The following is a 172,964-nucleotide window of genomic DNA, read 5'->3' as shown; positions in this document are numbered from 1 at the left end:
GGCAGGACAGAGGGGGGCGCGAAGGAATGAGGCGTCCGGAAAACCTGCCTCGTGCCGCCGCGCCGTTCCTCGGCTTCGCCCGCTTGCTGCGCCATCACGCCTTCGCCATCGGGTCCGAACAGGTGACCAGCTTCATGCAGGCCGTGACCCTGCTCGGCCCGCGCTCGATGGACGACATCCGCGAAGCAGCGCTCGCGACGCTCGCGCCCTCGCCCGATCGCCGCGGCGAATTCGAGACGCATTTCCGTGCCTATTTCTACGGCGATGCCAAGCCTCCGATCGAAGGCGAAGAGGAGGAAGAAACCCGCGTCAAGGACGATCGCGGCACGCGCGAGGAAGAAAAACAGACCATCCGCCAGGAGAGAGGCGGTGAGCTGCCCTCGGCGCTCGAGCAGCTGAGCAGCCGCGATTTCCAGCGCGATCCCGATGGTCTCGGCCAGTTCCGGCAGCGACTGGCGTCCGCCCTGCCCGCGCGCCGTTCTTTCCGCACCGCGCGCATGCGTTCGCGCGGCGCGCTCGACCTCCGCCGTTCGCTCCGCGAAATCGTCAGCGCCGACGGCGACATCCCCTCGCCGCTGCTGCGCCGCCGGCAGGCCGTATCGCGAAAACTGCTTCTGCTCATCGATGTCTCCGGCTCGATGAAGCTGCACACCGCCGATTATCTCAAGCTGGCGCACGCGGCCGTGCAAGGCGCGGGCCGCGCCGAAGTCTTCACCTTCGGCACCCGCCTTACCCGCGTCACGTCCGCGCTGCGCGTCCGCGACCGCGAGCAGGCGCTTGGCCGCGCCGCGGCGCTCGTCGAGGATTGGGACGGCGGCACCCGCATGGGCCCGACCTTGCTCGCCTTCCTGTCGGTACCGCGCTTTTCCGCCTTCGCACGCGGCGCCTGCGTCGTCATCCTGTCCGATGGCCTGGAACGCGGCAGCCATGCCGAACTGGAGATCGCGATGCGGCGGTTCAGCGCCCGCGCCTTCCGGCTGTCGCTGGCGAGCCCGCTTGCCGGCGATCCGCGCTTTCGGCCCGCAACCTCAGCGCTTAGCGCCATCCTGCCGGTGCTCGACGATCTGGTCGACGGCTCGTCGCTGAGAAGCCTGACCGGTTTCATCCTGTCGCTCGCCCGCCCGGCCCCAGCGGCCGAGATCATCTGGAAAAGGGTACCTTGATGCAGAAAGCCATCGACGCGCATTTTCACATCTGGCGCCAGGAGGACCAGCCCTGGCTGGTAGGACCGATGGTGCCACGCATCTTCGGCCCCTACGAGCCGATCCGCCGCGACTATCCGATCACGGAATTCCTCGAAGACCAGAAAGGCTCGGGCATCGAGAAGGCCGTCTATGTCCAGACCAACTGGGCCAAAGAGGATTTCGAAAAAGAGGTCGGTTTCCTGCAGAAGACCGCGGATGAAACCGGCTGGCCGCATGCCATCGTCGGCTATGCCGACATGACGGTCGACGATGTCCGGCCGCAGATCGACCGGCTGATGAAATACAAACTGCTGCGCGGCGTGCGCATGCAGCTTCACTGGCACGAAACGCCGGCCTTCCGCTTCGCCGCTTCAGCCGACCAGGTGATCGATCCCAAGGTGCGAAAGAACGTCGCGCGGCTGAAGGATTACGGCCTCTCCTTCGACCTGCAGCTTTTCCCGGCGCAGATGAAGGACGGGCTGACGCTGGTCGGCGAGAATCCGGAGACAAATTTCATCCTCACCCATGCCGGCATGCTGACCGGCATGGAGCCGGAAACCACCGAAGCGTGGAAGGCGGGTCTGCGCACGCTTTCGGCAGCGCCCAATGTCTACGCCAAGCTCTCGGGACTCGGCACTTTCGTCCACCGCAACGATCCGGGCCTAATCGCCTACATAGTCGACAACGCGGTCGAGATCCTCGGCAGCGACCGCCTGATGTTCGGCTCGAATTTCCCGATCGAGAAGCTCTGGACCAGCCATGCCGAACTGATCCAGGCGCACCGCGCCGCGGTTGCGAAGCATGGCACCAAGGCCAAGGCGGATATCTTCTGGAACACGGCGGAGAAGGTTTACCGGCCGGTGTAGAGGCCTTCCCTTCTCCCCTTGTGGGGTGAGAAGCGGTCCGCGTGAGCGGACGAAAAGCCAATTGCTTGGCTTTTCGAGCTTCGAACGCCCTGAGCCTGCGAAGGGCCGGGCGGTGGCCGCGAAGCGCCGAGACGGATGAGGGGTGCTCCAGCGGAGTGAGACGTTGGCGTTCCCTGGAACACCCCTCATCCGTCCGAGCTTCGCTCGGCCACCTTCTCCCACAGGGGGAGAAGGAGAGGCCTGCGCTTCACTTCACCTCGAACTGTGGATCGACGGGGATTTGCATCGCGGTGACCAAGTGGTTCGTCTGTCCCGTGAGCCCGATGATCGACACAAGCTCGCCATGCTATGCGTCGGTCATGCCCTTGGCCCGCGCCGCGGCTGTGTGCGAGTGGACGCAATAGGAGCAGCCACGGCAGCGGCGGCGAACAACAGGATGGCGATGGCAAAGACGATGCCTTCCCGATTAAGGTGCCTCCAGTTCGGCCAGCCGATTGCATTCATCGCTTATGTCTTTCGCCCCGAGGCAAGGCCTTGCCGGCCCTCACCCCGCACGAAAGCTAATCGGCTCAACAGCGGCTCGTCAAATGAATCCGAGTTCAAGAACCGCGCCTCTCCGACTATTTTCCAAGTGGACGCATCGATTGCTGCAACTGGCGCAATAGCCGGAAACTCTTGGGCTTTTGGCGGTTCGTTGCCGCGATCGCGCGGTGGGCAGAAGAACACGTTCGGGACGTCGCGGAACGTCGCAATTTGAGTCCGCAAAATGCGCCCGGCGCGACGTCAATTGTTCGCTGAATGGCCTGAAACCTCTGCGCCTGCATTGGACGGCAGGAGCATGCACCCATCGCCGTGACGCCCGGCCCAGTCCAGAGCTTATCCAACAAAACTTCCGTGTCGCCGTCTCGCCTGTTATGGATGAGCCCGGGGGTGGCCGAGGAAAACGCATGAAGCCGATTTATATCGACTATCTCAATGCTCTCGACATCGAAGCGCTTGCCATGACCGACGCCGAGATCATCGGCGCCGTCGAAGCCGGGCTGGTCGCGCAGGGGAACGGCCAGACTGTTATCGAGCCGCGCGTCCATCTCGAGCCGGATCCCTCCTTCCACGGCCACTTCAACGTGCTGCGCGGCTATGTGGCGCCGCTCGACGCCGCCGGCGTGAAGATCGTGGGCGACTATGTCGACAACTACAGGCATGGCCTGCCGTCGGAATTCGGCATCCTCAACCTCTTCGATCCGCGCACCGGCACGCCGCGCGCCATCCTCGACGCTACCGTCATCACCGACATGCGCACCGGCGCGGTCACCGCCATCGGCGCCAAGCATTTGGCGAAGAGGTCGTCCAAGGTGCTCGGCCATATCGGCGCGCGCGGCACCGCCTATTGGAACGTGCGCCTGCTCGACCATCTCTTCGACTTCGACGAGATCCGCGTCCACTCGCGCCGCCCCGAAAGCCGCGATAGCTTTGTCGCGAGGCTGGCGGCCGACCTCGGCAAGCCGGTCATGGCCGTGGCTGACTGGAAAAGCTGCGTCGAAGGCGCCGACATCGTCGTCGAGGCCTCGCGGCTGCCGGAACCGCAGCCGCTGCTCAAGACCGAATGGATCAAGCGCGGCGCGCTGGTGGTGCCCTATGGCACGATGAGCGCGGTCGAGCTGTCATTGACCGACATCATGCAGAAAATCGTCGTCGACGACTGGGGCCAGTGCAAGGGCGGCAAGTTCGGCTCCCTGCGCGCCCATGTCGAGACGGGACGGCTGAGCGAGGCGACGCTGCACGCCGAGCTCGGCCAGATCGCCGCCGGCCTTAAACCCGGCCGGCAAAGCGATGGCGAGACGATCCTGTTCTGGCATCGCGGCCTCTCGCTCTCCGACATCGCGCTCGGCAAGGCCATGCTCGCCAAGGCCGGCGAAAACGGCATCGGCCAGAGGCTGCGCTTCGCATGAGCCCGCTCGTTCTCACCGGCGCCGGCGTCAGCATCGAGGATGTGGTTGCCGCCGCGCGCAACGCCTGCAAGGTCGAGGTCACACCGGCCGTCCTCGAAAAGCTCGACAAGGCTCGCCAGGTACTCGATGCCGCCGCGGCCGCGGGCCAGCAGATATACGGGCTGAACAGAGGCCTCGGCGCCAATCTCGTCACCGCGGTCGAAGGTGACGCCAGTGCCTTCCAGCGCCAGCTGATCGAAGGCCGCAGCGCCGCCGTCGGCGAGGCCCTGCCCGTGTCGGCGGTGCGGGCGGCGATGTTCGCCCGCCTTGCGATGCTCGCCGCCGGCGGCTCGGGCCTGTCGCCGCGCGTGTTCACCGCGCTGGTCGAGGCGCTCAATGCCGGCGTGCATCCGGTGATGCCGTCGCTGGGTTCGATCGGCGCCGGCGATCTTCTGCTGATGACGGCGGTCGCCCGCGTGCTGATCGGCGAAGGCGAAGCCGAATATCAGGGTCGCCGCATGCCTGCCGCCAAGGCGCTGATGATGGCGCGGCTGGCGCCCGTCACCCTCTCGCCGAAGGACGGGCTCTCCCTGATCAACGCTTCGGCGGTTTCCACCGGGACCGCGGCGCTGGTGCTGACCGATGCGCTGTCGGCGCTCGAACAGCAGCAGCAGGCCGGCGCGCTGACGATGGAAGGCATTGGCGCCAACCGCACCATCCTCGATCCGCGCCAGCATCAGGCGCGTCCGGGCGCCTGCCAGCAGCTTGCGGCAAAGGCGCTGCGCGACCTGTTGGCGCGCGATGAGACGCCGGCGCCGACCACCATCCAGGATCCGCTGTCGATCCGCTGCATGCCCTCGATCCACGGCGCGCTGATCCAGGCGATCGACCATGCCAGGCTGGCCGTCGAGATCGAGCTCAACGCCGCCGCCGACAATCCGCTGGTGCTTGCCGAGGATGAGCTGGTCATGTCGACCGGCAACTTCCACACCGCTTCGCTGGCGCTCGCCTTCGAGACGCTCAGCCTTGCGATCGCGCAATGCGCGGCGGCGTCCGCCGCCCGCTTCGTCCAGCTCACCGGCTCGACCCGCCACGGCCTGCCGAAATATTTGTCGCCAGTCGGCGGCGCCTCTGCCGGCTTCGTGCCGTTGCAGAAGACGGTGACGGCGATCCTGGCCGCGATCCGCCACAAGGCCAATCCGGTGATGCTCGATTTCCTGCCCGTGTCCGAGGGCGTCGAGGATCACGCCACGCAGACGCCGCTCGCCATCGCCAAATGCGCTGAGATGATCGTGCTGTGGCGGCGGCTGATCGCCTTCGAGCTGATGGCGGCGGCGCAGGCTGTCGATTTGCGCGAGGGCATAGCGCTCGCGCCGGCCACCGGCGCAATCCACGCGGCCGTGCGTTCGCATGTGGCGACGCTCAAGGAAGACAGGCCGCTCGGCATCGACACCGAAGCGCTTTACGCCGCTCTCGCCAGCGGGATCTGGCAAGGTCCCCCGGCAACGGGCTGAAGCTTTTCGACTCTTGGTTCAGAGCTTTGCGTCGACCTTCTTCATGAAAAGGGTGAGCTCGTCCGGATCCATACGCACGACATGCCTGTCTTCCGGATAGGCGCCGCTGTTGACGTCGGCCACATATTCCGAGAAGGCCGCGATGCGCTCTTGTTGCAGCCGGTCATATTCGGCGGCGAAATTGCGATAGACTTTCGAGTGGCGCGGCATGTGACCGCGATTGGTGCCGAGGATATCGTCGGCGAACAGATATTGCGCGTCGCAGCCGGTACCCGCGCCCATCGACAACATGATCAGCGAAGTACGCTCCGAGATCGCCTTCGCCACTTCCACCGGCACCACCTCGATCTCGGCGCCGATGGCGCCGGCGGCCTCGAGTTGCTTGACCGCCTCGAACACCTGCATGGCGGTATCGGCGGTCTTGCCGACCGCCTTGAAGCCGCCCGTCCAGGTCGCGCGGGAAGGAATGAGGCCCACATGGCCGATCACCGGAATGGCATCGTCGGCCATGCGCTTGATCGTGGCATAGCCGGCGCTGCAATAGACCGCGTCGGCGCCGGCTTTGTAGAGCCGGAACGACCAGCGCACGAAATCGTCGGCCGTGCCGATCTCGAAGAAATTGTCGCCCGGCATGGTGAAGAGGCTGGGCGCGGCGTCGCGATATTGCGGGTTGAGAACCAGTTCCGGCGGCACCGAGACGATGTCGACCCCTGCCCGCTCGGCAGCCTCGGCCTCGTCCAGCGTCAGCACGCGCAGCATAGTGAGCTGCCGCTTGCCCTTCATGGCGCGCAGGTCGGCAACGGTCGGTCTCTTTCGGCTCATCGGTACATCCTGTTTTGTCTGACGGCTTTCAGCCGATATCGATCATCACCTTACCGGCCTCGACCTTGACCGGATAGGTCTTGAGGTTGACGCAGACCGGCGCGCCTTTGGCCTGGCCGGTCTTGTAGTTGAAGCGGCCATTGTGCTTGGGGCATTCGATGATGTCGTCAATCACCAGCCCCTCGGCGAGATGGGCCTTTTCATGCGTGCAGAAACCGTCGGTGGCGAAGAACGCGTCCTCCGGCGAGCGGTAGATCGCGAAGGTGCGACCGCCATGGTCGAAGCGGATCACATCTTCCTCGTCCACGTCGTCCACCGAGCATGCTTCAACCCACTCCGCCATCGTCTGTCTCCAGCTTGCCCGCGCCATGCCTATTCGGCGGCCGCGGCCGTTATGTCGAGATCATGGAATTCGCCGCGATAGGGCTTCGCTGTCGGCGGCAATTCGCGTTTGAGATAATAGTCCTCGTATTTCAGCTGCCTGAGCAGCACCGGCCAGACCTCGCGATAGGCATGCCACATCGACGGGTTCGCCACCGGCAGATCATGCCTGATCAGCTCATGCAGCTTCGGCAGCGCGTGGTACGGAACCATCGGGAACATGTGGTGCTCCACATGGTAGTTCATGTTCCAGTAGATGAACCGGCTGACCGGGTTCATGTAGACGGTGCGCGTGTTCAGCCGGTGATCGGTGACATTGTCGGCGAGCCCGATATGCTGCAGCAGCCCGGTCAGCACCATGTGCCAGGTGCCGTAGAGGCGCGGCAGGCCGATCAGCACCAGCGGGATCCATGACCCAAGCGCGATCGCGACAGCGATCGTCGCGGCATACACGACCATGTGCCAGCGCGCCGCGGTCACCGCCTTGTGCAGCTCCATCTCCGGGATGTAGCTCTTCTCGTCGTCCGACAATGTGCCGAAGGCCTGGCGCACCAGCGTCGGCAGCGAATAGCGGAAATCGAGGATGCCGGTGAAGGCCAAAGCTGCCTTGATGAGGTCGGGCGGCCGCATCACCGCGATCTCGGCGTCGCGGCCGACGATGATGGTGTCGGTGTGATGGCGCGCATGGCTCCAGCGCCACTGCACCGGATTGCGCATCAGCATGAAGGAGGCGATGTGGTAGACGATGTCGTTCATCCAGCGCGTGCGGAAGGCGGTGCCGTGGCCACATTCGTGCCAGCGCGAATCGCTCGACGAGCCGTAGAGCACGCCATAGACGAACAGGAACGGCACGATCCACCATGTGCACCAGAACCAGACGATGCCGGCCGCCGAGCCCAGGATCGCGACGATCCAGATGATGGTGTCGCGGATCGCCGGCCCGTCGGAGCGCTGCATCAATTCCTTCATGGTCTTGCGCGGCACGTCGGTATGGTACCACTCGGCCGAGGCGAGCCCGGTCTCGATCGCAAGCCGAGTGCTTTCGCCGACAAGGCTGTAGTCGCGCTTCTTTGCCATCGTCACATCGGCCTCCAATCTTCACTGAGCGCTGGCAATCCGGTCCGCCGGCCGGAGGGCTTGCTATGGATAAATGTCGCGCTCATCCCCTGCCCGCCAGTCTTGGGAAATTGCCGGAAGGCCGAGGATAATCCTGCTCGGGCTGACGGGCGATGGCCGCGATCCTTCGTTCCGCATCGGCAATCGCATCCTTGCCATCGAGGACGCGGAACACCGCGTCATAGGCGCGGGTCTCGGCATGCTCCAGCCAGATCATTTCGCCGCGCTCGCGCGCGGCAAGATTGCCGAGCACATGGTGCGTCGACGGCTCGATGCCAAGCGCATACTGCCCGGCCTGGAAATTCTGCCACTCATAGCAACAAGGCAGCTGGTCCTTGCGGGTGACGACCTCGAAGCCGAGGCCAAGCCGGTCGTTGACAACGGCGACCGGCACCTCGCCGCTGGTGTCGGCGCCAAGCTCATGCTGCCAGACCTGCTCGCTGAAGCCGTGCTGTGGCCCAGAAACCGAGCGGTAGCCGACCTTCTGCGCTTCGTAGCGCTCGCCTTCATGCGCGGCCCAGACCACGTCGCGGATCGGCGCCACGTAGCGCGAGCCTTCGTCGAGCAGCGGATGCCCGACATTGATGTGGTAGAAATACATATGCGGCGTGCGGTGGAAGCCGTGGTTGACGACGCGGTCCGAGAGCCGGATCTCGCTGCCGCCGACATCGGCCTCGATCCGGCGGATGAGATGCAGATCCTCGCCGAACACGCTGGCCTGCTGGACGATGCCTTCAGCCCACAAAATGCAGCGGTCGCCATCCCAGCTTTCGCCATAGCCGGTGAGCCTCGCCGGAATGGTGCCGACGCGGCCATGCAGCGAATGCGTCACGGTTTTGCGTCCAGGATAATTATAGTTTTCGGCCGGCACCTCGTTGCGGCCGAGAATGTGGTCGAGGCCGCAGGTCACCAGCAGGCCTGAAAAGGACCGGCCCCAGGCAAAGCCGTCCTCGCCTTCACAATCATGTAGGCCCGGGTTGCGAAAACCGCTCGGCGAGTGCCAGCCGATCGCCTGACCCTTGTACTCGCAATCCGCAATGTCGAGCGCGCGGTCGACCAGCGCGGTGAAGAGCAGGCCCGAGCCGGTGCGGAATTCGAGCATGCGGATGCCGCGCTCGACGCCGTCGCCGAGCGTCATCAGCCGCACGCCGGCGAATTGCGACAGCATGCCGGAGCGTTCGGCGACCTGCCGGCGCGAAAGCGTCTGGCCGTAGAGCTTCACCATGCCGTCACTACGCCCTTTTCATCAGGGCCGACAGGTCGGCGCCGGTTATCAGGCTTTCCACGGTCAGGAGATCGGTGTCAGCGACCGTCTGCTCGGCGACGATCTCGCCGCGGCGCATGATGATGATGCGGTCGGCGACCTCGAACACGTGGTGGATGTTGTGGGTGATCAAGAGCACCGAATGCCCGGCCGCGCGCATCTCCTTGACGAAGCGCAGCACGCCATGCGTCTCCTCGACGCCGAGATTGTTGGTCGGCTCGTCAAGGATGATCACCTTGGCGGCGAACTGCATGGCGCGCGAGATCGCGATCGACTGCCGCTCGCCGCCGGAAAGCGTCGAGACCAGCGCATTGGCGTCGAGCTTCTTGGAGATGCCGACGCGCTTGAGAAGCGCAGAAGCCGCATCGCGCAATTTGGCGAGGTCGAGCGGCGCGAAGACGCCCAGCCATTTGAGATTGACCGGCTCGCGGCCGAGGAACAGGTTGCGCGCGATGCTGAGGTCGGGCGCAAGCGAGGTGTCCTGGTGGATGGTCTCGATGCCAAGGTCCATTGCCTCGCGCGTCGAGCGGATCGAGACCTTCTTGCCGCGCACATAGATATCGCCGCGATCGATCGGAAAGACGCCGGAGATCGCCTTGATCAGCGTCGATTTGCCGGCGCCGTTGTCGCCGAGCAGTGCCACCACCTCGCCTTCCTTGAGCGTCAGCGAGGCATTCTTCAGCGCGCGCACGCTGCCGAAGGATTTTTGTAAGTTTTCCAGCCGGAGCACTTCCTGCATCATTCTCAGCTCCTTGCGGCGTTTTTCTGCAGCAGCGCGTGCAGGATGAGCATGGCGAGGATGATGACGCCGACGAAGATGTTGTAGGCCAGCCCCGGCACGCCGACGAGCACAATGCCGTTGCGGATCGCCCGCAGCATCAGCGCGCCAACGATGGTGCCGAGGATGGTGCCACGCCCGCCCGTCAGCGCCGTGCCGCCGACCACCACCATGGCGATCACCTCCAGCTCGTAGCCCGTGCCCGCGACCGGCGAAGCCGCAGAGATGCGGAAAGCGCTGATCATGCCGGCGAGCCCGGCGAGCACCGAGGTCAGGACGAACAGCCAGATCTTGACCGCGTCGGCCGGCACGCCGCGCGCCACCGCTGCGTTGCGGTTGGAGCCGATGGCGCTGATCCAGTTGCCGAGCTTGGCGTAGTGCAACACATAGACCGCAAGCAGCGACAGGCCGATGAACCACCAGAGCGAGGTGTAGAAGCGGAACGCGCCGATGTTGAAGCTGCCGGCGAGCAGTGTGACGAAAAAACCCGGCTGGTCCCACGACTTCAGCGGAAAGCCCTGCGTGATGTAGAGCGCCGCACCCCGCACGATAAGCAGCATCGACAGCGTCACCAGGAAGGACGAGATACCGATCTTGGTGACGATCACGCCGTTGATCGCGCCGATCGCGATGCACAGCAGAAGTCCGGCGAACAGCGCGACGCCGATATCGATCCCGGCATTCTGCACCAGCAGCATCACCACGACCGGGGCGAGCGCGAACACCGCGCCGACCGACAGGTCGAATTCGCCGGCGGTCAGAAGCAGCGTCATGCCGAGCGCGATGATGCCGAGCTCCGGCAGGAACGCCATCATGTTGGAGATGTTGAGCGGCGACAGGAAATTGCCGTCGGCGACCGCGAACACCACCAGGAGCACAATGAGGATGACGAAGGAGGAGAATTGCGGCGAGCGCATCAGGCTCGACCTGCCTTTCGCGCGCCCCGCGCCGTCTTCCGAGATGACTGCTCCGACTTGCTGAACCATGACTTGCTGAACCATGCTTTCTGCCTTGCGCCCGCCGCGCGCGCGGCGGGCGCAAATTCTCTCACTTCTTGTCGTAGAGCTTCAGGATCGGCTCGACGCTGGAGGCGTCGTAGAGGCCGAAGGTATGGATGTCGTAGCCGATCGGCTCGCCCGAAGCCGCTAGACCGAGCAGCGCGACCGGCATGAAGCCCTGAGCCGACGGATACTGCCAGGCGGCGGCGTTGACGAAGCCGTCCTTGACCGCCTGGGCCGTCTCCTTGGAATTGCCCCAGCCGACGACCGGGATCTTGCCGGCCGGAATGCCGGCGCCGTCGAACACCCGCTTGACGCTGGCCGCCACGGAATCGCCGAGCGCGATGATCGCCGGCGGATTGTTGGCGACCATGTAGTCGGTCATCTTGGCGATGATGCCGGCCGGATCGGTGCCGCAATCGACCACGTCATATTTGATGCCGAGCGGATCGAAGACGCCGGCGATGCCTTCCGTCTCGAGTTGCTGGTAGCTGGCGCCGGGAACCTCGACCGGCAGAAACACCTTGCCGCCCTGCTTCACCATCTTGTGGTCGACGAGATACTTCGCCCAGATGGCGCCGGCTTCCTTGAGGTCCGCGCCGACATAGGCCTGGCGGCCGGTGGCCGGGTCGTCGGTGTTGAAGAACACGATCGGAATGCCGGCCGCCTTCGCCGCCTTCACTTCCTCCGTCCACAGCCCGGGCTGCGCCGAGGTGGTGGCGATGCCGTCGGGCTTGGCGGCGAGCGCCGAGTTGAAGGCCTCCTTCTGCGCCGCCATGTCGCCGCCGCTGAAGGAAATCTTGCAGGTCACCTTGAGCTGATCGCAGGCCTTGGTCGCGCCGGCATTCCAGTCGATCCAGAACGCATCCGACGGGCCGCCATGCGACAACAGATAGAACGTCTTCTGGTCGTCTGCCGCCTGCGCGGCCGAGCCGAAGGCGATGCCGGCAAGCACGGTCGCCGCGGCCGCCAGCTTCAATCCAAACTTCAACATCTCGCTTCCTCCACCTTGTGTTCGTGCAAGCCGCGGGCGCCGTCCGCGCGACGGCGCCCGCGCGACCCTTAGAGGCCGTTGGCGCGCAGCTTCCCGTCGAGGAACTTCTTGGCGCGCGGCACGTCGTCTTCCGACAGATGCTCGATGATCATCGGGATGTTCGGATGCTTCTCGGCGAGACGCCTGAGATAGAGGTCATAGTTCAGCGAGCCTAGGCCCGGCGCCGGCAGCTCGATCTCGCCGACGCCGCGGAAGGTGTGGCTTTCCATCGCATCCGCATCGCCGATATCGGCATGCTTCTCGGACTTATCGTCGCCCGAGCGTTTCACATCCTTGGCATGCGCGATTTTGATCTTGTCGGTCAGCGTGTCGAAGACCTGGTTCAGGATCTGGTCCATCCGGTCGATGTTGTGGGTCTCGAAATAGTTGGTCGGATCCATCAGCAGGCCAAGACCGGGATGATCGACCTGCGCGAACATCTTCACCGTCTCCTCGACCGAGCCGACGACGTTGTTGACATAGGTCTCGAGCAGGAAGACCGCGCCATGGTCGTAAGCCGTCTGGGCAAGGTCGGCGATCACCTTGCGGCACTCCTCGAAGCCTTCCTCGGTCTTGTTCTTCGGGTGATGCACCCAGTCGGACTCGGTGTTGTGGGTGCCGGTTTCCGAGATCACGTAAGGCGAGCCGAAATGGCGCGCATTGCGGATGATTTCCTTGAGATAGCCGACGCGCTTCTCGCGCTCCGCCTTGTCCGGATGGATGATGTTGGTGTAGCCCGACACGCAGCAGATCGGCAGGTTATGGTCGCGGAAGGTGTCGCGCACCTTCTTGGCCTTGTCCGTGGTGATCTGGCCGGCCGAGAGGTCGATGTCCTTGAAGTGCAGGTCGAGCTGCACCGTGTTGAAACCGAGACCGCGGATCTTCTTCGCCGTTTCCTCGAGGCCGTACGGGAAATAGCCCGTGAAAATACCTGCCTGCATCATGATCTTGAATTCCTCCCTGTAAGCGATTCAGTTGTCAGTGATTTCAGTTGATCGGGTTGATCGGGATTTCGGAGAGCTTGACCGTCCGGCCCGAGGCAATGGAGCGGTAGCCCGCCTCGACCAGCGCCATGGTTTTGACGTTGTCGGCGACGGAGAGCGCCGGCGGCGTGCCGGTCTTCACGGCGTGCTGCAGTTGTTCCATCACGCCGATGAAGGCATGCGGGAACCACATCGTTTCCCAGCGCGGGCTCACCCATTCGCCACCGGTCGTCTCGGCCGAAGCGTAGGTCAGCGTCGAGGCCGCACCGGTCGGCCAGCCGATCGTGCCTTTGGCGACGCCTTTGGTGCCGTCGACGCGCCAGTTGATGTGCTGGTCGTCCTTGTAACCCTCCTGGCGCGGGCCGGACCAGACGTCCTCCAGCGAGACGGCAAGCACGCCCGACGGAAAGCGCAGCGTCGACACGGTGATGCCGTCGGAATGATCGAACTGGGTGCGCGGGTCCTTGCGCGTCAGCGTGGTGATCTCGTCCGGATCGCCGAACAGGAAGCGCAGCACGTCGAGGTGATGCACGCTCATATTGGCGAGCGTCAGCCGGTCGTAGCCTTGAAGGAACGTCTGCCAGTGCGGGATCGCGTGCATGTCGATCTGCGCGAAGACGATGTCGCCGAGCGCGCCGCTGTCGATGATCTGCTTCAACACGCGCATCGACTGGTCGTAGCGCATGTTCTGGTTGACCGAGAGGATCTTGCCTGCCTTCGCCGCCTCGTCGCGTAGCTTAACGGCTTCCTCGACCGACAGCGCCAGGGGCTTCTGCGCCAGGATCGCCTTGATGTGCTTCTGCTTCAGCGCATGGCGGATCAGCGCCGGCTGCTGGTCCGGCGGAAAGGCCAGATCGATGATGTCGACGTTGGTATCCTCGATCAGCTGTTCCGGCGTGTCGTGGACGGTCGGAATGCCCCAGCGGGTGGCGACCTTCTGAGCATTCGCCTTGGTGCGCGAGGCGATCGCCACCACCGGAAAGCCCGCTTCCTTGTAGGCCGCCAGATGGCACTCGGCCATGATCATGCCGGCGCCGACGCAGCCGATCTTGTAGTCCCTGGTGCGAACCTTGACATCCGGCTCGAAGCCATTTTCTGCCATCTCTTCCTCCCGAAATTCTCTCGTTGCGGCCGTCACAGCGCGCCTCCGTCCTGGCCGAAATAATGCACGCGGCCCGGCTCGCAGGATATGGCCACCATCGCATCCGGCCTGATGTCGGGCTGCCCGCGCAGCAATGCTCTCAGCCGCGCCTGCCCGGCCGCTAAAGTCACTACGGTGTAGCCGCCGAGCGGCTCGACCTCGAACACCTGCGCCGGGCGGCCTTCCGCCGTCCCTTTGCCCGTCCATGGCCGCACCTTGATGTCTTCGGGCCTCAGCCCGATCTCGATCGCCTCGGCGGGCGCTCTGGCATCGGCAATGCGGATTGTCCCTTCGGCCGCCTCGATCCCGCTTGCGCCGTGCACTGACGGCAGGATGTTCATCATCGGCGATCCCAGCATGCGCGCTACATAGGCGCTGGCTGGCCGGTCGTAGATTTCCGCCGGCGCGCCGATCTGCCGGATGCGGCCGTGCTCCAGGATCGCCATGCGGTCGGCGACCGACATCGCCTCCTCCTGGTCATGCGTGACATAGATCAGCGTCTTGCCGAGCTCGCGCTGGATGCGCTTCAGCTCGACGCGCGTCTCCTCGCGCAGCCTGGCATCGAGCGCCGAGATCGGATCGTCCATCAGATAGGCCGCCGGATCGCGCACCAAGGCGCGCGCGATCGCCACGCGCTGCCGCTCGCCGCCCGAAAGCTGCGCCGGCGGCTTGTGCAGGATATGGCCGATATGGAGCTTTGCCGCGACATCGGCGAGGCGCTTCTCGATCTCGGGCTCCGCGACTTTCCGCTCGACCAGCGGGAAGCGCATATTGTCGCGCGCGCTCATATGCGGGAACAGCGCCAGGTTCTGAAACACCATGGCGACGTTGCGCTCGGCCGGCGACACGCTGTTGACCGGCTTGCCGCCGATCAGGATCTCGCCTTGATCCGGCTGCTCTAATCCAAGCACAAGGCGCAAGATCGTCGACTTGCCCGACAGCGGCGGCCCGAAGAAGCAGAAGAACTCGTTGTCGTTGACGGTGAAGGAAGCGTCGTCGACTGCAAGGGTGTTGCCGTAACGCTTGGTGACATTGCGGAAAACGATATCGGACATGCTCAGCCAGCCCTCACTGCAAAGCCGGTCGCGGCGTCGAAGACGCGCACCGACGAGGCCGGCGGCGCGACCACCGCAGTCTGTCCGACCGACAGCCCGACATCGTTCTCGAACACCGCCTTCACCGCGCTCTCGCCTTCGCCGAGATGGACGATGGTGCGCGCGCCGATCCGCTCAACGAAGCTCACCGGCATCGACAGCCCGCGTTCGGCAAGCGTCACCTGCTCGGGCCGGAAACCGTAAAGCACGTCGCCGCGCACTGCGCGCAGCGCGGTTGCCAGTTCGTCCGGCAAAGGTGGGGTGACGCCGAGCGGTCCGAGATCGATCACCAGCCCGCGATCGCTCTCCGCGGGCCTGCCCTTGAGCAGGTTCATGCCCGGGGCGCCGATGAAGCGCGCAACGAAGACATTGGCCGGATTGTTATAGACTTCGAGCGGCGTGCCGACCTGCTGCAGCACGCCGTGATCCATCACGGCGATGCGGTCGGCCATGGTCATCGCTTCCAGTTGATCATGCGTGACATAGACCATCGTCTGTTTGAACTGGCGCTGCAGTTGCTTGAGCTCGGTGCGCATCACCGCCCGAAAGGCCGCGTCGACATTGGAGAGCGGCTCGTCGAGCAGGAAGATCGCCGGCTCCATGATCGCCGAGCGGCCGATCGCCACGCGCTGCAGGATGTTTACCGAAAGCCGGTCCGCCTTGCGGTCGAGCAGTGGCGAAAGCTGCAGCATCTCGGCGATGGCGCCGACGCGGCGATCGATCTCGGCCCTGGCGGCGCCGCGCATCCTCGGCCCGTAGGCAAGGTTCTGCCGCACCGTCATATGAGTGAAGATGGCGTAGTTCTGGAACACGAAGCCGACGCCGCGCCGCCCCATCGGCACGCCCGCCATGTCTCGTTCGCCGAACAGGATCTTGCCGCTGGTCGGCTCCTCCATGCCGGCGATCATGTTCATCGTCGTCGACTTGCCGCAGCCGGACGGCCCGAGCAGCGCCATGAACTCGCCATCGGCGATTTCGAGGTCCATCGTCTTCAGCGCGGTGAAGTCGCCGAATTTCTTGACCAGGTTCTGAAGATGGATGGCGCTCATGCCGGCACCTCCCGCGCCTTGGCCATGTGTTTCATGGCGTAGACCGCGACGACCGAGAGCACGATCAGGATGGCTAAAGCGATGGCCGCCACATAGCCCCAGATCAGGTCCTGCGTGGTGACCTTGTAGATGTAGACGGAGATCGTCTCGGTGGCGACGCCGGGGCCGCCGCCGGTCATGATGTAGAGCGTGTCGAAGATCTTGAAGTTCTCGATCACCCGGATCGCCAGTGCGATGATGATGATCGTCTTCATCTTCGGCAGCACGATGGTGACGAAGCGCTGCCAGGCATTGGCGCCGAGTAGCGTCGCCGCCTTCATCTGGTCTTCCGGCACGCCGACCAGGCCGGCGAGCAGGATGAGGAACATCAGCGGCGTCCACTGCCAGATGTCGGCGACCATGACCGCGATCAGCGACAGGTTCGGATCCGACAGCCAGGCGATGGTGATAGGCGTGCCGACGATCCGCGACAGGATGTCGTTCACCGGACCGCCCGACTGGAACAGCATGAAGAACATGTAGCCGGCGACCGCCGGCACGACCATCATCGGCATCAGGAGGATCGAATAGAAGATCCGCTTGCCGGGAAAGTCGTCGGCAAACAGCGTCGCCAGCGCGAGACCCAGCAGGAACTCGGCCGGCACACAGACGAGCATGACGATCGCCGTGCGCTGCAGCGCGCTCCAGAAGCGCGTGTCAGCCGCAAGGTCGGTGTAGTTGGCGAAACTGTTCCACATCTCCCAGGCGTTCCACCAGCCGACGCCCGAAAGCGGCGACCAGTCGGTGACGCTGATGTAAAGCTGCATCAAGAGCGGAAAGGCCGAGATGAACAGCACCAGGATCTGCGCCGGCAAGGTCAGGCGGAAACCCAGCCGCGCGCCCTCGTCAGGCGCGGCGGGCTTCGTCCGCGCGCCCATCTTGTCCTCCGAAACCGTCGCCGTCACCGCGCTCATTGCTTGAGCGCTCCGAAGGTCAGCCCGCGTACCAGATGGCGCTGGATGGCGATGCCCATGATCACCGGCGGCACCGCCGCGATCAGGCCGAGCGCGGCCTTGGCGCCGTAGAGTTGTCCGGTCATCGAGGACGACAGCGACGCCATGTAGACAGGGATCGTCACCCATTCGCGCGTGGTGAGCAGCAGCGCGATGAGATAATCCGACCAGTTGAGGATGAAGACGAAGAGCGCGGCACTCGCCAGCGGCGCGCGCATCATCGGCAGCGTGATGCGGGTGAAAACGCGCAGCCGCGAGCAGCCCTCGACGAGTGCCGCCTCCTCGATCTCGCGCGGCATGTCGTCGAAGAAGGTCTTCATCAGCCAGAAGGCGAAGGGCAGCGTGACGATGCCGTAGATCAGCGCCAGCCCCCACCACGTGTCGTTGAGGTTGAGGAACGCCCACATGATCATGACCGGGATCATCACCGCCATCGGCGGAAACAGCCTGAGCTGGATCAGCGCCAACGGCAGATTCTGGCCCGAGCCGAAACGCGAAAGGCCGTAGGCGGCGGCGGTGCCCGCCGACATGGCGATCACGGTCCCGAACACGGCCGAGAGCAGCGACGACAGGATCGGCTTCACCGCCGTGTGGTCGAGCGCGACGATCAGCTCATTGGTGGAGTGGCCGAACACGAACTGGAAATTGCTGAGCGTCGGCTGCTTCGGCCACCAGGTCAGGTCGGCGCCGGTCGCCGACCATTCGCCGATCGGCTTGAAAGCCATCGACACCATCCACAGGATCGGCACCAGCGTCACCGCCATCGCCGCGAGGATCGCGGCATAGCGGAATATCTCGAAGGGAACGGAACGCTTCATGTGGCTGCTTTGCTGGTGGCGTTAAGGAAGGAGGGGAAGAGCTGACGCCCCTCCCCTCCGGCTCTGATCCAGGGAGGCGGATCAGCTGATCGGATCGAGAACCGTGGGCCAGGCCTCCTTGTTGGTCTTGATGGCTTCGAGGAGCTTGTCCTCGCCGATGCGGCGCGCGATCTTCTTCCACTCGCGTTCGGTGTCGGCCATCGCCTGCTCCGGCGTCTTGGCCTTGGTCAGCGAGGCCACGAGGTTCTCGTCGAGCGCGTTATGGAAGGCGGTGGCGCCCGGATAGTTGATGGTCGGCACCGTGCGCGCCACCGTCTCGCGCACCACGTCCATGTGGTAGGCGTGATAGGTCTGGCGGACCAGCGGATCGGAGAAGTCCGAGAGCCGGAACGGATCGAGATAACCGCCGGGATTGGCGCTCATCCACGCATAGATCCGGGCAGAACCCAGCCACTGCAGCAGAAGGTAGGCGGCCTCCGGATTCTTCGACTGCGACGACACCATGCCGGTCAGCGAGAACCACAGCACCGAGCGGCTGATCAGCTTGCCGTCGATCTCGCGTCCCGGCGGCAGCATGGAGCCGATCTTGCCAGTGACGGCGGAATCCTTGTTGCCGGCATTGTCGAGGAATTTCGGCAGGTTGGAGAACGCGCAGGTCATCGCCGCGCCGCCCTTGGCGAAGTTGCCATACTGCTCCGGCCAGCCCCACGAGATCGCATCCGGCGAATGATGCGCCAGCGACTCCACATATTCCTTGGTGGCGGCGATGCCTTGCTCGGAATTGATCAGCGGCTTGCCGTCGTCGCCGAACAGGAACTGGTTGGGCGAGGCCATCGAGACATAGCGCTGGTACCAGTTGGTGTAGCCCCAGCCCTGGTTGCGCAGGTCGGTGGAGCCGAACAGGCCTTTGTCCGGCCGCTGGAAGAAGGCCGCGACGTCGCTGTGCTGCTTCCAGGTCTTCGGCGGAGCGAGGTCGTAGCCGTATTTGTCCTTGAAGGCCTTCTGCTCGGCGGCGTCGCCAAACAGATCCGTGCGATAGACCCAGGTCTGGAAGTCGCCGTCCAGCGACACGCCATAGGTCGAGCCGCGATACTGGTTGAGCAGCGACACGCCCTTGGCGCCGTTGACGTAGCCCTGCTTCGGATCATCCCATTCCGGCTTGTGCTTGGCGACGAAGTCGTCGAGCTTGGCGATGCCGCCGGTTTCGGCGAGATCGCCAAGGCGGTTCCACTCGGTCGAATAGATGTCGTAGGCCCCACCCTTGGTGGAGATGTCCTGCATCGTTTTGGTGAATTCCTGGCCGTTCGGCAGGCCGACGATCTCGATCGCGATTCCGGTTTCCTTTTCCCACAGATCCTTGATTGACGGCGCGCCGGCCGGGAAAGGCTTGGTCAACTGGCCGATCGAGCCGTCCGACAGACCAAGCACGATTTTCGCCGGCGCCTTGCCGGCCGCCTTCAGTGCCTTGGCCGCCTCGATGGCGCGGCCTTCCGGCGTGTCGGGACCGTATTGGTAGCGCTCGGCGCCGTCGAAGCCGGTCGGCCCGCCGATCATGCCGGGCGCCAGCGCGTCCGCCGCGAAGGCGCGGCCGGGACGAATGAACTGCGGTGCAATACCGGTCGCGGCGACGAACATCGCCGCCTTTCCCCCGGACGCCAACAAGCGGCGCCGCGACATGCGGATCAATTGAGACATCGAATTCCTCCCTCGGGGCCTGTTCCTCCATGGCCCGCGTGAGGGATATTGACGGCAGTGCATGAAGCCTGTCAACATCATAAATACTCAAAATACGTCATAAGATTGCAAATGAGGGAAAGAATGCCATCCGTCGAACCCATCACGTCGCACCCATTGCTTGGATTTGAGGGGCTTTCGCCTCGATCCGACCGGATTGGCCGGGCCTTCGCCGCCTTATGTACCGCGCCGGCTTGCGCGCAAGCCAAGGGCGGTTACATCATTTCACATCAGAATCGCGGTCGCTGCTGAGGCGTTTTCCGGAACTGAGTGGAAGCTGTGTGATTTTGATGCTTGCGATGAGGTGCTCGACGTGCGGTCAACCCTGACAGACATAGCCCGGGAAGCCGGTGTTTCTCCGGCCACGGTCGACCGCGTGCTCAACAACCGGCCGGGCGTGCGGGCGCGTACGCGCGAGATCGTCATCGAGATGGCGCAGCGCCTGGGCTACATCGCCGAAACGCCGAACGGCGCGCCGCAGCGAGCCGTGCCGGGGCAGACGATAAGGCTCGACTTCGCACTGCCGGCCGGCACCAACTCCTTCATCAAACTGCTGCACCGGCACATCGAGGCGCAGGCATTGGCGCGGCCCGATCTCGACGTCCGCGTGACGACCATCGAAGGCTTCAACCCCGACCGGCTCGCCCGCCTGCTGCAGGACCTGCACGGCCAGACGCAAGGCGTCGGCGTCATCGCGCTCGACCATCCGACGGTGCGCGAGGCGATCCGCTCGCTGTCGGCGAGCGACATCAAGGTCGTCACCATCGCTTCCGACATCCTGCACGTGCCGAGGGTTGCCTATATCGGCATCGACAACCGCGCCGCCGGCCGGTTGGCCGGCTATCTGCTCAACCGCTTCATGGGCGCCGGCCGCCCGGGCAAGGTCGCGCTGTTCGCAGGCTCGCTCGCCTATCGCGGCCATGAGGAACGCGAGATGGGTTTCCGCCACATCCTCGCCGAGGAATCGCCCAACCTCGAAATCGTCGAGATGCGTGAAATGCTCGACGACCGCGAAAAGGCCTATTCGGAGGCCTCCGCTTTGCTGGAGCGCCACCCCGACCTCGCCGCGATCTACAATGTCGGCGCCGGCAACACCGGCATCGCCCGCGCGCTGAAGGAGCGCGGACGCGCGAAGGAGATCATCTTCCTCGGCCATGAGGTGACCGACGGCACGAAGGAGCTCTTGCTCGACGGCACGCTCGACGCGGTCATCGACCAGAACCCCCGGGTCGAGGCCAGGGAGGCGCTCAACATCCTGTCGCACTCCGTCAGAGGATTGCCCTACGAGCTCCACCAGCCGCGGCTGCAGGTGATTTTCCGCGAGAGCATCCCGGAGATTTGACCGCGGGGCTCGCCAATCTCAGGCCGCGATCAGCACCGTGCTGTCCGGCGACCAGCTGAGCACGACGGGCTGGCCTTCGGCCAGGCGCTCGGCGCCGGTGTTCTGGACGATCACCTTCAGCGTCTGGCCGTCGCGGTCGACGAAATAGGTGCTGTTGTTGCCGGCGAAGATGCGTTTCGAGACCTGCCCCGTGAGCGTGTTGGCATTGGCTGGATCGGGCTTTGCCGCGCCGGGCGAAATCCGGATACGCTCGGGCCGAACCGCGCAGCTCGCCTTGGCGCCGGCCGGCACCGCTGCGCCTGTCGAAGCCGCGATCGTGGTGCCGTCGGGCAGCTTGATCCCTGAGCCGGTCGCATCGCCGCGAAAGATATTGGCGTCGCCGAGGAAGGTCGCGGCGAATTCGCTTTGCGGCCTGTCGTAGATCTCCTCCGGCGGCCCTTCCTGCACCAGCCTGCCGTCGCGCAATATGCCGATGCGGTCGCTCATCGTCAGCGCCTCTTCCTGGTCGTGCGTGACGAAGATGGTGGTGATGCCGATCTCGCGCTGGATGCGCTTCAGCTCGATCTGCATGTCGACGCGCAACGCCTTGTCCAGCGCGCCGAGCGGCTCGTCGAGCAAGAGCACGCGCGGCTTGGTGACGATGGCCCGCGCCAGCGCGACGCGCTGGCGCTGGCCGCCGGAGAGCTGATGCGGCTTGCGCCCGCCGAGCTTGCCGAGCTGCACGAGATCGAGCGCACGCTGCACTTCCGCGGCGATCGTCACCTTCGGTTCGCCGCGCACCGAAAGGCCGAAGGCAACATTGTCGGCGACGCTCATATTGGGAAACAGCGCATAATTCTGGAACACCATGCCGATGCGGCGCTTTTCGACGGGCACGCGCTCGACGCTCTCGCCGCCTATGGCGATGCGGCCGGCGTCGGGAAAGTCGAAGCCGGCGATCTGGCGGAGCAGCGTGGTCTTGCCGCTGCCGGACGGTCCGAGCAGCGCATAGAAGCCGCCGTCGGCGAAATCGATCGAGACATTGTCCAGCGCCTTGTGCGCGCCGAAGCTGCGCGAGACGTTCGCGACCTGGACGCCTGCCATTATTTCTCTCCGCCAAATTTGAAGAAGCGCGCCGTGAGCAGCATCAGCGCCATCGACACGACAATGATGATCGTCGAGACCGCGTTGATCTCGGGCGTAAAACCCTTGCGGATCGCGGCATAGATTTCGACCGGCAATGTCGTCTGTCCCGGCGTCGACAGGAAATACGAGACCACGAACTGGTCGAACGAGACGGCGAAGGCGAACAGCCCGCCGGCGATCACCCCGGGTGTGATCCAGGGCAATGTCACCCGCATGGTCACCTGCCACTGGTTGGCGCCGAGCGAGCGCGCCGCCTCCTCCAGCTCTGGCGCGAAGGTCTGCAGCCGGGCCGAGACGACGACGATCACATAAGGCAGCGCCAGCGCGACATGGCCGAGCAGGATAGCAATGAGCCCGCGGCCGATGCCGACGCCGAAGAAGAAGATCAGCATTGCCGTGCCGGTGATCAGCCACGGAATGGCGATCGGCGGGAAGAGCAGCGCCTGCAGGACTTTCTTGCCGCGGAAGTCGTAACGGTAGAGCGCCAGCGAGGCCATCGAGCCCAGCACCGTCGAGATCAAAGTGGTGATGATTGCGATCTCGATGCTGTTCCAGGTCGCGGCTATCAGCTGGTCGTTCTGCGAGAGCGAGGCGTACCAGTCTGTCGTCCACTCGAACGGCAATTGGTAGAAGGGCGAAGCGTTGAAGGACATCGCCGCCATGATGATGATCGGCAGATAGAGGAAGCCGAGCAAAAGCACGATGTAGAAGCGCCCGAGCCATTCGAGGATGCGCGTCGTCGCCATCACGCAGCCCTCCGCAGGACAGGCGCCGCCAGTGCCAGGATGATCAGCACGACGGCGAGCAGGATAAAGGAGAGTGCCGCGCCCAGCGGCCAGTTGAAGACGGAGACGAACTGGTCCTCGATGACGGTACCGTAGAAAGTGCCGGTTCGCCCGCCGAGGATGCGCGGCTCCATGAAGGAGCCGACCACCGGCACGAAGATCAGCGCGGCACCCGCGATCAGTCCCGGCATCGACAGCGGGATGATCACCCGCCACAGCACCTGCCGCCGCGATGCGCCAAGCGAGCGGCCGGCCTCGATCAGCGAGTCGTCGATGGCCTGCAGCGTGAGGTAACAGGTCAGCACCATATAGGGCACATAGGAGTGCACCAGGCCGATGATGACGGCAGGGTAGGAATACATGAGATCAATGTTGATCTTGAACGGCAGCACGGCGTTGAGCGCCGTATCGAGGATGCCGCCTTCGCGCAGCACCATCGCCCAGGAAAAGATGCGCACCAGCCCGTTCGACCAGAAGGGCAGGATGACGAGCAGGAAGATCGCCTCGCGGCTGCGCCCTTTCAGCACCTTGGCCAGCACATAGGCCGCCGGGTAGCCGATGACGACGCACCACAGCGTCACTTCGAGCCCGAGCCGCAGCGATGAAAGCAACAGCGTCGAATAGAGGCTCTGCGAGAAGAAGGCGGCGTAATTGCCGAGCGTGAACGACCATTCCTTTCCGGCCACCGGCAGGTCGGTCATCAAGGAGAAGAACACCATGGCCGACAGCGGCAGGAAGATGGCCACCGTCAGCCATAGATAGGCGGGAAGGAGAAGCGGCAGGGCCGGCTTGAGCCCGCGGCGCGAACCAATCGCAAGCTGGTCAGCCATCTTTGCCTCTCCTCCCCGAAAGACGTGATTATTTCACGTTGACCTTCAGCTCCTGCCACAGCGCCAGGTATTTCTCGCGCTGCGCGTCGGTGATCGGCGCCTGGAACTGGATGCGCTTGGCGACATCCGGGCTGCCCATGACCTTGCGGTTGAAGGCGTCCTCGGGCAGCGCGTCGACCGCCTTGGTGTTGGCCGAAACCGGCGCGCCGACCTTTGTGACCCATTCGACGTAGAATTTCGGGTCGATCATATAGTTGATGAAGGCTTCCGCACCGGCGACGTTCTTCGAACCGACCGGGATCGAGAAGGCGTCGAGCCAGGCGACGGCACCCTCCTGCGGGATGACCAGCGAGACCGGCAGCTTGAAATGCGTCTTGGCGCGGTCGGCCGAGCCGCTCCAATAGGTGCCGATGTCGATCTGGTTGGAGGCGACCATCTGGTTCCAGTCGTTCTCCGAACCCCAGAAGGTCTTGATCTGCGGCATCAACGAGGTGAGCTTCGCCTTGACCGCGTCCATATCCTTGATGTCGTTGATGTCCTGCCCCGACGCGATCGCGCCGAACTGCACCGCCTCGACGGCGTCGTCGCGGATGATGACGCGGCCCTTATGCGCCGGGTTCCACATCTCGGCGATGCTCGTCGGCGGCTTGTCGAAGGATTTGTCGTTGATCGCCAGAGCCGTCAGGCCCCACACCCACGGCACGCCATAGACCTTGCCGTCATGATTGAGCATCGGCGAGTTGGCCTTGTCCTTGGCGATGTCGGCATAGTTGGAAAGCTTCGAGACATCGATCGGCTGGATCAGCTTGCCGGCCATCGCCTGGTCGTTGAAGGCGGCGTTGATCATGACGACGTCGTAGAGGCCGGGATTGGTGCGGATCTTGGTCAGCATCTCCTGTTCGGAGTTGAAGAAGTCGTTGACCACCTTGAAGCCGGTCGCCTTCTCGAAATTGGCGACCGCCCAGGGCTCGTCGGCGCCATAGCCCTTCCAGTTGAGCACATGCACTTCCTCGGCGGCCTGTGCTCCAAGCGTAAATGCTGAGACCAAGACGGCGGTCGCCGTCAGGAAAGCTGTCAGTCTGGGCATGCGCATGTTCTTTTCCTCTCATTGTTTGCCCGGTTGACGGGCTTGTTAAGTTGCAGTCGCTTCCGCCCGGCCGAGCGCGGTCGTCGCTTCGCCGCGCTCAGTCAGGAACTCCTGGATTTCCATGTCGGTCGGTGCCGAAGACCCGCCATGGCGGGTGACCGAAAGTGCGGCGGCCGCATTGGCATAGCGTGCCGCCTCGCAAGCGCCCATGCCGCGCGAAAGGCCACTGACGAATGCGCCGATATGCGTGTCGCCGGCCCCATTGGTATCGACGGCTACCACGTCGAAACCCGGCACCGCGCGGGTGCCGCCATCGGCCATGCGCACGAGACAGCCATGCGCGCCGGCGCGGATGACGACGCCTTCGGCCCTGGGGCAATGTTCGGCGAGCAATCGGATCGCGACGGTCTGGGCATCGCCGGCGCCGGCAATCTCGGCGGCCTCATTGGTGTTGCAGCTCAGCCAGGTCGTACGCGCCAGAACCCTGTCCAGGATCGGCCGTGGAATGTCGGCGATCACCGGTGTCGGATCGAAGACGAAAGGAATGTCAGCCGGCAGCGCTTCGATCCAATCGGCAAGCGCGTCGCGACTGCCAGCATAGCTCAGCGTGTAGCCGGAGGTGAAAACCCAATCACCCGGAATGACTTGGACCAGTTTCATCATGTCCGGTGTGAGCCGGCTCTCGGCGCCCGGCCAGGAGACGAAGGTGCGTTCGGCGTCGCCGCTGATCATGGCGACGCAATTGCCGCTGTCCATCGAAGGCGATGGCGGCGTCAGCGTCTCGATGCCTTCGGCCGCGAAGGCTTTGCGCAGGAAGTCTCCGTCCGGCCCGGTGCCGAGCTGGCCGCCGAACACCACCTTCATGCCGGTGCGGCTTGCCGCCACCATCATGTTGAAGCCGCCGCCGGCGACCCGCGCGTAAGCCGACGCGGTCTTTTCCGTGCCGGCCGCCGGCAAGGCATCGATGCGGTAGACATAGTCGACCACGGCGCTGCCGACATGGACGAGCCGCCCGCTCATCAGGCAACCTCCTTGCCTGCGCCGGTCTTGGAGCCGCGTGCGGCGACCAGGTCGCCAGCCAGCCCGCGAACCTGCGCGATGTCGATGCCATGCAGTTGGGCGATGCGATCCTGCGGCAGCTTCGACAGGCCGGCGCAGGCACCGGCCATGCCGGCGGCAATCGCACCGATCGTGTCGGTGTCGCCACCGAGATTGGCGCCGATGACGGCTGCCCGCCACGCATCGCCTTGCGCGACCTCCAGCACGGCGAAGGCCGCCGGCACCGATTCCTGGCTGGCGACGCCGGTGCCGACCAGATCGACGATCAGCTTGATGGCTTCCTTCTCCGCCTTGCCGCGGACAAGCTCCTGCGCCCAGACGATGCGCGCGGCGATGTCGCCGCCGGTAACCCAATGGCCGAGCGCAGCACCTAGCCTTGCGGCGGCGACCGCATGGTCGGAAGCGCCACGCCAGTCGCCGCCCGAGACGCCGAGGCTGACCGCGGCGGCGACAGCGGCAGCCGATGCAATGGCGATCGAGGTGTTGTGCGTGGCCCGGCAGGTTTCCGCCACCTTGGAAACCAGAGCGTCGAGCGGCTCCGGCGGCATCATGATGCCGACCGGCGCGATGCGCATCGCAGCGCCATTGGTGTCGCCGCCGCGGCCGGCCTCCTCCGCGGGCACGCCGCCGTTGATGGCATCGATAGCGCGCTTGGTCGATGGTCCAAGCAGGTCGTAGCTGCCGCGCGCCTTGACCTCGCGCTCCCAGTCGAGCAGCGCGTTGACCCAGCGCGCATGATCGAAACGCTCGCCGGATTCGACGAGGATGCGGCCAAGCAGGAGCGCCTGTTCGGTATCGTCGGTGATCGCGCCGGCGGGCAGCCCTTTCGACACCGGGTGATCGGCGGCAGGCGCGACGAACTCCTCGACATGGCCGTAGAATTCGGCGATGCGGGCCGGCGACAGAAGCTGCGTCGGCATGCCCAGCGCATCGCCCAGCGCCCCGCCGATCAGCGCGCCCATAGCCCGGTCCATCGGGTCGGCCGCCATGCTCAGAACTCCAGGTGCAGCGCGAAATGCGCCGGGTTGAGCAGGCTCGTGACGAATTCGATGGCGCGTCCGTCGGCGGCGCGCGTCAGGCGGCGTGTGCGCAGGAACGGCGTGCCGGGCGCGCAGGCGAGGATCGCCGCGTCGGCGGCGCTCAGCATCTCGATATCGACCCATTCCTCGCCGTGATCGGGAACGAGCCCTGCCCCGCGCAGCGTCTGGTGCAGCGAACCTTCGCGCAGGCCGCGCAGCGGTATGTCTTCCAACTCCGGCGACAGCGGCAGCCGGCTGCGCTCGATCGAGATGGCATGGCCATCGTCGGCATTGGTGCGGGCCCGATCGACGGCGATGAACGACGGGCTCTCGACGCCGAGCCTGGCCGCCAGTTCGGCGTCCTCGATGATCTCAAGCCGCAATGTGCGGGTCTCGGCATTGGCGCCCGCATTGGCAAGCGCGCGCGACCAGCCGATCGCGTCGTCGACCGGCATGCCGTCGAAGGTGACGAATGAGCCGATGCCGACCTTGGTCGTGATCAGCCCGCGGCTCGACAGTTCCTCGAGCCCCTTGCGGACCGTATTGCGGCTGACGGAGAAGCGCTGGACGAGCTCGTTTTCGCTCTGCAGGCGGTCGCCGAAGCCGAGCAGGCCGGAGCGTATCTCATGCTCCAGAACCGTCGCGATCTGCTCGGGCTTGCCCGTGCCGGGAGTGATCTGCGTCGCGCGACGAGCCATATCGATACCTGTTCAATGAACCTGTATAATCCTGTTCAATATCGGATTGGAATTCCCCCGTCAACGAAGCTTCATCACGATTCAAGAATGGAGGGTTGGGGCGGAATGAACCTGCCTGCATCAACCGGCTGGATCGGAGCCGCGCCGTTCAGACGAAGAAGAACTCCTCGATGCGCTGCTTGGCCTGCCGCAGCGCCGGCAGGATGTCGCGCTGCATCGCCTTGACCGAGAAACGCGCCGACTGCGTCGAGACGTTGATGGCGGCGACGGTGCGGCCGGCGCGGTCGACGATCGGCACCGCGATGGAGCGCAGGCCGAGCTCCAGTTCCTCGTCGACGATGGCGAAGCCCTCGGCCCTTGCCTTGTCAATGGCCTTCCCGAGCGCGGCGCGGCCGGTGATCGTCTTCGGCGTGCGCCGCTCGAGGGTCGCTTGCGTCAGGAAGGCCTGCAACTCGTCCGCCGACAGCCCCGAAAGCAGCACCCGCCCCATCGAGGTGCAGTAGGCCGGCAGTCTCGTGCCGACATCGAGCGCCACGCTCAAGATCCGCCGCCCGGGAATGCGCGCGACATAGACGACGTCCTCACCCGATAGCACCGCCGCGTTGCAGGCCTCGTCGAATTTGCCAGCCACCTCGCGCATGATCGGCGCTGCGAATGTCCAGAGCGATACGCCGCCGAGCCAGGTCCGCGCGACCGTCAAAAGACGCGGCGACAGCGAAAACAGCCGGCCGGACTGCGTCGCATAGCCCGTGGCGACCAATGTCAGCAGAAAGCGGCGGGCGCCCGCGCGGGTGAGATCCGCCTCCTCGGCCATCTCGGTCAGCGTCATGCCGGCCGGATGGCGTGCGAGGATTTCCATCACCGCCAGGCCGCGTTCCAACGAGCCGACATGGTCGCGGGAAATGGCTTCCTCTTCCACTCACTTCTCCAGGCTGGCGTTGACACTACGCAAAGGTTGGAGCTAGAAATATCTCATATAAAACATATGTTCGCAACGCGAACTTTTCGTGAGGCCTGGAGATGGTCAAGTTCCTGCCGCTGAAAGAGGCGGTGACGGAAAACCTGCATGACGGCGATACGGTCGTCTTCGAGGGCTTCACCCATCTGATCCCCACTGCCGCCGCGCATGAGGCGATCCGCCAGGGCTTTCGCGACCTGACGCTGATCCGCATGACGCCCGACCTGATCTACGACCAGATGATCGGCATGGGCATGGCGAGGAAGGTCGTCTTCTCCTATCTCGGCAACCCCGGTGTCGGCCTGCTCAGGCGCGCCCGCGACGCCATCGAGAACGGTTTTCCGCGATCGATCGAGGTCGAGGAACACAGCCATGCCGGCATGGCCAACGCTTATGAAGCGGGCGCCGCCGGCCTGCCCTGCGCGGTGTTTCGCGGCTATCTCGGCGCCGGCCTTGCCGCGGTCAACCCCAACATCAAATCCGTCACCTGCCCCTTCACCGGCGAGGTGCTGGCCGCCGTTCCGGCGATAAGGCCCGACGTCACCTTCATCCACGCGCAGAAGGCGGACCGGAAGGGCAACGTGCTGGTCGAGGGCATCATCGGCATCCAGAAGGAGGCCGTTCTTGCCGCAAAGCGCGCAGTGGTTACGGTCGAGGAAGTGGTCGACAATTTCGACGACCTCCACCCCAATCTCACCGTGCTGCCGAGCTGGACGATCGCGGCGATTTCCGTCGTGCCGGGCGGCTCGCATCCCTCCTATACGCATGGCTATTACGAGCGGGACAACGCCGCCTATCTCGAATGGGACGAGATCGCCGCCGATCGCGACCGCTTCCAGGCGTGGATGCAGAAGAACGTCATCGAGAGCAGCGCGGACGACTTTGCCGGCCGGGTCGAGCATCTGAGGAAAGCCGCATGAGCGACGCGGACAATCTGGGCTTCACCCCGAACGAGATGATGACGATCGCCGCCAGCCGCGCGCTGAAAAGCGACGATGTCTGCTTCGTCGGCATCGGCGCGCCATCGGCCGCCTGCAATGTCGCGCGGCTGACCCATGCGCCCGACATCACGCTGATCTATGAGAGCGGCACCATCGGCACCGCGCCCGACGTTCTGCCGCTGTCGATCGGCGACGGCGAATTGTGCGACACCGCCGTCACCACCGTCGCGGTGCCGGAGATGTTCCGCTACTGGCTGCAGGGTGGCCGCATCTCGATCGGCTTCCTGGGCGCCGCCCAGCTCGACAAATTCGGCAACATCAACACCACGGTCATCGGCGACTATGCGCATCCCAGGACCCGCCTGCCCGGCGGCGGCGGCGCGCCGGAGATCGCCACCTCGTCAAAGCAAGTCTACATCACCGTGGCCCAGTCGAAGCGCGGCATGGTGGAGACAATCGACTTCTTCACCTCCTTCGGCCATGGCGAAGGCGGCGATCATCGCAAGCGCCTCGGCATCGATACCGCCGGGCCGACGCTTTTGATCACCGATCTCGCCATCTGGGAGCCGGACCCTGTGACCAAAGAATTCACAGTGGTGTCGCTGCATCCCGGCGTCACGCGCGAGCAGGTGCAGGAGACCTGTGGCTGGACAGTCAAGTTCGCGGAGGCTCTTGACGAGACGCCGGCGCCGACGGAACTCGAATTGAAGACATTGCGCGACCTGCAAGCCCGCACCAGGGCTGCGCATCAAAGGACCGCTAAAGGGAAAGCTGCATAAATGGCCGAAGCCTTCATCTGCGACTACATCCGCACGCCCATCGGTCGCTTCGGCGGCGCGTTGTCTTCCGTTCGCGCCGACGATCTCGGCGCCATCCCGTTGAGAGTGCTCGTCGAGCACAACAAGGGCCTCGACTGGGCGGCGGTCGATGACGTCGTCTATGGCTGCGCCAACCAGGCCGGCGAGGACAACCGCAACGTTGCGCGCATGGCGCTGCTGCTTGCCGGCTTGCCCCAGGACATTCCGGGGTCGACCGTCAACCGCTTGTGCGGCTCTGGCATGGACGCCGTCACTATCGCTGCGCGCGCCATCAAATCAGGCGAGGCCGAGCTGATGATCGCCGGCGGCGTGGAATCGATGAGCCGAGCGCCCTTCGTCATGCCGAAGGCCGACACCGCCTTCTCGCGCAATGCCGAGATCTACGACACCACCATCGGCTGGCGCTTCGTCAACCCGCTGATGAAGAAGCAGTATGGCGTCGATTCGATGCCGGAGACCGGCGAGAACGTCGCCGAGGATTTTTCCGTCAGCAGAGCCGACCAGGACGCCTTCGCGGTCCGCAGCCAGGACAAGGCGGTCGCCGCGCAAGAAAATGGCCGGCTGGCGAAGGAGATCACGCCGGTGACGATCGCGCAGAAGAAAGGCGATCCGATCGTCGTCGCGAAGGACGAACACCCCCGCGCGGGTACCACCATCGAGGTGCTGGCCAAACTGCCGACTCCGTTCCGCCAAGGCGGCACGGTGACGGCCGGCAACGCCTCGGGCGTCAATGACGGCGCGGCCGCCCTCATCATCGTGTCCGAAGCGGCGGCGAAGAAGCATGGGCTGACGCCGATCGCCCGTATCCTCGGCGGTGCCGTCGCAGGCGTCGCGCCGCGCATCATGGGCATTGGTCCGGCGCCAGCCACGAAGAAGCTTTGCGCCCGCCTCGGCCTAACGCCCGAACAGTTCGACGTCGTCGAATTGAACGAAGCCTTCGCCTCCCAAGGCATCGCCGTGCTGCGCCAGCTCGGCATCGCCGAGGACGCTGCGCACGTCAATCCGAATGGCGGCGCCATCGCGCTTGGTCATCCGCTCGGCATGTCGGGCGCGCGCATTGCAGGCACGGCAGCGCTCGAACTGCGCGAGCGCGGCGGTAAGCTCGCTTTGGCCACCATGTGCATCGGCGTCGGCCAGGGCATCGCCATCGCGCTGGAGCGGGTTTGAGTACCCGGCGCGGTTATGGCCCTGTCCTGAACGGTGTCTAATCTCACCGACCATCAAGCGAGGCGACGAAGCCTCGGATAAGAGCGGTCAGCGCTTCGGGCTGCTCGATGCACGGGATGTGTCCCGCATTGCGGATCACTTCAAAGCGTGCGCCGGGGATCAGGTCGGCCAGGGAGCGGACCAGCTCCGGCGGCGTCGAGCCGTCCTGGTCGCCGACGAGGCAGAGCGTCGGCACCGCGATGCGCCGGGCGCTCTCGGTGAAATCGGCATCGCGCACCGCCATGCAGGTGCCGATATAACCCGGCACCGCCTGCCTGGTCAGCATATTGCGGCAGCCGGCAAGATCCGCGGCGCGCGTGGCATGGAAATGCGGCGTGAACCACCCCTTGAGCACGGCGGCGGCGATCGCCTCGATGCCGTCGCGCTCAACGGTTGCGATGCGGCTGTTCCAGCTCTCGGCGGTGCCGATCTTGTGCGCGGTGTCGCCCAGGATCAACGCATCGACGAGCTCGGGCCGCCGGGCACAGAGCCCTTGCGCGACCATGCCGCCAACCGACAGGCCGTAGAGCACCACCTTATCGAAACCGAAGTGATCTATAAGCCCGCTCAAATCATCGACGTGAACGTCGATCGAGCGAACACCGCTTCCGATATCCGAAAGCCCGTGGCCGCGTTTGTCATAGACGAGCATCGGCATTTCGCCGGTAAGCCGCGCGATGACGTCGTCCCAGATGCGGAAGTCGGTGCCCAGCGAATTGATGAAGATGATCGGACGCGAAGTGCCCTTCGCTTCTATGTAGCGGTGGTGCAGCGCGACGCCGCCGATGCTGACGAATGGCACGATTTTCGATCCTCCGAAGCCACATTGCACGAGGTATCTGGTTCGGCAAATAGCGCCGTCCAGGCTTCGGTCGCTCTTAACCGCACTCGATTCTATCCGAGCGTCAGCCCGGCCTTCTTCGCCTCCTCGCGCAGGAACGGCAGGCCGACCTCGATGACGTCGCGGGGATCCTCCGCCACCGGCCGCCACACGGCGAGCCCCCCGGCGATATCGACATCGACATGGTTCATGCTTTCGAGCGTGATCGCGCCTTCGTAGCCGATGTCGGCGATCGCCTTCATGCAGGCCGCCCAGTTGAGCATGCCGCGCCCCGGCACGCCGCGATTGGCTTCCGACACATGCACATAGCCGAGATAGGGCGCCGCCGCCTCGAAGCCGGAAGCAAAACTCTCTTCCTCGATATGCATATGGTAGGTGTCGAGATGGATGAAGATGTTGTCGGCGCCGACGCGCTCGATGATGCGCGCAGCGTCGATGCCGCGGTTGATCAAATGCGTCTCGTAGCGGTTGCAGGGCTCGATGCCGAGCTTGAGGCTGCGCGACTTCGCCACCTTCGCCGCCCGTTCGAGGAAGCGGCACATGCCGTCGATCTCCCTTTGCGTCGGCGCCCGGCCGGTGGTCTTGCCGATGGTGCCATAGGTGACGCCGCCGAGCGCTTCCGCACCGACCTCGTTGCAGACTTTGAAGGCCGGCTGCAGGAAGTCGAGCGCCTCGTCCGGCCGCTCGACCACGTCGAGCGCGCGCGGCAGGCCGAGCGAGGGGATAAGCTGGACGCCGTAGTGATTGGCGAAGCCCCGCGTGCGCTTGGTGTCGATCTCCTCGGGGCGAAGCAGCGGGATCTCCATCAGGCCGATGCCGAGCTCCTTCAGCCGGTCCATCTGCGGCTCTATGCGGGCGAGATCCCAGACAGGCGCGATGGCGAAAGTGTGCAGTCCGAAGGTGTTCATGTCAGCCTCGTTGCTCATGCGCCGCCGCTGCGGCCGTATCTCCGCCGCCGACGATGCGGCTGACGACTTCGTTCATGTTGGTGTTGGCGGTGACGAGATCGGCATCCGCCCTGCCGTGGCGCAGCACGACGATGCGGTCGGTGACCGACAGCACGTCGTTCAGCCGGTGCGAGATCAGGATGACGGCGATGCCTTCCGATTTCAGCCGCCGGATGAGGTCGAGCACGCTCTGCACCTCGCGCACGGCGAGCGCCGCAGTCGGCTCATCCATGATGACGAGTTTTGGATTGAAGGTAAGCGCACGCGCGATCGCCACCGTCTGCTGTTGGCCGCCGGAGAACGAACCGACCGATCGGTTTATTGACGGCAAATGCGCGCCCAACCGCTCGATCATCTTTGACGCCTGACGATCCATCTCGCTTTTGTCGACGAAGCCCGGGACTAGGCCGAGCAACTTTTTCGTCGGTTCGCGTCCGAGGAAGATATTCGACGCCACATCCTGCTGTTTGGCGAGAGAAAGATCCTGGTAGATCATCTCGATGCCGAGACGGCGGCGCTGGCCGGGATCCAGCGCCAGTATGTCCTTGCCGTCGAATTCGATCGATCCGGTGTCAGCCCGGTAGATGCCGGTGATGGTCTTCATCAGCGTCGACTTGCCGGCGCCATTGTCGCCGACCAGCCCGACCACCTCGCCGGCTGCGACAGAAAGGTCGACGCCATGCAGCACGTCCACCGCGCCAAAACTCTTGCGGATGCCGCGAAGCGAAAGCAGGGTCATACGCGCGACTCCTTCCGCACCTGGTACTGGTCGATGAAGACGGCGAGGATCAGCACTGCGCCGATCGCCATCTGCTGGTAATAGGATTGCACGGCAAGCAGCGTCAGTCCGTTCTGCAAGACGCCCATGATCAGCGCGCCGATCATCGTGCCGAGGATCGAGGCGCGGCCGCCGAACAGGTTGGTGCCGCCGATGATCGCCGCCGTGATCGCGGTAAGCTCGTAGTTGATGCCGGCCGTAGGATCGCCGGCATTGACGCGGGCGGTGAAGAGCAGGCCGGCGAGCCCGGCAAGCGCGCCCGACAGCGTATAGATGATGCGGCGGTGATGCTCGACACGGATGCCGGCCGCGCGGGCAGCACCTTCACTATCCCCCAGCGCCAGCGTGTGTCGGCCGAAGCGCGTGTAGGCGAGCACCGCATGCGCGACGATCGCGGTGAGCACGAAGATGATCACCGGCATAGGGACACCGAAGGGCCTGCCCTGACCGATATAGACGATCTCGGGCGGCAGGCCGTAGATCGCCCTGCCCTTCGAGATGACCAGCGCCAGCCCGCGCGCCAGGCCTAGCATGCCGAGCGTGACAATGAAGGCAGGCACGAACGCGCGGGTGACCAGTTGGCCGTTGATGTAGCCGGCGATCGCGCCGGCCAGAATGCAGGCGATCACCGCCAACACCGACGGCCAGCCGAGATTGACGGCGACGAAGGCGCCCGCGACGCCGGCCAGCCCCATCACGGAGCCGAGCGACAGGTCGAGCCCGCCCGAGCCGATGACGAAGGTGGCGGCGATCGCCAGCACCCCGATCGTCGAGGTGGCCAAAAGGATGTTGAGGAAATTGCTGAGCGACAGGAAATAGGGCGACAGGAGCGCCATCGCCGTGCTCAGCGCCAGAAGCACCACCAGCGACTCCAGCCGGATGTGGAGCCTTTCGACGGATGCGCGCTGCACCCGAGCCCAGAAGCCGGGCTGTTCAGAAGCCATGTCTTTGCACCTTCAGAGAGGGCGGTAAGACAGTAGGCAGTAGGGCTTAGGCAGTAGAGAAATATAAGAGCGATCCGAGCGGTGCGAACCCGCGTGTCTCCCCTACTGCCTACTGCCTACTGCCTACTTACTTCACATATTGCAGCATCGGCTCCTTGCCGGCGTCGAGCACATCCTTGGTCAGCACCAGTGTAGGCACGGCAATGCTTTCCGGTACCTTCTCGCCGCCGAGTGCCTTCTTGACGTTCTCCACCGCCTGCTTGCCCACGAGATAGGGAAGCTGCGCGACAGAGGCGTTAAGGCGGCCTTCCTTGATCGACTTCACCGCATCGACATTGCCGTCGACGCCGATGATCGTCACCTGCGAACCCTTGCCCGCCGCATAGACCGACTCCACCGCACCAAGCGCCATGCCGTCATTGGCGCAGAAGATGGCGACGAGATCGGGATGCGCGGTCAGCGTGTCGGTGGCGATCGAGGCGGCCCTGCCGCGATCCCAGTCGCCCGGCAGCGAGGCGACGATTTCAAGGCCGGGCGCCAGTTCCTTCAGCTTGTCGGCAAAGCCTTTGGCGCGCTTCTCGCCGGTGATGTTGCCGGAGAGGCCTTCGATCACCAGCACCGGACCCTTGGCGTCCTTGCCGAGCTTGTTGGCGAGGTACTCCGCACCCTGCGCGCCGGCGGCGATGTTGTCGGAGCCGATATGGAAGGTCACCTTGACGCCTTCCTTGTCGAGCACCGCCTGGTCGAGATTGTTGTCGAGATCGACGATCTTGATGCCGGCCTCCTGCGCCGACTTCAGGCAGGGCAGAAGATTGGTCGAGTTGATCGCGGCGGTGATCATCGCCACCGGCTTGCGCTCGAGCATCGTGTTGCAAAGGTTGAGCTGCGGCTCGGCCGCTTGGTCGCTCTCGGCTGCCTGCTGGAAATATTTCACCCCGGCTTCCTTGGCGCCGTCCGCGACGCCCTGCGCCATCGCGCCCCAGAACGGGTTGGCCAGCGTCTTCATCAGCACGCCATATTCGCCGTCCTCGGCCCTGGCGGCGCCGACGGCGCAAAACGCAAGCGCGACGCCCACGGCAAGTGTAAATCGATTTATCTTCAGGAAATGCGATATCATTCGATCCTCCGTTCGATCTTTGGCGCCGGACGCCGCGGCCAGGGCCGGCGCATGCTTCCGCTCACGACAATGGGGGCTGTTGTCGATCTCCTCCCCCGGAATGCGGACCGCTGCCTGGCGAGCCAACGGATTCCCGCATCAACACCTGGCAGGGCTCGAGCCGCGCCGTGGGTGGTCCCGCATCACCCTCGACCCTGCGAAACAAAAGGTTCATCGCTTCGCTGGCGATCTGGCGCACCGGCTGCACCACGGCCGCGATCGCCGGCCATGTCACCTGCATCCATTCGGCGTCGTCGAAGCCGACCAGCGCGATATCGTCCGGGCAGTGCCAGCCGCGGCGGCGGAATTCCGACAGCGCAACGAGCGTGCCCTTCAAAAGCAGCGAATAGACGGCGGTCGGCCTCTCGCCGCGCCCGAAATAATCGCGCAGCGAGGATCGCAGCGGCTCGACGCTGACTTCCGACGTGATGACGTCGATGCGTACCGACGGGTTGAGCGTCAGCGCCTGGCTGCGAAAACCTTCCAGGCGCGCCCGCACCGTCGCCGCCTGCTCGGCAAGGCCGATGACCAGTATATGGCTGTGCCCATTGCCGATCAGCATCCGCGCCACTTCGGCGCTGGCGGCGGCGCTGTCGGCCGAGACCGTGTCGAAGGCGTCGTCGGACAAGACGCGGTCGATCAGCACGCCGGTCATGCCGTGGGCTTTCATGAAGGCAGCGGCCGGCCCGTGCTCGTTGCGCACCGGCGCCAGCACCACGCCGGCAACGCGCCAGTCATGCATGCGGGCGAGGATCTCCTTCTCGCGCGTCTCCGATTCACGGCTCGATGCCGCGACCAGCGTATAGCCGCGCTGCTCGGCAAGGCCTTCCAGCTCGGTGACCATCGAACCGAAGAATTCGCTTTCGAATTCCGGCATGATGGCGCCGATGATGCGGCGCTTGGCCCTGCGCATGTCGGAAGCCAGCGGATCGACGCGGTAGCCCAGGCGTTCGACGGCATCGAAGACGCGCTGCGCGTTTTCAGGCTTCACCGTGGTGACGCCGGCCAGCACCTTGGAGACGGTGGCCGCGGACACGCCGGCATGGCTTGCCACGTCGTGGATCGACGGACGCCTTTGCCGGGCTTCCTGTTGCGCCATTGACTTCCTCCCGAGGGCAGGCAGCCGATTAGCCACCTCGCCATTCCAATCGATAAATCGATTTTTCGTCCTTGTAAATCGTTTCACCGGGAGTAAGACTGGAAAGATGCGATTGACGCGATCCAATCGTGTCCCGGGAGGAAAACATGTCCGACAACACCTTGCCGCTGGTGATCAGCGCACCCGAACCGCGCACGCTCGACCTGATCTTCACGCCGCCGCAACTGGCGCTGTTTCGCAAAAAATATCGCATCGTCGAGACAACGCCGGAAGGCGTCGCAAAGTTGCCGCCGGATGTGCTGGCCGAAGCGCGCTACATCGTTGGCCAGCCGCCCATCGACTCGGAAACGCTGCAAAAAATGACGGCGCTGCGCTGCATCTTCAACGTCGAGACCAATCTCCTCAACAACATGCCCTATGAGACGCTGTTCGCGCGCGGCATCCATGTCGTCACCACCGGGCTGGTTTTTGCCGAACCGGTGGCGGAGCTTGGCCTCGCCATGGCGCTGAACCTCGCGCGCAACATCGTCGACGCCGACCTCGCCTTCCGGCAGGGCAAGGAATTGTGGGGCGGCGACGGCAACCAGACCGCGCGGCTTCTCTCCGGCGCCGATGTGGGCATCATCGGCTTCGGCGATCTCGGCCGCGCGCTCAACCGCCTGCTGACCGGTTTTCGCACCCGCATCAAGGTCTATGATCCGTGGCTGCCGCCGTCGATCCTGGTCGACAATGGCGTCGAGCCGGCCTCGCTCGACGAGGTGCTGTCGCAAAGCGATTTCGTCTTCGTCGTCGCTTCGGTCACCAGCGAGAACCAGGGCTTTCTGGGTGCCGATGCCTTTGCCAGGATGCGCAAGGGCGCGGCCTTCATCCTGCTCAGCCGTGCCGGCGTCGTCGATTTCCCGGCGTTGATGCAAGCGGTGAAGAGCGGCCACATCGTCGCCGCAAGCGACGTCTTCCCGGAGGAGCCGCTGGCCAAGAACCATCCCGTCCGCGCCCTCCCCGGCTTCCTGCGTTCGGCGCATCGCGCCGGCGCGCTCGACATCGCCTTCAAGCGCATGGGCGACATGGTGTTAGAGGACATGGACCTCATCGACCGCGGCCTGCCGCCGCTGCGCTCCAAGCGCGCCGAACGCGAGACAGTGTCGCGGATGCGCTCCAAGCCAGTCGACAGGAATTAGTTCGAACAGGCTGTCTAAAGCGAACCCAGCCGAAGCGCGTCGCGCGCGATTTTCCATGCCGTCTCCACATGCCGCCGGGCCGCGGCCTCCGCCGCCTCCGGCTTGCGCGAGCGGATCGCATCCATGATCGCGTGCATTTCGGCGATCGCCGGCTCGCGGCGGTTCTGCGACAGGATTGTCATCGAACGCAGCTGATTGATGCGAACATTGAGACCGGTGACGATCTCCCAGGCTATGCGCTTGTCGGCGGCTTCGAAGAGCACCTCATAGAAGCTCGCCGTCGCCCGCATCACCTCGGCCGGCACGCCCGAGGCCCACGCCTCAAGCAGCTTTGCCAGCGCCGCATCGAGCAGCGCAATCTGATCGTCGGTGGCCGATGTGGCGCAGGCCTTCGCCGCAATGCCTTCCAGCAGCGCGCGCAGCTCGTAGATCTCGTCGGTCCGGCCGAGATCAGGCTTCGCCACGGCCGGCCCATGTCCAGCTATCATCTGCACCAGGCCTTCGGCCTCCAACTGCCGCAGCACCTCGCGCACGACCGAACGGCTGACCCCGAGCTGGTCGCATAACGGCCGCTCGACCAGCCTTTCGCCAGGCTGGAAATGGAAATCCATGATCGCCTCGCGCATGCGCTCCAGCGCCAGTGTCCTCAACGTCTTGGCGGAGCGGTCGATGCGAAGCGTGTCGTCAGCCATTTTTCCTGAATCCCTAGCCTCGTCACAAAAACAGATTCCATGACCAATTGACAAGGCGAATGGCACTCCATAGCATGGTATACCATAAGATGATACAGAAATTGGTGCCGCCGCGAGGTGCTCCATCCCGAGGAATTTCATGCAGCCGGCCATCCGCAAGATCGTAACCTATACCGAGACCACGTTGATCGAGGGCGGCAAGACGGCCCCGCGGCCGCTGCGTCTGATCGGCGTCGCCGCAGTGCTCACCAACCCGTGGGCAGGCCGCGGCTTCACCGAGGACCTCTCGCCCGAGATCCGCGCTTTCGCGCCGGTGCTCGGCGAAACGCTGACCGATGAGATCATCGGCGTAGCAGGTTCGGGCGAGGCCATCGAAGGCTACGGCAAGGCCGCCATTTGCGGCACATCCGGCGAGGTCGAGCATGCTTCGGCGCTGATCCACACGCTGCATTTCGGCAACCGCTATCGCCGCGCTGTCGGCGCCAAGACCTATCTCGCCTTCACCAACCTGCGTGGGGGTCCGAACACGCCGATCATGATCCCGCTGATGGACAAGAACGACGAAGGCCGCCGCTCGCATTACCTGACGGTGCATTTCCAGATCGGCGACGCGCCGGCTCCCGACGAACTGGTCGTGGCGCTCGGCGCATCGATCGGCGGCCGCCCGCATCACCGGATCGGCGATCGCTACCAGGATCTGAAGGAGCTCGGAGATCTGCATGGCTGACGCCGCGACGATCCGCAGCAAGGCACCCGACGGCACCGGATTCATCCGTGCCGGTTCAGGCAGACCGGTTCTGCTCATCCACGGCGTCGGCATGAATGCCGAAATCTGGCAGCCGCAGGTCGCCGCGATGCAGGACCGCTTCGACCTGGTCGCCATCGACATGCTCGGCCATGGCTCTTCGCCTCTCCCGCCGGCGAATGCCCAGCTGTCGGACTTCGCCGATCAGGCGATCCGCCTGCTTGATCATCTCGGCCTCGATCGCGTCGCCGTTGTCGGCCACTCGATGGGTGCGCTGATCGCGCAGGAACTCGCGTTCCGCGCCCCGTCGCGCATTAGCGCCCTCATATGCCTCAACGCCGTCTTCCGGCGCCCACCCGAACTCGCGCAAGCGGTGCGCGAACGGGCGGCAGCGCTCTGCGGACCCAGCGATCCGTCGGCCATCGCCGCCACGATCGCCCGCTGGTTCGGCAATCCGATTCCGCCGGCTCTTTCAGACGCGGCTGCGACGGCCCGCGCGGCGCTCGAAAGCGTCGACGCCGAAGGCTATGCCCGCACCTACCGCCTCTTTGCCAGCGCCGACACCGCGCACACCGATCACCTGGCCGACCTTGCCGCACCCGCGCTGTTCATGACCGGCTCGGAGGATCGCAATTCGACACCCGCCATGTCGGCGGCGATGGCGCGGCTCGCGCCGGCGGGGCGGTGCTTGGTGCTGAATGGCGAAAAGCACATGATGACAATCGCTTCGCCGCAAAAAGTGACTCAACGGATAATTAACTTTCTCGACGAGGCGTCGAGTGCTTCCGCAGACGCGGAGGCCGGTCCGGCATTCGATGCCATGGAGTTCCGGCGCGCGCTCGGCTCCTTCCTGACCGGCGTCACCATCGTCACCACGATCGACGAGGCTGGCGATCCGCGCGGCTTCACCGCCAACTCCTTCACCTCCGTCTCGCTCGACCCGCCGATGGTGCTGGTCTGCATTGCCAAGAAGGCGCTGGGGCATCAGGCCTTCTCGACTGCGAGAGGCTTTGCCATCAACGTCCTGTCGGAAGCCCAGAAATCCGCGTCCGGCATCTTCGCCTCGAAGGTCGCGGACAAATTCGCCTCGGTGGCTTGGCAACCTGGACAGACCGGCAATCCGGTGATCGACGGATCGGTCGCGGTGTTCGATTGCGGCATGGCGCAATTGGTCGATGCCGGCGACCATTCGATCCTCATCGGCCGCGTCCATGACTTCAGCCACAATGGCGCACAGCCTCTCGGTTACTGCCGGGGCGCCTATGTCACGCCGGGCCTGAGCCAGGAGGCGTTGGCGGCGGCCGCTCCGCCCGGAACCGAGGTCGGCGCGATCCTCGAGAACGAAGGCCGCGTGCTCTTCTTCGAGACCGCAGAGGGATCTTACCAATTGCCGGCCGGCCGCGGCCTCGGTGCCGCGAACGACGCCCGCAGCCTCAGGGGAAAACTTGCCGCCAAGGCGATCGATGCCGAGCTCGGCTTCCTCTACGCAGTGTGGGACGACGCGACGGTCGCTGCCCGCACGCACGTCTATTATCGCGGGACGGTGGACGCCCCCGTCTCCGGCGACGGCCAGATCCGCTTTGTCGAGATCGAGCGGATCGCGGAATTGAAGATCGTCGACCCGGCAGTGCGTTCGATGCTCGCCCGCTACGCACGCGAGCGCGCCGAGGACATGTTCGGCGTCTATGTTGGCAACGAGGTCGAAGGCGAGGTCCGGCCGCTCGCAAAGCCGACGCCGTCGACGCCAAGCCATTCCGGCCCAATCCATTCCGGCCAGCGGTGAGACCGATGAAATTTTCGCTTTTCGTCCATATGGAGCGCTCGGATCTCGCCAAGCCGCATTCCGAACTGCTTACGGAGCTTGAAGAACTGGTGCTGCTGGCGGAGCAGGCCGGCTTCGAGACGGCCTGGATCGGCGAGCATCACGGGATGGAATTCACCATCTCGCCGAATCCCTTCATCAACATCGCCTATCTCGCCGCCAAGACGAAAACCATCCGTCTTGGCACCGGCACGATCATCGCGCCCTTCTGGCACCCGATCAAACTCGCCGGCGAAGCGGCAATGGCCGATGTCATCACCGGCGGCAGGCTGGATCTGGGCATCGCGCGCGGCGCTTACAGCTATGAGTATCAGCGCGTTTTCCCAGGGCTCGATGCCTGGGGCGCCGGCCAGCGCATGCGCGAGATGATACCGGCGATCCGCGGCCTCTGGGACGGTGACTACGAGCATTCCGGCGAGTTCTGGCAGTTTCCGCCGACGACCTCCTCGCCGAAGCCTCTGCAAAAGCCCTACCCGCCGATCTGGGTGGCCGCGCGCGACCCGAACTCACACGACTTCGCGATCGCCAACAAATGCCAGGTCCAGGTGACGCCGCTTGCCGCAGGCGACGGCGAGGTGGCCAGCCTGATGGAGCGCTTCAATGCCGCCTGCCAGGCGCATCCGGACATCCCACGGCCGCAGATCATGCTGCTGATGCACACTTTCGTCGCCGAGAGCGCCGCCGACGCCGATCGCCTGACCCGGGACCTGTCGCAGTTCTACTGCCAATTCGGCGCCTGGTTCCAGAACAAGAAACCTGTTCGCCAGGGCGTCTTGGAGTCGCTGACCGAGGAAGAGATCGCGGCGATGCCGCAATACGCGCCGGACAAGATCCGGCAAAACCTGGTCATCGGCCAGGCCGACGAGGTGATCGCCAAGCTGAAGACCTATGAGGCGCAGGGCTACGACCAGTATTCGATCTGGATCGACAGCGGCCTTTCGCACGAGCGCAAGAAGAAATCGCTGCAGCTGTTCGTCGACAAGGTGATGCCGGCTTTCCAGGAGGCGGAGTCGCGATGAGCAGCACCGCCTTCAGGAACTACATAGACGGCCGTTTCACTGAGCCCGCCTCCACCTTCGAAAGCATCGATCCGTCGACGGGCCTGCCCTGGGCGACGATGCCCGCAGCTTCGGTTGCCGATGTCGACCGCGCCGTGGAGGCCGCGCACCGGGCGCTACGCTCCGGCCCATGGGCGGCAATGACCGCAACCGCGCGTGGAAAACTGCTGGTCAGGCTCGGCGATCTCGTCGCCGCCAATGCCAGCCGCCTGGCCGAGCTTGAAACGCGCGACACCGGCAAGATCATCCGCGAGACGCGCGCACAGATCGCCTATGTCGGCGATTACTACCGCTATTATGGCGGACTGGCCGACAAGCATGAAGGCGCTTTCATCCCGATCGACAAGGCCGATATGGAAGTGACGGTTCGGCCCGAGCCGATCGGCGTCGTCGCGGCCGTCGTACCCTGGAACTCGCAGCTCTTCCTGTCGGCGGTCAAGCTCGGCCCGGCGCTGGCCGCCGGCTGCACCGTCGTTCTCAAGGCCTCCGAGGATGGGCCGGCGCCGCTGCTGGCTTTCGCCGAGCTCGTCCATGAGGCCGGCTTCCCTGCCGGCAGCGTCAACATCCTCACCGGCTTCGGCCATGATTGCGGGCACCGCCTGACCAGCCATCGGCTGGTCGCGCGCGTCGCCTTCACCGGCGGCCCTTCGACCGCCCGACGGATTGTCGCCAACACCGCCGAGAACCTCGCTTACACGACGCTCGAGCTCGGTGGCAAAAGCCCGGTCGTCGTCTTCGCCGACGCCGATCTCGACAGCGCCGCCAATGCGGTTGTCGCCGGCATCTTCGCGGCCACCGGCCAGAGTTGCGTCGCGGGCTCGCGGCTGCTGGTCGAGCGCTCGGTCAAGGACGATTTCCTCGCGCGGCTGAAGCGCAAGGCGGAAGCCATCGTCATCGGCGACCCGCAGGATCCCGCGACCGAGATGGGCCCACTGGCGACCTCGCGCCAGCGCGAAAGGATCGAGGCGATCGTGGCGGAGAGCGCGGCGGCAGGCGGCCGACTGGTCACCGGCGGCGCGCGGCCGAAGGGCAAGGCCGACGGATACTACTACGCGCCGACCATCATAGAGGCGCAGGACCAGGCTCTCGCCTGCGTGCGCGAAGAGCTGTTCGGTCCGGTGCTGAGTGTGCTTGCCTTCGACAGCGAGGCTGAAGCGCTGGATTTGGCCAACGACACGCAATTCGGGCTCGCCTCCGGCGTCTTCACCTCAAATCTCGCCAAGGCGCATCGCATGGCCCGCGGCATCCATGCCGGCGTCGTCTGGGTCAACACTTACCGCGCCGTCTCGCCGCTGGTTCCTTTCGGCGGCTACGGCCTTTCCGGCCTCGGCCGCGAAGGCGGCCTCGACGCCATCCGCGATTACACGCGCTCGAAATCGGTATGGATCCGCACCTCGGACGACCCGATCCCCGATCCTTTCATCATGCGCTGAGACGGCATGGCGAGGGTGCAGACAAGAACAAGAAACGGAACAACCAATCAGAGGAGAACGACATGAAACTGATTTTCGCCGGCATCCTTGCCGGACTGATGGCGACCACGGCCGCGAAGGCCGATGAAATGGTGTTCACCAGCTGGGGCGGGACGACGCAGGAAGCCCAGACCAAATCCTGGGCCGAGCCTTTCACCACCTCTTCGGGCATCAAGGTGCTGCAGGACGGGCCGACCGACTACGGCAAGCTGAAGGCCATGGTCGACGCCAAGAACGTCACCTGGGACGTCGTCGATGTCGAGATGGATTTCGCCATCAAGGCGGCCAAGGATGGGTTGCTCGAGCCGATCGACTTCGCCGTCGTGCCGAAGGCCGATCTCGACCCGCGCTTCAGCAATGAGAACGCCGTCGGCAGCTTTTACTATTCCTTCGTGCTTGCCTGGAACAAGGGCGCCGTCTCCGGCGAGCCGGGAAGCTGGGCGGACATGTTCGACACCAAGAAGTTTCCGGGCAAGCGCACCTTCTACAAATGGTCGGCGCCGGGCGTGATCGAGATCGCGCTGCTCGCCGACGGCGTGCCGGCCGACAAGCTCTATCCGCTCGACCTCGACCGCGCCTTCAAGAAGCTCGACACCATCAAGTCGGACATCGTCTGGTGGGGCGGCGGCGCCGAATCGCAGCAGCTGATCGCCTCCGGCGAGGCCGCCTTCGGCCAGCTCTGGAACGGCCGCGTCTTCGCGCTCGAGAAGGACGGCGCCGATGTCGGCGTGTCGTGGAACCAGAACCTCACCGCCGCCGACGTCCTGGTGGTGCCGAAGGGCGCCAGGAACAAGGACGGCGCCATGAAGTTCCTCGCCGCGGCGACCAGCCCGACCGGGCAGGCGAAATTCGCCGAGGCGAGCGGCTACGCGCCGATCAACACCAAGGCCAAGGCGGAAATGCCCGCCGACGTGGTCAAGGGCTTGCCCGACGCCCATGTCGACGGCCAGATCAACCTCGACATGAACTACTGGGCCGAGCATCGCGACGAGATCGCCACGCGCTGGTACGCCTGGCAGGCGAAGTAGACGCCGCCTTTTCGTGACAAGGATCGGGACGGCGCTCGCCGTCCCGATCCGCAATCCGGGATTACTACCTCATGTCGGTGGAAGCACAGCAAGGGATCACAACCTCGCGCATACCGGCAGGCCTGGGCGGCCTGTTTCCGGCGTTGATCCTGATCGGGTTGTTTTTCGTCGTGCCGGTGCTGGCGCTCCTGCTGCGCAGCGTCACCGACCCCGCTCCAGGCCTGCAGAATTACGCGGCGCTGCTGGGCGACGGCACCTACGTGCGGGTGTTCTTCAATACTTTCGTGGTCGCCTTCGTCGTCACCATCGTCACCGTGGTCGTCGCCTTCCCCGTTGCCTGGATGCTGGCGATCATGCCGCCGGCGCTCGCCTCGATCCTGTTCGGCATCATCATCCTCTCGATGTGGACGAACCTCTTGACCCGCACCTATGCCTGGATGGTGCTGTTGCAGCGCACCGGCGTCATCAACCGGGCGCTGATGGGCGCCGGCATCATCGATCAGCCACTGCCGCTGATCAACAATCTCACCGGCGTCACCATCGGCATGGTCTACATCATGCTGCCCTTCATGATCCTGCCGCTGGTCGGCACCTTGCGCGCGATCGATCCAATGACTTTGCGCGCAGCCGCTCTTTGTGGTGCCAGCCCGTTCGCCGCCTTCAGGCGCATCCTGTTGCCGCTGTCATTGCCCGGCATCGCCGCCGGCGGCCTGATGGTCTTCGTCATGTCGCTCGGCTATTTCGTCACGCCGGCGCTGCTCGGCGGCACGTCGAACATGATGCTCGCCGAAATGATCGCGCAAATGATCCAGTCGCTGCTTAACTGGGGCCTGGGGAGTGCTGCCGCCTTCATTCTGCTCGTCGTCACCATGGCGCTTTATGCGTTGCAGCTGCGCCTGGTCGGGTCAAAACGCGCGGCGGGAGGCGCCTGAGATGCTGCTCGACTATGACCGCCTCGGCTGGTTGAAGGCAGCACTGCTCGCCTTCACCGCGCTGGTCGCCGCCTTCCTGCTGCTGCCCGTGGTCTTCATTGTGCTCCTCTCCTTCGGCTCCTCGCGTTGGCTGGCCTTTCCGCCCCCCGGCTGGACGCTGAAATGGTATCAGGAGCTGTTCGCCGATCCCTCCTGGATCGAAGCGGCCCTCACCAGCGCGCGTATCGCTACGATGACGGCGATCCTCGCCGTCGCCATCGGCCTGCTCGCCTCCTTCGCGCTGATTCGCGGCCAGTTCCGCGGCCGCGAGGTCCTGCGCGGGCTGCTGCTCACGCCGATGGTCCTGCCGGTTGTCGTTTTCGCTATCGCCATCTACGCCTTCTTCCTGCGGCTTGGCCTCGGCGGCACCACCATCGGCTTCGTCGTCGCTCACACGGTGCTGGCGCTGCCTTTCGCCATCATCCCGATCGCGACCGCTCTGGAAGGCTTCGACAAGTCGATCGAGGATGCGGCCATCGTCTGCGGCGCCAGCCCGCTGCAGGCCAAGCTCAGGATCACCCTGCCGTCGATCCGCATCGGCATCTTCTCCGCCGCGATCTTTTCCTTCCTGGCGTCATGGGATGAGGTCGTGGTCGCTATCTTCATGGCGAGCCCCACCCTGCAGACGTTGCCGGTCAAGATCTGGGGCAGTCTCCGCTCCGACCTCACCCCCGTCATCGCCGCCGCCTCCAGTCTGCTGGTCGCGCTCACGCTGGCCCTGATGATCGTGACGGCACTCTTGCGCCGAAAGCTGCAGACATGACCCAACCCTTTCTCTCGATCCGCAAATTGCGCAAGGCGTTCGGCGCCTTTACCGCCGTTCATAATGTGACGCTGGATATTCCGAAGGGCGAATTCCTGACCTTCCTCGGGCCGTCCGGTTCCGGCAAGTCGACCACGCTCTATGCCATCGCCGGCTTCCAGGATCCGACCTCCGGCGACGTGCTGCTGCAGGGCAAGTCGCTGCTTTCAGTGCCCTCGCACAAGCGCAACATCGGCATGGTCTTTCAGCGCTACACGCTGTTCCCGCACCTGAGCGTCGCGGAAAACGTCGCCTTCCCACTTCGCGTCCGCCGCCGGCCGGAGACCGAGGTCAGGCGCAAGGTCGCCGACATGCTCTCCTTAGTGCGGCTGGAAAGCTTCGCCGAGCGTCTGCCCGCGGCGCTCTCGGGCGGTCAGCAGCAGCGCGTCGCGCTTGCCCGCGCGCTGGCCTATGATCCGCCGATCCTGCTGATGGACGAACCACTGTCGGCACTGGACAAGAAGCTGCGCGAGGAGATCCAGGCCGAGATCCGCCGCATCCATCGCGAAACCGGCGTCACCATCCTTTACGTCACCCACGATCAGGAAGAAGCGCTGCATCTGTCGGACCGCATCGCCCTCTTCAGGGATGGCCGCATCGAACAGATCGGCACCGGCGAAGACCTCTATCTTAGGCCCACAACCGATTTTGTTGCCGGCTTCATCGGCAACTCGAATTTCCTCGCTGCCGAGCATCTGGAAACCGTGGGCGGCGCCTCGACCATTCGCCTCGCTGACGGCGCGCTTGTCTCCGGCATAAACGCCAATGGCAGCTTCGCGCCCGGACAGAAAACCAGGCTGATGATCAGGCCGGAAGCATTTCGCCTGGAGCGCTCGTCGAACAATGCGGAGCTTTCGGTCGAGATCGTCGATGTCGCTTTCTACGGTGAACGCCGGCGTATTGTGGCGCGCACGAGCGCCGGACAGGAAATCGACATCCGGCCGACATCTTCGGCAGCGGCAACGCATGATGCCTCGCCGGGCAGGCGGCAGGTATTCTTCGATCCTGCCGGTGCCTTCCTGTTTCCTGCGCCGAGCAAAACCGGCAAGGAGCTGACGTATTAATGGTCCCGATCAAAGTTGAACGATCGGGCGTGCGTGCGCGAGACGAAGAAGACCGGCAAGAACGAGATCATCGCCATGATCACGGGGCCTGCAGCAGCGATAGCTGTGGAGCACCTGGCCGGTTTAGGCGACGAGATTGCGACTGACCGTTGGTGCGACCGGCTCGCCGAAATTGGCTTCTAGCCAGGCGATCGCGCTCGCAACGTCCTCGATGACGAAGCGGGCAGCCGTCTCACCCTGCGGCTTGACGCGGATCGAGATTCCGCCCGCGGCATTGACCGTGTCGAAGCCGTTCTCGTCGGACGTGTCGTCGCCGAGGAACACCGGACGTCTGCCGGTGAAAGGATCGAGCTGCATGAAGCGGCGGATCGCGGCGCCCTTGGCGGCTTCGAGCGGCATCAGCTCGACGCCGGCATTGCCGGCGATCACGCGGTAGCCTTGCGGCAAGCGGGCGAGCGCTGCCTCGACCAGCTCCGTCGCCCGCGCCAGAAGCTGCGGCGCGGCCCTTGTGTGGATGGCGAGCACCGGGCCCTTGCGCTCGACATAGACGGCCTTGCTTGCCAGCTCCAGCTCGATCTCGTCGGCAAGTGCCGCCATATCCGCCGGTTCGTCGGCGGCTTCGATCTTTCCGTCCGGCCGAAGTCTGTGCTCCAGCCCGTAGAGGCCGGCGATCCGCAGTTTCAAAGGGTCGAACAGATGGTCGACGGCCGCTATCGAGCGGCCGGTGATGAAGGCGAGCGCGCCGTCGAGCCGCCGCTCGATCCTCTCCAGGAGAACGCGCAACTCCCGGCTGACCGAGACGGAGTCGGGATGCGCCGCGTGCTCCAGCAAGGTCCCGTCGATGTCGAGGAAAAGCGCCCACCGGCCTTCGGGAAGCGGTGGGGTAAGATCTGCCTGACTATTGTTCATCGGAATCCGACTGCCTGTTTGCGTTCGAACATGGAAACGACATTATCGCCGGTGACGCCTGCCGGCCGGTCGTACAAGGCGGTGACCCGGTCGAGCTCGCCGCGTTTCCTCAGCCGCGCGGCGTCGAGCAGCATGCTGCCGGCCCAGCGAAAGACATTGTTGTCGCGCACGATCTCGCGCATGCGCCGCATACGCTCGTGCTGCTCGTCCGGCCCCATGATCAGCGCCTGCAGCATCGCCTCGCTCATCATCGCCGCGTCGTAAGGGTTGACGATCAGCGCCTCCAGCAGCTCGCGCGAGGCGCCGGCGAAGGTGCTGAGCAAAAGCACGCCTTGCTCGTCGTCGCGCGAGGCGACGAACTCCTTGGCGACAAGGTTCATGCCGTCATGCAGGCTGGTGACCAGGCAGATATCGGCGGCGCGATAGAGTTCATAGACCGCGGCCTGCGAATGGTGCTCGGCCACCATGACCACCGGCCGGTAGGGTTCGCTGCCGTAGCGCTGATTGAGCTCCTCGGCACAGCGCAGACATTCCTCGTGCAGCTGTTTGTAGGCGGGCAACGTACCGCGGCTCGGCGCCGCGATCTGCAGGAACACGACTTTACCCACCATTTCAGGATGGCGAATGAACAACTCCTCCAGCGCGTGGAAGCGATCGAGTATGCCCTTGGTGTAATCGAGACGCTCGACACCGACGCACAGCTTGGCGCCGGCTGGAATCCTGAACCGCTTGCGAACGCGCATCCGGCATTCCTCGACGCTGGGCAGGGCCTTCAGGAGATCGATCGGCCATTCGATCGAAATCGGATAGGAATGCACCAGCGTTACCTGGCCGCCATAGGAAATGGCGGCATCGGCACGCTCGATGCGGCTTTCCATGAAGCGGTCGACGCTCTCGGTGAAGTTGTTGGCGTGGAACTGGGTGTGGAAGCCCACGATCGAACTGCCAAGCAAACCGTCGAGGATGCGCTCGCGCCACGGGCATATGCTGAACACTTCCGAATTCGGCCAAGGGATGTGCCAGAAGGTGATGACGATCGCCTCGGGCAGGCGCTCGCGGATCATGCGCGGCAAAAGCGCGAAGTGATAGTCCTGGACGAGCACGATCGGCCGCTCGTTCCGAGCCTCGGCAACCACGGTCTCTGCGAATTTGCGGTTGACGGCTTCATAGGCCTCCCAGTCCGACTCGCGAAAAATCGGCCGCGTGAAGGCGATATGGCAGAGCGGCCACAGGCCTTCATTGGCGAAGCCGAGATAATAGCCTTGATACTCGTCGTCACTGAGCCAGACCCGGCGCAGAGTGTAGGAGGGATGGCCAGGCGGCACTTGCACGCGGTCGTTTCCATCGACCACCGTCCGGTCGGCAGTGCCGCCGCCATAGGCGATCCAGGTGCCGGCGCAGGCGCGCGTGATCGGCTCCAGCGCCGAGACCAGTCCGCTCGCCGGGACGACGAGCTCGACGCCGCCATCCTTCGTCTCATTGTGGATATAGGGTTCGCGATTGGAGACGACGATCACCTGCGCTTCCGGCAGCTCGTCGGCGAGGATCTTGCGCAGCGTGTCCGGCGACCACGTCACCAAAGCCGCATCGACCGACTGCCCGTTCTTCTCGAATTCGCGCAGCACCTTTCGCGCCGCCTCGGTGGCAAAGTCGTCGCCGGAGCCCGCCATGGCCGAGGCCCTTGGGTGATTGCGACGGTACCGGGATATCGAAATGAAAATCGCTAGTGCGGACAATCCGAGGCTTGCGAGAATAAGGACCAGTAACAGGTCGACGCCATATTGTGTCATTGAAATGCCAGGTTGCCTCCGGCCATCCATTCATTGTTTTGGTTCTTGCCGGCCGCGGAGGGGCAGGCCGGGTCACGTTTGCAACGCGCAAACCAGCGATCAGTTCCGACTTTTCCCGATTGTTGAACGTGGAGTTGCAGCGCTTTGTTTACGTGCGCACGATGAGCGGCACCTGGCCCTCATGCCGGTCGGACAGAAAGGCGGCGACGCGGTCGCCAACCCGTTGGAAGGTGAGGTCGATCGCCTTGTCGCCGACCGTCAGGTGCCTGATCGTGAGGGTGTCGATGCCGATCGGCAGCCTCGGTCGCGTGACATGCAATTCGCCCTCCCAGCCATCGATTTCCAGGCCCAGGCATGCCTGCATCAGCATGAAAGTGGAGCCGGCCGACCAGGCCTGTGGCAGGCAGGCGACAGGATAGGCAATGGGCGCCTCGCCGGGCGCCCGAGCGAAACCGCAGAACAGTTCCGGAAGCCGCATGTTGAAATGCACGGCAGACTCGAACGTACCACTCATCAGCCGCACTACGCTGTCGCGCTCGCCGTAACGCGCGAGGCCCACGCCGCAAAGCGCCGTATCATGCGGCCAGATCGAGCCGTTATGGTAGGACATCGGGTTGAAGAAGACCGCATCGTCGGCGAGCGTCCGCAGCCCCCAGCCGGAATGGAAGGAGGCCGACAGCAATTGGTCGGCGACCAGCTTGGCGCGTTCGGGCTGCGGCAGCCCGACGAAAAGCAGGTGCCCGGCATTTGACGTTCGGACCTTGCAAGGCTGGCCATCGCCGTCGATGGCCAAGGCGTAGAAGTTCATATCGTCCAGCCAGAAGTCGCGTTCCACGGCGACCCGCATTTCCTCGGCGCGGCCCTCCCAGTGCTCGGCGTCGGCGAATTCGCCGCGGCGGCGTGCGAGCGCCGCCATGCCGCGGAAGGCGGCAAAGACATAGCCCTGCACTTCGACCAGCGCGATCGGTCCCTTTGGGATGCGGCCATCGGCGTGAAAGACCGAATCGAAACTGTCCTTCCAACCCTGGTTGGCGAGGCCTGACTCGGCGGCGCGCTGGTAAGTGACGAAACCGGTGGCGCGGCTCGCCTCCTCCGTCCATTCGGCGGCGGCTTTCAGCGAAGGCCAAAGCTTGTCGATGAAGGCCATGTCGCCGGTGCGGTCGGCGTAGGCGGAAGCCAGATGGATATAGAGCGGCGTGGTGTCGACGCCTCCGTAATAGCGGCCGAAGGGAAGTTCGCGCAGCGCCGCCATCTCGCCCTTGCGCGTCTCATGCATGATCTTGCCGGGCTGCGAATCCGAAAAGGGCGACGTTTCGGTCGCCTGGTGCTCGGCCAGAAAAGCAAGCACCCCGCGCGCCAGGCCGGGATTGAGCCAAAGCATCTGCAGGCTCGAGATCACACCGTCGCGGCCGAATGCCGTCGAGAACCACGGGATGCCGGCATAGGGATAGGGCCCGGTCGGAAGCTCGGTGGTAAGCAGCGCGACATCGGCGCGGGCGCGCTCGACCCAATCGTTGAAGACGCGGCCCGAGCTGTGCACGGTGGCGCCATGCCTGCGCTTGGCGCGCATGCCGAAGCGAGCCCGTGCCGCCGCGGCGCGGAAACGGTCGCGATTGGGAGCCTCCGAAGCTTCCGGGCCGACTTCGACATAAAGCACCTTGCTGCTACGCTTGGTCACCGCGATCAGGAAATCGGCGCGGGTGTCGCTTAGTTTGTCGGGAGCCTGCGAAAAGGCGATCGCGGAAAGCCTCGGCAAACCGTCGAGGCCGTCATAGCCGAGCAGCGCCGAGGCCTTGTCGGTCTTGATGACATGCGTGGTGCCGCGCTTCACCCGCGTCGAGCCGCGCACCTCGAACATGTCGCGAAAGTCGGCGGCAAAATGCAGCGAGACGGTGATGGTCGAATGCTCTCGGCTGTAATTGGAAAGCGTGATGCGCTCAAACAGCCTGTCCTGCCAGAGCAGCCTGACGCGTTCGATATGGATTGCACCCTGCGGGATATCGCGGCCTACGGCACTCTGGATCGGCAGGTTGGTGAGATTGGACGTGAACAGCACATTGTCCTGGCTGAGCGAGGCGCCGAGCAGCGACATCGGCCTGCCGCCGACAGTCAGCCGGAATTCGGAAAGCACGCGGGTGTCGTCGCGGAAGAAGCCGTCCCCCGCCCCTCTGATGTCGCCATAGGCATCGGCGACGGCGAAGCAGTCGCCCTGCTTGAGAGCAAAAAGCCGGTGCGGTTCGCGTGGCGCCGTCTCGTCGAGCGAAGAAAGGGCTACGGCAGGATCGAGCTTGCGCTCGTCGAGCTCCGTCATTCGTCACCTCTTCATTTTGCCCCGCCCCAAGGCATAAAGATCAGGAGGCCTTCGCCTCTGGCGTGCCGGCCAGACGCATATAGGCAGCAAGATAGTCGCTTGCCATTCTTGCCGCCGAGAACCTTTTCTCGAAGACCGCCCTCACCTGCCGCCGGTCGAGATCGAGAAGCGCGGGTATCGACGCGACTGCACCGTCCACACTGTCGGCGACGAAGCCGGTGACGCCATTGTCGACGATCTCCGGCAAAGCGCCCTGGTCCCAGGCAATCACCGGCGTGCCGCAGGCCATGGCCTCGACCGCGACGAGGCCGAACGGCTCCGGCCAGTCGATGGGAAACAGCAGGCCCGCCGCATTGCCGAGAAACCCAGCCTTCTCATCTTCGGTGATCTCGCCGACATAGTCGATGCGGTCGCCATCGATGAGCGCCTCGATGTTGTCGCGGAAATAGGCGCGGTCGTCGTCGCCGATCTTGGCCGCCAGCTTCAGCTTCAATCCGGACCGACGCGCGATCTCGATGGCGCGGTCCGGCCGCTTGTCGCGCGACAGGCGTCCGAGGAAGGCGAGATACGGTTCTTCCGCCTGCGGCTCATAAGTGGGTTGGTAGGCGTCGAGCGGCAGTCCGTGATGGATCGTGGCCAGCCAGTTCGCGTCCGGCAGGCCGCGCTTCTGGCTGTGCGAAATCGAGATCATCGGGAAACGCGGGAAGCGCTTATAGGCCGGCGCCAGGTCGACGTAGTCGAGCCGGCCATGCGGCGTCGTCACCGTACGTCCCGCGATCTCTTCGAAGAAAGGAAAATGCAGGAAATGGCTGAGATGGAAATGGATGACGTCGAACTCGCCGGCGCGCTCGCGCACATCGGCAAGCATCGCCAGATGCGCGGCGATCTCCGATTTCTTCGGCCGCGGATCGAGGCGTATCGCCTGGTCGCGTCCGGGCACCAGCCGCGCCGACGTCTCGCTGTCGCCGCTCGCGAACAAAGTCACGTCATGTCCGAGCCCGACCAGCGCTTCGGTGATATAGAAGACGATCCGCTCCGTCCCGCCATAGAGTTTCGGCGGCACGGATTCGTAGAGCGGCGCGACATGGGCAATGCGCATCGGGTCCCTCGGCTGTTGACGCGAAGCAAAATGCGTCAGCCGCGAGATCGTTCCTGCCCAATTGACCGCGGGCTCGGTTGAGCGGTTTTCCGTCTGGAATTGCTTCAAAAAAACAAAGAGATAGAGCGGTTCGCCGTTTCCATGAAACGGTGACCGTCCCAGATTTGCGAGATCACGACCTCGCCTGCCGGCCGGTGACGCGTTCGAGCCCGAGCAGCAGGATGAGCGTCACGGCGACGAGCACCATGGTCAGCGCCGCACCCGCGAACACATCGCCGCGGTCGGTGAGGCTGAAGATCGATACCGGGAGCGTCACCCAGCCCGGCGGGTAGACCATGACCGTGGCGCCAAGCTCGCCCATCGACAGCGCGAAGCTCAGGCCGAAGGCTGCAACCAGATAGGGCGCCAGCAAGGGCAGCGTGACATGCCGGAGCCGGTAGGCCGGACGGGCGCCGAGGCTCGACGCCACCTGTTCGAAATCGGGAGAGAGCCGCGCCAGCCCGGCTGAGACATTGCCGAAGGTGAAGGCCGAGATCAGCACGAAATGCGCGGCCATGACGATAGCGATCGTTCCGTTGAGAAGCAGCGGCGGGTGGCTGAAGGCCACCAGCAGGCCGAGGCCGACGGACACCGAAGGCACGGCGCTGGGGATAAAGAACAGCACGCCGAGCACCCTGGCCAGAGTGGCGTCCTGGATACGCAGCGCAAGCGCTGCCCAGGTGCCGCTGACCAGCGCCACTGCGCCGGCCAGGAAGCCGGTGACGAGGCTTGCCTTCACCGCCTTCCACGCCGCGCCTTGTACGACATCGCTGTAATGCTCTGTTGTCAGGCCGCTGGGCAGCACGCCGTTCCATTGGTCGGCCAGGCTGGAGAGCAGGATCACCGCGAGCGGGGCGAGGAACAGCACACTGAACAGCAGGGCGAAGACCAACCAAAGCACGATGCGACCGGGGCGCGACCAGACCAGCATCTCTATGCCCCCAGCCGGCCGGCGGCGAACCGGTAGAGGCCGAACAGCCCCAGCGACAGCGCGATGTTGATGACCGCGATGATGCAGGCGACCTGATAGGCCGATTCCTGGATCGCCTTGCTGTAGATCAGCAGCGGCAGCGTGATGACGCCCTTGGCGCCGATGAACAGCACGATGCCGAACTCGTTCACCGTCAACAGCAGGCAGAGACTGCCGCCGGCAATCAGCGCAGGCACGGCGGCCGGCAGGATCACCTGACGCACGATGCGGAACGGCCTCGCGCCGAGCACGCTCGCCGCTTCGATCTGGCCGCGGTCGACGAGCGAAAAGGCGGCAAGCAGCGGACGCAGCACGAAAGGTGAGTAGACGGTGACTTCGGCCAGCACCACACCCCAGGTCGAATAGAGAAAGTTGACGGGTGGCGCCTGAAGCGAGAACGCTTCCATCAATCCGGCATTGAGCATGCCCGCCGAGCCGTAGAGGAAGGTGAAGGCAAGCGTCACCAGGAAGGTCGGCAAGGCGATGAAGGTGTCGATCAGCCGGGCAATGACGCCGCTGCCTGGGAACGGCACGAAGGCGAGGATCAGCCCCAGCACTAGTCCGACGATCAGGCACCCGGCCGTCGCGGCGACCGAAATGGTGATAGTATTGATGAGCGCGTTGAGGAAGAAGCGCGCATGCAGGACGCGCACGAATTCGCCGACATTGGCCATGCCGCTGTCGTCCATGAAGGCCTGCTGGACGATCAGCACCAGCGGATAGAAGAACAACAGCGCCAGCAGCGCCGCCGGCGGCACGATCCAGAACCGGCCGGGCACCTTCTTGGCTATCGGCGCGGGAAGGACGGCCGCGTCAGCCACGGGCGTCTTCCGGAACGAGCGAGGTATCGCCGGGCGCGAAGAAGAGCGGTACGACCGAGCCGCGCTCCGGCAGGCTTACCGGCAGCCTGGTCGCCGAGACGCGCACCGGCGTGCCGTCGACGTCGAGCACCAGATGGGTGAGTTCGCCCTGCCAGTGCACTTCCTTCAGCGTGCCGACGATCCTGTTGGTGTGTTCCTCGTCGCCGGTGAGGCTGAGATGCTGCGGCCGGATGCATAGCAGCGTCTTGTCGCCGGGCTTCTCGCCTCGTGCGGCGCCTGCCAGCAGGGCATCGCCGAGCTTGGCCTTGGCGAACCCCTTCGGTCCTGTGGCGCCTTCCGTGACCGTCACCGGCAAGAGGTTCGCGCGACCCAGGAACTCAGCAGTGAAGCGGTTCGGCGGCCGGCGATAGAGCTCGGCCGTCGGCCCGTGCGAAGACACGCGGCCGTCACGCATGATGGCGATCTTGTCGGCGAGCGTCAGCGCCTCGGTCTGGTCGTGGGTGACATAGAGGATCGTCAGTCCCGGCAGATCGCGATGCAGCTTGGCGATCTCCTCGACCATGTTGCGCCGGATCTGCGCGTCGAGCGCCGATAGCGGTTCGTCGAGCAAAAGCACGCGTGGCCGCACCGCCAACGCCCGTGCGATCGCGACACGCTGCTGCTGGCCGCCGGAAAGCTCGCGCGGATAGCGCTTGGCAAAGCCCGACATGCCGACCGTCGCAAGCGAGTCCTTGACGCGCTCGCCGATCAGCGCCTTGTCGGCGCCTTGCGCCCTGAGCCCGAAGGCGACGTTGTCTTCGACCCGCATATGCGGGAACAGCGCGTAGTTCTGCACCACCATGCCGAGCCCGCGTTCATAGGGCGGAAGATCGGTCACGTCGGTGGCGCCGATACGGATGCGGCCGCTTGCCGGCCTGACGAAACCGGCGACGGCCCGAAGCGCCGTCGTCTTGCCGGAGCCGGAGGGGCCGATCATCGCCAAGATCTCGCCGGGCGCGATATCGAGCGTCAGCGGATGCAGCACGACATGTGCGCCATAGGCGACGCTGACCTTGTCGAAGTGGACATTGGAGCCGGCGCCGCGAATTTTCGCGGCGTCGACGTCCATGACATTGCTTCCCGTGAAAGCGGGCACCGACATGGCTGCTCCTCCGGAATTGGTCACCAGGAGATCAACTTCCCGTCGCTTCGTTCCACTTCTTGACGTAGTCGGGCAGCTTGGCGAGCGCATCATCCCAGTTCGGCGCCCAGATGGTCACGCCTTTCATCGCCTCCTGCGCCTTGGCGAAATTGGCGTCGTCCGGCTTCACATCCTTGCGGGCCGGCAGGCCGAGCGCCACAGAGCTCACCGTCGACTGCGCCTCCTTGGAGAGCAGGAATTCGATCAGCTTCTTGCCGTTGTCGCCGTTGGGCGCGCCGGTGACCAGGCCGATTTCATAGGGCAGCGCGAAGGTGGAGCGGGTGCCGTCCGGGCCTGCGGGCCAGAACACCTTGATGTTCGGATTGTCGGCCGTTTGCGACAGGTTCATCTGCAGGTCGCCATTGGCGACATAGAGCTCGCCCTTGTTGACCAGCGCGGTGAGCTTGCCGGTCGAGGCGGACGGGCCGACATTGTTGTCCTGCAGCTTCTTCATGAATTCAAAGCCGGCGTCCTCGCCGCCGAAGGCGTGGATGATCTCAAGCATGACGGCGGTGCCGTCACCGGCCTGGCCGGGCGTCGAATACTGGATCTTGCCCTTGAATTTCGGATCGAGCAGATCGTTATAGCTCTTCGGCGCTTCCGAGAGCACCGAGGCGTTGTAGATGAAATTCATGTAGTTGTTGACCAGCGGCCGATACTTGTCGGTGCCGCCATCGATCTGGTCGGAGCCTTCCGGCTTGAAATCCTGCAAAAGCCCATCCGCGGCTGCGCGCTGGATGAAGGGTGGCAGCGTCACCAGGACATCGGCCTGCGGGTTCGATTTCTCCTTGGCGACGCGCTCGACGACGCCGCCCGAACCGCCTTCGATATATTGCACGGTAATGCCGGTGGCCTTGGTGAAGGCGGCAAACTCGGTCTCGTACCAGCTGCCATTGCCGTCATGCAGCCCGTCGGCCGAATAGATGGTGACGACGCCGTCGGCGAAGGCCGGCGCGACGAGTGCCGATGAGCCCAGCAGCACTGCGCCGAAGGCCATAGCCACGATGAGATTTCGCGATTTCATGGTCAGTTCCCCTTTGATTGAAAGCACAATCTGCGACGCACTCGTGGTGGCGTTGGTCGGCCGCTAAGGGCTCGGCAGCGCTGGTGCATGTCGTCATTGTGCCAACTTTGAGGCTCGTCGATCGATAAGTAAAATCTATTTAATTTATGACAGGCAAGTCTCAGCTGATATTTGTCATGGAACTGTCGCGTGGCCGTTGCAGGCATGTTCTCCTGCACGCCTGGTCGCAATGCCTCAGGGAAATGACGAATTTTTCAGCGGAATTCGACGCCCGCTGTCTGTGCGCGCAAGCGCGGATCGTGCGAGCGGATCGTCACAGGTCGGCCTTCGAGCACTTCGAAACAGCGAGCGAGCGTGTCGTCTTCGAGCCGGCGCATCGCCTCATACGTGAAGAAGGTGAGATGCGGAAACAGGATCACATTGTCGCGATCGAAAAGCGCGCTCATCGGATGGCCGGACCTCGCCAGCGGCTCCAGCGAATAGACGTCGAGCCCGGCTCCGGCGATACGCCCGGCAACGATCGCTTCGACAAGTGCGGCCTCGTCGATCAGCGCCCCGCGTGAGACGTTGATAAGGATCGCCGAAGGTTTCATGCAGGCCAGTTCTTGGCCCCCGATCAGGCCGCGAGTCTGATCGTTCAGCACGCAATGCACCGAGACGAAATCGCAGGCGCTGAGCATAGCCTTCAGGTCGTCGACCTTCTCGACGCCCGCATCCCGCATCGTCGCCGCGTCGACGCCGGGATCGAAGCCGAGCACCCGCGCCCGGAAGCCTTGCCCCGCCATGCGCGCCATGCTGCGGCCGATCTTGCCGCAGCCGACCAGCCCGAGCGTGGCGCCGGCGATATCGCGCCCCAGCCAGCGTTGCTCGGGCCAGATCCAGCCGTCGCGCGAAACCGCCGCCGTGATTGCGGGCAGCCGCTTCGCCAGCGCGATCATCAGCGCGAAGGCGCCTTCGGCAACTGTCTCTTCCGCATAGTCGGGGACATTGACGACGGGAATGCTGCGCCGCATCGCCGCCGGAATGTCGATGGCGTCGATGCCGACGCCATATTTGACGATGCCCTTGAGCTTTCGCGCCGCCTCGATGACACGCGCGGTGATCGGCGTGTAGCACATCAGGATGAGATCGGCATCGGCGACCGCCGCCATGAGCTCGGCTTCGGGGATGCCGTCCGGCAGCGTGACAAGCTCGATGCCGCGCGCTCTCAGGCCGGCGTCAATGCCTGGGCACTCCAGCTCTCTGTCGGTGCGGATAGCCTTCATCCGGCTCACGCCGCCAGCACCGCGGCCTCGACGATGTCGAGCGCCCGGTCGAGATCGGCGCGCGCAATCACCAGCGGCGGCGAGAGCGTCAGCACATTGCCCTGGCTGATCTTGAAGCTCAGGCCCTCGTCGAGGCAGCGATAATAGATCTTCTCGGCAAGCACACGCGCCGGTGTCCGGCTCGCCTTGTCCTCGACCATCTCGACGCCGAACATCAGGCCCCTGCCCCTGACATCGCCGACGAAAGGCGAGCGCTGCATGAGGTCCTGCATACGGGCTAGCGCATAGGCGCCGAGCTCGGCCGAGCGCTCGACGAGACCTTCCTCGCGAATGATGGCGATGGTCGTCAGCGCGGCGCGCGCAGTGACCGGATTCTTCTCATGCGTGTAGTGGCCGATGGCATAGTCGCCCGCGACATCCAGATCGCGCCGCGCTATCACCGAGGCGATCGGCAGGATGCCGCCGCCGAGTGATTTCCCCAGCACCAGAATGTCTGGCGTGATGCCATCATGCTCGGAGGCGAAGAATTTTCCGGTCTTGCCGAGACCGGTCGGGATTTCGTCGAAGATGAGCAGCGTGCCGTACCGGTCGCAGGCTTCGCGCACCGCTTTCCAGAAGCCAGGCGCCGGCACCAGCGGCGTCGCCCGCATCGGCTCGGCGATGAAGGCGGCGAAGTCGCCTTCGCGTCCCAGCACGTAAGCGATCATGCTGGCGCATGCGCGTGCCGACTCCTCCAGTGAATTGGTGCCGTAGGGGCAATTATGCGGCGCCCAGGGCGCGACATGTTCGGTGCCGGGCAAAAGCGGCCCGGCAATGCCGGAACGGAACGTCGCCTCGCCGCCGACACTGGAAGCGCCGAAGCCGGCGCCATGGAAAGCATCCCAGAAGGACAGCGTCTTGAACCGGCCGGTGGCAGCGCGCGCCAATTTCAGCGAGACCTCGATCGCGTCGGAGCCGCCAGTCGTGAACAGCACCTTATTGAGGTCCCCCGGCGCCAGCCTGCCAAGCGTCTCGGCCAGCTCGACCGCCGGCTCGCAGGTGAAGCGGCGCGGCGAGAAAGGCAAGTCATCCATCTGCTTGGCGATGGCTTCCTTGAGCCGCGGATGGCCGTATCCGATATGGTGGACGCTGTTGCCGTGGAAATCCATGTAGCGGCGTCCGGCCGTGTCCTCGATCCAGATGCCTTCCGCCTTGACGATGGCCGAGACGCAGGGGCTGGAAAGGCTCTGATGCAGGAAGGCCGCCGCGTCGCGCCGCAGGAGTTCCTGTGACGGCGCGTGGCTCTGCCGGGCGCTCCATTCCTGTCGTGCTGGAGCCTTGTTGGATTCGCCTTCGGTATGGACGAGCGTCATTGGCCGAACAACTCCGCGATGGTCTCCTCGCCAAGCCCGAAGCCGGTGCTTGCGCCGGTGCCGCTGGTGACGATCACCAGCCGCACGTCTTCATGCGGTGTCTCGCGCAGCACCGCATTCTTGGCCGAAGCGTAATATCCCGTCCAGCGCGCAAGCACGTTCGGCACCTTGCAGAACAATGTCTTGAACTCATCCAGGATCAGTTGGTCGACGGTTTCCGACCCGAACGGATCGAGCGTCAGCCCATACTGATGGGAATCGCCGACGACCAGCGAACCGTCCGCGCTCTGCACGACGATCAGGTGAACGCCATTGGCCAACGCGGCCCCGCGCTGTTCGCCCAGCTTGCTTCGCAATGCGCCGGCCGCAGGAAGGCCGGCGAAACCGCCATAACGCAACAGGCTGAGATCGGACATCAGCGCGGACGAAAGCCGAAAGCCCGGATCGGCGAGGCGCAGCATCTGCAGCTTGCAGCGCTGCACGCCGTGCTTGCCGATCAGTTCCGGATAGAGCGAGCTGAAATCGTCGCCGGGACAGACGACGACCTTCTCCGCTTGAACCCGTCCCGCGCTGGTTTCGACGAAGGGCGGAGCGACCTCGGTCACCGACACGCCGGTGCGGAACGCGACGCCATGCTTTTCAGCCAGGAACGATGCCAGTCGCGGCAGCACCTCACGCGACTCCACGCGTAACTCAAACGGGCTGTAGAGCCCGCCGATGATCGCCTTCTCGTCAAGTCCTGCCTGATGCGCGACCGCCTCACGCGCGCTCAGAAGCTTGCACGCGCCGCCATGCTCGCCGGACTTGAAATTCTCGAGCAGCGCAAGCGCTTCCGGGCGTTGCGCCGCGATCAGCTTGCCGCGATGCAGGATTTCGATCCCCGCCTCGTTCGCAAGCTGGAGCCAGATCTCGCGGCTGCGCTCGGCCAGGCGGCGCGACGGCCCAGGCTCCTGCCCGGTGACGACGACGAGGCCGAAATTGCGGATCGAGGCGCCGTTGGCCTTCTGATCGCGATCGACGACGACAACGCGCAAGCCGCGCCGAGCGGCAGCCAATGCGTGAGCAAGCCCGATGATGCCGGAGCCGACGACGACAAGGTCGAAACTGTTCGTCACGGCGGCTACCAGGGCAAGGAGAAGGTCTTGACGTTGGTGTAGCTCTTCATCGCCTCGATGACCCCTTCCTTGTAGCCGTTGCCGGAATCCTTGATGCCGCCGAAGGGGCTCATCTCGATGCGATAGCCCGGCACTTCCCAGATGTTGACGGTGCCGACCTTCAAGCCGGTGATGTATTTCTGCATGCGCCGGAAGTCGTTGGTGCAGACGCCCGACGACAGGCCGAAGGCCGTTGAGTTCGACAGCTTGATCAGCGCCTCGTCATCGTCGGGCGCGCGCACGATCGGCACGATCGGGCCAAAAGTTTCCTCCATCACCAGCTCGGACTGGTGCGGCACGCGGTCGACGACGATCGGCGGCAGCAAGGCACCCTTGCGGCCCGGATCGTAAAGCACCTCCGCGCCTTGTTCCGCCGCCATGTGAACGCGTTTCTCGAACAGCGCCGCGGCCTTCTCATGCACCACGGTGCCGAGCTGCGTTGCCGGGTCGCGCGGATCGCCGAAGCGGATCGCCTTGGCCCGCTCCAGCACCATCGGCACGAAACGATCGGCGACCTTTTCCTGCACCAGGATGCGCTTGACCGCCGTGCAGCGCTGGCCGGAATTCTTCGTCGCGCCCGCGACGGCCAGATCGGCCGCTTTCCCGAGGTCCTCATCCGAAAGATCGTTGAGCACGATCAGCGGATCGTTGCCGCCGAGCTCCAGCACCTGGCGCCTGTAGCCGGCCTTGGACGCGATCATCTTGCCGACAGGCACGCCGCCGGTGAAAGTGATGAGGTCGATGTTGGGGTTGGTGATCATCTCGTCGCCGATGTCGGCCGGCCAGCCGGTCACGACCGAAAGCATTTCGGGCGGCAATCCGGCTTCGTAGAGGATGTCGGCCAGCATCAGCGCGGTGATCGGCGTCAGCTCCGTCGGCTTGACCACGACGCAATTGTTGGTGGCGATCGCCGGCGCGACCTTGTGCGACACCATGTTGAGCGGATGGTTGAACGGCGTGATCGCCGAGATCGCGCTGAGCGGCTCGCGGATGGTGAAGATCTTGCGCTGCTTGCCATGCGGGGTGAGGTCGCACGAGAAGATCTGCCCGTCGTCCTGGATGGCCAGCTGACCGCTAAGGGTAAAAACGTCGTAGGCGCGCCCGACTTCGTAGAGCGAATCCTGCTTCGAGATGCCGAGCTCCAGCGTGATGAGATCCGACAGCTCGTCCTTGCGCGCATCGAGCAGCTCGGCGGTCTTGAGCAGGATCTTCTGCCGCTCGTAGCGCGTCAGCTTCGGCTGATAGGCGGCGGCGATTTCGAAGGCGCGCCGCGCATGCTCCGCTCCGCCCGCAGGCACCGTGCCGATGACGGTGTCGTTCCAGGGAAACCGCACCTCCAGCCTCTGATCGGCATCGATCTTCTCGCCGGCGATGCGCATCGGCTCATGGCGGACTTTGATGGCGGGATCGAGTTGGGTCATCGGTTGGCTCCAGTCTTGGATGCGTCGCGGGGTCGACCGCCACTCCGGCCCTTCGGGCCACCTCTCCCCCGATCGACGGGGGAGAGGAAATCTTGCGAAGTCAGCGCCCTACTTCCGATCCAACGGCACAACATACGAAGCCAAAGCACGGCCGATCGCCCTGGCGCCTTCCTCTCCCCCGTCGATCGGGGCAGAGGTGTCGAGCGAAGCTCGACGGAGTGGGGGTCGACAGCGCCCAACCTCAACCCTGCGCCGCCGCCATCGTCGCGTAGTAGAACGCATCGAAATTGCGCAGCTTGGGCTCGTTCGGCAAATCCGGCAGCACCCGGTTGACGATGAACGGCACCTCCTGCTCGGTCAGCCCGCCATGCGAGCGCAGCGGCTCGTCGAGCGCCGCCAGATTGTGCCGGTGCTCCGAGGTGCCGATCGTTTTGTTCTCGCCCGAGATCAGGATGATGTCGCCCATGCGATCCTCGGGCAGCTCGAAGCGGGCGCAGCCTTCCTCGCGGCCGAGCACCAGGATGACGTCCGCGACCTTTCTGAGCTTCGCCATGATCGCCTCGCGGTCGGCGCCCTTCGGCAGATAGGCGGTGGCGAAGGAACCCAGCGCGCCGTGATGCACGACATAAGGATCGGTGATCGGCAGGATTACCCGGGCGGCGTCCTTGCCGAGCCATTCGTCGAGCAGGTCCTGCACATAGACCACATTGGGCGAACCGTCGGCATGATGCTTCGGCTTCATGCCGTGATCGGCGGTGACGACGATCGCCGCGCCCAGATCATCCAACTGCGCCAGATATTTGTCGAACATCTCGTAGAAGGCATTGGCCTGAGGCACGCCCGGCGCGTATTTGTGCTGCACATAGTCGGTGGTGGTGAGATACATCACGTCCGGCCGGAACTCCTTCAGGAGTTGCACACCGGCGGCGAAAACGAATTCCGAAAGTTCGGCGGAATAGACCTCGGGCACGCGCAGGCCGAAATGCTTCGAGGCATTGTCGATCCCGTGCTCGGCTTTCGTCGTGGTATCGGACCTCTCGGCCGAGAAGCACATCGCCCTGGCATCGTCGAACTTCAGTCCCTTGCCGAGCAGCGCGCGCAGCTTGTCCTTGGCCGTCACCACAGCCACCTTGGCGCCGGCGTCGTAGAAGGCCTGGAAGACGGTCGGCGCGCGCAGGAACTTCGGGTCGTTCATCATAACCTCTTCGCCCGTCTCCGGATTGTAGAGGTAGTTGCCGCAGATACCGTGCACCGCCGGCGGCCGGCCGGTGGCGATCGACAGATTGTTGGGGTTGGTGAAGCTCGGGATCACCGAGTGGGCGAAGCGCACAGTGCCCTTCTTTTTGATCCTTTCCAGCGCCGGCATCAGCCCTGCACGACTAGCTTCATCGAGATAGGCCGGCTCGCAGCCATCAAGGCAGATGGCGATTGCCGGCACGCGCGGCCAGGCATAGGAGCGGCCATTGGCCGTGACGTTGACGGGTGACATCTGGTTCATCTCAAAGACCTTTCAGGCGGCGAGCTTAGCGCGCTCGGCGATTGCGGCGGGTGACGGTGCGGCGGTGTCGACGCCCATTTCGTCCAGCGACTGGGAAGCCGCCTCGACCACGCGGCGCATGACGTGCTCGTCCATCTGGCCGATGCAGCCGATGCGGAAGGAGTCCACGACCGTGAGCTTGCCCGGATAGATGATGAAGCCCTTGTCCTTCATCAGCTCGTAGAAGCGGTCGAAGGCGAAGTTCGGATGCGCCGGGTTGAAGAAGGTGACGATGATCGGCGACAGCCAGCGATCCTTGAGCAGCGTCTCGAAACCGAGCTCACGCATGCCGGCCACCATAACGTCGCGGTTTCGCGTATAGCGCGCGCCGCGCCCCGCGACGCCGCCTTCTGCCTCGTGCAGTCGCAGCGCTTCGAGGAAGGCGGCGACCACATGCGTCGGCGGCGTGTAGCGCCACTGCCCTGTCTTGTTCATGTTCGCCCATTGCGCATGCACGTCGAGCGACAGCGAATGGCTGCGGCCCTTGGCGGCTTCGAGCTCGCTCTTGCGGGCGATGACGAAGCCGAAGCCCGGCACGCCCTCGATGCATTTGTTGGCCGACGAAACCATCGCCTCGTAGCGGATCTCGTTGACGTCCAGCGGGATGGCGCCGAACGCGCTCATCGAATCGACCAGAAGCCTGCGGCCATTGGCATAGACGGCTTCCGCTATCTCGCCGACCGGGTTGAGGATACCTGAGCTCGTCTCGCAGTGGATGGCGATCACATGCGTGATGGCAGGATCGGCCTCCAACGCTGCCGCGACCTCCTCGCCACGCGGCGGCAGGTAGTCCCCCTTGTCGATAAGCGTGTAGGCGCGGCCGATATACTGCATGGTCTGCGCCGCGCGCAGCCCGTAGGCGCCGTTGGCCAAAACCAGCACCTTGCCGTCCTTGGGCACGAACGAGCCGAGCATGGCCTCGACGCAGAACGAGCCGCTGCCCTGCATCGGAACGCAGTCGAATTCGTCGCGGCTGTCGCCCGTCAATGCCAGAAGGCGGCGGCGCAGCTCGGCGGTCATGGCGCGGAAATCGCCGTCCCAGGAGCCCCAGTCGCGCAGCATCGCCTGCTTGACGGCATAGGCCGTGGTGAGCGGGCCGGGCGTCAGCAGATAAGGTTCGCCCAGCGCCGGCCCATCCAGCGGCTTGGTCGCCGCAAACTCCATCTCAGCGAGCATGCTGCCCTCCCACTTCGATCCTGTCATTGGAATATGACAGCCATTCTCAGCGGGCACGACATATTTGTAAAATCGTTATTTTGTATTGATGTATCGATCTGGTCGATGCTACGAACCTCAGCGATAAGCGCCTCAATAGGAGCCACGCGAATGCGCTATGTTCAGCTCAGGGCATTTCACCAGGTCGCCGTTTCCGGCGGCTTTTCGCGCGCGGCGGAAGCGCTCTTCCTCACCCAGCCGGCGATTTCGGACCAGGTGCGCAAGCTGGAGGAAGAGTATGACGTGCTCCTGTTCAACCGGAACAAGAAGCAGGTCACGCTGACCACGCAAGGCCAGAGACTGCTCGAGATCACGCATCGCATGTTCGAGACCGAGCAGCAGGCGCTGGAGCTTCTGACCGAATCGCGCGCGCTGCGCTCCGGCACATTGCGCATCGTTGCCGACGCGGCGCACCATCTCCTGCATATCCTCGGCGCTTTTCGCGCCCGTTACCCCGGCGTCCAGGTGTCCCTGCGCTCCGGCAATACCGAGACCGTGATCAGCGGCCTTTACAGTTACGAGGCCGACATCGGCGTTCTTGGTGAGATGCCCGCGGGCCGCGATTTCGAGATGCTCAAGCTCAACTCGACGCCGATCATTGCCTTCGTGTCCGCCGATCATCCGCTGTCGGGCAGGAAATCGCTGACGCTCGGACAGCTCGCGCAGGAGCCGCTGGTGATGCGCGAGCGCGGCTCGAAAACGCGCAAGAAGCTGGAAGATCTCGCCACGGCTTCCAATGTCGAGCTGAAGCCCGCCATCGAAGCGGAAGGCCGTGAGGCCGTGCGCGAGATCGTCGCTTCCGGAGCCGGCATCGGCTTCGTCTCGGCGGCGGAGTTCGGCCACGACTCACGGCTGGTGCCGATCGCGATCGACGCGCCGGAAACGCTGATGGACGAAGCGCTGATCTGCCTGCGCGAACGCAGCGGCGGCAAGCTCGTGCGCGCCTTCCTCGACATGGCCAGCTCAATGTCGGAGGATTGAGCCCGACTTCTACGTGGATCCGGGTGCCGCGGTGACCCGCCACACCGTGTTGCCGACATCGTCGGCAATCAGCAGCGCGCCGGACTTGTCGACGGCAACGCCGACCGGGCGGCCCCTCGCCTCGCCCTTGTCGTTGAGGAAGCCGGTGACGACATCCTGCGCCATGCCGTTAGGATGCCCGCCGCTGAACGGCACGAAGATCACCTTGTAGCCGTTGAAGCGGGAGCGGTTCCAACTGCCATGCTCGCCGACAAAAGCGCCGCCGCGATAGGATTGCGGCAGGTTATTCGCGGTGTAGAAGGCAAGCCCGAGCGGCGCGACATGCGAGCTCAGCGCGTAATCCGGCGGGATGGCCTTCGCCACCATATCCGGCCGCTGCGGCATCACGCGCGGATCGACATGCTGGCCATAGTAGCTGTAGGGCCAGCCATAGAAGGCGCCGTCCTTCACCGACGTCATGTAGTCCGGCACCAGGTTCGGCCCGAGCTCGTCGCGCTCGTTGACCACCGTCCAAAGCGCCTTGCTTTCAGGTTCGAACGTCAGGCCATTGGGATTGCGCAGCCCGCTGGCGAAAATGCGCGAGCGGCCGGTGGCGCGGTCGACCTCCCAGATCGCAGCGCGGTCCTTCTCGGCCTGGATGCCGTTTTCGGTGATGTTGGAGTTCGAGCCGACGCCGACATAGAGCAGCGAACCGTCTGGGCTCGCCACCAGGCTCTTCGTCCAGTGGTGATCGATCGGCCCGCCCGGCAGTTCCGTCAGCACCTTGCCCGGCGCCGTGATCTTGGTGTCGCCCGGCTGATAGGGATAGCGCACGATGGCATCGGTGTTGGCGACATAGAAGTCGTTGCCGACCAGCGCCACGCCGAAGGGCGCGTTGAGATGGTCTAGGAACACGCCCTGGTATTCCGGCTTGCCGTCGCCATTGGTGTCGCGCAAGAGCGTGATGCGGTTGCTCGGGCCGGTGTCGCCGCCGGATGTGACCCAGCTTTCGACCAAACCCATCACGATGTCCTTCGGCCGCTTGACCGATGCTTCGTTCGGCGCCTTGGACTCCACCACCAGGATGTCGCCATTGGGCAGCGCGTAAAGCGAGCGCGGATGCTGGAGCCCCTTGGCCATCGCCTCGATCTGCAGGCCTTGCGCGACGGTCGGCTTTTCATCGTTTTTCCAGCCGACCACCGAGGCCAGATGCATCGGCGGGAACAGGTATTGTCTTATCTCCGGCAGTTTCGGATTTGGGCCGATCTGCGCGTTCGGGTCGGTGTTGTCGTCGCTGCAGCCGGCAACGCCCAGGACCATTGCGCAGCAAAGCGCCGCGGTCGTCCATTTGATTGCGCTATCAAGTCGTCTCATCGGCCACTCCTACATGATGGCGATAGACCAGCGCCCAGCCAAGCCAACCCGTGAAGATCAGGATGATCACCACCAGCGCCGACAGGATCAGCCCGGTCGGCACGACGGACGTCCAGGCGTCGCGCGTATGGACGAGCATGTTGAAGAAGGACAGCACGAGCACGATGAGGTTACCTGCCATGTGCAGCCATGCAGTCGGCTGAGCGCGTATCTCGCGGTCCCCCAGAAAGTCGGTGAGCCCTGCGATGGCGGCCAAAATGGCGACAATGACACCCACGGTCAGGAGCCAGGCCGAGAAATTGGCCCAGGTCATTTCGGCTGTCCGCCAATAGGCGATATCGGTGAGCAAGGTCCCGACGAAACAGGCGATCGGGATTGTGACGAGCATGGGGTGGATGGGATGGCCGGCTATGCTTGCCGTGGATCGCGGGTTGTCCATGCGGAAGCTCCTTTCCGCGCTGCTGCTTGGGTGTAACAGCGCGAAAAGGCGAATGTTCCGCCGGAAAATCTACCGCTCACCAGAAGGTGAACGCCCGATTGCCTGCCTATGCCGCCGCTTGCTAAGCCCTCGCGGCCCCGTCAGCTCCGCGGATGAACCTGCGGCAGGGCGGCGTCGAGTGACCGCTCGAACGCATCGACCAACGCGTCGATCTGTGCCGCGGTGATGATCAGCGGCGGACAGAAGGCGATCGCATCGCCCATGTTGCGCGAGATGACGCCGTTCTGCTGCAGGAAGCCGTTGACCAGCGCGCCGAGCGCCGCCGGCTTGCCCCACGGCGCTTTGGTTGACTTGTCGGCGACGAGCTCGACGGCGGCGATGAGACCGACGCCGCGCACCTCGCCCACCAGCGGATGCGAGGCGAGCTGGCGCAACCGCGCCTGCAGATGCGCGCCGACCTTGCGCGCATTGCCGACTAGGTCGCGCTCCTCGATCAGCTTGATGTTCTCCAGCGCGACGGCCGCGGCGACCGGATGGCCGCCGCCGGTGAAGCCGTGGCCGAACGTGCCGATGCGGCCGCTCTCGTCGGCGATCGGCTCGAACACACGATCGTTGATCAGCAGTGCCGAGATCGGCAGGTAGGATGACGAGATCTGCTTCGACAACACCATGATGTCGGGCTTGATGCCGAAGATCTGCGAACCGAACATCTCGCCGGTGCGGCCGAAGCCGCAGATTACTTCGTCGGCCACCAGCAGGATATCGTGTTTCGCCAGCACCGCCTGGATCTTTTCCCAATAGCCGGCAGGCGGCACGACGACGCCGCCGGCGCCCATGATCGGCTCGCCGATGAAGGCCGCGATCGTTTCAGGCCCTTCGGCAAGGATGAGCCTTTCAAGATCGTCGGCGAGCCGCGCGGAAAACTGCTCCTCGCTCTCGCCGGGCTCGGCGTCGCGCCAATGATGCGGCGTCGAGGTATGCAGGATATTGGCGATCGGCAGGTCGAAGGAGAGATGGTTGTTGGGCAGGCCGGTCAGGCTTGCCGAGGCGATGGTGACGCCATGGTAGCCGCGCTTGCGACTGATGATCTTCTTGCGTGCCGGCTGGCCAAGCGCGTTCGAGCGATACCAGATCATCTTGATCGCGGTGTCGCTGGCCTCGGAACCGGAATTGGTGAAATAGGCCTTGCTCATCGGCACCGGCGCCATCTGCACCAGCTTCTCCGCAAGATCGATCAGCGGCGAATGCGCCTTGGAGCCGAAGTCGTGATAGAAGGGCAGCTTCGACATCTGCCTCGTCGCCGCTTCGACCAGTCGCTTTTCCGAAAAACCGACGGCGACGCTCCACAGGCCCGCCATCGCCTCGATGTAGCGGTTGCCGGCGATGTCCTCGACATAGATGCCGTCGCCCTTTTCGATGACCAGCGGTCCGGTTTCCTGATGCTTGCGGGCGTTGGTATAGCCATGCATGTGATAGCGGATGTCGCGGGCTTCAGGGGAATTCGGTGTGGCATCCATCGTGGTGGCTCCTGTCTGCAGGCGTCCAAAGCGGAAATAGGACCACCTCTCTGGTTGAGAAGTCCGAAGATTCCGTCTTGCATTACGGCGGTTGATGCCTCATCGCACTGGCTGATCGCAAGAGCCGCGATGTCGGGATCGATAGCGCCAACAAGCCTCGGCCTGTCTCGGCAATGATGGACGCGCAGCGGATCAGGACATGGAACAGGTCGATTGCATCATCGCGGGCGCCGGCGTGATCGGTCTGGCGGTCGCGCGCAAATTAGCGGCGCTCGGCCTCGAAACCCTGATCGTCGAAGCGGCGGACGCCATCGGCACCGAAATGAGCTCGCGCAACTCCGAAGTCATCCACGCCGGCATCTATTATCCGCCAGGTTCGCTGAAAGCCCGGCTCTGCGTGGCGGGACGCGACATGCTCCACCGCTACTGCGCCGACCGTTCGATCCCGCACCGCCGCACGGGCAAGCTGATCGTTGCGACCGACGAGACGCAGGAACCGATGCTGGTCGCCATCCGAGCCAACGCCAATGCCTGCGGTGTCCATGACCTGCGCTTCCTCACCGCCGAGGAGGCGCAAGCGCTGGAGCCGGCGCTGCATTGCACCGCCGCGCTGCTCTCGCCCTCGACCGGCATTGTCGACAGCCACGGGCTGATGCTTGCCCTGCTCGGCGATGCCGAGGGGAGCGGCGCAATGCTCTCGCTCAATACCCGCATCGTTTCCGGCCGCGTCGAGGCCGGCCGCATCGTGCTGCGGACGATGGATTCCGCGAGCGGCGGAGAGTTCGATATCGCCGCACCGCGCTTCGTCAACGCGGCCGGTCTTGGCGCGATCGCGCTTGCCGGCTCGATCGAAGGCTTCGGCCGGGAATTCCTGCCGGCGCTTCGCTACGCCAAGGGCAATTATTTCTCGATTGCGGGGCGGGCGCCGTTTTCACATCTTGTCTATCCCGTGCCCGAGCCCGGCGGACTCGGCGTCCATCTGACCCTCGACCTTGCCGGCACCGCCCGTTTTGGGCCTGATGTCGAGCGGACGGACACAATCGACTATCGCGTCGATCCGGCGCGCGGCGAGCGCTTCTATGCCGAAATCCGCAGATACTGGCCCGATCTGGCCGACGACAGCCTGCAGGCAGCCTATAGCGGCATCCGGCCGAAATTGTCAGGCCCGGGCGACGCCACCAGCGACTTCGTGATCCAGGATGCCGCGACGCACGGCATCGACGGCCTGGTCAACCTCTTCGGCATCGAAAGTCCCGGCCTGACCTCCAGCCTGGCGATCGCCGACCATGTGGCCCGCATCCTGACGCCGGAAATCACGCAAGGCGGCCGGCATGCCACTTCAGGTGATCGTCCATGAAGGTCGAGATGAAATTGTAGGAATGATCGTAGCCTTCCTGCATGCGCAGGGTGAGGTCGATCCCTGCCTTCTTGCATGCCTCTTCGAGCAGCCACGGGCGCAGACCGTCCTCGAGGAAGCCGTCCGCCGTGCCCTGGTCGACGAGGAATTCCGGATATCGCTTACCGTCCTCGATCAGCAGCGTCGCATCATAGGCGCGCCAGCTCTTTTGGTCCGCTCCGAGATACTTCTCGAAGGCCGGCCGCGACCAGCCGGCCGTCGACGGCTGCACGATCGGCGCGAAGGCCGAGCAGCTCCGGTAGCGCTCGGGATTTTTGAGCGCGATCGTCAGCGCGCCATGTCCGCCCATCGAATGGCCGAAGATCGCCTGGCGTGACATATCGACTGGAAAATTGGCGGCGACGAGCGCCGGCAATTCCTCGGCGATATAGGAATACATGCGGTAGTTCTTCGCATAAGGCTCTTGCGTCGCATCGAGGTAGAAGCCGGCGCCGCAGCCGAACTGCCAATTGTCCTTTTCGTCCGGAACGTCGGGTCCGCGCGGGCTGGTGTCGGGACACACAACGACCAGCCCGAGCTCGGACGCCATCCGCCGGTACTCGCCTTTGTCCATGACATTTGCATGCGTGCAGGGTAAGGCCCGACAGGTACCACAGGGCCGGGAGCCGCCCGTCCTTGGCCTGCGGCGGCACGAACACCGCAAAGGTCAGGTCGCAGGCGCAGACTTCGGAAGCGTGCGAATAGACGCCCTGGATTCCGCCATGCGATTTGGAGATGGAAACGACCTTCATCGGTTCTGCCTTTCGTCAGGAATCTCGATCCGGCATAATCGCCGGCCGGGACTCGCGCAACCTTCGCCACATCTGAACGACCTTTTAGCTTTCCTTGTTTGAGCTCGCCGGCAGCGGGAGTAATAGTCGCTTCGGAATTCGTGAGGAGGAGACGATGACGCTGAACTTCGACCCGAGGGCGAAGGCCGCCACGCTCTACCATGGCGAATTCCGGCCGATGTTCATCGGCGGCAAGTGGGTCGCGGCGCAATCCGGTGAGGAAATGCAGGCGCTGAACCCGGCGACGGGCGAAGTGCTGGCCAGCGTGCCGCGCGGCGGAGCAGCGGATATCGACGCGGCGGTGGCCGCAGCGCGCGCGGCCTTCGGGGGCCCATGGTCGAAATTCTCGCCCTACGAGCGGCAATGCGTGCTGCTGCGGATCGCCGACCTGTTCGAGAAGCATTGGGAAGAGCTCAGCGTTTCCGACACGCTCGACATGGGGTTGCCGATCACCCGCACCCTGGCCAATCGGCGCCGGGTCATCGGCATGCTGCGCTTCTATGGCGGCATGGCGACCGCGCTGCACGGCGAGACGATCGACAATTCCTTACCCGGCGAGATCGTCACCTTCACCCGGCGCGAGCCGGTCGGCGTCGTCGGCGCGATCATCCCGTGGAATGCGCCCACCGCCGCCTCGATATGGAAGATCGCGCCGGCTCTCGCCACCGGCTGCACCGTCGTCCTGAAGCCGTCGGAGGAAGCGTCGCTGACGCCGCTGCTGATCGCCAAGTTGATGCAGGAAGCTGGCGTTCCCGACGGGGTCGTCAACATCGTCACCGGGACGGGCGCCGAGGCCGGCGCGCGGCTTGCCGAGCACCCGGACGTCAACAAGATCGTCTTCACCGGCTCGACGCTGACCGGCCAGGCGATCGCCCGCGCCAGTGTCACCAATCTCAAGCGGGTTTCGCTGGAGCTCGGCGGCAAGTCGCCGATCATCGTCTGTCGCGACGCCGATATCGACAAGGCCGTGCCGGTCGCGGCGATGGCGGTGTTCGTGCATTCCGGTCAGATCTGCGTTGCCGGCTCACGCCTGTTCGTGGCGCGCGAGATCCATGACGAGTTCGTGCGCCGGGTCGCCGAGTTTGCCGGCAAGCTTCGCATCGGCCACGGCATCGAGGCGGAGACCGAAATCGGGCCGCTGATCAATTCAAGGCAGGCCGGCAAGGTGGAAGGTTACATCAAGGCGGGCAGCGACGAAGGCGCCAAACTGGTCGCCGGCGGCTCGAGGCTGACGGGCGAGCTCTATGACGGCGGCAATTTTATCGCCCCGACCGTCTTCGGCGCGGTCTCTGACAAGATGACCATCGCGCGCGAAGAAATCTTCGGGCCGGTCATCTCGGCGATGCCCTTCGACACGCTGGATGAGGTCGTCGCGCGCGCCAACGCAACGCCTTACGGCCTTGCGGCCGGCATCTTCACCACCAATCTCGGCACCGCTCACAAGCTCGCGCGCCGCGTCAAAGCCGGCTCGGTCTGGGTCAACATGTACCATGCCATCGATCCGGCCGTGCCGTTCGGCGGCATGAAGATGTCCGGCTACGGCCGCGAGGGCGGCGTCGAGCATCTGCACGAATATCTGGAGACGAAGGCGGTCTGGATCCAGACCGACTGATATTCAGGTGCGGCCGGCCTGCGACGCTCGGTTTCTCAGGCCTGCGGCGGCTCGCCGGCATAGGCGCGCGCGATAAGAGCCCGGATCGGCTCCCGCTCCAGCGCCCGCGGATTCCAGTACGGATTGGCCAGCGCACGGTCCGTGGCGATGTCGATCCCGTCTGGCGGCATTCCAATCTGCGACAGAGCGCGCTTAGCGCCGATCCGGCCGGCGAGATCGTAGAGAGCCATGGCAGGCTCGTCCGTCTTCAGCACGGCCCGCAGGGTTTCCATGGCGGCCGGAACGGCGGGGGCGTTGTAGGCCAGCGCATGCGGCAGCACGACCGCATGGGTCGCCGCATGCGGCAGATCGAAACTGCCGCCGAGCGTGTGGCACAGCTTGTGGTGCAGCGCCATGCCGACCGAGCCGAGGCAGATCCCGCAGAGCCAGGCGCCGTAGAGCGCCTCGGAGCGCGCGTCGCGGTCATGCGGGCTCTCGGCGATGACCGGTAAGGCTCGCACCAGCGCGCCGATGGCCTCAACGGCCATCAGGTTTATCACCGGGTTGCTTTCTCTTGCATAGAGCGCCTCGACCGCATGGGCGATGGCGTTCGTGCCGCTCGTTCCCGACAACGCGGCAGGAAGCGTCATCGTCAGGTCGACATCATAGATCACCACTTCCGGCAGCACCTTCGGGCTCGATTGGGTGACCTTCACGCCATCCTTGGTCTCGCCGAGGATCGGCGTCATTTCCGAGCCGGCATAGGTCGTCGGCATCACGATCTGCGGCAGGTCGGTGCGCAAGGCGATCGCCTTGGCGAGGCCAGTCGTGGACCCGCCGCCGACCGCAACCAGCCCGTCGGCCTTGAGTTCCGTCGCGACCCGCAGCGCGTCCTCGGTCACGGACACGGGCGTGTGCATCGTCGCCCCCGCATAGACCCCGGCCGCCACGCCGCCGAGCGATCCGGCAAGACGCAGCGCGTCGGCCTCACGCGGCGGCGTTGCCAGCACGAGCACGCGTTTCAGCCCCAGCCGGTCGATCTCTTCCGGCAATCTTGCGATGGTGCCAGATCCGAAGACGACGCGTGCCGGCTGGCCGTTATAGACGAAGCTTTTCATCGAGCCTCTCCTCCGTCAGCCGCGATTGTCGACACGCAGCAGGTGGACGGCAATGAGCAAGATAGTCCTCCCGGGTGGGCGCAACGTTTCATCGATCGTCGCTAAATTCTACTCCTCCCCGTTGGAACTTAAATCGACTCCTGTCGAACAGGCCGGTCAATTAGTCGAATATGGACAAACGCAGCCGGACGCCGCCGACGGCCAGCGATGACAAGGCGCGCAAGGGCGCTGACCGATCGCGCGCGGGTCCTGGATTGCTCGCCACCGGAAGCGGATATCGACCGATTGCACCGTGCCGTCGCGGACAAGCGCCGCCGCGAGATCGCCGCGGTCTCAGGCGATCCGCTGCTCGAATTGCGCGATGTCCGCGCTCTTGCGCAGACCGGTCGCGACGACGGATACGCGGAACTTTCCCGCCAATGCCTGGTCGAAGATGGCGCCGACGATGATGTCGGCATCGGCGTCGACTTCTTCCCTGATCCGCGTCGCGGCTTCGTCTACCTCGAACAACGTCATGTCCATGCCGCCGCAGATCGACACGAGCAGCCCCCTGGCGCCGGACATGGAGGCTTCGTCGAGGAGCGGATTGGCGATCGCCGCCTCGGCCGCGATCTTGGCACGCCCCTCCCCGGAGGCCTCGCCGGTTCCCATCATCGCCCGGCCCATGTCCCGCATCACCGACTTCACGTCGGCGAAATCGAGATTGATCAGGCCTTCCTTGACGATGAGATCCGTGATGCAGCCGACGCCCGCGTAGAGAACGCGGTCCGCCATGGCGAAGGCGTCGGCGAATGTGGTCTTGGCATCGGCCACCCTGAAGAGGTTCTGGTTCGGGATGACGATCACCGTGTCGGCGCTCTCGCGCAGCCGTTCGATGCCTTCCTCGGCCGCCTGGGTCCTGCGCTTGCCTTCGAACACGAAAGGCTTGGTGACGACGGCCACCGTCAAAATGCCGGCATCACGCGCGGCACGCGCAATCACGGGCGCAGCACCTGTCCCGGTGCCGCCTCCCATCCCCGCGGTAATGAAGCACATATGCGTTCCCGCAAGGTGATCCATGATCTCGTCGATGGATTCCTCCGCGGCGGCACTGCCGACCTGGGGCAGCGATCCGGCACCGAGGCCCTCGGTCACATGCGCGCCCAACTGGATCAGCCGCGACGACTTGGACATGGTGAGCGCCTGCGCGTCGGTGTTGGCGACGACGAACTCGACACCCTGCAGCCCTTCGGCGATCATGTTGTTGACGGCGTTTCCGCCGGCGCCGCCGACCCCGACGACGGTGATCTTGGGCCTCATCTCCAGGATTTCCGGCTTGGCGGTCATTTTCTCATCTTTCTACCGAAGGTACTTGCTGCTTCGCCGCGCGATCATGCGAAACCGGAACAACGAGCACACGAATCAGGCGATCCCCACCAACGGCAGGGAATCAGAGCAGGCGCCTCCCTGCAAGGTCCGCTGACATTCTGCAAGCGCAAACGCCTACGCCAACAGCGGGAAAACGTCTGGGCGCTCGAGTGATGCGGGTCGGAATCGTTGCAGGAATTCTATTGCGTCACCGAAATCGAGGTGCCCCAGGTGTCCGACAGCACGTAGCCTTGCGGGTACGGATCGGTCGGATCGAGATAATAATTGTGCTCTCCTGTGATCCAGGCTCTGCCCGTTATCTGCGGCACGATCGCCTTGCGCCCGGCGACCTCGGTGAGTTCGAGGATCTTGCCGGTGAAGCGCGAGCCGATGATCGATTCGTGAATCAGCACCTCGCCCTCCTTCATCTGGCCCCGCGCCTGCAGCACAGCCATGCGGGCCGAGGTGCCGGTTCCCGTCGGGCTGCGGTCGGAGCGCCCGGGCGAGACGATGCAGGTGTTGCGCGTGACGTTGCCCGGCCCCTGGAACGGCATGGCAAATTGCACGATGGACACACCGCGCACATTGTCGAACTGCGGATGCACGACATCGAGCTGCTCGCGCGCCGCGCGGCGGACCTTCTCGCCGGCCACCGCCAACTCGCGCGCCTCGTCGGGCGTCACCGAGAAGCCGAGCGCGGGCGCATCGACGATCGCATAGAACATGCCGCCATAGGCGATATCGACCATGATCGTGCCCAGCCCTTCCACCTCGATGTTGGCATCGAGGCGCTCGGCGAAGGCGGGGGCGTTGCGCAGCGTGATCGACAGGCATTTGCCGTCGCTGCATTCGGCGCGCACCTCGATGACGCCGCCGGGCATATCGAGCTTGAAGCGCGTCTCCGGCTCCTGCATCGGCACCATGCCGGTCTCGAGCAGCACCGTGGCGACGCAGATCGTGTTGGAGCCGGACATCGGCGGATATTCGGTCGGCTCCATGATGATGGCGCCCGCGGCGCAATCCTCGCGCGTCGAGGGCAGCAGGAGATTGACATGACGGGCAACGCTGCCGCGCGGCTCGCAGATCAGCATGCGCCTGATATGGTCGTGATCGCGCTTCATCGTGATCATCTTTTCCATCATCGTGCGCCCCGCGGGCGGCAGCACGCCGCCCACGATGACATCACCGATCTCGCCCTCGGCATGGCAGCCGACGACGCGGATGCTGGTTTTGGTGCGCATTGCTTTCTCCCCGTCCGCCGCTACTATCGGCCTGTTTCATGTTCCGGCGATCGGCGCCGCAATCCCGACCTGACACGCGCGCTTGAGCCTGCCTGCCGATGGCGCCCGAAGGATACCATCGCCCCTTGGCGGCGCCATTATGTCCTTACGGGTTCAAGGGTCGGGCGCGAAGGCGACCCCGTTTGGAAGTCAAGCCAGCCCGAACCGCTCGACGGCGCGCATGATGCCGCGCAGTTCGGCGAGGCCCTTGAGCCGGCCGATCAGCGAATAGCCCGGATTGATCCTTGTCTTGCCGATGTCGTCGGCTAGTAGGTGCCCATGGTCCGGCCGCATCGGAATGCGCCAGTCGGCGCGGCCTTCCTTGCGGCGGCGCGCTTCTTCCTGCATCAGCGCGAGGATGACATGCGCCATGTCGGTGCCACCTTCGAGATGCTCGGCTTCATAAAAGGAGCCGTCATCCTCGATGGTGACGTTGCGCAGATGGACGAAATGGATGCGCTCGGCGAACTCCTTGACCATGGCGACAATGTCGTTGTCGGCGCGCGTGCCGTAGGAGCCGGTGCAGAACGTCAACCCGTTGGCGGGGCTGTCGACGGCATCAAGGATGAAGCGCGCATCCTCGGCGGTCGAGACGATGCGCGGCAGGCCGTAGAGCGAGAATGGCGGATCGTCGGGATGGATGCACATGCGCACCCCTGCCTGTTCGGCCACCGGAATGATCTCGCGCAGGAACCAGGCGAGATTGTCGCGCAATTCCTTCGGTCCGATTGCATCATAGTCAGCCAGGGCCTCGCGAAAGCTGTCGCGGTTATAGGCGCGCTCGGTGGCGGGCAGGCCGGCGATGAGATTGCGCTCGATCCTGTCGATCTTCTCGTCGCCGAGCTCCTTCAGCCGCGCTTCCGCCTCGGCGATGCGGGCAGGCGTGTAGCCGGCCTCGGCATTCCGGCGCTTCAGCACGAACAGATCGTAAGCAGCGAAATCGATCGCATCGAAGCGCAGCGCATAACCCGTCGTCGGCAGGCGGTAGGCCAGATCCGTCCGCGTCCAGTCGACCACTGGCATGAAATTGTAGCAGATCGTCGCGATGCCAGCCTTCGCCAAGGCGCGGATGGTATCCTTGTAGAAACCGACATAGCGGAGCCGCTCCGGCGAACCGATCTTGATCGAGTTGTGGACGGGAATGCTCTCGACCACCGACCAGGTCAGCCCCGCCGCCTCGATAATGCGCTTGCGCTCGAGGATGTTTTCCAGCGGCCAGACCCGCCCGTCATAGATGTCGTGCAGGGCCGTGACAACGCCTGTCGCGCCCGCCTGCTTGACATGATCGAGTGTCACCGGATCGTCCGGGCCATACCAGCGCCAGCACTGTTCCATTGCCGCTTTCCTCCGCGAGGTGGGCAACTTATTGTTGGACCGCAATGAGAGTCAAATACGCGCGCGACAGGTTGGCTTACGCCTATCTGATGAGCCGCCACCTCGATTTCGCCCTGCGTTTCCTGCCGGAAGAACCGGCTTCCGAGACGTGACCAAAGGAGTTTCAGCAATGAAGGATTTTGACGGCAAGGTCGCGCTGGTGACCGGAACGACCGGGATTGGTCTCGCAACCGCCAGGCGCCTTGCCGCCGGGGGCGCTGCGATCGTCGCCTGCGGCATCGACCGTTCGGCCAATGCGGCGATGAGAGCGGAGTTGGAAAGCTCCGGGGCCGGCGCGCTGGTCGTGGACACCGACGTCTCCGTGGCTGACCAGGTTCGTCACGCCATCGCGGCCGGCGTCGAGCGTTTCGGCGGCCTCGACGTGATCGTCAATTCGGCGGCGGTCCATCCCTATGGAACTGCGACGACGACGGACTGGGAGACCTGGAACAAGGCGATGACGGTCAATGTCGGCTCGATCTATCTGACCGCCCATTTCGGCATTCCGCAAATGATCAAGCGCGGTGGCGGCGCCATCGTCAATGTCGCGTCGGTGCAGGGTTTCGCCTGCCAGCAGAACGTCGCAGCCTATGCCACCACCAAGGGCGCCATCCATACGCTGACGCGTTCGCTGGCGCTCGACTACGCGGCCGCGGGCATCCGGGTCAATTCGGTCAGCCCCGGCTCGATCCGCACGCCGATCCTCGAGAAGGCCGCGCGCGGCGACAATGGCAGCGATGCCGATGTCGAGGAGGCCTACAGGCGCTTCGGCGCGGCGCATCCGCTAGGCCGTATCGGTGAACCCGAGGAAGTGGCGGAACTGATCGCCTTTCTCTGCTCGTCGAAGGCCGGCTTCTGCACCGGCGCGGACTACAAGATAGACGGCGGCCTGACCGCCGGCATCGGCGTGAAGTGACCATGAGAACGCTTCGTCGCGGTGGTCGGCGACGTGATGGACATGTTTGGGCAGCAGCATCACTTCCTGCCGCCGGTGTTCAGCCCCGTCGATGAGAAGACGCGATTGGTGGGCCAGCTTAATGCCTGTCGCTCAAAAGTGGCAACGGCGAAGGTCAGTCGAAGAAGCCCGCATCCTCTTCCTTGAGATACTTCCTGGCCGCTTCGGCATCGATATCGAGCCCCAGTCCCGGTGCCTCCAGCAGGTCCACCATGCTGTCCTCCACGATCTGCCGCGGCAGGCCGATGACGATGTTTTCCCACCAGGGATCGGAGGCGCTCGGATATTCGAAGGCGATGTAGTTGGCGGGTAAGGTGGCGCAGACATTGATCAGCGCGCCGAGGCCGAGCAGGCCGTTTGCCGTGCCGTGCGGCGCCATCAGGATCGAGTGCATGTAAGCGTGCTCGGCCACCCACTTGAGCTCGGCGATGCCGCCGATATCGGCCGGATCTGGGCCGATGACGCGCACCGCCTGGGTTTCGATCAGTTCCTTGAAATTATGCCGCAGGTAGATCTGCTCGCCGGTATGGATCGGCGTCGAGGTGGAGGTGGTCAGTTCCCGATAGGCCTGCGGATTGACCCACGGCACATAGTCGCCGGTGAGCATGTCCTCCAGCCACATCAAATTGTACTTCTCGACCGCGCGGGCGAACCTGATCGCGTCGGGCAGCATCCAGCCCGGACCGCAATCGAGCGCCAGGCTGACCTTGTCGCCCAGCACTTCCTTCATCGCGATCACGCAGTCGAGCATATGGTTGAAGCCGCGCTCGCTAATCACGCCCTGGTCCATCGCGCCGTGATAGCCGGCCTTCTTCTGCGTCACGCCGTAATGAAAGCCCTCGACGCTGTCCTTCATATTGGAGTGGAACGAGATACCCTGCTTGACCATGAAGAAGTTCTGCGGCTGCTCCATCATCCATTTGACGTCGGCAGCGTAATCCTCAGGCCGGTCGCCCGTGCGTTTGCGCCGGATCGAGCCGTTGTAGACGCGCACCTTGTCGCGCACCTTGCCGCCGAGCAGCTTGTAGACCGGAACGCCCGCGGCCTTGCCGGCAATGTCCCACAGTGCATGCTCGATGGCGCTGACCGCCGCGCCATAGGGCTTGAAGGAGCCGCGCTGGCGGATCTTCAGCATCACCCGCTCGAGGTCGGTCGGATCTTCGCCGATCAGCGCCTCGCGGAAATGCAGCACAAAGGGCTTGAGGTAGGTCTTGGTGAACTCGACCTCGCCAAGGCCGTAAAGACCTTCGTCGGTCACGATGCGCACGATCGGGTGCTTGCCGATGACGGCGCAGCGCAGGTCGGTGATCTTCATGGCGCAGTCCTATTTCACAGAGGAGAAAGCTGTCGGCGTGAGCATCTGGCTGCTGATATTGGCAATGATCTGCCCGTCGCGCTCAGACTCGTCGCGGGCCCTGTGCCATGCCGGATCGGTGACGAAAGCTGTCCATTTCATCTCGCGCTCGGCCAGCGATTGCCAGGCGAGGAAATAGGTGAGGCGATTGCTGTTTTCGCCGATCGTCGTGGTGAAGAACCCGGCCTGGCGGATGCCATGCCTCTCCCAGATGGCCAGCGTTTGATCGGAAAAGCGTTTGAGCAAAGCCGGCAGCCTGCCCGGCAGGCAATCATAGATACGCAGTTCGTAGATCATGGTCTCGTCCGTTTCTTTCTTCACCTCTCACTTGGAAGAGGTCGACACGAATAGTCTGGCGTTGGCCCTGTGAATCTGGAGATGACGGCGGGGGGTCTGGGCTAACTCCAGGTCCGGTCCCAGCTATATTCATTGTCCCAATGCTCGGTGGATTGCCATATCCCCGTGACACCGGGCTGCAGATGCCGCGCGATTACGTCGTCGACGACGTCGTCGATCCCCAGCCCCGGCCTGTCCGGAACGGTGATGAATCCATCCTTGACGAGCGGCTTGGGCAGGCCGGTGACGATATCGTCCCACCAGTCGACATCGGCGGAATGGTATTCGAGCGCCATGAAGTTTTCGGTCGCGGTCGCCACATGGGCCGCGGCCATCGCCGCGATCGGGCTTTCGGCCATGTGGATCGCCATGGCGACGCCGTGGTCCTGCGCCATGTCGCCGATCTTCTTGGTCTCGAGAATGCCGCCGCTGGTGAGCAGGTCCGGGTGGACGACGGAAAGGCCGCCGCTTCTGAGTAGGGGTTCGAAATCCTCCTTGAGGTAGATGTCCTCGCCGGTGCAGATCGGCACCGAGGTCGCTTGCTGCAGCTGCCGGTATTGCTCGGTGTACTGCCAGGGAATGACGTCCTCGAGCCAGGCCGGGACGTATTTCTCGATGCGGCGCGACAGGCGTATGCCGTCCTGCAGCGAGATGTGGCCGACATGGTCGATGGCTAAAGGAATCTCGTAGCCGATGACCTCGCGAACCTCATGGATATACTGCTCGAGCAGGTCTATCCCCTTTTCGGTGAAGTGCAGGCCGGTGAACGGGTGCTGCACGTTCTGCGCATCGTAAGCGAGATTGCGGGCCTTGCGCTCCTCGAGCGTGCCGCCACGGCCGCGCGGATTGGCGTGAAATCCTTCGAACGCGCCGGCGGGCGCGACCACGGCGCCCGGAATATGGGCGATCTGCATCAAGCCGAGATCCATCTTGAGGAAAGTGAAGCCGCGCTCCATGCGCGCCTTGAGGCGCTTGCCGGTTTCGGTGCCGCTCGGCTTCTCCGCGTCGGTATCGCAATAGACGCGCACGTGGTCGCGAAACCTGCCGCCCAGCATCTGGTAGATCGGCACGCCATAGGCCTTGCCGGCAAGGTCCCAGAGCGCGATCTCGACCGCCGACACGCCGCCGCCCTGCCGCCCATGACCGCCGAACTGTTTGATGCGTCGGAACAGGCGGTCGACATCGCAGGGATTTTCGCCGAGCAGCCGGCTCTTCAACATCAGGGCATAAGTGGCGCTGGCGCCGTCGCGCACCTCGCCAAGCCCGACGATGCCCTGGTTGGTATAGATCTTGAGCAGCGCCGAGGTGAACGGCGCGCCGACGATTTCGGCCACCCGCATGTCGGTAATGCGCAGGTCGGACGGTCTGGAATTCGTGTTGATCCGATTGAGAGCCTCGTCGGCTCCATCCGTCTTTGGCATGATTTGTCCTCGTTCTGCTCGGAGTGACCTGCCGCCCGCCCGCCGGGCCTGCTTTAAGCAGTGCTAGCCCAGCTCGATCTCATGGCTTGCAAGTAGTCGCGGTTCATCTCGACACCGAGACCGGGTTTGGACGTCGGTTTGAGGTTGCCGTTCGAAACGTCGAGCGGTTTGTCGATGAGATGATCGTATTTGGAGAGGTTCCACTCCGACGTTTCGAGCTTGTAGAAATTGGGAACGGTCATCATCACTTGCGCTCCCGCGACCACGTTGATCGGTCCGGCGGCGTCGTGCGGCGAGACGGGCACGTAGTAGGCCTCACAGAGGGCGGAAATCTTCTTCAGCTCGGTAATGCCTCCGGTCCAGGTGACGTCGGGCATGATGTAGTCGGCGAGCTTGTTCTCCAGCACCGGCACGAAATCCCATTTCGTGTGGCCGCGCTCGCCCCACGAGATGGCGGCGCTGACCTTCTCACGCACCTGTTTGAGGGCGTTGAGGCTCTCGGGCGGGCAAGGCTCCTCGAACCAGTCGATCTGGCCGGCTTCTTCGAGGCTCCGGCAAAGCCGGATGGCAGTCGGAACATCGAAGCGCCCATGCGCATCGATGAGGATGTCGACATCAGGCCCCGCCGTCTCGCGGATGAGAGCGGTGAGCTCGGCCGCTTCGCGTTCGTCCTTGCGGCTCATGCCGCCGTCGAGATAGCCGTCTCGCCTTTCGCGGGGCACCCCGTCGATGCTGCGGCCCTGATGGGGGAAAGGATCGAACTTGAGCCCGGTGTGTCCGGATTCGACGATATCCCGAATTTCGCGGACGACGGCCTCCTTGCTGGTGAATTTGGCCTGGTTGGGATGGGTGTAGAGCGCGATTTCTTCGCGCACCGGCCCGCCCAGCAGCTCGTAGATCGGCTTGCCGAGTACTTTGCCGCGGATATCCCAGAGCGCTATGTCGATGGCGCTCACGCATTCCACGGCGGCGCCGCGGCTGCCCATATAGGTGAAGCTGCGGAAAATCTTGTGCCAGAGATACTCGATACGCGCCGGATCCTCGCCTGCCACGGCGGCGCCGATCTGCCGCAGGATCGCACAGAGCGCGCGGTTGGCGAGCTTTGTCGTCGTGGTGATCTCCCCCCAACCACTCACCCCCTCATCCGTCGTCACCTCAACGAACAGGAACTCTCCCCAGTAAGAAGCATCGGACTTGATCAGCCACGGCCGGACGCTCGTGATTTTCATCTCAACTATCCTTGTCTGAATGGCCAGGTTGACGATGTTGCGGACCGGAGTTCTATCCGGCCCGTGCAGCGCTGCGGGCACGCATGTGTTCGAGGATGTGCCGGCCGGAGCCCTCGACGTGGCGGGCAACCAGTTCGGCCGCTTCGTCGGCATTTCCCGCTTTCACATGCGCGATGAGCTCGCGATGCTCGCGCATGATCGCAGCGCGTCGCGCGAGGGTGAAATTGAAACGCCGGCTCACGGCTCGCAGCACTTCGCGATGCTTCCACCAGAGCTCGGCGGCATGGCGATTGTAGTGCCGCTGGTACATCACGGTGTGGAAGGCAGTATCCAGCTCGCTATGCCTGAACGTGTCGGTAAAGTTGTTCTCTTCGATCAGGCCTTGGATGCGCTCGAGCTCGGCAATGTCCTCCACGGTGGCCATATTCACAAACCATCGCGTCAGGGCCGGCTCGATCAGAACGCCGATCTCATAGATATCGCGGACAAATTCCTGGTCTATGGGCCGGACGCGCGCCCCGCGGTTGGGCGTGAAGATGACGAAGCCCTCGCCGCGCAGCAGCTGCAGGGCCTCGCGCACGGGATTGGTCGAGGTGCCGTGGCGTCGCGCAAGATCGGTGACCACGAGCCGTTCATTGGCGGCTAGCCGCCCCTCGATGATGTCTTCCCTGATCAATTCGTAAACCGAGGCACCCTCGCTGGAGGCCCCGATCGGATCAATGCCCACAGGTGGCTTGGCTTTGAAGTCGCTCGTTTCGGCCAAGGCCGGCTCCCCGATTTGTACACACCCTGTCCGATTATCACGCAAAGTTTCTCCAAACAATGTACGATTTGGCGCGTTGACAGGAAATCAGCGATCTGAAAACGTATAAAATGATCGAAGGGATACATTAGGGCGGAGAGATATCCCCGCGGTCGAACCAGCAAGGACCGCTTGCCTCGACGCAGAGCGGCATGGGAGAAACCTGGAGGAGACCTATGAGGAGGATCACACTCGGCGGTGCCGTGCTGCGCGGCGCTGTCTCCACTGCTTTAATGGCATCGTTGATGTCGGCACCGGCGCTGGGTGCGCCGCCGGTAGATCTGAGCAAATGGTCGCCGGAATATGTGCGCTCCATTGCGGGTACGCAGGATTTCGACACGGCCCGCGATTGCGCCAAGGTCACGCCGCTCGACTACAAGGGGCGACTGACTTTCTGGTACCAGGGCGTGTTCGAGGGCGACCCGGACCTTTTGCGCCAGTATTACAAGGATTTCTTCGCAACTTTCCGCAAAACCTACCCGAACATCCAGCTCGAGGAGCAGGCCCTCACCTATAACGACCTCCTCGACAAGTTCCGCACCGCGCTGCTCGGCAATGCGGCGCCGATGGCTGTGCGCCTGCAAATCCTCGGCGGCACGGAGTTCGCCTCGAAGGGCTATCTGCAGCCGCTCAAGCCCGAGGATGTGGGGTATTCGACCGAGGATTTCTGGCCCGGCGCCATGAAGGCCGTTACCTGGGACGGCGTAACCTACGGCATTCCAACCAATAACGAGACGATGGCGTTCATCTGGAACGCAGACATCTTCAAGCGCGCCGGCCTCGATCCGGACAAGCCCCCGGCAACCTGGGACGACGTCGTCAAATATTCCAAGCAGATCCACGACAAGCTCGGCATTGCCGGTTACGGCCTGGTGGCGCGCAAGAATGCCGGCAATACGCCGTACCGTTTCATGCCGCAGCTATGGGCCTATGGCGGCGGCGTCTTCGACGAAGCCACAGCGAACCCGACCTATAAGGAAATCGAGCTCAACAGCCCGCAGAGCAAGGCCGCGTTGCAAGCCTCCTATGATATGTATGTCCGCGACAAGTCGGTTCCGGTTTCGGCGCTCACCAACCAGCAGGCCGATAACCAGCCCCTGTTCCTCGCCGGCCAGCTCGGCATGATGATCTCGCATCCGTCCGACTACAACGTCATGCTCGACCTGCAGAAAAAGGCGACGGGCACAGACAAGGACAAGGCGCAGACGGTGATCGACAATATGCGCTACGGCCTCATTCCGACGGGCCCCGACGGCAAGCGCGCGGTCGTTTTCGGCGGCTCGAACATCCACATCCTGAAGCCCGAATATGTCGAGGGCGGCAAGGTGGACGAGCCGGCGGCAAAGGCCATCATCTGCATGTGGACGAGCCCCGAATGGTCGCTGAAGATGGCCTATGCCGGCTCGAATCCCGGCAACCTCAATGGCTTCAAGACCAAATGGATGAAGGAGCGTCTGGACAGCATCAAGTTCCTCGATGTCACGACCTCGATGCTGCCATACGGCATCCCGTTCCCGGCGCTGCCGCAGTCTCCCGAGATCATGAACATCATCATCCCGGACATGCTGCAGAATGCCCTTACCGGAGCGATGACGGTCGACCAGGCCGCGGACGACGCGGCCAAGAAGGTGAAAGACCTGATGGGCGGCGGACTCTAGAGCATGATGCCGAAAAGTATGAAGCGGTTTTCGGACGACATCATGCTCTATCTCTTTGATTTAGAGACGGATTCAGATTTCAGGTCGATTCGACCTGAAATCGTCCGGCTCTAGCCGGAGCCTGACCCGCGATCTCACCGGCTGCGCCGACGACGCAGCCGGTTCGTTCCGAACAACAAGGGCACGCCAAAGTGACGATCGTGACCGGCAGCAAGACCGAGGCTCGCCTAAGATTGCAATCCGGCCGGTCGGGGCTGCCGCGGAAGGTCTGGCAGCATCGCGCCGACTACGCATATGTGCTCCCGGCGATCGCGGTTATGCTCGTCGTCATCGCATATCCGATCTACTACACGATCGAGCTGTCGTTCTTCAACACGCCGCCTGGCCTGCAGCTCCGCGACAAGATCTTCGTCGGTTTCAACAATTACACGGCCATCCTGACAAGTGAGGTGTTCTGGCAGGTCACCTTGAACACCTTGATCTGGACATTTGCCTCCACCTTCGTCTCCTTTGTCCTGGGATTCGCCACCGCGCTGGCGCTGCACCGCGACTTCATCGGCCGCGGCGTCCTGCGCGCCATCCTGATCATTCCCTGGGTCATCAGCGCGGTCGCCGCCTCCTATATCTGGAAGTGGATCTATCATTCCGATTTCGGGATCATCGGCGCGGTGCTGGTCGAACTCGGATTGGCCAGCCGGCCGCCCAATTTCATCGACAGCGTCAGCACGGTGCTGCCCTCCCTCATCGTCGTCAATATCTGGCGCGAGTTTCCATTCGCCATGATCATGATGATGGCCGGCCTGCAGACGGTGCCCGAGCAGCTGCTGCGCGCCGCGAAAGTCGACGGCGCCAATGCGTGGCAGCGCTTCTGGCACGTCACCTTCCCGCATCTGAGAAACGTCTCGACGGTGACGATCCTGCTTCTGGCGGTGGCCAACTTCAATTCCTTCATCATCCCCTGGATCATGACCGGCGGCGGGCCGTCGAACGCATCGCATATCTGGATCACGCACATTTATGAGCTCGCCTTCGGCCGGCAGCGCTGGGGGGTGGCGGCGGCCTACTCCGTGCTCCTGTTCCTCATCCTGATGACGCTTGGCTACTTCTATGTCCGTGCGCTCAGCGGCAACGAGCGGAGAGAGGCAAAAGCATGAGCACGATTGCCGAGACAAGCTCCCAACGCCAGACCCGCCGCCGCGTCCGGGTCGACGGATGGCGGTGGGGCGGGCGCATCTTCCTGGTGCTCATGCTGCTTTACACCGCGCTGCCGATGGTCTGGATGCTGCTCACCTCGATCAAGTCCGGCTTCGCGGCGATGCAACTCCCGCCGCAATGGTGGCCCGACCAGCCTACCCTTGACAGCTACCAAAAACTGCTCGATCCGCAAAACAGCGTCGGCCAGGACTTCCTGCGCTTCTTCTGGAACAGCCTTTTCGTCTCGACCGCCACGACGATCCTCTCGGTGATCGTGGCGGTTCCCGCCGCCTATGCGTTTTCGCGCTTCACCTTCCCGGGCCGGAACTTCCTGTTCTTCGCCGTGCTGCTGCGCAACATGTTCCCGGCGGTGATCTTTCTCGTGCCGCTCTTCATCCTGATGCGCGCGATCGGGCTGGTGAACACGCATGGTTCGCTCATTCTCACCTACCTCACCTTCGGGCTGCCGCTGGCGATCTGGCTGCTCAAGGGCTTTTACGACAACATCCCGGTGCAGCTCGAGCAGGCCGCGCGGATCGACGGGGCGACGCGGTTCCAGGCCTTCGTCCTGATCGTGATGCCGCTCTCGGCGCCGGGGATCATCGCCACCGCGATCTATTCCTTCATCGGCGCATGGAACGAGTACATCTACGCCTACACCTTCCTCTCCAAGAACGAGCAGCTGACGCTGCCGGTCGGCATCCAGCGCTTCTTCTCGGAAAACACGACGGACTTTCCTGGCCTGATGGCCGCCAGCTTCATGATGAGCGTGCCCGTCGTGGTGCTGTTTCTCCTCCTGCAACGCTACTTCGTACGCGCCCTGACAGAAGGCGCGGTCAAACACTAGGGAGTTGCCGATGGCCCACGTGGTCCTCAAAGATCTCGTCAAGACCTATGGCAGCTTCAAAGCCGTCAACGAGGTGTCGCTGACGGTCAATGACGGCGAGTTCGTCGCGCTCGTCGGCCCTTCGGGCTGCGGCAAGACGACCACGCTCAACCTCGTCGCCGGCCTGACCACCGTCACATCGGGCGACATCGTCATCGGCGACCGGGTGGTCAACGAACTCGACCCCAAGGATCGGGACATCGCGATGGTGTTCCAGAACTACGCACTCTATCCGCAGAAGTCGGTCTATATGAACCTCGCCTTCCCGCTGCAGATGCGCAAGCTGCCCCGGGACGAGATCGACAGGAAGGTCAAGGAAGCGGCGCGCGTGCTCGACATGACGCAGCTGCTCGAGCGCAAGCCGCGCGAGCTTTCGGGCGGGCAACAGCAGCGCGTGGCGCTGGGCCGCGCCCTCGTTCGAGACCCCGCGGTGTTCCTAATGGACGAACCGCTCTCCAATCTGGACGCAAAGCTGCGCGTGCAGATGCGGTCCGAGATCAAGCGGTTCCATCAGGACCTGAAGGCGACCATCATCTATGTGACGCACGACCAGCTGGAGGCCGTCACCATGGCGGACAGGATGGCCGTGATGAATGGCGGCTACCTGCAGCAATATGATTCACCGGCGCAGGTTTTCGCGCATCCGGTGAACATGTTCGTCGCAAGCTTCGTGGGCAGCCCGGCAATGAGCCTTATTCCGCTGGAAGCATCCACCGCAAACGGCGATGCCGTCCTGACCAGCGCGGAGGGCTGGACCCTCACGTTGTCGCAAGCCAACGCGCGCAAGATCCAAGGAGCCACCTCCAGGAAGATCGTGCTCGGCGCACGTCATTCGACGATCAAGCTGCACAAGAGCGCGGTCCCCGGCGCCATTTCGGCCAAGGCCTATACGGTGGAGCCGACCGGAGACGTCACCTTCGTCCAGGCTTTCCTCTCCGGCGCCATCGTCAATATCAGCGTTTCGCCCAACATCGCCGTCGCACCCGACGAGCAGATCTGGCTCGAATTCGACCAGGAGCGCATGCATCTGTTCGACGGCGAATCCGAGATGGCCCTCAGGGCCAGCTGAGGCGGGCGAACACGCGTGGAACCTGGGCGGGGATGACGACGAAGATGAGGATCACCGCGATCAAGCCCTATCCGGCCTGGGTGGGAACGCGCAACCAGATGCTTGTCAAGGTCGAGACCGACGAAGGCATCTTCGGCTGGGGCGAGAGCGGCTTGAGCGGCCGCGAGAAGGCCGTGACCGGCGCGATCGAGCACTATCGCGAGTTTCTCGTCGGCCGCGACCCGATGCAGATCGGCCGGATTTGGCAGGAAGTCTATCGCAGCCAGTATTTCGAAGGCGGGCGTGTTCTGCAGGCGGCGATATCCGCCATCGACATTGCCCTTCACGATATCAAAGGCAAGGCGCTTGGAGTACCGGTCTATGACCTGCTCGGCGGCAAACAGCGCGACCGTATCCCAACCTTCGCCTCGACCGGAGACGAGGCCGAGGGGGACGTTGCCATCGAACGAGCCCGAGAACTGCGCGCCCAAGGTTGGCAGGCGATCCGCTTCTTCCCTGTCGGGCAAAGCAGCAAGGACATCTTCGAGCCGCGTGAGTCGATCGGCGCTACGGCGAGCATGCTGAACAAGGCGCGCGAGGCGCTGGGCGAGGACGTGGTGCTCGGCATCGACTACCATCATCGGCTGTCGGTCGCCGAGGCGGCGAGCTTCTGCAACAAGCTCGGTCGCGGCGTGCTTGATTTCCTTGAGGAGCCGATACGGGATGAGACGCCGGAGGCCTACGAGTCCCTGCGCAGGATGACCGGTATCCCCTTCGCCATCGGCGAGGAATTCGCCAGCAAATGGCAGTTCCTGCCCTACATCGAGCGCGGCATCCACCAATTCAATCGGCTCGATGTCTGCAATGTCGGCGGGCTCACCGAGGCGATGAAGGTCGCCGGCTGGAGCGAGGCGCATTACGTGGACTTGATGCCGCACAATCCCCTCGGTCCGGTGTGCACCGCCGCGACCATCCATCTCGCCGCCGCGGTGCCCAACTTCGCCTGGCTCGAAACCAGGGCGCCCGAACGAAAGCTGGGTTTCGACAGTTCCGAGTTCTTCCCCATACAGCCAAGGCTCGACGGCCCCGATTATCCGGTCAGCGATCTGCCGGGGCTGGGCGTCGAGGTCAACGAGGAGGCGATCAAGGCGCAGAGTTTCCGCTTCTGGGAAGCGCCTCACCTCAAGCGCCGCGACGGTTCCGTCACCAACTGGTAGTTCAATTCCAACCGGAGTCCGACAATGACGCATACGCCTGACATCACGCGGCCGCCCAAGGACCTGATCGACGCCTTGAGGGAGATTGGCGCCGCCACGGTCGCCGGCACGCTCGGCCACATGGGCTTCCGCAAGCCGCATATGGTCGGCCCGGTGGCGCAGAACCACGGCAAGTCGATCGTCGGGCCGGCGCTGACGCTGCAGTTCCTGCCGCAGCGGCCGGACCTGTTCGACGAGGGAGAATATACCGATCCGGAAACGCAACTGCACCGGCACGTGCTCTATCACGCGCAGGAGGGCGACGTGGTCGTGGTCGACGCCCGCGGCGACATGAGCTCGGGCGTCTTCGGCGATATGATGTCCACCTATTTCAAGGGCAGAGGCGGCGCGGGCATCGTCATCGATGGATGCATGCGCGACCGGCCCAATGTCGAAAAGCTCGATCTGCCGCTATGGCTGCGCGGCTGGACGCCAAACTATCATGTGCAGACCAGCATCTACCCCAATGCCGTCAATGTCCCGATCGCTTGCGGCGGTGTCACGGTGATCCCCGGCGACATCATCGTCGCCGACGACGACGGGGCGGTGGTGGTTCCCGTCGCTATGGCCCCCAAGGTCATCGACGAGGCACAGAAGCATCACGATTGGGAAGAATTTTCACGAGAGAAGCTGATGCAGGGCGCGCCCCTGCAACGCTACTACCCGCTGCACGACGATGCCCGCGGGGAGTATGAGGAGTGGCGCAAAACAAGGCGTTAGCGGGCCGACGAAAGATCGCAGCCATTGTGCACTTGGAGCGATGCGGCTTCAGCTCAGCCGCCTTCCGCTCCAAGTACTTTCTGCGCGCCGCCAAATTCTAGCCGTGCCGGATTTCCGTGCCGAGCACTTTCAGGCATTCCCGGATGAAGGCCGCGAGCGCGGTCCAGCCTTTGGCCGAAACCATTGTGCCGTCGACATAGGCTTCGGTTGGCGACAGGTCGATATAGGTGCCGCCGGCGAGCGTCACTTCCGGCTCACAGGCAGCCAAAGCTCCAACCTTCTTGCCGCGCACCACGCCCTCGACCGCGATCAGAATCTGCACGCCGTGGCAGATTGTGAAGATCGGCTTCTTGGTTTCATGGAAATGGCGCACCATTGCCTGAACGCGCTTGTCCGTGCGGATATATTCCGGTCCGCGGCCGCCGGCGCAATAGACGGCGTCGTACTGATCAAGCTGCCTTTCCGCATCGGAAAATGTCTTGTTGATCAACGCATAATGGCCAAGCTTCTCGGTATAGGTCTGGTCGCCCTCGAAGTCGTGCAATGACGTCTTGATCACATCGCCGGCCTTCTTGTCGGGGCAGACCACATGAACCGTGTGGCCGACCGCCTCCATGGCCTGTTGATAAACGAAGATTTCATATTCCTCGGTGAACTCACCGGTCAGCATCAGGATTTTTTTGGCTGGCATGATTTGTCCTCTTTGATTTGGGGCGGCGATGGCCGTAGGAACCTGTCACTCGAAGGCAGGCAGGAGCCGGTCCCGCGAATTCTCGATGTGAACGCGCATCGCGTCCGCGGCGCCGCTCGCGTCGCCTGCCGCGAACGCGGCGAGAATCGCCTCGTGCTCATCCAACGCTTCTTCGGTGACCCGCGAATGGTACATCAGGCGGAAGATATGGAAGTGGGTATGCTGATGGTTCAGCGTCTCGCGAATGAGCTCGTTCTGCGCGAACTCCATGATCTTGTCGTGAAAGATCGCATCCTGCCGCGCGAAGTTGGAATAGCGCAGACGCTCGTCCTTCCCCACCCGCCGGGCCATCACGCCGGCCGCCTCCCGCAACGCCGTGAGGCGCTCCTCGTCGAGCGTTGCCGTGGCCTTTGCCGCAGCGGCGGGCTCAAGCAGGAGACGCAGTTCATAGAGCTCGTCGAACCGGCGCCGAGTGATCTGCGGGGCCGCGCGATAGCCGATCAAATGGGTCTTTACGACCAGGCCTTCGCCTTCCAACCGCCCGAGCGCTTCGCGGATGGGCGTGTGTGAAACGTCGAATTCCCTGACAAGATTGTCGACGGTAATGCGCGATCCCGGCGGAATCTTCAGCGACATCAGCTGCGCGAAGATTGCTTCGTAAACATCGCCCGCCAAGCTGTTGGCGCGCTGGATGCGGCCGCTTGGGCGAGCTTCAGTTTCAACCGTCAGGTCGGGATTTTCCATCGGTTACCTCTTGACAGGAGCAAGCCCTAACACGATGCTCCGGCCAATTCAATAGGATATCCTATACGATTTCATAGAGGATATGAAGGGAGGGCGCCAGGAAGCCTACCGCCCGCATTCAACGACGCGGGCACGAAAGCCGACAAAGCACCCGGTCCCCGAAACTGAATACCGCGCCATGATGAACACGACGCTTTTCCATCCGTCTCCTTCGAAAGATCTCGGTTCATGACCCTTTTTGCAGCCGCGCGCCTGCCGCGCGAAATTCTCTTCGGCAAAGGTCAGCGCCATGCGCTGCCTGCCATTGCCGGCCGATATGGCCGGCGTGCATTCATCTGCACCGACGAGCGGCTCGCCGGCACGTTCGAGTTCATCAAGATGCTCGATGGGTTAAAGGCTGCCCGGATCGACACCCTCGTCTACGACCGCACCTTGCCCGATGTGCCGCGCGACAGCGTGGGCGCCTGTATCGCAGAGGCGAAGGGGTTCAGGCCGGACATGGTGATCGGCATCGGCGGCGGCAGTTGCCTAGATATGGCAAAATGCGCCGGGCTGCTCATCAGCCATGGCGGCAAGCTCCAGGACTATTATGGTGAGTTCAAGGTGCCGGGCCCTGCCCTTCCCCTTATCGCAGTGCCGACGACCGCCGGCACCGGCTCCGAAGTCACTCCCGTCGCGGTGATCTCCGATCCGGAGCGGACGCTCAAGGTCGGCATCTCCAGCCCGCATCTCATCGCCGCGGTTGCGCTGTGCGACCCCGACCTGACAGCGAGTTGTCCCCCATCACTGACAGCCATTGCCGGCGCCGACGCACTCACACATGCGATCGAAGCCTTCACCGCCGCCAAGCGAGGCACCGATCCCGACCTGCCGCAAAGACATGTGTTCATCGGCAAGAGCGCAATGACCGACCATTTCGCACTGCTGGCGATCAGACTCCTGGGCCGCAGCCTGGAAGCAGCCTGCCGCGACGGTTCCAACGAGGACGCACGCGCGGATGTCATGATGGGGGCGTTGGCCGCCGGCTGCGCCTTCGGCACCGCGGGAACGGCAGCTGCCCACGCCGTGCAGTATCCGGTCGGCGCCCTGACCCACACGCCGCACGGCTTGGGCGTCGCCACGATGCTTCCTTTCGTGATGCGCTATAACCTTGCCGCCGCGACAGCGGAGATAGCCGAGATCGGCTCAGCCCTCGGTTTGGCCGGCCACAACGGCAATGCCGCCGCCCTGGCGGAGGCGACCATCGATGAAATCGCCCGACTGTTCGCCGCGATAGGCATCACACGGACGTTGGCCCAACTCGGCCTTCCTGCGGATAAGATCGACTGGACAGCCGAGCAGGCGCTCGGAATAGACAGGTTGATCAAGAACAATCCCCGTCCATTCGACATCGCGGCGATGCGAAACTTGATCCGAGCCGCGTACGAGGGCGACATGGCCGCCAGCGCGATGTGACGGAGGAATTCGAATGAACATCTCTCCAGACTTATTTGACCAAGATTCCGACATGTCCGACTACACCACCTTTTCGCACGGCCTCTACATCGGCGGCGAGTGGCGCTCGTCATCCGATGGCCGCGTCATCGAAGTGGTCGATCCCTCGACGGAAGCAGTAATCGCCGCGGTTCCCGATGCGACGCTGGCCGATGCCGGGGCCGCGGTCGATGCGGCTGCGGCGGCGGCATCGGGTTGGCGCGAGACGCCGCCGCGCAGGCGATCCGAGATCCTGCGGCGCTGCTTCGAGATGATGACCGAACGGGCAGAGACGCTGGCTGCGCTGATCGCCCTGGAGAACGGCAAAGCCCTGCGCGACGCGCGCGGCGAAGTCGCCTATGCAGCCGAGTTCTTCCGCTGGAACGCCGAGGAGGCAGTGCGCATCAGCGGCGAATTCGGCCTGTCGCCATCGGGCACCAATCGGATTGTCGTCGACTACCAGCCCATCGGCATCTGCGTGCTTATAACGCCCTGGAATTTTCCCGCGGCCATGGCCACGCGTAAGATCGCTCCTGCCCTCGCAGCCGGCTGCACCGTGATCCTCAAGCCCGCCAGCGAGACGCCTCTGACGGCTTACGCGCTTGCCGCGCTCTACGAGGAAGCCGGAGTGCCGCCCGGCGTCGTCAACGTCATCACCACCTCGAACCCAGGTCCGGTAGCATCGGCCATGCTGGCCGATCCGCGCGTGCGCAAGCTGTCCTTCACCGGTTCGACCGGCGTCGGCCGGGTGCTTCTTGCCGAAGCGGCCAAACATGTCATCTCCTGCTCGATGGAGCTTGGCGGCAACGCTCCATTCATCGTCTTCGATGACGCCGACCTGGAGGCGGCCCTTGACGGCGCCATGATCGCCAAGATGCGCAATGCGGGCGAGGCTTGCACGGCTGCCAATCGGCTCTACGTGCAGGCCGGCATCCACGATGCTTTTGCAGAAGGACTGCGCAAGCGCATGGCGGCGCTCAATGTCGGCCCGGGCACCGACTCCGACACCGAATGCGGGCCGATGATCACAAGGAAGGCCGTGGACAAGATCGACCGGCTCGTCCAAGACGCGATTGCCCGCGGCGCGAAAGTTCTGTGCGGCGGCGCGATTTCTGCAGGCAGAGGCTACTTCTATCCGCCGACCGTGCTCTGCGATGTGCCTGCCGACGCGCTCATGGCGCATGAGGAGATATTTGGTCCCGTGGCACCAATCAGCCGCTTCGAAGGTGAGGCGGAGGTCATCGCAAAAGCGAACGATACCGAATACGGCCTCGCCGCCTATATCTACACCCGTGATCTTGCAAAAGGCATGCGCGTGGCATCGAAGATCGAGTCCGGCATGATCGCGCTTAATCGCGGCCTCATGTCGGATCCGGCCGCGCCATTCGGCGGCGTCAAGCAGAGCGGGTTGGGGCGGGAAGGCGGCCAGAAGCACGGCATAACCGAGTTCATGGAGGCGAAGTACATCGCCGTGACGATGTGAGCAGACAAATGGCGAAAGACCCGTTCCGCACCCGTGATCACGTCGTCGAGTTTGACGAAATCGTCGCCGAGATCGTTCGCAGAAGTGCGGAGATCAGGGCGAGAATCCCGATGGTCGCCGATGTCACCTACGGACCGAGCCGGGCCGAAACCCTGGACCTGTTCTTCCCGGAAGGGAGGCGCGATCGGCTGCCGGTGCACATGTTCATCCACGGCGGCTATTGGCGCATGTTTTCCAAGAGCGACTATTCTTATGTCGCCGAGACCGTCACAAGCGCAGGGGCCATCGCGGCTATCGTTGGCTATGCGTTGATGCCTGCCGTCAGGATGGCTGCAATCGTGGATCAGGTGCGCCGGGCAAGGCAGTGGGTAGGTGACAGGATCGCAAATTTTGGCGGCGATCCCGGGCAGCTCACAATCAGCGGTCATTCAGCGGGGGCGCATCTCGCCACCATGCTCTTCAACGACGGCAGCCAGCCATCGGGCATCAAGGGAGCAATGCTGCTCGGCGGGCTTTACGACCTGAGGCCGTTGCAAAGCTCCTTCCTTGCTGGTGAGATCGCGCTCACCGACGAAGAGGTGGCCGGCTTTTCGCCGATCGGCCATCGTTTCGATAGTCGGGTGGCGGTCGAGATCGCGGTCGGAAGCGACGAGACACCCCCTTTCCATGGTCAAGCTGCAGCGTTTGCCGAGCACCTGAAACGGCAAGGGCTGGCCGTTTCGCGCTCGAGCTTAGCGGGCGCAAATCATATGAGCAGCATTCGCGATCTCGGCACGCCTGGCACACAGGCTTCGGCTTTGTTGACTCGTCTGCTGGCCGGATAAAAGGCTTACACGCCAGCGGTCGAAAGTCGTCTTTCGGTAAGGATAGGATCTACTCCGAACGCTACGGGCGCGTTTCGTATGGCGACACCTGGGTCACGGAAGCAGACCCTGGCGCCCCTGTTGATGTGGACGCTTCGGGCAGCCAATCGAAGCGATTGCCAAACGGACGAAACAATAACTCCGGCAGCGTGTTCTGTCTTAGATGGGTGTGTGGGGCATTTTCTCATCTGGAGGCGACGATGAGCGCTAATGGCCTCGACGTGTTCGACAAGACGATACAGACCACCAATATCTGGCTGAAGGAGATCATGGACGATCTCGGGCCGGATCGGCAGTTGGCGTGGCATACCCTTGGCGTTGTCCTGCGGACCTTGCGCGACAGGCTGCCCCCGGACCTGGGGGCCAATCTCGCCGCCGAGTTGCCGCTCCTGATCCGCGGAGCCTATTACGATCAGTACAACCCGTCCGACCAGCCAAACCGCGACCGATCTATCGACGAATTTCTAGACCCGATTGCGGACGGATTGAAGGCCACGCGGCCCGTCGATCCCGGCGATGCGGCGCGTGCGGTATTCAAGACGCTCGTCCATCATGTCGATCTCGGCCAATCGGCCAAGGTGCGCGATGCCCTGCCCGGCGATATTCAGACGCTTTGGCCGGGCAGCGTCGGCGCATAAGCGGACGCCGGAACGAAATGATGGTCCTCTCGGATTCGATTTGCGAATTGATCGCGCCGAAGATGCCGAAGACGATGCTGCTTTTGATGGTGTCGTCACCGCTTGGAGACATACGCGGCTAGATCTCACTGATTGCCTTAAGCACGTGTCGCGCAATGACGCTCTCCTCGTCGGTCGGCATTACTCTGATTTCGACAGTGCTGGCGGGCGTGCTGATCGTTGGCCCGTGGCGTAGATTTGCGTCATCGTCGATCGCGACGCCTAGCCAGCCCAGCCTGCCGCAAATAGCCTTTCGGACAGCACCGGAATGTTCGCCAATTCCTGCTGTAAAGACGAGGCAGTCGAGGCCGCCCAATGTGTTGGCAAGCGCGGCGATCTCTCGGGTCGCGCGGAAGACGAAAAGCTCAAAGGCTTCGCGGGCCTTCGGATCGGCACTCGCCTCCAGCTCGCGCATGTCCGCGGACATTTCCGAAATGCCGAGCAGACCGGACTTCTCGTAAAGGAGGTGCTGAAGTTCGTGCGGCGCCATACCCTCCTGTTGCAAAAGGTAGAGCAGCACGCCCGGATCAAGTGCTCCGCAACGCGTCCCCATGACCAACCCGTCCAGCGTAGAAAAGCCCATGGTGGTGTCAACGCTGGCGCCGTTTCGCATCGCGCACAGGCTGGCCCCATTGCCGAGATGAGCGACAATCGTACGTCGGTCCGATTTTCCCTCTGCCTGAAGCCGGCTTGCGATGGATTCGTAGGAGAGGCCGTGGAAACCGTAGCGGCGAATGCCTTTCCCTTCATAGGCTCTCGGCAGGGCGAAGCAGCTCGCCGGCGGCCTGATTGTGCGGTGGAAGGCAGTATCGAAACATCCGATTTGTCGAAGCCGCGGCCTCATTTTCGCGATGGCGCGGATCGGATTAATGCTGTGAGGCTGGTGCAGCGGCGCGAGCGGCGAGAGCGCATCGATGGCGTCTGTCTGCTCAGGCGTTAACACGACAGGATCGAAAAACAACGATCCGCCGTGGACGATACGATGGCCGCAGGCCGTGAGGCGGCGCTCGCCGAATTCCGTCTCGATCCAAGTCAGCAGCGCCTCAAGCACATCCTCCAGGCTGCCGTTCGGCAAGGCTCGATCGACCAGGGGTTTCCCCTTTTCCGCCTCTGCCTTGATGTGCGGCGAGGAATCCATCTCCAGTGATCCGCGCGCCGCCGGACGCGGCTCGCCTGCGCGGCCGATGTCGTAGACCCCAAACTTGAGGCTGGATGAACCTGCGTTCAGCGCCAGGATTGCCTGGTTCATCGGACGCCCGCCCCGGCCGCTTCGCGCCGCCACGTCCAGTTGCGGATTTCCGGCATATCCTCGCCGTGCTCATACACATAGGCCTTATGTTCCTCGAGCTTCTTCTTAAGGGTGGCCGAGAACTGAGCGGAACGCTGGGACAGTTGCGGAAGCCAGCGCAACGCCGCCAAAGTAAGATGGAACCGATCGATCTGGTTCATCACCGCCATGTCGAAAGGCGTGGTCGTCGTGCCTTCCTCGCGAAAACCGTGGACGTGAATGTTGTCGTGGTTGGCGCGCCGGTAAGTCAGCCTGTGAATGAGATAGGGATATCCATGATAGGCGAAGATTACCGGCCTATCCTTTGTGAACAGCGCATCGAACGTCTCGTCGGTAAAGCCATGCGGATGTTCGCTGCGGGCTTGCAGCGTCATCAGATCCACCACGTTGACGACTCTGATCCGCAGCCCAGGCGAAGCGGCGGCAAGAAGATCGACGGCCGCAAGCGTCTCCATGGTGGGCACGTCGCCGGCGCAAGCCATCACCAGGTCGGGCTCCTCATCGGCAGGACAGGTCGAGGCCCATTCCCATATGCCTGCACCGGCCTTGCAGTGATCTTCCGCCTCTTGCGCCGTCAGCCACTGAGGCGCGCGCTGCTTGCCGGCGGTGATGACATTGATGCGGTTCCATGTGCGCAGGCAATGGTCAGCGACCCATAGCAGCGTATTGGCATCCGGTGGAAAATACAGCCGCACGGTATCGGCCTTCTTGTTCGCCACGAAATCCGAAAAGCCCGGATCCTGGTGGCTGAAGCCATTGTGATCCTGCCGCCAGACATGTGAAGTCAGCAGATAGTTGAGCGACGCGATCGGTTCGCGCCAGGAAAGCTCCGCCGAGGTCTTCAGCCATTTGGCGTGCTGATTGACCATGGAATCGACGATATGGATGAAGGCTTCGTAGCAGGAGAACAGGCCGTGCCTGCCTGTCAGCAGATAGCCTTCCAGCCAGCCCTGGCACAGGTGCTCGGAAAGCACTTCCATCACCCGCCCCTCAGGGGCGAGATGGACGTCATAGGGCTCGATGCCTTCCATCCAGACGCGATCCGTGGCCTCGAAGACAGCGTCGAGCCGGTTCGATGACGTCTCATCTGGACCCATCAATCGAAAATTACGCGAGGCGGCGTTCAACCTGACCACGTCGCGCAGGTAAGCCCCCAGAATGCGAGTGCCTTCCGCCGCCCGCCCGCCAGGCGCCGGCACATCGACGGCGAAGCTCTTCCAATCGGGTAGGGCAAGATCCTTCTTGAGCAGCCCGCCATTGGCATAGGGCGATGCGCCCATGCGTTTGGTTCCTTCGGGCGCCAGCGCGGCGATCTCCGGCAGGAGGCGGCCTTTCGTGTCGAACAGTTCATCCGGCCCGTAGCTGCGCATCCATTCCTCGAGGATCTTGCGATGCGCATCGTCATCGCGAGCATTCGAGACCGGAACCTGATGCGCACGCCAGAAACCTTCTACCTTCTTGCCATCGACCTCCTTCGGCCCGGTCCAACCTTTCGGACTCCGAAGCACGATCATCGGCCAGCGCGGCAGCCCGGTGCTTCCTGTCGTCGTCCGGGCAGTTGTCTGGATATCGCGGATGCGCTCCATGATATTGTCCAGTGTCGCGGCCATGAGCGCATGCATGGGCTCCGGATCGCTGCCTTCGACGAAAAACGGCTCATATCCGTACCCGATGAAAAGACTTCTCAGATCATCGTCATTCATTCGCCCCATCAATGTCGGATTCGCAATCTTATAGCCGTTGAGATGCAGGATCGGCAGGACCGCACCGTCGGTCCGGGGATTCAGGAATTTGCTGGAGTGCCAGGCGGCGGCCAGAGGCCCGGTCTCGGCTTCGCCATCCCCTACGACGCATGCGACCACCAGATTCGGGTTGTCGAACGCCGCGCCGAAGGCATGGACCAGGGCATAGCCGAGTTCGCCGCCCTCGTGGATGGAGCCGGGCGTCTCCGGCGCGGCATGGCTTGGCACGCCGCCCGGGAAAGAGAACTGTTTGAACAGATGCTTCATGCCTTCGCTGTCGCGACCGACATCGGGATAGATCTCGCTGTAGGTCCCTTCCAGCCATGTATTGGCAACCATGGCCGGGCCGCCATGACCCGGACCGCAGATGAAGAGCATGTCAAGGCCACGCTCTCTGATCAGCCGGTTCAAATGCACGTAGATGAAGTTCAGGCCAGGGGTCGTTCCCCAGTGTCCGAGCAATCTCGGTTTCACGTGCTCGGCGCGCAGAGGCTCTCTAAGCAGCGGGTTGTCCATCAGGTAGATCTGACCGACCGAAATGTAATTCGCCGCCCGCCAGTATCGATCCATCATTGCGAACTGCGGTGACTTGCTGCTCATGGCCTCGCTCCTTCCGACGTTTTGCCGGCCTTTATCCCCCTCGCCGGGAACACACTGGATGCACGGCGATTGATGTCTGAGAGAATTACGATGACGGCACCCGACATTTCTGATCCGGAACCGGCACGCCCGCCTGTGCCGCCGATCTTCCTCAACCCGAAGAGCCGCCAGGCGTTCCCTCGCCGCCGCCAAATCCCGTTCCTTCGCCAGGGCCGGCCGGGATACCGCATCGGCCTGTCCGAATTGCCGGCCCCTGTCACGTCTTCCTATCGGGCGCTGCGGGTTTCCTCATCACAGCTGTACTGGCGCTTTGCATCGAGGGGCTTTCGGCGATCGAGCGCATTCCGGGCGCTTTGGTTTGTTGGGGCCGCCAACAAGGGAACCAACCGCAATCCTGATGGTTCGGAAACCAACAGCGGAGCCTCGCAATGCCCAATGCAGCCGAAATCCTCGTCGACACCTTGATTGCCTGGAACGTCGAAGTCGTGTTCGGGCTCCCCGGCGACGGCATCAACGGCGTCATGGAGGCGCTGCGCAAAAACCAGGACAAAATTTCTTTCGTTCAAGTGCGGCACGAGGAGTCGGCCGCGTTCATGGCCTGCGCCTACGCGAAATGGACAGGCAGGCTCGGCGTGTGCCTCGCAACGTCCGGACCCGGCGGCACCCACCTTCTGACCGGCCTTTATGATGCCAAGCTCGATCAGGCCCCGGTGTTGGCGATCACGGGCATGCAGTTCCACGATCTTATCGAGACATTCACGCAGCAGGACGTCGATCTGACCCGCGTCTTCAACGATGTGAGCGTCTATAACGTCCAGGTTTCGGATGCGGCGCATATGGAGAACGTGGCGAGCCTTGCCTGCCGCACAGCGCTCGCCCGCAAGGGCGTCGCTCATCTTTCGATAGCCAGCGATATCCAGGAACAGCCGGCCGACGCGGCCAAGCGGTCCAAGCGCAACCGGCCGGCGCACACGCCGCAGGACATGTTCGCTCCTCACTGCCTCGCCGAAGATGCGGAGTTAGACAAGGCCGCAGCCGTCCTCAACGACGCACGGCGCGTGGCGATCCTGGCGGGACGCGGAGCCCTCGGCGCGGCGGCCGAACTCGAAGACACGGCGAGGCTGCTGAAGGCGCCGATCGTCAAGGCGCTGCTCGGCAAGGCGGTGCTGCCGGACGATCATCCTTATACCACCGGCGGCATCGGCATTCTGGGCACCTTGCCCTCGCAGCAGGCGATGGAAACCTGCGATGCCGTCCTCATTGTCGGCTCGACCTTCCCCTACATCGAATATTATCCGCAGCCGGGCATGGCGCGAGGCGTCCAGATCGACTGCGACGCGCAGCGCATCGGCTTGCGCTTCCCGGTCGAGGCCGGCCTGGTCGGCGACGCGGCGGAGACCTTGCGCGCCCTCAACAAGCGGCTGAAGCAAAAGGGCAATGGCGAATTCCTGGCGACGGCGCAAGGCTCGATGCAAAAATGGCGCGAGATGATGCGCCAATCCGAAGACAGCTCGGCGCATCCGCTCAAGCCGCAGCGCGTCGCGCGCGCCTTCGGCGAACGCCTCGCCGAAAACACGATACTGGCGGCCGATTCCGGTCAGAACACGGAACTGGCCGCGCGCCATGTCGATCTTCGCGCGGGGCAAGCCTTCGGCGTTTCGGGCGCGCTTGCCTCGATGTCCTGCGGTCTGAGCTATGCCATCGCCGCGGGCATTGCCTTTCCCGGCCGTCCGGTCGCGGCGATCGTGGGCGATGGCGGGCTCGCCATGCAGCTCGGCGAATTTTCCACGGCGGTGCGCTACGGCATTCCGCTGAAGCTCCTAGTCATCAAGAACAACATGCTGAACCAGATCGCCTGGGAGCAGATGATGTTCCTCGGCAATCCCCAGTTCGGCTGCGAGTTGCAGCCGATCGATTTTGCCAAGGCCGCGGAGGCGATGGGCGGAAAAGGCTTCAGCATCGAGCAGGCGGACGATGTCGAGCGCGTGCTCGACCAGGCCTTCGCAGTCAGCGGGCCGGTGATCATCGAAGCGCTGGTCGACGCCTATGAGCCGATGATGCCGCCGAAAATGCCACGCGACTATGCCAGGAACTTCCGCAAGGCGCTGCCCCAGACTCCGGGCCGCGACCTGATCGAGGAAAATGTCGCCCGGCAGCCGGCCAAGACGATGATGGAAGCAGGCGAATAGGAGGGAATTCTTATGCTCGATCTTTCCCGCGAGCGCCGTCGGATGGTCGATGTGCATCTCAGCCGCCGCGGCATCCACAATCGGGAGGTATTGGCGGCGATGCGGGAGGTCCCGCGCGAAGCCTTCGTCGACCCTGGCTACGAGGAATTCGCCTATGAGGACGGACCGTTGCCGATTGCTGAGGGGCAGACCATATCGCAGCCCTACATCGTTGCCTTCATGCTGGAAATGGCGGAGATCGGTCCGGGCGATCAGGTCCTCGAAGTCGGCACGGGATCAGGCTACGCTGCCGCCGTCATGAGCCGCGTCGTCGACCATGTCTACACGATCGAACGCCATGCGGCGCTGGCCGAGACAGCACGGCGGCGCTTTCAAAAACTAGGCTACGGCAACATCGAAGTTCGGACCGGCGACGGCACCAGAGGCTGGCCGGAAGCGGCGCCCTTCGACGCCATCGTGGTGGCGGCGAGCGGGCCGGGCGCGCCGCTGGCCTTGCAGCAGCAGCTCGATGTCGGCGGCAGGCTGGTTATTCCGGTCGGCGACGATCCCGACGAGCAGCGTCTGCTCAAGGTAACCCGCACCGGCGCATCGACTTACAGCGAGGAGGACTTCGGCGGGGTGCGCTTCGTCCCGTTGATTGGCGAACAGGGCTGGCGGGAGGAAAGCCGCCCAGGGATTGCCCGCACGATGCCGCTTGCCCGTCCGCGCAGCCTGCCGGAGATGATCGCGGCGGCAGCCGAGCCGCTTTTGGACTTCGACGACCCCGGCTTCGCCGAAGCGTTCGACCGGTTTGCGGACCGGCGGATCGTCCTGCTTGGCGAGGCCAGCCATGGCACGTCCGAATTTTACCGGGCGCGCGCGGCAATAACCAAAAGGCTGATCGAGAGGCATGGCTTCACCATCGTCGCGGTCGAGGCCGATTGGCCCGATGCCGCCGCGATCGACCGTTATGTCCGCGGCCGCGGTGCCTCGCCCGGCGCCGATCGGCCGTTCCAGCGCTTTCCAACTTGGATGTGGCGCAACACCGACGTCGCGGCATTCGTGGAACTGCTGCGCGAGCACAATGACAAGGTCAAGGCACTCCAGCCGCAAGCAGGCTTTTATGGCCTCGATATCTACAACATGCGCGGCTCGATCGCCGCCGTCCTGGAATATCTCGACCGCGTCGACCCGGAAGCGGCGAGGGTTGCGCGGGAACGCTATGGCTGCCTGACGCCGTGGCAGACTGAACCGTCTACCTATGCCCGGGCCGCGCTGACCAAAGGCTATCGCGACTGCGAGGAAGCCGTCCTCCAGCAGTGCCGCGACATGCTGGCGAGGCAACTCGATCAAGCCGGCCAGGACGGCGACGAACTTTTCGACGCCGCGCAGAACGCTAGGCTCATTGCCTCCGCCGAGCGTTATTACCGCACCATGTACTATGGCGGATCGCAATCCTGGAATCTGCGCGATACGCATATGTTCGAAACGCTGGAACGTATTCTCGGCGCGCGGGGTCCGAACGCCAAAGCCGTGGTGTGGGCGCACAATTCCCATATCGGCGACGCCCGTTACACCGAAATGGGAATCTCGCGCGAGGAAGTGAATATCGGCCAACTCTGCCGGCAGCGGTTCGGCGATGCCGCGGCGCTCATCGGTTTCGGCACGCATGCAGGCACTGTCGCCGCGGCAACCGACTGGGACGGCGAGATGGAAATCAAGTCGGTGCGGCCTTCGCGCGAGGACAGCTACGAGCGGCTCTGCCACGACGCCGGCGTCGAGCGGTTCCTGCTTGACCTCGGACGCGATCCGAAGCTGCGCGACCGGCTGACGGAGCGTCGCCTGGAACGCTTCATCGGCGTGATCTACCGACCGGAAACCGAACTGCACAGCCATTATGCCGACGCTTCGCTGGCGCGGCAGTTCGACACCTTCGTCTGGTTCGATGAAACCAGCGCCGTCACGCCTCTTGGACCCGAGCACGCGGCTGGAGGCATGCCTGAAACCTATCCATTCGGCGTCTGACGGCGGAACATCCGGCGCCGCTTTCGGTTCGGAAAGACAAGAGCGAGGAATGGTCATGAGTGGAAACCAGCACCCGAAATCGAAAAAACCGAGCGACGCGGATATGGCGAACGATCCCGGCATCGGCACCTCCAAGGGCACCATCAAGGAGGGCGATGAACTGGAGCATGGCGAGAACACGGTCGAAGGGGATGTCGAGAACGACACCAACGCCGCCGGCGGAATCAACCCAAGGCAGAAAATTCGTACAAACAAATAATCGTTCTTACGTTGCTATGCCCGGAACAACGTAACAACAAAGTATAACTTATGCATAACCCAGTTGGAACATCGGCAGGAGTCTCTTGTTTGAATCGTATCGCAATCAGGCGATAAAACAGGAGACTCCCCATGATTAGACTTCTCTCGGCTTCGGCTGTCGCAATCGTGCTGGCCACGTCTGCGATGGCACAATCCAGCGGCTCCGGTACCGGCGCCACGACGGGCACCACAGGGACCACGACCGGGACCAATGGCATGAACAACAACGGCAATGGCGGCACGATCGATCCGAACGCCACAAACAGCACGAACACGACAGCCAGGCCCAACGGAGGCAGCGACCGGTGCAAGGATGCGGCCGGCAACGACATCGACAACAACACTGCCAGCGGCAACACTACATCCAACATGCAGAACTGCAACAAGTAGGCTCGTCGGCCTGCCTGGCTTGCACACCAAGAAGGCCCGCCTTTCAGGGACGAGCCTTCTTCCTTGGCGATCTTGCGGTCGAGCCGCCCGGCCTACATCCCGCGGTCCGGAACATAAAGGCAGAAGGAGTGCTGGGATTGGGTGTCGCCCCCAGGCTTGCACTCGTGAAAATATTCATCACGCGATCGCTTGATGCGGTGATCGCTGTAGGGGATCAGTTCTCCGGTCGAGAGCTGATAGCCATATTTCGTCTCCTTCACGTCCGAAGGCGGCGCCTGATAGCAATCCACCCCGGCGCAGCATGAAGGATCGTACTGCCAGCCTGCCGGCGCCTGGTGCGCCAATGCCGGGACGCAAAGGAAACTTGCCACGATACTTGCCGGCAGAACCAGCCAGGCCTTCGATCGGCGTCGCTTGGTTGATCGGCAGGCCGCCGCGCCTGTCCGTTTTTGGAGGCGTCTGCTTGGGGCTGTTCTGTCCATCGCCGGCCCGCCGTGTCTGCGGCGGCCCCGGATAGGCCCCGGGGCCTCACAATCCGCCGCCGGCATGCGGAAGTCGCCGACGGCGGTTGCTACCAAACCTGGAAGTCAAAGCTATGTTCCACGGCGCACCCGGTCCGGCTCATTCCTTCACATAGGCGCCGGGCTGACGGCCGCTCCGGGGGGCCTTTGCGTCCTTGGAGCGCTCCGCAACGGCCGGGCCTGCGCCTGAGCTCTTTTCCGTCGCCGGGCTTGGTGTCTGGCGGGCCGGATTGCGGCCCTCGGACTGATGGGTTTTGTCCTCGACCTCACCTTGCTTGCGGCTGAGACCTGGACCGACATGGGGCTTTTCGTTGCTGGCGGCGTCCTGGGAGAACTGGTCGCTTGGATCCGGATCGGTGTTGGGGGGATATTTCCTGGCGCCCGTCTCGCGGCGGTTCTGGCTGTCCTTCATGACAATCTCCTGTTGGATGAAAGATAACATTTCGACGAGGGCGGCGTTCCCAACGCGGCGCGGTCCAATTCGAGTCTTGATGGAACAAACTTCCCGTCGCCCGATTAGGCCTGGCTTCAGCGCCAGCCCGGCGCGAGAGGAGGTTCCGCATGGACAGGGAAGAACGCATCAGACAACGCGCCCATGAGCTCTGGGAGCGCGAAGGCCGCCCCGAGGGACGCCAGCAGGAACATTGGGATCAAGCCGTCCAAGAGATCGAGTCGGAAAGCTCGGAAGCCGAGCGCGGCCCGGTTGCCCCCGATCCGGTGGTTGGCGTCGGCTCCGATCCGACCGTCAACAAGCCAGGCGGCTAGAGCCCGCCGCGCCGATGCGTCGTATCATTGCCTTGGTCGTCATCCTGGTGATCGTGGCGGTTGCTGTATGGGTCTGGGCCGACCACACCGGCAGGCGTCGGAACGGCGGTGCCCAGCAGCCTTCGCCGCACGCTATCGACCAGAACGGCTGAGAGCATGGAGCCGCCTCACCGGGTGGCGACGTCGTCTACGGAAGATCCCCCGCGCTGTCGTTGTCTTGGTCCGACTTCATCGTGCGTCGGCGGAATGGTTCCATGCGGTCTTCCGTCTGAACCGATGCGCATAGGCGACGGGGACCGACAGCCGCCATCGCATTTCATCGCCCAGTTTCCCTGCGATCTCCCTGTTGGTCGCGCTGGTGTAGGCGCGGCGCACCGAGCCGCCGGCGACCTGCGCTCGCCGGGCGGCTAGCCTTCTTCAATGCAGGAAGCGGCTTCTGAGCCAGGCGAAGAACCGGCTGCCGTTTATCAGCCTACGCACCCGCGCCGCAGCCCAACTGGCCTGCATCGTCGCCCCGGCATGGCAGCTGCAGACGACGTCATGCAATTGCCAATCGGAGAGTTCGAAAAAGCGCTTCGCCTCGCCATAAGTATCCGATTGCAATCCGGCCGCGCGCAGCAACGGATCGTCGAACGCAACCGTGAGCGGGGATCCGTCCGCCCGCACCCGTTCGCGAACTTCAGGATCGACATATTCGGTTCCCGTCAGGGCCGAGAGGCAACGCAGGGGATTTCGGTCGAGCAATTCCGCCCACCGCTCGATCCGCTGCGCTCTTGTTGCCAGAGGAACCAATCCAAGCCGATCGACGACTGCCACCGATTGAAGTTCATATGAGGTCTGATGCTTCATTGCTGTCTCCTGTGGTTGTGGCGGCGACATCTGCACAGCGGCACGGCAGATCCTGCCGGGGCATGAAGCCCACGCCTGCGAGGGACAGACCCGGGCCGATCAGGTGTTGCCCACCGATCTTCGACAGACGCCTTGAAGCGACGTCTGAACCAAACCCGAACTGCCAGCGATGTCCAATGTTCCCGGACATCCTCGCGGAGATCCTCGACCGGGAACGGCCGCTACAGGAGGCGAACGCTAGCGCTTCGGATCGGGCCTGATTTCGACGTATTCTTGAGTGCGCACATCTGACAATTCATTAGGACCGTCCGGATTCGGCGTCGGGTTGTCACGCGTGTCCCTTGGCGGCTTGTCCTTTGGATTGGGTGGATTGGGGTCGTACGACGTTGATTTGCGTTGTCTTTCTCGTTTCGGTGATTTTGAAATTGTGCAGGTTTCCTTTCCTGCCCAACATCAGAAAAAGTTTTCGGTTCCACGCCAATCCAGCAGCTGCAGGGCCGTTCCGCTGATTTGGCAACGAATGCAGGATTCTAAATCCATCTCAACCGGCCTCAACCCAGCCGGCGTCCGGCCCGGCGGATCATGGCTTGCTCGTTACGGTGTTTGTGATGGAACACTCCCGCCAGGCAGTTGTTCCTGGTCAAATATCGATCCGGCGGCGGGTTCGTATCTTTGGGAGAACACAATGAAAATCGGCAGTTGCATGACAAGGGATGTGGCGATCGCGAGTCCCGAACAGTCAATTCGCGATGTGGCGCAGATGATGGGCAGGCTCGATGCAGGAGCCGTTCCCGTAGGCGACGATGGTCGGTTGGTCGGCATGATAACCGATCGCGATATCGCCATCCGTGGAGTGGCGTTGGGTAAAGGCCCCGATGCCAAGGTATCTGATGTCATGAGTGCGGAGGTCAAATATTGCTTTGATGACGAAGAGGTCGAGCATGTGCTCAAGAACATGGGCGACTTGCAGGTGCGCCGACTCCCTGTTCTCAATCGAGAGAAGCGGCTCGTCGGCATCGTCTCCATTGGCGACCTTGCGACAAATGGTGAAACAGCCGAGGCTGGAGGGGCTTTGCGCGACATTTCGCGGCCCGGCGGCGAGCATTCGCAGACCACTCATTGATTGAACGTAGCCTGGTCGACCATCAGCTTGTGCTGGCGGGCTCAGCGCTTCCTCCGGTTGATTGACAACTACGGAGCCCAAGCGCTGGGCGCCGTTTACCGTCCGATCAGCGTCAGCCCGAACAGGATGACGAGCCAGAGCCCGGCGGCCGCGACGGCCAGCCGCGGCAACGTGCCGGTCAGATGCATGAACAGCATGGCGATCAGGATCGCCTTTGCGGCGGCGATCGCCAGGTTGAGCGCGACGTTGAACCCGCCGAGAGCGACGAAGGACGAGCCGACCGTCAGTGCCAGCAGCGCGAGCAGCCCGAGATAGCCGAAGGTGAGTTTGCGCAATTCGCTCATCGGTTGATCAGGTAGAGGACGGGGAACATAAACACCCAGATGATGTCGACGAAGTGCCAGTAGAGGCCGACGGCAACCACCCGGCGCAGGCGGTTGGCGGGGCCGGAGGGCCGCCACAGCGCGATCATTCCGGCGATGACGACGATGCCGCCGATCAGGTGCAGCGCATGTAGCGAGGTCATCGTGAAATAGAGGCCGAAGAAGAATTCGGCGTGCACGGGATCCGGTCCTGCATAGCGGAACGGCAGGCCGAGAAGCGGCGCCAGTCCTTCGCTGATCTCCTTTCCGTATTCGATCCCCTTCACGATCAGGAAGCACACGCCTAGCGCCGCAGTCGCGACCAGCGCCCAAATTGTCGGGCGCCAACGTCTATGAAGCGCAAGCATATGCGCCAATGCCATAGTGAAGCTGCTGGTGATCAGCACGGCCGTGTTCAAGGTGCCGAGCGGCAGAGAAAGGCGCTTCGAGGCGGCGGCGAAAGCGGGGCCGAAATCGATATGGGCGACGAGAAAGACAAGGAAAATCGCGCCGAACAGCATCGCCTCGGAGCCGATGAACACCCACATCGCAAAAGTGTCGGCGCGCCGTTCGCGCTGGGGTGTGTCGAAAGCGACGCTTTCGGTGCCGCTCATCGCGCCGCCTCCTCCCGGTGCGGACTGAAGCGCTCGTGCTCGAGCCCCTTCATGTCGTAGGCATAGGCCGGTCGCGTCACGACCGGCATAGTCTCGAAATTGTGCGGCGGCGGCGGCGAGCTTGTCTGCCATTCGAGCCCGGTGGCGTTCCACGGATTATCGGGCGCCCGGGCGCCGCGAAACAGCGACCAGCCGAGGTAGAACAAGGGCATCAGGTAGCCGATCGCCAGCACCACCGCGCCGGCCGAGGACAATACGTTCCAGAACTGGAACTCCGGCGGATAGGTATGATAGCGCCGGGGCATGCCGTTGAAGCCCAGCATATATTGCGGGAAGAAGGTGAGATTGAAGCCGACGAAGGTGACGGTCGCCGCTATACGCCCCGCCGTTTCCGAATACATGCGGCCGGTCAACTTCGACCACCAGAAATGCAGGCCAGCCATATAGGCCGTCACCATGCCGCCGACCATGATGTAGTGGAAATGCGCGATGACAAAATAGGTGTCGTGGACATGGACATCGACCGCCAACGCCGCAAGGAACAGCCCGGCCAATCCGCCGAAGGTGAACAGCCCCAGGAAAAACAACGCATAGAGCATCGGCGTCTCGAAGCTGATCTCGCCCTTGCGCAGCGTCAGGCTCCAGTTGAAGACCTTGATCGCCGACGGGATAGCGACGCAGAAGGACAGGAACGAGAACACCACGCCAGCATAGGCCGACTGTCCGCTGACGAACATATGGTGGCCCCAGACCAGGAAGCCGAAGACGGCGATCGCCATCGACGACATCGCCACCGCCTTGTAGCCGAACAGCGGCCGGCGGCTGAAGCAGGGCAGCACCTCCGACACCACACCCATGCCGGGCAGGATCATGATGTAGACGGCCGGGTGCGAGTAAAACCAGAAAAGATGCTGGAAGAGCAGTGGGTCGCCGCCGAGATCGGGATTGAAGATGCCGATGCCGAACACGCGCTCCAGCACGATCAGGATCAGAGAGGCGGCGAGCACCGGGGTTGCCAGCACCATCACCAGGCTGGTGGCGTAGAGTGTCCACACGAAAATCGGCAGTCGGAACCAGGTGAGCCCCGGCGCGCGTAGCGTGTGCACCGTGACGATGAAATTGATGCCGGTCATGATCGTAGAGAAACCGACGACGAAGACGCCGAATGCCGCGGTCGAGACGAAGCCGTTGGCATAGAGTGTCGACAGCGGCGTGTAGAAGGTCCAGCCGGTGTCGACGCCGCCGGCCACCACCGCAAACAGCGCGAACAGGCTGCCGAAAATGAAGACGTACCAGCTGGCGAGGTTGAGCCGAGGGAAAGCGAGGTCGCGCGCGCCGATCATCAGCGGCAAAAGGAAATTGCCCATGGTCGCCGGGATCGACGGCACCAGGAAGAACCAGACCATGATGATGCCGTGCAGCGAGAACAGCCTGTTGTAGACATCGTCGGAAACGAGATCGCCTGCCGGTGTCGCCAGCTCGATCCGCATCAGCACCGCCATGGCGCCGCCGAGAAAGAAGAAGGCCGTCAGCGAGATGAGATAGAGCCACGCGACGCGCTTATGGTCGGTGGAGAGAAGCCATGCCCGCAGGCCGCTGCCTTGGCCGAGATATGTACCCTGCATCGCCGCGTTGGTCATGGCTTGGCTCCAGCCGTTGGTTGAGGCGAAAGCGACTTCAGATAGGCAAGCAGCATCTGCAGCTCGCCTTCGTCGATCAGGCCGTCGAAGCTCGGCATGACCGGCTCGTAGCCTGCGGCGATCTCCTTCTTCGGATTGAGGATGGAGTCGCGCAAATAGCGCTCGTCGGCGATCACCGTCTGCTGATTGTCGAGCGCCACCGGTCGGCCGAAGATTCCGTCAAGCGACGGCGCCCTCACCTTGCTGCTCGCGCCATGGCAGCCGGAGCAGCCCAGCGCGCGAAACAGTTTCTCGCCGCCTGCGGCAAGCGTCTCGCCTTCGCCCTGGCTGTTCAGCCACGCCGCATATTGCTCGGGTGCCATCACAGTCACCCAGCCGCCCATTTCGGAATGCTGCGTGCCGCAATATTGGGCGCAGAACAGGTGGTAGCGGCCGGGCTCGGTGGCGATGAACCAGACATGCGTCGTGCGGCCAGGCACCGCGTCCTGCTTGATGCGGAAGGCCGGCACGTAGAAGGAGTGGATAACGTCCTGCGAGGCGAGCGACACGACGACCGGTTTGTCGACCGGAACGTGCAGCTCGTTGATCTCTCGCTGGCCGCCGGGTTGCTTGAACTCCCACATCCACTGTTTGCCAAGCCCCGTGATCTCGAGCGCGTCCGCCGGCGGATGGTCGCGGCGAACGAAAAGCACTGCGCCCCAGCCGAAGAAGATGAAGGCGATGATCAGGCTGGCGACGGTCCAGCTCATCTCCAGCCACATGGTGCGGGAGCGCTGTCCTGTGCGATCCGCCTTCGAGCCGACGCGGTATTTCACCGCGTAGCCGACGACGAGGCCGGTGAGTGTCAATCCGAGAACGGCTGAGAAAACGAGCAGCGTGTAAAACAGCGCATCGACATAGCCGGCTTCGGACGAGGCTTCGTGCGGGAAGAAGGGAACCCCGAAGCTCACCTTGCCCTCCGGCGGGTTTGCCAGAGCACGATCGCGGCGAGACCAAGCGCCGTTGCCAAACTTGTCACTTTCAGCGCCGCCCAGATTACGGGAGTGTACTGGCCTTTCGAACTGTCGAACCCCGCGCAAAACAGGAAGACATGATCGGCAATCGACCCGAGCTTGTTGGCCGACGCTTCGACCAGCGCGAGCTGGAGATCGCGCGGCGTGAAGGTCAAGGCCGGCAATACCTGCGAAATTCGGCCAGAAGGCGTCAGCGCAATGACCGCGATCGGATGAACGAACTGATCGATGCCCTTGCGCCGGTCGAAAGTGATGCCGGCCTCGTTGGCAAGCGCCGCGCCGGCGCCATCGCTGCTTGTCAGGAACCGCCAGGCGGACGCGCCAGCGGGGCCGGCGGCGGACGCGATTTCAGCTTGCGCTTCTGCGGCATCGGCGGAGGTCTCATCGGGGTCGATCGAGATGAACAGCGCGCGATAATCTGCAGGGCGAAGCGATGTCTTCTTCAGGTCGGACGCGACGGCCTGCTGGGTGACGCCGCAAAGGTTCGGGCATTTGTCGTAGCCAAAGATGACGAGCGCCGGACGCCCATCGAGCGTCTCGCCAAGCGTCAGCTTCCGGCCGCTAGTATCGACCAATTCCCGCTCAAGGCTGAGCTGTGCGCCGGGCTTCGGATCGAAGGTCGGTCGTTCGGCGGCAAACGCCATGCCGGCAACGAACAGACAAAGCGAAGCCAACAAGCTTCTCATCGCCCTGTTCCGTCCTGCTGCCGGCAGCTTTCGGCCTGCGGTGCGCGGGGAACCGCAGTTGTAAGCAATGCGCAATTATCAGGCTCCGTGGCCGCTGCCGTCTGTTGCGACCAATCCGTCAGGCCGTGGCTGACCACCGCCCACATGGCGTCGTCGATCGGAATGCGCGCGATGCCGGCGTTGCGGTCCACCCAGCCAAGCGTCTTGAGCTGGCGATCCTCCTCGGCGCGGAACGCGGCCAGATCCTGCTTTGGCGCGGTCTGCAGACCCGGGTTTTCGGGATTGGTGTTGGCTGGCAGCGGCAACCAGGTCGGCGCGGTGTTGAAGATGAGCTTCACGCCGATCGCGGCTAACGCGATGAACAGCAACAGCCCGGCGCCGAAAGCGAGCAGCACACGCGGCTGGACATCGCGCGTCTCGGGGTGATGGTGCGCCTTAGCCATGGGCGACCTCGCGCTTCCACCAGAGGATCTTGTCCGGTCGGCGGAGCAGGAAGAGGAACAGCGCGAGCCACAGCCCGCCCACTCCGATCCAGGCGGCCGCATCATGCCACAATGCCAGGAGCCCGCCGGAAAAGAGTGGCGGGCGGATACGCCAGAACACATCGGCGAAATGGCCTGCCAAGGCAATTCCGGCGAGCCAGACCAGCCCGGCATGACTGCGTTTCAGCTTCCGGCTGAGCAGACCCGCGAAGGCAGCCATCTGCAAGGCGACCAACAGGTAGAGCAGGTAGCGCCATCCATCGTCGCCGCGGATGACGTACCAATGAATCTCATCGGGCAGATCGCCGCCCCAGACCACCAGCCATTGCATGAAAGCGAGATAGATCCAGGTCAGCACGAAGCCGAGCAGCATGTTGGCAAGATCTTCGCTGAGCGCGACGTCTTCCTCGCCGCCGGGCATGACTTCCACTGCCCGCCTTGCCGCCAGCACCAGGACGGCAACCGCGAATGCCCCGACCACCTCGGCCGAGGCTTCGCAAAGCGCATAGATGGTCGAGGTGAATTCAGGCTCGAGCGACAGCATCCAGTCGATGGCAAAAACGCTGACGGCTAGCGCATGAAGGATGAGGCCCAGCGCGTATTTTTTTCCGCTACGGTCGTTCGAGCCGGCCTCTTCGCTTGTCGCGTCGAGCACCATCCACGCGAGAACGAGCCAGATAGCAGCGCAGGAGGCAAAGCGCAGCAGGAAGAACGGCACGTTGAGATAAGCAAGCTTCTCGCGAACCTGCTCAGAACGCATCGCGGGATCGGCGCCGGCCCATGGGAAGATCAGGTCGAGCCGCATCAGCACCGGCAGGAGCAAGATGAGCGCAAATGGCAGCATCGCGATCATGATCCGCAAAGGCTGGCGGACCGCATCGCCCCAGCGCCCGCCGGTCAGCCCGTGCACCATCAGTATGGTCAGCGCGCCGAGCGGCAGGCTGAGCGCGAAGAGAATTGCGGGGAGCCAGGCGCTCAGCATCGCCTTGGCATCGAGCGATGCGCCCAGACCGCAGACGACAAGTCCTACGGCGCCCGCCGCCAGAAAGCCTTGCTCGACGCGGCTCATGGCGACGCCTCGAGCCGCGTGCGCAGCGCTTGCGGAAGTTCGGCGACCGGCGCTGCCCGCGAATATTGCAGCGCGCGGATATAGGCGACGATCGCCCAGCGGTCCTGCGGCGGCACTCGCGCCGCGTAGGAATACATGGCGCCATAGCCGTTGGTGATGACGTCGTAGAAGTGTCGGTCCGAGGCCTTGCGGAGCGCATCCTGATGATAGCTCGGCGGCGCCGGAAAGCCGCGCTGGACGATCATGCCGTGACCATCGCCGGTGCGGTCGTGGCAGGGTGAGCAGAAGATGTCGAAACGCTGTCGTCCGCGCTGCAGAAGCTCGATGGTGATCGGATAAGGGATTTTGTCGGGGACCGGCATCAGATCGGCGTCGCGCGCCACCGTACCCGGCACCGGCGTGCGCGCCGACATGCCGTCGGCGAACTGGCTGCTCGCCTCCAGAGGATCGTAACGCGGCTGGTCCTCCATATCCTGCCGGCAGCCGGCGACGGCCAGCGCACCGATCATAAGCGTGAGGCCGAGGCGGCTCACGCCTCGATCTCCTCGACGAGCTCGGCGCCGAGCCGCGTCAACTGGCCCCTCGTCACGCCCTTGCGGTATTTGGGATCGGTCGCCTCGATCAGCAGATAGAACTTGCCGCCGCGCGCGTAGCTGAAGCTCTCGGCGTTGAAGACCGGATGGTGATAGCGGGGCAGCCCATTGGCTGCGAGCACACCCAGGAAGCCGGCGAAGGCAGCGCCGAGGATGCCGGCCTCGAATGCGATGACGACGAAAGGCGGCCAGGAATGCAGCGGCCGGCCGCCGACATTGACGGGGTAGTCGATCTCGACCGAGTACCAGACCAGCGCATAGACGAGTACGGCGCCGGCGATGCCGCCGGCGAGCACGACCCAAGGCAGGCGCGTCTTCGGGATCTCCAATATCCCGTCAAGCTCCTTCATCGGAAACGGCGAGAACGCATCCATGCGCCGATAGCCGCGCTCGCGCATGCCGCGCGCGGCTTCGATCAGCGCTTCGGGCTCGGCAAACACCGCCATGAGACCGTAGAGGCTCATCTGAGCTTGCCCTCTTCCTCAGCCAGTTCCTCGACCTCGAAGATGGTGATCGCTGGCAGGATGCGGATGAACAGGAAGACGAGTGCGAAAAAAGTGCCGATCGAGCCGAACAGGATGCCGAAATCGAGCCAGGTCAAGGATTGCTCGCCCCAGGAGGTCGGCAGATAATCTCGGCTCGGCCCCGTCACGACGATGATGTAGCGTTCGATCCACATGCCGACATTGATGGCGACGGCGATCGCGAACAGCAGCGGCATGTTGCGCCGGATGCGTCTGAACCACAGCAGTTGCAGCACGCCGCAGTTCAGGCTGAGCATTGTCCAGAACAGCGGCGCGTAGGGACCTACGGCCCGTTGCACCATCATGGCGCGTTCGTAGGGCGCGCCCGAATACCAGGCGAAAAATGCCTCCGAGACATAGCCATAGGCGACGACCATGCCGGCGGCGATCATCAGCTTGGCGGCATTGTCCATGTGCCTGAGCGTGATCAGGTCCTTGACCGAGAAGGCCCAGCGCAGCGGAATGGCGATGGTGAGCACCATGGCGAAGCCGGAGAGCAGCGCGCCGGCGACGAAATAGGGCGGGAAGATCGTCGAGTGGTAACCGGGCGTGATCGCGAAGGTGAAGTCGAGCGAGACGATCGAATGCACCGAGACGACCAACGGCGTGGCCAAAGCGGCAAGCAGGAAATAGACGGTCTGGTAGCGCGCCCAATGGAAGGCCGAGCCGCGCCAGCCGAGCGCCAATATGCCGTAGAAGAGCTGCGCCGGCCTCGACCTGGCGCGGTCGCGCAGCACCGCCAGGTCGGGCAGCAAGCCCATATACCAGAACAGCAGCGAGACGGTCGCGTAGGTGGCGATCGCCGCGAAGTCCCAGACCAGCGGACTTCGCCACTGCGGCCAGTGCATATGCACATTGGGCAGCGGCAGCAGCCAGTAGAAGAACCACGGTCGCCCAAGATGCAGGATGGGAAACAGGCCGGCCATAGCGACGGCAAACAGCGTCATGGCTTCGGCGAAGCGGTTGATCGAGGCGCGCCATGGTTGGCGCAGCAGCAACAGCACCGCCGAGATCAGCGTGCCGGCATGGCCGATGCCGATCCACCAGACGAAGTTGGAGATCATCGTGCCCCAGACCACCGGCATGTTGATGCCGAGGCCGCCGACGCCGACCGCTATCAGATATGTGATCGAATAGAGCAGCAGCAAAACCAGCAGGAAGCAGAGGAAGAACGCGGTCCAGAAATGCCGCGGCAGGCGGCCGTTGAGCACGATCGAACCGATGCGTCCGCTGATCTCTGGAAAATCGTGACGGCCGTGCAGGACGGCCGGGCTGTTCGCGCTCGCTTCAGCCATCGGTCGCCTCGCCCGGCTTGGCAAGCTTGCCGTTCGGATTGGAAATCTTGCCGAGATAGGTGGTGCGCGGCCGTGTGTTCAGCTCCTCCAGCAGCGCGTAATTCTGCGGCGCGCTCTTTTCGCGAACGACCTTTGCATCTTTCTTGTTGCGATCGCCGAAGGTGATAGCTTGCGTCGGGCAGGCCTGCTGGCAGGCGGTGACAACTTCGCCATCGGCGATGTCGCGATTCTCGATCTGCGCCTGGATGCGCTTGGCGCTGATGCGCTGGACGCAATAGGTGCATTTCTCCATGACGCCGCGCGAGCGCACGCTGACATTCGGGTTGTGCACGCCCTGTTCCGGCCCGGCTTCATCCTTGTCGAAAGATTGATGGTCGACGAAGTTGAAGCGCCGCACCTTGTAGGGGCAATTCTGCGAGCAGTAGCGCGTGCCGATGCAGCGGTTGTAGACCTGCGCGTTCAGCCCATCATGCGTATGCACGGTGGCATTGACCGGGCAGACAACCTCGCAGGGCGCCTTCTCGCAATGCATGCAGGGAACCGGTTGGAAAAAAGTGTCGGGCGCATCGAGCGGTCCGGCATAGTAGCGATCGACGCGCAGCCAGTGCATTTCGCGGCCGCGCTCGCATTCCTCCGGGCCGACCGGCGCGATATTGTTCTCGGCCTGGCAAGCCGAAACGCAGGCCATGCAGCCGATGCAGGCCGAGAGGTCGATCGCCATCGCCCAGGCTTCCTGGTCGTAGGGCCAATCGGGATAAAGTGACTCCGTCGGCGTCCGCGGCGCATCCTGGCGGACGAAATCCGGGCTCTGCCGGAAAGCATCGAGCGACGCATGGCGCACGATGGCGCGCCCCTCCATCGCGTGATGATCCTGCGTGGTGATGATCCGCGCGCTGTTTTCACGGTGCGCAATGGCCGTACCGGTGGCAAACCATTCAGCGCCGTTGCGCACGCGAAATGCGTCGTAGCCTTCGGCCAGCGCGGCAACGGAACCGGCCCTGCGTCCGAAGCCGAAGGAAAGCGTCACCGTCTCATCTGGATGACCGGGCACGATCCAGGCCGGCGCATCGATGTCCGCCCCGTTGGATGCGACGTTGATGACCTTGCCATTTGCGATCTTCAGCCGCTCTGCGGTGGCGGGCGAGATGAGCGCTGCATTGCCCCAGACGATCTTGGTCAGAGGCCGCGGCAATTCCTGCAGCCACGACGCATTGGCAAAGCGGCCGTCGCGCAGCCACGGATCGGCGACGAACCGTATCTCGATGCCATCGGCCGCGTTCGCCGCTGGCCTTAGTCCGCCCAGATTCGGCGGCACGGTGACGGATACGGGCCTGGCAGCGCCGTTCGGCACAATGCCGTCGCGCAACGCCTTCTTCCAGGCGTCGTCATCGAGTGCTGCCCAATGTCGCCGGACGAGCGACAGCGGATCGGTCTCGAACTGGCCGCCAAGCACGGCGAGCAGCTCGTGCAAGGTCTTGCCGTCATAGAGCGGCTTGATCAGCGGCTGCACCAGCGAGGGTGTGCCGTCATAGGCGCGGATGTCGCTCCAGCTCTCGAGCTCATGCGCCGCGGGCACATGCCAGTGCGCCAGGAACGCCGTCTCGTCGCGGTAGAGCCCGTGATGGACCAGCAGCTTCAAGCCAGAGAATGTCTTATGCGCGTCGACACTTGCCGGGGCCGTGTGCAGCGGATTTGTCCCCAGCGCCACGACGGTGTCCACGGCCCCATCGCCGATTGCCTCGCGCAGCGCTCCGAGATCGCCGTCGACCGACAGCGCATCCGGCGGCTCGATCAGCTCGACCGTGTTGCCAAGCGCGCCAAGCTTCGCATTGGCGGCAAACGCAGCAGCGTGAACGAATGCGCTCTGATGCGCTCCGGCAATGACCAGCGCATTTCGGCCCGCCGCCCTCAGGTCGTCGACCAGCGCCGCCATCCACGCCTGGTCGATCGGCGAGCCGGAAGCTCCGGCTTGGCCGGTCAACGCCGCGTTCAATCCGGCAGCCACGGCTTCGACTTCGCTTGGCTTGATCGCAAGCCGATGATCGGCGGCAGCCCCAGTGACTGTCGGCGTCGACTCCACCGCATAAAGCCGGCTCATCCGGTCGTTGGGACTGCGTACACGTCGCCGCGCAGTGAAGTCGCGCGCATAGGCGAGCCGACCAGGCCCTTCGCCGAGGAAATCGGCGTCGAGGCTGACGATCGTTTCGGCACGATCGAAGCGGTAGACCGGCGTCAGCGCCGACCCGAACAGAGCACGCGACGCCTCCCCTGCGGCCGGCATCGCCAACGGGTCGTGGCGGTAGATTTTCAGTTTCGGATAGCGAGCCCGCAGCGCATCGATCTGAGCCGCGAGCGTAGACGACGTAGAGGCATCGAGAAGCAACGCCCCGCCCTGCCCCTGCGATGCCGTCCATCGCGAGACAAGCGCCGCCATGTCCTTGAGGAAATCGCCATGTGATGCCGGCTGGCCATCCTTGAGCGGCGTGCGTGAACGGTCGGGATCGAACAGCGTCAGCACCGCCGCCTGCATCACCGCGTCGGTGGCGCCGCGCGAGGCCGGATGATCGGGATTGCCCTCGACCTTGGTCGGCCGCCCTTCATGGCTTTCGATGATGGCGCCGATACCGAAGCCGTCACTCGACAGTGTCGTCGCGTAGTAGACGGGCTTGCCTGGGATCAGGATTTCCGGCTGGCGCACATAGGGCACGATGCTTTCTGCTTTGCTGCAGGCGGCCAGCCCGGCAAGCGACAGCGATGCGCCCATCAGCTTCAGCAGCGTCCGCCGGTTCGGCTTTGCCGGCAGGCGTTCCGCGATTGCCGGGAACTCGGCCTCGACGAAGCGGCGGAATTCGGCAGCGCCGACGATCTCTTCCAGACTGCGCCACATTTCGCCGCCATGCGCCAGCCGCTTGCGCAGAGCCTCGATATCGATGGCGGAACCAAGCCTGTTGTCAGCGATGGCAGACATAGCAATCCGTCATCGTCTCGGGGTGGATGTCGAGCACGCCGATCAGCTGCCGCCTGATCTCATCGATGTCCACAGGCGGCTGCCAGTGCATCAGGAACACGTCCTGCGGCGGACGCAAATGCGGCTCCGGGTTGCGGTGGCACCCGAGGCACCACTCCATGCTCAGCGTATGCGCCCGCCTCGTCAGCGGCATGTCGTCGACCTCACCATGACAGGTCTCGCAGGCGACGCCCTTGTTGACGTGAATGGCGTGGTTGAAGAACACGAAGTCGGGCACGCTGTTGACGCGCTGCCATTCGATCGGCTTGCCGCCGGCCAAGCTTGCGCGGACCGGCGCCAGCATATCGGCATTGGTGAAAAGCTGCGAATGGCAGGTCATACAAACTTCGGTGGCCGGCAGACCCGCCGAAGACGAGGTCTCGACGCCATTGTGACAATAACGGCAGTCGATGCCGAGCTGGCCGACATGGTGCTTGTGACTGAACGGCACCGGCTGCGCCAATGGCTCACCTACTCCCGTTACTAGGTCCGAACGGGGAAGGATTGTCCCGATCGCGGCTGCGATCAACAGAACTGCACAACTTCCCCAGATGACAAAGCGCGCAACGCCATTGGCGTTTTTCGAGAAGATTTGCGGCATCCCCTCGCCGATTCTGCTGAAGGCGAACCCAGAGTTGACGCCCCCTAACGGTGCTTTCGCCGCTAAGGTTCCGAGCCCGTGTCGGAATCACAGAATGGTGACTGCAACCGGGAACAGGTCGCGGATTTAATCCGCAACCACAGCCGCTCCCATGCGTTCGCCAGATATCACGATCTGTTTCACGCTGGAAAATGTCATGACCGACGCCGCTGCAAACAACCCTCGTCGCGCTGCACGCCATCGCGGCATCGCTTTCTGGTGGAGAGCGCTGATCGGCATTCTGCTGATCGTCCTCGGCGTGCTGATCGGCGGCGGCGGTGCCTGGTTGGTCGCGCTCGGCGGCTCATGGTATTATCTGCCGGCTGGCATCGCGTTGCTGCTCGCGGGCATCCTGCTGTTGGCGGGGAACATGGCCGGCGTCTGGCTATACTTGCTGACCTGGCTCGCCACGCTCGCCTGGGCCTATTGGGAGGTGGGTTTCGATGGCTGGGCCCTGATGCCGCGTGTGCTCGCCCCCACGGTCATCCTCATCTTCGTTCTGCTCGCGATCCCCGCCTTCCGCAACCGGACTGGGCGCGGGAACCGAAACGCAGCCTATGTGACCGGCTTGCTGCTGCCGGTCATTGCACTGGGCGCGTTCGGCTTCTTGCACATCAATGCCTTGGCGCAGTCACAACCGGCGCAACCGCCGGCGCCTGCCGCGCAGCCGGCGCCGAACAGCGCGCCGCCGTCGCAGGATGCTGCGGTCCATCAGGCCGGCAATGATTGGCCCGTCTATGGCGGATCGGAACTGGGGACACGCTATTCGCCGCTCAATCAGATCACGGCGGCGAATGTCTCCAAGCTCACCCGCGCCTGGTCGTTCCACACCGGCGATATGCCGAATGGCGCAACCAAGGACCTCTATTCGCCCGAGAACACGCCGCTGGAGATCGGCGGCCACCTCTACGCCTGCTCGGCCAAGGACATTGTCATTTCTGCCGATGCCCGAACCGGCAAGGAAGAATGGCGCTACGACCCCAAAGTGTCGGACAACGCGATACCCTACGGCGCGAGCTGCCGCGGCGTCGCCTATTTCTCCGTTCCAGGCGCCAACGCCGACCAGGCCTGCGCCACAAGGATCATCTTTGGAACGCTGGACGCAAGGCTGATCGCCATCGATGCCAAGACGGGCAAACCCTGCCAGGATTTCGGTCAGCAAGGCAGCGTCGATCTCAATCAGGGCATCGGCGAGACGGTGCCTGGCTGGTATTCCGTCACCGCGCCGCCGACCATCGTGCGCGGCATCGCCGTGGTGGGCGCGCAGGTCAAGGACGGCCAGGCCAAGAATGCGCCCTCAGGCGTCATCCGTGGCTACAACGCCGTCACCGGTAAGCTGGCCTGGGCATGGGATATGGGCCATCCCGATCGCACCGGCACGCCGCCCGCCGGGGACACCTATTTCCGCGGCACGCCGAACATGTGGACCGTCGCCGCCGCCGATCCGCAGCTCGGCTATGTCTACCTGCCGCTCGGCAATGCCGCAGTCGACTATTACGGTGTTGACCGCAAGGATTTCGAAAACCAATACAACTCATCGCTCGTCGCCATCGATGTCACGACGGGCAAGCCGGTCTGGCATTTCCAGACGGTGCACCACGACCTTTGGGACTACGACCTCGGCTCGCAGCCGACGCTGGTCGATTTCCCGGCCGTGACGGGCAAGATCCCGGCCATCATCGTGCCCAGCAAGCAAGGCCAGATCTATGTGCTCGACCGCAAGACCGGAAAGCCGCTCTTCCCGGTCGAGGAGCGCAAGGCTCCTTCGGGCGGCGTCGAGCCGGATAAGCTTTCCAAGACGCAGCCCTATTCCGGCTACGCGCATCTCGATCAGCCGGCGCTCACCGAAAAGGACATGTGGGGCATGAGCCCGCTGGATCAGCTCTACTGCCGCATCCAGTTCCATCGCGCCTCCTACCAAGGCGAGTACACGCCGCCGACGGTCGACCGGCCGTTCATCCAATATCCCGGCTACAATGGCGGCTCGGACTGGGGCAGCATCGCCGTCGACACCGACAGCGGCGTGCTGATCGCCAACTACAACGACATGCCGAACTACGACCAGCTCATTCCGCGCAAGAAGGCGGACGAGATGGGCTTCAAGCCGATCGACAAGGGCGGCAGTCCGAAAAAGGTGAAGGACATCGGCGACCCGCAGGCCGGATCCCCATACGCCATCGCGGTCAATGCCGGCTGGCGCCTGTCCACGGGCCTTCTCTGCTCGAAGCCGCCCTATGGCCATATCCGCGCCATCGACCTCAAGACCGGCAGGACGCTGTGGGACCAGCCGCTCGGCAGCGCCGAGAACAACGGCCCCTTCGGCATTCCTTCAATGCTGCCGCTGACCATCGGGACGCCGAACAATGGCGGTCCGCTGGTGACGGCCGGCGGCCTGATCTTCATCGCCGCGACGACCGACAACAAGCTGCGCGCCATCGACATCAAGACCGGCAAGGAGGTGTGGCAGGCCGATCTTCCCGCCGGCGGCCAGACGACGCCGATGACCTATGAGGCCGACGGCAGGCAGTATGTCGTCATCGCGCCCGGCGGCCACCACTTCATGGAAACCAAGGTCGGCGACGAAGTCATCGCCTACGCTTTGCCGGCCGGGTGACAGAGATCGGTCAGTCGGGCTAAAGACTTCAGTGCTTCAGGTCGTTGCGACGCCGCCCCGTCGGCTGTGACGGACCGTCCTTCCGCTCCGCCGGCCGCCGGCTTCGGCGCCTGGCGAGGAAATACATCCAGATCAGAATGAGGATCAGAGGGATGCCCGCGATGGGCAGCATCCACACGCCAAGGTGAAACATGAACGTCACTCTGCCCTGTTGCTGTCAGGTTGGCCCATACTCAAACCGGCGTGGGAAAAAACAGTTCCAAGGACGACCGGGCGAAAAGCGTCCATCGCTAAACACAGATGGGTGGAGAGGCTGATCGGTGCGCAACCTCTCATCCCGCAAAGCGTTCCGTCTCATCATATCGTCGACAAGTGCCGCACCCGTGCGGACAGTTTGGGAAAGGCGACGATCGTGCCCCGAGAAAAAGCTTCCATCCTCATAGTCGGCGCCGGTCCGACAGGACTGACCGCCGCGCTGGAGCTGGCGCGAGGCGGCGCCCATTCCCGCATCATAGACAAGAAGGATGGGCCCACGGCGCTCAGCAAGGCTGTGGGAATCAGCGCACACAGCCTCGATGTCCTCGAAGCGTCGGGGGTGAGCAGGAAGCTGTTGGCCGAGGGGCTCAAGATACGCCACGCGCATTTCCATGTGGAAGCGCGGGAGCTTCTCACAATCGACTTCTCGCTGCTGCCGCACCGCTACAATTTCCTCTTGTCGCTGCCACAGCGCGTCACCGAAAGCATCATGGCCGATACGCTGGCGACATTCGGCATCGACGTCGAATGGCGCACGGAACTGGTCGGCCTCACTGAGCACGCCGATAAGGTGGAGGCCAGGATCAGCCGAAGCGGTCACGAGGAAAGACACAGCTTCGACATCGTCTTCGGCGCCGACGGCGCCGACAGCTCGGTGCGCAAGTCCTCAGGCATCGAATTCGAGGGCTACACGCACAGGCGGCAATGGAGCATCACTGATGCGGAGATCGCATCCTGGCCTTACGAGCCGGGTTCTGCGCAGGCATTCGTCAATCGTGGCGGCGACGTCGGCTTCATCATACCGATCGGCGACAGCCGTTTTCGCTCCGTCTCCAACACGCCCGATGCATTGGCGCATGTGCCGGGCAATTACCGCGTGTCGCAGGTGCTGCGGACCGACCGTTTCCATATTCCTGCGAAGCAGGCGAGACGCTACCAGACCGCCCGCGTCTTCCTCGGCGGCGATGCCGCGCATGTCCATTCGCCGCTTGGCGCGCGAGGCATGAATCTCGGCATCGAGGATGCCGCGTCCTTCGCCCGGCGTTTCGGCGACGGCACGCTGGCTGGATACACGGATGAGCGCCGGCCGGTGGGCCATCGCTGGATCGAGCTCAGCGAACGCGTTCTGTCGACGGTGCAGTCGACCAACAGATTCGTGCAGACGTTCCGAAATCTTGCGATGACGGCCATCGGCCGCTTCCCGGCCCTGCAGAAGCCTCTTCTCGAGCGCGTTGCCGGTCTGAAGGAGTAGCAGGGCTGTCAGACGAGCAACTGCTCGATCCTTATCGGCAGGTCACGGATGCGCTTGCCCGTCGCGTGGAAGACCGCGCTGGCGACGGCGGCAGCCGTGCCGACATTGCCCAGTTCGCCCAAGCCTTTCACGCCGGCCGGGTTGACCGCGTGGTCGATCTCCGGAACCAGGATCACCTGCAGGTCCTTGATGTCGGCATTGACCGGCACGAGATAGTCCTGCAGGTCGCGGTTCACGTAGCGGGCGTAGCGCCTGTCGACCTCGGTCGCCTCATGCAGCGCCTGGCCGATGCCCCAGATCATGCCGCCCATCAGCTGGCTGCGCGCCGTGCGCGTGTTCATGATGCGGCCGGCCGCGAATGCGCCGACGATGCGCGGCACGCGGATTTCCCTGGTGTAGCGATTGATGCGCACTTCGACGAACTCGGCGCCAAAGGCATATTTCACCGAGTCCTCGTCCTGCTCGCCGCCGTGGAATTCCGGCGTGCCCGCATAGAGCTTCTTCAGTGCTTCCGGTGTCGCGCCCTTGGGCGCGAACTCGGCATATTCCTCTATCGCGCCGACCTGCATGGCTTTCAGTACGTTCTCGACCTTGGCCGACGCGCCGCTCTTCGCCACGATCTTTCCGTCGGCAAGGTCGAATTCCTCATTATGGGAGCCGGCCAGCGGACCGCCCTCGGCAGTCGCGGCGGCAAATAGCTTGGTTCGGATAGCGTCGCAGGCCTTGAGCACCGCCGAACACACGCTGGCCGTGGAGATCGAGCCGCCTGAGACGGGCGCAGGAGGCAGGCTGCTGTCGCCCATTTCGACACTGATCTTGTCGATCGCGACGCCGAGCCGCTCCGACGCCATCTGGCCGGCCACGGTGCGCACGCCGGTGCCGATCTCGTGCGAACCGCATTGCAGGCGCACATCGCCATCGACCGTCAGGCGCACGCGCGCCGCGCATGGCGCGACGGCGGTGGGATAGATTGCCGTGGCGCAGCCCATGCCGATCAGCCACTCGCCGTCGCGCATCGCGCCGATCTTCGGATCGCGTCTGGCCCATCCGAAGGCCTCCGCCGCCTGGTCGTAGCACTGGATCAGCGAGCGGCTGGAGAACGGTTTCTTGCCGATCGGCTCTGTCTTCGGTTCGTTGATCCGGCGGAACTCGACCGGATCCATGCCAAGCGCCACCGCCATCTCGTCCATGGCGTTTTCAAGCGCATAGACATAAGGCGTCTCGGGGGGCGAACGCATGTAACCCGGCGTGTTGCGGTCCGCCTGCACCAGCGAGACATGGGTCAGCACCGAGCCATAGCCGTACATGCGGCCCGTGGCCGACGTGCCGCCGACGACATAGAGATCGGGGCGCGAGGTCACCTCCCAGCCTTCATGCGCGAAAGCGGTGATGCGGCCGTCCTTGCCGGCGCCGATCCTGATGCGGTGCCGCGTTTCAGCCCGGTAGGTCTGGGTGCCGAAAGCCTGCATGCGGCTTGTCACGCAACGCACCGGACGCCCGAGCCGTTTGGCGGCAACGGCAACGATCGCGGTGCGCGGGGTCATCGGCCCTTTCGAACCGAATGCGCCACCGATGAAGGGGCTTACGATGCGCACATTCGCCGGATCCATCTTCAGCTGTCTGGCAAGCTCGACTTTCCAGCCGGTGACGTTCTGCGAGGGCTCATGCACGACGAGTTGGTCGCCCTGCCAGTACGCGGTCGTCGAGAACAGCTCGATCGGATTGTGATGCTGGGTGGGCGTCGAATAGCGCTGGTCGATCTTGACCGCCGCCGCGGCAAAGGCGGCGTCGAAGTCGCCGGCCTTGACGTCTTCCTTGAACATCGGGCTTTTGCCGGCCGCCGCAACGGTCTTCGTGCCCGGACTGTCGAAGCTCGCGGTCGGCTTGTCCTCCTCATATTCGGCGCGGATCAACTGCGCCGCCTCTTCGGCCGCCTCGAAAGTCTCGGCAACCGCGAGCGCGATGATCTGGCCGTCATGGAAGATCGTCCGGTCATGCAGTGGACCGATCGATGTGGCGCTGGAATTGCCGAATTTCGGTTTGTCGATCTTGTCCATGTCGCCATAGGTGACGATGTCGAGCACGCCAGGCACAGCGCGGGCATCGTCGAGGCGAAGCTTCGTCACCTTGCCTCTGGCGATGCTGCTGGTGGCCAGCGCGCCATAGGCAATGCTGGCGGCCGGCAGGTCGGCGGGGTAGTGCGCCTGCCCGGTGACTTTCAGCCGCGCATCCACGCGCGGCAGCGGTTCGCCCTGGTTTTCCTTGGGTCTTGGAGCGGCAGCGTCCATGGTCACACCTTCATGTCGCGGGTTTCGAGCAGCGCGCGCACCAATGTTCGCTTGCCGAGTTCGATCTTGAACGCGTTGTGTTGGCGCGGCTGGGCCTCGGCGAAGGCGGCGTCCGCCGCTGCTCCTGCCGATGCATCGTCAAGCTTCTTCCCTTGCAGGACTTCCTCGGCCGCGCTGGCGCGCCACGGCACGGTCGCCACGCCGCCGAGCGCAATGCGTGCCTCGCGCACAGTCTCGCCGTCGAGGTCGAGCGCAACGGCCGCCGAAGCCAGCGCAAAGGCATAGGATTCGCGGTCGCGGATCTTGAGATAGAGCGAGCGCCGGCCCCACGGCAGAGCCGGTACCTCGATGGCGGTGATGATCTCGTCGGCGGCGAGATCCGTCTCGATATGCGGCGTATCGCCGGGCTGCCGATGCAGTTTGGCGAACGGGATTTTGCGCGCGCCGCGCGAACCTTCGGTGAGGACGACGGCGTCGAGCGCGATCAGCGCCTGAGCGAAGTCGCCATGATAGGTGGCGATACACGCGGTGCTGCCCCCCAGCACCGCATGCTGCCGGTTGAAGCCGTCCATCGCGGCACAGCCCGACCCCGGCATACGTTTGTTGCAAGCCCAAGACGTCTCGCGAAAATATTCGCAGCGCGTGCGCTGCAGGACATTGCCGGCGAGGCTTGCCATGTTGCGGATCTGGCCGCTTGCCGCCAAATGCAAACTCTCGGCAATGACCGGATAGCGCTCCTTGATCTCGCGGTGATCCGCAGCCTCGCCCATCCGAACCAGGGCGCCGAAGCGGATGCCGTCTTCCGTTACCCGGATCTGCCTGAGCTTTTGCTCCTCGAGCCGGTTGAGGTCGAGCAGACGGTTCGGCTCAGCGACCCCCAATTTCATATAATCGGCGAGATTGGTGCCGCCGGCGATGAACTGCGCATTGGCTCGCGTCGGCTGATCGTCGCGGGTCGTGAAGTTGGACGCCAGCGCGACCGCTGCGGAAATGTCGGTCGGTTGTTCATAGACGAAAGGTCGCATCTCATGCCCCTCTTGTCTCGCCGCGTGCCTGCAGAACGGCGGCGACAATGTTGGGATAGGCGGCGCAGCGGCAGATATTGCCGCTCATATATTCACGGATGTCATTCTCGGATTCGGCGTGACCTTCATTGACGCAGCCGATCGCCGACATGATCTGGCCCGGCGTGCAGTAGCCGCACTGGAAGGCATCGTGGTCGATAAAGGCCTGCTGCATAGGATGCAGCTTGCCGTCGCTGGACGCGAGCCCTTCGATCGTCGTCACCTCCTTGCCGTCGTTCATCACCGCGAAGCTCAGACAAGAAAGTACGCGCTTGCCGTCGACCAGCACCGTGCACGCGCCGCACTGGCCGTGATCGCAGCCTTTCTTGGTGCCGGTGAGCCCGGCGTGATCGCGCAACGCGTCGAGCAGGCTCGTTCTGGGATCGAGCGAAAGCTCGTGACGTTGCTTGTTGATCCGCAACGTCGTGACGACCGGCTCCCTTAGTCGTGCCCTCGACTGTGTGACTTCTTGCGTCTTCGCCGGTGAGCCAAGCAGGGGCACGGCCGCGGCGGCGGACACCGTGCCTGTCATGAAATTTCGCCGGTTGAGAGCAACATGTGAGGCTGAAGGCTGGGACATGGCTCGCTCCGTCGCTGGCTGGTCATTGGCCCCAACCAATGACCGGAAGCATTGTTCCGAATTAACCCGCGAAACGGCCGAGCTTCACAAAAAGGTGCTCCACGGCTCCAGAAACAAGCAAGGAACACGCAGCCCGATTCCGAGTTCGGCCCTTGGCGGTGGCCGTTGACGCGAGTTGATCATGAAATCGAAGCTGGTTGGCGAGACATCCGAACAAAGGACATTTGTGGTCGTGCTTGACCCGGGCGAAGAAGCTTTCGCTTGCCTGACAGCCTTTGCGGTCGAGCAGGGAATGACCGCCGCATCCCTGACCGCAATCGGGGCATTCGAGAAGGCGGTGGTCGGCTGGTTCGATTTCCAGTCGAAATCCTATCGCAGGATTCCCGTCGATGAGCAGTGCGAAGTGCTGAGCGCGATCGGCGACATTGCCGTCGACGATAGAGGCAAACCCAGTCTTCACATGCATGCCGTGCTCGGCCTCGGCGATGGGTCGACGCGAGGCGGACACCTGCTGGAAGGCTACGTGCGACCCACGCTGGAGGTCACGGTGCTGGAATCGCCCGGCCACCTGCGCCGCCGGAAGCGTTCCGAGCTTGGCGTTGCGCTGATCGATCTCGAGGCGTAGCAGCCTCTCAATTCCAGGCCGAGAGAACGACCTCCATCTCTACCGTCTCAACCTGCTGGGCAAAGCGCTGATGATAGACGGTCATCAGCGCATCATGAGTAGCGTCGGAAGAGCTGCAAAGCGCATCCGTGACCAGCACGACGCGGTAGCCGATGTCGATCGCTCCCAGAACGGTGGCGAGAACGCAGACATCGGTTTCGCCGCCGGTGATCACCAAAGTATCGACACCTCGGCCGGCAAGCTCAGCCTGCAGTCTGCCCTCCGGCCAGGGCGAATAGACATGCTTGTCGATCACTTGGGCCGGCGGACAAAATGCGCGCAGCGCCGGCAGCAAGTCCACCATCTGCGGACCGACGGCTTCAATCGTCATCGAGGCCCATCGCTCGTAGTAGCGTCTCCAGGTACCGGCACCCTGCCCCGCCCTCGCCGCCGGAATAAAGCGGGTAAAGATCGTTTGCTCGGCCTTTCTTTCGACCAGACTGACAATTCGCGGAAGGACCCGGGTAATCCAGGGCGTTGCCCATTCCGAGGGCTCGGCAAACAGCTTTTGCATGTCGACGCAAAGATGGGCGCAGTGATCGCCAAGCGGCCCGTAGGTCAAGCCTGGAGCTGACATCAGAACACCCGATAAATTCGGCTCGGCGGAAGCGGAATGAAGCGGAAATGCATGTACGGCAACGCGCGGCAGTGGTGATTGGAGATCAAGCCCTGATCCTTGGAATGTTGAACAACGCTTTGGTTTGTTGGCTGTTCCCGCCGGAAACCAGATCCGGCGCCGAGCGTTCAGCTGGATGGATGCAGCAGAGACTCTCACCAACCCGGCGACTGGCGAACGTTCAGGCGGATGCCTCTGCGGCAGGATCCGTTACCGTGTGGCCGGCGATCCACGTGTGCACTACTGTGATTGCGACAGCTGCGGCATCGACCTGCCTCATCGCGATACGGAAGAGCGATGGTAGCCGCTCGGGCGAACAGCTTTCCGTTGCCGTTGGACACGCCGCCGATGGAAGCGCGAACTGCGGAAATGTTGCCGACGGAGAACGGGCCTTGGCAGTATGAGCCGAAATGGGATGGCTTCCGCTGCCTCGCCTTCAAGGGCAAGGAGGATGTCGATCTTCGCGCCAAATCCGGCAAGCCGCTCGGGCGCTACTTTCCGGAGCTGATCACCATGGTACGAAGGCTCGACGCCGAGGATTTCGTCGTCGATGGCGAGATCGTGATCGAGATCGACGGTCGCGCTTCCTTCGACGCGTTGCAGATGCGGCTGCATCCGGCGGAAAGCCGCATTCGCAAGCTGAGCATGGAGACGCCGGCGCGATTGATCCTGTTCGACATGCTTGTCGCGCCGACCGGCAAGATCATGCTCGAAGCGCCCCTGGCCGACCGACGCGCTGCATTGGAAACGTTCTTGTCCGGCTACGCAGGCGCAGCGCTGCGGCTATCGCGATCGACCACCGACATTGCGACTGCCGAGCAATGGCTGCGGGGCTCGGGCCAGGGTTCGACCGACGGAGTTGTCGCCAAGGGGCTCGACGAGCCATATCGGCCCGGCGAGCGCGCTATGATCAAGGTAAAACGGCTACGCACAGCCGACTGCGTGGTCGGCGGCTTTCGCTATCTCAGTGGCACGCGGCTAGTCGGATCGCTGCTGCTTGGTCTCTACAATGACAATGGGCAGCTCGATCATGTCGGCTTCACCTCGACCATCGCCAATGGCGAGCGCGCCGCTCTCACCGAGAGGCTCGAGAAGTTGCGTGGCGGGTCAGGTTTCACCGGCAAGGCACCAGGCGGGCCGAGCCGATGGAGCACCGAACGCAGCGGCGCGTGGGAACCGGTGCGGCCAAAACTGGTCGTCGAGGTCCGCTTCGACCAAGTCACCGGCGACCGTTTCCGGCACGGCACGAGACTCTTGCGCTGGCGACCCGACAAGGCGCCGAGCCAGTGCACGTTCGAGCAGATCGAATAGCTTCCAATCCGCTCGCAACAGCCTCTCAGAATCACGTTTTGAAAGCGAAGAGATCCGCATCGGCATCCTGTGCGCCGGCGATCGGGGCGGAAACGATCTCGGAAGCAATTTGTGAAAAGGTGATCTGCCGCCATAGCCCATCACCGCATGAATACACGGATGACCGGGCACGCTGCCGTGATGGGAAGGCTGTTCCCGGGCAATCGCGCCAACCGTTCCGTGATTGTGTAAGAAGCGGAACAACTGTTTCGGCGAAAGGTTCTTCACTCGAACCCCAGCATTGGAGAACGTCATGGACCCGCGCGACAAACAGCGGTCTGCAAAGACCGAAGAAACCGAAGCCCCGACCATCGAGCAGCAGGACTGGGATGCCCTGGAGGGCGGCAGAATCCTGCCTGACAGCGTTGCCGTGAACGGTGACCCGCAGGATGATGCTGAAGCGGAAGGCGATCTGCCGGAAGAGGATGACGATAACCCCTTCCAGGAAAGTGACGAAGCCTTGCCCGATGACCAGGAAGAGCGTGTGCTGTCCAAGGATCCTTCCAAGGAAGGCAGCCGGTTTGACGAAGTCTAGCCGGTCACCAAATCGCTGACCGGCTCAGATCTCGAGCAGTGCGTAAGGCCGGCCGGTCGGTTTCGCGATGTGCATGGCGACATTGTAAACTTTCGCGCCGCCGGGAGTTTGGCCTTCGAAAGTGCCACGATGAGCATGCCCGTGCACGACGGCGCTCACCTTGAACCGGTCGATCGTTTCGGCCAACCGGGAAGAGCCGAGGAACGGGAAGATTTCCGGCGGCTCGCCAGCGACCGTCTCCACGATCGGTGCGTAGTGAAGCACCACAAGCGTGTGCTTGGCGCGGACTTGCCGCATGGCATTTTCGAGCCGCATCGCCTCGCTGACGCTCTCGGCCACCATGGCCTTGATTGCCGGCTCACCGAAGGACCCAAGCATCCTCGAGCCGAAACCGCCGACAAAGCCCTTCACGCCGACAAAGCCGACCTCCATCAGCTCCGTCGCCTGTCCGTCGAGGAGATGCACGCCGGCATGGCGAAGCGTCGCCGCGATCTGCTCTGAGCAACCGGATTCGTAGTCGTGGTTGCCGAGCACCGCGACCACGGGAATCGAGCAGGCCCGGAGATCCTCCGCCAGAAGCTCGGCCTCCTTCGGCTTGCCGAGATTGGTGAGGTCCCCGGTAAGCACCAGGACATCGGCTTCGCGCGAAACCTCGCCGAACAGATCGCGGTAGGAGGTCTGCGCATCTTCCTGAACATGCAGATCGCCCACAGCGGCGACTTTGACTTTGCCGTTTCCGCTCGCTTTGCGGTCTGCCTTGCTTTGTTCAGCCATCGCGGAATTCTCCAACGCCGCCGACGCCTGCGAAGCCCCATTCCTTGACGTCGATCTCATAATCGATCTGCGACAGCAGCCGGCCACGGCAGATCTTCATTCTGGGCGACGGCAGCCGCCGCTGTGTGGCCAGCCGCTCGAGCAGATCGTCGAGCAGCCAGTCGGGGACAAGGTCGCGCTCGCTCGGATAGATCCAGCGGAAGTTGAGCAACTGCATCAAAAGCACCTCCCAGTGGACGTCGAGATAGGAAAGCAGCCTGTGCCAGTCGACCTGATCATGCGCCTTGAGGATGGTGTGGGCGATGTCGGCGCCATCGTGACGGCCCCTGTCCTGAATGAAGCATTTCGACCAGATGAGCTCCGTCGGTCCGATGATCCGGACACGGCTGCCGAGCAGCTCGACCTGGCGGGCATGCTCCAGCCACTGGTCCTCCACCAGCATGGTGCCGTTGGCTGATGCAAAGATCACATCGAAGAAATGCGAACCTTCGAAGACCTTCCCCAGCCAGCGATCATCCTCAATCTCGACGGCGTAGCCGATATCCTTGAAATGGGCGAGGACGCGCGGGCAATCGCCGGCCTTGCAGAAGATATCGAGGTCCTTGGTCTGACGCACGACGCCGGTATAGGCGCTCACCGCATAGGTCCCGGCAACCAGAAAAGGAATGTCGGTGGCGGCGAGCTCGCGGATCGCCTGCGTATAGAAAGCTTCCGCCTCCGCGCTCTTCGGCGTGGGCTCCGCCTTGGCGTTGATCACAGGCAGCGTCGCCAGCACTCCCGGCAGCTCGTCGTTGGCCATCAACCGTTGCTCCGGTGTCGATCTTCACGTCCGCTTCGATAATAGCGACGGCCCCGCGTTGTTCCGCCCTCAACGACACTGCCTTGGATGCGGCGCCGCCAGGGCTCTAGTCGCCTTCCTCTCGGTACAGACGTTCGGCTGCCCGGTCGCTTTCGCGTTGCTCCGCCGGTCCGCGGCGCCGGCGGGTGAGGAGAACGTAGACGATCACGAGCAAAAGAAGGAGGGGACCGCCCGCGACGACGATGAGCCATAAATCGGTGCCTGACATTGGTCTTCCTTCCCGGATCGAAGGCAATGCTCCCGCAACCAGGGTTGCCGTGACACGCCAAACCCGGTGTTGGCTAACCGGTAAAGGGGTCAAATGTTCCGCTGCCGGACAGGTCACGGCGGGCAGTTGTCGACGGCCGAGCAGGCTAGGCGGCCCATCTCGCGCAGAACGACTCTGCCGCAGCGTTCGCCGGCACTGGAACATAACGGCGCCAGAAGGGTTGGAGATCAAAGCGATAGCCGACCGAGTTCCACCATGAGGCCCTCCACCACCAACCACATCGAAATCCGCAAATACAACCACCCGACCGGCGGATGGGGATCCCTCAGATCGCTGATCCGCAAGGCTCGCGCAGAAGGTCTGCTGACGTCCGGCATCTGGAGCACGCTGCTCAAGCAGAACAAGGCGGACGGCTATATGTGCGTCTCCTGTTCCTGGGCGAAGCCTGCCGAGCCGCGCCCGTTCGAGTTCTGCGAGAATGGCGCCAAGGCGACGATCTGGGATCAGACGAAGCGGCGCTGCGGCCCGGAGTTCTTCGCCGCGCATTCCGTCAACGAGCTGCTCGACTGGCCCGATCACGATCTGGAAAAGCAGGGTCGCCTGCTCGAGCCGATGCGCTACAACGAGGTCACCGACAAATATGAGCGGGTGGCGTGGGAGGCCGCATTCCGGGATATCGGCGAAGAGCTGAGCCAACTCGATCCGAAATCGGTCGTGTTCTACACCTCGGGCCGCGCTTCGCTCGAGGCATCGTTCATGTATCAGCTCTTCGCACGCATCTACGGCTCGAGCAATCTGCCGGACTCTTCGAACATGTGCCACGAGTCGACCTCGGTCGGCCTGCCTGAATCGATCGGCTCGCCGGTCGGTACCGTGCAACTGGAGGATTTCAGCCGTAGCGACCTGATGTTCTTCTTCGGCCACAATACCGGCGTGACCGCGCCCAGATTGCTTCACCCGATCGAGGAGGCGCGCCAGCGCGGCATACCGGTCATCACGTTCAATCCATTGCCGGAACGCGGCCTGAAGCGTTTCAAGAATCCGCAGAACCCGGTTGAAATGCTTTCGCCGGGCGCCGGCACCAAGATGTCCAGCGACTTCTTCCAGATCCGCGGCGGCGGCGATATCGCCGCCATGACCGGCATCGCGAAAGCCGTTCTCGCGCTCGACGACGCGGCAAGGCGGACCGGCGCACCGCGCGTCCTCGACACCGCTTTCATCGAAGAACACACGCACGGCTTCGATGCGTTCGAGGCCTATCTACGCCGCACACCGTGGGAAAAAATCGAGATGCGTTCGGGCATCGCGCGCGCCGACCTCGAGCATGTGGCGGATGTCTACAGCAAGGCTTCCGCGGTCATCGGCAATTACGGCATGGGCCTGACGCAGCACCGGCACGGGACCGAGAACGTCCACATGCTTTGCAACCTGCTCCTGATGCGTGGCAATATCGGTAAGCCAGGCGCCGGCGTGTCCCCGCTTCGCGGCCACTCCAATGTTCAAGGCCAAAGAACCGTCGGCATCTCCGAAAAGCCCGAGCTTGTGCCGCTCGACAAGTTTGCCGAATTTTATCGGTTCGAACCGCCACGCGAGAAAGGGCGCGACACCGTCGAAACATGCGAGGGCGTGATCGACGGCTCGGTGAGGGCGTTCATTGGGCTGGGCGGCAATTTCGTCCGGGCCGTCCCGGAAACCGGGCTTGTCGAAGACGCCTGGCGTCATCTGAGATTGCATGTCCAGATCGCCACGAAGCTGAACCGCAGTCACCTGATACCGGGAGCCGTCACCTATTTGCTGCCCTGCCTTTCGCGCATCGAGAAGGACCGGCAGGATACCGGCGAGCAGCACGTCTCCATTGAGGATTCCACCGCCTGCATCCATGGCTCCTTCGGCTATCGCCCGCCAGCCGGACCCAACCTGCTCTCCGAGCCGCGCATCGTTGCCGAACTCGCCAAAGCGACAGTTGCCGGCAAGAGCTCGATTCCGTGGGATGAATGGGTGGCCGACTATGCCCGCGTGCGGGACGAGATCGAACGTTGCTATCCGGACCATTTCAAGGACTTCAACAAACGCTTCCTGGCGCCTGGCGGGTTTCATCGCGACATCAAGGCTTCGAAACGGGTGTGGCAGACCCCCAACAAGAAGGCTAACTTCAAGCCGCCGACGATGCTGGAAACGGATCCGGACATTGACGTCTCGCAATCCAACGTGCTGACGCTGATCACGGTTCGCTCCAACGATCAATTCAACACTACCGTCTACGGCTACCGCGATCGCCTTCGCGGCATCGACGGGACGCGCATGGTGTTGCTCATGAACGAGCACGATATCGAACGGCTGGGACTCCATGACGGACAGGAGATCGATCTGGAATCGGCGGCAGCCGATAATGTCGAGCGCCGCGTGCACGGATTGCGCGTCACTCCCTATTCAATTCCACGCGGCGATTGCGCCGGCTACTATCCCGAGCTCAATCCGCTCATTCCGCTGTGGCACCGAGCCGAAAAGGCTCATGTGCCGGCGGCAAAGTCGGTGCCGGTCCGCGTGATGACGACTTCGGCGCCATCTCGCTAGCGCCGACTTGGCGATTGATCAAAAATAATGGGACATGGCGGAGGAGACCTCAGCTACGGCTGAAGACGTTTCCCCGGTGACTGCTTCGTCAGGTCTGTCCCTATCAGCAGGCGGTATCGCTAGCTGTTGCCATTTAGCATGCCGCTAACGGCTTCAATGAGCGTAAGGGCCAGCACAGGCTTTGGCAGTATTTGATAGGCACGTAATTCCATTGGAACGTCCGGCGGCACATATCCGCTTGCAAAAACGAACGGAATGTCTCGTTCCGCAAGGAATGGTATCAGCGCAGCGCTCGTCTCGCCGTTGAGGCCGATGTCCAGCACCGCCGCCGAGATAACTTCGTTTTCGATCAGCCCGATCGCGCTGCGTACGGATGCGGCAGGTCCCACAACTTCATAGCCCGCTTTTTCGAGAACATCCTTGTGATCCTCGGCGATCAGCCACTCGTCCTCAACAACCAGAATCCGTGCGCTAGCCAACTGCCGTCTCCCGGCGATCGAGTGGAAACGCCAATCTCAGCTTAAAACCGTTGGTGTCGTAAGTTGTTTCGAATTTGCCGCCCAGCCGGTATTCGACTTCACCTTTAACCAGAGCCAAACCAAATCCGGACTTTTCGGGCGGCTTGACCGGCGGGCCGCCCGTTTCGGTCCATTCCAAGCGGAATTCCTGGCCAAGCACGAACCAAGTGACCGCCACCTTCCCACTCGCCGCGGACAGCGCTCCGTATTTGGCGGCATTGGTCGCCAGTTCGTGGAGAACCATTCCAAGGGAAAGTGCCTGTTGGGGTTTCAAACGGACGTCTTCACCGGCCCTGGTGCTGCGCTCCAACCCAAAGGGTTCCAATTCCTGCCGAACGATCTCTTCAGCCGACGCCTCTTTCCAGCTTTCACGCGACAGCACGCCGTAGGCCCTCGCCATCGCCTGTAGGCGGCCGATCAGCGCTTCTGCAAAGACTTCCGGCGATTCAGCATTCTTCAGGGTCTGGCTGGCAATGCTCACGGTAACAGCCAGCATATTCTTGACCCGATGATTGAGCTCGGAGATGAGGACCCGCTGATGAGCTTCCGCTTGGGCCAGGGTCGTGACGTCAACGAAGGTCACGACGACGCCCTGTATCTTGCCGACGGCATCCCGGTAGGGGATTAGGCGGACGAGATAGTGAACGCCGTCACCGTCGCGCGAAAGCTGATGCTCGATCATCTCGCCCGACCGAAAAACCTGCGCGATGTGTTCGCGCAACTGCGGATAATCGAGCCGGCTGGCAAGATCGGTAAGCGGACGACCGACATCGCTCGGCAGCAGATTGAAGAATGAAGAAGCTGCTGGGGTGAAGCTGCGGATGACCAGCTTGGGATCAAGGAAGACAGTCGCGATCTCGGTGCTGTCGAACAGGTTCTTCAGGTCGCTGTTGGCGCGATCGAGATCCTCGACCTTCGATACCAGCTCGGCATTGATCGTGCTCAGCTCCTCGTTGAGGGACTGCATCTCCTCCTTGGAGGCTTCGAGCTCCTCGTTGGACGACTGCGCTTCCTCATTGACCGAGACCAACTCCTCGTTGGAGGATTTGAGTTCCTCCAGCGCGGTTTCGTACTCTTCGATTGTCGATTGCAGGCGCTCGCGGGTGTCGCGCAGCTCGCGCTCCAGATCCGCCAATCCGCCGGCCGCCGACTGGGAACCCGTCTGGGCCGTCCGCGGCTGCGAACGCCCCACCGGCTCGAAAAGGACAAGGAAAAGCGGTTCGCTTCCGCGATCGGCCAGAGGTTCGACGGTCAAGGTTACAAACTGGACGCGGTCGTCGTCCTCCTCAACGGCAATCGCCTCCCGCACGACGGGACGCCTGTTTTCGGCCGCTTCCCGTAACGCGCCACGCAGTTCCAGGCGCAGCCCACTGCGCACCATCGTCAGCAATTGACGGCTCGGCACACCTTGCGGCGGTTCGAGGTATTTGCCCGTTCTGCCGGAATAATAGACGACATCTCCTTCGCCGTTGACGACGACATGGGCTGGCGCGTAGCGCTCCAGTACTTGAGCTTCGACGACCTGGCGCAGCGAATAGGACAAGCCGCGTCCCGCACGGGTGTCGCCGGCTTTTAGCAAACTGCTCGAGGACGCTGCATTAAGCAGAAGGGGCAGGCGCGGCGGCGCCGCGTGTTCGCGTGCCTTGAAAATGCGATGTTTCTTGTCGACCGGCGCGAACAGTTCGCTGTGTTGGCTCAGGCTCTCCGATGTGCCGAGGAACAGATAGCCGCCTGGCTTCAGTGAGTAGTGAAATGTCGGAATGACCTGCTTTTGAACGTCGGGCCCGAAGTAGATCAACAGATTTCGGCATGAGACCATGTCCATGCGTGAGAACGGCGGATCGCGAATGACGTTGTGGGCAGAGAAGATGCAAAGATCGCGCACGCTCTTATGCAGCACAAAGCTCGTGCCGTCATTGTTGAAGAAGCGTTCGCGACGTTCGGGTGAAACGCCGGCCAGCAACGGTTCGGTATAGCGTGCCGCGCGGGCGGCACTCAGTGCGGCGTCATCGATATCGGTTGCGAATATCTGCACACGCGGCACCACCGGCAGCGTGTCCATGTGCTCACGCATCAGCATGCCGATCGAAAAGACCTCTTCTCCCGTCGCACACCCGGGAACCCAGATGCGGATCGTGTCATTGGCGTCGCGGCCTTCGAACAGTTTTGGGATCACCGTTTCTTCCAAAATCTTGAAGGCATCGGCGTCGCGAAAAAAGTTGGTGACGTTGATCAACAAGTCGCGAAACAGTAAGCGGACCTCGTCTGCGCTCGAGCGCAGCAGGTCGACATAACTGTCGATCGAACTGAGCTGCTTGATCTGCATGCGGCGCCTGACGCGACGAAGCACCGTCTTGGTCTTGTAACCCGAGAAATCATGTCCGGAGTGGCTGCGCAGGATGGCGTATATTTCGTTTTGCGCGTCGCTGACGCTCCCATCCTCCGCCCTGCCGTCAGCCACCGGTTCGTCCAGCAATTCGAAACTGCGCGCGAATTCGGCAAGCTTTTCTCCCATATCGCGTGCGGGGACGGCGATGTCGATCAACCCTGAACCGATGGCACTTTGAGGCATGTCCGGATTACGCGGCCCAGACCCGTCGGCGATTTGAGCGAGCGTCAGTCCGCCATGCTCTTTGATCGCCTTCACACCCAGCGTCCCGTCTGAATCTCCGCCAGACAGAACAATTCCAACCGCGTATTCCCCGTGGTCCTCAGCCAGCGCGCTGAAGAAGATGTCGATCGGCTTGCGCTCCCTCGATACGGAGTTCGGGTGCCGTAGTCTGAGAGCGGTGTTTTCGATCGTCAAAATCGCGTTGGGCGGCATGACGTAAATGACGTCGGGCCGGACCTCGATGCCATCCTCGGCGACCTTGACGGGGATATCGGTATAGCGGCCAACCACTTCATGGAGGAGGCTCTCGCGTTCCGGACTTAGATGCGTAACGATGACGAAGCCAATGCCAGGACTGGAAGGGACGCCATGAAAAAGTTCTTCCATGGCGGGGATGCCGCCGGCCGAAGCGCCGATGCCGACAATAGGGAATCTCGGCTTGGCCATATCCATCCTGCTTAACTAGGCTAAACGTGCCAGTGGCGATTTTGATCCGACGCTCGTGGATATTTTTAGAGGCTGGCCGATTGAGCCATCCGATAGGCAAAGCTTGAATGCGAGCCGGTCGAATTTTTTATAGCGGAAACCGTGCACGTGCAATGGAGACTCGCGCCTGCAACAGGTGTCGCTGGTCTGGCAATCATCAGTTCGACTAGCCGTGCCAGATGCCCGCTCCGATACGATGGCGGGACAAGCTGGCTGCAGATTCAGCCTTCGGTACTATAGTTCGCCAGCTTCTTGAGCGTCGTTAGCTCCCGGAACCATTCTCTGAGCGGTCTGGCCAATCAGCCGATCGACAGTCTCTCTGTCTGATGTCTCAGCACGAGGCCGACGGCGCCCAGCAATGCATCGTTTTCGGTGTGCTTGCCTACGATTATCCGCGTGCGCAGGGCCGGGGCGATATCGCGGGATTTGATGAGCGTGTGGCGTTCATAGGACGCGATCAGCGGCGTCAACAGAATGTCGCCAGCTAAAGCCATGTGGCCGCCGATGATGATGAGCGGCGGATTGAGCACCGAACCGATCAAGCCGAGACCCCGGCCGGCGATCTCGGCGGTATCCTCGATCATCCGCAACGCCCTGACGTCCCCCTGCTCGGCCATCGTGATGACGTCGCCCATGGTGACTTGCCGCCGCACGATACGCGAGATCTGTTCCAGTGGCCGGGCAAAACTGGCATAGAGCTCCAGGCATCCGCGATTGCCGCAGCGGCAAAGATCGCCGCCGGGGTCGATGCTGATGTGCCCGAATTCGCCGGCGCCGCCGGCGATGCCCGTCACCAGCCGGCCATGCTGGACAATGGCCCCACCGACACCCAGATCGATCTTGAACAGCACGAAATCGTCCTGGCCGATGGCCGCACCCCACATCAGCTCCGCAATGGCCGAGCAGTTGCTTTCGTTGTCGGCGAAGATCGGCTGCTCCAGGACGGGTCCGAACACATCTCGTATGTTGACGCCGGCCCATGTTGGAACCATGCTCGCGCGCAGCACCACTCCATCGCGGCTGACAGGGCCAGAGACGGAAACCCCAACCCCCAGGAGCCCCGCCATCGGCAAACCGTTTTCCTTGTAAGACTGGGCAATTGCCGATTTGACCATCTGGGCCGCCTGTTGCGGCTGGTAGTCCAGAGGCATCGGGATAATTTGTTCGGCGATGACGGAATGCGAGACATCGGCGACGATGAGCCGTATCTCCTGAAGAGCCAGGTGAATTCCAACGCAGGTGCCCGCTGTCGGATTGAGCGTCAAGGCCGCGGCCGGCCTGCCGATGCTTCTGACCCCATCGCGGCTGGCCGGGGCTTCGATCACCATCCCCGATTTTCTCAAGCCGTTGAGCGCGGTTGAGACCGTCGAGCGCGCCAGACCGGTGACGCGTGTAATCTGCGACGCGGAGAGCACGCCGCGCTCGCTCAGGCACCGCACGATCATGCTCTCCGGCGACGCGGACGGTCTGTCGATCAGCCAGGTTCTAAGCGAAGGTTTTGTCATGGATCAACATAAACATCGTTGACTGATAGCTCCAATATGTCATCTTGGAAAGAACTCGAGATTAACCCATCTCGCCGGCGGCGGCTTCAAACCGCGGCCATAAGCGGTCGATACGAACCGTGCAACATCATATGGGAGTGAAACGATGAAATGCGTCATGACCGCCTTAGCGGCAGCTGCTGCCTGGACCTTTGTCGCCGGGGCAGCCTTCGCCGAGCCCAAGACGAACCTTCTGCACCAATGGGCGACTGGATCGGATGCCCAGGCGATCGCCAAGCTCGGCGAGATGTTCACCGCCAAGGGCGGCAAATGGGAACAGACCTCGATCGCCGGTCACACGGCCAATACGCTGGCCAAGCTGCGTGCCGACGTAATCGCCGGCAATGCCCCGCCTGCCGTGCAGCTTAAAGGTCCGGAAATCGCCGAGTGGAACCAGACCGGCATGACCGCCGATCTCGACGAGTTGGCGGGCTCGGAAGGATGGGAGAAAGTCGTCGCGCCGGAATTGCTTCCGGTGATGAAGCCGACCGGCAAATGGGTCGCCGCTCCCATGAACATCCACCGCATCAACTGGCTCTGGGCCTCGCCGAAGGTCATGCAGGCGGCTGGCGTGGCGGAAATGCCCAAGACCTGGGCCGAGTTCAATGCAGCCTGCGACAAGATCGTCGCCTCAGGCAAGATCTGCATCTCGCATTCGACCGCCGACTGGACGGATTCGACGGTGTTCGAGGTCGTGCTCTATGGCCAGGACATCGATCTCTATCGCAAGGCCTTCGTCGAAGGCGATGTCGAATCCATGCGCAGCCCGGGGATGGTCAAGGCCTTCGAGCAGATGCGGCTGATGACGAGCAAGTACATGGATCCGGGCATGGTTGGCCGCGACTGGGATTCGATGTCGGCGCTCGTCGGCAAGGGCGACGCGGCGTTCCACATCATGGGCGACTGGACGATCGGCCTGCTGACAGCCGCCGGCTTCAAGGAAGGCACCGACTATGTCTGCGCCCAGGCGCCGACCGATTGGGGCAAGCCCGGCTTCATCCTCAACTCGGACTCGGTCGTCTTCTTCAAGCAGAAGGATCGGGATTACATCGATGGCCAGAAGCTGCTTGCCAGCCTGATCCTGTCGCCCGACTTCCAGACGGTCTTCAACCAGGCCAAGGGCTCGATCCCCGCACGCCTGGACATCGATCTGTCGAAGGGCTTCAATCCGTGCCAGCAGCTCTCGCAAAAGGATCTGCAGGCTTCGATCAAGGAAGGCACGCTGGTCCGCTCGATGGCGCACAACATGACCATCCCGCAGAAGATGCGCGGCGCGATCATGGACGCCATCACCGAGTTCGTGGCGACGCCAGACATGTCAGCCGAGGGCGGCGCCAATGCGATGGCCGACGCGGCAGAAGCACAGAAGTAGACGGAACCGGCCGGGCGCAATGGCTACCCGCACCCGGCCGTCCTCCCTCTCAGTCCCGCGCTCGAAATGTCAAATCACGACCTGATTCTATCGGTCCCGGCGCCCGCCCGCCCCTGGCGGGAGCGGCTGGGCTCCGCGGTGCCCTTGCTGGTGCTCGGCCCCTCCCTTGTGGCGAGCCTCGTCTACGTCTTCGTGTTCACCGGCTGGACGCTCTACATCTCGCTCTCGAACTCCTCGCTGCTCCCGAGCTACGACTTCGTCGGCCTGGAGAACTACGCGTCGCTTTGGGCGAACCGGCGCTGGAACATCGCCTACAACAACCTCTTTCTCTTCAGTGGTTTTTACATCGTCGGCTCGATGGCCGTGGGACTGCTGCTGGCGATCCTGATCGACCAGCGCGTGCGCGGCGAGGCGGTCTGGCGGACGATCTTCCTCTATCCGCTGGCCGTCTCCTTCATCGTCACGGGCACGGTCTGGAGTTGGCTCTACAACCCGACCGACGGTATCCAGGCGATGGTGCGCGGATTGGGCTGGACGAATTTCAGTTTCGCACTCGCCAGCGACCGGCACCATGCGATCTACGCGGTGATCATCACCGGTGTCTGGCAGTCCTCGGGCTTTGCCATGGCGCTCTTCCTGGCTGGTCTGCGCTCGGTGGATTCGGACCTCGTCAAGGCCGCCCAGATCGACGGCGCCTCGACCTTCCGCATCTATCGCAAAGTGCTTCTGCCAACGATTGCGCCGATCTTCCTGGCCGTCGCCGTCATCCAGATCCAGTTCGCCATCAAGACCTTCGACCTCGTGGCGGCCCTCACGAAAGGGGGGCCGGGGATCTCGACCACGTTCCCCGCCATCTACGTCTATGACCTGATGTTCCAACGCGGCCAGATCGGCGAAGGCGCCGCGGCGGCCATCATGATGCTTGCCGCGCTTGCCGTGGTGCTGGTGCCCTATTCGTTCTGGGTGGTTTGGCGCCGGCGCAAGGAAGCCGGACATGGTTGACGCAGCGCTGGACCGGTCGCTCGATCATCGCGCCGCCACGGTTACGGCGCGCAGGCATCTTCTCACCCGCTTAGTCATCTATGGGCTGCTGGTTGTCTTCGCGGCGATCTATCTGGTCCCGTTGTTGGTCGTGGTGCTGAATTCATTCCGCGATCAGCAAGAGATCGCGCGCAACGGGTTGATCTCGCTGCCACGCAGCTTCCGTCTTGAAGCCTGGAGCCAGGCCTGGAGCACCTATTGCATTGGCGGCACCTGCGAGGGCATGCAGCGCAACTTCTACAACTCCCTGAAAATGACCATTCCGGCAACGATCATCTCGACGACGGTCGGCGCGATGAACGGTTACATCCTGTCGAAATGGCGCTTCAAGGGTTCGGAAGCGCTGTTCACCTTGATGCTGCTCGGCGTCTTCATTCCGGGCCAGATCTCGTTGATGCCGTGGGCGTTCATCCTCGGCAATCTGGGCCTCAGCAATTCGACCTACGGGCTCATCGTCATCCATGTGATCCAGGGCATTTCGTTCACCACCCTGTTCTGCCGCAACTACTACGTCAGCATCCCCGACGATCTGATCAAGGCGGCGCGCATCGACGGCGCAGGCTTCTGGCGCATCTTCCGCAAGATAATTCTGCCGCTTTCCTCGCCGATCCTGATCGTCACCGTGATCTGGCAGTTCACCGGTATCTGGAACGAATATCTGTTCGGCGTCGTCTTCACCTCCGGGCAGCAACAGCCGATCACGGCCGCGCTCGTCGCGCTGACGGCGAGCGGCACGAACGTACGCGCCTATGACGTCATGAGCGCCGCCGTGCTGATCGGCGCGCTGCCGCCGCTGCTGATCTATCTCTTCGGCGGCAAGTATTTCGTCCGCGGCCTGACCCAAGGCGCAATCAAGTGAGCGGGACTTATCGCATGTCGCGGATCGTCCGGTCTCCGAAGAAGGGCATCGCATGTCGACATTGACCATCCGATCGCTGCGCAAGAACTACGGCACGGTCGAGGTGCTGAAGGGCATCGATCTCGAGGCGCAGAACGGCGAGTTCGTCGCCCTGGTCGGACCGTCCGGCTGCGGCAAGTCCACCCTGCTCGCGATGATAGCCGGGCTGGAAACCGTAACCTCCGGCGAGATCCGCATCGACGGCCGGCTGGTCAATGCGGTTGCGCCGAAAGACCGCGACATTGCCATGGTGTTCCAGTCCTACGCGCTGTATCCGACGATGACGGTGCGCGAGAACATCACCTTCGGCATGGAAAGCCGCCGCGTACCGAAGCCGCAGCAGGACGAGGCCGTCAAGCGGGTTGCTGCTTTTCTGCAGATCGAACCGCTGCTTGGGCGCAAGCCCGGACAGCTTTCGGGCGGCCAGCGCCAGCGCGTCGCGATGGGCCGGGCGCTGGTGCGTGATCCGAAACTCTTCCTGTTCGACGAGCCGCTCTCCAATCTCGACGCCAAGCTGCGCGTCGACATGCGTACAGAAATCAAGAAGCTGCATCACCGCGTCGGCAAGACGACGGTTTATGTCACCCACGATCAGGTCGAGGCGATGACGCTCGCCTCGCGCATAGCCGTGATGCATCAAGGCTCGGTTCAGCAATTCGACGAGCCGGCCATGATCTACAACCGCCCGGCCAATATGTTCGTCGCGGGCTTCATGGGTTCGCCGGCGATGAACTTCCTGCCGGCCGAACTGGGCGAAGAAGGCGGTCGCCCCACGGTTGCCCTGTCGACCGCCGACGGCAAGACGGTCGGTCTGCCGATCGTCCAGACGCTTCCGTCCGATACGCCGCGACAGCTCGTTCTCGGCATTCGGCCGGAGCACATCTACCGGTTCGATCCCGATCTTCAGCGTCGCAAGCCAGGCATCGCGCAAATCGATGCCATGGTCGAACTGGTCGAGCCGACAGGTGCGGAAACCATGGCCGTTCTGCGCCTGGGCGCCAAGGAGATCACCGGTCGTTTCGACCCCGACAGCACGCCACGGATGGGCGAGACGGTGACGCTCGGCATCGACATGGCGCGTGCCTGCTTGTTCGACCCGACCACCCAACGCCTGATCTGAAGAGAGTTTCCGCATTTGTCCTTTGCCATCTATCCGAGCCTGGCCGACCGCGTCGTGCTGATCACTGGCGGCGCGTCGGGCATCGGCGCCGACACGGTCCGCGCCTTCGCTGCCAATGGCGCACGCGTCGCGTTTTTCGATCTGCAGCAGGAAGCCGGCGACAAGCTCGCGCGGGAACTCGCCGTCTCGGCACCGCACGCGCCGCTATTCATGCACTGCGACGTGACCGATATTCCCGCGCTCCAGGTCGCGATCGGCACAGTGCGCGACCGCCTCGGATCTGTCGCGGTGCTGGTCAACAACGCCGCAGACGACAATCGCCACCCGGTCGCGGACGTGACGCAGGACTACTGGGATCACGCCCAGGACGTGAACCTCAGGCACCATTTCTTTGCCGCCCAAGCCGTGCATGCGCACATGAAGGAGTTGGGCTTTGGTTCGATCGTGAATTTTTCCTCGATCGCCTGGCGTTTCGGCGCGGCAGACATGGCGCCCTATGCGACGGCCAAGGCTGCGGTGGTCGGGTTGACATTCGCGCTGGCGCGGGCGTTTGGCCCCGACAACATCCGCGTCAACGCCATCGAGCCGGGTGCCGTCATCACCGACCGGCAACGGCAGCTTTGGTACAAGACGCAGGCGTCGGTCGATCAGGTCGTGCAGCGCCAGATGATCCGCCGGGTTCTGACCGGCGGGGAGATCGCGCGCACGGTGCTGTTCCTCGCCGCCGACGACAGTCGCATGATCACCAAGCAGTCGATCACCGTAGACGCCGGCCTGCGATGACCGCAAAACCTGAACCCAAGGATCGCTCCATGCTCCAGGTCGGCCTGAACCCCTACGGTCTGACCTATCATCTCGGCCTCCAGGGCCGCGGCACGTCACGCGCCAATCCCCAACCGGCAGGGCTGGAAGGCTTCATCGCGCTCGCGACCGAACTCGGCGCGCGGGTGCTGGAGATCTGGGTGCCCTGGCTGACCGAACTTTCCGACGATGCGGTGATCGCGTTGCGGGAAAGGCTCGCCAGCCTTGGGATCACGCCGATCGTCAGCGGCGGTCTCCTGGTGAGCGAGCCGCTCGACCAGGCATTTCGGGCCGCACGTCTTCTGAGGGCCCAAATCATCCGAACGGCGCTGACGCCGGTTCTATGTGGCGACCGCAACGCTGCCGGCGAGAAATGGAGCGAGTTCGCCGGCATCATTCGAGACAGGTTGAAGGAATGGGGTCCCCGCGCGATTGCCGAAGGCCATGTCCTTGCCATCGAAAACCACCAGGATTTCACCAGCCAGGAACTCGTCGATTTCTGCGCACTCGGCGGCGAAGGCGTCGGCGTCACATTCGACACCGGCAACACGTTCCCGGTTGGCGAAGCGCCGCTCGATTTTACGCGGCGGATCGCACCCTGTGTCCGCCATGTCCACCTCAAGGATTACCGCGTGCAGTTCACGGCCGAAGGCTACCGGCTGATCCGTTGTGCCATCGGCGATGGCGCGGTGCCGTTTGCCGAGCTGTTCGCAATTCTTGCCGAAAACCACGATCGCATGACCGCCGTTCTCGAACCGGGCGCATTGGAGGCACGGCATGTCCGCTTTCTGCGCGACGACTGGTGGCACGGCTACCCGCCGAAGACGGCGCGCGAATTTGCGGCCTGCCTGCGGGCCGCGCAGCGCAATCGGCTGCCCGAGGATGCCGACTACCGCACCCCTTGGGAGCGCGAAGACGACGGTTCCCTGGTTTCCTACGAGCTCGACATGATCCGGCGCAGCGCCGCCAACATGCGCAATTTGGTTTGATGAAGTGGAGAAGATCTGGTGACACGTGAACTCGATGGATTGACCGCCTTCGTAACCGGTTCCGGCCGTGGCCTCGGCCGGGTGATGGCCGAGCGCCTGGCGGAACTCGGCGCCAATGTCGCGGTCCACGACATGGACGAAACAGCTCCGTCCAAATACGGCGAGTTCGCCAATCTCGGCGAGGTGGTCGAGCGCCTGAAGCGGCATGGGACGAAGGTCACGTGGGTGACCGGCAACATTGGCGACCGGGAGGCGGTGGCCGAGATGAAGCGCAAGATCGAGGCCGATCTCGGCGACGTGCATGTGCTGGTCAATTGTGCTGGCGGCGACATCGGCGCCAAGGGCAGCAAGCCGAACCCGAACAACGCCCTCGACATCGAACTCGAGGACATCCGCGTGCTGACCGAGAACAATCTGATCGGCACGATGCTGGTCTGCCAAGCTTTCGTGCCGCCAATGAAGCGGCGCGGCGGCGGCTCCGTTATCAACATCGCGTCGGCGGCGGCTCACCTCGGCTGCTCGCCCGAGGTCGTCTACTCGACGTTGAAGGCCGCGGTCGTGCATTACACGCGCTGCCTCGCCAAGGAACTGATCGACGACGGCGTGCGCATCAATGCGGTCAGCCCCGGCGCCACCAAGACGGCACGATTCCAGGCGACCCGCGTGGTCGATCCGGCGCGCATGGACTCGAGCAAGAAATCGCTAAACCGGTATGCGGAGCCGGAAGAGATCGCCGAGGCGGTGGCCTTTCTCGCCGGCCCCCGCGCGCGCTTCATCAACGGGCAGGTCATCCGCGTCGATGGCGGTTTCACGATCTTCCCAGGTTGAGCAGGGGAGCTGTCAGGCTCCCCTGCCCTAACGCCACGCGTTCGACGCGACGCGCTTTCGGCCGTGTTGCGCTCGGGCAACATGGGCTGTGGACTCACTAGAGCGGGATGAGTTTGGCTTGAATCGAAGGGATTCCCAAGGGTCTGCAAATCAGATTCAAGATGCTGGCTGGGAGAAGGAGGCCGGCATGAATGGGCAAGCCATATTCAAACGATCTTCGGGACCGGGTTGTGGCTTCGGTCGAGCAGGAGGGACTTTCGCGCCGGCAAGCAGCGGCGCGTTATGATGTCGGCATCAGCTCGGTGATCAGATGGGTCGGGCGCTTTCGCGAAACAGGCAGCGTCAGCCCCGGCCAGATCGGTGGACACAAGCCCAAGAAGATCCGCGGCGCCCACCGCGACTGGTTGGTTGAGCGCTGCCGCAATGAGGCCTTCACCTTGCGCGGGCTGGTCGCGGAACTGGCCGACCGCGGCCTGAAGGTGGACTACCGCTCGGTCTGGGCATTCGTTCACGAGGAGAAGCTCAGTTATAAAAAAAGACGCTGGTCGCGGCCGAGCAGCGGCGCCCCGACGTCGCGCGCCGGCGTCAGCAATGGTTGAAGTATCGCGCAGCGATTGATCCTTCACGCCTGGTGTTCATCGACGAGACCTGGACCAAGACCAACATGGCGCCGCAGCGCGGCTGGGCGCCCATCGGGGAGCGGCTCCATGCCGAGGTCCCGCACGGCCACTGGCAGACCATGACCTTCCTGGCGGCACTGCGCCATGATCGTCTGGACGCGCCATGGCTGATCGACGGACCAATCAACGGCGAGCGGTTCCGGCTCTATGTTGAGCAGGTGCTGGTTCCGACCCTCAAACCCGGTGATATCGTGATCATGGACAATCTTGGCTCGCACAAGGGCAAGGTGGTGCGCCGCGCCATTCGCGGCGCCGGCGCAAGACTTCTGCTCCTGCCGAAATATTCGCCCGATCTGAACCCGATCGAACAAGTCTTTGCCAAGCTCAAGCACTGGCTCAGAAAGGCGGCGCGGCGAACCGTCGAGACTGTCTGCAGCGCCATCGGCGAAATCCTCGATGGCCTCACCGCAACCGAATGCAACAACTACTTCGAAAACGCTGGATATCGTTCAACCTAAAATCATCTCGCTCTAGAACGTCATCAAATGACGGCTGTGCCGTCGCCGCGGTGCGCGGGCAAGGCACTGTTGAAAGTGACCTTGCGAGATTGCTGATGGGCAGCCGTCATGGCCCCGCCGTCCAAAGATCAGCCCGCGAAGCCGCACCATCGAATTCGCTATACCGACCTGGGCGAGAGGCTGACCAGGTGTCGAGGGAGTATTGCTGTGGCGCTACTTTTTCGAACCGCTGACCCGCGACTGTTTCCAGTCGCGGGCGTCGGGAGAGTTCTCGATAAGTCCGTCGTCAAATGTTGGCGAGCAATTCGTTGACGCGGCTTTCCATGTCGGCAAGTGCGGCATCCACGTCCTTCTGGCCGGTGATTGCAGCGCTCATCTCTTCGCCCACAATGTCCTGGATCGCAAACTGGCGCTGTACCGCCGACGGCAGCGGCCTGCCGAGATCGGCGACCGCTGCGATCGTGTTGCGATGCGGCAGTGCCTTGAAAGCGTCCGAGGCGATGATGGCTTTGTAGGCCGGCAGGTGGCCGGTGCGCGACCAATCGAAGTCATGGTCGGCGAAGAACTTCAGGAATTTGCCGATAGCCGCGATCTGTTCGGGTGTGCGGTCCTTCTGCGAGACTGCCCAGGTGTGGCCGTCGGCATATTGCGCATGGGCGCCGGCAAATAGCTGCGGATACGGATAAACCGCATAGCCGCCCTTGTTGAGGGCCGTGCCCTTAGTTTCGGACTGGGCGTTGTTGTCGCCGACAACCCACGTGCCGTTGAGCTGCACGCCACCTCCACCGGCAAGGAAGGCGTTGATGGCGCCGCCATAGTCGAGGTCCTTGGTGGTGTAGCCCTTGTCGAAGATCGCCTTGTACATCTCGACGATCTTCTTGGCTTCCGGCGTGTTCAGCTTCACATGTTTTGGATCGGCGAAGAAATCGGAATTCTGCTGGAAGAGATAGGTGTAGAGATTGCGCGTATAGAGTGCGGTCTCATTGGCCAGGTTCTGAACGAAGTAAGGCTTGCCGGTCTTCTGCTTGAACTGTTCGGCCTGGGCGAGCAGCTCCTCGGGCGACTTCGGAAGGATCGGCGTGCCGTCGGCATTGACGAGGCCAGCCTGTTTGAAGAGATCCATGTTGATGTGATAGAGCATCGTCCAGCTGTCGATCGGCAGGCCATAGATCTTGCCGTCCTTGGTGGCGCCGTTGCGCGCCGCGTCCGTGAAGGCATCGGGTGTGACGCCGACGGACTTCAACAGATCGTCAAGCGGCATCAACAGCCCCTTGGACTGGTAATCCGAAAGCGCCGATTCATGGATCGTAACGATATCGGGAGCTTCGCCCGAAGCGAACTGCGCGGTCAGCTGGTCATAGCCCGGCCATTCCACAGTGCTGACGCTGACGTGAACATCGGGGTTGTCGGCATTGAACTTGTTGATCAGCGAGGTGATGATGCCGCATTCGCCCACTGCCTTGGCGACATCGGTGTTGGTGCCGAAATCGGCATCGCAGGCACCGAAAAAGCGCTGCACGGTCAATTCCGTCGCTGCAAAACTCGGGCTTGCGAGCATCAGCACGCCCGCCGAGACCGCTGCAAACAGGACTTTCTTCATTTTCATATCAGTTCCTCCTACTGAATCTGCGCCACTCCACCCTGGACTGGCTTCATGCTTCAATCGCTGCGACGCACTCCCCCGCCGCCAGGCAATTTCGTCATCTCACCGCGGCGCCCGAGACGGCCGTGACGATGTATTTCTGGAAAAACAGGTAGACGATCAGGATCGGCGCGCCGGCGAACACCGCCTGCGCCATCAAGAAGCCGATGCCTTCCGACTGGGCGAAATTGGTCTGTGTCGAGGCCATGCCGACCGTCAGCGTGTACATATCCTTCTTGGTTGCCGAGATCAGCGGCCACAAGTAATCGTTCCACGCGCCGAGGAAGGTGAAGATGCCTAGAGTTGCCTGAGCGGGTACCGTGAGCGGCAAAAGAACCTTCCAGAACGTCCTGAACCGGCTGGCATTGTCCAGCATGGCGGCTTCGTCCAGTTCCTTCGGGATGGCCTTGAAATACTGGGTCATCAGGAAGACGCCAAAAGAAGCCGACAGGCCCGGGAGAATGAGCCCGTGATAGGTGTTGTGGAAATTCAGCATGCTGAAGATCTGATGGCGGGCGACAAGCACGGCCTGTTCCGGAACCGCCAGGCCGAAGAGCACGATCACGAACAGGATGTTTCGGCCGGGGAAATTCAGCCGTGCAAAGCCATAGCCGGCAAGCGACGACAGGATCAGCGTTCCGAGCGTCAATCCTCCGGAGACGATGATGCTGTTGAACACCCAGACGAACACCGACGAGGTGCCGATGGTGTTGATGTAGTTCTTGAGCGTATAGGGCGCCTGAAACACAGAATTCGGATTTGCCATCAGCTCGGCATTTTCCTTGAGCGACAGGCCGATAACCCACAGAACCGGCGCGATCATGACCAGGGAAAGCAGGATGACCAGAGCCAGCAACACGCGGTCGCCGAATGCGCGTCCCTTGATGGAAATGGCTGGAGCCCTCATGCCTGACCTGCCTTGTTGCGTGTGACCAGGTACTGGACCATGGCCGCCATCAGGATGAGGATGAACAGCACCTCTGAAGCCGCGGCGCCCATGCCGAGATCCCAGCGACGGAACGCGGTGTCATAGATGTAGAGCACGATCGGCTTGGTCAGGTTGTTCGGACCGCCGCGTGTCATCAGCCAAGCCTGGCCGAACAGCTGGAACTGCAGCACGATCTGGACAATGACCACCAGGACGAAGGTGCGTTTGATCGACGGCAGCGTAATCGAGCGTAGCGTCTGCCAGCGATTGGCATTGTCCAGGGCTGCCGCTTCGTAAATATCCTGCGGAATCTGCTGGAGGGCGGAGAGAAAGAGCATCATCGGCAGGCCGATGCACCACCAGACGGTGGCGATGGCGATGCCGATCATCGCCAGGCTGGGATCGGAAATGAAAGCCGGGGCGGTTGCGCCGAACCATCCGTAGATCGTCGACAGAAGGCCGACATTCGGAATGAACACGATGCGCCAGATCAGTGTGACGATCGTGACCGACAGCACCGAGGAAGAAAAGAAAAGGGTCCGCAGCACCGCGGCTGTGCGTGTGCGGCGGTTGAGGCAAAGCGCGAGAAAAAGGCCGATCAGTGCCAGGGTCGGCACCGTCAGAAGCACGAAATAGAAGGTATTCCAGACCGATTGCAAGAACACCTTGTCGTGAAACAGCCTGACATAGTTGCCGAAACCGACGAAGTTTCCGGATGAGAACGTGTCGGCCTTGTGGAAGCTCAGCCACATTCCCCAGAACAGCGGGACCAGCAGAAGCGTCGTGAAGAAGAACAGGAACGGCGCAACGAAAATGAAGTTTCGCCATTGCGGAGCGTAGATATCGACGCTTGCAGCTCTGACGCTGGCGGCCGGAAGCACGGTCCGCGGCGTCGCCCGTCGGTCATCCATGTCAGACCTCCCTCGCGTGCCAGGCGCGACCGGTCTCGCCGAACAGATGCGATTTCCGGCCGTCGAAGGCGAGCCCGACCTTGTCGCCGACCGCAACGCGGCTGTTGCCGACATCCGAGCCGACGATCTGCTGGCCATCGCCAAGCCGGGCGTAGACCAGGGTGCGTTCGCCGAGCCGCTCAAGCACATCGATCACGCCATCGGCATTGCCCTGCCCGGCGGGAACGATGCGCACGTCTTCCGAACGGATGCCGAAAGTGTATTTGCCGTCGATCGTCTGGTCGGAGGCGATCTCGGTCTGAACCGATATGCCGTCCGCAAACCTGGCCCTGGCATTCCGGCTCGATCTGTCGAGCGTCGCCTCGACAAAATTCATTGCCGGCGCGCCGACGAAGCCTGCGACGAATTTGGTCGCGGGCCGGTCGTAGATTTCCATGGGAGAGCCGATCTGCTCGATCTTGCGATTGTTCATGACGACAATGCGGTCGGCGAGCGTCATCGCTTCGACCTGATCGTGGGTGACGAAGATCATCGTCGATTGCAGGCGCTGGTGCAGTTGGGCAAGTTCGATGCGGGTACGGGTCCGCAATGCCGCATCGAGATTGGAGAGCGGTTCGTCGAACAGAAAGGCCTTCGGCTCCTTGACGATCGCACGGCCGATGGCGACGCGCTGCCGCTGGCCGCCGGAGAGTTGGCCCGGCTTGCGCTCGAGCAGGTGCTCCATTTCGAGGATGCGGGCGCTCTCCTTTATGCGCGCCTCAATGACGTCGCGCGGCATGCCGATATTCTCGAGCCCGAATGCCATGTTGTCGCGCACGCTCATATGCGGATAAAGCGCATAGGACTGGAACACCATGGCAATGCCGCGCTTGCCCGGCGGCAGATGATCGATACGCTCGTTGTTGATGGCTATCTCGCCGGTATCGACAGTTTCGAGGCCCGCGATCATGCGCAGAAGCGTCGATTTCCCGCAGCCGGACGGCCCGAGAAACACGATGAATTCGCGTGCCTTGATGGAGAGAGACAGATCATCCAGCACCGTCATGGCACCGAAATGCTTGCTCACATTCCTGATCTCGATATCGGCCGTCACGTCGAGGCTCCTCCTCAGCCCATGCACGATGGTGCGCCTGAAGTCAGAGCTTCAGGCGCACCATCTGGTAGGAATAGGGCGGCAGCGGCAGGCTCAATTTGCCGCCCACCGCCGCCGCGCCGGTCCCCTTTGTGGGCCCGACATTGCTTGGGTTCTGCGCCGAATTGACGGCTTTCAGATCCGCGTGCGTCATCAGCTGATGGTCGACGATCTCAGCTGCGCCGAAGCCCGCTATGTCGATCGCGGTTTCGATTTCCTCGCTCGAATGGCGGTTGATGGCAAAGAAGGTGACATGTCCGGTTTCCGTGTCATGCACGCCGGCGACGTCGACATATGAAACATCTCCGGCGACGGTGGAGCTGTAGGTCGGGCTTTCCACCTTGAGATCCAGCGCATTGCCGCGGCCGTAGATCGAGGCATAGAGATAAGGATAGAAGATCGTCTGCCGCCATGCCGGGCCATTGGGGACGGTCATGATCGGCGCGATGACATTGACCAGTTGCGCCAGGCACGCGATCTTGACCACGTCGGAACGACGGATGAAGGTGTTGAGGATCAGGCCGACCTGCAGCACGTCCTCGAAATTGTAGATGTCTTCGAGCAATGGCGGGGCGAAAGGCCAGCCCTCATTGCCGCCAAGGATCTTCTTGTCCTGCTCCTTGGAATGGTACCAGACGTTCCATTCGTCGAACGAGATGTAGACCTGCTTCTTGGAGCGCTTCTTGGCCTTGATATAGTCGATAACGCCGGCGACCGAGACAATGTAAGCGTCGAGCTTCTCGCTCATGGCAAGATAATTCGGCGCGTCATTGGCTTCATTGTCGAAATACATGTGCAGCGAGATGTAATCTACCTCGTTGTAAGTATGATCGAGAACGGTCGCTTCCCATTCCGGGTATGTCGGCATCTTGGCATTCGACGAGCCGCAGACCACGAGCTCGAGCGACTTGGAGAAGGCACGCATCGCCTTGGCGGTCTCGTGGGCCAGGCGGCCATACTCGTCGGCGGTCTTGTGGCCGATCTGCCAGGGGCCGTCCATCTCGTTGCCAAGGCACCAGAGCTTGACGTCGAAGGGCTCCTTGCGGCCGTTGGCGATGCGCTTGTCGCTCCACTCGCTGCCGCCGGGATGATTGGTGTATTCCAGAAAGTTGCGGGCTTCATCGAGGCCACGCGAGCCGAGATTGACGGCAAGCATCATCTCGGTGTTCGCCGAGGCGCACCAGTCGGCAAATTCATGCAGGCCGACTTCATTGCTTTCCGACGTGTGCCAGGCAAGGTCGAGGCGCACCGGGCGCTCTTCCTTGGGGCCGACGCCGTCCTCCCAATTGTAAGCGGATACGAAATTGCCGCCGGGATAGCGGACGATCGGAACCTTGAGTTCCCTGACGAGATCGATGACGTCGCGACGCATGCCGTTGTCATCCGCCGTCGCATGACCGGGCTCATAGATACCGGTGTAAACCGCCCGCCCAAGATGCTCGATGAAGGATCCATAAAGCCTGGGGTCGATCTTCGAAACGATATAACGCGGATGCGCCGTAACGGCCGCCTTCATGCATTCCCTCCGAGAATATCATAAATGATGATTTAAATCACCTTATTAGATATCAGAGGGAAACGGCATCCATTCGTCAAGCGAAAAACCATCAAAAGTCTGACAATTGACCGACAATCTCAGTCGCAAACGAAGTCAACACATTGAAATCAATGGACTATTTTTGAAACCCGATTTGATGATATCAACCGGTTTTGATCCTCAGCAGAATGTCCTGATCGTAGTTTCCAAATCCCTTGCCGAAAATATTGATTCCGCCGGGACGCTCAGCGTCGTCCTTGACGCCAATCCGAACCCGGATTGAATGATGGCCCTTGAGATCGAGGGCGGCGAGGCTGGTCTCGGAAATCCTGACGCCGTCGACATAGGTTCCGTCAGCGGAAACCCGCCAGTTCTTCAGCTTGCCATATTGCGAGCCCTTGAGCTTCCACCAGGAGGGCGTGAAAACGCCGCGCTTGTCGCCGAAATCGCCCGGTGACGTCCAGGTGCCGACGTCGACGCCATTGATCGTCAGCGTGATGTCGGAGGGCCAGTCGGCGCTGGTGCCCGGCACTTCCGAGGACAGTTCAGCCACCAGCTCGAGTTCGGTAATCTCGGTATTGGCGAGCTTGGCATTGTTGGGGAACTGATATTCGACAAAGCCGCGCGTGAACCACAACAGACCGGCCTTCATACGGTCCGGATCCAGGAAAGTGTTGGGCACATCAAGCAGACCGATGATCCCGTCCGGCGAACAGAGACCGCAGGGCGCGGTAACCTCGAATCCGGTGTAAAGCCCAATCGGCATCGATACTTCGATCGCGTCGTTCTTGACCGCACGATACTCGCTCTTGAAGACCACGAGCACTTCTTCGGCGGTCGGATAGCAGATCTTCTGGCTGCCCTTCTTCGCCTTTTGGTTCTCGGTGCGGATCAGGCCCGCGTCCTCAAGCACCTGGATATTGGTCGAGACCGTCGATTGCGGCAGCGACAGCACAGCGGCGACGTCGTTGACATTCATCGGCCCCTTCTCGTGCAGCAATTTCAGCATGGAAATGCGCGCCAAAGAGGCAAGCCCCTTGAGCACGGCGATGCCCTCTTCAGGCTCGATCACCAAAAAATTACGACTCATGAAGGGGCCAATCGATGCGAAATCCAAACCCGAAATTGTCTTGTATATCTGGGAATCTGATTTAGTCAAAGCACTGGCCGAACCCATGGCGCCTTATTGATCGGACTGGTGCGGTGTTCGGCGCGCGGACTACGCGCAATCGATCGGCGATCCGCGGAGGCACCTCCGAGTCAAATGCTATTTGACAAGTAACGATAATGCGTGTCCGGAGAGGGCAATGTTTTCTGTACAGAATCAATAGCTTGCCGATGGTTCGCCAACCTGCCCCCTTCGTATTCTCTCGTATGGTCTGGCGAAACCACGGACCACGAGGAGGACTAAATTAATCCCGTGTCCTCCCGTATAACCGCGCCGCTATTCAACGCCGGAGCGAGCGGCTCTCGAAGCGAGCTGACGCTCAATGCGAGATTTGCGGTTCGACAGGCTTCATCGAAGACGCTCAGCTCTGGTGACCATGTGCAGAAATCCAAACGAAATCGAGTTCCAGGCCGCCGTAACGGCGAAGCGACAAAGGCGCGCAAAGTGAACGGCTGAAAGCCCTGCACACCTCTGCCATCTCGGCAGCGAGAGATTTTGTTCCAAAAAGCTTGCAGTCTTCAGACGCATCGAACGGAGGGCCACCTCTGACATTGTGTGCGATGGCTGCCACGCCTATGTCGGCTGGAAGCGGGTTCCGGGGTTCGCGCCGCAATTAGGCCCTCGGGAGCGCCGGCTGGTTCAAGCAACCGCCGCCGCATTTCGCCGTCGGCGGCGCGCTGGGCGCGCCGTTTCGGCAGCAGGCTTGCTTGGCGCCTCAAACAGCGCGCCCAGTTTGTCCGCGATAGGAGTGCCGATGCCGGTGCAGGGGTCCGGGCCGACGCGGGCGCGGAAATAACCGTTATCGCCGGTGGTTATGTCGTTGAAGCAGGTGTGGTTCAGCCAAAGCTGCGGCGCCACCATTCCGAGCTTGCGCCCGAAGGCGGCAAATAGCCCGGCATAGAGCGGCGCCACGGCGCTGGTGCCGCCGATCACTTCCTGCCGGCCGTACACGAAGACACTGTAGCCCGTATAGGGATCGGCACTGGCGGAGACATCGGGCACCATGCGGCCGGGGCCGTGCGGAGCTCCCGCCTGCCATGCCGGCATGGGGCGGAAGAGTTCCGAGAAGCCGCCGCCCGTTCCCGAGCCGTTCGGATTGCCGGGATCGTCGTTCCAGACTGTCTCTTCCGCATTGGCGCCGTGCGGCTTCATGGTGCCGCCGCAGCCAACGACGAACGGGCTGGAAGACGGCAGGTCAACATTGGCCGGATCGGCCCCGCCGTCCGAGGAATCGTTGTCGCCCGATGCGGCGAAGACGATCATGCCGGCCTTGGTGGCGGCCTCCGCCGCTTTGTTCAGCCTGCCGGGATAGTCGATGCCTGCCATTGCGGCCGCCGACTTCCAGTTAGCCTCGTCGGAGCCCCAAGACACAGAGCAGACATCGCAGCCGTCGGCCGCGGCGGCGATGATCGCGGTCGCCATCGCGCCCCAGTCGCTGGCGTCAGCCCAATAGACGCGGATGCTTGCCGCATCGCCGGTGGCCACAGAGTAGGCTGCGGCGGCGACCTCGATGTCGAGTGCGACTTCGCGGTCCGGGTCGGCAGCCGGATTGCCGGAGTGCTTGTTCGGATCGTTGCGGCCGCCGCCGATCGGCACGTCGACGATGGTCGGTGCCGGCAGGCCCGTCGAGCGGAAATAAGCATCAATATCCTTCTGCACCCACCCGCCGCCGAACTCGATGATCGCGATGACGCCGCCGCCGACGAGGCCGCTCGGCCAGGCATAGGCCCGGCACAGATCCGGTACATTCCACGGTTCCGCACCGGCAGCAGCAGGACGGAAGGCGACGTCGCCGACGCCGGGCAGCTTGAAATAGGGCCGGATGATGTTGGGCACCGCGCGCGACAGCGCCGCGCGGGCGTGCAGGCGGGCGCGACGTGTGCCGACGGCCCGGTCGTACATGGCGGCGAGATCGGCTTTCATGACCGTTCGCGAAGCGCCGTCGAGGTAGATCATGTGTCCCGAGGGGTAGTTCCTGATCGCAAGATTGGCGCGCACCTGGGCGTCCTCCAGCGGCATCGCGTCCAGCGTCAGCTTGGTTTGGAAGAAAGGCGTCACCGAATCGTAGTAGCCGTTGGCCGAGAGCACCAGCAGGTCGGGATTGGCGGCCATTGTGGCGGCGAGATCGCCTGCCGTGTAGAGGGTCGGGTTGCCCTGGCTGTCCGGCTTCTGCACTGCGCCCGTCGGATCGGTGTGACTAAAGTCCCAAAACTGGAAGGCCTGATCGTTGAGGTCGATGAAGTTCGAGGTGGCAGTGAATTTGAGGTCGTTGTTGAGATAGCTGTTCCACATTGTGGTGTAGACGCCGCCCACAGCCGCCATGGTCGGATCGTTCATGCCGCCGTCGGGCGAGACGATGGCCGATATGCCCGTATCGATGCCGGTCACCCGCCCGTCATAGGCGCCCAGCGCTAGGCCCTGGTCCTGCAGAAGCTCGATTAGGAAGGCGGAATGACCGAGCCGGTCGGCAGCCTCCACATTCAGCCGCCAGCCTCCGAGTTCGCTGGCGGGCAAGCCGAGATAGCGGCTCAGCGTCTCCACCGCCACGGGGTCTGCCTTCGGGAAAGCGTTCAGTGCTGCACTGTAGGGGCCTTGCGCGAACTGAGTCACGGTCTCCATGTACGAGGCGAGGTTCGCTGGCAGCGGCTCGATGCCGGTCTTCTTGTGAAACCACGCATCTGCGGCAAAGGTCGGCATGAGGCCGACCGCGTTGGAGAAGTTGGCGGGATAGTCGAGCACGCTGGATTGCAGCGTGATTCCGTTGAGGTCGAGGCCGTCCTCGTGCAGCAGCCAAGCCAGCACGCAGCTGCGGGCCGTGCCGTAGGATTCGCCGAGCAGGAAGCGTGGCGAGTTCCAACGATTGAAAGCGCTGAGATACCGCTTGATGAACTGCTTGATCGAGACGGCGTCCTGATCGACTCCCCAGAAGTCGCGGTTCTTGAAAGGTGCGATCGCCGCGGAATAGCCGGTGCCGACCGGGTTGATATAGACAAGGTCGCTGCGGTCGATCAGGCTATCGGGATTGTCCTCCATGGCGTAGGGCGGAGGCGGCGTGAAGCCCGGCATGCTGGTTCTGATGCGCCTGGGCGCAAACGAGCCGAGCAGCAGGAAGACCGACGACGAGCCAGGTCCGCCATTGTAGAAGAAGGTCACCGGCCGGGTGGTCGCGTCCATGCCGTCCGCCGTGAAGGCGACATAGAAGACCTTGGCGGCCGGCTTCGAACTCGACGGATCGACGGCGACGAGATGACCGGCTGTGGCGGTGTAGGGAACGGAAGTCCCGTTCACCGTGGCCACGTGGTGGGTGATGGCGGCGTTCTCGGTCACATCCGAGACAGAGTCGTCCGGCCCGGATCCGTAGGCGGTGGTGTCGAGAAACGGCTGATCTGGCCCAGGCTGGCCAGCGCCCAAGCCCTTGTTGATCGTCTTCGCCATAGCCGGCCTCCGGGACCACGAGTTCACGCCAACCGATACCGCTCGGTTGACCTCCGCCCCGCGAATGTCTTTCCTCTTAAATTTGTTAAATTGTTATTTTATACTTATGTAATATATATCATCTCAACAATATCATATGCCCGTTTGGGAGAGCCGACAAGTTCTGAGCATCGACGCCCGTCAGTCGGGATCGCTCGCCAAGTTGCCGAGGCGCGCCTTAAAATTGTCAGCGCAGAAGACCCTCGCTCTCGAAATCCTCCCAGCCGCGCAAGTTGGAACGAGATGCATTGTCCCGGTCGCCATCGCCCGAAGTTGAACCCTCACGGCCACTTTTTTGGGCACGCTTCAGGGCAGCCTTCGCGGCAGCGCGTCGCCGGTTCTCAGCAGAGGTCGCGGCGTCCTCGTCGCGCCAGGCGGTGACCAGGTCGCGGTCGAGCACATCTTCGATATGGCGCGGGTCGAACACGTGGAAGGTGATCTTTCTTGCGCGGCCGCGAAGTTTGACCGTTCTGGTTCCTGCGCTCTGCAAGCGTCCGTCCTTCAGCCAGCGGTGCCGCTCGGCCAAGGAGATTGTCAGGATGTCCTCGACTTCGCGGGGGATCACCGGCAGGTCTTCGATGTTGTGCATTGCTTGAGTGATGATTGCAGAGGCCGATTCAACATCGGCGTCGGCGCCTTCCGGCAGCCTCAGGGTGAGCACCCTGGATTCAATGTGAAGCAGCTTCCTCAGCGCAACGGGTAGGCGCGCCCGCATCTCGAGGAAAATACCCCTCGCCCTTACGGACGATCCAAGTGTTGCCGCTGGGGAGAGTGGCCACTCTGCTATCAGTTTTTCTGTTAAGTCGACTTTTCGGCGGACGGGCATGCCTTAAATATGTACCCGATCGAGCCCGCTTCAACACCGACCGGCCGGTGAGAGCCTCTCCTTGTCCTCGCTTCAAGCTATTCCGCCAGGGCGTCGATCGGCGGCCTGGATGCTCGCATGCCTCACGCCAGAAAACATCTGAGGCGTATCGCAGATGCTGATCCCGGAAGCCAAAAATCGCGAGCTATATCGCCGCTATGTTTCGGCGAGCTCATCAGAGGCTTCCTGGACACCGTGCGCAGCCGCCCGCTCGAACCAGATGCGGGCGGCAGCGGAGTCATGGTCGCCGGCAATGCCCCTGGAGAGATAGCGGCCAAGCATGAGCTGCGCATGCCCATGGCCTCTTTCAGCAGCCGCTGCAAACCATTCCTGCGCCGCTTTAGGATTGATCGATAGGCCTTGTCCGGTCTCGTACAATGCCCCGATCGCGAACATCGCCCCGGCATGTCCAGCAGCGGCGGCTTGCTTGAAAAGCTGGGCTGCGGCAACGACAGAGCGTTCCCCACCACGACCGTTGTAAAGCATTTCGGCAAGAGCAACCTGCGCGTCCACAAGGCCAGCTTTTGCCGCCCGCTCAAACCAGACGCGAGCCTGCCCCTGATCGGCAGCCACGCCTCGTCCTTCCTGAAGCATGCGGGCATACATATATTGCGCCTCGGCAACGCCTTCGGCCGCCCGCCCCATCCAACGCGCCGCACGCTCCTGGTCCTTGCCGACACCCACGCCTTCCGCGAAGCAGAGACCGAGATTGAACGCCGCAACCAGATCGCCCGATGATGCGGTTGCTCCAAACCATCCGGCAACGCTGACAGCATCATCTGGCTCGCCTGCGCCCCCGAGGACAAGGTTTGCCAGATCAACTTGGGAGTCGCGGTCGCCGCTGGCTGCTGCGGTACGCAGCAAGCGGGTTCCTTCCTCAGCGTCCTGAGCCACACCATTGCCCGAGAGATAGAGCGAAGCCAATGCACGTAACGCCGGCTGGTGACCGCCATCAGCAGCCCGGCGGTACCAGGTCGCGGCCTCCGCAAAATCCCGCTGAGGCCGGCTCGCATACAGTTCGCCCAAGCGATAAGCGGCTTCGGCATTTCCTGCCAGCGCGGCGCGGCGCGTCCAGGCTTCACCGGCGACAGGGTCCAGATCGACCAGGCTACCCTCGATGAGTGCCAGCCCCAGCCGGAATTGAGCGGATGCGAGTCCCGCCTCCGCCGCGTCCCTGTAAAGCCGCTGAGCCGCGTCCAGATCGACAGCCACTCCTATCCCGTGCTCGGTGAGAACGGCAAGCAGATAGATCGCCGTTGGCAGACCGGCGTCCGCCGCCCGACGAAGCTCTGTGGCGATTCTGGTTCTCTGCTCCGGCTGCCTCAACCGGGTCAAGGAAAGGGCCAGGCCAAGGCATCCTTCCGGGCAACCGGCGGCCGCTGATTTTTCGTACCAGCCATGCGCGGCATCAAGATCGCGCATGGCCTTTGGACCCTTGCTCAGTATGTAGCCGAGCAGGGCTTGTCCTGTAGCGGATCCGGCTTCGGCGGCTTTCCGCGCGAGGTCAAGCGCTGCCGAAAAGTCTGGCTCGCCCGAGGAATTTCGTTCGAACAAGCCTTCCGAACCAGCTCCAATTTCTTGTGGCGCCAGCCCGGCTACGCAGAGCGCAGCAAGGAGGGCCTGCGCATCGGGGCTGCCGCGATCGGCAGCCCGCCGCAACCAGCGCGCGCCCTCCGAATGGCTTGGCGGCACGCCAATGCCTTCCAGGTAGCAACGGCCGACCTGATATTGCGCTTCAACAATGCCGCCGCGCGCGGCAATGGCCATCAGCACAAAAGCTTGCTCAGGCTTGCCGCTGCCGGAGAGCTGGACCGCCCGGCGAAGTGCCAGCGCGGGATGAATACGTGCAGTCAGGCGGTCGAGGATCGCCATCTAGGGCTCCCGCATCGCTTCCTGTCCGATCGGCAGCAGGGCGCCCAGCAGATATTTTAGCACTGTGCGGCGGCCCACCTTCACGTCCGCAGTCACAGGCATGCCGGGACTGATCGCGAAGTCCGCCGGCAAACCGTGGAGTGCTATGTCGTCGATGGATATCTGGGTGCGATAGAACAGGTCTGCATCGGAGGGCAGCATCGCCAGCGAACTGTTTGGATCGCGCGCTTGTTCCCTGGCCGAAAAGGAATCCGGGCTGACGGCGCGAACGGTGCCATGCGCCAAGCCATATTGCGAGTAGGGAAAGGTATCGAACTTGATGGCCACAGGGTCGCCGACATGGACGAAGCCGCTGCTGCGCCCAACGATATTGGTTTCGATCTCGAGCACCGCGTTGGATGGGACAAGTGTGATCAGGCGCTCGCCGGACTGCAGGACCGAGCCCACCGACACCTTGGCGACCGACTGAACGGTCGCATCGGCTTCGCTCCTCAACTCCACCAACTGCTTGCGCAGCTTCGCCTTGTTAAGAAGCTCGCGCGCGTCCGACATGCGTGCATTCGCTTCCGAAAGGCTCTGCGAGACATCGGCACGCCAGCTCTGCACGTAGCCGTCACGCTCGGCTGCGGCCGCGGCCTGCTGACGCTTGGCAGCCTCGGTCGTCTGCTCGGCGTTGTTCAGCGAGCGCGACATCTCCGCCGAGTTGTCCTCGGCGAGAAGCGTGTTGAGACGACTCCCAACCTGCCTTTCTTCGAGCTGCTGACGCATCTTTTCGATCGACGCCGCGACAGCCAGACGCTGCCGATAGCCCTCTGCATCGGATTGTGAGCGCGAGATGACGGAGCTCAACTCGTCACGCTGCCTGTCGAAGCTCTCCAGCTTTGCATCGTATACCGCCTTGCGGCGATCGAAGATCGCGGCCTGCAATGTCCAGCTTGGGTCCAGTCCATCATAGCTGAAAGGCAAGCCCTCGGCCTCGGCTTTGAGGCGCGCCACTTCAGCTTCGAGGGTTGAGACCTGAGTAGCCAACGCCGTAAGGTCCGCTGAAGCGAAGGTGGCATCCAGCCGAGCCAGCAACTGGCCGGCCTTTACACGCTGGCCTTCGCGCACCTCGATCGATCGGACGATCGCAGTCTCCAACGGCTGGACGATGATGTTGGGCGATTGCGAGACCACAAGCCCCCTTGTCGTGACGACCTGGTCGACGGGGATCAGCGCCGCGAGCACAATCAAGGCGGCGACCATGCTGGAGACGATCCACACGATACTGCGCGCCACCCAAGGAATCGGTGCATTGGCGACTGCCGTCGACGGCCATTTGAACTCAAGAATGGCGGGCGCAGTCGGATCGCTCGCATCTCGTCGGCGCCGGTGAACTGGAAGGGTGGAATGAGTGGTGCTGCTCATTGCCGGCCAGCTCAGTCGGGTCGAGACGGCACGGCCGCCAGACGGCCATGACGCCCGTCAAGGTGCCGGTTCTGCTGGAACCAGAGCTGGCGATAGACACCGCACCGCTCCAAAAGCACGGGGTGAGAAGCGACATCGAGCACCTTGCCCTGGTCGATGACGAGGATCTGGTCGCATTCGGTCAAGGAGGCGAGCCGGTGCGAAACGATGATCATCGTGCGCCCGCTGGCGATGCGCATCAGATTCGCGCTCACTACGGCCTCGCTCTCCGGATCGAGCGCGCTCGTCGCCTCGTCGAGGATCAGGATCGTCGGATCGTGAATGAGCGCACGAGCGATTGCCAGCCGCTGCTTCTGGCCGCCAGATAAGTTGGGCGAACCCTCCTCGATATAGGTGTCGTAGCCGTTCGGCATGCGTTCGATGAATTCGGCCGCACCTGCCAGTTGAGCGGCACGCATGGCGTCGGACAGCGTCAGACCAGGACGTCCCGCGATGATGTTGTCCCTGATCGATCCGCGGAACAGAAAATTGTCCTGAAGGACGACGCCCAGTCCCTGGCGCAAATGGCGGAGGTTGATTTCCTTGAGATCAACCCCGTCGAGCTTGAGAAACCCGCTGTAGTCACGGTTTATCCCCTGCAACAGGCGCGCGATGGTCGATTTGCCTGATCCGCTGCGCCCGACAATGCCGAACATGGCACCGGCCGGGACATCGAAGCTGACCCGGTCGAGTGCCGGCGTCTTGGTGCCGATGTAACTGAATGTCAGATCGCTGAACCTGATCTCGCCGACGAGCCTTGGCCGCAGGCCGGCAGAATTGGAACTGCTCTCCAATGGCCGGTTGAGAACCGAAGCGGCTTCCCCGATCGCGGCGCTGACCTCCTCATAATCCTCGACCAGCCGCGCCAGTCCGACCAGTGGCTGGGCAACGCGCTGGGCGATCATCATGAAAGCGAACAGGCTGCCGACCATGTAGCCCGACCGGTCGTTCATCGCGAGATAGGCGCCGATGAGCATGGTGCCGAGTACCATGACACGCTCGATCGGCGTGACGAGTGTCTGCGGCCAGTTGGCCAGCTGCCCGAAAGCGAGACGCGCCTTGCCCGCGTCGGCCACCCGTTCGTCCCACATCGCCTTGCGCTGCAGTTCGAGCCCGAGCGCCTTGACGGTCTTGATGCCGACGACGGTCTCGCCGAGCGCGGCTGCCTTCAAGGTCTCCGCGTCCACGACGCGTTGATAGCGTCGACGCAGCGGCGCGAGGAAAGCGAAGATCGTCCCCATGATCACGACCGCACAGGCGAGCACCATCCAGGCCAGTATGGGATTTATGTAGAAGATGACCGGGACCAGGACACACAACGTGATCAGATCCAGGAATGTGCTGAGGAGCTTGCCGGTCAGGAACTCACGAATGCGATAAACCTGGGCAAGGTGATACATCGTCTCGCCTGCGGGATGCCGCTCGAAATAGTCGAGAGGCAGCCGCAACAGCCTGCCGAAAACATGCAGATTGAGCTTCGTGTCCAGACGCGTGCCGACAACGTTGACGATCAGCCGCCGAGCATGGCCGAGCAGCGTCTCGTAGACGAAGACCACAGCAATCACGGCCGAGAGAAGCACCAGGGTCGAAACGCTGCTGAACTGCAGCACCTTGTTGACCACCGTCATTACGATGAGCGGCGGCAGAACGGTCAGAATGCTCAGCGTAAACGAGGCGATGCCGATGTCGCGCAGCGGGCGGCTCTCAAGCCGCACCAGATCGATCAGCCAACCAAACGTGAATGGCGCGTCCGCCGCGACGTGGGACCGCGCAGCCCGCAACAGGACAGCCTCGCCAGACCACACCTGAGCGAGGCGGAGCTCGTCGATTGGTAGAGCGTCCGCGTCGTCGGAAGCGTCGACGCTCTTGAGGAAAACGAGGTTGTGTTCAGCACTTGCCCCGACAAGGAGACCGGCTCCGCCGTCGTTGAACAGGAGGACGATTGGCCCCGCGTGCTCAAAGCGCAACAGATGCGACCAGCGGATACGCAACGCACGAGACCACATCCCGGCGTTCTGGGCCCACTGCGAGAGGTCGGAAGCGGTTGGAAACGACCCTTCGCCCGTTGCTCGGAATTCATTGGGGTCGAGTTCGACACCGTGATAGCGGGCGACCTGAAGCATTGCTTTGACGCGGGGCCCGATCCGATCGAAAGCGGCGGGGCCGCCAGGGATCCGGTCCTCTGCGATCTTGCGACCGTTCCCGGCCTCGCGCGCTTCCATATCCGTACGGATTGGGACCGGCTGAGCCACGGTGTATTGAGGAACGCTCACCATCTACTTCCCCTGCGACCTACAAGCGAGGGTTCGAGAACGTTGCCGCTACGACTGCGCCGGCGTGGGTGCACGGCAATTCTATTGTAATGCGAACAAGGCCGCGGCACGAGCCTTTTCCCTCTGTCCAAGACGCGAGGACGCGGGCCCTGCGTTTCCGCAAAGCCCGCGCGCGCTTTTCTCGACCGACACTCAGTCATTCGGCTTCAGAATATCCTTCAAAGCCTTTTTCAGCGTGTCGTCGGCCTGACCGTAGCCAGCACCTTGCTTGCCCTTGTCCGATACCAGGTCGGACGTCGCGCCGGACGGCTTATTCTGGTTCTGACCAAAGCCTTTGACCGTGTTGAGCACGTTCAAGAGATCGGTCGTCGCCGAATTGGCAGCCTGGCTGACAAGCTTCCCGAACGAGGCAGGGCCGCCGCCGCCGGACGAGCCGGACTGCAAGAACTGCTTGGAGTCCGTCAGCCCCAGCGTGCTTGCCGTTACGGTGGCGTGAGGCCCGCCATTTCCATTGCCTTGGCCACCGGCAGAGTTGCCCTGTCCTTGGTGCGAGCTGTTATCGGCATTGTTGTGGTCGCCAGAATTGCCTGGCGCGTTCTGTTCGCCATTGCCGTGCCCGTTGTTGCCCTGCGGACCTTGATGCCCGGTTTCGCCGCCCGGGCCTGTCGGGCCGGTGGCTCCCGTCGGACCGCCGCTACCCGTCGCGCCGGTTGAGCCTGTGGCGCCCGTTGCGCCGGTCGAGCCCGTTGCTCCGGTTGCCCCGGTCGAGCCGGTGGCACCAGTCGCTCCGGTCGAGCCAGTTGCTCCCGTGGCCCCAGTTGCTCCAGTTGCGCCGGTCGCACCTGTGGCTCCGGTTGCTCCGGTCGAGCCAGTGGCTCCCGTCGCCCCGGTCGAACCAGTGGCACCGGTAGATCCAGTCGCTCCCGTCGCGCCGGTATCGCCCGTTGCACCTGTAGCTCCGGTGGCTCCCGTCGAGCCGGTGGCTCCAGTCGCTCCGGTCGCACCAGTCGAGCCGGTGGCACCTGTTGCTCCAGTGGCGCCGGTATCGCCCGTCGCACCTGTGGCTCCGGTAGCTCCGGTCGAACCAGTGGCACCGGTAGATCCAGTCGCTCCAGTAGCGCCGGTGTTGCCCGTTGCACCTGTGGCTCCGGTTGCTCCCGTCGAGCCAGTGGCTCCAGTTGCCCCGGTCGAGCCGGTCGCCCCGGTCGAACCAGTGGCACCGGTGGATCCAGTCGCTCCCGTCGCGCCGGTATCGCCCGTTGCACCTGTAGCTCCGGTTGCTCCCGTCGAGCCCGTGGCACCAGTCGCTCCGGTCGCACCAGTCGAGCCGGTGGCACCCGTTGCTCCAGTGGCGCCGGTATGACCCGTCGCACCTGTGGCTCCGGTAGCTCCGGTCGAGCCTGTTGCACCAGTCGCTCCAGTTGCTCCGGTATCACCCGTCGCACCCGTGGACCCAGTCGCTCCCGTCGAGCCCGTGGCTCCGGTCGAGCCAGTCGCTCCAGTGGCGCCGGTCGCACCTGTGGATCCGGTGGCTCCGGTTGAGCCCGTGGCACCAGTCGCTCCGGTATCGCCAGTCGCACCGGTGGCTCCCGTCGAGCCCGTGGCTCCAGTTGAGCCGGTCGCTCCAGTTGCACCCGTCGCTCCAGTTGCGCCGGTGTCGCCCGTCGCACCCTTGGCTCCGGTCGCTCCAGTCGAACCTGTGGCTCCGGTCGAGCCGGTTGCCCCAGTTGCACCGGTATCGCCCGTTGCACCTGTAGCTCCGGTTGCTCCGGTATCACCCGTCGCACCCGTGGCTCCTGTAGCTCCGGTTGAGCCGGTGGCACCAGTTGCGCCGGTGTCGCCCGTCGAGCCCGTGGCTCCGGTCGAACCTGTGGCTCCGGTTGTTCCCGTCGAGCCCGTGGCACCGGTCGCTCCAGTGGCGCCGGTATCGCCCGTCGCACCCGTGGCTCCGGTAGCTCCGGTTGAGCCGGTGGCACCTGTCGCTCCAGTTGCGCCGGTATCACCCGTCGCGCCGGTGGCTCCGGTTGCCCCGGTCGAGCCAGTTGCACCGGTCGCTCCAGTGGCGCCGGTATCGCCCGTCGCACCCGTGGCTCCGGTCGAGCCTGTTGCACCAGTCGCTCCAGTGGCGCCGGTATTGCCGGTTGCACCTGTGGCTCCGGTCGCCCCGGTGGCACCAGTTGCTCCGGTATCACCCGTCGCACCCGTGGCTCCGGTCGAGCCGGTGGCTCCCGTCGAGCCCGTGGCACCGGTCGAGCCGGTCGCTCCAGTGGCGCCGGTATCGCCTGTCGCACCCGTGGCCCCGGTGGCTCCGGTCGAGCCGGTGGCTCCCGTCGAGCCCGTAGCACCGGTCGAGCCAGTTGCGCCGGTATCACCCGTCGCACCCGTGGCTCCGGTCGAGCCTGTTGCACCAGTCGAGCCAGTTGCTCCGGTATCGCCGGTCGCACCTGTGGCTCCGGTCGCCCCGGTCGAGCCGGTGGCACCGGTCGAGCCAGTTGCTCCGGTATCACCCGTGGCTCCGGTCGCGCCCGTCGAACCCGTGGCACCAGTCGAGCCAGTCGCGCCGGTATCACCGGTGGCCCCGGTTGCTCCGGTCGCCCCAGTCGAGCCTGTGGCACCCGTCGCTCCAGTAGCGCCGGTATCGCCCGTCGCACCTGTGGCTCCGGTCGCCCCGGTCGAGCCCGCAGCGCCGGTCGAGCCTGTCGCTCCAGTGGCGCCGGTACCACCCGTCGCACCTGTAGCTCCGGTCGCGCCTGTGGCTCCGCTTGCTCCCGTCGAACCAGTGGCGCCCGTAGAGCCAGTCGCCCCCGTCGCGCCAGAGGCACCTGTCGCGCCCGAGGCACCTGTTGGACCGGTGGCTCCGGTGGCGCCCGTGGCGCCTGTTGCACCCGTAGCGCCCGTAGCTCCGGTCGCCCCCGTTGGACCTGCCGGGCCTGTCGCACCTGGGGCACCGCTGGACGTGACGGTCAGAAGGCCCCCGGTAAAGTGGTTGCCATCATTTCCCGAGCCACCGGGGCTGTTGATAGCCGTCGTCGTAAAAGTATAGGTTGGAGGATTGGTGGCAGGAACAACAGGCGTAAGCGTGCCGTAGAGATGAAATCCGGAATCGTAGATAAGGTACGTATGAGTGGCGTCTGGGACAGTTATCGTTATCGAGAAGTTTGGCGCTGCTGAATTCGCCGCTGACGGAAGATTGAAACTGCCAACGACTGTGTCGTCTGTGGTAACTGCGGTACTATTTGTATCAATAAGATAGTATGTATTGATATTTTTGCTGGACCCGGCATCTGTGGTGCCGTTGAGCGTCAGGTCGCCCGCAGCAAGGACCCCGGCATATTGCGCCAACCCGTTCGACGTCAGCGGCGGCAAGGGAGTGGACGCGCTGGCGGACAGTTCCCAGGCGCCGCCCAAGGCGGCCGCGCCAACCGGCGCCCTGGATGCGCGAATATCCGCCCCGACAGCCGCTTCCAGCGCCGCAACGAAAGTCTGGCCCGAACTGCCCGCCGCCGTTCGACAGCTCCACAGTCGCAGCTCGCCCTCGGCAGCGAGCGCCCTGCCTATTGCGGTGAAATCCGCGACGGCATCTTTCAGCGTGGCGGTGGACCACTCTCCCGCGGTGAATTGGACCCGTCCCGGCGCGCCATGCGCCATGATATGAATCGCATCCAGTGCTTCCTGCCCCGCGAGCTCAGCGGCGATCTGCTGCGCCGCCGGGCGGCGGCCATCGAGCACGACTGCCCGAACCTCAGGCCTAAGATTGCCGAGAACGGTGTCGAGATCGGAGATTGAGGGGTCCAGAAACAGAATTTCAGAGGCACGGGCCATGACTGGCTCCTGTTGGCTTTGAATTCAATTCAATGGAAAATCGCCCGTTGGCGCGGCCAGCGAGCGCTCGCGAAAAGGGGCTTGGGAACAGTCATCTTCCGGATGGACCCACGGCGCCGCCAGGATGCCCGACAGCGGGAGTCTCTACGCGGAGGAAGCTGGCGGGCTCAAAATTCCCGCCATCGTCAAACGTGCCAATAGCGAGCGACCGGGCGGTGCTTGGGACTTTCACGGTGAGCGCAACGGCCAGGCTTCGCTTGACAGCCTTAGGAAGGACAACCTGGCCAACGATCGCGCTCTTGGCGGTATCGAGAATGAAATAGGTTTCATTCTCGGTCATATCGCCGATGGGCAAGACGCCCCGAACGGTAACTTCCATCACTGCAAAGCCTGCCGTGTAGCTCATCACAGTCCTCCTGATTGGCCGGCGGCTGCGCCGCCGCATTGCTGTTTCGTGCCTTGGTGTTTCAGTCGGTGCCGCGGGCCCGCGGCCGAACCAGGCGGCTCGGGCTCCCGGATCCTGAAAATCGGCCAATTCCAAGGAGTGATTTCACTCGTTGGAACGCGTCAGCGAACGACCGACAGACGGCTGTTCGCAAATCGTTGAGAGCTGAGAGATTCGGATCAATTGAGGGTGCGGCCAGACGGATTGCCGCACTGGTACAGCGTCGCTGGGCGGGGGGTATCACTCGAACCACCGTGGACTCCATCACGCGCGTCGCAATCTTTCGACTACGACTAGTGAGGGAACCGATCCGCTTGCGAGGGAATACTTATTGGAAGCCACCAAGGAATGACAACACCCTGGTCAACCACGATGCTGCGCCCTCACGCATCAAGTGGCTGTACTCCCGAACCCAAGCTTCGCAGACATTCGCACCGACGGTCTCCCGCACGGCCGCGACTACCCTCTCCTTAACTAGACATTAGTAAATTCGAAAATTCTAAACTTGTAAATAGCTTCGTTAATAAATTACGAATTGCAGGAGAGCAGC

The 172,964-nt window shown here is 63.4% G+C and carries 150 protein-coding genes and 5 pseudogenes; 54 read left to right on the top strand and 101 right to left on the bottom strand.

The annotated features are described in order from the left end of the window. Positions 1 to 26 precede the first annotated feature (26 nt). The gene (locus LB565_RS10345; protein ID WP_411970632.1) at positions 27 to 1,163 is read left to right on the top strand and encodes a vWA domain-containing protein; all 1,137 of its coding nucleotides are present in this window, start codon (positions 27 to 29) and stop codon (positions 1,161 to 1,163) included. Beyond that, on the top strand, positions 1,163 to 2,050 hold the full coding sequence (locus tag LB565_RS10340; protein WP_224583531.1) for an amidohydrolase family protein: 888 nt from the start codon (positions 1,163 to 1,165) through the stop codon (positions 2,048 to 2,050). The genes LB565_RS10345 and LB565_RS10340 overlap by 1 nt, the downstream gene beginning before the upstream one ends. Positions 2,051 to 2,297: 247 nt before the next feature. Here the strand turns inward: LB565_RS10340 and LB565_RS10335 are convergent. Further along, a pseudogene (locus LB565_RS10335) lies at positions 2,298 to 2,462 on the bottom strand (carboxymuconolactone decarboxylase family protein); the annotation flags it as partial. Positions 2,463 to 2,997: 535 nt separating this feature from the next. On the opposite strand from LB565_RS10335, the gene LB565_RS10330 reads away from it, so the two are divergent. Both LB565_RS10330 and hutH read left to right on the top strand, forming a co-directional pair. Then, positions 2,998 to 3,999, top strand: a complete 1,002-nt coding sequence (locus tag LB565_RS10330; RefSeq protein WP_224583519.1) for an ornithine cyclodeaminase family protein — start codon at positions 2,998 to 3,000, stop codon at positions 3,997 to 3,999. Then, a complete protein-coding gene (gene hutH / locus LB565_RS10325; RefSeq protein ID WP_224583517.1) occupies positions 3,996 to 5,492 on the top strand; it encodes a histidine ammonia-lyase in 1,497 nt (498 codons plus the stop codon). The genes LB565_RS10330 and hutH overlap by 4 nt, the downstream gene beginning before the upstream one ends. Before the next feature lie 18 nt (positions 5,493 to 5,510). Here hutH and LB565_RS10320 read toward each other — a convergent pair whose 3' ends face one another. From LB565_RS10320 to LB565_RS10255, 14 genes are all read right to left on the bottom strand, one after another. Continuing rightward, positions 5,511 to 6,314, bottom strand: coding sequence for a 3-methyl-2-oxobutanoate hydroxymethyltransferase (locus LB565_RS10320; protein WP_224583514.1), 804 nt, complete (start codon positions 6,312 to 6,314; stop codon positions 5,511 to 5,513). A 28-nt stretch (positions 6,315 to 6,342) separates the two neighbouring features. Beyond that, entirely contained in the window at positions 6,343 to 6,657 is a 315-nt protein-coding gene (locus LB565_RS10315; protein ID WP_224583512.1) for a MocE family 2Fe-2S type ferredoxin, read from the bottom strand. Positions 6,658 to 6,686: 29 nt separating this feature from the next. Beyond that, entirely contained in the window at positions 6,687 to 7,772 is a 1,086-nt protein-coding gene (locus LB565_RS10310) for a fatty acid desaturase family protein (RefSeq protein WP_224583550.1), read from the bottom strand. A gap of 82 nt (positions 7,773 to 7,854) precedes the next feature. Then, positions 7,855 to 9,036 carry an aldose 1-epimerase family protein gene (locus LB565_RS10305; RefSeq protein WP_224583510.1) on the bottom strand — a complete coding sequence of 394 codons (1,182 nt, stop codon included), beginning with the start codon at positions 9,034 to 9,036 and terminating at the stop codon, positions 7,855 to 7,857. A 7-nt stretch (positions 9,037 to 9,043) separates the two neighbouring features. Further along, positions 9,044 to 9,817 carry an ATP-binding cassette domain-containing protein gene (locus LB565_RS10300; RefSeq protein WP_224583508.1) on the bottom strand — a complete coding sequence of 258 codons (774 nt, stop codon included), beginning with the start codon at positions 9,815 to 9,817 and terminating at the stop codon, positions 9,044 to 9,046. Positions 9,818 to 9,819: 2 nt separating this feature from the next. Continuing rightward, positions 9,820 to 10,770 carry an ABC transporter permease gene (locus LB565_RS10295; protein ID WP_224583548.1) on the bottom strand — a complete coding sequence of 317 codons (951 nt, stop codon included), beginning with the start codon at positions 10,768 to 10,770 and terminating at the stop codon, positions 9,820 to 9,822. A 130-nt stretch (positions 10,771 to 10,900) separates the two neighbouring features. Further along, a complete protein-coding gene (locus tag LB565_RS10290) occupies positions 10,901 to 11,845 on the bottom strand; it encodes a substrate-binding domain-containing protein (protein ID WP_224583506.1) in 945 nt (314 codons plus the stop codon). A gap of 68 nt (positions 11,846 to 11,913) precedes the next feature. Continuing rightward, entirely contained in the window at positions 11,914 to 12,828 is a 915-nt protein-coding gene (locus LB565_RS10285; protein ID WP_224583505.1) for a sugar phosphate isomerase/epimerase family protein, read from the bottom strand. A 43-nt stretch (positions 12,829 to 12,871) separates the two neighbouring features. Then, positions 12,872 to 13,969, bottom strand: a complete 1,098-nt coding sequence (locus tag LB565_RS10280; RefSeq protein WP_224583503.1) for a Gfo/Idh/MocA family protein — start codon at positions 13,967 to 13,969, stop codon at positions 12,872 to 12,874. A gap of 32 nt (positions 13,970 to 14,001) precedes the next feature. Beyond that, positions 14,002 to 15,063, bottom strand: a complete 1,062-nt coding sequence (locus LB565_RS10275) for an ABC transporter ATP-binding protein (protein WP_224583501.1) — start codon at positions 15,061 to 15,063, stop codon at positions 14,002 to 14,004. 2 nt (positions 15,064 to 15,065) lie between these two features. Further along, positions 15,066 to 16,151: an ABC transporter ATP-binding protein gene (locus tag LB565_RS10270; RefSeq protein ID WP_224583499.1), complete on the bottom strand. Its 1,086-nt coding sequence runs from the start codon at positions 16,149 to 16,151 to the stop codon at positions 15,066 to 15,068. Continuing rightward, a complete protein-coding gene (locus tag LB565_RS10265) occupies positions 16,148 to 17,104 on the bottom strand; it encodes a carbohydrate ABC transporter permease (RefSeq protein ID WP_224583497.1) in 957 nt (318 codons plus the stop codon). Before LB565_RS10265 ends, LB565_RS10270 begins: the two co-directional genes overlap by 4 nt. Continuing rightward, the gene (locus tag LB565_RS10260; protein ID WP_224583495.1) at positions 17,101 to 17,961 is read right to left on the bottom strand and encodes a carbohydrate ABC transporter permease; all 861 of its coding nucleotides are present in this window, start codon (positions 17,959 to 17,961) and stop codon (positions 17,101 to 17,103) included. The genes LB565_RS10265 and LB565_RS10260 overlap by 4 nt, the downstream gene beginning before the upstream one ends. Positions 17,962 to 18,042: 81 nt before the next feature. Next, entirely contained in the window at positions 18,043 to 19,656 is a 1,614-nt protein-coding gene (locus LB565_RS10255) for an extracellular solute-binding protein (RefSeq protein ID WP_224583493.1), read from the bottom strand. A gap of 352 nt (positions 19,657 to 20,008) precedes the next feature. Here LB565_RS10255 and LB565_RS10250 point away from each other — a divergent pair, with 352 nt between their 5' ends. After that, on the top strand, positions 20,009 to 21,037 hold the full coding sequence (locus LB565_RS10250; protein WP_224583491.1) for a LacI family DNA-binding transcriptional regulator: 1,029 nt from the start codon (positions 20,009 to 20,011) through the stop codon (positions 21,035 to 21,037). 18 nt (positions 21,038 to 21,055) lie between these two features. On the opposite strand, the gene LB565_RS10245 is transcribed toward LB565_RS10250, so the two are convergent. The 8 genes from LB565_RS10245 to LB565_RS10210 form a co-directional block, all read right to left on the bottom strand. Beyond that, positions 21,056 to 22,120 (bottom strand): ABC transporter ATP-binding protein, encoded by a 1,065-nt coding sequence (locus LB565_RS10245; RefSeq protein WP_224583489.1) that lies wholly within the window; start codon positions 22,118 to 22,120, stop codon positions 21,056 to 21,058. Then, the gene (locus tag LB565_RS10240; protein ID WP_224583487.1) at positions 22,120 to 22,908 is read right to left on the bottom strand and encodes an ABC transporter permease; all 789 of its coding nucleotides are present in this window, start codon (positions 22,906 to 22,908) and stop codon (positions 22,120 to 22,122) included. Before LB565_RS10240 ends, LB565_RS10245 begins: the two co-directional genes overlap by 1 nt. Then, entirely contained in the window at positions 22,908 to 23,777 is an 870-nt protein-coding gene (locus tag LB565_RS10235) for an ABC transporter permease (RefSeq protein ID WP_224583485.1), read from the bottom strand. The genes LB565_RS10240 and LB565_RS10235 overlap by 1 nt, the downstream gene beginning before the upstream one ends. 28 nt (positions 23,778 to 23,805) lie before the next feature. Beyond that, complete coding sequence (locus LB565_RS10230; RefSeq protein ID WP_224583483.1) at positions 23,806 to 24,870, bottom strand: ABC transporter substrate-binding protein; 1,065 nt, start codon at positions 24,868 to 24,870, stop codon at positions 23,806 to 23,808. Between the two features lie 39 nt (positions 24,871 to 24,909). Next, positions 24,910 to 25,884 carry a PfkB family carbohydrate kinase gene (locus LB565_RS10225; protein WP_224583481.1) on the bottom strand — a complete coding sequence of 325 codons (975 nt, stop codon included), beginning with the start codon at positions 25,882 to 25,884 and terminating at the stop codon, positions 24,910 to 24,912. Next, the gene (locus LB565_RS10220; protein WP_224583479.1) at positions 25,884 to 26,912 is read right to left on the bottom strand and encodes an ADP-ribosylglycohydrolase family protein; all 1,029 of its coding nucleotides are present in this window, start codon (positions 26,910 to 26,912) and stop codon (positions 25,884 to 25,886) included. Before LB565_RS10220 ends, LB565_RS10225 begins: the two co-directional genes overlap by 1 nt. Before the next feature lie 2 nt (positions 26,913 to 26,914). Then, positions 26,915 to 27,640, bottom strand: coding sequence for a GntR family transcriptional regulator (locus LB565_RS10215; protein WP_224583476.1), 726 nt, complete (start codon positions 27,638 to 27,640; stop codon positions 26,915 to 26,917). Positions 27,641 to 27,788: 148 nt separating this feature from the next. Next, complete coding sequence (locus LB565_RS10210; protein ID WP_224583475.1) at positions 27,789 to 28,559, bottom strand: IclR family transcriptional regulator C-terminal domain-containing protein; 771 nt, start codon at positions 28,557 to 28,559, stop codon at positions 27,789 to 27,791. A gap of 101 nt (positions 28,560 to 28,660) precedes the next feature. On the opposite strand from LB565_RS10210, the gene LB565_RS10205 reads away from it, so the two are divergent. From LB565_RS10205 to pcaF, 3 genes are read left to right on the top strand one after another with little or no spacing between them, the layout of a single operon-like run. Then, positions 28,661 to 29,518 (top strand): CoA transferase subunit A, encoded by an 858-nt coding sequence (locus tag LB565_RS10205; RefSeq protein ID WP_224583472.1) that lies wholly within the window; start codon positions 28,661 to 28,663, stop codon positions 29,516 to 29,518. Next, complete coding sequence (locus tag LB565_RS10200; protein ID WP_224583470.1) at positions 29,515 to 30,318, top strand: CoA-transferase subunit beta; 804 nt, start codon at positions 29,515 to 29,517, stop codon at positions 30,316 to 30,318. Before LB565_RS10205 ends, LB565_RS10200 begins: the two co-directional genes overlap by 4 nt. Beyond that, on the top strand, positions 30,319 to 31,524 hold the full coding sequence (pcaF, locus tag LB565_RS10195) for a 3-oxoadipyl-CoA thiolase (protein ID WP_224583468.1): 1,206 nt from the start codon (positions 30,319 to 30,321) through the stop codon (positions 31,522 to 31,524). 43 nt (positions 31,525 to 31,567) lie between these two features. On the opposite strand, the gene pcaD is transcribed toward pcaF, so the two are convergent. The 6 genes from pcaD to LB565_RS10165 form a co-directional block, all read right to left on the bottom strand. Continuing rightward, positions 31,568 to 32,365: a 3-oxoadipate enol-lactonase gene (gene pcaD, locus LB565_RS10190; RefSeq protein ID WP_224583465.1), complete on the bottom strand. Its 798-nt coding sequence runs from the start codon at positions 32,363 to 32,365 to the stop codon at positions 31,568 to 31,570. Positions 32,366 to 32,457: 92 nt separating this feature from the next. Then, positions 32,458 to 33,312: a sugar phosphate isomerase/epimerase family protein gene (locus LB565_RS10185; RefSeq protein ID WP_224583464.1), complete on the bottom strand. Its 855-nt coding sequence runs from the start codon at positions 33,310 to 33,312 to the stop codon at positions 32,458 to 32,460. Between the two features lies 1 nt (position 33,313). Then, positions 33,314 to 34,090, bottom strand: a complete 777-nt coding sequence (locus tag LB565_RS10180) for an ATP-binding cassette domain-containing protein (protein WP_224583462.1) — start codon at positions 34,088 to 34,090, stop codon at positions 33,314 to 33,316. Beyond that, on the bottom strand, positions 34,087 to 35,073 hold the full coding sequence (locus LB565_RS10175) for an ABC transporter permease (protein WP_224583460.1): 987 nt from the start codon (positions 35,071 to 35,073) through the stop codon (positions 34,087 to 34,089). The genes LB565_RS10180 and LB565_RS10175 overlap by 4 nt, the downstream gene beginning before the upstream one ends. A gap of 127 nt (positions 35,074 to 35,200) precedes the next feature. Beyond that, positions 35,201 to 36,190 carry a substrate-binding domain-containing protein gene (locus LB565_RS10170; protein WP_224583458.1) on the bottom strand — a complete coding sequence of 330 codons (990 nt, stop codon included), beginning with the start codon at positions 36,188 to 36,190 and terminating at the stop codon, positions 35,201 to 35,203. Positions 36,191 to 36,251: 61 nt separating this feature from the next. After that, complete coding sequence (locus LB565_RS10165; protein WP_224583456.1) at positions 36,252 to 37,328, bottom strand: LacI family DNA-binding transcriptional regulator; 1,077 nt, start codon at positions 37,326 to 37,328, stop codon at positions 36,252 to 36,254. 146 nt (positions 37,329 to 37,474) lie between these two features. Here LB565_RS10165 and LB565_RS10160 point away from each other — a divergent pair, with 146 nt between their 5' ends. Further along, on the top strand, positions 37,475 to 38,506 hold the full coding sequence (locus LB565_RS10160) for a hydroxyacid dehydrogenase (protein WP_224583454.1): 1,032 nt from the start codon (positions 37,475 to 37,477) through the stop codon (positions 38,504 to 38,506). Positions 38,507 to 38,520: 14 nt separating this feature from the next. Here LB565_RS10160 and LB565_RS10155 read toward each other — a convergent pair whose 3' ends face one another. After that, positions 38,521 to 39,198 (bottom strand): GntR family transcriptional regulator, encoded by a 678-nt coding sequence (locus LB565_RS10155; RefSeq protein ID WP_224583453.1) that lies wholly within the window; start codon positions 39,196 to 39,198, stop codon positions 38,521 to 38,523. A 139-nt stretch (positions 39,199 to 39,337) separates the two neighbouring features. Between LB565_RS10155 and LB565_RS10150 the strand changes: the two genes are divergently transcribed. From LB565_RS10150 to LB565_RS10115, 8 genes are all read left to right on the top strand, one after another. Next, positions 39,338 to 39,925 carry an amino acid synthesis family protein gene (locus tag LB565_RS10150; RefSeq protein WP_224583451.1) on the top strand — a complete coding sequence of 196 codons (588 nt, stop codon included), beginning with the start codon at positions 39,338 to 39,340 and terminating at the stop codon, positions 39,923 to 39,925. Beyond that, positions 39,918 to 41,726 carry an alpha/beta fold hydrolase gene (locus tag LB565_RS10145; protein WP_224583449.1) on the top strand — a complete coding sequence of 603 codons (1,809 nt, stop codon included), beginning with the start codon at positions 39,918 to 39,920 and terminating at the stop codon, positions 41,724 to 41,726. The genes LB565_RS10150 and LB565_RS10145 overlap by 8 nt, the downstream gene beginning before the upstream one ends. A gap of 5 nt (positions 41,727 to 41,731) precedes the next feature. Beyond that, a complete protein-coding gene (locus tag LB565_RS10140; protein ID WP_224583447.1) occupies positions 41,732 to 42,784 on the top strand; it encodes an LLM class flavin-dependent oxidoreductase in 1,053 nt (350 codons plus the stop codon). Next, complete coding sequence (locus LB565_RS10135; RefSeq protein ID WP_224583445.1) at positions 42,781 to 44,256, top strand: aldehyde dehydrogenase; 1,476 nt, start codon at positions 42,781 to 42,783, stop codon at positions 44,254 to 44,256. The genes LB565_RS10140 and LB565_RS10135 overlap by 4 nt, the downstream gene beginning before the upstream one ends. 62 nt (positions 44,257 to 44,318) lie before the next feature. Beyond that, positions 44,319 to 45,323, top strand: coding sequence for an ABC transporter substrate-binding protein (locus tag LB565_RS10130; protein ID WP_224583443.1), 1,005 nt, complete (start codon positions 44,319 to 44,321; stop codon positions 45,321 to 45,323). A gap of 71 nt (positions 45,324 to 45,394) precedes the next feature. Continuing rightward, the gene (locus LB565_RS10125; RefSeq protein ID WP_224583441.1) at positions 45,395 to 46,255 is read left to right on the top strand and encodes an ABC transporter permease; all 861 of its coding nucleotides are present in this window, start codon (positions 45,395 to 45,397) and stop codon (positions 46,253 to 46,255) included. A 1-nt stretch (position 46,256) separates the two neighbouring features. Beyond that, a complete protein-coding gene (locus LB565_RS10120; RefSeq protein WP_224583439.1) occupies positions 46,257 to 47,057 on the top strand; it encodes an ABC transporter permease in 801 nt (266 codons plus the stop codon). Continuing rightward, positions 47,054 to 48,160 carry an ABC transporter ATP-binding protein gene (locus LB565_RS10115; RefSeq protein ID WP_224583437.1) on the top strand — a complete coding sequence of 369 codons (1,107 nt, stop codon included), beginning with the start codon at positions 47,054 to 47,056 and terminating at the stop codon, positions 48,158 to 48,160. The genes LB565_RS10120 and LB565_RS10115 overlap by 4 nt, the downstream gene beginning before the upstream one ends. 123 nt (positions 48,161 to 48,283) lie before the next feature. Here the strand turns inward: LB565_RS10115 and otsB are convergent, their stop codons facing one another. The 14 genes from otsB to LB565_RS10045 all read right to left on the bottom strand — a co-directional run bounded on the left by otsB (position 48,284) and on the right by LB565_RS10045 (position 66,208). Next, positions 48,284 to 49,069, bottom strand: coding sequence for a trehalose-phosphatase (gene otsB, locus LB565_RS10110; protein ID WP_224583435.1), 786 nt, complete (start codon positions 49,067 to 49,069; stop codon positions 48,284 to 48,286). Then, on the bottom strand, positions 49,066 to 50,859 hold the full coding sequence (locus tag LB565_RS10105) for a trehalose-6-phosphate synthase (protein ID WP_224583427.1): 1,794 nt from the start codon (positions 50,857 to 50,859) through the stop codon (positions 49,066 to 49,068). The genes otsB and LB565_RS10105 overlap by 4 nt, the downstream gene beginning before the upstream one ends. Before the next feature lie 148 nt (positions 50,860 to 51,007). Further along, the gene (locus tag LB565_RS10100) at positions 51,008 to 53,170 is read right to left on the bottom strand and encodes an amylo-alpha-1,6-glucosidase (protein ID WP_224583425.1); all 2,163 of its coding nucleotides are present in this window, start codon (positions 53,168 to 53,170) and stop codon (positions 51,008 to 51,010) included. A gap of 40 nt (positions 53,171 to 53,210) precedes the next feature. Beyond that, a complete protein-coding gene (locus tag LB565_RS10095; protein ID WP_224583423.1) occupies positions 53,211 to 54,269 on the bottom strand; it encodes a glycosyltransferase family 4 protein in 1,059 nt (352 codons plus the stop codon). Between the two features lie 172 nt (positions 54,270 to 54,441). Then, positions 54,442 to 55,239, bottom strand: a complete 798-nt coding sequence (locus LB565_RS10090) for an ABC transporter permease subunit (protein ID WP_224583409.1) — start codon at positions 55,237 to 55,239, stop codon at positions 54,442 to 54,444. A gap of 2 nt (positions 55,240 to 55,241) precedes the next feature. Next, entirely contained in the window at positions 55,242 to 56,099 is an 858-nt protein-coding gene (locus LB565_RS10085) for a 2-aminoethylphosphonate ABC transporter permease subunit (protein WP_224583407.1), read from the bottom strand. Next, positions 56,092 to 57,240: an ABC transporter ATP-binding protein gene (locus tag LB565_RS10080; RefSeq protein ID WP_224583405.1), complete on the bottom strand. Its 1,149-nt coding sequence runs from the start codon at positions 57,238 to 57,240 to the stop codon at positions 56,092 to 56,094. Before LB565_RS10080 ends, LB565_RS10085 begins: the two co-directional genes overlap by 8 nt. A gap of 31 nt (positions 57,241 to 57,271) precedes the next feature. Next, positions 57,272 to 58,303, bottom strand: coding sequence for a 2-aminoethylphosphonate ABC transporter substrate-binding protein (locus tag LB565_RS10075; protein ID WP_224583403.1), 1,032 nt, complete (start codon positions 58,301 to 58,303; stop codon positions 57,272 to 57,274). Between the two features lie 254 nt (positions 58,304 to 58,557). Next, positions 58,558 to 59,568 (bottom strand): NAD(P)-dependent oxidoreductase, encoded by a 1,011-nt coding sequence (locus tag LB565_RS10070; protein ID WP_224583402.1) that lies wholly within the window; start codon positions 59,566 to 59,568, stop codon positions 58,558 to 58,560. Positions 59,569 to 59,573: 5 nt separating this feature from the next. Further along, a complete protein-coding gene (locus LB565_RS10065; protein WP_224583400.1) occupies positions 59,574 to 60,920 on the bottom strand; it encodes an aspartate aminotransferase family protein in 1,347 nt (448 codons plus the stop codon). Next, positions 60,917 to 62,035 carry a TIGR03364 family FAD-dependent oxidoreductase gene (locus LB565_RS10060; RefSeq protein ID WP_224583398.1) on the bottom strand — a complete coding sequence of 373 codons (1,119 nt, stop codon included), beginning with the start codon at positions 62,033 to 62,035 and terminating at the stop codon, positions 60,917 to 60,919. The genes LB565_RS10065 and LB565_RS10060 overlap by 4 nt, the downstream gene beginning before the upstream one ends. Before the next feature lie 5 nt (positions 62,036 to 62,040). Further along, positions 62,041 to 63,495, bottom strand: a complete 1,455-nt coding sequence (phnY, locus tag LB565_RS10055; RefSeq protein ID WP_224583396.1) for a phosphonoacetaldehyde dehydrogenase — start codon at positions 63,493 to 63,495, stop codon at positions 62,041 to 62,043. Positions 63,496 to 63,736: 241 nt separating this feature from the next. Next, entirely contained in the window at positions 63,737 to 64,993 is a 1,257-nt protein-coding gene (phnA, locus tag LB565_RS10050) for a phosphonoacetate hydrolase (protein ID WP_224583394.1), read from the bottom strand. Between the two features lie 12 nt (positions 64,994 to 65,005). After that, complete coding sequence (locus LB565_RS10045; RefSeq protein ID WP_224583392.1) at positions 65,006 to 66,208, bottom strand: 2-aminoethylphosphonate--pyruvate transaminase; 1,203 nt, start codon at positions 66,206 to 66,208, stop codon at positions 65,006 to 65,008. A gap of 150 nt (positions 66,209 to 66,358) precedes the next feature. Here LB565_RS10045 and LB565_RS10040 point away from each other — a divergent pair, with 150 nt between their 5' ends. Next, positions 66,359 to 67,228 (top strand): LysR substrate-binding domain-containing protein, encoded by an 870-nt coding sequence (locus LB565_RS10040; protein ID WP_224583390.1) that lies wholly within the window; start codon positions 66,359 to 66,361, stop codon positions 67,226 to 67,228. 9 nt (positions 67,229 to 67,237) lie between these two features. Here the strand turns inward: LB565_RS10040 and LB565_RS10035 are convergent, their stop codons facing one another. The 3 genes from LB565_RS10035 to LB565_RS10025 form a co-directional block, all read right to left on the bottom strand. Then, positions 67,238 to 68,527, bottom strand: a complete 1,290-nt coding sequence (locus LB565_RS10035; protein ID WP_411970631.1) for a PQQ-dependent sugar dehydrogenase — start codon at positions 68,525 to 68,527, stop codon at positions 67,238 to 67,240. Positions 68,528 to 68,567: 40 nt separating this feature from the next. Next, positions 68,568 to 69,020, bottom strand: coding sequence for a DUF2231 domain-containing protein (locus tag LB565_RS10030; RefSeq protein ID WP_224583386.1), 453 nt, complete (start codon positions 69,018 to 69,020; stop codon positions 68,568 to 68,570). 140 nt (positions 69,021 to 69,160) lie between these two features. Further along, positions 69,161 to 70,537 carry an aspartate aminotransferase family protein gene (locus tag LB565_RS10025; RefSeq protein WP_224583384.1) on the bottom strand — a complete coding sequence of 459 codons (1,377 nt, stop codon included), beginning with the start codon at positions 70,535 to 70,537 and terminating at the stop codon, positions 69,161 to 69,163. A 199-nt stretch (positions 70,538 to 70,736) separates the two neighbouring features. On the opposite strand from LB565_RS10025, the gene LB565_RS10020 reads away from it, so the two are divergent. Next, positions 70,737 to 71,894 (top strand): NAD(P)/FAD-dependent oxidoreductase, encoded by a 1,158-nt coding sequence (locus tag LB565_RS10020; RefSeq protein ID WP_224583382.1) that lies wholly within the window; start codon positions 70,737 to 70,739, stop codon positions 71,892 to 71,894. Here LB565_RS10020 and fghA read toward each other — a convergent pair. Further along, positions 71,851 to 72,685 (bottom strand): annotated as a pseudogene (gene fghA / locus LB565_RS10015) (S-formylglutathione hydrolase). The gene LB565_RS10020 and the pseudogene fghA sit on opposite strands and share 44 nt — an antisense overlap. A 154-nt stretch (positions 72,686 to 72,839) precedes the next feature. On the opposite strand from fghA, the gene LB565_RS10010 reads away from it, so the two are divergent. Next, positions 72,840 to 74,336, top strand: coding sequence for an aldehyde dehydrogenase family protein (locus LB565_RS10010; protein WP_224583379.1), 1,497 nt, complete (start codon positions 72,840 to 72,842; stop codon positions 74,334 to 74,336). Positions 74,337 to 74,371: 35 nt separating this feature from the next. On the opposite strand, the gene LB565_RS10005 is transcribed toward LB565_RS10010, so the two are convergent. Further along, positions 74,372 to 75,433: a maleylacetate reductase gene (locus tag LB565_RS10005; protein ID WP_224583376.1), complete on the bottom strand. Its 1,062-nt coding sequence runs from the start codon at positions 75,431 to 75,433 to the stop codon at positions 74,372 to 74,374. A 52-nt stretch (positions 75,434 to 75,485) separates the two neighbouring features. Here LB565_RS10005 and LB565_RS10000 point away from each other — a divergent pair, with 52 nt between their 5' ends. Continuing rightward, entirely contained in the window at positions 75,486 to 75,644 is a 159-nt protein-coding gene (locus LB565_RS10000) for a hypothetical protein (RefSeq protein WP_224583374.1), read from the top strand. 122 nt (positions 75,645 to 75,766) lie between these two features. Here LB565_RS10000 and ftsZ read toward each other — a convergent pair whose 3' ends face one another. From ftsZ to uxuA, 3 genes are all read right to left on the bottom strand, one after another. After that, positions 75,767 to 76,759, bottom strand: coding sequence for a cell division protein FtsZ (ftsZ, locus tag LB565_RS09995; protein WP_224514728.1), 993 nt, complete (start codon positions 76,757 to 76,759; stop codon positions 75,767 to 75,769). 221 nt (positions 76,760 to 76,980) lie between these two features. Then, on the bottom strand, positions 76,981 to 78,021 hold the full coding sequence (locus tag LB565_RS09990; protein WP_224583373.1) for a proline racemase family protein: 1,041 nt from the start codon (positions 78,019 to 78,021) through the stop codon (positions 76,981 to 76,983). A 189-nt stretch (positions 78,022 to 78,210) separates the two neighbouring features. Next, on the bottom strand, positions 78,211 to 79,395 hold the full coding sequence (gene uxuA, locus LB565_RS09985) for a mannonate dehydratase (RefSeq protein ID WP_224583370.1): 1,185 nt from the start codon (positions 79,393 to 79,395) through the stop codon (positions 78,211 to 78,213). A 169-nt stretch (positions 79,396 to 79,564) separates the two neighbouring features. Here uxuA and LB565_RS09980 point away from each other — a divergent pair, with 169 nt between their 5' ends. Next, positions 79,565 to 80,350: an SDR family NAD(P)-dependent oxidoreductase gene (locus LB565_RS09980; RefSeq protein ID WP_224583368.1), complete on the top strand. Its 786-nt coding sequence runs from the start codon at positions 79,565 to 79,567 to the stop codon at positions 80,348 to 80,350. Between the two features lie 154 nt (positions 80,351 to 80,504). Here the strand turns inward: LB565_RS09980 and LB565_RS09975 are convergent, their stop codons facing one another. The 5 genes and pseudogenes from LB565_RS09975 to LB565_RS09955 all read right to left on the bottom strand — a co-directional run bounded on the left by LB565_RS09975 (position 80,505) and on the right by LB565_RS09955 (position 85,492). After that, on the bottom strand, positions 80,505 to 81,704 hold the full coding sequence (locus tag LB565_RS09975) for a mandelate racemase/muconate lactonizing enzyme family protein (RefSeq protein WP_224583366.1): 1,200 nt from the start codon (positions 81,702 to 81,704) through the stop codon (positions 80,505 to 80,507). 9 nt (positions 81,705 to 81,713) lie between these two features. After that, positions 81,714 to 82,040, bottom strand: a complete 327-nt coding sequence (locus LB565_RS09970; RefSeq protein WP_224583364.1) for an NIPSNAP family protein — start codon at positions 82,038 to 82,040, stop codon at positions 81,714 to 81,716. 101 nt (positions 82,041 to 82,141) lie between these two features. After that, on the bottom strand, positions 82,142 to 83,500 hold the full coding sequence (locus LB565_RS09965) for a mandelate racemase/muconate lactonizing enzyme family protein (protein ID WP_224583362.1): 1,359 nt from the start codon (positions 83,498 to 83,500) through the stop codon (positions 82,142 to 82,144). A 63-nt stretch (positions 83,501 to 83,563) separates the two neighbouring features. Next, a pseudogene (locus LB565_RS09960) lies at positions 83,564 to 84,729 on the bottom strand (mandelate racemase/muconate lactonizing enzyme family protein). A 52-nt stretch (positions 84,730 to 84,781) separates the two neighbouring features. Next, complete coding sequence (locus tag LB565_RS09955; RefSeq protein ID WP_224583360.1) at positions 84,782 to 85,492, bottom strand: GntR family transcriptional regulator; 711 nt, start codon at positions 85,490 to 85,492, stop codon at positions 84,782 to 84,784. A gap of 215 nt (positions 85,493 to 85,707) precedes the next feature. On the opposite strand from LB565_RS09955, the gene LB565_RS09950 reads away from it, so the two are divergent. The 6 genes from LB565_RS09950 to LB565_RS09925 all read left to right on the top strand — a co-directional run bounded on the left by LB565_RS09950 (position 85,708) and on the right by LB565_RS09925 (position 92,293). Continuing rightward, complete coding sequence (locus tag LB565_RS09950) at positions 85,708 to 87,189, top strand: ABC transporter substrate-binding protein (RefSeq protein WP_224583358.1); 1,482 nt, start codon at positions 85,708 to 85,710, stop codon at positions 87,187 to 87,189. 191 nt (positions 87,190 to 87,380) lie between these two features. Further along, the gene (locus LB565_RS09945; protein WP_224583356.1) at positions 87,381 to 88,343 is read left to right on the top strand and encodes a carbohydrate ABC transporter permease; all 963 of its coding nucleotides are present in this window, start codon (positions 87,381 to 87,383) and stop codon (positions 88,341 to 88,343) included. Continuing rightward, positions 88,340 to 89,230 (top strand): carbohydrate ABC transporter permease, encoded by an 891-nt coding sequence (locus LB565_RS09940; protein WP_224583354.1) that lies wholly within the window; start codon positions 88,340 to 88,342, stop codon positions 89,228 to 89,230. Before LB565_RS09945 ends, LB565_RS09940 begins: the two co-directional genes overlap by 4 nt. Before the next feature lie 10 nt (positions 89,231 to 89,240). Then, positions 89,241 to 90,338 (top strand): ABC transporter ATP-binding protein, encoded by a 1,098-nt coding sequence (locus LB565_RS09935; protein ID WP_224583352.1) that lies wholly within the window; start codon positions 89,241 to 89,243, stop codon positions 90,336 to 90,338. 32 nt (positions 90,339 to 90,370) lie between these two features. After that, entirely contained in the window at positions 90,371 to 91,534 is a 1,164-nt protein-coding gene (locus LB565_RS09930; RefSeq protein WP_224583350.1) for a mandelate racemase/muconate lactonizing enzyme family protein, read from the top strand. A 24-nt stretch (positions 91,535 to 91,558) separates the two neighbouring features. Then, a complete protein-coding gene (locus LB565_RS09925; RefSeq protein WP_224583348.1) occupies positions 91,559 to 92,293 on the top strand; it encodes a ribonuclease activity regulator RraA in 735 nt (244 codons plus the stop codon). Between the two features lie 97 nt (positions 92,294 to 92,390). Here the strand turns inward: LB565_RS09925 and LB565_RS09920 are convergent, their stop codons facing one another. Next, positions 92,391 to 92,984 carry a DJ-1/PfpI family protein gene (locus tag LB565_RS09920; protein WP_224583346.1) on the bottom strand — a complete coding sequence of 198 codons (594 nt, stop codon included), beginning with the start codon at positions 92,982 to 92,984 and terminating at the stop codon, positions 92,391 to 92,393. Between the two features lie 45 nt (positions 92,985 to 93,029). Continuing rightward, on the bottom strand, positions 93,030 to 93,728 hold the full coding sequence (locus LB565_RS09915; protein WP_224583344.1) for a GntR family transcriptional regulator: 699 nt from the start codon (positions 93,726 to 93,728) through the stop codon (positions 93,030 to 93,032). Between the two features lie 228 nt (positions 93,729 to 93,956). Between LB565_RS09915 and LB565_RS09910 the strand changes: the two genes are divergently transcribed. The 4 genes from LB565_RS09910 to LB565_RS09895 all read left to right on the top strand — a co-directional run bounded on the left by LB565_RS09910 (position 93,957) and on the right by LB565_RS09895 (position 98,185). Beyond that, on the top strand, positions 93,957 to 95,183 hold the full coding sequence (locus LB565_RS09910; RefSeq protein ID WP_224583342.1) for an iron-containing alcohol dehydrogenase: 1,227 nt from the start codon (positions 93,957 to 93,959) through the stop codon (positions 95,181 to 95,183). 52 nt (positions 95,184 to 95,235) lie between these two features. Then, positions 95,236 to 96,684 carry an NAD-dependent succinate-semialdehyde dehydrogenase gene (locus tag LB565_RS09905; protein WP_411970629.1) on the top strand — a complete coding sequence of 483 codons (1,449 nt, stop codon included), beginning with the start codon at positions 95,236 to 95,238 and terminating at the stop codon, positions 96,682 to 96,684. A gap of 8 nt (positions 96,685 to 96,692) precedes the next feature. Beyond that, a complete protein-coding gene (locus LB565_RS09900) occupies positions 96,693 to 97,508 on the top strand; it encodes an alpha/beta hydrolase (RefSeq protein ID WP_224583338.1) in 816 nt (271 codons plus the stop codon). A gap of 239 nt (positions 97,509 to 97,747) precedes the next feature. Further along, a complete protein-coding gene (locus tag LB565_RS09895) occupies positions 97,748 to 98,185 on the top strand; it encodes a DUF2267 domain-containing protein (RefSeq protein WP_224583336.1) in 438 nt (145 codons plus the stop codon). A 118-nt stretch (positions 98,186 to 98,303) separates the two neighbouring features. Here LB565_RS09895 and LB565_RS09890 read toward each other — a convergent pair whose 3' ends face one another. Together LB565_RS09890 and LB565_RS09885 are read right to left on the bottom strand one after the other, a co-directional pair. Further along, a complete protein-coding gene (locus LB565_RS09890; RefSeq protein ID WP_224583334.1) occupies positions 98,304 to 99,473 on the bottom strand; it encodes an acetate/propionate family kinase in 1,170 nt (389 codons plus the stop codon). Next, entirely contained in the window at positions 99,470 to 101,854 is a 2,385-nt protein-coding gene (locus LB565_RS09885) for a phosphoketolase (protein ID WP_224583332.1), read from the bottom strand. The genes LB565_RS09890 and LB565_RS09885 overlap by 4 nt, the downstream gene beginning before the upstream one ends. 90 nt (positions 101,855 to 101,944) lie before the next feature. Here LB565_RS09885 and LB565_RS09880 point away from each other — a divergent pair, with 90 nt between their 5' ends. The 5 genes from LB565_RS09880 to LB565_RS09860 all read left to right on the top strand — a co-directional run bounded on the left by LB565_RS09880 (position 101,945) and on the right by LB565_RS09860 (position 106,737). After that, entirely contained in the window at positions 101,945 to 102,319 is a 375-nt protein-coding gene (locus tag LB565_RS09880) for a hypothetical protein (protein ID WP_224583330.1), read from the top strand. After that, positions 102,283 to 104,043, top strand: a complete 1,761-nt coding sequence (locus tag LB565_RS09875) for a thiamine pyrophosphate-dependent enzyme (RefSeq protein WP_224583328.1) — start codon at positions 102,283 to 102,285, stop codon at positions 104,041 to 104,043. The genes LB565_RS09880 and LB565_RS09875 overlap by 37 nt, the downstream gene beginning before the upstream one ends. Before the next feature lie 12 nt (positions 104,044 to 104,055). After that, entirely contained in the window at positions 104,056 to 106,047 is a 1,992-nt protein-coding gene (locus LB565_RS09870) for a protein-L-isoaspartate(D-aspartate) O-methyltransferase (RefSeq protein ID WP_224583326.1), read from the top strand. 55 nt (positions 106,048 to 106,102) lie between these two features. Next, a complete protein-coding gene (locus tag LB565_RS09865) occupies positions 106,103 to 106,306 on the top strand; it encodes a hypothetical protein (RefSeq protein WP_224514769.1) in 204 nt (67 codons plus the stop codon). A gap of 131 nt (positions 106,307 to 106,437) precedes the next feature. Then, complete coding sequence (locus LB565_RS09860; RefSeq protein ID WP_224583324.1) at positions 106,438 to 106,737, top strand: hypothetical protein; 300 nt, start codon at positions 106,438 to 106,440, stop codon at positions 106,735 to 106,737. Positions 106,738 to 106,829: 92 nt separating this feature from the next. Here LB565_RS09860 and LB565_RS09855 read toward each other — a convergent pair whose 3' ends face one another. After that, complete coding sequence (locus LB565_RS09855) at positions 106,830 to 107,108, bottom strand: hypothetical protein (protein WP_224514773.1); 279 nt, start codon at positions 107,106 to 107,108, stop codon at positions 106,830 to 106,832. A 250-nt stretch (positions 107,109 to 107,358) separates the two neighbouring features. Further along, the gene (locus LB565_RS09850) at positions 107,359 to 107,670 is read right to left on the bottom strand and encodes a hypothetical protein (protein ID WP_224583322.1); all 312 of its coding nucleotides are present in this window, start codon (positions 107,668 to 107,670) and stop codon (positions 107,359 to 107,361) included. A 149-nt stretch (positions 107,671 to 107,819) separates the two neighbouring features. Here LB565_RS09850 and LB565_RS09845 point away from each other — a divergent pair, with 149 nt between their 5' ends. Both LB565_RS09845 and LB565_RS09840 read left to right on the top strand, forming a co-directional pair. Next, complete coding sequence (locus LB565_RS09845) at positions 107,820 to 108,023, top strand: DUF2934 domain-containing protein (protein WP_224583320.1); 204 nt, start codon at positions 107,820 to 107,822, stop codon at positions 108,021 to 108,023. A gap of 14 nt (positions 108,024 to 108,037) precedes the next feature. Beyond that, a complete protein-coding gene (locus LB565_RS09840) occupies positions 108,038 to 108,175 on the top strand; it encodes a hypothetical protein (RefSeq protein WP_224583318.1) in 138 nt (45 codons plus the stop codon). Between the two features lie 265 nt (positions 108,176 to 108,440). On the opposite strand, the gene LB565_RS09835 is transcribed toward LB565_RS09840, so the two are convergent. Beyond that, the gene (locus LB565_RS09835) at positions 108,441 to 108,872 is read right to left on the bottom strand and encodes a hypothetical protein (protein WP_224583316.1); all 432 of its coding nucleotides are present in this window, start codon (positions 108,870 to 108,872) and stop codon (positions 108,441 to 108,443) included. 685 nt (positions 108,873 to 109,557) lie between these two features. On the opposite strand from LB565_RS09835, the gene LB565_RS09830 reads away from it, so the two are divergent. Then, positions 109,558 to 109,995, top strand: a complete 438-nt coding sequence (locus LB565_RS09830; protein WP_224583314.1) for a CBS domain-containing protein — start codon at positions 109,558 to 109,560, stop codon at positions 109,993 to 109,995. A 95-nt stretch (positions 109,996 to 110,090) separates the two neighbouring features. Here the strand turns inward: LB565_RS09830 and LB565_RS09825 are convergent, their stop codons facing one another. Genes LB565_RS09825 through LB565_RS09770 form a run of 12 tightly spaced genes read right to left on the bottom strand, consistent with a single transcriptional unit; the run spans position 110,091 to position 121,731 of the window. After that, positions 110,091 to 110,339, bottom strand: coding sequence for a cytochrome C oxidase subunit IV family protein (locus LB565_RS09825; RefSeq protein WP_224583312.1), 249 nt, complete (start codon positions 110,337 to 110,339; stop codon positions 110,091 to 110,093). Continuing rightward, positions 110,336 to 110,971 (bottom strand): cytochrome c oxidase subunit 3, encoded by a 636-nt coding sequence (locus tag LB565_RS09820; RefSeq protein ID WP_224583310.1) that lies wholly within the window; start codon positions 110,969 to 110,971, stop codon positions 110,336 to 110,338. The genes LB565_RS09825 and LB565_RS09820 overlap by 4 nt, the downstream gene beginning before the upstream one ends. Next, entirely contained in the window at positions 110,968 to 112,611 is a 1,644-nt protein-coding gene (gene ctaD / locus LB565_RS09815) for a cytochrome c oxidase subunit I (protein ID WP_224583308.1), read from the bottom strand. Before ctaD ends, LB565_RS09820 begins: the two co-directional genes overlap by 4 nt. Further along, positions 112,608 to 113,561, bottom strand: coding sequence for a cytochrome c oxidase subunit II (gene coxB, locus LB565_RS09810; RefSeq protein WP_224583306.1), 954 nt, complete (start codon positions 113,559 to 113,561; stop codon positions 112,608 to 112,610). Before coxB ends, ctaD begins: the two co-directional genes overlap by 4 nt. After that, the gene (locus LB565_RS09805) at positions 113,558 to 114,298 is read right to left on the bottom strand and encodes an SCO family protein (protein ID WP_224583305.1); all 741 of its coding nucleotides are present in this window, start codon (positions 114,296 to 114,298) and stop codon (positions 113,558 to 113,560) included. Before LB565_RS09805 ends, coxB begins: the two co-directional genes overlap by 4 nt. Positions 114,299 to 114,306: 8 nt before the next feature. Continuing rightward, on the bottom strand, positions 114,307 to 114,753 hold the full coding sequence (locus tag LB565_RS09800; RefSeq protein WP_224583303.1) for a hypothetical protein: 447 nt from the start codon (positions 114,751 to 114,753) through the stop codon (positions 114,307 to 114,309). After that, complete coding sequence (locus tag LB565_RS09795; RefSeq protein ID WP_224583301.1) at positions 114,746 to 115,861, bottom strand: hypothetical protein; 1,116 nt, start codon at positions 115,859 to 115,861, stop codon at positions 114,746 to 114,748. Before LB565_RS09795 ends, LB565_RS09800 begins: the two co-directional genes overlap by 8 nt. Further along, positions 115,858 to 116,370: a c-type cytochrome gene (locus LB565_RS09790; RefSeq protein ID WP_263488437.1), complete on the bottom strand. Its 513-nt coding sequence runs from the start codon at positions 116,368 to 116,370 to the stop codon at positions 115,858 to 115,860. Before LB565_RS09790 ends, LB565_RS09795 begins: the two co-directional genes overlap by 4 nt. Positions 116,371 to 116,390: 20 nt before the next feature. Then, positions 116,391 to 116,918 carry a DUF3341 domain-containing protein gene (locus LB565_RS09785; protein ID WP_224583297.1) on the bottom strand — a complete coding sequence of 176 codons (528 nt, stop codon included), beginning with the start codon at positions 116,916 to 116,918 and terminating at the stop codon, positions 116,391 to 116,393. After that, positions 116,915 to 118,273, bottom strand: a complete 1,359-nt coding sequence (gene nrfD, locus LB565_RS09780) for an NrfD/PsrC family molybdoenzyme membrane anchor subunit (RefSeq protein WP_224583295.1) — start codon at positions 118,271 to 118,273, stop codon at positions 116,915 to 116,917. Before nrfD ends, LB565_RS09785 begins: the two co-directional genes overlap by 4 nt. Next, positions 118,266 to 121,241 (bottom strand): TAT-variant-translocated molybdopterin oxidoreductase, encoded by a 2,976-nt coding sequence (locus LB565_RS09775; protein ID WP_224583293.1) that lies wholly within the window; start codon positions 121,239 to 121,241, stop codon positions 118,266 to 118,268. The genes nrfD and LB565_RS09775 overlap by 8 nt, the downstream gene beginning before the upstream one ends. Further along, entirely contained in the window at positions 121,225 to 121,731 is a 507-nt protein-coding gene (locus LB565_RS09770) for a cytochrome c3 family protein (RefSeq protein ID WP_411970628.1), read from the bottom strand. Before LB565_RS09770 ends, LB565_RS09775 begins: the two co-directional genes overlap by 17 nt. Before the next feature lie 346 nt (positions 121,732 to 122,077). Between LB565_RS09770 and LB565_RS09765 the strand changes: the two genes are divergently transcribed. Further along, complete coding sequence (locus LB565_RS09765) at positions 122,078 to 124,534, top strand: membrane-bound PQQ-dependent dehydrogenase, glucose/quinate/shikimate family (RefSeq protein WP_224583289.1); 2,457 nt, start codon at positions 122,078 to 122,080, stop codon at positions 124,532 to 124,534. Between the two features lie 412 nt (positions 124,535 to 124,946). After that, complete coding sequence (locus tag LB565_RS09760; protein ID WP_224583288.1) at positions 124,947 to 126,041, top strand: FAD-dependent oxidoreductase; 1,095 nt, start codon at positions 124,947 to 124,949, stop codon at positions 126,039 to 126,041. A gap of 8 nt (positions 126,042 to 126,049) precedes the next feature. On the opposite strand, the gene LB565_RS09755 is transcribed toward LB565_RS09760, so the two are convergent. From LB565_RS09755 to LB565_RS09745, 3 genes are read right to left on the bottom strand one after another with little or no spacing between them, the layout of a single operon-like run. After that, complete coding sequence (locus tag LB565_RS09755; RefSeq protein ID WP_224583286.1) at positions 126,050 to 128,329, bottom strand: xanthine dehydrogenase family protein molybdopterin-binding subunit; 2,280 nt, start codon at positions 128,327 to 128,329, stop codon at positions 126,050 to 126,052. Between the two features lie 2 nt (positions 128,330 to 128,331). Beyond that, on the bottom strand, positions 128,332 to 129,354 hold the full coding sequence (locus LB565_RS09750; RefSeq protein ID WP_224583284.1) for an FAD binding domain-containing protein: 1,023 nt from the start codon (positions 129,352 to 129,354) through the stop codon (positions 128,332 to 128,334). A 1-nt stretch (position 129,355) separates the two neighbouring features. Beyond that, entirely contained in the window at positions 129,356 to 129,973 is a 618-nt protein-coding gene (locus LB565_RS09745) for a (2Fe-2S)-binding protein (RefSeq protein ID WP_224583282.1), read from the bottom strand. A gap of 181 nt (positions 129,974 to 130,154) precedes the next feature. On the opposite strand from LB565_RS09745, the gene LB565_RS09740 reads away from it, so the two are divergent. Next, entirely contained in the window at positions 130,155 to 130,598 is a 444-nt protein-coding gene (locus LB565_RS09740) for a PPC domain-containing DNA-binding protein (RefSeq protein ID WP_224583280.1), read from the top strand. 7 nt (positions 130,599 to 130,605) lie between these two features. Here LB565_RS09740 and LB565_RS09735 read toward each other — a convergent pair whose 3' ends face one another. After that, positions 130,606 to 131,214: a cysteine hydrolase family protein gene (locus LB565_RS09735; protein WP_224583545.1), complete on the bottom strand. Its 609-nt coding sequence runs from the start codon at positions 131,212 to 131,214 to the stop codon at positions 130,606 to 130,608. 336 nt (positions 131,215 to 131,550) lie between these two features. Between LB565_RS09735 and LB565_RS09730 the strand changes: the two genes are divergently transcribed. Continuing rightward, positions 131,551 to 132,564, top strand: coding sequence for an ATP-dependent DNA ligase (locus LB565_RS09730; RefSeq protein ID WP_224583279.1), 1,014 nt, complete (start codon positions 131,551 to 131,553; stop codon positions 132,562 to 132,564). 292 nt (positions 132,565 to 132,856) lie between these two features. After that, the gene (locus tag LB565_RS09720) at positions 132,857 to 133,138 is read left to right on the top strand and encodes a hypothetical protein (RefSeq protein ID WP_224583277.1); all 282 of its coding nucleotides are present in this window, start codon (positions 132,857 to 132,859) and stop codon (positions 133,136 to 133,138) included. 24 nt (positions 133,139 to 133,162) lie between these two features. Here the strand turns inward: LB565_RS09720 and LB565_RS09715 are convergent, their stop codons facing one another. The 3 genes from LB565_RS09715 to LB565_RS09705 all read right to left on the bottom strand — a co-directional run bounded on the left by LB565_RS09715 (position 133,163) and on the right by LB565_RS09705 (position 134,979). Then, the gene (locus LB565_RS09715) at positions 133,163 to 133,912 is read right to left on the bottom strand and encodes a metallophosphoesterase (RefSeq protein WP_224583275.1); all 750 of its coding nucleotides are present in this window, start codon (positions 133,910 to 133,912) and stop codon (positions 133,163 to 133,165) included. Beyond that, positions 133,905 to 134,711 carry a nucleotidyltransferase gene (locus tag LB565_RS09710; protein ID WP_224583272.1) on the bottom strand — a complete coding sequence of 269 codons (807 nt, stop codon included), beginning with the start codon at positions 134,709 to 134,711 and terminating at the stop codon, positions 133,905 to 133,907. Before LB565_RS09710 ends, LB565_RS09715 begins: the two co-directional genes overlap by 8 nt. A 106-nt stretch (positions 134,712 to 134,817) precedes the next feature. Continuing rightward, positions 134,818 to 134,979 (bottom strand): hypothetical protein, encoded by a 162-nt coding sequence (locus LB565_RS09705; protein WP_224583271.1) that lies wholly within the window; start codon positions 134,977 to 134,979, stop codon positions 134,818 to 134,820. 255 nt (positions 134,980 to 135,234) lie between these two features. Here LB565_RS09705 and LB565_RS09700 point away from each other — a divergent pair, with 255 nt between their 5' ends. Beyond that, positions 135,235 to 137,553: an FdhF/YdeP family oxidoreductase gene (locus LB565_RS09700; RefSeq protein ID WP_224583269.1), complete on the top strand. Its 2,319-nt coding sequence runs from the start codon at positions 135,235 to 135,237 to the stop codon at positions 137,551 to 137,553. A gap of 119 nt (positions 137,554 to 137,672) precedes the next feature. Here the strand turns inward: LB565_RS09700 and LB565_RS09695 are convergent, their stop codons facing one another. The 4 genes and pseudogenes from LB565_RS09695 to LB565_RS30025 form a co-directional block, all read right to left on the bottom strand. After that, positions 137,673 to 138,032: a response regulator gene (locus tag LB565_RS09695; protein WP_224583267.1), complete on the bottom strand. Its 360-nt coding sequence runs from the start codon at positions 138,030 to 138,032 to the stop codon at positions 137,673 to 137,675. Further along, complete coding sequence (locus LB565_RS09690) at positions 138,025 to 141,135, bottom strand: CheR family methyltransferase (protein WP_411970627.1); 3,111 nt, start codon at positions 141,133 to 141,135, stop codon at positions 138,025 to 138,027. The genes LB565_RS09695 and LB565_RS09690 overlap by 8 nt, the downstream gene beginning before the upstream one ends. 332 nt (positions 141,136 to 141,467) lie before the next feature. Continuing rightward, complete coding sequence (locus LB565_RS09685) at positions 141,468 to 142,433, bottom strand: ROK family protein (protein ID WP_224583542.1); 966 nt, start codon at positions 142,431 to 142,433, stop codon at positions 141,468 to 141,470. 111 nt (positions 142,434 to 142,544) lie between these two features. Next, positions 142,545 to 142,613: pseudogene (locus tag LB565_RS30025) on the bottom strand (hypothetical protein); the annotation flags it as partial. 217 nt (positions 142,614 to 142,830) lie between these two features. Between LB565_RS30025 and LB565_RS09675 the strand changes: the two are divergent. The 8 genes from LB565_RS09675 (at position 142,831) to LB565_RS09640 (ending at position 150,899) form a co-directional block, all read left to right on the top strand. Continuing rightward, on the top strand, positions 142,831 to 144,084 hold the full coding sequence (locus LB565_RS09675; RefSeq protein ID WP_224583263.1) for an ABC transporter substrate-binding protein: 1,254 nt from the start codon (positions 142,831 to 142,833) through the stop codon (positions 144,082 to 144,084). Between the two features lie 66 nt (positions 144,085 to 144,150). Then, the gene (locus tag LB565_RS09670; protein ID WP_224583261.1) at positions 144,151 to 145,086 is read left to right on the top strand and encodes a carbohydrate ABC transporter permease; all 936 of its coding nucleotides are present in this window, start codon (positions 144,151 to 144,153) and stop codon (positions 145,084 to 145,086) included. Continuing rightward, positions 145,079 to 145,984, top strand: a complete 906-nt coding sequence (locus LB565_RS09665) for a carbohydrate ABC transporter permease (RefSeq protein ID WP_224583258.1) — start codon at positions 145,079 to 145,081, stop codon at positions 145,982 to 145,984. The genes LB565_RS09670 and LB565_RS09665 overlap by 8 nt, the downstream gene beginning before the upstream one ends. Positions 145,985 to 146,036: 52 nt before the next feature. Continuing rightward, on the top strand, positions 146,037 to 147,143 hold the full coding sequence (locus LB565_RS09660; protein ID WP_224583256.1) for an ABC transporter ATP-binding protein: 1,107 nt from the start codon (positions 146,037 to 146,039) through the stop codon (positions 147,141 to 147,143). A gap of 15 nt (positions 147,144 to 147,158) precedes the next feature. Further along, positions 147,159 to 147,926 (top strand): SDR family NAD(P)-dependent oxidoreductase, encoded by a 768-nt coding sequence (locus LB565_RS09655; protein ID WP_224583253.1) that lies wholly within the window; start codon positions 147,159 to 147,161, stop codon positions 147,924 to 147,926. Between the two features lie 29 nt (positions 147,927 to 147,955). Next, positions 147,956 to 148,933: a sugar phosphate isomerase/epimerase family protein gene (locus tag LB565_RS09650; protein WP_224583251.1), complete on the top strand. Its 978-nt coding sequence runs from the start codon at positions 147,956 to 147,958 to the stop codon at positions 148,931 to 148,933. Between the two features lie 18 nt (positions 148,934 to 148,951). Further along, complete coding sequence (locus LB565_RS09645) at positions 148,952 to 149,761, top strand: SDR family NAD(P)-dependent oxidoreductase (protein ID WP_224583249.1); 810 nt, start codon at positions 148,952 to 148,954, stop codon at positions 149,759 to 149,761. Between the two features lie 191 nt (positions 149,762 to 149,952). Further along, positions 149,953 to 150,899 (top strand): IS630 family transposase gene (locus tag LB565_RS09640; RefSeq protein ID WP_224583247.1). Its coding sequence is split into 2 segments (ribosomal slippage): positions 149,953 to 150,291 and positions 150,294 to 150,899, totalling 945 coding nucleotides; the frame shifts between segments, so codons are not numbered across the junction. 286 nt (positions 150,900 to 151,185) lie between these two features. Here the strand turns inward: LB565_RS09640 and LB565_RS09635 are convergent. The 14 genes and pseudogenes from LB565_RS09635 to LB565_RS09570 all read right to left on the bottom strand — a co-directional run bounded on the left by LB565_RS09635 (position 151,186) and on the right by LB565_RS09570 (position 172,375). Continuing rightward, positions 151,186 to 152,499, bottom strand: a complete 1,314-nt coding sequence (locus tag LB565_RS09635; protein ID WP_224583540.1) for an ABC transporter substrate-binding protein — start codon at positions 152,497 to 152,499, stop codon at positions 151,186 to 151,188. Positions 152,500 to 152,599: 100 nt separating this feature from the next. Further along, the gene (locus LB565_RS09630) at positions 152,600 to 153,448 is read right to left on the bottom strand and encodes a carbohydrate ABC transporter permease (protein WP_224583246.1); all 849 of its coding nucleotides are present in this window, start codon (positions 153,446 to 153,448) and stop codon (positions 152,600 to 152,602) included. Next, positions 153,445 to 154,380, bottom strand: coding sequence for a carbohydrate ABC transporter permease (locus LB565_RS09625; RefSeq protein WP_224583243.1), 936 nt, complete (start codon positions 154,378 to 154,380; stop codon positions 153,445 to 153,447). Before LB565_RS09625 ends, LB565_RS09630 begins: the two co-directional genes overlap by 4 nt. Before the next feature lies 1 nt (position 154,381). Beyond that, positions 154,382 to 155,473, bottom strand: coding sequence for an ABC transporter ATP-binding protein (locus LB565_RS09620; RefSeq protein WP_224583241.1), 1,092 nt, complete (start codon positions 155,471 to 155,473; stop codon positions 154,382 to 154,384). Positions 155,474 to 155,516: 43 nt separating this feature from the next. Beyond that, positions 155,517 to 157,028 carry an alpha-N-arabinofuranosidase gene (locus tag LB565_RS09615; RefSeq protein WP_224583240.1) on the bottom strand — a complete coding sequence of 504 codons (1,512 nt, stop codon included), beginning with the start codon at positions 157,026 to 157,028 and terminating at the stop codon, positions 155,517 to 155,519. Between the two features lie 184 nt (positions 157,029 to 157,212). Next, on the bottom strand, positions 157,213 to 158,139 hold the full coding sequence (locus LB565_RS09610) for an ArsR/SmtB family transcription factor (RefSeq protein ID WP_224583238.1): 927 nt from the start codon (positions 158,137 to 158,139) through the stop codon (positions 157,213 to 157,215). Positions 158,140 to 158,856: 717 nt separating this feature from the next. Beyond that, positions 158,857 to 161,652: a S10 family serine carboxypeptidase-like protein gene (locus tag LB565_RS09605; protein WP_224583235.1), complete on the bottom strand. Its 2,796-nt coding sequence runs from the start codon at positions 161,650 to 161,652 to the stop codon at positions 158,857 to 158,859. A gap of 226 nt (positions 161,653 to 161,878) precedes the next feature. Further along, entirely contained in the window at positions 161,879 to 162,517 is a 639-nt protein-coding gene (locus tag LB565_RS09600; protein ID WP_224583233.1) for a hypothetical protein, read from the bottom strand. A gap of 195 nt (positions 162,518 to 162,712) precedes the next feature. Then, positions 162,713 to 164,428 carry a tetratricopeptide repeat protein gene (locus LB565_RS09595; protein ID WP_224583231.1) on the bottom strand — a complete coding sequence of 572 codons (1,716 nt, stop codon included), beginning with the start codon at positions 164,426 to 164,428 and terminating at the stop codon, positions 162,713 to 162,715. Further along, positions 164,429 to 165,835, bottom strand: coding sequence for an HlyD family type I secretion periplasmic adaptor subunit (locus tag LB565_RS09590; RefSeq protein WP_224583229.1), 1,407 nt, complete (start codon positions 165,833 to 165,835; stop codon positions 164,429 to 164,431). Between the two features lie 11 nt (positions 165,836 to 165,846). Then, entirely contained in the window at positions 165,847 to 168,150 is a 2,304-nt protein-coding gene (locus LB565_RS09585; RefSeq protein WP_224583228.1) for a peptidase domain-containing ABC transporter, read from the bottom strand. 189 nt (positions 168,151 to 168,339) lie between these two features. Next, a complete protein-coding gene (locus tag LB565_RS09580; protein WP_224514867.1) occupies positions 168,340 to 168,504 on the bottom strand; it encodes a hypothetical protein in 165 nt (54 codons plus the stop codon). Between the two features lie 3,021 nt (positions 168,505 to 171,525). Then, a pseudogene (locus LB565_RS09575) lies at positions 171,526 to 171,969 on the bottom strand (DUF4347 domain-containing protein); the annotation flags it as partial. A gap of 91 nt (positions 171,970 to 172,060) precedes the next feature. After that, positions 172,061 to 172,375, bottom strand: a complete 315-nt coding sequence (locus LB565_RS09570; RefSeq protein ID WP_224583226.1) for a hypothetical protein — start codon at positions 172,373 to 172,375, stop codon at positions 172,061 to 172,063. Between the last annotated feature and the right edge of the window lie 589 nt (positions 172,376 to 172,964).

The sequence above is a fragment of the Mesorhizobium sp. CA14 genome, from assembly GCF_020165195.1.
In the GTDB taxonomy this organism is placed as follows: domain Bacteria; phylum Pseudomonadota; class Alphaproteobacteria; order Rhizobiales; family Rhizobiaceae; genus Mesorhizobium.
Note: the sequence above shows the minus strand (reverse complement) of the source record. Positions and strands in the feature narration are given on the sequence as shown.

Coding starts and splice junctions, on each gene's coding strand:
- LB565_RS10180 (WP_224583462.1), bottom strand. CDS start 34,090: ATGACCCTGCTTTCGCTTCGCGGCATCCGCAAGAGTTTTGGCGCGGTG.
- LB565_RS10125 (WP_224583441.1), top strand. CDS start 45,395: ATGTCGGTGGAAGCACAGCAAGGGATCACAACCTCGCGCATACCGGCA.
- LB565_RS10120 (WP_224583439.1), top strand. CDS start 46,257: ATGCTGCTCGACTATGACCGCCTCGGCTGGTTGAAGGCAGCACTGCTC.
- LB565_RS09975 (WP_224583366.1), bottom strand. CDS start 81,704: ATGAAGATCACCGACCTGCGCTGCGCCGTCATCGGCAAGCACCCGATC.
- LB565_RS09900 (WP_224583338.1), top strand. CDS start 96,693: ATGGCGAAAGACCCGTTCCGCACCCGTGATCACGTCGTCGAGTTTGAC.
- LB565_RS09865 (WP_224514769.1), top strand. CDS start 106,103: ATGAGTGGAAACCAGCACCCGAAATCGAAAAAACCGAGCGACGCGGAT.
- LB565_RS10145 (WP_224583449.1), top strand. CDS start 39,918: ATGGCTGACGCCGCGACGATCCGCAGCAAGGCACCCGACGGCACCGGA.
- otsB (WP_224583435.1), bottom strand. CDS start 49,069: ATGAACAATAGTCAGGCAGATCTTACCCCACCGCTTCCCGAAGGCCGG.
- hutH (WP_224583517.1), top strand. CDS start 3,996: ATGAGCCCGCTCGTTCTCACCGGCGCCGGCGTCAGCATCGAGGATGTG.
- LB565_RS10070 (WP_224583402.1), bottom strand. CDS start 59,568: ATGAAGGCTATCCGCACCGACAGAGAGCTGGAGTGCCCAGGCATTGAC.
- LB565_RS09710 (WP_224583272.1), bottom strand. CDS start 134,711: ATGGCCAACGACGAGCTGCCGGGAGTGCTGGCGACGCTGCCTGTGATC.
- LB565_RS09600 (WP_224583233.1), bottom strand. CDS start 162,517: ATGCCCGTCCGCCGAAAAGTCGACTTAACAGAAAAACTGATAGCAGAG.
- LB565_RS09650 (WP_224583251.1), top strand. CDS start 147,956: ATGCTCCAGGTCGGCCTGAACCCCTACGGTCTGACCTATCATCTCGGC.
- LB565_RS10155 (WP_224583453.1), bottom strand. CDS start 39,198: ATGGCTGACGACACGCTTCGCATCGACCGCTCCGCCAAGACGTTGAGG.
- LB565_RS09910 (WP_224583342.1), top strand. CDS start 93,957: ATGACCCTTTTTGCAGCCGCGCGCCTGCCGCGCGAAATTCTCTTCGGC.
- LB565_RS09615 (WP_224583240.1), bottom strand. CDS start 157,028: ATGAAGGCGGCCGTTACGGCGCATCCGCGTTATATCGTTTCGAAGATC.
- LB565_RS09630 (WP_224583246.1), bottom strand. CDS start 153,448: ATGAGGGCTCCAGCCATTTCCATCAAGGGACGCGCATTCGGCGACCGC.
- LB565_RS10305 (WP_224583510.1), bottom strand. CDS start 9,036: ATGGTGAAGCTCTACGGCCAGACGCTTTCGCGCCGGCAGGTCGCCGAA.
- LB565_RS10300 (WP_224583508.1), bottom strand. CDS start 9,817: ATGATGCAGGAAGTGCTCCGGCTGGAAAACTTACAAAAATCCTTCGGC.
- LB565_RS09660 (WP_224583256.1), top strand. CDS start 146,037: ATGTCGACATTGACCATCCGATCGCTGCGCAAGAACTACGGCACGGTC.
- LB565_RS10140 (WP_224583447.1), top strand. CDS start 41,732: ATGAAATTTTCGCTTTTCGTCCATATGGAGCGCTCGGATCTCGCCAAG.
- LB565_RS10000 (WP_224583374.1), top strand. CDS start 75,486: ATGAGCAAGATAGTCCTCCCGGGTGGGCGCAACGTTTCATCGATCGTC.
- LB565_RS10025 (WP_224583384.1), bottom strand. CDS start 70,537: ATGGATGCCACACCGAATTCCCCTGAAGCCCGCGACATCCGCTATCAC.
- LB565_RS10270 (WP_224583499.1), bottom strand. CDS start 16,151: ATGAGCGCCATCCATCTTCAGAACCTGGTCAAGAAATTCGGCGACTTC.
- pcaF (WP_224583468.1), top strand. CDS start 30,319: ATGGCCGAAGCCTTCATCTGCGACTACATCCGCACGCCCATCGGTCGC.
- LB565_RS09745 (WP_224583282.1), bottom strand. CDS start 129,973: ATGTCCCAGCCTTCAGCCTCACATGTTGCTCTCAACCGGCGAAATTTC.
- LB565_RS09735 (WP_224583545.1), bottom strand. CDS start 131,214: ATGTCAGCTCCAGGCTTGACCTACGGGCCGCTTGGCGATCACTGCGCC.
- LB565_RS09840 (WP_224583318.1), top strand. CDS start 108,038: ATGCGTCGTATCATTGCCTTGGTCGTCATCCTGGTGATCGTGGCGGTT.
- LB565_RS09665 (WP_224583258.1), top strand. CDS start 145,079: ATGGTTGACGCAGCGCTGGACCGGTCGCTCGATCATCGCGCCGCCACG.
- LB565_RS10035 (WP_411970631.1), bottom strand. CDS start 68,527: ATGGTCCTGGGCGTTGCCGGCTGCAGCGACGACAACACCGACCCGAAC.
- LB565_RS10095 (WP_224583423.1), bottom strand. CDS start 54,269: ATGCGCATTGCCCATGTCGCGCCGCTCTACGAATCCGTGCCGCCGAAA.
- LB565_RS10295 (WP_224583548.1), bottom strand. CDS start 10,770: ATGCGCTCGCCGCAATTCTCCTCCTTCGTCATCCTCATTGTGCTCCTG.
- LB565_RS09965 (WP_224583362.1), bottom strand. CDS start 83,500: ATGCCAAAGACGGATGGAGCCGACGAGGCTCTCAATCGGATCAACACG.
- LB565_RS10275 (WP_224583501.1), bottom strand. CDS start 15,063: ATGTCCGATATCGTTTTCCGCAATGTCACCAAGCGTTACGGCAACACC.
- LB565_RS09720 (WP_224583277.1), top strand. CDS start 132,857: ATGGACCCGCGCGACAAACAGCGGTCTGCAAAGACCGAAGAAACCGAA.
- LB565_RS09895 (WP_224583336.1), top strand. CDS start 97,748: ATGAGCGCTAATGGCCTCGACGTGTTCGACAAGACGATACAGACCACC.
- LB565_RS10185 (WP_224583464.1), bottom strand. CDS start 33,312: ATGAACACCTTCGGACTGCACACTTTCGCCATCGCGCCTGTCTGGGAT.
- LB565_RS09835 (WP_224583316.1), bottom strand. CDS start 108,872: ATGAAGCATCAGACCTCATATGAACTTCAATCGGTGGCAGTCGTCGAT.
- LB565_RS10240 (WP_224583487.1), bottom strand. CDS start 22,908: ATGGCGACGACGCGCATCCTCGAATGGCTCGGGCGCTTCTACATCGTG.
- LB565_RS09860 (WP_224583324.1), top strand. CDS start 106,438: ATGATTAGACTTCTCTCGGCTTCGGCTGTCGCAATCGTGCTGGCCACG.
- LB565_RS10220 (WP_224583479.1), bottom strand. CDS start 26,912: ATGGCGGCCGACCCGATGGACCGGGCTATGGGCGCGCTGATCGGCGGG.
- LB565_RS09670 (WP_224583261.1), top strand. CDS start 144,151: ATGTCAAATCACGACCTGATTCTATCGGTCCCGGCGCCCGCCCGCCCC.
- LB565_RS10330 (WP_224583519.1), top strand. CDS start 2,998: ATGAAGCCGATTTATATCGACTATCTCAATGCTCTCGACATCGAAGCG.
- LB565_RS09675 (WP_224583263.1), top strand. CDS start 142,831: ATGACCGCCTTAGCGGCAGCTGCTGCCTGGACCTTTGTCGCCGGGGCA.
- ctaD (WP_224583308.1), bottom strand. CDS start 112,611: ATGACCAACGCGGCGATGCAGGGTACATATCTCGGCCAAGGCAGCGGC.
- LB565_RS10005 (WP_224583376.1), bottom strand. CDS start 75,433: ATGAAAAGCTTCGTCTATAACGGCCAGCCGGCACGCGTCGTCTTCGGA.
- LB565_RS09990 (WP_224583373.1), bottom strand. CDS start 78,021: ATGCGCACCAAAACCAGCATCCGCGTCGTCGGCTGCCATGCCGAGGGC.
- LB565_RS10200 (WP_224583470.1), top strand. CDS start 29,515: ATGAGCGACGCGGACAATCTGGGCTTCACCCCGAACGAGATGATGACG.
- LB565_RS10285 (WP_224583505.1), bottom strand. CDS start 12,828: ATGATGCAGGCAGGTATTTTCACGGGCTATTTCCCGTACGGCCTCGAG.
- LB565_RS09825 (WP_224583312.1), bottom strand. CDS start 110,339: ATGAGCGAATTGCGCAAACTCACCTTCGGCTATCTCGGGCTGCTCGCG.
- LB565_RS10320 (WP_224583514.1), bottom strand. CDS start 6,314: ATGAGCCGAAAGAGACCGACCGTTGCCGACCTGCGCGCCATGAAGGGC.
- LB565_RS09610 (WP_224583238.1), bottom strand. CDS start 158,139: ATGAGTCGTAATTTTTTGGTGATCGAGCCTGAAGAGGGCATCGCCGTG.
- LB565_RS09850 (WP_224583322.1), bottom strand. CDS start 107,670: ATGAAGGACAGCCAGAACCGCCGCGAGACGGGCGCCAGGAAATATCCC.
- LB565_RS10235 (WP_224583485.1), bottom strand. CDS start 23,777: ATGGCTGACCAGCTTGCGATTGGTTCGCGCCGCGGGCTCAAGCCGGCC.
- LB565_RS09715 (WP_224583275.1), bottom strand. CDS start 133,912: ATGGCTGAACAAAGCAAGGCAGACCGCAAAGCGAGCGGAAACGGCAAA.
- LB565_RS09775 (WP_224583293.1), bottom strand. CDS start 121,241: ATGTCTGCCATCGCTGACAACAGGCTTGGTTCCGCCATCGATATCGAG.
- LB565_RS09925 (WP_224583348.1), top strand. CDS start 91,559: ATGACGCATACGCCTGACATCACGCGGCCGCCCAAGGACCTGATCGAC.
- LB565_RS09785 (WP_224583297.1), bottom strand. CDS start 116,918: ATGAGCCTCTACGGTCTCATGGCGGTGTTTGCCGAGCCCGAAGCGCTG.
- LB565_RS10245 (WP_224583489.1), bottom strand. CDS start 22,120: ATGGCAGGCGTCCAGGTCGCGAACGTCTCGCGCAGCTTCGGCGCGCAC.
- LB565_RS10020 (WP_224583382.1), top strand. CDS start 70,737: ATGGAACAGGTCGATTGCATCATCGCGGGCGCCGGCGTGATCGGTCTG.
- LB565_RS10045 (WP_224583392.1), bottom strand. CDS start 66,208: ATGCTCGCTGAGATGGAGTTTGCGGCGACCAAGCCGCTGGATGGGCCG.
- LB565_RS09820 (WP_224583310.1), bottom strand. CDS start 110,971: ATGAGCGGCACCGAAAGCGTCGCTTTCGACACACCCCAGCGCGAACGG.
- LB565_RS09730 (WP_224583279.1), top strand. CDS start 131,551: ATGGTAGCCGCTCGGGCGAACAGCTTTCCGTTGCCGTTGGACACGCCG.
- LB565_RS09740 (WP_224583280.1), top strand. CDS start 130,155: ATGAAATCGAAGCTGGTTGGCGAGACATCCGAACAAAGGACATTTGTG.
- LB565_RS09595 (WP_224583231.1), bottom strand. CDS start 164,428: ATGGCGATCCTCGACCGCCTGACTGCACGTATTCATCCCGCGCTGGCA.
- LB565_RS09905 (WP_411970629.1), top strand. CDS start 95,236: ATGTCCGACTACACCACCTTTTCGCACGGCCTCTACATCGGCGGCGAG.
- LB565_RS10280 (WP_224583503.1), bottom strand. CDS start 13,969: ATGGCAGAAAATGGCTTCGAGCCGGATGTCAAGGTTCGCACCAGGGAC.
- LB565_RS09885 (WP_224583332.1), bottom strand. CDS start 101,854: ATGAGCAGCAAGTCACCGCAGTTCGCAATGATGGATCGATACTGGCGG.
- LB565_RS09970 (WP_224583364.1), bottom strand. CDS start 82,040: ATGATCTACGAACTGCGTATCTATGATTGCCTGCCGGGCAGGCTGCCG.
- LB565_RS09915 (WP_224583344.1), bottom strand. CDS start 93,728: ATGGAAAATCCCGACCTGACGGTTGAAACTGAAGCTCGCCCAAGCGGC.
- LB565_RS09830 (WP_224583314.1), top strand. CDS start 109,558: ATGAAAATCGGCAGTTGCATGACAAGGGATGTGGCGATCGCGAGTCCC.
- LB565_RS10010 (WP_224583379.1), top strand. CDS start 72,840: ATGACGCTGAACTTCGACCCGAGGGCGAAGGCCGCCACGCTCTACCAT.
- LB565_RS10090 (WP_224583409.1), bottom strand. CDS start 55,239: ATGCTGGTCTGGTCGCGCCCCGGTCGCATCGTGCTTTGGTTGGTCTTC.
- LB565_RS09570 (WP_224583226.1), bottom strand. CDS start 172,375: ATGAGCTACACGGCAGGCTTTGCAGTGATGGAAGTTACCGTTCGGGGC.
- LB565_RS09605 (WP_224583235.1), bottom strand. CDS start 161,652: ATGGCGAAGACGATCAACAAGGGCTTGGGCGCTGGCCAGCCTGGGCCA.
- LB565_RS10290 (WP_224583506.1), bottom strand. CDS start 11,845: ATGTTGAAGTTTGGATTGAAGCTGGCGGCCGCGGCGACCGTGCTTGCC.
- LB565_RS09890 (WP_224583334.1), bottom strand. CDS start 99,473: ATGAACCAGGCAATCCTGGCGCTGAACGCAGGTTCATCCAGCCTCAAG.
- LB565_RS09980 (WP_224583368.1), top strand. CDS start 79,565: ATGAAGGATTTTGACGGCAAGGTCGCGCTGGTGACCGGAACGACCGGG.
- LB565_RS10265 (WP_224583497.1), bottom strand. CDS start 17,104: ATGAGCGCGGTGACGGCGACGGTTTCGGAGGACAAGATGGGCGCGCGG.
- LB565_RS10135 (WP_224583445.1), top strand. CDS start 42,781: ATGAGCAGCACCGCCTTCAGGAACTACATAGACGGCCGTTTCACTGAG.
- LB565_RS10215 (WP_224583476.1), bottom strand. CDS start 27,640: ATGGCTCGTCGCGCGACGCAGATCACTCCCGGCACGGGCAAGCCCGAG.
- LB565_RS09625 (WP_224583243.1), bottom strand. CDS start 154,380: ATGGATGACCGACGGGCGACGCCGCGGACCGTGCTTCCGGCCGCCAGC.
- LB565_RS10225 (WP_224583481.1), bottom strand. CDS start 25,884: ATGAGCGGGCGGCTCGTCCATGTCGGCAGCGCCGTGGTCGACTATGTC.
- LB565_RS09585 (WP_224583228.1), bottom strand. CDS start 168,150: ATGGTGAGCGTTCCTCAATACACCGTGGCTCAGCCGGTCCCAATCCGT.
- LB565_RS09590 (WP_224583229.1), bottom strand. CDS start 165,835: ATGAGCAGCACCACTCATTCCACCCTTCCAGTTCACCGGCGCCGACGA.
- LB565_RS09800 (WP_224583303.1), bottom strand. CDS start 114,753: ATGGCTAAGGCGCACCATCACCCCGAGACGCGCGATGTCCAGCCGCGT.
- LB565_RS10040 (WP_224583390.1), top strand. CDS start 66,359: ATGCGCTATGTTCAGCTCAGGGCATTTCACCAGGTCGCCGTTTCCGGC.
- LB565_RS09940 (WP_224583354.1), top strand. CDS start 88,340: ATGAGCACGATTGCCGAGACAAGCTCCCAACGCCAGACCCGCCGCCGC.
- LB565_RS10230 (WP_224583483.1), bottom strand. CDS start 24,870: ATGCGCATGCCCAGACTGACAGCTTTCCTGACGGCGACCGCCGTCTTG.
- LB565_RS09795 (WP_224583301.1), bottom strand. CDS start 115,861: ATGAGCCGCGTCGAGCAAGGCTTTCTGGCGGCGGGCGCCGTAGGACTT.
- LB565_RS10130 (WP_224583443.1), top strand. CDS start 44,319: ATGAAACTGATTTTCGCCGGCATCCTTGCCGGACTGATGGCGACCACG.
- LB565_RS09870 (WP_224583326.1), top strand. CDS start 104,056: ATGCTCGATCTTTCCCGCGAGCGCCGTCGGATGGTCGATGTGCATCTC.
- LB565_RS10160 (WP_224583454.1), top strand. CDS start 37,475: ATGTCCGACAACACCTTGCCGCTGGTGATCAGCGCACCCGAACCGCGC.
- LB565_RS09700 (WP_224583269.1), top strand. CDS start 135,235: ATGAGGCCCTCCACCACCAACCACATCGAAATCCGCAAATACAACCAC.
- LB565_RS10080 (WP_224583405.1), bottom strand. CDS start 57,240: ATGTCGGTGCCCGCTTTCACGGGAAGCAATGTCATGGACGTCGACGCC.
- LB565_RS09705 (WP_224583271.1), bottom strand. CDS start 134,979: ATGTCAGGCACCGATTTATGGCTCATCGTCGTCGCGGGCGGTCCCCTC.
- LB565_RS09690 (WP_411970627.1), bottom strand. CDS start 141,135: ATGGATATGGCCAAGCCGAGATTCCCTATTGTCGGCATCGGCGCTTCG.
- LB565_RS10260 (WP_224583495.1), bottom strand. CDS start 17,961: ATGAAGCGTTCCGTTCCCTTCGAGATATTCCGCTATGCCGCGATCCTC.
- LB565_RS10340 (WP_224583531.1), top strand. CDS start 1,163: ATGCAGAAAGCCATCGACGCGCATTTTCACATCTGGCGCCAGGAGGAC.
- LB565_RS10165 (WP_224583456.1), bottom strand. CDS start 37,328: ATGGCGCAACAGGAAGCCCGGCAAAGGCGTCCGTCGATCCACGACGTG.
- LB565_RS09920 (WP_224583346.1), bottom strand. CDS start 92,984: ATGCCAGCCAAAAAAATCCTGATGCTGACCGGTGAGTTCACCGAGGAA.
- LB565_RS09875 (WP_224583328.1), top strand. CDS start 102,283: ATGCCCAATGCAGCCGAAATCCTCGTCGACACCTTGATTGCCTGGAAC.
- LB565_RS10115 (WP_224583437.1), top strand. CDS start 47,054: ATGACCCAACCCTTTCTCTCGATCCGCAAATTGCGCAAGGCGTTCGGC.
- LB565_RS09935 (WP_224583352.1), top strand. CDS start 89,241: ATGGCCCACGTGGTCCTCAAAGATCTCGTCAAGACCTATGGCAGCTTC.
- LB565_RS10150 (WP_224583451.1), top strand. CDS start 39,338: ATGCAGCCGGCCATCCGCAAGATCGTAACCTATACCGAGACCACGTTG.
- LB565_RS09950 (WP_224583358.1), top strand. CDS start 85,708: ATGAGGAGGATCACACTCGGCGGTGCCGTGCTGCGCGGCGCTGTCTCC.
- ftsZ (WP_224514728.1), bottom strand. CDS start 76,759: ATGACCGCCAAGCCGGAAATCCTGGAGATGAGGCCCAAGATCACCGTC.
- LB565_RS10315 (WP_224583512.1), bottom strand. CDS start 6,657: ATGGCGGAGTGGGTTGAAGCATGCTCGGTGGACGACGTGGACGAGGAA.
- LB565_RS10030 (WP_224583386.1), bottom strand. CDS start 69,020: ATGGACAACCCGCGATCCACGGCAAGCATAGCCGGCCATCCCATCCAC.
- nrfD (WP_224583295.1), bottom strand. CDS start 118,273: ATGGCTGAAGCGAGCGCGAACAGCCCGGCCGTCCTGCACGGCCGTCAC.
- uxuA (WP_224583370.1), bottom strand. CDS start 79,395: ATGGAACAGTGCTGGCGCTGGTATGGCCCGGACGATCCGGTGACACTC.
- LB565_RS09790 (WP_263488437.1), bottom strand. CDS start 116,370: ATGATCGGTGCGCTGGCCGTCGCCGGCTGCCGGCAGGATATGGAGGAC.
- LB565_RS09880 (WP_224583330.1), top strand. CDS start 101,945: ATGACGGCACCCGACATTTCTGATCCGGAACCGGCACGCCCGCCTGTG.
- LB565_RS09635 (WP_224583540.1), bottom strand. CDS start 152,499: ATGAAGAAAGTCCTGTTTGCAGCGGTCTCGGCGGGCGTGCTGATGCTC.
- LB565_RS10170 (WP_224583458.1), bottom strand. CDS start 36,190: ATGATATCGCATTTCCTGAAGATAAATCGATTTACACTTGCCGTGGGC.
- LB565_RS10105 (WP_224583427.1), bottom strand. CDS start 50,859: ATGACACAATATGGCGTCGACCTGTTACTGGTCCTTATTCTCGCAAGC.
- LB565_RS09845 (WP_224583320.1), top strand. CDS start 107,820: ATGGACAGGGAAGAACGCATCAGACAACGCGCCCATGAGCTCTGGGAG.
- LB565_RS10255 (WP_224583493.1), bottom strand. CDS start 19,656: ATGTCTCAATTGATCCGCATGTCGCGGCGCCGCTTGTTGGCGTCCGGG.
- LB565_RS09765 (WP_224583289.1), top strand. CDS start 122,078: ATGACCGACGCCGCTGCAAACAACCCTCGTCGCGCTGCACGCCATCGC.
- LB565_RS10065 (WP_224583400.1), bottom strand. CDS start 60,920: ATGACGCTCGTCCATACCGAAGGCGAATCCAACAAGGCTCCAGCACGA.
- LB565_RS10205 (WP_224583472.1), top strand. CDS start 28,661: ATGGTCAAGTTCCTGCCGCTGAAAGAGGCGGTGACGGAAAACCTGCAT.
- LB565_RS10075 (WP_224583403.1), bottom strand. CDS start 58,303: ATGAAATCGCGAAATCTCATCGTGGCTATGGCCTTCGGCGCAGTGCTG.
- phnY (WP_224583396.1), bottom strand. CDS start 63,495: ATGACCCAACTCGATCCCGCCATCAAAGTCCGCCATGAGCCGATGCGC.
- LB565_RS10175 (WP_224583460.1), bottom strand. CDS start 35,073: ATGGCTTCTGAACAGCCCGGCTTCTGGGCTCGGGTGCAGCGCGCATCC.
- LB565_RS10310 (WP_224583550.1), bottom strand. CDS start 7,772: ATGGCAAAGAAGCGCGACTACAGCCTTGTCGGCGAAAGCACTCGGCTT.
- LB565_RS09750 (WP_224583284.1), bottom strand. CDS start 129,354: ATGCGACCTTTCGTCTATGAACAACCGACCGACATTTCCGCAGCGGTC.
- LB565_RS10345 (WP_411970632.1), top strand. CDS start 27: ATGAGGCGTCCGGAAAACCTGCCTCGTGCCGCCGCGCCGTTCCTCGGC.
- LB565_RS10100 (WP_224583425.1), bottom strand. CDS start 53,170: ATGACGGAGCTCGACGAGCGCAAGCTCGATCCTGCCGTAGCCCTTTCT.
- LB565_RS09930 (WP_224583350.1), top strand. CDS start 90,371: ATGACGACGAAGATGAGGATCACCGCGATCAAGCCCTATCCGGCCTGG.
- LB565_RS09755 (WP_224583286.1), bottom strand. CDS start 128,329: ATGGACGCTGCCGCTCCAAGACCCAAGGAAAACCAGGGCGAACCGCTG.
- phnA (WP_224583394.1), bottom strand. CDS start 64,993: ATGAACCAGATGTCACCCGTCAACGTCACGGCCAATGGCCGCTCCTAT.